We start from the raw sequence: 230,686 nt of genomic DNA, 5'->3' as shown, positions 1-230,686 counted from the left end.
ATGTGGGGGCGCGGCTTGCCCGCGAAGAACGATAATGCCGTCTCAGCCCAGCAACCGAATCGGCGCCCCGGCCGCCCAAGCCTGAATGTCCACGATCATCTGCGAAAAGAACAGCTGATAGTTCTGTCGGCTGACGTACCCGATATGGGGTGTGGCCAACACATTGTCCAGGGTTCTGAACGGGTGATGGCGGGGCAACGGCTCGTGCTCGAACACATCCAGCGCAGCACCCGCCAGACGTTGTTTCTGCAGGGCCTTGATCAGCGCCGCTTCATCGACAATCGGCCCGCGCGCAGTATTGACCAGCCATGCCGTGGGCTTCATCCAGTCCAGCGCCTGAGCGTCCACCAGCCCTCGGCTGCGCTCGCTGAGCACCAGATGGACCGACAGCACATCAGCCTGTTCGAACAGTTCCTGCTTGCTGACATAGGTCACGCCGACTTCGGCGGCCCGTTCACTGGTGAGGTTTTCGCTCCACGCAATGACGCGCATGCCGAACACCTGGCCGAATTGGGCAACCCGTTGACCGATACTGCCCAGGCCGAGGATCGCCAGCGTCTTGCCCTGCAAGTCGCCACCCAGGCCTTGCTGCCAAAAGCCCGCGCGCAAGGCGTTGGCTTCGGCCACCAGGTTGCGGGTCGCGGCCATGATCAGTGCCCAGGTCAGTTCTGGCGCGGCATGTTTGTAGCTGTCGGTGCCGCAGACCTGGATGCCCAGCGCGGCGGCGGCCTTCAGGTCCAGGGCGGCGTTGCGCATGCCGCCGGTGACCAACAGTTTGAGGGTGGGCAAGCGGCGCAGCAGGTCTTCGTCGAACCGGGTGCGCTCGCGCATCACACAGATCACCTCGAATGCGCCCAAGCGCTCGGCCAGGGTTTCGTTATCGGCCGGGTAGTCATGGATAAAACTCACCTGGCCGATGCTGTCCAGCACTGACCAGTCCACCACGTCGCGCGCTACGTCCTGCCAGTCATCGATCACCGCAATCTGCACCGCCATCAGCCTTACCTCATCAACGAACGGGATTGGTTTTGTTCAGCCAGCCGAGCAACGCCTGATGAAACTTCGCCGGCTCCTCCATCTGCGGCGCGTGGCCCAGACCCGGGAATTCAATCAGTGTCGACTGGGGGACCAGCTTCGCCACTTGCTTGCCGAGTACATCGTAATGACCGATTTTCGCCTTGACCTCGGGCGGTGCGATGTCTTTGTTGATGGCTGTGGTGTCGGAGGTGCCGATCAACAGCAGGGTCGGCACTTTCAGGTCCTTGAACTCGTAGTACACCGGCTGGTTGAAGATCATGTCGTAAATCAGCGCCGAGTTCCGCGCCACCGCTGTTTTGCCCGGTCCTTTGGCCAGGCCTGCGTACATGTTCACCCAGCGGTCAAACTCGGGCTTCCAGCGGCCGTCGTAATAGGTGGTGCGTTGGTAGTCATGAATACCTTGCGCGGTCACTTTCAGCTCGCGCTCATACCATTGATCGACCGAGCGATATGGCACGCCGAGGGCTTTCCAGTCTTCCAGGCCGATGGGGTTGACCAGCGCCAGTTGTTCGACCTGATCGGGGTATTGCAGCGCATAGCGGGTGGCGAGCATGCCGCCGGTGGAGTGGCCGAGCAGGGTCGCCTTTTGTATGCCGAGGGCTTTGAGCAGTTGCTGAGTGTTGCTCGCCAGTTGCTGGAAACTGTACTGATAGTGGTCCGGTTTACTGGAGGTGCAGAAGCCGATCTGGTCCGGGGCGATGACCCGGTAACCGGCCTCGCTCAGTGCCTTGATCGAGCTGTCCCAGGTGGCTGCGCAGAAATTCTTGCCATGCATCAACACCACGCTGCGGCCGTTGGCCTTGCCTTGGGCGGCAACGTCCATGTAGCCCATTTGCAGGGATTTGCCCTGGGATTGAAAGGCGAAATGCTTGACCGTGTAGGGGTAGTCAAAGCCCTGGAGTTCCAGGCCGTATTCTGGTGTTTCGGCCTGGGCCTGGTTCTGGGCATAAACGAGAACCGGCAGTGCCGCCGTTAGCAGCAGGCCGGGTAACCAGCGGGAAAGGATGGGCGACATGGGGAAACTCCACAGGAAATCCGCCGATGCTGGATTGGCGTGATTAGGGTGACATTAAACGCAGTCAAGCCATTCCCCTCGCGATGCACTCTTTTTGTAGCAGCTGCCGAGCCTGCGAGGCTGCGTTCGGCTGCGTAGCAGTCGTCAAACCAGAGCTTTCAGTGCATCAGGCAAACTGCGTCAGCCGGATTCACGAAGGCTTCGCCGCCGAACGCAGCCTCGCAGGCTCGGCAGCTGCTACGGCGAACGCCGATACACGGGGCCTTTCGTTCAACCCATCCAGCCCAACGTGGCCATTGCCAGTACGCCATAGCGGGCACCCTTGGCGAGGGTCACGATCATCAGGAAACGCCCCAGCGGTTCGCGCATGACGCCGGCCACCAGCGTCAGCGGGTCGCCGATGATCGGTACCCAACTCAGCAGCAAGGACCAATGACCGTAGCGCAGATAATGTATTTGGGCTTGTTGAAGATGACGAGGGCTGACCGGAAACCAGCGCCGCTCGCGAAACCGCTCGATGCCGCGCCCCAGCCACCAGTTCAGCAGCGACCCCAGCACGTTGCCCAGCGTTGCCACTGCCAACAGCGACCAGAGCCAATACCGGTCGCTGAGCAACAACCCCACCAGCACCGCTTCGGACTGCAAGGGCAGCAGGCTCGCGGCGCCGAACGCCGCGAGAAACAACCCGATGTAGGCACCGAACATCAATGGGCGGGGTAGTCCGCCACCACCACGTCAGTGCCGTCCTTTTGCAGGCCGATCACCTGATAGGCGTCGCTCATGCCGTCCATTTCCATCCCGGGCGAACCCATCGGCATACCGGGGGCGGCAACTCCCAACAGATCGTCACGCTTGCTCAAGGCCAGAACTTGGTCGGCCGGCACATGGCCTTCGACAAATTTGCCGTTGATCAAAGCGGTGTGGCACGACGCCAGGCGAGGCGGCACGCCGTGTTGTTGCTTGAACTGGCTCATGTCGGTTTCAACGTGGTCTTCGACCTTGAAGCCGTTGGCTTCCAGATGGCTGACCCATTTTTTGCAGCAGCCGCAATTGGCGTCGCGGTGAACTTCGATCGGGATCAGGTCGGCGGCCTGGGTCAGGGAAGAGATGAAGAGGGCGCTCAGGGCGGCCAGACGCAGGTGGGTTCGCATGGGAGTCTCGTCTCGGGTTGCGGCCAAAAAAGATGCATTTTGACCAATTTACCTGACAAGGAGACAGGGGATTGTTTCTAAGTAATACAGAACAGCTGCGCAGCGTTCGGCCGCTCACACAGCCGAACGCACGCTTCGCCAGCAGCTACCGGTCGAGCAACTTCATGACTTCCTCCGGATAACGCAGGCCTGCCGTGGCATTGGCCGGGAATATCGCTTCAAGGGCCTGCAACTCTTCGCGGCTCAGTTTCACCTCCAGCGCGGCCACATTTTCCTCCAGGTATTTACGCTGTTTGGTGCCCGGAATCGGGATCAGGTAATCCCCTTGAGCCAAGACCCAGGCTAAGGCCAATTGGCCGGCTGTCACGCCTTTGTCGGCGGCCAGCGTTTGTACCTGCTGCACCAGCAACAGGTTTTTGGCAAAGTTTTCCCCTTGGAAACGCGGGCTGAAGCGACGGTAGTCGTCTGCAGCGAAGTCATCCGGGCTTTTCAGTGCCCCGGTCAAAAAGCCCCGGCCCAACGGACTATAAGGTACAAAGGCCACGCCCAGGCGCTGGCATGCGACCAGGCAACCGTTCTCTTCCTGATCGCGGCTCCACAGCGAATATTCACTTTGCAGGGCGCTGATCGGATGAACCTTGTTCGCTCGCTCCAGTGTGTCGACCGAGGCCTCACTCAATCCCAGGTAACGCACCTTGCCGGCCTTCACCAGTTCGGCCATGGCGCCGACGGTTTCCTCGATGGCCACCTGCGGATCGATGCGGTGCTGGTAATACAAATCCAGGGTTTCCACGCCCAGGCGCTTGAGGGTGCCGTCGATCGCTTCGCGAATGTATTCCGGGCGACCGTTGACGCCACGCGCGCCGGGGTTGGACGGGTCGCGGACAATGCCGAACTTGCTGGCCAGGAACACTTGGTCACGCTTGCCGACAATCGCCTTGCCGATCAGCTCTTCGTTGGTGTGTGGGCCGTACATGTCTGCCGTGTCGAGCAGGTTGATCCCCAACTCCAGCGCACGATGCAGCGTTGCCGTGGCTTCGCGGGTGTCCACGCCGGTGGTGTAGAAATCGGTCATGCCCATGCAGCCCAGACCGATGGCTGACACCTGTGGTCCGTTCTTGCCCAGTTGACGTGTTTGCATGAAATGAACTCCCTGTGGATGTAGGCGCTTAGTGTCGATCTCGACAGAACGAAGATAAACCGGCTAAAAGTGCTATCACTGTTCGTAATTTCTAAATAATCATCGAGTCCTGACCATGGATCGTTTAAACGCCATGCGTGTATTCACGCGAATCGTCGAGCTGGGTGGCTTCGCCAAGGCGGCGGACAGCCTGCAATTGCCGCGTGCCTCCGTGACCATTCTGATCAAGCAACTTGAGGCCCATCTGGGCGTGCAACTGCTGCAACGCACCACCCGGCAAATCAGCCTGACGCTCGATGGCGCAGCCTATTACCCGCGTTGCGTGCAGTTGCTGGCCGATCTGGAGGAAACCGAAGCCGTGTTTTCCGCTGCTCGCCACAACCCCAAAGGCCTGTTGCGAGTGGATATGCCGGCGGGAGTGGGGCGTCTGATGGTGATCCCGGCATTGCCGCAATTCACTGCACGCTATCCCTTGATCGAGCTGGAAATCGGTTTGAATGACCGGACTGTGGATCTGATCCGCGAAGGTGTCGATTGCGTGTTGCGGGGCGGCTCGGCCCTGGACGACTCACTGGTGGCGCGGCCGCTGGCCACACTGGATCAGGTCACGTGTGCGAGTCCCGAATACTTGCAGCGTTGCGGGACTCCACGGTGTCTGGAGGATCTGAAGGGGCATCAGATGGTGGAGTACTTTTCCAATAGCACAGGCAAACGCTACGGACTGGAGTTTGTCGTCGATGGGCAGTTGCGGTTGATCGACCTGCCCAAGCACGTCGCGGTCAACAGCTCCGATGGCTATCTGGCGGCGTGTGAGGCGGGATATGGCTTGGTCCAGGCTCCGTATTATCACGTTGCCCGTCAATTGAAGGAGGGACGGTTGATCGAGGTCCTGAGGGATGTGCCGCCACCGGGTATGCCGCTGACGGCGCTCTATCCTCCTCACCGCCAGTTGTCCCGGCGGGTTAGGGTGTTTGTCGACTGGCTGGTGGAGCTTTGCGCTCATTCGGATAATGGTTTTTACAGAGAAGACTCACGCTGCTAAGCGGGCCACCGATGGGGACGTCGGTGCAGCGGTGGCCTATCGTGGCGTTGGCGTTCTGCTGTAAATCGTCATGCAACTGTTGCATGTGTGCGCTGTTCAGGTTGAGTGACCGAGACTGGACACCTCGATGAAACAGGGCGAACCAGCCATTGCCACCCGGCGCGGGCATCAGGCCGGTGAAGGCGAAGCCCAGCGCCGAAAAGCTTCGCAAGTCTTGTGTGAAGTGCCGGGACAGTTCGAGTCTGGCGCAGATCATCCACTGCCTGGGCAGTTGCCAGAGCTGTTGGAGCAAGTGTCTGTTCAAGCGCGCAATGACGATATCGAACCGATGCTGGTGTTGCTTTATTTGCAAAGGCATCTCGGACCGTGACGCCATATCCCGCCGGGTTCCGAACACCGAGCACAGGTGCTTCATGAACGCCCGGTAGCGTTCAGGCCAGGGGATGTCGGGGAGCGGGCGCTCGTGTCCTTCGACCATGCGACACCCCATTACGATGGTTTCAGGGAGTGGTTCTGCGAATGGCGAAGGGACATAGTCGGGAAGCAATCCAGTGCTGTGAAAACCGATCTTTTCTGCCATGCGTTGAGTGTAGGGATGGTGGGTCACTTGCTTGATCGAGACGCTCGTGAGCCCCAGAGAACCTGACTGCCTCAATAACTCGCGGCCCAGGCGGGTTGCGATACTTTGTCCCTGTGCGGTGGGATGCACCACGCTGAGCGCCAGTTCCGCGGTATTCGAAAGCGTGTCGCGACACAATGCGGCATGCCCCAGAACGCGTGCGTCGCCCACGGCCAGCATCGATTGCCAGCGCCCCGCGGCGTGGTGTTGACTGATCATATTCGGCAGGTAGACATCCGGCTGAACGTAATGATCGCCGTAGACCTCTCGAAACAGTTGGCTCACGGCACCTGCGTCGGAGGGGCGGTAGGCGCGAAATATCAACCGGGTCATCACACAGACCCCAGCGAGGGAGTGTCATACACTCGCAAATCCACCACCCTGAGTTGTTTGCCTGAGCGAGGGTGAAGCTTCAGCTCTGTGGTTGTGCAGGTCAGCACCCGCAATTCCAGCAGACCCTCGCGGCTTAGCTCGTCGATGGCGGGGTAGTGGGCAAGCAGCGCCTCACGCAGTGCACGGCGATCCGGTTCGACGGTTTGCAAGTGAGGTTCAGGCACCCACCTCACGCTCAACAGATCTTTGTGACCGGTCTGCTCGATCAGCAATTGCCATTGCTCTGTGCGTGCTGCACGTTGAACGATCTCGTGTATTTCTTCGGTAAACAGCGACAGCACACCTACTCGTATACGTTGACTATGGGCACTGCGGCCCTTGAGGGCGAATTTACGCATCGGGGTTGCGGTCGGTTCACGCCAACAAGCACGGTCTCCTACCGGGTAACGCAGCAGCGGCATGAGCTGGCGTGTAAGGTTGGTCAGTACCAACAACCCGATGCGATCGCATTCTTCAATCACTTCACCAGTGTGTTCATCGATGATTTCCAGCAAGGTTTGTGGTTCGAATACCCGATGCTCGCCCAATGCACAGTCGCGATCGCTGGCACCAATGAGTCCGGCGTCTACGCTGGCATAGCCAATAGAGGCAATGCGTGCGTTGGGGAACACTTCTGCGAGAATTGCCAACTGCGGAGCAAACAGGCTTTCACCGCCATACAGCAGCGTCTCGACCCCGCACAAGACACGCTGATGTTGCGCCAGGTAGGCCGCGAATCGCAGTAACTGTGCCGGCACTCCAGCCAGAACATTGATCCGATGTCGTGCGATGGCATCCGCCAGTACGTCGAGCTCGACGCTTCCGGTAAACGGAAATTCACAGATAGGTCTCCCGACATGGGCCAGGGAGTCGTGGATAAACAGAAAGCTGGCGTAGAGATCCCCTGAAAAAAACAGGTTGGCCACCCGGTCGCCGTTGTTCAGTTGAACTGAGAGGCTGGCGCCGAACGTGCTGACCAAAGTTTGCCATTCCTCGGAGGAGTAAACCGCAAGTTTGCCCTGGCTGGTCGAGCCGCCGGTTTTAAATACCAGTGCGTCATCGACATCTCCGGTCAGGACTGACCAATGACTCAAGTCGTTGCTACCGGACCAATAGTCGGCCACATTGGTTAATGGCAGATCTTTTAAAGTAAGCCTGTTCGCGGGCAAGTGTTCCAGATGTTTACGGTAGAAGTCGGAGTGTTGTCTTATATAAGGTACAAGTTGTTCAAGCGAGTAAGTTGGCTTCACGGCGTTCTCTTTTATAGTGAGCGTCTTGCGTCGACTTTTTTATTTTCGTTGATCGATAATTAACGGTGTTTTGCCACTGTGTTTGTTTCGGGTGAATGCTTGTTCAGCGCATGTCGTCACCTCCACAATTAAAAGTTCAGCGCGCACCGCATTCGCCAAGGCTTCGTGGGTCAGCAGTTTTTCGTGGACCCAGGTGGCGTCTGCATCAGCGAGAACGTGCATTCGCTCGATCCCGTCGGCGGTGTGGTCCAGGACCACTTGAATGGGGGATCCCACACTGAGTTCCAGCGCTGCAGGCGCAACGAATTCCGTGCCAATGCGCACCAGCTTGCCGTGCCGCTGCAGCAGTTCGAATCGTGGCGTCTCCAGCCCGCAAGGGCAGGCTCCGGGTATCCAGCGGCCGGTGTCGCCGATGTCATATCGGCGCACGTGCTGACCTTGCCGGGCGCGGGACGTAAACAGCAGCCGGCCGATCTCATTGGTCTGTACCGGCACATCCTGTTCGAGCTGAACGATTTCCAGATGCTGGGTTTCGCTCATCAAATGGAATACGCCGTCCGCCATTGCCCGGCAGGCATGCCCCAGGGGGCCGGCATCGACGGAGCCATACATGGCGGAGCGAATCGTCGACACCCCACAACTTTCCATCAGGCGCCGACTGGCTTCTCCCGGATGTTCGCCGCCAAGGAATACTTTGCCGATACCGGCATAAGCGCGAAGTCGGGCCTGCTCTTTGAGAAACAGGCGATGCAGCGTACTGGGCATGCCGATCAGCACGGTGACACGCTGCTCCACGATCAGTCGGGCGATTTCGCTGAAGTCATCGTCCTGGGGAGCCCCCATGGGCAAATGCACAACACCCATCTGTTCAAGAATGTTGGAAAAACTGAAAAAACCACCATAAAGGTTGCCGCCGTAGAACAGGTTCATCACCCGGTCCAGGGACGGATCGAGGCCGACGCAGAACATGCCATCGGCTGCGGCGCGCATTTGTCGTTGAAAGTCTTGATAGCTGAATCCAGCCAACGCCGGCGTCCCGCTGCTTCCGCCGGAACGGAAGTACAGCTGTGCTGCGGACCCGATTGGCTGGGCCATAAAAGTGCATTTGTCCATGATCGGGTCATTAGATGTGTCAGGGGCGGGCGGAATCGGGTCGAGCGTCGCACGGCCCGTCGACACATGCGGGGGCAAACTCACCGAGAGGCGGCGACTCAGACGCGACAGCGCGTAGAGGCCATCGTGGGGCTCACCGGTGTAGCCGTCATGGATCGACTCGCAAGGCGCAATGCGGCTGACGCCGGCATTGACTAATGTTCGAACGATCTCAGGCGTTTTTGCCGGGTGGCACATCAACGCGCAGCTTTGCAGGAAGTTGCGCCAGGGCTGCAGTGTCTCGGTGAGCAGATGCTGCGGAACCGGTTTGAGCAGAATCGTACGAAACAGTGGTGACGGCGCAAGGGTCTGATGGTGCTCCCAGATGACACGCCATCCGAGGCCGCTCCACACTTGGCCGGTCTGGTTTTTGAAACATTGATCCAGCTGCACCATGGCGGTGCGGGTAGTGATTTCCGATGCTTCCTGATCTGTCGGCGTTAACGCTGGCCAGTGTGGGGCGCGACGGATGAAGGCTTCGGCCAGTCGATCTCCGAGGTTCTGCAAGACGGCCGGATCGTTGCTGTCCACCAGCACCCATTGAGGGCTGGAGCACGCCTGCTGATCCAGTCGACAGACTTCATCCACCAACGCATCGAGCGCCGAAGAGGTCGCCGCGTCAGGTGAGAGATAGGCGAAGCTGATTTTGTGTCCCCAATCGATCCAGCGACAGCCGGACGGGATCTGCTGACGGATCGATTTAAGCGCCGTTTCCCCGCCCCAGGCGGACACTCCATCGGCCTTGGCGCAGAGTTGAGCGATGCACGAGGTCTTCACCGGCAGAACCGCTACGAATTCGGCCAGTCTGCCGCTGGTGTCGCACCGCACAAGGGCGGCGAGCAACTGTGCGGTCAAACCCTGATCGCTGGAGCTGGGGCGAAGCCAATTGATGTTGCCGGCCAGCAGGCTTTCGAGGATCGCGCAGAACGCCAGCATCGGCGCATTGCCCGGGGTGATATGCACCACCAGCCCCAACGGGTGCCAGCTTTCGAAGCAGGGCTGCCGGTAGTCGATGCGTCGTAGCGAACGCGGTAGCTGGCCCAGTTCCCGCTCAAGCTTGGTGCTCAAGTTGCTGTGTTGGCAGAAATCGATCAGCCCTTGATATTGATCGTCGTCGAGGGACAGATCCAGGCTACGAGTTTGCAACTGCGTCGCAAAGCGAGCGGCGGACTCGATGACGGTCTCGCTATCGATCGGTGCGCAAAGCAGTCGCGGCAATGACTTTTGAAGGAGTTGCAGGGCGCTTTGCGGGGTGACGTCATCACGCAACTGGCCATTGATCAGGTACATATCAAGCCCCCCCGATCAGTTCTGAAGCGGCCATGGCACAGCTGCGACTGGCGGTGGTGCCGGCACGTCCATGCAGTTCGAACCAATCGGTCGTCAGGCCGCATCCGCAACTGGAGCCGGGGTGCAATGTCGCCAGATCACTCATGACCACCGCATGAGCGGGGCTGGACGAAATGTAGGGCGAAACGAACTCCAGCAAGCCGCGCTGGCCGTAGGGCTGGACAGTGAAGTCGGATGGGTTGCGCATGAAAACCTTCGAGTAGATCGGTACATGGAAACGATGGTGGGCACACTGGATATAGGGCACGGCATGCTCTACGGCGCCGTAGCCGTCCCGACAGCGGGACAGGTCGATACTCAATTGCCGGTTGACTCGGGCATATAGCTGATGCAGGGGGATTTCCTGCGCGGCCTGGGTTTTCCAGCCGCCTCCCAGAAACACCAGCGACTGGGCAGGCAACTGCAAGTCGGCCACGCTGGTGTCTTCCATGTGTTGCAGTGCATGGGAAAGGAATGCCGGAAAACCGATAATGCGAACGGGTAATCCTTCCTCGGCAAACTCCTGCAAGGCACGAATCACACCGAAAAGGTCGAATTCGTGGCCTTTTCCGGTCAGGCGCAAGCCGTAAACGACTCGGTTGACGGGGGCATAGCTGCAAAGAAACTGATCGGTGTAGGCCGTACCCAACGTGATGGCCGCTTCGGGTTCATAGCTCAGGAGCAGGTAATTGCAGGGGATGTCCGGGGTATCCCAGCCGTAATGCCTGAATATATGGCTCACCATGCCTTGTGCCGCAGTCATGCTGCGCTGGTCGTAGCGCATGCGACTCTTCTGGCCGCTGGTGCCGGAGGATGTCAGCTCCAGCGCATCTTCGCCTGTGGGGCCGAGCAGCAAATGACGTTTGAAGTAATTGGCGAAAATCGGCGGCAGCCTCGACCAGTCATCCAGTGTCTCCAGAGTATTTGCATCAAGCCCGTTTGCGTTCAGCCAGCGTTCGTATCCGGGCGTGTGATGACAATGAAACAGGCTGATTTCACCCATTGCCTGATCGAACAGGCCTTCTGGCATGGATTCCAGGCAATAGGGTTGCGTTAACGCGCAAAGCGCATCGGTGTGAGGTAGATGGATCATCAAAAGACCTGTGGGGTGGTGTCAGACGGCAAGCGTGATATGAGAGCGGCGCAGAAACAGTCGCAAGGGCGCCAGGCACAAGAGTCCCGTGAGACCGGCCATCAGGGCGAAAGCTTCAAGGCTGTCACCGGCACCCAGTGCGGCGATAATCGAGCCGCCGCCACCCATGACGGCGATGGAGATCATGCCGGTCATGGCCGAGACCAGGCCTTTGCTGTCATCGCTGGAGAACAGGGCGAGCCGGTACAGCGCGGCATTGCTCATGCCAAGACCGATGGCGTAAAGCGATAGGCAACTGACCAACAGCACCGTTGAAGCACCGGTGAGCGTTATGGTGATCAATGCAATGAGCCCGCCGCAAAATGGCCAGAGCGCATATCGAATCAGTTGGGGCAGTTCAGTGCTGGCAATCAATCGGTTGAGTATCAGATTGCCAAGAATGACGGCCGCAAATACCGGGATTTGCCACAGGCCATACTGCAGAGGAGAAAGTCCCTGGCTCTGGATCAGCAAGATTGGCGCCAAGCCGATCCAGGCAATCAACGGCAGGCTCATTAGTCCCAGGGCGACGGTAGCGCTCAGGAATTGTGTGTTGGTGAGCAACGCGGCGTATCGGCGCATAGTGCCGTTCCATTCAAAGGGCACTGCGGCCAATTGTTGACCGTCCTGGCGCACAGTGCCCACGGTTTCCGGCATGAACAGGTAAAGCCCGAGCCAGACCGTCGCGCCGCCGACACCCAACACTAAAAACATCTCCCGCCAGGAAAGCCATTCCAGTACCAGGCTGCCGAGCAGGGGGCCGAGCAGCGGGGAGAGCAGCGCAACGTTCCCCAGCAACGCCATGATTTTTACCGCGTCGGTTTCGCAGAAAACTTCTTGCAGGGCTGGATAACTGACTGCAATGACAAATCCCAGCCCCATACCCTGAATCAGACGCAAGCCGTTGAAGGCAACAATGCTCTGCGCGTAGAACGCAGCGGCACAGGCCAGGGCGAACCCGGCACAACCGAGCAGCAACAGCCGGCGGCGACCGTAGTGATCAGACAGCGGACCTATAAGCCATTGCAGAAGAATGCCGCCAATCAAATAAAGATTGAAGGCATATGGAACGTGGCTCGGGCCGGCACCCAGTTGATCGGTTACGGTCAACATGGCCGGCATGATCATGTCGCTGCCCATATAAGTCAGTAGTTCGAAAAGAGTGATTGCAAGGCAAAAGCCAAACAAATGATGGGGGCTGATATTGATTAACGGCTTGAGCATGGCATCCCTGTTTTACTCGAAGTTGGACGGCGGATTTATTTGTGATGTTCCGAGAGTAGACATTGATCCCGAACAGCTCAAACTCACGATTGAGACTTAAAGCTTCAATGGTTTTCGCTATATTTCGAGGTGTGGGAGCACGCAAAAAAAGGTGGATTTGGCTGACAGACTGATTGGAACAGTCATGTACGAAAAATGCCCGCTAGAGAGCGGGCATTTATTCAGTGGGCCAAAGAATGATTATTTTCTTACGAACGATTGGCTGAATATTCGTCGTTTATGTCAGCTGTTTTAGATCATCGATGTTGATAGTAGCCCGGTCCGCCACGGTCGTAATGGTGGCCGCCATGCCAGCCGTTATTAGGAAGAATGATGCAGCCACTCAGGGTCAGGAGGGCGAGCAGTGGAATCAGCCGTGTGATTCGACGGAGCATTTCAAAAATCCTCATGGTTATCGCCGCAATGAAGTCAAAACTCTTCATCGGCTGTAACATGAGACCCCGTTTGCAGCCTCTCATTCACACAGAACTGTAGGGGTTTGGTATGCAATCGGATACAAACCGGATACATTTTTTGGTTCAGGAACCCGTAATGACCCAGTCGCAACGTTTGAAATACTCGATTCTGATTTCCCTGGTGGTACTGGGGATCATGTTCGGCCTTTCCTGGCTGCAGAACGCAGGGTTCATCAGCGAGAAGCTGTTCCAGTACATCGCCATTGGCGTGGCGGTGGTCGTGGTGGTGATCAATGGCGTGATGCGTCGCAAGGTCAAGCCTTGAGCGACGCCTGCTGGCCTGATTGCTCACCATGAAGGACGGCTACGGCCTGTGGATGCAGGCTGTAGCTTTTGTCTGGATTGAGCGTGATCACGCCTTCACTGCACAGGCGTTTCAACACTTCGCGGACACTGAGAAAGGACAGGGGAATGTCCAGGTCCAGCAAATGACTGTGCACACCGCGCACACCCAGGCTGCGGTCGCCTTCGGCGGCGCTTAGCAAGGCGTCGATGACTTTCAGGCGAATCAGGCTGGTCCGCAGGCCAAAGCATTTGAGCAAAAACCTGATCCGTTCGTTGCCCTGGCGTTCGGTCTGTTGATTGCAAGCACCGGAGCTCATGGCGCTGCCCTTTGATGCATGGCTACCATCCGTTGGCAGTTGCGGGTTGTACATGCAAAAACTCCTTTCCAGAGCCTGATCATGAAAATGTGATGGGTGCTCTTGATCAATAAGACGAACGAGCCGGGAAATAATGAAGACCTGCATGTAGAAAATTTGTCGCCGCGACGTCAGCGCTCTGTGAGAAGAGCATTGGGGATGCCCTCAAAGACCTAATTTTTTTGGTGTTTGCTTCGTTTTTCTGGAAGGCGCATTGCGTGTCATACGTCTTTTCGATCAGGAGCGAGCGTGATTATTTCCAGGCAGTTAACCAGGTTGAGCCTGGCGGGTGTGTTTCTGGGGCTGAGCCTTGCGGCAAACGCGCGCAGTCAGCCAGAGCAGGCGACGGCCGACATCCGTCGAACCAGTTTCGGCGTACCGCATATCCGCGCCGAAAACGAGCGCGGGCTCGGCTATGGCATTGGCTATGCCTACGCTCAAGATAACTTGTGCTTGCTGGCCAATGAGATCGTCACCGTCAATGGCGAGCGTTCGCGGTATTTTGGCCCGGAGCAGGTGACGCTCGAGGAGCGCGGCAACCTGGCCAGCGATCTGTTTTTCAACTGGCTGAACACCCCCGAGGCTGTCGCCGGTTTCTGGCAGGCGCAAACTCCTGAAGTACGTGAGCTCATTGAAGGCTATGCGGCGGGTTACAACCGTTCGCTGACAGAGCGTCGAGCGCAAGGTTTACCGCAGCACTGCCAGGGCGAATGGGTGCGCGCAATTACCGCCCGGGACCTGGTCAAGTTGACTCGTCGATTGTTGGTCGAAGGCGGCGTGGGCCAGTTTGCCGAAGCACTGGCCGGCGCGACTCCGCCTAAATCCGTTGCTCATGCGGCAGGCGACCCGGCGTCGTTCCAGTTGGCGGCCTCACGCATGCAACGCTTCGTTCTGGATCGTGGCAGCAATGCCGTTGCGGTTGGCAGTGAGCGTTCGTTCAACGGTCGCGGGATGCTGCTGGCCAATCCGCATTTTCCTTGGGCGGGCGGGATGCGTTTCTATCAGATGCACCTGACCATTCCCGGCAAACTGGACGTGATGGGCGCCGCGTTGCCCGGTCTGCCGATGATTAACATCGGGTTCAATCAGCATCTGGCATGGACCCACACCGTGGATTCGTCCAAGCACTTCACCTTGTATCGCCTGCAACTCGATCCGAAGGAGCCTACCCGCTACCTGCTCGATGGCAAGTCCTTGCCGATGAAAAAGCAGACGCTGGCAGTCAGCGTGAAGCAACCCGATGGCCAGACCCGGCAGATTTCCCATGTGGTCTATAGCTCGGTGTTCGGGCCGATTGTGCAATGGCCCGGAAAACTGGACTGGAATAATCAGTTTGCCTACAGCCTGCGCGATGCCAACCTGGATAACGACCGGGTCTTGCAGCAGTGGTACGCGATGAATCGTGCCGCCAGCCTCAAGGATTTACAGGCTTCGGTGCACAAGATTCAGGGGATCCCGTGGGTCAACACCCTGGCGGTGGACGATCAGGGGCAGACGCTTTACATGAACCTGTCAGTGGTGCCGAACGTCAGTGCCGAGAAGTTGGCCAAGTGCAGCGATCCGCGAGCGGGACTACAGATGGTCCTGCTCGACGGCTCCAACAGTGCTTGTGCCTGGGACATCGACCCGCACGCCGCGCAAAAAGGTATTTATGCGGCAGACAAATTGCCGCAACTGCTGCGTAAGGATTTTGTGCAGCACTCCAACGATTCGGCCTGGATGGCCAACCCGGCACAACCGCTTACCGGTTTCTCGCCGTTGATCAGTCAGGATAGCCAGCCATTGGGGCTGCGTTCGCGCTTCGCACTGGAGCGTCTGGGCAGCTTGAACAAGGCCGGTCCTGTCGCTGCGGCGGATCTGCAACGCATGGTGATGGACGATCAGGTGTATCAGGCGGCCCTGGTGATGCCGGACCTGCTGCAATTCTGTGCCGCGGACCTCGGCACCGATGCGTCGACGCTGACGCCCTTGTGTGCGAGTCTCAAGGCTTGGGATCACCGAGTGAATCTGGACAGTGGGCTGGGCTTTGTGCATTTTCAGAACGTCATGCTGGCGTTGCAGCAAACCCCTGACTTCTGGCGTGTGGCGTTCGATCCGAAGGACCCGCAACACACCCCGAGTGGCCTGGCAACCGAACGGCCGGAAGTCGCCAAAGCGGTTCGAGCGGCGATGCTGGCTTCGGTAGAGAAGGTCGAGACCCTTGGCCTGAAGGCCGACAGCCGCTGGGGAGATATCCAGGTGGCCAGCAGTGGCGGGCAGCAAACGCCGATCCACGGCGGGCCGGGCACGCTGGGTGTGTATAACGCTATTCAAAGTGTGCCGAGAACCGACGGCAAGCGCGAAGTTGTCAGTGGCACCAGCTATTTGCAGGTGGTGACGTTCGATGACAAAGGGCCGCAGGCCCAGGGTTTGCTGGCATTCTCGTTGTCCAGTGACCCGGCGTCGAAGTATTCCCGAGACCAGACACAGGCCTTTTCGAAGAAACAGTTGAGTGTGTTGCCGTTCACTGAGCAGCAGATCACGGCTGATCCGCAGTACCAGGCTCAGACGATCCGCGAGCAGGATGAAAAGGTGGGGAAGATCGTCGCGCAGTAACAGCAACAGCGTTTAAATGAAAAGTGAAGGCCGCACCCCGCAAGGGTGGCGGCCTTCAGCTTTTTGGGGCTTGTTGTGGCATCGAGTTGAGGACCGGATTGCCGTCCTGGTTGCGGGTCAGGTAGACCGGCAGCACCTTGGGCAACGAAGCCACCAGGCTGTTGAGCTCTTTGATGTTGTAGATACCGCCGAGGCGAATCGAACCAGCGCTGTGGTCCGCGAGCATCACCGGTTTGTTCAGATAACGATTGATCAGGGGCAGGGCATCGGTCAGCGCCAGGTTATCAAGCACCAGTTTGCCGCTGCGCCAGGCCAGCGACTGGTCGTTGGCATAGGTCTGGCTGACTTGCGGGGTGAAGTCACCGTGTCTGTAACGCGCCTGCATCGCAGGTTCCAGACGTAGACCGTCGCCGGGCAGGGTATCGTTGCTGGTCACCAGCACGGAACCCTCGATCAGGTTCACGCGGACCTGGTCTTCATACATCCAGACGTTGAATTGGGTGCCGGTGACGCGAATCCTGCCGTCGCCCGCCCTGACAATGAACGGGTGCTGGGCATCGTGGCTGACGCTGAAGAAGGCTTCGCCTTTTTTCAGCGTGACACGTCGTTGATCCTTGTAATTGCTGAACGTCAGTTCACTGCCCAGGTTCAGCTCCACCTGGCTGCCGTCGCCCAGCGTGACCTGACGAACATTATCGGTCGCCTCGAAATGCTGGTAGGCATTGGGCAGCCACCCCAGGTTCCATCCGGTATACGCCGCCAGGGGCAGCGCCAGGGCGCAGACGGTGGCGGCGATGCCGAAGGTGCGCCAGGGCGTTGCCGGTTTGAGCCGAACAGCCGGTGTGGCGGATTCGGGACGAGGCAAATCCCCCGCAACATCCCAGATCTCCAGCATGGCTTCGTACTCGAAGGCGTGCAGCGGATGAGCATCACGCCATTGCTCGAACGCCAGGCGTTCCTCGGCCGTGCAGTCGGTGGCATGCAGACGCATGCACCAGTGCGCAGCGGCATCGGTGATGGCGTCGTATTGGGCTTGGGAGAGAGAGTGGTCGGTCATTGACTCATCCTGATTTCCTGCATTCTAACCTTGAGGGGAAGCCTGCGAGAACAACCGTCATGGCATTTCCCCATCAAAGTGGCGCTTATTTTTATGGTTCAAGGAGTGCTGGTGTGCAATTGGCGCCCTAACTGACCGATTAACCAGGACACGCTATCAGCATTGCCGAGTTGCACAGCCAGTCTGGTCGTCGAGTCCCTCATGAAGCGCTTGCGGGCATCGTCCAGAGTCTGTTCACCCGTTAATTTCAAAACATGTTCCAGCATCCGATCAGTATTCTCGTAAGTGGTACTGCCAAAATCTTCCCATAGCCCGGAATCAGCATTCTCGAGCCTGAACAGCTGATTCAAGGGTGACTTGCTCGATAAGGCGGTCCGCTGAACATCAGTCAATGCTTTTTTGAGCTGCCTGGCCCGGGCGCTCGACGTTTCTATCAAGTCGGCAAAAGGTCTGGAGGCGTCGAGATAACCAAGGTCTTCTGTGTCGCACACAATGTGCGACAGTTCGTGGATCAAGGTGGAAGCGCGGGCATGAGGCCGGATGGGGAAGGATGCATCAGACATATAATTGCGGTAATGGTCTAGCTGCGGGAGAAAGAATTTCTCTGCCAGGTAGACTTTCCGCTGGAGGTCCGTAGGAATCGTGAAGGCGAAAGTACTTTCCCTTTCTTCATGGGTTCTCCCGACCACAAACCGCCTGGACTTGGCATCCCTGAGTGTGGGATCCAGCAAAGCACCAAAAATATCGCCGACGACTTTTTCGAGCATCGTCATATGCTCGGGCAGCACTGTCGGTACATCGAGAAACTCCATAATGAGCTGATGTACAGGAGTGTCCTTGTTACCCGAGGTTCTGAGTAGTTGCAGGTTGCGAAAAGCGTTCCAGGCATACGTGGTCGCCTGGTCAAGACTTTCGTCGATCACTCGAGCCCTGACGGGAAACAGCATGCGGATTTCTGCCATTCCATCGGCTTCGACATTCATGCCTCCCCTTACTGCAAGAGCTGTCTCCAATCGGTTGAGCATGCTGTAGCGCGGAGCCAGCGCTTTCAAATCCAGCACCCATTGTCTGGAGGTGTTCTGGCGAAGATCGGGACCATGGGCATCGTCGCCACCGATGCACCAACGCGCGCCCCGTTTTTTGAGTGGATACACTTTGCCTTCAACCGGTCCATAGTGTTTTTTTGTCGTCGGATGGGTGTAAAGCCCAAGCGTCGGGTTCGGCGTCAACGAGCCCAGGTCGACATCGGGACTCTCATAACGCTGCAAGTGAGTGCGTTCGGGAGCGGTGATGTCGACGTCTTTCCATTTGAACCGGGTGTCGGGTGTTGCGGGGGGCGGTTCATTCACGGCCGAAGATGGGGGCGTCTGGTTTTCCATTGATTGACGCAAGGTGGCGAGTTGCGCGATGCCGCTGATGAACGCCTTTATCGCGGCGCCCCACTTGTGCGTTTGCAGGTCTTCGGCGGACTGCTTGATGTCCCGGTAACTACGCCATACCGTGATCGGATACGCGAGTTTGCCCATGAAAAGCGTAAAAGCCTGATGCGAGTCCTCACCCAATACATGCTTGATGGTTGCCCATTCGCCTTGAGCATGGTTGTCCGACTGACACCCTAGTAAACGGGCGAGTAACGCAGCATTGTCGTTGAACAAGTGCCTGAACAGGTTTCCCTTGATCGGACTGGACGCCAGGGTGACTTCGTTGAGGCGATGATTGGTGTGCGCCATCCGGTTTTCCACCAGGATCCGATCAGGCTGCGGCAGATTCTTGAGTACCCAGTCGTGCAGCGCGCCCCGGGTCTTCATTTCGGTCACCAGTTGTCGTTCATTTTCATATTCTTTCACGCCATGCCGAGGACTATAGGGCGCTATAAGGACCTGTGGCCCTGCGTTGTCCGACGTTGAGCCGATCAAATAGAGGCCTGGCACTTTGATGGTCTGCCCGCTCCTGATACCGACGAACTCAAGTGGGCGGATGATCGCCTTTGCGCCGTCGACTGCGGCACGGGCGATGGCGTCGGGCATGTCCATGACTTGCCGGATCAGATCAAACCCGGTCTCGCCCAGACGCTCCTGCAGTTTTTCCGAATGGGCGTAGTGCATCAATTGCCAGGGCAATTGCGTGGCGAACCGCTTTCTGCGATCCGCCGCGCTGACGTGTGTATCGGCAAACGCAGTGTTCAATATCGCTTGCTGATGCTCGCCCAGCTTCAGGTTACGTATCAGGTCTTTGATGTAACTCTGGTCCATGTCGTCAGGAATGGCGGTGGCATTAAGCGACACCAGCTTGAAGGCGGCTTGTTCCAGATCCTTAATGTGGGTCAACGCAAACTCGGTAAGGGTTTGTATCACTGCCCCAGATGTCGGACGTGGGCGGATGTGTATCTCGACATTGTCTGGGTCAATGTCGAAGGCGTCTGCCTTGAGTTGCTTCTGCAATTCATGGTGTGCCGTGCGCGCCAACGTGCGAATGCCGCTCAGGTAGTCCTTGTCATCGGTGGCGTTATTCAGATATTGCTGAAGCAGCTCGCCGTGCAGCACCTGGTCTGCGATAGAGGCCTTTGCCAGCCATGCCGGAAGCATTTGCTGGGTTGTCAGGGACCGGGCGATGTCCGTTGCACGTTGTAACCCCGTCTTCGGTTCGCGAAGTGCCACCAGGTTCAGCAGTCTGGATAGGTTCGTAACGGAAAGCGGTGTCTTCAGTGCATCCTCGATGGACGTCAGGTCGAGGTGGACATTGGGCCTTTGTACATGATCGAAGAAATTGCCGTGTACCTGTTGCAGCGGTGCCAGGTTCACTCTCTGCCTGGGCAATCGCTGGCCGCGTCCGAGGTTTTCCAGCAGCGTGCTACGTTCATCTTCGTCTTGCAGGCGTCTTTCTAGTTCGGTCAGCAAGGGTTTGAGTGACGGGAATGCTTCGAAGCCAAGCGCCGGGGTCCATACAATGGCCTTGCCCGAATGTATCGGGTCCAGTCCGCCTCGTTCAGTCAGCACAAAACAACTGGCCAGTTTCAACAAGTCGGCGGAGTCGCCCACCTTAAGCGCCAGAGAGAACACGTCGGGCAGAAAGCCGTTAAGTGCAGCGCGTTGCAGGCGCACCGGGGTATCGAGCACCGTTTTGATGATCGCCTGTTCCGTTGCACCTAACGTATGGGCGACGGTTCGCAGTTTGAGTTCGCTGCGCAGCGCCGTCGACAGGGTATGGGTGAAGCTTGATTGCAAGCCTTCCAGCGATGAACCGACGATACGTTGCGCCTCAGCGACCGTGCGGGTTGCGGCGGGAATGGCGGGGTGGTTTTCAAGACGTTGTTCGAGCGCCTGTTCGACCGTGGAGAGCAGGCTCAGCTGTTCTTTAGCCGACTCGGCGCGCACGGTGGCCGGTTGCGCGCTCCAGCGCTGGTCTGCTTGGGTGCTCCAGCGCCCGGCGGCGTCGGGGACCAGCAGCCGATCGTCGATCAGGCCTCGAACATCCAACGCCTTGTCGAGCAGGGCGTGGAGGTTGAGCGTGCCTTCGCTTTCACGGTACCGGCTCAAGGCGTAGCTCAGGTTTTGCAATTGTTTGGCAAGCACGTCTGCCATCAGTTGTTCAAACACCGGACCGACAATCGGTTCACCGATAATCACTGGATCGTGGGGTTTCAGGTCAAGAAACGTGCCGCGCTCATCCAGCGACATGAAATTGAGCAGCGTGTCTTCATGCCCTTCGCTTTTCAGCATGCGCAACACGATGCTCTTGATGGCGGGCAGGTCGCTCGTGGCTTCGATGCCTCGGGATTGGCTGTACAAAAAACCGAGAGTATCGTCACCGCCGATCATCAAGGTCGAGGCCAGTTCTGCATAGTGCTTGTAGGGGGCGGTGACGCGCACTTTTTCGATACGCAGAGAAGCGCCCGGGGTGGGCGTGAGGCTGATGTTCATAAGGCGCAGGTATTGCTGCACGGACAAAACACCTTGCTGGCATTTGAGCAACAGATTCACGTGATAGGTGTCGCGCATGCACTCGGTTAAAAACTCGGCGCGTGATCGTCCGCCATTCATGGGCATGTTCCAGAACGTCTCGAGCAGGCTTTGCAGGTGTGGTGTAAAACTTTGCGCGATTTCCGTGATTGCACTTTCCCATGCCTGGTTATCGGCGTCGCTGCTCACGCCGTGTCGGGGGTTGGAAAAGATCCGGTAGTCGCCAACGGGCCATTGATTGGTCAGGTAATACTGCAGGAGGGCGGCGTCCAGCGGTAGCGCGGACGTCTTATGGCTATATTCGGTATTGTCGAAGGCCGAAACGGTGTTGATAAAACTCTCTACTCGCGTGTGGCGCTGATCCAATCCAGGGAAGGACCTGGCCAAGGCAATTTTGAGGGTTTCATCGAGCATCGCCTGCAGGGTCGGAGTCTTTATCAGCTCGCCCATCATCGCCTGGATGTTGTGTGCCCCATTGCGTTCGAGGAGGGCCTCCTGATCCTGAAATACCGCCCCTTCGATGGCTTGTATGGTGATGTCTGGCGCGGCGGCGGCCAGCACAGCGGTGCGTTGTTCGATTGAGAGGTAGCGCAGTAATTCTCGCTTTCCGGTGTCCTGCACCAGCCACTCCTTGAGTTTGCTTTTCGCGTCGTCCATGTCGGCGAATTTGATCAGACCTTTCCAGGGTGTGTAGAGCGTTACCTCGCCGTCATTGGGCCGGCTTATGGCAAAGGCACCGGCCAGTGGAATGTCGGCCGCGCCGGTCTGGCTTAGAAGCAATCGGTCGACGTGCATAGGTTTGCTGTGTTTCTTGCGCGCTACCTGGGTCGGGAGGTAAACGCCCTTTAACCATTTCAGGTCATCAAGGGTGAAGTTCAGCGCTTTCTCGCGATCACCGGGTTGTTTGGCATTGGATGCACGTTCTGCCTCGTCGAAAAAATACGGCAGTGCTGGAGTAGTCATGGTTTTTCCTCGATCGGCTGCGATCGCTGGCAATCGCAAGTTGTTGGGTCGAGGGAAAACAGTAGGGCCAACGGAAAGCCCGGGTGCGGTACATATTGCTTGAGCTGATTCTTTGTCGCAGGCTTGACAGGACGCCGGTAAAACAGCGCTTAATCGACGACTTTTTCGGTTGCCCAGTAACCTCGCTTGACCTGTTGCCCATACCCAATAATAAAACCGGAGCTTCAGATGACCGCATCGCCTGAAATGGCCGTCAATTCGAACACCCAAAACCTCGATTTCGGCGCGCTCGTTCAATTGCTCGAACAGATTTTCCTGCGCCATGGCACCTCAGCCGATGTCGCCAGAACCCTGGCCCTCAACTGCGCCAGCGCCGAACGCGATGGCGCCCACAGTCACGGTGTTTTCCGTATTCCCGGTTATGTGTCGACGTTGCAGAGCGGCTGGGTCAATGGCCAGGCCGTGCCGGTGGTCGAGGACGTGGCCTCGGGTTTTGTCCGGGTTGACGCCGGTAATGGATTTGCCCAACCGGCTCTCGCGGCGGCGCGGCCCTTGCTGGTGGAAAAAGCCCGCAGTGCCGGCATTGCGGTGTTGGCGATCCGCAATTCCCATCACTTCGCCGCTTTGTGGCCGGACGTCGAGCCGTTTGCCGATGAAGGGCTGGTGGCACTGAGCGTGGTCAACAGCATGACCTGCGTGGTGCCGCACGGTGCCGATCGTCCGCTGTTCGGGACCAACCCGATTGCCTTCGCCGCGCCCAGGGCCGACGGTGCGCCGATTGTCTTCGACCTAGCGACCAGCGCCATCGCCCATGGCGACGTGCAGATCGCCGCGCGCAAAGGCGAACGCTTGCCAGCGGGCATGGGTGTGGACAGCCTCGGCCAGCCGACTCAGGACCCGAAAGCCATTCTCGAAGGCGGCGCGTTGCTGCCGTTTGGTGGGCACAAGGGCTCGGCGCTGTCGATGATGGTGGAGTTGTTGGCGGCGGCATTGACGGGTGGCAATTTTTCTTTCGAGTTCGACTGGTCGAACCATCCGGGGGCCAAAACCCCCTGGACCGGGCAACTGCTGATCGTGATCGACCCGAGCAAATCGGCGGGGCAAAACTTTGCCGAACGCAGTCAGGAACTGGTCCGGCAGATGCATGGTGTGGGGCTCAAGCGGTTACCGGGTGATCGGCGTCACCTGCAACGCGCCAAAGCCAATGTTGAAGGCATTGCGCTCGATCCACAGACGCTGGCGAATCTGCGGGAACTGGCTGGGCTCTGAGCCTGCTCCCACAGGTTTCGCAGTGGTCAATGGTTCAACGCCGACCCAACAACAGACCAACCACCAGGCCGAAACCCGCAGAGATGGCCACGGTTTGCCATGGATGGCCGCCAATGTAGATCTCGGTGGCGTCGACCGCGGGTTTGGTCCGGTCACGAACACTGGTCACCGAGTCCCGGGCCTGCTGGAGTTTCTGGGCGATTTGTCCTCGAAGGGTGTCCGCTTCTTCTCCGACCAGTGAGGCACTGCTTTTCAGCAGTTTTTCCGACTCTTCGATCAGGGCCTGAAGTTCGCTGAAGACCTGATCCTTGATTTGATCATCGGCGACTTGATCGACGGTTTTGCGAGCCATTTGGTGTACTCCTTACAGTGAATGGACAGTGAGCAATGGAGTCTGCGGCGATTGAAAAAGTTGCAGCTATTTTGTGAGGTGGCTCAAGCGGACGCAGAGCGTCCATTGAGGCATTCCGTTGCTGCGCGTGGGAACGATAAAATCCAGCGCAGGACATTTCTTCCTACAGTGTAAGATGTCGCCTATTTTACGCAGCAGGTAATTCCCCATGAGCTTCAATCTGGCCGACAAACCCCTCGCCGAGCGCGCAGCGCTTGAAGATGAAAAATCCCGTCTGTTCGAACTCTGGCAAAACAACCTGGGCAAAGCCAAGGGCGAAGCCGCTCGGTTGTTCGGTGAGCGCGCCAAGCGCAAAGGCAAATGGGCGGAATGGGTACGCTCCGAACTCGACGGCATGTCGCCGCCGGAATTCGCGAACATGGTGCGCAGTGAAGTCAATCGCTTGATGGCCGCTAAATAAACGCCCCGGAAAAGATCGCGGCAATCGCTTCACGCACTTTCAACACCACCGGATCGAGCTGCGTGCTGGTGCGCCAGCCCAGTTCGATCGGGTAACGCGGCAGCGCCAAAGGGCAGGGCAGCAACGCCAGTCCACTGAGCGCCGCAATGCTTTGCGCCGCATGGGCCGGAATGGTCGCCACCGCCTGACTGCCCTTGAGCAGATACGGCAACGCGGCAAAATGCGTGGTCGACGCGCATACCCGCCGACTCAATCCCAACGCCGCCAGGCCTTCATCGGTAATCCCGATAAAACCGCCCGAAGACACCAGAATGTGCTCGCGGGCGACGAACTCATCAAGGCTGAGGATTTGTTGCCCCTCGGCCAAGCTGAGGGGATCCACCAGACACAGATAACCCCCTTCACCCAACACCTGACGGCTGAGTAAACGCTCGGCAAACCCGCCTGCGGTGATCGCCAGATCGATACTGCGTTCCATCAAGGCCCGGGCGACGATCTGGCTGTGGGTCTGGCGAAAGATCAGTCGCAGTTTCGGCGCACGGTGAGCGATGTCTTCGATCAATCGTCGCCCGTAGGCGATTTCGAAATCATCCGACAAGCCCACCGTGACCGAGCGCCCGTCGTAATGATGGGCCGCTGGATCGACCATCGCCAGGCTCTGGCGGCATTTGTTCAGTGCATCGCTGACCACCGGTTTCAGCTGGTTGGCCTTGAGCGTCGGCGCAAGACCTCGGCCAGTGCGCACGAACAATTGATCGCCATACACCTCGCGCAGCCGGCGCAATGCCGCGCTGACCGCCGACTGCGTCACGCCAAGACGTAGCGCGGCACGGCTGGCGCTGGACTCCTCATGCAGCGCTTCGAAGACTTTGAGCAAGTTGAGATCGACGGTGGCGATATTCATTTGGTTCATATCATTCAGCAGTGAGTCGGGCTTTATTCATGATCCTGTGGCGCCGGAGAATGAGCAACACCTCATTACTGACGGAGCCACCGTAATGCCCAAGTCAATTGTTGCTGCCCTGCAAATCGGCGCCTTGCCCGGCGGCAAGGCCGACACCCTCGATCAAATCCTCTCCTGGGAAACCGCCATTATCGAATCCGGCGCGGCGTTGGTGGTCATGCCTGAGGCGTTGCTCGGTGGCTACCCCAAAGGCGAGGGTTTTGGCACGCAACTCGGCTATCGACTGCCGGAAGGTCGTGAAGCGTTTGCCCGGTATTTCGCCAATGCCATCGACGTGCCCGGTACCGAGACCGACGCCTTGGCCGGGTTGTCCGCCCGCACCGGGGCCAACCTCGTGATCGGTGTGATCGAACGCGCCGGCAGCACCTTGTACTGCACCGCGCTGTATTTCGACCCGCAGGCAGGGCTGGTTGCCAAGCACCGCAAACTGATGCCCACCGGCACCGAACGACTGATCTGGGGCAAGGGTGATGGCTCGACCTTGCCGGTGATCGACAGCCAGGTCGGGCGGATCGGCGCGGTGGTGTGCTGGGAAAACATGATGCCGTTACTGCGCACCGCGATGTACGCCAAAGGCGTGGAGGTCTGGTGCGCGCCGACCGTGGACGAGCGGGAAATGTGGCAGGTCAGCATGCGCCACATTGCCCATGAAGGACGCTGTTTCGTGGTCAGCGCCTGTCAGGTTCAGGACTCGCCGCAAGCCTTGGGCGTGGACATCGCCAACTGGCCGGCGGAGCGCCCGCTGATTGCCGGCGGCAGCGTGATTGTCGGGCCGATGGGCGACATTCTCGCCGGGCCGCTGCGTGGCGAGGCGGGATTGCTGACCGCCGAAATCGACACCGATGACCTGATCCGCGCCCGGTACGACTACGACGTGGTCGGGCACTATGCGCGCCCGGATGTGTTTGAGTTGACGGTGGATGAACGAGCCAAACCGGGCGTGCGGTTCAACACATAAACCCAGTAGAAGGGCCAATGCAGTTCACTTAGGAGTGTCTCGAGTCAGAGAAACCTGTGGCGAGGGAGCTTGCTCCCGCTTGAGTGCGTAGCACTCACAAAAACTCGCAGTGGTTGTCAGATTTTTGGGGCCGCTACGCAGCCCAGCGCGAGCAAGCTCGCTCGCCACAAGGGTAGGCATGACTGATGAGTGCGCTTCGTCTAGTCTTCAGGTGTTCACACCCCTGTCAACGGATGGACTCGCCATGAGTTTGTTACTAGGCCCGATTCTGCAGTTTCGTGGCATCAACAATAATGTCTACAACGTGTCTGCCCTGGTGGTTTCACCCTTGGGCGGGCCTCCACCCACGGTAAAAGTGCCCAAGGGTGTGACTGCCGACACACCCTTGGCCATCGCCGATATCCCGCTGCTGAACCCTAATTCCCGGGTCTGGCGCATTGATTTCAAGGCGGCGCAGGATCAGGCCGTTGCCACCAGTTACACGGTTACCGTAGACAGTGCGCAGGCCAACTTCGTCGTTCCGGCCAAGGGCCAGTCGCCGCGCATTGCCTATGTGTCGTGCAACGGTTTCTCCGACCCCAAGGAGATGGAGAAGGTAGACCGGAATAACGAGCGTTGGGAGCACATGTGGGGCGCTCACCAGGGCGAGCCCTATCATCTGCTGTTGATGGGCGGCGATCAGGTTTATAGCGACGACATGCGCAGCAGTGTGCCGTCGATGAAAGCATGGTTCGCCAAACCCTTCGCCGACCGTCAAAAGGCCGCTTACAGCAAGGTGATCGAAGCCGATCTGGACAAGTTCTTCACCAGGCTCTACCTGGAATGCTGGAAACAGCCCGAGATGGCCAGGGTGTTCGGCGCCATTCCGACGGTGATGATGTGGGATGACCATGACATCATCGATGGCTGGGGTTCCTACGATGAGGTATTACATTCAAGCCCGGTGTTCCAGGGGCTGTTTGCCACGGCCAAACGCTATTTCAGGATTTTCCAGCAGCAACTGATCCAGACCCATCCTCACCTCAAACCGTCTGCTGATACTCATCCGTGCGCGATTCCCGGCACCGCTGACGGCTTTCACCTGGGGTTCACCGGCCTGGGCGAATTGGCATTGCTGGTTCCCGATTTGCGCAGCGAACGTGCGCCGGACTTGACCACCCCGCAGGCCCAACAAACCCGGGTTATTTCCCCGGTCAGTTGGGATGCGATTTATGCCTGGCTGGACAAGGTCCCTGCGCACAAGCACCTGTTGCTGATGTCGAGTATTCCGGTGGGCTACCTTGATTTGCAGGCGGCCGAAAAGGCGCTGGACGTGATGGTGGGGCAACAGGAGCTCGAGGACGATTTACGCGACCACTGGCGAAGCCTGCCGCACCGCAGTGAACGCAAGCGGTTGATCATGCGGCTGCTGGATTTCGCCAAAGCCCAATCATGCAAGGTCACGCTGGTGTCCGGCGATGTTCATGTGGCCGGGGCCTGTGTGATCGAATCGAAGTTGCCCCGGCATGGCATCGATGGCGCAGGGAAAATCTACCAATTGATTTCCACCGGCGTCGTGCATCCTGCGCCACCGGTGTTGGCGGTGCACTTTCTGGAGTCCATCGGTGGCAACCAGGAACAGATCGATTACGGGATCACCGGAACCATGTTGCCTGTTGGCGCGAGGGGGCGTTACCTGATCGCCGCTCGAAACTGGTTGGCGATCGAGCCGGATGAAGGCGGCAACGGCAAGACCCGACTATGGGCCAACTGGCACGTAGAAGGTCTGAAGCATAGTGTGACGCAGGTGATCGACCCCGTTACCTAGCGTGCTGCGGTTCACTTAAGCGATTTCAGCCGCGACGCATTCCTTGTAGCAGCTGTCGAGCTTGCGAGGCTGCGTTCGGCTGCGCAGCAGTCGTGAGTCCGGCTGCCGTGGTGTATCTGATGCACCGCATTGTCTTATTTGACGACTGCTTCGCAGCCGAACGCAGCCTCGCAGGCTCGACAGCTGCTACAGATCGCATTACGGCGTAAGTGAACAGAATTACGTTACTAGCGCGTTACCAGGTGCCGGAGGTCGAACCCGGCAGGCTGAGCTTCCCGCGATCGACAAAACGCATCGTGCCGAACGCGCCGCCAGCCAGTTTGCCGCGCAGTACGTAGGGCAGATTGTCCAGGGTTTGTGTCTGACTCAATCCGAGGGTCTGACGCAGCACCGTGAACGCCGAAATACTCACCGGCACCACTATGACTGCTTCGGAGAATCGCGGGATCGAGCCCGACTGGTCGCTGACGCCGGAGGCGAGTGGTCGGCCATTAACCTCTAGATCCAGCGCCACGCCGTTGTAGGCGATCGCGGTTTCATTGGGGTTCTGCACGCGCAGTTTTACCGCGAAGCGCACTTCCAGCTCCTGGCTTTGCAGCGGCTCGATACCGACCACGTTGATGTGCAGCGGGTCGCGACTGGGGAACAAGGCGCAGGCGCTCAGGGAGAGCAATAGAAGGGATAGGGACAGGGCTAGCAATCTGCGCATGAACATATTCTCGTAAAGAAAAAGGCCGAACCGCTCAAAGCTCGGCCTTTGAGCATTACGGACGGTTCAACTGTGCGACAACCACAGGCGACGTGGGTTCACCTTTGGCCGGAACATCCGGGTTCTGCATCACCTGAAGCACCGAGGCTTCCGGGTCGAACTCGTCTTCTTCCAGCTCGATGAACTCTTCGGGCAGGAAGATATTCAGCACGATAGCGCACAACGCACCGACAGTGATCGGCGATTCGAAGATGTTGTGCAGCGCCTTCGGCAGCTCGCGCAAGACTTCAGGCACCGCCGCGACACCCAGGCCCATGCCGAGGGAAATCGCCACGATCAGCATGTTGCGCCGATGCAGGCCTGCCTCGGCGAGGATCTTGATTCCGGCCACCGCTACGGTGCCGAACATCACCAGTTCGGCACCGCCGAGCACCGGTTTCGGCATCAATTGCAGCACGGCGCCGATCATCGGGAACAAGCCCAGCAGCACCAACAGACCGGCAATGAAAAACGCCACATAACGGCTGGCCACGCCAGTGAGCTGAATCACCCCGTTGTTCTGGGCGAAGGTCACCATCGGCATGCTGTTGAACACCGCCGCCATGGCTGAATTGAGGCCGTCGGCCAGCAGCCCGGACTTGATCCGACGGATATACACCGGGCCTTTGACCGGCTGCCGGGAAATCATCGAGTTGGCGGTCAGGTCACCAGCGGCTTCGAGGGGCGACACCAGGAAAATCACCGCCACTGGCACAAACGCCACCCAATCGAAGGAGAAACCGTACTTGAACGGCACAGGCACGCTCATCAGCGGCACGGCGGGCAGGCTGGCGAAATCGACCTGGCCCATGAACCACGCGACCGCATAGCCGAGGGCGAGGCCGATGACGATTGCTCCCAGGCGCAGGAACGGCACGTCCACCCGGTTCAACACCACGATAGTCCCCAGCACCAGTGCGGCAAGCGCCAGGTGGCTGGCCGCACCGAGATCCGCCGCACCGAAACCGCCAGCGATGTCGGTCATGGCGACCTTGATCAGCGACAGGCCCATGAGGGTGATGATGGTGCCGGTCACCACCGGGGTGATCAGCATCCGCAGCTTGCCGATGAACTGGCTCAACACCACTTCGATGAACGCGGCGAAAAAGCACACGCCGAAAATCGTCGACAGGATTTCATCGGTGCCGCCGCCTCGCGCCTTGACCATGAACCCGGCGCTAAGAATCACGCTAATGAACGAGAAACTGGTGCCTTGCAGGCACAACAGGCCGGAGCCTACCGGACCGAACCGCCGCGCCTGCACAAACGTGCCCAGCCCCGAGACGAACAGCGCCATGCTGATCAGATAAGGCACTTCACTTTGCAGGCCCAGGGCGCTGCCCATGATCAGCGTCGGAGTGATGATGCCGACGAAACTCGCCAGTACGTGTTGCAGGGCGGCGAAGACCGTGGCAGTCAGGTGAGGGCGGTCGTCGAGGCCGTAAATCAGATCGTTGTGGCGTGGGGAAGCGGTTTGTTCAGCTGCGGTCATGGTCAGGTGCGTGCCAGAAGGCGGGCCGGTCGGAAAAGGGAGCGCAGGATGCCAGCCGTGGGCATCGAGGGCAACGCTAAACGGTACAGGGGGCATGCACAACACCTGTGGCGAGGGAGCTTGCTCCCGCTGGGCTGCGAAGCGGCCCCAAAATCGGCCAGTCAAACCGCATATAGTGGGTTTGCGACTGCTGCGCAGCCGAACGGGAGCAAGCTCCCTCGCCACAGGAGATCAAACGGGCGCCGCGAATGCCGCAAGCAGATCCTCTTCAAAGGCCTTTTGCGCATCCCCCGGCACTTGTGCGCGATGGCGCGCCAGGTGGAACGCCACCTCGAAACTCATATCGCCCTGGCGCACGGCACGGAGCAACCCTTTGTCTTCCCAGCTACGGGCGAAGTGATCGGGCAAGTAACCCACGTGCTTGCCGGACAGAATAAAGGCAAGGGTGCCTTCGACCTGTTCGGATCGCGCTGAACAGAGCTTCCCCTGAAACGGCTCATCGCTGCGCAGGAAACGATAGGGGTGATCGACCCGGTCGCAGGCCTGGAGCGCTTGATCGTCAGGTGCGTCATCGGTGAACAGCGGATGCCCGGAGGCGCAGTACAGGTGCTGGGTTTCGGTGAACAGTTCACGGTAGTCAAAAGCACGCTGCGCCTGTGAGAAATAGCCGATCGCCAAGTCCAGCCGTTGTTGCAGCAACAGCCGTTCCATTTCGCCGGGCATGGCGCTGATCAACTCGATGCGCACCGATTCGTCCCGATCGCGAAAGCGTCGGATCGCCTCGGCCACCCGTTGCAGCACCGACTGATCAAGCGCTTCGGACAAGCCCAGGCGCACTTCGCCAATCAAGCGTCCGGCCACGCCGTTGGATTGATGGCGGAACGCTTCGATTGATTCGAACAAGGCGCGGGTGGCAACGAGCAACTGTTCGCCCTTGGGCGTGATCTTGAACCCGCCCTTGCCGCGACTGCACAGGCGATAACCGAGCCGGGTTTCGAGCTTGGCCATCTGCTGGCTGATGCTCGACTGGCTCAGCCCCAGCTCACCCTGGGCCGCGCTGAAGCCTCCGCATTCCACCACGCTGACAAACAGGCGCAGCAGGTGCAGGTCCAGATCATGCAGTTGGCCAAGCATCAAACATTACTCCGCAATAAAGTCAGGATAACTAACCTGGTATTTTTCCAATGTAACCGACGACGCATCCTGCAACCACTTCCTCCGGTCAGGTGTTCGTCATGGCTCCGCTCTTCAAGCTGTGTTTACCCGCGCTGTTCCTCGCCATGGCCATGCCGGCCCAGGCTGAGGAAAAAGTCCTCAATCTCTACAGTTGGGCCGATTACGTGGCGCCCGAGACCTTGCAGCGCTTCGAAAAGGAAACCGGCATCCACGTGCGCTACGACACGTTCGATACGCCGGAAGTGCTGGAAACCAAACTGCTCACCGGCGGCAGCGGTTACGACGTGGTGGTGCCGTCGTCCAGTGTCCTGGCGCGCGGCCTGGCGGCGGGAGCGCTGAAGGAAATTCCGCACGATGGCCTCAAGGGGTACGCCAACCTCGACCCGGACATGCTGGAAAAACTGGCGGCGGTCGATCCCGGCAATCGCTATGGCGTGCCTTACACCTGGGGCACGCTCGGGCTAGGGATGAATGTTGAAGCGGCAAAACAACGCTTGCCCAACATACCGCTCAACAGCCTGGACCTGCTGTTCAAGCCCGAATACGCCAGCAAACTGAAAGACTGCGGCATCGCGATTCTCGATTCGCCGCAAGAGGTGATTGGCCTGGCGTTGCATTATTTGGGTAAAGATCCCTACAGCACCGACAAGGCTGATCTGACAGCCGCCGACGCCCTGTTGCGTCAGCTACAGCCGTCGGTGCTGTACGTCGCCACCGGGCGGCAGATCAATGATCTGGCCAATGGCAGCGTTTGCCTGGCACTGACCTACAACGGTGACGCGAGCATGGCCGCCGATCAGGCGCGCAAGGCCAATAAACCGTTCGAGGTGGCTTACCGCATTCCACGTGAAGGCACACTGGTATGGCAGGACAACCTGGCAATTCCCAAGGATGCGCCGCACCCCGAAGCCGCTCGAGCCTTCATCGAGTTCATGTTGCGCCCCGAATCCGTTGCCGCACTGACCAATACGCTGTTCTTCGCCACGGCCAATCAGGCGGCGACGCCACTGGTGGATGAGGCGGTGCGCAGCGATCCCGACATCTACCCGCAGGCCGAGGTGCGTGAGCGGCTGTACGCCGACCGCAGCATGAGCCTCAAGGACATGCGTCAGCGCACCCGCCTGTGGACCACTTTCCGTAGCCGTCAATAAGCCAACAATAAGGAACACACCCATGGATGTCCCTGCACAGAACGATCAGGCCATGACCCGCGACAGTCTTTACGGGACTGCCGCCGAAAGCACCTACGCCGGAATCACCAGCTTCATGCGTCGGCGCTACAGCCGCGACTTGCGTGGCGTCGACGTGGTGGTCAGCGGCGTGCCGTTCGATACCGCCACCAGCAACCGCCCCGGTGCGCGTTTCGGACCACGCGGCATTCGGGCGGCGTCCACCGGGATCGCCTGGGAACGCCATTGGCCGTGGACGTTCGACCCGTTCGATCACTTGGCGGTGATCGACTACGGCGATTGCGCCTTCGATTACGGCGCGCCGCATTCGGTGCCGGAAAGCATTGAAGCCCACGCCGGGCACATCCTGGATAACGGTTGCGCGATGCTGACCTTCGGCGGCGATCACTTCATCAGTTATCCGCTGCTCAAGGCCCATGCCCGCCAGCATGGCGCGTTGTCATTGATTCACTTCGATGCCCATAGCGACACCTGGCCGGATGAAGAGGGCAAGCGTGTCGATCACGGCACGATGTTCTGGCATGCGGCCAGGGAAGGGCTGGTGGATCCGTCGCGTTCGGTGCAAATCGGCTTGCGCACCACCAATGACGATCATCAGGGCTTTCAGGTGCTGGATGCGCGGCAGGTTCATCGGCAAGGGTGCGAGGCGATTGTCGAGGCGATTCGTGCGCGGGTCGGCGATCACCCGGTGTATTTGACCTTCGACATCGACTGCCTCGACCCAGCCTTCGCGCCCGGCACCGGGACGCCGGTGTGCGGCGGCTTGAGCACGGTGCAGGCGCTGGAGATTCTCGGCGGCTTGCGCGGGATCAACCTGGTGGGGATGGACGTGGTGGAGGTGGCACCGGCCTACGACCACGCCGACATTACCTCACTGGCTGCGGCGACCCTGGCCATGGAAATGCTGTGTTTGTATGCGGCCAGGCATAAGGTCGATCGGTAACGGGCAAGCCGATGTGGCGGGTGGGGCTTGTGTGGCGAGGGGGCTTGTCGGACCGCCGCACCGCCCCGTTCGATTGCGAAGCAATCGTAAACCGGTCACTGCATTTTCTGATGCAAGACCGCGAAGGCTGGTTTTAGGGGCGCTTCGGACCCCAACGGGGGCAAGCCCCCTCGCCACATAAACCCGCTCCGGGCTGTGTCAGACTTTCGCTCCTGCCACTTTCTGACAGTAGCCTCTGCTAAGCTCCGGCGACTTCCAGAAAGGAGCCTGCCGACCGTGTCGCGAACCACTCGTTTACTGACCTTGTTACAAGTGCTGCGGGGCAAAAGTCGTCCGGTGACTGCCGCGACATTGGCCAGCGAGCTGGAGATTTCCGAACGCACGCTGTACCGAGACATCGCTGAACTCACCGCACTCGGCGCGCCGATTTTTGGTGAAGCGGGGATCGGCTATGTGTTGCGCAGCGGTCTGTTTCTGCCGCCCTTGATGCTCAATGCCGATGAAACCGAAGCCATCGTGCTCGGTTTGCGCTACGTGGATCAGCGTGGCGATGAGGTCTTGAGCAAAGCTGCGGCCGATGCCCTGGCAAAAATCGCCGCGGTGCTCGACCCGACGGCCCAGGACGCCTTGCGCAACCCAACGGTGCTGCCGGGCCCGCCGGGATATGGCTATCCGCAAAATGCCGTGCCATTGAATGTGTTTCGCCAGGCCATCCGCGATCAGGCCAAGTTGCATATCGATTACGCAGACGCCAACCAGGTGCCCAGCCAACGGTTGATCTGGCCACTGGCCCTGGGGTTTCTCAATGAGGTGCGGATCATCGTCGCCTGGTGTGAGTTGCGCAGTGCCTATCGCACGTTCCGCACTGACCGGATCTCGGCTGCCAGTGAACAGGGTGAGCGCTATCCGGGGCGGCGCAGCGACCTGTTGCGCACCTGGCGCAAGCAGATGCAACTGGACGAAGCAGGGCGTTTCACTCCTGACAAGAACTGACACTGGCTTGTTTTAGCATGGCTCCAGAATCAACTCACAAGGAGCCGTAAACATGTCCAATCCAGCCTCTTCACTGGCCCCCGCCATTGCCGCCTACATTGCTGCCGCCAATGCTCGCGACACCTCGAGGGTCGCCAGTTTTTTCGCTGAGGATGCCAACGTGTTCGATGAGGGGCAGCATCAGGTCGGCACGCAAGCCATCGCCCAATGGATGCAAGACACAGCACAACGTTATCAGCCGCGGGTCGAGGTGCTTGACGTTCAACAGCGCACCGGCAAAGTGCTGGTGCACAACCTGATCTCCGGCACTTTTCCCGGCAGCCCGCTGGAATTGCGCTATATGTTCCGCCTCAATGAACAGGGCAAGATCGCCCGGCTGGACATCTCTCTGTAACCACCGGCCCAGGCTTGGCGAGCCGCTATAGAGACGTATACTGCCGTGCATGAATGTCGACTCTCCCTTAACCGCCTGGCAACACGCCATCGAACAGAAGGGCTTCGTCCAGGACGAAGCCCAGGAACATGCCGTGTGGGCGCTGCAAAAATGCCACGAAGCCTTGCAGGAAGGCCGCGCGCCCATCACCGGCGTGTACCTCTGGGGCCCGGTCGGGCGGGGCAAGACCTGGTTGATGGATCAGTTCTATCAAAACCTGCGCGTCCCGGCCCGGCGGCAGCACTTTCACCACTTTATGGGCTGGGTGCATCAGCGCTCCTTCCAGTTGACCGGCACCGCCGACCCGCTGAAGGCCCTGGCCCGCGAGCTGAGCCAGGAAGTGCGGGTGCTGTGTTTCGATGAACTGTTCGTCAACGACATCGGTGACGCGATCATTCTCGGGCGCTTGTTCCAGGTGATGTTCGAACAGGGCGTGGTGGTGGTCTGCACCTCCAACCAACCGCCGGATCAGCTGTACGCCGATGGCTTCAACCGCGACCGCTTTGTGCCGGCGATTAGCGCGATCAAGCAGCACATGCAGGTGATTGCGGTGGACGGTGGAGAAGATCATCGTCTGCACCCCGGCGCCGGCCTGCAGCGTTATTGGGTGAACGTTTCGGGTCAGCCCGGCGCACTCGGCGACGTGTTCAAGGCCTTGACCGTCGGCCAGACGCTGTCCAGCGCTCCGGTGCAGATCGGCTACCGTTCGGTCAATGTCATGCAGGCCAGTCGAACTGTGCTCTGGTGTCGTTACGCCGAGGTCTGCGAGCAGCCTTTTGCCGCCATGGACTTCATGGCCCTGTGCGACACCTTCAGCGCTATTCTGTTGAGTGACGTGCCTAATCTCAGCGCGCAAAAACGCGAAGGGCGCATCGCCCGCGGCACTGAAGACGGTGTCGAGCGGGTGGCGGCGGGGGATCGCGAGTTGCCGCAGTTATCGGTGCATGACGACGGTGTGCGGCGGTTCATTGCCCTGGTGGACGAATGCTACGACCGCAAGGTGCCGCTGTACCTCGAAGCGCAGGTGCCGATGGAGGCGCTGTACACCGAGGGCTATCTGGAATTCCCGTTTCGCCGCACCCTCAGCCGTTTGCAGGAGATGCAGCTAAAACGTTTTGCCGAGGCTTGATGTCCGGGAGCAGTGAACATGAATCAGCCCTTGTCCCACCATTTGCTGACCATGGCCTATCAGAACGCCTGGGCCAATCACCGACTGGCCAAGGCCTGGATGCAACTGAGCCCGGCTGAGCTGGCGGCGCCGCGCGTCAGTTTCTTCCCCAGCCTGCGCGCAACCCTCAACCACATTCTGACGTGCGACTGGTTCTATGCGGACGCCCTGGAGCGGGAGTTGCGCGGTGACGAGCCGCATCCCGATTGCTATGTGTTTTTCAACCAGGATGAGCCATTCACCGACGGCGCCGATCTCAAGCGCGAGCAAGCGGTGGTCGACCGTTGACTGATCGCCTACTGCGAGCAATTGCGTGACGCAGAGCTCGGGCGAATCGTGACCATTGCGCGCGATACCCCGCAACACGACAGCCGATTACGCCTGCTGTCCCATCTGTTCGAGCACCAGATTCACCATCGCGGGCAGGTTCACGCGATGCTCAGTGGTACGTCGGTCAAGCCGCCGCAACTGGACGAGTTCTTCTGTGCCGGTGAGGCGGGGTTGAGGGCCGAGGACTTTGCCGAGCTGGGATGGACCGAGGCACTGATCTGGGGCGCTTGAAAGTGCGAAATTACAACGGGATCCGGTTGTCGGCACCCCGGCGCTCGCGATAATGTCGCAGGACCTTTCAGTGCGCAAGAAGCGAACTGGGGCAACTTCATGTGTGATCGAGGGTGGAAATGGAATCCGCAGAAATTCTTGTGCTTCAGGCCAGTTACAGCAACCCGACACATGCCGAGGCGATTTGTCTTGTATTGAACCATTACGCCGAAGACCCAATGGGTGGCGGTAAGTCGTTGCCCACCCATGTGTTGCAACAACTGCCGGGGGAGCTGGCCAAGCGGCCCCATGCCTTCAGTGTATTGGCGTTTGTCGGTGGCGAGCCGGCAGGGCTGGTCAATTGCTTCGAAGGCTTTTCGACCTTTGCCTGTCGGCCATTGGTCAACGTGCACGATGTGGTCGTGGTGTCGAAGTTTCGCGGGTTGGGACTGAGCCAGAAAATGCTGCACAAAGTCGAGGACATCGCACGTCAGCGCGGCTGCTGCAAAATCACCCTGGAAGTGCTGGAAGGCAATCCAGTGGCCCAGGCGTCTTATGGCAAATTCGGTTTTTCACCCGGCATGTTCGACCCGGCGCACGGCCGGATGCTGTTCTGGACCAAAGCGCTTTAGTCCTCCGAGCCATAAAAAAGGGCACCCATCAGGACGCCCTTAATTCATCTGTAGCAGCTGTCGAGCACCGCGAGGCAGCGTTCGGCGGCGAAGCCGTCGTAAATCCTGAATGCACAGTGTGTCTGACAGACCGCAGCGCCTGATTTTACGACGGCTGCGCCGCCGAACGCTGCCTCGCGGTGCTCGACAGCTGCTACAGCGCTACAGGTCGCGGGTTCTTCAAAACTACTGCTTAACGACTGCCGGGGCGACCGGCGCGGCCTTGGGTTTTATCAGGCTGAAGTCGATCAACGGCCGCTGCTCACGCTCGTAAGGGTTGCCAATCATCAATGGCCGAGGCTTGAAGCTGTCGCTGACCAGGCTTTTGCTGCGGTCCAGTTCGTCGAAACTCAGGCCGGCCAGATCCGCCCAGGTGTGAATCAGCTGGGAGCTACTGTACGGCCGACCCAGATCAGCGGCAAAACTCCAGTCATGGCTTTCGCGCCATTTCGGCGAGGCCCAGGCCATGAATGGAATGGTGTACATCGGCGCGGTCGGCTTGTTCTCGTTGCGGCCCAGGGTGTTGTGGCCAGCGGAGTCGAACACGTCTTCGCCGTGGTCGGAGAGGTACAGCAGGAAGCCGTTTGGATCGGTCTTGGCGTAGTCCTTGATCAGGCTCGAGACCACGAAGTCGTTGTACAACACCGCGTTGTCATAGCTGTTGTACGTCGGCACCTGATCGTCACGCACGCCGTCCGGCACGCCGTTGCGGTCGGTGAACTTGTTGAACGTCGGCGGGTAACGATACTGGTAGCTCATGTGCGTGCCGAGCAAATGCACGACGATCAGCTTGCGTGGCGCCGCATCGGCCAGCGCCTTGTTGAACGGCTCGATCACATCGCCATCGTACTGGGCGGCGTTCTGGTTGCGGTTGTTGTTCAGGTACGCCTGCTCGTCGGCCTGTTCAGAGAAGGTCGTGAGCATGGTGTTGCGCTTGGTCATGGTCTGCTGGTTGGTGATCCAGAAGGTTTTGTAACCCGCCTGTTTCATCATGCTGACCAATGACGGTGTCGTCAGGTAGAGGTCCGGGTTTTCTTCGTCGGCGAACGTCAGCACCTGCTGCAGCGCTTCAATGGTGTAGGGGCGTGGGGTAATGACGTTATCGAAAACCGCCAGTTGGTCCTTGAGCTTGTCCAGTTCCGGGGTGGTTTCCCGCGGGTAGCCGTACAGGCTCATGCGCTGACGGTTGGTGGACTCGCCGATCACCAGCACCAGGGTCGCCGGCTGATTGGCCATCGAGTCGGTGAAGTTCTTCAGCGGCGGGATCTTGCTGGCGCTGTCGAGCATGTCTTGCATGCCGGCCAGGGTACCGAGGTAACGGTGATAGGCCACGGCCATCTGCCACGGCACGGCGGGCTCGATGCGGGTTTCGAATTTATCGAAGCCTTCCGCCAGGCTGCCGGTGTGCGCGGTCTGCTTGATCAGCGGGTAACCGATCACGGCCAGCACAATCGCCGTCGCTGCAATCAGCGCCTGGACGCGTGGCAGGTACACCGGACGCACGCGGGTCCAAAGGAAATACGCGAACGCGGTGTGGGCGAGGAACGCCAGTACCATCCACCAGGCAAAGTATTGCGTCATGTACTCGCCGGCTTCAGACACGTTCGATTCGAACATGATGAAGATGACGCTCTGGGAGAATTCCTGCTGATAGATGAAGAAATAACCCAGGCTGGCCATCGAGCAGGCCCACAGCACCACGCCGATCAGCGCGGACATCACACGGGTTTGTTTGGGGAATAACAGCATTGGCGCGAGCCAGACGGCGCTCATCACAAAGGCCTGGCGGAACCCGCTAAAACCGGAGGTGCCCGTCAGTTGAATCAGCAGTTGGGTGATACCGGAGAAATACCAGAAGAACAGAAATAACCAGAGAAATCCTGCCCAATCAAAACCATTCGCAGACGTTTTGCTGCGTTTAAACAAAGCCATTCAACACTCCAGCCTGATGATCGGCCGTCGGCACTCTCCTTGTTACAGACGAACGGATGCCGCTCGCAAAGCAAGCAGCCACAAAGGGCCGGAGTATCGCCAAGCAAGTGTGAAAACTTTGTGAGTTGTCGAAGCGGTCAGGATTGCAGCGAGAAGGAAACAGCGGCGGCTGATCCCTTCTCTCAAACGAAGGAGCAGGCGAGGAGATCAGGCGTGAGGAGCACGTTGGGTGATGGGCAAGGGCTGAGCCTGATTGCCTTGGGTCAGCAGGCGCAATTGCGCAACTTCCCGTTTCAACTGATCGCGCTCGTCTTTCAACTGGCGCAGTTCATCGCGACGGATCGTGACGTAAAGGGTTTGTGCTGGCAGTGCGGTGTGTACGGTGCCCATTGCTCACCTCGCAAATGGCGGTATCAACTGTAAGTCGGCTCCCGAAATCGGGTGCTCACTTACTATCGGCGCCAATTTTGATTTCTTTTGCCCCTGAAGGGAACTTTTTTATTTTTCATTGTCGTTGTGTCTTCGGCACGATTCCCGACGTTATCAGTCTGGATCGGGCACAATGCCCGGAAACTTCATCCCGCCGCTCTGGACTAACCTTCACTAGTCGCGTTGGGCTATAACCTTAGACACACTTTATTTGTAGTAGGGAGCATCAGTACATGCAACTCGGGATTATTGGACTGGGCCGCATGGGCGGTAATATTGCGCGGCGCCTGATGCTCAACGGGCACACCACCGTTGTTTACGACCGCAATACCGCTTTTGTCGACACCCTGGCCGAAGAGGGCGCTACCGGCGTCGCCGATTTGCCAGCCCTGGTCGCTGGCCTGGCCAAGCCGCGCGCGGTGTGGGTCATGCTGCCCGCCGGCGCACCGACCGAAGACACCATCGACACCCTGAGCACCCTGCTTGAAGAGGGCGATACCATCATCGATGGCGGCAACACCTTCTATAAGGACGATATCCGTCGGGCCAAAACCCTGTCGGAAAAAGGTCTGCATTACATCGACGTCGGCACCTCCGGCGGCGTCTGGGGCCTGGAACGTGGCTACTGCATGATGATCGGCGGCGATGCCGAGACGGTTAAGCGTCTTGACCCGTTGTTCGAGTCCCTGGCCCCGGGTATGGGCGACATTCCGCGCACCAAGGATCGCAAGTCCGATGACGATCGCGCCGAGCGCGGTTACATCCACGCAGGCCCCGCCGGCGCCGGCCACTTCGTCAAAATGATCCATAACGGCATCGAATACGGAATGATGCAGGCCTTCGCCGAAGGCTTCGACATCCTCAAGACCAAAGCCAGCACCAACCTGCCGGAAGATCAGCGTTTCGACCTGAACGTGGCTGACATCGCCGAAGTCTGGCGTCGTGGCAGCGTGGTCTCGTCCTGGCTGCTCGACCTGACCGCCGATGCGCTGGCGTCCGATCCGAAACTCGACGGCTACTCGGGTGAAGTGGCCGACAGCGGTGAAGGGCGCTGGACCATCGAAGCCGCCATGGAACAAGCGGTGCCGGTACCGGTGCTGTCGAACTCGCTGTTCTCTCGCTACCGTTCGCGCGGGCAAGGCAACTTTGGCGACAAGATTCTCTCGGCCCAGCGCTTCGGCTTCGGCGGCCATGTGGAGACTGCGAAAAAATGACCCACGTGATCCGCAGGAAATCCAAGGCAGAACCCGCACCGCCCACCACGCTGTTTTTGTTCGGTGCCCATGGTGATCTGGTCAAGCGCCTGCTGATGCCGGCGCTGTACAACCTGAGTCGCGATGGTTTGCTGGGGAATGGACTGCGGATCGTCGGCGTTGATCACAACGCCATCAGTGACGAAGCCTTTGCCAAAAAACTCGAAGATTTCATTCGGGCGGAAGTGGCAGCCAAGGTCGGCAAGGGCGATCAGGCCCTTGATCCGGCGTTGTGGGCAAAATTGGCCAATCACATCAGCTATGTCCAGGGCGATTTCCTGGATGAACGCACTTATGACGCGCTGGCGGCGAAAATCGACGCCAGCGGCACCGGCAACGCCATCTTCTACCTGGCCACCGCCCCGCGCTTTTTCAGCGAAGTGGTGCGGCGTCTCGGGGCTGCCGGATTGTTGCAAGAAGCCCCTGAAGCGTTCAGAAGGGTGGTGATCGAAAAGCCTTTCGGCTCGGATCTGTACACCGCCGAAGCCTTGAACGCGTGCTTGCTCAAAGTGATGACGGAAAAGCAGATCTACCGGATCGATCACTATCTGGGCAAGGAAACCGTGCAGAACATTCTGGTCAGCCGATTCTCTAACAGCCTGTTCGAAGCCTTCTGGAACAATCATTACATCGACCACGTACAAATCACCGCCGCCGAAACCGTCGGCGTGGAAACCCGTGGCAGTTTTTATGAGGTCACCGGCGCCCTGCGGGACATGGTGCCCAATCACCTGTTCCAATTGTTGGCGATGGTCGCCATGGAGCCACCGGCGGCGTTCGGCGCCGATGCGGTACGCGGCGAGAAGGCCAAAGTCATCGGCGCGATTCGCCCCTGGTCGATCGAGGAAGCGCGAGCCAACTCAGTGCGCGGCCAATACACCGCCGGCGAAATCGATGGCAATTCGCTGCGCGGTTATCGTGACGAAGCCAACGTCGCGCCCGACAGCACCACCGAAACCTATGTCGCGCTCAAAGTGATGATCGACAACTGGCGCTGGGTCGGCGTGCCGTTCTACCTGCGGACCGGCAAGCGCATGAGCGTGCGCGACACCGAGATCGTCATTTGCTTCAAGCCGGCGCCGTACGCGCAGTTCCGCGATACCGAAGTCGAAGAACTGCAGCCGACCTACCTGCGGATCCAGATCCAGCCCAACGAAGGCATGTGGTTCGACCTGCTGGCCAAACGGCCGGGACCGGCGTTGAACATGGCCAATATCGAGCTGGGCTTTGCCTACAAGGATTTCTTTGAAATGCAGCCGTCCACTGGCTATGAAACCTTGATCTACGATTGCCTCACCGGCGATCAGACGCTGTTCCAGCGTGCCGACAACATCGAGAACGGCTGGCGTGCCGTGCAGCCGTTTCTCGACGCCTGGCAGCAGGACGCAACCCTGGAGCGCTATGCGGCCGGCGAAGACGGGCCACAGGCCGCTGATGAGCTGCTGACCCGCGACGGTCGCGTCTGGCACAGCCTCGGATGAGGGACGTCACGCAACAACCCATCCGTTTTCTGCTCAGTGACATGGACGGCACGTTGTTGCTGCCCGATCACAGCCTCAGCCAGCGCACCATCGAGGCCGTCCGCGCCTTGCGTGACGCCGGCGTGCTGTTCAGCCTGGCCACCGGGCGTCCACCAAAAGCCATGTTGCAGCAAATCGAAGCCCTGGGCGTTGATTTGCCAACGGCGGCGTTCAATGGCGGCACGATCGTCAACCCGGATGGCAGTTTGCTGGTGGCGCATTATTTGCCGGCAACGGCGGCGCTGACGGCGCTGGCGCTGTTTGCCGATCAGCCGGATATTGAAGTCTGGGTGTTCAGCGGTGGTGACTGGCTGTTGAAGGACTCGAACGGCCCGATGGTCCCGCGAGAACAACATGGCCTGGGTTATCCGCCGGTGGTGGTCGAGAGTTTCGAGCCTTGCCTGGCACGCATCGACAAGATCGTCGCTGCCAGCAACAACACCGAACTGTTGATCGAGCTGGAAGCGCGGTTGCTGGCCAAGGTCGAAGGCCAGGCGCAGGTGTCGCGTTCGCAGCCGGTCTATCTGGACGTGACCGCGATGCAGGCCAACAAGGGCGCGGCACTGGCGACACTGGCCGGGTTTCTCGGGGTGTCGCTGGAACAGACCGCCGCCATGGGCGACGGCGGCAATGACCCGGCGATGTTTCATCGTGCCGGGTTGTCGATCGCCATGGGGCAGGCGGAAGAGGCGGTGAAGCGTCAGGCCGACGTGGTGACCGGGGCCAATACCGAAGACGGCGCGGCCCAGGCGATCGAGCGATACATCCTCAAGCGCTGAATACACAACCGATTGTAGGAGCTGTCGAGTGAAACGAGGCTGCGATCTTTTGATCTTAAAAAATCAAAATCAAAAGATCGCAGCCTCGTTTCACTCGACAGCTCCTACGGCTCCTACGGCTCCTACGGCTCCTACGGCTCCTACGGCTCCTACATTGGCTGCTACAGCCAGTAACTTACCGCATACCAGCCAAGAACCCCCATCACCACGGTGTATGGCAGCGCCATCCACACCATCCGCCCGTACGATAGACGAATCAGCGGGGCAATCGCCGAGGTCAGCAGGAACAGGAACGCCGCCTGACCATTAGGCGTCGCCACGCTCGGCAGGTTGGTTCCGGTATTGATCGCAATCGCCAGGGTTTCAAAGTGTTCGCGGCTCATGTGGCCGGAGATGAATGCCTGTTTCACTTCGGTGATGTAAATGGTCGCGACGAACACGTTGTCGCTGATGGCCGACAGCAAGCCATTGGCAATAAACAGCATGCCCGGCTGCTGGTCCGCCGGCAGCGTCAACACCCACTGGATCAGCGGCGCGAACAGTTGCTGATCGTGAATCACCGCCACCACGGCGAAAAATACCACCAGCAGCGAGGTGAACGGCATGGCGTCCTTGAAGGCGGTGCCGAGGCGGTGTTCGTCAGTGATACCGGTAAACGCGGTGATCAGCACGATCACCATCAAGCCGATCAGGCCGACTTCGGCGATGTGAAACGCCAGCCCGGCAATCAGAATCAGCGCCGCCGCCCCTTGAACCAGCAATGCGGCGCGCTGACGCGAAGTACGCTCGGCGTTGTCTTCGGCGGCGTAGTTGGCCAGCACCGCTCGCACGTTGTCCGGCAGCAGCGTGCCGTAACCGAACCAGCGCAGTTTCTCCAGCAGTACGCAGGTCACAAGGCCCGCTGCCAGCACCGGCAACGACACCGGGGCGATCTTCAGAAAGAACTCGGCAAAGTGCCAGCCCATCTCATGGCCGATCAGCAGGTTTTGCGGCTCGCCAACCAGCGTGCAAACACCACCCAACGCTGTGCCGACCGCGCCGTGCATCAGCAGGCTGCGCAGGAAGGCGCGGAATTGTTCGAGGTCGGCATGGTGCAACGTCGGCAACTGCCGGTCATCGCCGAACTCACTGTCCTGACGCGGATCGTTGCCCGAGGCGACGCGGTGATACACCGAGTAAAACCCCACGGCCGCGCTGATGATGACCGCGGTCACGGTCAATGCATCGAGAAACGCCGAGAGAAACGCTGACAGGAAACAGAACATCAACGCCAGCAGCGCCTTGGAGCGAACTCCCAGCAACAGGCGGGAGAACAGAAACAGCAGCAGGTCTTTCATGAAGTAGATGCCCGCCACCATGAACATCAGCAACAGGATCACCGGGAAGTTGTGCACCAGTTCGTCATAGAGCGCCTGGGGCGTGGTCATTTTCAGCAGCAGAGCTTCGATCAGCAGCAACCCGCCGGGCATCAGCGGGTAACACTTGAGCGCCATGGCCAGGGTGAAGATGAACTCCAGCACCAACAACCAGCCGGCCGCCACCGGACCGATCGTCCACAACACCAGGGCGTTGAGAATCAGGAATCCGATAATGCTGGCTTTGTACCAGCGGGGTGAATGCCCAAGAAAATTGTGTGCGAAGGCCTGGGCCATTGAGCCGGACATCGGCTACTCCTTGTATTAAGAAGCGCGCAACTTGCCGTAAGCGGAAGGGAAGATCAAGTGCAGGAAACTAGGGTTGATAACGGGCGACGACGGCGCGGTAGTTGCCATCCAGTGAATAGCCGCCGACGACGATGCAACCATCGGTCTGCACGGCCAATGAAGTGGCGGTGTCGGGGCCTCGACTCAGGCGTGTGCGGACCCAGCCCATGCCATTGGCGAAGCTGCGATCCAGCGCCCCATTGGGTAAATACCGGGCGAGAATGAAATCGCCTTCGAGCCCGCCGCCCGTCGCTCCGACCGTCAGCACACAGTCGTCCGGTTGTATCTGGGCGGCGGTCCACTGGCAGCCGCTGTGGCTGATTTCCAACAGTTGTGGCTGGCCGCTATTGCAATGCATGTCAGGTCGGCCATTGCTGTGAACATTCAGGGCGAGGCAGTGCATCGGGTCGCGACTGCTGCCAAAACAATGCAAATCACCATTTTCGTGCTGGACGATCTGGCAGACCTGGGCACTCTGACCCCAGGCCTTGAAGGTCATGAAGCCATCCACGGCGAAGCCGTCATCCAGCTGGCCATCGGTGTGATAACGCGCCAGCAAACCTTCCTCGGGGAAGTTGATCGATCCGCCCACCAGGATTCGGCCGTCATATTGCACCATCAGACTGTTCAGCCAGGTGTTCATCAATAAGTGCCGGACCATGACAAAGCCACGACCATTGAAGGTACTGTCCAGCGAGCCGTCGGCATTGAGCCGAATCAGCATGCCGACGTGATCGGCCAATTCAAAGTGATGATTGGCCAGCAGCAGGATTCGACCATCGTCCTGCACGCAGATATCACAGGCTTCGGTACCCGGCACGCCGGGTGGTAACCAGGCGTCGCGAGCGCCTTCGGAAAGCTTCCCCGGCAGGCGCACCACGCAGCGGCCGTGCTCACCAAAACCCTGTATCGGGCAGCCTCGTTGATCAAACATCGCCACGGCGGGCAACGTACGATGAGCATTTTCGTAGTGCAGGCCGGCCACCAGAATGTTCCCGTCGGCCAGCACCCGCACCGTGCCCGCCATGGCCTCGTAGCCGTGGGCGAATTGCCCGATGATGCTGCCTTGTTTACCGAAGGCCAGATCCGCCGAACCATCCTCACGCAGGCGTGCCAGGCCAAAGCGGCAGCCACCTGGCGTGCCGACCTTGGCTGCCACCAGAATTCGGCCGGTGTGGTCAATCGCCACACCATTGACCCTGCTGGAGGTACTGCCGGCGAAATACACTTGAGTCTTGCCGCTGCCGGCGAAATGGCTATCGAGTTGCCCGGCGTCTTTCACCGCTGCCGGTATGGCAAAAGCAGTCTGGAGTGGCATGCACGCATCTCCTTGCCAGTCGTCCTTGTCCGGGTGCCCGGAGGTTGACTGCATGAGAAGAACATTCAATCCCTGAATGCGATGATGCGCAACTGCCATTACGCTCGGGAGGAGCGGCGTTTTGTGCCAGAACAGTGTCTTCTCGAACCACTGACAAGCCTGCCAAGTAATCTGGCGGCTAGAAGTTGGAAAACGTAAATGGCGTTATGCAGCTGACCGTAGAAAACCGTCAACTAAGGAGAAGAAGGGACGCGGATTACCGGGCGGTAATCCGCGAAAAAGATTAATGCGGCATGGACCACGATTGCAGTGTGTAACCTTCCTCGCTCAGCTCGGCGCGGGCTTGTTCCAGCAAGTGTGCAAGTTGCTGCGGATCGGAATAGGCACTGCTGGGAATTTGTTTGCGGCTGATACGAGTGTTAGTGCGATCAATGATGGCCAGGCTGAGCTCGCCATTACCGTCTTGTGGGGCCCAGGCCACGCATTGAAAGGGTTGGAATGCGCGGTCGGCAATCAAAAGAGCTTCGTTGATACGGAGCGGGGCGTTCATGGGGTCTTCTCTCTGTGTGCCCAATCAAGTGATGTGCCGTCGGTTGGGCTTACCGTTCGGCTGGTTACTTGTACTGATGTCCGCAACCGGGGGTTGGGTCACACACAATCAAAAGAAATTTCAACTTTCTTTGATTCGCCGGCGATTCAGGCAGTTGCTGAAAGCTGAATGAAAGGTTCAATTCGTTAGGCAACTCATTAAGTGATTTTTTATAACTAATAAGCCGACGTCCCTATAAGCAATCGATACAAGCCAGCGTCAATTTTTTGCTAGTGTTACACCGAAGCCCGCCAAATGACTGTTTTTAATAATATTTCCTAAAATTTGGCGCCAAGGAACAGTCATGATCGAAGCGCCTGCTTTACGACGTCTTTTAGTAGTGGATCCTTGCGACGACTGCCACCGTTTGCTGCCGGGTTTACGCGCTGTGGGTTGGGATGTCGACAGCTGTACCCTGGAAAACGCCGCGGAACGAACCTGCGACGTCGGCCTGTTGCGCTTGCAGCCATTTCATCTGGAACGTCCGGAAGCCGTCAAGGAACTGATCACCCGTAGCGGTACCGAGTGGATCGCCGTGCTCGATCAGGATGTCCTGCGAATGCAGAATGTCGGGGATTTCGTCTGCGAATGGTTTTTTGACTTCCATACCTTGCCGTTCGATGTTTCAAGGGTTCAGGTCACTCTGGGCCGAGCGTTCGGCATGGCGCGCCTGCGCGGGCAGGGCACGGTTCATATCGATCAGCCTGAACACGAACTGCTCGGCGACAGCAAACCGATTCGCGAGCTGCGCAAATTGCTGAGCAAACTGGCGCCCACCGAATCGCCAGTGCTGATCCGTGGCGAAAGCGGCACCGGCAAAGAAATGGTCGCCCGCACCCTGCATCAACAATCCCAGCGTCACAGCAAGCCATTCGTGGCGATCAACTGTGGCGCGATTCCCGAACATTTGATCCAGTCCGAATTGTTTGGTCACGAGAAGGGGGCCTTTACCGGCGCCCATCAGCGCAAGGTCGGGCGGATAGAAGCGGCCAACGGCGGCACCCTGTTTCTCGATGAAATAGGCGATCTGCCCCTGGAGCTGCAAGCCAATCTGCTGCGTTTCCTGCAGGAAAAACACATCGAGCGGGTTGGCGGTCATCAGCCTGTTCCGGTGGATGTGCGGGTATTGGCGGCGACGCACGTCGACCTTGAAGAGGCCATCGAGAACAAACGCTTTCGCGAAGATTTGTACTACCGTTTGAACGTCCTGCAAGTAGTCACCGTGCCGCTGCGGGAGCGCCATGGTGATCTATTGATGCTGGCCAACCACTTTTCCCATTTCTACAGCAGTGAAACCGGTCGTCGTCCGCGCAGCTTCAGCGAAGATGCATTGGTCGCCATGGGCAAGCACGACTGGCCGGGCAATGTCCGCGAGCTGGCCAATCGGGTACGTCGTGGGTTGGTACTTGCCGAAGGCCGGCAGATCGAGGCGCGAGACCTGGGGCTGCTCAGTCAACACGCCTTCGCCACGCCGATGGGCACCCTGGAAGACTACAAGACCCGCGCCGAACGCCAGGCGCTGTGTGATGTGTTGAATCGGCACAGCGACAACCTGAGTGTTGCCGCCCGAGTCCTGGGCGTGTCGCGGCCGACTTTTTACCGATTGCTGCACAAGCACCAGATCCGCTAGGGCGGGTAAACGAAAAGGCCCGCTGCGACATCCATCGCAGCGGGCCTTTTCCATTGGGGTGAAGCGATCAGAAGTAGTACGGGAATTTCAGGCTGAAGGAAAAGTCCGGCGCATCGTCTGTCATGCCGATGGACAGGTTGGGAACGATGGTCAGGTTGTCGGAGGCTGCGATGGTCATGCCGACATTGAAGTAACCGGCGTTGGCGTCGCTGGACACCACCGACTCCCAATCCCCGCCATCCTGTTTGAGCTTGCTTTTGCGTTGCACCAGGTCAGACACCGAGAACGACATACTCATCTTTTCGTTCAGCGCAAACGCGATCCCCGCACCAATCTGGAAGCTGTCGCCGATCCGCACCTTGCCCGGGACTTTCTGATTGACGGTGGCGCTGATGTCGTCGAAGGATTCTTCGAAGTTGTGGGTGTAGGACAGGCTACCGAACAGAACCGCCGGATCGTAGGTCTTGACCAGCGAGATACCGGGGCTGATCGACCAGACGCCGTTACCGGTTGGCAGGGTGTCAGGCACGAACAGGTTGGTATTGGCGTCGCTCTGGCGCAGTTTGATCCCGAACGGATCCTTGCCGGTCGGTGCCTTGACCCGGAAGGTGAACACCGCATCCGGGGTGTTCACCGATTCGTCCATGAATTTGTAGGCGATCCCGAAGTTGATGTCGCCCAGCGTCGGATCCCGGGTGACGGTTTCTTCGCTGGTCACCCCCGCTGCACCGTTGTTGGCACCGCCGGACTGATACGTTGATTCGCGGTACACCACCGGTACGTTCAGGTCGAATTGCCAGCGATTGTCGAAGTTGTAGCGTCCGGTGAGGTCCAGCGTCCAGGTGTCGGCCTTGATTCGGTCCAGGTTGATGTTGCCCAGAAAGATCGAGTCCAGTGCGAGGAAGCCGTTGAGGATCAACTGGCGGGTGTCGTAACGCGAATAGGTCAGCCCGGTTTCGAGGCTGAACTTGCCGCCGCCGAAGAATCCGCTGGCCTCGTCATACAGGTTGGAAACACTCTTTGCCGGTTGAGAGTCATCGGCCAGTGATTGTCCATAGGAACTGCCGCTGCCTGCGGCGCCTCCTGAAGCCGCGGCCGCTCCCGTCCTTGTGGCCACTTGCGGGTTGCCTTTCATGTCGGCTGGCGACTTGGCCAGGCGTTTAGGCGGCGGCGCCGCCGGTTGATCCTCCACCTGGCGGACTCGTTGTTCGAGTACTGCCAAGGCCTTTTGTTGTACTTCGTATCGTTGCTTGAGCTCCATGAGTTGTTGCTTCAAAGCCTCCACGTCCGCATCGGACGCTGCTTGCAGCAGCGCCGACGGGAACAAAGTACTCAGACAAACGATCGCGCGCAGTGGTACTGACCGATACATGATTAGCCATCCCCCATGAAGCCCAATGATCGAACATCAGCGTAGTTCAATATCCCAGGCTGCGTAGTGCCTTGAGTTGATTCAGATTGCAGTTGACTGCTCCGGCATTTCGGCCGTTGTTGTTAAGCACTACATTAAGTTGCGTCAGGTTATTGACCCTGTTGCTGTTGCCCAGAAGCCGGGTGTTCTGCACCAGCCCCCCCTGAGCCGCCTGTTGCATGGCCGTGCCTTGGTTGTTGTTGGCCTGGATGGCCATTTGTACGCCACCACCTGTGGCCGCCACTGCGACGTTACCGGCGGCATTGCTGTCGGTAATGGTTTGCCCGCTCGTCAGCACCTGCCCTTGGACGGGACTCGGCGCCGGCGCCTGGTTGGCCTCCTGGACGTTGATGGCGACATTGTTGTAGGCGGTATTGCCGTCACCAGCGGCGCGCACAGTTTGGGTGACTCCCTGGGTGGTGGTCAGTCCTGCGCCACCAATTACATTCCCGGTGCCCGATGGCGGCGCACTGCCGTTACCGGACTCTTTAATGGTCGACACGTAAAACTGCGGCTTTACGGTAGAGGCCTGGATCTGCATCAACGTCGTTGCGCCAATCAGGTCCCCACTGGCATTGCGCCAGGTACTGCTCATGACAATGCCGAAGCTGATGATCCGCCCTGGCATGACATAGCGACCGCGTAGCTCGGCGAGCTCATGGTCCTTGAGTTCGATGGGTTTGAATCCTGCATTGGCATAGCCCGATGCGCTTGCTGCCAGGCAAGCGGCGGCCAGCCAGTATGAGGTTTTCATTTGCTGCTCCCGGGGCATCCGGCCCTCTCTATCATCAGTGGGCGATTAGAAGAAGTCGCTCTGAATGAAGCCAAAGTCCATCAATTCGGCATCTTTGACCGGGTTGAAAGTGTCCAGTTTGTTCTTGGCCGTCAGCGGTTCCGGAGGGCTGCGCAATGCATTGGTTTTGTCGTAACCGGGACCTACGATAGCGAAGACAATGCCGTTCCAGCCTTTGACAAAGTCATCATGGGAATAGCGTTTGTGCCCAAGCACCGGGTCGCCGATATAGACCCAGTTCTTGTCCGCCCGCTGCATCACCACGAAATGCTTGTAGCCGCGAATTTCCATCAGCACCACCACCGGAATGGTCACCGCTTCGAGTTTCTCGGGCGGTATCCGGTAGCCACGCGCGCGCATGCCGATTGCTTCGATGTAGCGCTTCATGTCCAGCATGGAGAAACCTTGAGTACGGACAAGGTTCTGATCAGCATTGACCAGCATGCCTTTGATGATGTGTTCCTCATCGACATCGAGCCAGTAAGCCTGGCGTAGCACCGTGGCCAGTGCGGCAGCGCCGCAGCTGAAGTCGGTTTTTTGTTCGACGATGTCGCTGAACTTGCGCTCACGCACGCTTTGCACCTGCTTGTAAACCAGTATGCCGCCCGGCAAGGCGGCCACCGGCATCTGTGCCGCCTGAGTCAGGCCACACAGGCACAGCAGGGCGAAAAAGGCTGTCGTACGCATGATCGATACGCCTTTGGTGAACCGTGGAAAGAAAGCCCCGTTGCCGGGGCTTTCATTTCGATCGCGATTACATGCAGGCTCTGCAGCCGGCAGCGATGGACAGCGAGTTGCTTTGTTGGTTGCCCGCACCCGCCGACACGTTGGCGCCGCCGTTGCCGGAGAAGCCGTTCATCGAGCCGCTCATGCTGGCGTTGTTCATCACAGGGTTTTTCCAGCCGTCTGGTGTCAACACTTGATGAGTGGTTACGCTAGACAGATCGAAGGTGCCCACGGCGGTGAACTTGAACTTGTCGTCATCGTGGCGTCTGTGATCCCAACCATCGTCCTCGATAGTCCCGGTGCCATGGGCCTTGAAGGTGCCAGAGGACGTGGTGGTGTCGGTGAGGGTGGTGGTGATGTGGGTCCGGTCAGCTTTGTTTTTTACATCCAGACCGGTGGTGGATTGATAAGCGTCAGCCGAGGCTGTCGCTACGCGTCCGCCGGACACGGCAATCGCCAGGTTGTTTTTCTGTTGGTTGAAGTTGCCGGCAGTCACGTTTATGCCAATGTTGCCGGAGCCGTTGTTGCCAGCATTGTCGAGCGTGGCGTTATTTTGGGTAGAGCGGTTTTTGACGTAGTTATTGGTGTTGTACTGATACGCGGTGGAGGTTGCCTCGGCAGAACCGAAGATGAAACTTTCATCGGCGGTAGCCAGCGCGGCGGCGTTGTCTTGTTGGTTGCCGTCACCGCCAGCCACGTTGGCGCCCATGTTGCCATTGGAACCGTTGAGTGAGTTGTCGGCATTGGCAGTGTTTTCGGTGCCCTGGTTGAGTACCGAGTTGCCGCTGCTGTCCTGTGTATCCCCTACATAGGCGCTGGCGGCTGAGTCGATTGACAGTTGCTGTTCCCAGGTGGGGCCTTTGGGGCCGTGATGATGGTGGCCGTGACCATGGTCGTTATCGTTGGCTTGTGCAGCCATCGCCATGACGGCTGCCAGGGCGAACACGAGAGGCTTGAGAGCCATTGTGGGTTTCATGGTGTTTCTCCGTGCTTATTAGTTGGTTAAGTGTTGGTTACTTTCTAATCGCACTGCGTTCGGGTCAGTCAGCGACCCGTATGCTCAGGGTGTTAGCCATTCGGTTCCCCACCCCGGCACTCTGGTTCACCTGAATCACTCCTCGGCTGCCGGTGAAGGCCTGGTCGCTTGTCACGACCTGGCGACTGCCTTTTGAAGCGTCAGTTGCCCCTGAGCTTGGTAACAACGCCACGTTCTGTTGAGAAAGGGCGCTATCGTCGACGCTTTGCGGCGCAGCACTGATGCTGATGCGCATTGCGTTGGCCATCTGGTTGTTGGCCCCAGCGCCCTGGTTGACACCCAGTGCACCGTTGCCTTGACTGAAAGAGTTGCCGCCGATGGTGGCCGTCGCGTTCATCGACGGGTTGGCGGGCGTGTCGAGTTTCTGGATGACGCGAGTGGTCGCCGAGGCATCGGTGCCGATGGCGATAGCGCGGGTATTGGCCTGTTGCTGTTGATCGCCGGAGGCCTGGTTGACGTTGAAGTTGCCGTTGTACCGGGCGCCGGAATCCAGGATGTTGGCGGTGTTGACCACCGGAACGCTGGAGTCGGCCATGGCGCCTGGGCTCACACTGGCACCGATGACCAGGGCGAGAAGAATCAGGGAGCGGCTCATGTCATTGACCTCCCGCCAGTCTGCCCAACGGCGCGAGGCCGGAACTCATGGCATGGTTGATCGTTCCCGAAATCGCGCCACCGCTACCGCCGCCGTGACCGGCGCTCATGCCGGGCATGCCATTGGGATTGGTCACGACATTGAGGCTGCCAGGTATGTTGCCGTTCTGGTTGATGCTGTTGCTGATGGACGAACCGCTGGCCACGCTGGCGAACTCACCATCGCTCAGTTCGGTGCTGTTGAGTGTCGAGGTGACACGATCCGAAGGGTTGGCGTTGACAGTGGTCGGGTAGGGGTCTTTCTGGAACGGCGGCCTGCCGACGGTGTGGGGCTGTACATCACGAGTGAGTACGATCACGCCATTGCCTTCAGCCTGAACATCAAAACTGAGTACCGAGACGGCGGCACATCCGAGCAGCATCAAGCGCGTAAAGCCTTTACGAAAAGTCCCCACGACTGCGATTCCTTCTGTTGTGCGCTGGCCCTAATCAGCGTTGTGAAGGTGATAGCGAAAGCCGTGCCGGTTTTTGATTGTTGTTTTGATTCAAGGGGTTATCGATCAAGGTAAATGGATCCTTGATCGAGCTGTTTCAGGCCTGAGACAAAAGCGGGGGCTATAACGGGGAAAAGGAGGCGCAACGCTCTGGATCCATAGCTTGCGTTGTGATGTATCAGCGCTTTAACACAGATCATGACGCAATGATGAATAGCGCTGAAACGGGCTGTTCGAGTGCAAAGGTATGTTTCACAAATGGACGCATTTGAAAAATTATCGCAACAAATGCTGGGGGGGCTGGGGGGCTGTAGCAGCTGTCGAGCTTGCGAGGCTGCGTTCGGCTGCGCAGCAGTCGTAAAACCAGAACTTGCGATGCATCAGGTAAACCGCGTCAGTCGGATCCACGACTGCTGCGCAGCCGAACGCAGCCTCGCAAGCTCGACAGCTGCTACAGCCGAATTCAGCAACCTAGCAGCAGAGTGACGGCCTGCAACGCCTGGGCTCGGCGTTCTGCCCAGTCACCCTGGATCACTTGAACAGGTTGCCGATTCTGCTCCAGCCACGCCTGAGCCGCGTTGAAAAAGTCCCGGCGTTGATCCAGCTGCGGCTGACAGCGCTGGCCATCGTCGGTCCAGTCGACAAGTTCAGGCGACAACAGCAAGTGCAAGTCGTAATGCCGGGCCAGCAGCGCTTGTTCGAGCCAGGCCGGGCAATCGCTGAACAGGGTCTGGCTCCAAAGCATGTTGCTCAGCAAGTGCGTGTCGAGAATCAGCAACGGTGGCGCAAGGGCGCGGGCATCATCTTCCCATTGCAACTGGCCGCGGGCGATCTCGGGGATATCCGCCAGGCAGGTGTCCCGTGCCTCCTGTTCAATGAACCGACGCACGTATTCGCCCACCAGAACGCCGCCGAATTGCCGTTGCAGTTCGGCGGCCAGCCAACTCTTGCCACTCGATTCTGGCCCCGTGAGCACCAGCACTTTCATGTGCGCAACGCCGGGTCGGCGCGCCACGTCCGCCAGCCTTGCACCGCCAGCAGGGCGAAAACCCCATTGAGGGCGGCGGTCAGGTACAGCTCTTTGTAGATGAACAGGCCGACGAAGATGACGTCCAGCGCGATCCACAGCGGCCAGCATTGCAAGCGCTTTTGCGCCATCCATAACTGTGCGACCAGGCTGAAGCCGGTCAACGCGGCGTCGAGCCAAGGCTGGGCGGCATCGGTCCAGTGAGCCATCGCAGCCCCCAGCAGCAGACTGCCGACCGCGCCCACGGTTAAGCCCTGCGCGACGGATTTGCCATCGAGGACGCTGACGTGCCGACCGTCATGCGTCGCGCCCGCGCGAGTCCACTGCCTCCAGCCGTAGAGCTGCAACGCGGCGTAGATCACTTGCAGCAGCATGTCCGAATACAGCTTCACCTCGAAAAAGATCCAGCTATACAGCAGCACCATGACCAGACCGACCGGCCAGCACCAGGGGTTCTGTTTGACCGTCAGCCAGACGGCAATCACACCGAGGGCGGCGGCAAACAGTTCAAGCCCGGACATGGAGGTTCCTTGGGGAAGACGAAAAGGGGGGAGGATTGTAGCGGCAGGCGCTGCCAAGTAGAACCGGCTTGCGCGGTCCGGTGTAGCAGCTGCCGAGCCTGCGAGGCTGCGTTCGGTGTGGGCCGCATTCGGACGAAGCCGTCGTAAATTCTGCGCACACGGTCTATCTGGAACCGGCGTCGCCTGATTTCACGACTGCTGCGTCCGAACGCAGGCTGCGCCAGCTGCTACAAGTGATCAGACCCGAAACTGCTTGAGCAACCCGTTCAATTGTTCGCTCAATTCCTTGAGGTGAACGCTGGCCACGCTCGACTGCTCGGCCGCCAATGCCGTGCTGTGGGACAACCCGGCGGCTTGGGTGACGTTCTGATTGATGTCTTCCACCACATGCGCCTGCTGCAAGGTTGCGCTGGCAATCGAGGCGTTCAAACCGTTGAGGTTGCGCAAGGCCTGGCCGATGGCATTCAGGCTGGCGCCGGCCAGACCGGCCTGCTCGATGGTCAGTTGCGAGGCACGGCTGCTGTCGCCAATCACCTTGACCGCCGCCTCGGAATGGCTTTGCAGGCGTTCGATCATCGACTGGATTTCTGCCGTCGACTTCTGGGTGCGCTGGGCCAGCAGGCGCACTTCATCGGCGACCACCGCGAACCCTCGACCTTGCTCACCGGCCCGGGCGGCTTCGATGGCGGCGTTGAGGGCCAGCAGGTTGGTTTGCTCGGCGATGGAGCGGATCACTTCCAGGACACTGCCGATTTGCGTGCTTTCGTCGGCCAGCGTACGAATCACTTCCACCGCTTGATCGATGGTCGAAGACAGCTTGTCGATCTGCTGCAGGCTGCCATCGATATTGATCTGCCCCTGCTGCGCCTGAGACTCGGCATCGCGCATTTCGCTGGCCGCGTGCTCGGCGTTTTTCGCTACATCCTGCACGCCGTAGGTCACTTCGTTGATCGCGGTCGCCACCAGTTCCATTTGCTGGGACTGCTGCTGGCTGCGTTGCTGGGCTTGCGCGGCGTCGTTGCCCAGTTCGCTGGAAGACTGGCCCAGCGCGCCGGCGGACACTTGCAACTGACTGATCACCAGGCGCAGCTTGGCGGTAAAGGCATTGAAGTGCCGGGCCAGTTGCGTGACTTCGTCCTGGCCGTGGGTATCGAGGCTGCGGGTCAGGTCGCTTTCACCACTGGCAATATTGGCCATGGCATTCACGGTTTCCTGCAACGGGCGCACGATGCTGCGGGCAATCATGATCACCAGCAGCGCCATGATCAGGGCAATCACCAGGCCGACGAAAGACGCCTTCCAGACCTGCGCATTAAACTCGGCCTGCATGTCGTCGATGTACACGCCCGAGCCGATCACCCAACCCCAGGGCTCGAACAGTTTGACGTAGGAGGTTTTTTCCACCGGCGCACTGGCGCCCGGTTTCGGCCAGCGATAGTTGACCATGCCGGCGCCCTTGGCCTTGGCGATGGCGGCCATTTCGTTGAACAGTGCAAAACCGTCCGGGTCGCGGATTGTCGAGAGGTTCTGGCCTTCGAGTTTTGGGTTGGTCGGGTGCATGACCATGACCGGCGTCAGGTCGTTGATCCAGAAATAGTCATTCTGGTCGTAGCGCAAACCCCGCACGGCGGTCAGTGCCTGCTGTTGCGCGGCGGCGCGGGTGAGGGTGCCGGCGGTTTCCAGGTCGTGGTAGTAGGTCAGGATGCCACTGGCGGTCTGCACCACATGCTGGGTCTTCTGGGCCTTGGCCTGATAGAGATCGTCGTGGATCTGCTTGAGCATCAACGCGCCCAACGTCAACAGCATCACCACGGCCACGATCAAGATAAGCCACAAGCGTCGGCTGATCGACACACTGCGCAAGCTGTTCATAACGCTGTTACTCCGTTTTCTTGTTCTTGTCATAAACGATCGCCAGCATCGAACCACACTTTGCCGATCGGGGCCTATCCGACTCAGGTCTTATTACGCGGCAGCGTAAATGAGGCTTGTCTGATAGGATTTCGGCCCCGCGCGGAAAAACCTGAGTCCAAGTCGATTTTTCACGGAATTTTTACGGTTTTGTGTGGATCTTGTGCGCGCGGGGTTTCAGCGCACGCTGATCGCGAATAACGCTCTACAAATTATTAACGGGGCATGCCTGGGGGCATGGCTTCTTGGGGGAATGATGGATCTTTGGACAGCCTTTCAGGCATTGATTTTAGGCGTTATAGAAGGGCTGACCGAGTTCTTGCCCATTTCCAGTACCGGGCACCAGATCATTGTGGCGGACCTGCTCAATTTCGGCGGCGAACGAGCGATGGCCTTCAACATCATCATTCAGCTCGGCGCGATCCTGGCGGTGGTCTGGGAGTTCCGTCGCAAGATCCTCGACGTGATCATCGGTTTGCCGACGCAACCCAGCGCTCGACGCTTTACCGCGAACCTGTTGATCGCCTTCCTGCCGGCCGTGGTATTGGGGGTGATTTTCGCCGACCTGATCCACAAATACCTGTTCAACCCGATCACTGTGGCCAGCGCATTGGTCGTGGGCGGGATCATCATGTTGTGGGCTGAACGCCGGCAGCATGTCGTGCACGCCGAAAGCGTCGATGACATCACCTGGAAAGAAGCCCTGAAAGTCGGTTTCGCCCAGTGCCTGGCGATGATCCCGGGGACCTCGCGTTCCGGTTCGACGATCATCGGCGGTTTGCTGTTCGGGTTGTCGCGCAAGACGGCCACTGAGTTTTCGTTTTTCCTCGCCATGCCAACCATGGTCGGCGCGGCAGTGTACTCGGGCTATAAATACCGCCACCTGTTTGTACCGGCTGATTTCCCGGTGTTCGCCATCGGCTTTGTCACCGCGTTTATCTTTGCAATGATCGCCGTCCGGGGCCTGCTCAAGTTCATCGCCAGCCACAGCTACGCGGCGTTCGCCTGGTACCGCATCGTGTTCGGCCTGGTGATCCTGGCGACCTGGCAGTTCGGTTGGGTCGACTGGACCGCGGCCAAGCCATGAGCGACGCCGCCGCACGCAACAACCCCGGGCGCAAGTCCGGGGGAGTGATTCAAAACCTGCGGTTGAAATTGCTGGTGTTCGTTGCGCTGTGCGCAGTGCCGTTGTTTGGCTCGGTGTCGCTGTGGCTGCGCGGGGTGTCGCTGATTCCCCTGGCCGCCTACGGCATCGTCAGCGTGCTGGCGTTTTTGCTTTACTGGAGCGACAAGCACAAGGCCCGTGCCGACAGCTGGCGAACGCCGGAGAACGTGTTGCACGCGGTGGAACTGGCGGGCGGTTGGCCGGGGGCCTTGCTGGCCCAGCAAGTGTTTCGGCACAAGACCCGCAAGGTTTCGTTTCAACTGGTGTTCTGGCTCATCGTGCTGATGCATCAGGTGTTCTGGATCGACCAGTTGTTTTTGGGTGCTCAGCTATTCGCGCTGTTTTAAAGCTGTTTTAAAGCAGCAAGCCAACCTGTGTGCGCTTGGGCAACTTGCTCACCACCAGTTGGTGGGAACGTTGCAGCAAGCCTTGCAGCTCTTCGGTGCCCAGCGGGTAGGGCGTGTCCATGATGATCCACTGCGCCCGGGCCAGATACGGCGCCGGGTGAATGCCCGGTCGGTCGCAATGGCCCAGGAACAGGTCCTTGTCGACCTTGAAGGCCAGGGACTGGCCCCGCAGGTTCTGCAAGGCGAACATCTTGCTCCCGGCAATCGAAAACACCCTCACGCCACCCCACTTGTAATCCTCCCGCGCGCCGGGCAGCGCCAGGCAGAATTGCGCGACATCTTCTTCGCTCATTGGTCTTGCCTTCATAACAGTCGGTCCCCACAGGCATTGAATGATTCGATCAAATGGTCGATCCAGGCGCGTACTGCCGGCATTACCCCGCGCCGATGAGGGTAGACCGCTTGCAGCCAGCCGCCCGGCAATGACCAGTCAGGCAGCAGTTGCACCAGCGAGCCGTTTTCCAGTTCCTGCTCGCAATACATCATCGGTAACACGGTGAAACCCAGCCCGGACAGGGTACACGCCTTGCGCACGAGAAAATCGTCGATGCCCAATCGGGCTTCGAATGTCATTTCACAGGCCTTGCCCTGCTGGTCGAGCATCCGCAGATGCACCAGCCGATCGGCTTCCAGTGCGCCCAATATCGGCACGTTTTTCAAGTCGTCCGGGGTCTTGATCTGCCGCTCGCGAAGAAACGCCGGGCTGGCGACCATGACAGTCTGCGCCTGACGTAAGCGGCGGGTGACCAGCAGTGGGTCTTCATCACCCAGTTCCCGCACTCTCAAGGCGACATCGACGCCTTCGGTCACCAGATCAACCCGGCGGTTGAGCAGCAGCATCTCCAGCTGAACCTGCGGGAATTTCTCAAGGAACTTGCTGATCACCGACGGGAACATGTCGTGGGCCAACCCCACCGGGCAGGAAACCCGCAGTCGGCCGCGGGGTTCGCTGGACATGCTGGCCACCGCTTCATCGGCCATCTCGGCTTCCAGCAGCATTGCCTGACAGTGTCGCAAGTAGCGCTCGCCCACGGCGGTCAGGTTGAGTTGGCGGGTGGTGCGTTGCAACAGACGCGCGCCCAGGCGTTCTTCCAGTTCGGCGATGCGTCGCGACAACCGGGACTTGGGAATCCCCAGCAAACGCCCGGCCGCCGCGAAGCCGCCGGCGTCGACCACCTTGGCGAAATAGTAGAGGTCGTTGAGGTCTTGCATGATTTAAATCCAACTGTTCTATCAGTGGGACGAACTATCGCATTATTGCCGGCTAATCAGCTATTGGTTTCGTAGGTAGGATTGTTTCCATCAGGTCGCCGGGTGGCGATCCTCACCTTGGAGATCCCACATGAAATTACTGCATATCGATTCGAGCATTCTGGGTGACAACTCGGCTTCCCGTCAGTTGAGCGGTGAAGTCGTCAAAGCCTGGCAAGCCGCCGAGCCTGGCGTTGTGGTGACTTACCGCGACCTGGCCGCCGATGCCATCAGCCATTTTTCCGCCGCCACGCTGGTCGCCGCTGGCACCGCCGCTGAGCTGCGCAACGCCGCGCAACAGCATGAAGCCGATTTGGGTGCGCAGGCCCTGGCCGAATTCCTCGCCGCCGATGCCGTCGTGATTGCAGCGCCGATGTACAACTTCACCATCCCGACCCAACTCAAGGCCTGGATCGACCGCATCGCCGTAGCCGGCCAGACTTTCCGCTACACCGAAGCCGGCCCTGAAGGCCTGTGCGGCGGCAAGAAAGTGGTGATCGTTTCGACGGCTGGCGGTTTGCACGCTGGCCAACCGACCGGCACTGCTCACGAAGAGTACTTGAAGGTGATGTTCGGCTTCCTCGGTATCACCGACATCGAGTTCGTCCGTGCCCATGGCCTGGCCTACGGTGATGAAGTGCGCAGCAAAGCCATGAGCGACGCTCAGGCGCAAATCAGCGAGCAATTGTTCGCCGCCGCGTAAGGCTTGCGTAAAGACGTCAAACAGCGCACGCAATACCCCTGAAACTCTGTATTCTGGTCATCTTGATGGCCAGGTACAGAGTTTTTTTAATTTCTGCCGGTGATCAGTTTCTGGCCCAGGTTATGCAGTCGAGGGTTAATATCTGCGGTCAGGTAACAAGGTGGGGGCATTCCATGGTGCGTCTTTGTGCAACGCTACTGATTTGCCTGTTCGGCAGCCTGAATTCAGTGCACGCCGCGCCTGTGCTGTTTCCTCACTGGAGCGTCGGTTTCCATGAGATGACATTCCTCGACCCGCTGGACTTGCAGCCGATGCGCGCCATCGCCTTTTACCCGTCCAGTGAGAGGGAGCACTCCAGCAAGCTCGAGGGCTACACGGTCGAAGCCGGTGAAGACACCAAAGTCGCCATCGGACGCTTCCCGATGTTGATGCTGTCTCACGGCAATACCGGAACCCCGCTGGCCCTGCACGATCTGGCCACCTCGCTGGCACGCAAGGGGTTTGTGGTGGTGGCGGTGATCCATCCTGGCGACAACTCCAAAGACCACAGCCGCCTCGGCACCTTGAGCAATCTTTACGGGCGGCCGATCCAGATTTCCGAAGCCATTACCGCGACCTTGGGCGACCGTATGCTTGCGCCCTTCGTCAATGCCGATCAGGTCGGGGTGATCGGCTATTCGGCGGGCGGTGAGACCGCGTTGATCCTGTCCGGCGCCACCCCGGACCTGGACCGTCTGCGCCGTTATTGTCATGAGCGCCCGGACGACCACGACGCCTGCAACACTCAAGGCGAGCTGATCGTCGACCGCGATGACTTGCAGCCAGTGCCAGACCCGCGAGTGCATGCCTTGTTGTTGATGGCACCGCTGAGTCTGAAATTCGGCCGCCAGACCCTGGCCGACGTGCATGTGCCGGTGCTGCTATACAGCGGCGATGGCGACAAACTGGTGGCGTTCGACAAAAACGCCGCAGCCCTGGCGCGCAAACTGCCGACCGCTCCGGATTTCAAATTGCTGGCCGGGGCAGGGCACTTCGTGTTCCTGGCACCGTGCAACGAAGAACAGATCGCCACCATGCCGGCGCTGTGCACCGATGCCGACGGCGTCGACCGCAAGGACATTCACCGCAACCTGATCTCCGAGGCTGGACGTTTCTTCTCCCATGCACTGGGCAAACCGAGTCGGGCCGGCATGCAAACCGCGGATCAATAAATCAATCCTGGCGGATGGCGCGGTGTTTCAGTAACAAGGTCAAACCGAGCCCGGTCACGGACAACAACGCCGCACTGAAGAAAATCCACGAATACCCCAGGTTCAATGCCACCGCACCCATCAGCGGCCCGGCAATCGCCAGCGCCAGATCGAAAAACACCGCATAAGCACTCAAACCCGCCCCGCGACTGGAATTGGGCACCTGCTTGATCGCTTCCACGCCCAGCGCCGGATAGACCAGCGACAGACCGAACCCGGTCAAGCCTGCGCCGATCAAGGCGTAAACGGTCGAGGGCGCCAGCCACAACAGGACCAGCCCCACGGTTTCAATGCTCATGCAGGCAATGGCCGAGGTGAAACCGCCGAAACGGCTGATGCTGGAAATGAACAACAGCCGCGACAGAATAAAACACACCCCGAACACCGTCAGGCAGTAAGCCGCACCCGTCCAGCTACGACTGGCGTAATACAGAGTAATAAAAGTGGTGAGCGTGCCGTAGCCGATAGACGCCAGGCTCAGGCTCGCGCCGAAAGGGGCAATGCGCCCGAACACCGCCCAGAACGGCAGGCGCTCGCCGCGAGTCACTGGCACCGAGGGTTTGTTACGGATCAACAGCAGTGCCAACAGGGCCAGTAACGACAGCACAATCCCGAGGCTGGCGAAGCCCAATTCAGCCACCATCAGCACCCCCAGCGGCGCGCCAATGGCAATGGCGCCGTATGAGGCGATCCCGTTCCAGGAAATCGAACGCGCCGTGTGCTCGACACCGACCTGGCCCATGCACCAACTGATGGTGCCGACTCCGATCAACCCTTGGGCGATCCCCAGCAACAACCGGCCAGCGATCAGGATGATCAGGCTCAACAGCGGCAAACTTTGCAGCAGAGTCGACAGCAGCGTCAGCACGCCGCTCAACACAATCCCCGACAACCCGTAAACAATCGCCCGTTTGGTGCCGACGCTGTCCGACAAGCGCCCGGCCATCGGGCGGCTGAGCAGGGTGGCCAGGTATTGCGAACCGATGGTTAGCCCCGCAACGATGGCGCTGAACCCCAACTGCTCATGGACATACCCCGGCAACACGGCAATCGGCAGGCCGATGCAGAGGAAGGCAATAAAGGTATAGAAAACGATGGAAACGATCTGCAGGGTGATCGCCATGGAGCTTTGCGGGGGCAGTTGCTGCGCAGACATGAGAGCTCGTTCGCGGGCGGCGGTAGGAGAACTGCATCATGGCGCGGGCGTGAAATAAAAGGAAGCAGGCTAACGATCAAAAGATCGCAGCCTTCGGCAGCTCCTACATCGGCCGTGTTTAACCGCGATGTAGCGGGCGCCTCCAGTTCCCGTAGGAGCTGCCGCAGGCTGCGATCTTTTGATCTTGAATCGTTTGATCCTGAAAACAAAAAGCCCCGTCACCAGGACGGGGCTTTCCATTTGCAGCCAGAAGCCGCCTTACATCAACACACCCTGACTACGCAGGTAGTCGTCATAGGTGCCGCTGAAGTCGATCACGCCATCGGCGCTCAACTCGATGATGCGGGTGGCCAGGGACGATACGAACTCACGGTCGTGGCTGACGAAAATCAGCGTGCCCGGGTAGTTCTCCAGCGCCAGGTTCAGCGCCTCGATGGATTCCATGTCCAAGTGGTTGGTCGGTTCGTCCATTACCAGCACGTTCGGCTTTTGCAGGATCAGCTTGCCGAACAGCATGCGACCTTGCTCACCACCGGAGATGACCTTGACCGACTTGAGGATCTCGTCGTTGGAGAACAGCATGCGCCCGAGGGTGCCGCGAACCAGTTGCTCGCCGCCCTGGGTCCATTGGCCCATCCAGTCGAACAGGTTGCAGTCGTCTTCGAAGTCGTGCGCGTGGTCCTGGGCGTAGTAGCCCAGCTCGGCAGCGTCGGTCCATTTCACGGTGCCGGCGTCCGGGGTCAGTTCGTTGACCAGGGTGCGCAGCAGGGTGGTTTTACCGATACCGTTCGGGCCGATGATCGCCACGCGCTCGCCGGCTTCAACGGTGAAGCTGAAGTCCTTGAACAGGGTCTTGCCGTCGAAGCCTTTGGCCATGCGCTCGACGATGACCGCCTGACGGTGCAGCTTTTTGGTCTGCTCGAAACGAATGAACGGGCTGACACGGCTCGAAGGTTTGACTTCGGCCAGCTGGATCTTGTCGATCTGCTTGGCGCGGGAAGTTGCCTGCTTGGCTTTCGAGGCGTTGGCCGAGAAGCGACTGACGAACGATTGCAGTTCCGAGATCTGCGCTTTCTTCTTGGCGTTGTCCGACAGCAGTTGCTCGCGGGACTGGGTCGCCACGGTCATGTACTCGTCGTAGTTGCCTGGGAACAGGCGCAGCTCGCCGTAATCCAGGTCAGCCATGTGCGTGCACACGCTGTTCAGGAAGTGACGGTCGTGGGAGATGATGATCATCAGGCTGGAGCGCTGGGTCAGTACGTTTTCCAGCCAGCGGATGGTGTTGATGTCCAGGTGGTTGGTCGGTTCGTCGAGCAACAGCACTTCAGGATCGGAGAACAGCGCCTGCGCCAGCAACACGCGCAGTTTCCAGCCCGGCGACACTTCGCTCATCGGGCCGAAGTGCTGCTCGATGCCGATACCCAGGCCCAGCAACAGCTCGCCGGCACGGGACTCGGCGGTGTAGCCATCCATTTCGGCGAATTCGGTTTCCAGCTCGGCCACGGCCATGCCGTCTTCTTCGGTCATTTCCGGCAGCGAGTAGATGCGATCGCGCTCGGCCTTGACCTTCCACAGCTCTTCGTGACCCATGATCACGGTATCGATCACGGTGAATTCTTCGTAGGCGAACTGGTCTTGACGCAATTTACCCAGACGCACGTTCGGCTCAAGCATGACCTGGCCACCGGACGGCTCGAGATCGCCACCGAGGATTTTCATGAAAGTCGACTTGCCGCAACCGTTGGCGCCGATCAGGCCGTAGCGGTTGCCCGCGCCGAATTTGACCGAAACGTTTTCGAATAGCGGCTTGGCGCCGAACTGCATCGTGATGTTAGCTGTGGAGATCAATTACTTTACCTATCAATGGGTTGCGAGCTGCGCATTTTGGCGCTTGGGCCATACCTGGGGCGTTTTGGAGTTTCTCCATCTCTCCCCAGTCACCGCTAGACTTCAACCGGCGCGCATAAGTCGAGAGCAGCATCTGGACGCTTGTCCAAGCTGTTGGGCAATAAAGGCGGGATTCATGCCAGACATTCTGCATATTGTCGCATAAGTGTGACGGCAGTTGTACGGCGCGCGATAACGTGTCGCGAGCTTCTTCAGGTTGGCCCCGCTGCTTGGGTCTGTCCGAGTGGGTGGTTCATCCTGGTGGGAGGCAAAACGCAGGGGAAATCCTGGATTGAACGCCAATGTTATTTTTGTTCAGCGTTGTGTTCGGGACACTGGGCGCGGCTCTGGGTAAAGTCGGCAGCGCTTGCCCGGCCAGGTGTGTTTCAGAAGGATTGCTGAATGGCCAGCACTTGGTCAGGGTGGGCACCTATTCAGATTCGTCTCTCATATGCCGCGTGTGACGGTAGTCCCCCTCCAGAGCATTGAGGCATTGGTTGCCCTTACCAAGTGATTCGTTCTCAGCGACTAGAATATAAGCGTCCTCTAGTCACGGATGAATCAAATGAAACTGATTTTGGTCGTGCTTATCATGGGTTTGTTAGCCTGGAAGCTCTCCCCTGAGTTACAACCCTGGGTTGAGGCCAAGCTACCGCATCCGAAAGTACCCCCTGCAGTCACAACTGTGCCGAAGCCTGTTTCGGCGCCATTCAAATGTGACGGACGCAAATATTGCTCGCAGATGACCTCGTGTGCAGAGGCCAAAAACTTTCTGCAAAATTGTCCGGGAATGAAAATGGACGGCGACAACGATGGTGTGCCCTGTGAGTCGCAGTGGTGCCAATGACTTTTTTGCCGCTCACCGGCAGGCTAGATGGTTTAATGCGGGAAATTCTTGAAGGAGAAGGTGCCATGGAAAAGGCGTTTAGAAACCCGATGTTTTTGACTGGGCTGCCGATGGCTATCTGCGGTCTTGCTATCACCGCGCCTGGCCTGTGGATTCCCGGCCTGGGCCTAATGGTAGTTGGTTGGGCAAAAGGGAATAAACGAGCCTGACGGCACCCCTGTCCATCAGCCCACGCCCCCAAGGAACATGGAAGTGAGAAACAAATACGCTGCGGGCATGCTCTTTTTACTGACGCTTGTGACCGCTCAAAGTACTTACTCCGGCGCTACAGACGAGTCCATCGAGAAAAGATCGCAGCCTTCGGCAGCTCCTATGGGGCTGCCGTGCTACAAACTGGCGATCGTTCGGGTCGAGACTCAGAGCAAGTAGCCCGCTGCTTGTCCGAGGTGGTTGTCCTGTACGCCAGTGATCAGGTGCAGTGGAATGTGCTGTTGCTCATCAATGCACGGGATTTCGATACTTCCCACTACTTGAAGGTGTCGCTCACTCAGCCCGGTCGACTCTTCTGCCTTTGCCTTAGCCATTCTCGCGTGGTTCGCTGCGATTTCGTTGAGAGTTGACACGTTACATCTCCCGGTGACTGACCAAGCGGATCGCTGGAGTCCTTAAACGTTAATGTGAATGCCGCCGCGTCAGAATTACGTCGTTCTGGGGCCGCTATCGCCGGCATGTGCAAACCCTAAGCCAGACATTGACGCGTATTCTGCGCCACGCTTTCCATGCGACGAATGGTGTCGCGCGATGTTCAGATAGGTTTGATCAGGCCAGGGCCATCGTTGTGCACATTGCCCACGGCTTGATCAACCTTGAACCACTCGAATGTCTCGGCCGGCTCGCCCTGCGACAGTACTATCTGCTCGGCTCGCTCTTTCGGCGTGGCCGGGTCCAGCCATTCCCGGGCCAGCTCGGCATTCAGCGTCACCGGCTGCCGATCATGAATATCCACCATGCCGCCCTTGCTGTCGGCGGTGATGATCACGAAACCGTCATGTTCGTCCGGCTGATGTTCGTACCTTGGGTATTGACCGATCGCCGCGCACAGGATCGGTGCGCGATCCTTGCGGCGGATGAGGTAGGGCTGCTTCTTCGGGCCGCCCTCGTAAACCCATTCAAACCAGTTATCGATGGCAACGATCGCCCGGTGCGGCCATATGGCTTTGAAGAATGGGCCGTGACTGACTTTCTCGACCCTGGCATTGATCGGCATAGGGTGTTCTTCGGACCAATGCGGCCGCCAGCCCCAGCGAACCCTGTCGGCGTGCAGCACGTCGCCTTCCTGGTGGAAGAGAGCGAGCTGAGTCGTCGGTGCGGCGTTGTAGAGCTCGAATGGCTGATCGCCGGCATTGTTGACCAAGGCGCTGGGCATGCTCAGCGCCTTGACGAAGTCGTGAATGCCCCGGTACTGCGAAAGTCGTCCGCACATGGCTGAGCCCTCATGCTTACATCTGAGCTTAGACGATCCGTTGAACTAATAGGGCGTTAAAGCCGCGTGGCGTTTTGGCGGCATGAGTAGACACATTTTCACAGTTGAAGGTTAACTATTGGTTACAAAGTATGGCTAAAATGACATCTTTCGCCCCCATGTCGATTGTCGGCATGGCTCAAGAACGCGCCATCGGGACGCACTTTGTTCATTTCAGACGTGTGACGATTTCCGTGAAACTCATTATTGCCGCTATCTATGTCATCTCCATCGCGTATGTCCACTTGCGCGGTAAAGTGCGCCACAAACCAGGCCGCCAACTAAGCGACCACTCGACGTTTCTGGCGCCGATCAATTGCTTCCTTTATATGTTCTCGAAAATCCCCAATCGGCCTTATCTCAATCCCGCGGACTTTCCTGACTTGAGCCCATTGCAGGCTCATTGGGAAGAGATTCGCGCCGAAGGCCAGAACCTGCTCAAGGCCGGGGAGATCAAGCGCTCGAATCAATACGATGACGTCGGTTTCAATTCGTTTTTCAAAAGTGGCTGGAAGCGTTTCTATCTCAAGTGGTATGGCGACAGTCACCCATCGGCCGCGAAGCTCTGCCCGCGTACTACTGAACTGGTGCAAAGCATTGGCTCGATCAAGGCAGCGATGTTTGCCGAACTGCCACCGGGTTCCAAACTGGTCCGCCACCGCGATCCGTATGCCGGCTCGTACCGTTATCACCTGGGGCTGGAAACGCCGAACGATGCCGGTTGCTATATCAACGTCGACGGTGAGAGCTACCATTGGCGTGACGGCGAAGCGGTGATGTTCGATGAAACGTTCATTCATTACGCTGAAAACAGCACCCAGCAGAACCGCATCATCCTGTTCTGCGACGTCGAACGGCCGATGAAGTATCGCTGGGCGGCGGCGTTCAATCGCTGGTTCAGCCGCACAGTGATGGCGGCGGCGGGGGCACCGAACGATGCAGGTGACAAGACCGGTGCTATCAACCGTTTGTTTGCCAAAATCTACACGGTTCGCTTGCGCGGCAAAGCGCTCAAGAAGCGTAACCGCGCTCGCTATTACCTGGAGAAGTGGGCGATTTTTGGCGGGTTGCTGGCGATTTTTGTGCTGATCTGAGTTTTGCTTTGCGGCGCATTTAGTCATTGCGAGCAGGCCGGTATTTTCACCGCATAACCTATGGGCACTCCAATAACCAATCAGCCACGAGAACGCTTCGTGGCTTTTTTATCTGTGCTCGCTTTGGCTTTTTCTGCCGTTTTACCGGCACTCCTGGCACCGAGGCTGCGCTTGAGCAGTTCAGTCAGATCGATGACATCCGCGGTCCTGCGTTCCTCCTCGCCCGTAGCGGTTTCGACGATTTCGATCTTGCCTTCATTCGCCTTCTGCTCAACCAGCGCCATGATCTTGTCTTCGAAGCTGTCGCGGTACTCCTCGGGCGTCCAGTCGGCGCTCATGTCCTCCACCAGCCGTTTCGCCATCTCCAGTTCGCCCTTGGCCAGGTCCGGCTTGGTCACTTCACTGCCCAACTCCAGTTGATCCAGGCTGTGTACTTCGGCCGGCCAGCGCAGCATCACCAGAACCAGGGCAGACTCCAGCGGCATGACGGCCGCCAGGTGCTGGCGGGTATGCAACACTACGCGGGCGAGGGCGACCTTGCCGGTTTTGCCGAGGGTTTCGCGTAACAGCGCATAGACCTTGCCACCGCGTTTGTCCGGCGCCAAGTAATAGGGTGTGTCGATGTTTTGCAGGGGGATCTGCTTGCTGTCGACAAAGGCAAAAATGTCGATGGTTTGGGTCGACAGTGGATGGGCCGAGCGAATGTCCTCTTCGCTGAGCACCACGTAACGACCCTTTTCGTACTCGACGCCTTTGACGATGTGCGCCTGGGTGACCTCCTTGCCGGTGACCTTATTGACGCGTTTATAGCCCACCGGCTCCATGCTGCGACTGTCGAGCCAGTTGAAATCGATCCCGTGGGAAGACGTCGCCGAGACCAGCGCCACGGGGATGTGCACCAGACCGAAACTGATTGCGCCTTTCCAGATTGCCCGTGCCATCGTCGTGTTCTCGTCAGCCCATTGATGTTCAGGTGACCTGTTGCCCGGGGGAAAGTTTCAGTCGGCTGCGACCCGCTTTTGCGGGCTGATCGACGGTGCAGTCAACTGGTGTTACATCTTCTAAAGGAGGTTTTAGTTAACAAATCCGAACCCCGGGCGTAGCGTGGCTCTATTCACCCATTAAGTGTTGCACGCGCTTTTAGAGAGGTCTCCATGAACCGATGTGTGTTCGGCGTCATCGCACTGGCATTGAGCGGCGTGCTAAGCAGCCTGGCCCTGGCCGATGCCGCCGCGCCGCCATCCTCGCCCTTGCTGCTGGCCCAGAACCTGCCGGGCAGCACCAATAACAATCCTTACAACAACCCGATCCGCCGGGCCAATCCCAACAGCATGCAAGGCACGCGCCCCGGCATCCCGGTGATCCGCGGGCCGAGTACGGCGCCTGTGCCGCGACCACCGACCCTGGAGAACGGCGGTATCGGCAACCGTTATCCGCAGGATCGCCAGGCTCCTGCCAGCCCACCGACATTCATACCCAATCCACCTCATCGGGACGCAGACACCAGCAACCGTTGAACGGCAGGACAGAGGTCTTGCCAGCCATATTGACCACAAAAGGAATCGTGCATGTTGCGTAAGACCCTCCTGACCACGCTATTTGCCGGCGTAATGATCAGCACCGCGCCCGTGTTTGCCGCCCCCGCCCAAGAGCTGAAAAGTGAGGAGGGCACCCTCGAGGTCACGCCGATCGTTAAAGGTCTGGAGCATCCCTGGGCGCTGGCGTTTCTGCCCGGTCGTCAAGGGATGCTGGTGACCGAACGGCCGGGCAACCTGCGGGTGGTCAGTGCCGATGGCAAACTTTCGAGTCCGCTCAGCGGTGTGCCTCAGGTCTGGGCCAACGGGCAGGGCGGGTTGCTCGATGTGGTGTTGTCGCCCGACTTCAAGCAAGACCGCATGGTCTATCTGTCTTATGCCGAAGGCGGCGGTGAGGGCGGCAAGGCGGGTACGGCGGTCGGTCGCGGACGGTTGTCGGAAGACCTGACGGCCCTCAAGGATTTCAATGTGATCTTCCGCCAGGAGCCCAAGCTTTCGGTCGGCAATCACTTCGGCTCCCGTCTAGTGTTCGACCGCGACGGTTATCTGTTCATCACCCTGGGCGAGAACAACGATCGACCCACGGCGCAGGACCTCGACAAGCTGCAAGGCAAGGTCGTGCGGATCTATCCGGACGGCAAGGTGCCGAAGGACAACCCTTTCGTTGGGCAAAAAGGCGTTCGCCCGGAAATCTGGTCCTACGGCCATCGCAACCCGCAAGGCGCGGCGCTCAACCCCTGGAGCGGCACGCTCTGGGAAAATGAGCACGGCCCCCGGGGCGGTGACGAAGTCAACATCATCGAGCGTGGCAAGAACTATGGCTGGCCGATAGCAACCCACGGCATCAACTATTCCGGCCTGCCGATTCCGGAAGCCAAGGGCAAAATCGTCGAAGGTACCGTGGGCCCACAGCATGTCTGGGAAAAATCCCCCGGCCTCAGCGGCATGGCGTTCTACGATGGCGATCGCTTCAAGGCCTGGCAGCACAGCGTGTTTATCGGCGCGCTGGTGGGCCAGGAGCTGATCCGCCTGCAGTTCGACGGCGATAAAGTCATTCACGAAGAGCGGCTGTTGGGTGAGCTGAACAAACGGATTCGCGATGTGCGGCAGGGGCCGGATGGTTATCTGTATGTACTGACCGATGAAGACGATGGTGCCTTGTATAAGGTTGGGTTGAAGTAAACAGACTCGCACAACCTTTTTAGCAGCTGGCGTAGCCTGTGTTCGGCAGCTGCTACAGAACGTGTTTCTCCAGTCGCAGCGCGTCGGCATGGTCCTGGTAATAGTCATGAATCAGCCCGAATCGCCGATAACCGTTGCGTTCGTACAGAGCGATTGCCATCGGGTTGTCGATGCGCACTTCAAGTCGCAGGTAGGCGCAATCATGCTCAAGGGCGCAGGCTTCGGCGCGTTCGAGCAATTGCTTGCCCAGCCCACTGCCGCGAGCATCAACTGCGATCGCAATCGAGTACAGACGTGCCCGTGACGTACCCCGGTGAAACAACACCAGCGCATACCCCACCAATCGCTCGCCGCGTTGGGCCACCAGCAGTTGCCCATGAGCCCGGCTGATCATCCATCGAAAACTGCGCCGGTTGAGCCGGTCGGTGGTGAAGCATTGCTGTTCGAGTGCCAGCAGCGCTGGAACGTCTTCAATGACCGCCAGGCGAAAAACAGGATACATATGACCGCCGTAAAAGTTGTGTAACGAAACGGGACTTTCGAAAAAGTTCGTGCTTAATAGGAAAGGTCTTGTTCTCCAACGGATCAATCACTATGTCAGCGGTACAAGGTCATTGGCGCGAAGTATCCGAACAAACGTTGCCGGCGGCAATAACTTCTGCAAACTATTTAAATGCCTCGATCAGAACTTCCAGCCCGTTGATGATAATCGTCGAACGCAAGGAAGACTGGGCCTCCTACTTTCCCAGTGAAGACATCGTCAACGCCCAGGAATACCTCGAACAGACCCGTAACAACGAGCAGGGCAAACGGGTTCAGGTGATCAACCTGTGCCGCAGTTACAAGTACCTCGGGCACGGTTATTACTGCTCGCTGTTGGCCGAAGCGCGGGGGCACAAGGTGATTCCGTCGGTGCGGACCATCAGCGAACTGACCCGAAAGTCCCTGTATGGCCTGGCCTTGGACGATCTGGATAAAACCCTGGAAAGAGCCTTAAGTCATCATGTCTACAGCGACACCGAAGGTTTCACATTGACCCTGTACTTCGGCCAGACCTCCATCGAGCCATTACAGGAATTGGCTCGACAGTTATTCGAAGTTTTCCCCTGTCCGATATTGTTAGTTGAATTTCGCCGAACTAACGGTTGGCACATCGAAGGTGTAAAGTTTGGCACTCTGCATAAGTTGCGTGAAGATCAGGAAGATCAGTTTGCTAACGCGCTGGATAGTTTCAGTCGCAAAATCTGGCGCCTGCCGCGCTCCAGGCGATTGGCCCGTTATGACCTGGCCATTCTGCACGACCCGCAAGAAGCATTGCCGCCCTCCAACTCCAAGGCTCTGGACAATTTTGTCAGGGTCGGCAAGACGCTGGGCATCGATGTTGAACTGATCGAACGCAAGGACTACGCCCGAATCGCCGAATACGACGGGCTGCTGATACGCGAGACGACAAGCGTCGACAACCACACCTACCGTTTCGCGAAAAAAGCCGAGAGTGAAGGCCTGGTGGTGATGGACGATCCGGCGTCGATCCTGCGCTGTACCAATAAGGTTTACCTGACTGACTTGCTCAAGAGCCATCAGCTGGGCATGCCGGCCACTGAAATCCTCTACAAGGAGCGACCGGAAGATTTTGAGCGGGTAGGCGAGCGTCTGGGGTTTCCTTTGGTGTTGAAAATCCCCGACGGCTGTTTCTCAAGGGGCGTCATCAAGGTCGAAAGCCAGCAAGCCTTGCTCAAGGCCACCGCTGAACTGTTCGAACACTCGGTGTTGCTACTGGCTCAGGAATTCTTCTACACCGAGTACGACTGGCGCATTGGTGTGCTCAACCGCAAACCAATTTTTGCCTGCCAGTACTTTATGTCCAAGGGCCATTGGCAGATCTACAACCACAAGGCCAAAGGCCAGGACATCAACGGCGAATGCCGCACCCTGGCGGTTCACGAAGCGCCGCGAGCGGTGGTTGAACTGGCGGTGAAAACCGCGAATCTCATTGGCGACGGACTCTATGGCGTCGACCTCAAACAGTCCGGCGACAAAGTGGTGGTGATCGAAGTCAACGACAACCCGAACATCGACGCCGGCATCGAAGACGCGTACCTGCAGGACGATCTGTACACGCTGGTGCTGGAAGAGTTCGTCCGGCGGCTGGAGCTCAAACGCCGTGGTCAGGCTTGGTGAGTCCCCGTACCACCAGATACAACAACGGCCCCACAGACACGAAAATCGCCGTCACCAACAAATAAGGAACCACCGACAACCCTGACTGCCCGCGCTTGCGCGCATCCCGGTACATCCAGATACCGGCAAGCGTTGCCAACAGGTACAAATCAATGACCACCTGCGCGGTATCGGGCCGTGACATCAGGCTGATCCCGAAGTCGAGCAACGACTATTCGGCTTGCAGCATCACCGAAACGGTGTAGCCGGCGAAGGCGATCAGGGCAACGAGGGGCAGGGCGACAGACTTCATGGTTTCCTTCCTTGGGACGAATGAGCAGAATCGCCAGCCTACAGCGCCCGTTGAAAATTGGCCATTGACTTGCCATCAGCGTCCGGCTAATTTCCAGCCATGACTTCCACCGTATTGCGCTGCCAGCCAAGCATTATTACCGCCATTCCTTATTTGGCGGGCTAGCTCACGACTGCAGCACCCAACCCGCCCTAGAGGCGGGTTTTTAGTTTCTGTCTCTTGGGTTTTGAGCTTACCGGGCGCACGCAACCCGTGTAGGAGCTGCCGAAGGCTGCGATCTTTTGATTTTGCTTTTTTGGCGTCCATGAGGTTGCCGAAGATCAAGATCAAAAGATCGCAGCCTTCGGCAGCTCCTACACCGGTCGGGTAAACCCGGATACCGTAAAGGAGACGACCATGAACAGCACCCCCGCCCAGCAGAGTTTGCTTGAGCATTACGTGAAAAAGATCCTCGCCGCGCCGGTCTACGAACTCGCCGTGCGCACGCCGCTGCAAGCGGCACCGGCCTTGTCCGAGGCGTTGGGTAATCAGATCCTGCTCAAGCGCGAAGACTTGCAACCGACTTTTTCCTTCAAGATCCGTGGTGCTTACAACAAGCTGGTGAACCTGAGCGATGAACAGAAGGCTCGGGGCGTGATCACCGCATCGGCAGGCAATCATGCCCAAGGCGTAGCGTTGGCGGCTCGCGAGTTGGGGATTGCCGCCACTATCGTCATGCCCTGCACAACGCCGGAATTAAAGGTGTTGGGTGTGCACAGCCGGGGTGCCGATGCGGTGCTGCACGGCGAAAGTTTTCCGTTCGCCCTGGCCTATGCGCTGGACCTGGCACAGCAAACCGGCCGCACCTTTGTCTCGCCCTTCGACGACCCGGACGTGATCGCCGGGCAGGGCACCGTCGGCATGGAGATCCTTCGTCAGCACCAAGGGCCGCTGGATGTGATCTTTGTGCCGGTGGGCGGTGGTGGCTTGATCGCCGGTATCGCCGCGTACGTCAAATACCTGCGCCCGGAAGTGCGCATCATCGGCGTCGAGTCGGAACATTCCGCCTGTTTGCGGGCGGCCTTACAGGCCGGCGAACGGGTTGTGCTGCCAACCGTCGGCACCTTCGCCGATGGTGTGGCCGTCGCCCAGATCGGCGCGCATGGTTTCGAGGTCTGCCGGTTTTGCGTCGATGAAGTGCTGACCGTCAGTAACGACGAACTCTGTGCCGCGATCAAGAATATCTACGACGATACCCGCTCGATCACCGAACCTTCCGGCGCCCTGGCCGTGGCGGGCATCAAGCAGTACGTGGCGCAGACCGGCGCCCGAGGGCAGACCCTGGTGGCCATCGATTCCGGCGCGAACATCAACTTCGACAGCTTGCGTCATGTGGCCGAGCGCGCCGCATTGAGCGGCGCCCCGGTGTGAGGGATGGACCGTTATTCCTGAACGGCGTTCTCGACGCGGCTCGACGCCGACCAGATCCGGTAGCGCACTTCAACATCATTGGGCACGTAGAGCACGATCGGCAATTTGCTGTTGTAGCGCAGCTTGAAACCGTCACCGACCACCGGCACGAAGTCCTGCTTGCGCTTGCCGTCAGGACAGGCCATCAGGGTGCTCATCGGGCCGGTGACTTTTTCCAGCCGGTAGAACGGGTAACCCCAGCCTTCGAGGTTCTTTTCCTCAAGCATGCCGCCCAGACGCTGACGGTTGCAGTCGACGGTCAGGGTCTTGCCGGCCAGAATTTCGACCTGGTAGGCGTCTTCCTGTTTTTGCGGGGCGAGACGAATGACCTGGCGGGTAAAGCCGCTCTCCGGTTTGGGATACGGCGCGACGTCTTCGAGTGTCGCGGCCTGGGCTACGGACGACAGAACGGCAATTATCAGCCCGACGGTCGTGTTAAAGGGCAAAGCACCCATAATGCCTCCTTGCGTGTGTGTGGGGTCAGCAGATACTGAACGGATGGCCTCATTCTCACTGCCGTCCTCGGTCAATGCAAACCCGCCATCAGAGATGGGTTGCAAAATGCAGGTATCGAAAACAGTCCTTTCTTGCATTTTGCATGACGTGATGTGTTGCCTTCTTTGTTAAACCCTTGATTGGCCGACGAGCCGCAGGGCGAAATTCCGGGCATGTTTTATGCTGAAGCTGTCTTGAGCTGACCACGGTCCCGTTGAGTCAGCGCTGAAACAAAAAAACGGTCGGACGTTGGAACGATGAAGCCCGCAAGGAAGAAAAGAACGGGCGATCTGAGCTCCGACCGACAATTGATTTTCGATTGGCAATCTCATAATACCGAGAGGGTGGCCATGTTTCTTTCTGCCTTGGAACTACGCAATATCGTTGAAAGCAGTTTTCTTCCGAAACGCTGCCAATGCACGCTATCGCCGGATCTGTCGATGACCGTCAAGGTGTATTCGGACAACGAGACTGACCATCTCGACTTGTGCGTTACCGGCATAGACGCCCATCGCCTCAATGGGTGTCGGGAGATTAATCATCTGATCGCCGAGTTACGCACCGACCTTGAGCACAAGACCCATAGCCATTTGCCCAGCACTAAGTCGAAAGCTCATTAGCCGACTGTTTCACCCAATTCGAGCGACACGCGCCGGGTCTGGATAAACCCCAGACCCAGCGCTGATTCAACCAGGATCGCCAGCAAAATACCCGGCCCGGCATGACCATTGAGCCATTCGCCGAAGCCCAGCGCTGCCAAGCCGAAACAGCCAACCATAAAGCCGCTGCATATCGCACTTCTCGCTGCCGAGGGCGGTGCCTGCCGCACGAGATAAAACATCACCCCAAGCGCACCGAACAGCACCGCACTGCGCCTGGCCACAAACCCCGCTGCGGGCGAATACTCGATACTCCAGATCGCCAGCAACCATTGCGGCATCAAACCCCACACCAGCGCCAGCAGAAAGCAAAGCGCGGCGGTGAACGTTGAAAGCGTGCGAAACGAGAACGGCATGGCGAATCCTTTCGGCAGTAGAGGGGGACGCCGAAGCATAGCCTCAGAATCCCCGCAGGCCTACCGCCAAGTGCCGAATCAGAATCGTCTGTCAGCTCTGATAACTGCACGCGTCAGAAAGTTTTCGATAGGTAATTTCCGCAGGCTTGCCCGAGGTGCTATCGATGTACTTCATGTCCGCCGTGACCACTTCGCAGTCCAGCGTCGACGGTTCGGTCATGGAAATGACCTTGCCCACATTCAGCGGCATGCCGTAGTGATAAGGCACGGCCTGAGAGGACGACGTATCGTTGGCCTGAGCAAAACCGGCGAGTGCGGTGCAGGTGAGGGCGGTGGTCATCAGCAGTGTTCGCATGTTCATGATGGGTCTCCAGTGCAGAGGGGAAGCCAGTTCGATGCAAGAGCGTCGAACCTGCCGCACTGGGCGTCAGAGGGTGCTGAGGGAGTGCGGTCCAGTAAAGTTTTGGACCGTGGGGTTAAGCCATGGTTAACCGGGCTGAATACCGCCTGTCGTAAGGTAATGCTGTTCACTTAAGCAATTTCAGCCGCAACGCATTCCTTGTAGCAGCTGCCGAGCTCGCGAGGCTGCGTTCGGCTGCGAAGCAGTCGTCAAACCAGTGATTGCGGTGTGTCAGACAGACCGCACTAGCCGGATTCACGACTGCTTCGCAGCCGAACGCAGCCTCGCAGGCTCGACAGCTGCTACGGCCGAACGCAGGCTTCGACAGCTGCTACAGATCGCATTGCGGCTTAAGTGAATAATGTTATCTGTGAGGAGGGTTCTGGCGGATGTTTCATGCAGGAAAAAAGCTGCGGGAGCTTCGGCGTGTTCCTACAGGCGTGGTTGCTTTGTCGTCTTTCGCCGGCCGGCTGCGAGCGTTTACTGTTTGGCATCGCTGCAAAATCAGCGAACAGGTTTGGTCACCTGACTAACACTGCACATATATGTGCCATCATTCGCTCTGCGGACTTCTACGTCTCGTAGTGCGTTGCAATGGTGGCTGTGTGCAGGACGCTTTCGGGCGAGCCGTTTTGAGTGTTAGCGGTTGACCAAGCCTGTACACAGCCGCCTCCCATCGTTTGGTCACGGTGCTGGCGATTACTAACTAATACTCGAGTAATTACTATGCCAACGATAAATCCGTTTCCCGATCGTTACCGTTCAATCAAAAGTGGCCTTACCGACTCAAATCCCTTGGTGATCGACACAGAAGCCAATCCCCAAGACATCCTCGAATCCGCCCTCCAGCGCATCCGAGCCTCCAGCCAGTTACTTGAAACGCTCCACTGCCTGTGCTTCAAGCACGGTGACGTTCAAGACATCCCGCACATTACCCATGCGCTTTATCTGCTGACTCAGGATGGTTACGACCTGCTGCAGGTTGCGCAGCAGCGGATGATGGGCTGGAAAGCGCCTGCCTGACACCACAGCATGACAAACAAGCCAGTCCCTTATGGTCGCTGGCTTGTTTGCGGGACACACTAATTCATTGCTGTCCTGAAAACTAAGCCGTCCTCAGTTCACTGCTTCCCGCTTGAGGAATCATCGCGAGCTGGACCTCGACAGTATTTTCTTTTTTCGCCATCCAGCGATCGACGTTGATTTTATGTTCCGGCGCCTGGGTGGCAGAACCGTAAATGTCTTCGGGCGTCAGTTTAAGGAAGCTCAAGGCGTGCAGCCGTTGCCGGGCGGTATTCAATCGACCTATTTCCGCTCTCAGTAAACTCGCTTCTCGCTGGCTTGCCTGACGGTCGTATTGGAAGGAGTTGTTCAGTTCAGCTTCCTTCGTCTTCAAACGGTCCTGCATTTCTTGCAGTTGGTAGTAGACCTGATCGTACTCAGTCTTGGTCACCACCGTGGTTCCGCTTTCCTGGGTTTGCTGCCAGCGGCGCAATGTTGCCCAGGCGTACGGAATGTAGGAGGGCACCATGAAGTGATCGCTCATGTGGAACAGTTGCTTCACAAAAGCGGCACGGTCGGGCAGGTCCCCGACCTTTTTCAATGCCTTGGTGCAGGCGGCCTCTTCGATGGAGTCGCAACCTGGATCCCAGAGAACAGCGGATTGCTCACGTCCTTTAAAGTGGACGGGCATGAAGTGGTGCAAATTACCGTGGTGCCCGTATGGCGCGCCGCCAGTTCGCGACAGGCCTATGGCGAAAATAAGTGCGCCTAAAGGGGCGGTGACAAAACTGATGATTACGCCGGGCACCCAGATACTTTTACGAGTGTTCATCCAGGGCGCGGGAACACTTGGGATCGGGTCGTTGTTGTTGACCATGCGGTGATGGGCCAACTCTGCCGCGCCGTTGACGAAGTCTGCGTCGCCGGCTCGTGGGGAGCCGTAGGTGTAGAGAAGGACGTTGAATTTTTTGGTGTCGCGTCGAAGCGCTTCTGCAAGTAATGTTGCAATGGCTCCACCGAGGCTATGACCACAAACAATGACCTTTTGGTCTACGTGGAAACTCTCAAGATAGGTCAGAACAAAAGTACTCATAGCTCTATAGGCATCATAAAAGCCTTGGTGAGCTTTGCCTACGCCACCCGTGATAGGAACTTGCTCTGCATCGGTGTCTCGCAAGAAGTCCGCGCCCTCTAAAGTCCCTCGGACCGAGATTAGAATAATTTCATCATGGTGGGTTATGAACGCCTGGGTATCGGTGCCACCTTCGGCTTTGCCATCATCGAAGAAGTGCCATGTGGCAGGGGACTCTTGATTTGGACCCAATTCAGGTTTGTTTTGCTTGTACAGCGTGGGGTCGAATGGCAGGATCTCGAAACGCTTCGAATAAGGTATATCTTCATAAAGCGGGTAATAAGCAGTTGTTTGGTCTTTATTGACTTTCCAGGATTCCCTGAAACTGGCAAGGCTATTGCCAAACATATACCCGACGCTCGGGTCCAACGGGAATGATACTGTGTCGGTAGGCTGTTCGGCTGGTTCTTGGCCGAAGTTGCTGTAACTCAAACTGGCAAACAAAGATAGTTGATACAAATTCAAGGCGCTGAAATTATTGTCTTTCGATAGCATGGGACGGAAAGCCCGTAGCGGACGAACTTCAAGGACCGTGTGTTTGTCTGGAAGAAGAACAACGCCCCGTAATTCTGGTTTTTCCGGACCAAATCCGAGGTCACCCATTACGTTAAGGAGGTTGTAGTTTGGCGGATGCGCGCTTTTTGAAAGGGGAGGAAGATGAGCGAATTTCTCAACCAGATCTCTCACTTCGACATGAAAGAACTGGTCTGCTTTTGCTTTTGCAGGGTTATTTTCAACTCGCAGACCGTCCTTTCGCAGGAAACGGGTTTTTTCGGCCCGTACCTGCAATTCGCTGATTTTTAGTGGATAGTTCAGTCGTGTCATTAACCATTTGTAGTCCTTCTCGTCTCCTTTATAGGCACTATCAACGGTGAGGACCACGGGCCCTTCGTAAGTGTCACAAACTTTGGCAAAGCCTTCAGAATCTAAAATTCCTTCATGAGATTGTTCGGCACTATCTACAAGTTTGTAAGCTAAACCTGCATAGGGTTTACCATTCCCTGACTCATCCACAAGTTGAAAGCTAACCCAAGTGCCCCTGAGTGGGCAGGCTTGTTTAGTGTCAGTCAGTAGCGGTTGTACTGGTTTTTTTACCGGCATGTGTGAATTTCCTTATTCGGTGCAAGTCGGATAGACGGTGCAGTCACGTCCATCTGGCATTTTAAAAGGTTTAAAATTTGTTTTATTGTCTCCGCAGAACGCGTAGGGGTCTTCAAGGCTGTCACCCATGCAGCGTTTCCAGCCAGCAGGGAACTTCACCCAGTTATCACCTACGGCCGGGCTCTCCTCGCTTGAAATAGCGAAAATTACTTTTATGGTCTTTCCCGCGAACTGAGCACGTTGCATGGGCGCTTTAACATCTGAGTCACTTGCCTGATCCGGCGTTTCCACAGATTTACATTTCAGAAGCTTTACAATGTAACGGTCAGGTCCAGCAGTGCGAAAGAACCATTGGCACTGCTTCTGCAATACCAAAACTGAGGGAGGAACGGGACTGTCTGCATTTCCATCTCGGAACGAGACCCCTGTGTGGGCCCTGCCTACATTCCGGAAGTCAGCACCATATTTGGCATCAACCTCATATGCAAAGGTGTCAAGAACCAAAGGGCAGCCACCTTCATTGCTGGTTAGTGGTACTTCGAAATGTGCCGTCTGAGCATCATTATTAAGCTTTTGCTCAAAAAATTTTAAGCCAGGATAGTTTCTGCCTTTTCGAGGCGGGACTTTGCAGCTTTCTCCGGTACGAGGCACATAGGATGCTTCGCCTTTAATGCTGAATCCGGGTGGCAGTTCAGTTATTAGCGTGAAGCTATCCTGTTGTGCAACGGAGCATCCTGTAGCCCCGAGCGTCCCCAAGCCGATGGCCGCAGCTCGAACAAGCCCAGTGAAAAAGTCTCGAGAAAACATTTTATTGTCCTTGTTCAGTGCAGTTGGGATAGACGGTGCAATCACGTCCATCCGGCATTTTGAAGGGTTTGAAATCTGTTTTATTGCCATTACAAAATGCGTATGGATCCTCAAGACTGTCGCCCATGCAGCGTTTCCAGCCCGTGGAGAACTTCACCCAGTTGTCACCAACGGCGGGTCTTTCCTCGCGTGATACATCGAAAACCACTTTTATCGTTTTCCCCGCCAACTGAGCTCGTTGCAAGGGACCTTTTGCCACTGAGCCGTTCGCCTGTTCGGGAGTTGCCACCGATTTACATTTCAGAATTTTAACGATGTAACGATCAGGCCCAACCGTGCGGAAAAACCATTCGCACTGCTTCTGCAATATCATGGGGGAGGGAGAGGTGTGGCTGTCTGCAGTTCCATCCTGAAAGGCAATGCCCGTGTAATCCCTACCTAAATCGAGCCGTGCAGCCCCATACTTTCCGTCAACCTCATATCCAAAGGTATCAAGTACCAAAGGACAACCACCTTCCTTGCTCGTCAGCGGAACTTCGAAACGCGCCGTTTGTGCATCGTTACTCAGCTTCTGCTCAAAAAACTTCAAACCCGGATAGTTCCTGCCCTTTCGAGGAGGGACCGTACAAGCCTCTCCCGTTCTAGGCACATAAGACGCCTCACCTTTAATGCTGAACCCCGGCGGCAATTCCGTCACCAGCGTAAAACTGTCAGCAGATCTAACCGAACAACCAGAAACCGCCATGACACCCGCAACAGCGAACAACCAAAGCAAACGTCCCGAAAAGGTTGCGTTAGACGCCTCAACCTCACCCACGCTCTGACTGACCCAGCTGCGCATCAAACACCCGCTGACACCGCGCAAAATGTTGCTCTGGCGTCTCACCCGGCAGCGGTTGCCAAGCCACATCCTCCGCGCACTTGGGATCAAGCCTCAGGCTGAGCATGAACTCGCGCTGTTCCGGCGTGTTCCATTGCCAGGCCTCAAGCAGGTCCATCTGTTCTTCCAGCCATTCGCGCACGTTGCGGGTTTCGGAGAGTTTGGCGGCGGCCTCGATGTGGTACACCAGCAACCAGCGTTTCAGGTTCTCGCGCAAGATGCCGCGTGTGCGCTCCGGCGAGTTTGGAATTCGCATCCACGGCGCCGGGTTTGGCACCGGGTACATGCCGGGCCTGGCGTTATCCGCGCTTTTCCACTGCGCCTCGTCCCAATACAGCACGCTGCTGATCGGGCCCAGCAGCAAGGGGCGTTCGGCTTCGCTCAGGTTGGCGAGGCAGCGTGCAATCACGCGGTTGTCCTGAAAACGGAACAGCGAACGTTCGCCGTCTTCCTCAATCACCATTCGGGCCTGCCAGTGTTGGGTCAGGCCGTCGAGGTCGGCCTTGTCCATGCTGCCGATCCAGCCCCAGTTGCGCTGTGGGTCGTCCAGCAGTTTGCGGAAGGCATCGGCGCCGGGGTTGTGCAGTTCGGTCAGCCACGGGCTGATAGCGGCGAACTCGGCGTATTGGGTGCGTCGATAGAGTTGCACCGAGCGCTGCATCAGGCCGGCGCCGTACAGCGAGGTGACGGGGTTCGGTTCGGCGAGGCTGTCGAGGGCCAGGATCAGGACGCGATTGAGTTTTGCTTGTTCGCCAAGCCAGTTGTTCAGTGCGTCGCTCATGCTGTTGCCCCCAAATCACATTTGCCTTCACGGCAGGCTTCGCAAATCGGGCAGCGGATGTCGCCGGCCGCTCGGGCGGCTTTGGCCATGGCCATTTGCACGGCGGCCGGGACGAGCAGGGCACCAGCCTTGTCTTTGGCGGCGGCCCATGGGATGACGGGGTCGAGAATCTGAATCCCCGTGCCCGCGCCGGGAGCGCCACCCGAATTCACCTTCACCTCAGCCCCACTGATCGTCACACCCCCCGCATCAATCTTCACAAAACTCCCGCCAGCCTTGGCCGTGAGCTCCATGCCACCCTCAACCACTACCTTCTCGCCAGCGTTGTAATGAATCTCCTGACCGGCCTCGACAAACTGCGCGGTGCCCACCTTCACATGCTGGGTCACGCCCACAGTGAGGTGATCATCCGCCCGCGCTTCGGTCTTGCGATCCAGATGGGTGAGGCGATGCTCTTCCACCTTGAACTCGCTGAACACATTGGCCTCGACCGTGTCATGCCGTTCATTGCCGACGCGGATCTTCTGGTCGTGCTCGATGTTTTCATCCCAGTCGCGCTGGGCGTGCAGGTAGATCTGTTCCGCACCTTTTTTGTCTTCGATGCGAAACTCGTTGTAGCCCTTGCCGCCCGGGGAGCTGAGGGTTTTGAAGGTGCTGCGGGTCTTGTTCGCCGGCAGGTCGTAGGGGACGACGTTTTCCTTGTGGTACAGGCAGCCGGTGATCAGCGGCTGGTCGGGGTCGCCTTCGAGGAAGGTGACGAGCACTTCCATGCCGACTCGCGGGATGGCGATGCCGCCGTAGGCATTGCCGGCCCAGCCGCTGGCGACGCGCAGCCAGCAGCTGGTCTTGTCGTCGGCCTGGCCGTCGCGGTCCCAGTGGAATTGCACTTTGACCCGGCCGTATTCGTCGCAGTGGATCTCTTCCCCCGGCGGGCCGGTGACGATGGCGGTCTGGCTGCCCAGCACTTGCGGTTTCGGGTGTTCCAGGGCTGGGCGGTAATGGGCGTCCCACGGGGTGGCGAGGAAGCGGTTGCGGTAGCCCTGGTGGAAATCGTCCTTGCTGTCGGTGACGTCGCTGGTGATGTTCTCGCCAAGCACTTGCGGCTGTTTGCCCTCGTGGACGATTTCCAGCAGCAGCCAGAGGTCGTTCCATTCGGCGCGCGGGTGTTCGCTGAGGGCCAGGAAATGGCCGCTGACCAGGGTCGGTTCGTCGCCTTTGCCTTCAGCCAGTTGGTAGTCGCTGCGATGGCGTTCCAGGGCGCGGGTCGCCAGTTGCTTACCGCGCGCGCGGTCGGTGAAACGGCCGGGGTAGTCGTAGTCTTCGAGGTCCGGGGCGAACGCGCTTTTGGCCGCGCTTTCCGGCAGCAGCCGGGGCTTTTCGAAGTCGTAGTCGCGGCGGCTGACGCGGGTGGTGCGGGTTTCCAGGCGCAGGTTGAAGCGCTTGATCACCGTCTTCTCGGCGGCCATGCCGGAGTCCTGCTGGTAGCTCACCGGCGCCAGTTTGCGGAACACCGTCTGGTCATCGCCGAACACCAGTTTGTGGCCGCTGGCCGAGTGCTGGAAGTGGAAATGGATGCCTTCCTCTTCGCACAGGCGCTGGATGAAATGCAGGTCGGATTCGTCGTACTGCACGCAGTACACGCGCTCCGGGTAGATCGCGCCGAGCTGGAAGCTGTAGGCGTCGGCCAGAATGCCGCGGGCCTCGAGCACCTGGGCGATGATCTTCGGCACGCTGAGGTGCTGGAAAATCTGTTGGTCGTGGTTGTGGCGCAGGTAGGCAAGTTGCGGCACCAGGCTGATGCTGTAGCGGGTCAGGCTCTTGCCGGAATCGCCTTGCTCGATGCGGTACACCAGGCCATGGATTTTGCCCTGGCCGGTGGCGCCGAAGGTCAGGCAGCCGGGTTTGTGCAGCAGCTCTTCGAGTTTCAGGTCGGGGCGGGTGCTGACCAGTTCGATGTCGAAACAGAACGGCTGGTTGAGGGCCTCACGGCCGATGAAGCTGAGCACCTGAAGGTCGACGGAAATGCCTTCGAGGGTGAGGGAGATATGGATTGCGTTTGCGTCCAGCATGCCTTGAATTCCGTCCTTTGAAAAAGCAGGGGCGGATGGTGCAATATTAAAGAGCCACATTCAAGGCGCAAATGCCGTAGGTCAAGGGCCTGACGCTTGTAGGGCTTTCCCCTATAGCTGAGGTTTTGCACGATGAATACAGGCACTTTTCGAGGCAATTGACCGCTACGCCAGATAAAAAAGAAGGCCCCACAGATGGGGCCTTCGTTTATGACTCAGCCAATAAATTCAAAGCGATTGCAAGGAAATGGTCGCGCTCTGAGAGTTTTGCTGGCTGTCAGCATCCATCCAGACCCACTGCGTACCGTCGCCTTGCAGATTATTGGAAATGCTCTGAATCTGCGAGTAGCTGATCTTGACGGCCCCAACTTCACTTGCAGTAGGCCCGATCGTGGTGACCTGGCCGGAGAGCAGGCCGTTCGAGGTCTCATTGACGACGAACACGGTCGCCTGCGCCTCACGGAACTGGCAGGAGAGGAACTGTGTAATGGTGCTGGTGATCGTCAGGTTCATCCATTTTGATGGGGGGACCGCATAGTAGCGGGTGTACTTGTTGAACGGATGCTGCTCACCATCGGCCGGCAGCGGATAGTTGCTGAGCCCCGATGTGTTGGTCGGCATGCTGACACTTCCCAGCCAGATTTCGACCTGTGATTTACCGGCGTTGCTGGACAGTGAGACCGAAACGGTTTGAGTATCGGTGCCCGAGACAAAGCCCAATGATGCCAGGCCTGCATTGGCCGTGGTGCCAGGTACCGTGATCGGTACGGGCGGCTGGCTGTTGCTCCAGTTCACGGAGACAGTCGAGTTGTTGTCATTTTGCGCGGAGTTGTAGATAAAGATCCCATACAGCTGGCCTGGGCTAAGCGCGGTACAGGTGGCTGTATCACCTGCGGTGAGCGTAATGCGTTGTCCGCCGTTCCAGTTAATTTGGGCAGCTGAGATAGCGACACTTTCCATGTTGGAGTTCCTTTTCCTGTTGTGGGGGTATAAGGATTGCGCACAGCAGTTATCCTTACCTGCGCTGTGCGTGGAAAAGAGACTAGTTGAAGGTATGTAACGGTCAAGTAACTACTTGGTTGTAGTCGGTTACGTTTTTGGAATAGCTGAAAGTGTAAAACGCTATAAATTTACTTCGGAAATAAAAATATAAAACTGTCAATGGCCGCCTATCTTTTGTCTGGGTTAATATTTTTTAATTTGCAATAAGAATATATCTAAAAAATATAATGGGCGTAAAAATACAACAGCCAATGAAGAAAACTATACGGGCTGTCTTTTATTCAAATCCACCGGCAGGTCCTGAAATCAGGACCTGCGATAGAAGAGGCATGGGGGCGCGAATTTCAGTCCAACTGCCGCCGATACGGCAAATCCGGCCCGGTCTTGCTGCAGGTCAGGGCGGCGGCGCTGACGGCGAATCTGAGCATGGCATCGATCTGCTCCTTGCTCAGCTGTTGCAAACCGTCGACTGAATCCAGCTGCTGCTCGGTCAGCCAGGTAATCAGCGCCGCCTGGAAGGTATCGCCAGCCCCGACGGTGTCGGCAATCTTCACCGAACAAGCCGGCACCGACCATGTGCCATGAGCCCGGCTGAACACCGTCGCCCCCTGACCGCCACGGGTCAGGAACACCAACTGACAACGATGTTCCAGCCAGCCTTCGATCACGCGCTGCGGATCCTGCTCGGGATACAACAGGCTCAAATCTTCGTCGCTGACCTTGATCAGGTCGGCAAGCTCCACCAGGGTGGCGATCCGTGAACGCCACAACTCGATATTCGGCTCGGGATTCAGGCGCACGTTCGGGTCGAGGCTGATCAGGCGTTTGCCACTTTCGCGCTGCACCAGCGCCAGCAAGGTATCGGCAACCGGTTGCACCACCAGCGAGAACGAGCCGATGTGCAAGCCGCGCACTTCAGGCCCCAGTTGCGGCAGATGCGCAAGGCTCAATTGCCGGTCAGCGCAGCCTTCGCCGCGAAAGCTGTAATGGGGCGAGCCATTGGCACCGACCGCCACCATCGCCAGCGTGGTCGGCGCGGCAAAGTCCACGAGGTAATCCGGGCGCACGCCTTCATCCTGCAGCACTTGCTGCAACCGTCGGCCGAGGTAATCGGTCGACAGCCCGGCAAACAACGCGGCATCCACGCCCAAACGACGCAAACCTACCGCGACATTGAACGGCGAGCCTCCAGCAATTGCCTTGAAATTCACTTTGGACGCCAAGCCACTGGCATCGTCTTCACTGAAGAAATCGAACAGCGCTTCACCACACACCAGATACATAGTTGCTCGCTCTTTAAAGGGTTGCGACATGCTGTTGATAGCGTTCGTAGGCCTGCTGACAGGCCTGTACATTTTCTGCAATCGGCAGGGTTTCACTGGCCAGGTCGAGCTTCACGCAGCGCTCGCACAAGTCCGCCAGGCTGTCTTCGTGGCCGTTTGCCCAGGACTTGCACCACGCCGCCTGAATCGCTGCGCCAAGCGCCGCGGCCTCGCTGTGTTCGGTACAGATCACTGGCGTATTCATGATGTCGGCGACGATTTGCCGCCACACCGGGCTCTTCGAACCGCCGCCGGTCAGGCAGATGCTGCGGCTTTGTAAGCCATTGTGGCGCAGCAGGTCCAGCCCGTAACGCAAACCGAAGGTGGTGCCTTCCACCACGGCGCGGCACAGGTTGGCCCGGGTCAGGTTGGTCATGGTCAACCCCAGCAGGCTGCCGCTGGCATGGGGCAGGGCGGGAACGCGTTCGCCATTGAGGAACGGCAGCATGCACACGCCTTCAGCACCAATCGGCGCGTGTTCGACCAAGGCGTTGAACTGCTCGATATCCAGTTCGAATAACTCGCGAATCGCGCCGGTGGCATTGGTCAGGTTCATGGTGCAGATCAGCGGCAACCAGCCACCGCTGGAGGAACAGAACGTCGCCACCGAGGCGTCCGGGCTGACGTGCGCTTGCTCGGCATAGGCGTAGACCGTCCCCGAAGAGCCGAGGCTCATGGTGATCGCGCCAGGCTTGATGTTGCCGGTGCCGATCGCGCCCATCATGTTGTCGCCACCGCCGCTGGAGACCAGGGCCTTGGGGTTGATGCCCAGATGCTCGGCGATGCCTGGCAGGATCGTACCGACCGGCTGGTGGGCATCGATCAGCTCCGGGAGCGCGGCTTGCAGGCGCCCGGTGGGATCGATGTCGCGCAGCAGTTGCAAGTCCCACTGGCGCGTACGCACGTTGAAATAGCCGGTGCCCGACGCATCGCCGTACTCGCTGCAACTGCGGCCGGTAAGCCAATAGTTGAGGTAGTCATGGGGCAGCAGGATGCGGGCGGTCCGGGCGAAAATTTCCGGGTGCTGTTCTTTGGTCCAGAGCAGTTTCGACACGGTATAGCCAGGCGCGATGACCACGCCGAGGCGTTCCAGGGAGCCTTTTTCACCGCCCAGATGGGCGAGCAAGCGGTCGTTCTCCGGGGTGGATTCGGTATCGCACCAGAGCTTGGCCGGGCGCAGTACCTGGCCGTGATCGTCGAGCAGCACCAGGCCATGTTGCTGGCCAGAGACACCGATGCCGAGAATGGCCTGACCATCGACATCCGCGGCGAGCAACGCTCGACGGGTGGCCTGGGTAAAGGCTTCCAGCCACTGGGCGGTGTCTTGCTCGCGACGGCCGTTGGCGCCGCTGATGAGGCTGTGGACAGCAGCGCCCTGACCGAGGACCTGACCGCTGTGCGCGTCGAGGATCACGGCTTTGGTGCCTTGGGTGCCGCAGTCGATGCCCAGGAATAGTTGTTGGTTTGCCATGGAAACACCCTACCGAAGATTGTTCCCACGTTCTGCGTGGGAATGCATCAATGGACGCTCTGCGTCCGCTTCTGGATGGGACGCGGAGCGTCCCGGGCTGCATTCCCACGCCGAGCGTGGGAATGATCAGACGGCCAGCACTCGTTCGAGCGTCTGCGTCACGCCAACCTCCCGCAAGCTGTTACAGCACCACTCGAACGCCGCGACGAACTCTGGCGAACGCGGAATCGCCGTGCCGAAAATCTCCTCAACCTCCAGCAGCCGCTGGGTGATCAACGCATCATCGACCACCAGCGCCTGACAGAACGCCGCCCGCGGATCCGGAATTGCATAGGTCTGACCGTTCTCATCCACGCCTTTGAGGTACAGCGCCCAGGCCGCCACCACCAGCGCCGCACGTTTGGTTTCGCGGCCATCGGCGATCAAGCGGTTGAGGGTCGGCACAGTGAATTTCGGAAACTTCGACGAACCGTCCGAACACACCCGCTCCAGTTGATCGGCAATCGCCTGATTGGAGAAGCGCGCCACCAGGGTGTTTTTGTACTCGGTCAAATCGATGCCCGGCACCGGCGCCAGTTGCGGCGTCACGTCCAGGTCCATGTAGGCGCGCATGTAGCGCACGAACAGTGGGTCGTTCATGGTTTCGTGAACGAAACGGTAACCCTTCAAAAAACCCAGATAAGTCAGGGCCAGGTGACTGCCGTTGAGCAGTTTAATTTTCATTTCTTCGTAAGGCGTGACGTCGTCGGTGAATTGCACGCCGACCTTTTCCCACGCCGGGCGACCGTTGACGAATTTGTCCTCCAGCACCCACTGCACAAACGGCTCGCAGACCACCGGCCAGGCGTCGTCGATGCTGTGTTTGTCATGCAATTGCAGGCGATGCTCGATGCTGGTCATCGGCGTGATGCGGTCGACCATGGCGTTGGGGAAGCTGACGTTGCACTCGATCCAGTCGCGCAGGTCGGTATCGCGCAGGGCAGCGAATGCGAGCAAGGCTTTACGGGTCACTGCGCCGTTGTGCGGCAGGTTATCGCAAGACATCAGCGTAAACGCGGGCGTGCCGGCTGCACGCCGTTTGGCCAGCGCGGCGCAGAGGAAGCCGAACACGGTTTTCGGCGCGTTCGGATTGGTCAGGTCGTGCTGGATCTGCGGCAGGTGCGCCATGAACTCGCCGTTGCTGTCGTCGATGCAGTAACCGCCCTCGGTGATGGTCAGCGAGACGATGCGAATCTCGGGGCTGGCCAGTTTATCGATCAGCGCCTCGGCGCCGTCTTCGGCCAGCAGCATGTCGCGGATCGCGCCGATGACTCGCACTTCGGTGTCGTCGGTATCGCCGAGTTCAAACAGGGTGAACAGGTAATCCTGCTCTTGCAGATCGTCCCGGGCTCGACGGTCTTCAGCGCGCAGGCCAACCCCGCAGATAGCCCAGTCCAGTGCTTCGCCGGTGTTCATCAAGGCGTCGGTGTAGTACGCCTGATGGGCGCGGTGGAAACCGCCGACGCCAATGTGCGCGATGCCCTGGCGGGTGTCGCTCAGGGTGTAGGCGGGCAGGGCCACCTCGGGGGCGAGGCGGTTGAGGTTGGATTTATTCAGTTTCATCGCATGCTCTCTGAAATCAGGCTGCGGCGCGCAGTGGACGGGTCAGCGCCACGCCGTCGGCATCAAATAAATGGCAGTGTTCGGCGTCCAGGTGCAGGCTCAGGGTTTCGCCATAACGGCTCGCCAGATCGCCGCGAACGCGCATGGTCAGCGCTTCACCGGACGAGGTCAGGACGTGGCAGAAGGTGTCGCTGCCCAAACGTTCGCTGACATCGGCGGTGACTTGTAGCGTGCAATCGCCGGGTTGCGCCAGCTCCAGATGTTCCGGGCGAATGCCCAGGGTCACCGCGCCGCCGACGCTCAGGTGGGCCGCGCTCAGCGGCAGAGTGATGCGGGTGCCGGCGTCCAGCAGCACTTCGCAGCCCCGGCTTTCAACACGGGTGACTTTGCCTTTGAGGAAGCCCATTTTCGGTGTGCCGAGAAAACCTGCGACAAACAGGTTGGCTGGCTGGTGATACAGGTCCAGTGGCGAACCGACCTGCTCGATCTTGCCGCCGTTGAGCACGACGACTTTGTCGGCCATGGTCATGGCTTCGACCTGATCGTGGGTCACGTAGATCATGGTGGCTTGCAGTTCTTTGTGCAGGCGCAACAGTTCCAGGCGCATTTGTACCCGCAGGGCGGCGTCGAGGTTGGACAGCGGTTCGTCGAACAGGAAGATTTTCGGGTTGCGCACGATGGCCCGGCCGATCGCTACGCGCTGACGCTGACCGCCGGACAGCTGTTTCGGTTTACGTTCGAGCATCGGCCCGAGTTCCAGAATGCGCGCTGCTTCACCGACCTTCTTCTCGACTTCGGCTTTCGCTACACCGGCCAGGTCGAGGGCAAACGACATGTTTTTGCGCACGCTCATGTGCGGGTACAGGGCGTAGGTCTGGAACACCATCGCCAGGTCGCGCTTGGCCGGGCTGACTTCGGTGATGTCGCGACCATCGAGCTCGATGGTGCCGCCGCTGACTTCTTCAAGGCCGGCGATCAGCCGCAGCAGGGTGGACTTGCCGCAACCCGACGGGCCGACGAACACCACGAATTCCTTGTCGTTCACTTCCAGGTCGATGCCTTTGATGATGGAAAAACCTTCGAAGCCTTTTTGCAGATTTTTGATTTTCAGGTTGGCCATGATGATGGGCCTCCGCTTTGAGATTCGGGTTGAGCTTGCAGCCTTCAAGATCAAAAGATCGCAGGCTGCGCCAGCTCCTACGTTGGGATCGCGTAGGCCTGGAGGTCCTTGTAGGAGCTGCCGAAGGCTGCGATCTTTTGCTTCTGATTCATTTCACAGCGCCAAACGACAGGCCGCGGACCAGCTGTTTCTGGCTGATCCAGCCGAAGATCAGGATCGGCGCGCAAGCCAGGGTCGATACCGCCGACAACTTGGCCCAGAACAAACCTTCGGGGCTTGAGTAAGAGGCGATCAGTGCGGTCAGTGGCGCGGCTTTGGACGAGGTCAGGTTCAGCGACCAGAACGCCTCGTTCCAGCACAGGATCAGCGACAGCAACACCGTGGAAGCCAGGCCGCCCTTGGCGATCGGCAGCAGCACCCGGACCATTTCCTGCCATAGGGTGGCGCCGTCCAGGCGTGCCGCTTCGAGGATGTCCTTGGGGATGTCTTTGAAGTAGGTGTAAACCATCCAGACTACGATCGGCAGGTTGATCAGCGTGTAGATCACGATCAGCGCGATTCGTGTATCCAGCAGGCCAAAACTCTTGGCCAACAGGTAGATCGGCATCAGCACGCCCACTGGCGGCAGCATCTTGGTGGAGAGCATCCACAGCAGCGTGCCTTTGGTGCGCTGGGTTTCGTAGAACGCCATGGAGTAGGCGGCCGGCACCGCGATCAGCAGGCACAATGCCGTGGCGCTGAAGGAAATCACCACCGAGTTCCAGGCGAAGCTGAAGTAATCGCTGCGCTCGTTGATGTGCAGGTAGTTCTCCAGCGTCGGCGTGAAGATGAACTGCGGCGGTGTGGCGAACGCGTCGATTTCGGTCTTGAAACTGGTCAGCACCATCCAGAAGATCGGGAAGAAAATCAGGATCGCGATGGCCCAGGCCAGGGTGCCGAGCAGCAGGCTTTGCAGACGACGGGATTGTTGAAGAGTCATGGCGCAGGCCTCAGGCTTTGTCTGTCAGGTTTTTGCCGATCATGCGCACCAGCACGATGGCCGCGATGTTGGCAATCACCACCGCGATCAAACCACCGGCGGAGGCCATGCCAACGTCGAACTGCACCAGCGCCTGGTTGTAGATCAGGTAGGCGAGGTTGGTCGAGGCGTAGCCGGGGCCACCGTTGGTGGTGGTGAAGATTTCGGCGAACACCGACAGCAGGAAAATGGTTTCGATCATCACCACCACCGCAATCGGCCGTGCCAGGTGCGGCAAGGTCAGGTGCCAGAAGATGGCGATCGGTCCGGCACCGTCCAGGCGCGCTGCTTCTTTCTGTTCCTGGTCGAGGGACTGCATGGCGGTCATCAGGATCAGGATCGCGAAGGGCAGCCATTGCCAGGACACAATGATGATGATCGACAGCAGCGGGTAGTGCGCCAGCCAGTCCACCGGCTGCGCGCCGAACAGCTTCCAGATGTAGGCAAGAATCCCCGAGACCGGGTGAAAGATCAGGTTCTTCCAGATCAGCGCACCGACAGTGGGCATGATGAAGAATGGCGAGATCAACATCACCCGCACGATGCCGCGACCGAGAAACTCACTGGCCTCCAGCAACGCGCTGATCAATACGCCGAACACCACGCTGATCAGCAACACGCTGCCCACCAGCAATAGAGTATTGGTGGCGCCGGGCAGGAAGCCCGAATCGCTCAGGAAGTAGCTGAAGTTCTCCAGCCCCACGAATTCGTTTTCGCCGGGGTAGAGCAGGTTGTAGCGGATCATCGAAAAGTAAATGGTCATGCCCAGGGGCACGATCATCCACAGCAGCAGCAACGCCACCGAGGGGCTGACCAGAAACCAGCTGGGGTTGGTCAACCGGCTTTTACGCACCGGTTGCGGGATGTCCATGTGAGCTTTGACAGTGGTTGAAGTATTCATGGCGATCAGAACCGATTGGGAACAGACAAATGAAGATCAACTGTAGGGGCGAGGCTTGTGTGGTGAGGGAGCTTGCTCCCGTTCGGCTGCGAAGCAGTCGCAAAGTGTTTTGGGGCCGCTTCGCGACCCAACGGGGGCAAGCCCCCTCGCCACACAGCCTCGCTCCTACAAGTGCGCGGGGTTATTTGGGATAACCGGCGCGCTTCATCTCACGTTCGGTGGTTGACTGGGCGGCGGTCAGGGCCTGGTCGACTGTGGTCTGGCCGATCAGCGCCGCCGAGAACAGCTTGCCGACCTGGGTGCCCACGGCCTGGAACTCAGGAATCGTCACCAACTGGATACCGATGTAGGGCACAGGCTTTTGCGACGGTTGGCTCGGGTCCGCGGCTTTCAGCGATTCCAGCGTCACCTTGGCGAACGGCGCGGCCTTCATGTAAGCCTCGGTGTAGGTCGAAGCGCGAGTGCCAGGTGGCACGTTGGCGATGCCGTTTTTTTCCGCGACCAGGGCTCCGTACTCCTTGGACGTGGCCCAGGCGCTGAAGGTTTTCGCCGCTTCCTTGGCCTTGGAACTGGTTGGGATGGCCAATGCCCAGGAATACAGCCAGGCAGAACCTTTGTCGGTGACCTGATGCGGTGCGTAAGTAAAGCCGACGTGGTCGCTGACTTTGCTTTGGGTTTTGTCGGTCACGAACGAGCCGGCCACACTGGCATCGACCCAGATCGCGCACTTGCCGCTGTTGAACAGCGCCAGGTTCTCGTTGAAGCCGTTGCTCGATGCGCCGGGCGGGCCGGACTTTTTCATGGTGTCGACGTAGAAATTCAGCGCATTTTTCCACTCAGCGCCGGTAAATTCCGGCTGCCATTTCTCATCGAACCAGCGCGCGCCATAGGCGTTGGCGACAGTGGTGATCAGCGCCATGTTTTCGCCCCAGCCAGCCTTGCCGCGCAGGCAGATGCCGTACTGTTCTTTATCTTTATGGGTGAGTTTGCTGGCGAATTCGCCGATCTGTTCCCAGGTCGGGCGCTCCGGCATGGTCAGCCCGGCGTCCTTGAACAGGTCGGTGCGGTAATAGGTGATGGAGCTTTCAGCGTAGAACGGCAGGGCATAGAGCGAGCCCTTGACTGAAAGGCCTTCACGCACCGAAGGGAAAACGTCGTCGAGGGCGTAGTTGGCCGGCAAGTCCTTCATCGGTTCCAGCCAACCCTTGGCACCCCAGAGTGCGGCTTCGTACATGCCGATGGTCAACACATCAAACTGCCCGCCCTGGGTCGCGATGTCGGTGGTCAGGCGTTGGCGCAGGACGTTTTCTTCAAGCACCACCCAATTGAGTTTGATGTCCGGATGCTCGGCCTCGAAGGTTTTCGAGAGCTTTTGCATGCGGATCATGTCGCTGTTGTTGACGGTGGCGATGGTCAGGGTCTGAGCGCCGAGGCTGACGCTACTGAGGGTCATGCAGGTGAGGGCAAGCAGAGCTTTTACCGAAGGTTGCATCGTGCACTCCTTTTCTGCACCCCGAGGGTTACAGAAGGACAGTTATTGTTTTTGTGTCTTCCTGCGGAGGGAAGAATGTGCGCTGATTACAGCCTTCAAACGCAGGGCTGACAAATCATCCCTAGCACTCAAACCGATACTTTTTTGCACTGATGTTTTGATGGGGAGGCGCAAGGTACGGCTATCCAGCCGTTGCGGAGGTTGAATTGAGTACAGGTTTTTTCGGTCTCAGCTATGGTTTTGCTCGGTCAACCGCTGAACCACCAACCGCCGATAATGCGTCGGCGTCATACCCTTGAGCTGCTGGAAACGCCGGTTGAAGTTGGAAATATTGTTGAAGCCCGACTCGAAACACACATCGGTCACCGGTTTGTCGCCGTCGGCCAGCAACTCGCAGGATTTGCTGATGCGCAGGCGATTGACGAACTCAATGAAACAGCGCCCGGTGGCCTGCTTGAATACCCGACTGAAGTAGGTCGGCGTCAGACCCAAGTGCTCGGCGACTTCTTCCAGCGTCAAATCCCGGGCGTAATGGGCAAAGATGTAATCCACCGCACGGTTGGTACGGTCGATATTGTGTTCATCGGCCAATTGCGGCGTTGTGGCCCCCGACAGCAACTGATAGTCATCGGACGCCGCCAGCAACTCCAGCAGAATGAAAAAGTGCCCGAGCCGGGTCATGCCCTGGGTGTCGGCGATGCGCTGCATCAAGGTAATGGCCTGGCGGATGGTGCGCTTGCAGCGAAACTCGATGCCGTACTGCGCGCGCTCCAGCAAGGGCGCAATTGTCTTGAGTTCGGCGAACACCTGATGGCCGCTTTCAAACAGCTCGTCAGTGAAATTGACCAGCATGTCGCGCTCGGGAACCACTTCGTCTTCGGCCACCTGGCTGATCCAGTTGTGGGGCAGGTTGGGGCCGGTCAGGAACAGTGTTTCCGGGTAAAAGTTGCCGATGTAGTCACCGATGAACACCTTGCCGGAGCTGGCGATGATCAGGTGCAGTTCGTATTCCTTGTGGAAATGCCAGCGCACCAGGGGGCAGGGGAATCCGTGCTGGCGATAGATGATGGACAACCCGTTGTGGTCGTCCATCAATTCGTAGGAGGGATCGGTAACTCTGGCTGGTCGGCTCATGTCAGGACACTTTTATTGTTATCGCCCCTTGATCATGCCTCTTTCGGGACGCCTAAGGCCAGCTTGCAACGCAACTGTGCTCAGGCGGGGGCATGCAAGGCATCACCGTATACCGCTTTCATGCTGGTGGCACTCCAGCAGTAACGAACGATTTCGGATTCGTCGAAAAAGTCGGTATTGATGATGCTGCAGCGCGTCACCCAGTCCCGGGTGGGATTGAACCAGTCATTGATGTGGTTTTTGATGTCTTGAGGCCCTCCCAGAAACGCATAGCTGGTGGCCGATAACGACCATAAAAATGTTTCGTAAGGCGCGTCTTTGAGTGTGCTGGAAATATGGGTTTTCAAATCCTCGGTGTCGGTAAACCGCCTGTTGATCCACTTGTGTGCAATGCGCGGCCAGAAATAATTCTCATCCAGTTCCCGCCGTGCAGGCGCCGCTAATATCACCCTGCGGCGAGCACTGATCCGCTTGAGCTCGCCGATCGTTTTTGTGGAGTTGTCAGGCGGTATTACTCGCTGTCCGAGTTGGCTGACCAGAAGCTCATTGAGTTTCTGATAGTCGAAGCGATTGTTACCGTCCCCTAGCTGATGAAAGTCCAAAACCACAAATTCATCCGGATTTCGGTCGAGGAAAGATGAAACTGCGCTGATGAGTTCATCGAGAACTCGATGTGACTGATATCCATTGTGATGGAAATAGAAGATCGACTGATCAGCACCCTCGGTGTAGCCCAAGCGGATATCGAATGCCCGTGCGCCATTGGACAGTTGCCATGCAAATGAACCGTTTTGACACGTCGTCCAGTTGCCGACGACCACTTCATAATTAGGCGCCTGTTTATCCATGCCGGCGTTATGGGCGCCGGGCCAGATAACATCAGTCAGTTTTATACGATTGATGTCGAGGGCAGTGCTCATCCACGTTTGTTTATCCAGCGTGATGGCTGTGTTGTGGGTCATGACAGTTCCTTGTCGTTGAATCGTCTCCTCCATGGCGGCGACGAAATTCATGTGTGGGATATGGCTGCGTGCCATACCCCTATTACTCGCCTGCGTAGAAAGGCTTTCATGACCCAGCATAGAAGTGCACGACGGCATTGCCAGTCACGGAAATACTTGCACAAGAAATAGCTAGCGCGCTTGCTTGGCCGCTTTACTCAGGTTCGCGGTCAGGCAATATGAAACGATGTTGCTTTCTTCAATGAAGTCGACGTTGATAATGTTGCAACGTGTTGCCCAGTCGCTTTTATTCGGGTCAAACCACGAATTAAGCTCATCGTGAATATCTACCGGACCACCGAGAGCGCTATAACTGGTCGCGGACAGGGACCATGGTGCCCATGTGCCTGGCGGATATTTCAGCACTTTTATAATGTGCTGTTCCAACTCTGCGGCACTGGTGATGCCGTTGCCAGACCATTTGTGCTCGATTTGCTGAATGAACACGCTCTTGTCAATTGCCCAGTGCCAAGGCACAGCAACCACAACGCGTTGGCTGTCGCTGAGGCGTTTGAGTTGGCCGAGGCTCAACGAGCGATCTTGGTTGGGAATCAAGCGGCGCCCAAGAAAGTGGACCATCATCTTATTGAAGTAAGCGTAATCAAAGTCATCCCCACTCAATTCATGAAAGTCCAGGATGATGAATTCATTGGAATTTTCTTGCAGAAATGCTTCTACGTCTCTGACAAGGTGTCCAAGCGTGCGGCCGTTACGGTAGCCGTTGTGATGAATGCAGAACTTGCCAAGCCCCGGCGCACTGGCGTCATACGTCAAACGGATGTCAAGCACTCGGGAGCCGTGGCACAGTTGCGAGTAAAACGATTCGTGCTGACAGGCCAGCCAATGGGCGCCCGGGATCAGCGGCCAGGAGGTTTTCCAGTCGCTGCCGGCGTTATGGGTGCCTGGCAGTGTCAACTCATTGAGCGACAGTGTATCAATCGCCGGCGTGGCGCCCATCCAGTTTCTAAGTGCATAGTTGTTTTGAACAATGTTGTCCATTTAATGCTTCCTTGCATAGTTTGATAGGTGTTATTGGCTGGCCGAAGTGAGTGACTGTTACCCACTTCGGTCAATAATTTATAAAGGGAAAGAGAGGAGTGATCAATCGTCGCGATAATGCAAGATGTGTGTATTTAGTTGTGCGTTAATTAAGCAGGGTTTCGGTTTTTCGCCTCAATCCATTGCGCCATGTATTGCGTACTTTTATGGTGGTGATGACGCAGCATGCTACCGGTAAAATTATCGCATCTAAGTTGAGGCAAGTGCTGTTGGCAGTACAACAACTTCTTGATCAACGCCGGGCCATGTTCCGACGTTTTATATCGATCGGCCAGCAACCTCTGCCCGTGGAGTTGGGCCTGCGTCCAAAGCGCTTCATCCTTGTACAGGCGCACGGCACAGTCAGCCACTTCCCGTGCCGTGCGGGCCACGGCCCCAGGCCAGGGATGATTGCCATGCATGGCTTCGGCGCCGATGGGCGTCGTCACCGTGGGGGTGCCACATAACATGGCGTCGACAATCTTGCCTTTGATACCGGCACCGAAGCGTAGAGGCGCCAGACAAATGCGTGCCGCCGACATCACTTGCAAAGCATCTTCTGCCCAGTTCATGACATGAAAACCCTGGGCCGGGTTGTGCAGCGCGGTAGCTTTGGGGGGCGTGTAAGCACCGTAGATATGCAACTGAGCCGTGGGCAGTTGCTCGCGGATCAACGGCCAGATGGCTGTTTTCATCCAGAGCACCGCATCCCAGTTCGGCGCATGTCGAAAATTGCCAATGCTGAGAAAGTGCGCTCGATCGTCAAAGGCTGTCGGCGGCACGCCCTCAGGTTCGACCATCAGCGGACACCAGTGCACCAAGTTGCGCGGCAGCTTGAACTGCTCGACCAGCAATTCGATCTCCACTTCAGAGATCATCAGGTTCAAGTCGCAACGGTACAGTGCAGCAATCTCCCGTTTGGCGAGATCGGTATCAGCCATCAGTTCGAATTCCTCGCGCAACGCCGGCGCGAACAAGTCGCTGAAATCATTGTTGTCGTCATTGGCCTTCAAGCGATCCTTGAGGCGCTGATGCCGGGCGTGCCGCAAGCTTTGCAGATCCGATGTCTCAAGGACACGCAGGGCATCGGGACAGTATTTTTCGACCCGCCAGCCAAACTGCTCCTCCATCATGAACTGATCGAACAGCACGATGTCCGGAGCAAGTTCGCTGACGAAGTCGTCGAAACTGCTGTTGTTCAATTCAATCGGAATTTCACGAATGCCCAACGCCGTCAGATCAGCCCGATGTTCACCGGTGCCGGCCGGGCTACTGAAGGTGACGTCCCAGCCTTGCTGCAAGAATGTCTCAAGGATTTGCATGACGTGCCCACTGGCCGCTGAAGAACGGGGCTCGGGCCAGACGTAACCAATGACCAGGACTTTGGTTGCGTTGGGCTGACTCATGACAGTGTTCCTTGGTGTAGGCGAGGAGGGACGAAGAAAAGGCCGCAATTAAACCACAGGAGGCGATTCCTGTGAGTTTGCGGCCGTTTACTTGAGTCTACGGGAGGTCAGCGACCCCGTTGACAGCGTTTTTCTGCCCCAGGCGTCTAGGCGAGTGTAGACAGATTAATGATCACAGCCTCCGTGATGTGCTTACCAGTTGCTGTCTCGAACTTGCTCCTCATCCGGCCCAGGTTTTCGAGAAAGCGCGGGTAATTGGCCGATCGTTGATTCAACAAGCCAATAGCCAGGGCGTAAGAGTCGGCGTTCAGGAGGGCAGGAGACTCGGCAACGACCTTGGGCAAGTCTTTTTTAAGCTGGATAAACTCAAGGAACCCCTCTTTACTGGCATCGCGCAATGTGCGAGGGTCAAGTCCATTCGGATGCTTCGCCAGGTTCATCAACTGAGTCACATCGACATCGCCTGCCTTGCCAAATGCGGGATCCGGGTTGGCATACATCAGGTCAATCGTACGTTGTGAGCCATGAGACATCTCATGCACCACGCCATCAGCGATCCGCCCTCTGTCGAATCTTTCCTTTTGGAAAAAGTCAGTCATATTGTCCGAGTAAATCTTCATGAATCGACTGTCAACCGAGTCAGCGGGGTAATTCGCTGCTTTCCATCGCGCGAAGGCATCGGGAAAGATTGCAGCCAGCGCGCCGTCCGAAGGCTTTTTTACAATCTCTATGTTGTTCAGGGAGATGTGATTGAGGTCTTTTTTCATTCTGTGTAATGCTTCGGTCAGGTGCTCAACAGTCTCAGTGGAACTATTGCCGAAGAAATATTTTATTATTGCTTTTACGTCGAAATCAGCACTGTTTGCCATCAGTTGATGCAGTGCGGTGTCAATTTTTGTCTGGGCGATCGGTAAGCTTCTTTTGACATAGGCAGAGACGAAGCTATCCGGCAGGAGTTTCTTGCGAGCGTAGGATTTGAAACTCAAGTCGAAATTTTTGAGTTTCTTTCCCCACGGCAGCCCCAGCCGGTTGAGAGCGTACCAGTCATCCTGCATGCGAACCGCCGACACGATGAAAGAATCTCCAGAGCTACCCAGCGGACGCCAGGTTCCTTGTCCGATATCAGGTCGTTGCGCCGCTTTGATCAAGTCATAAGCGTCAGCGCTGCCGGACAGTCTTCGAAGTTGATGGGTTGCACTTTCCAAAGAGTTCAAACCAGCCCGGCTGATACCCAATACACCTTTCTTTAAATACTTTCCGACGCCCAGGATCAGCTCTGGCGTACCGTCCAGCGGGTTGAACACAGAATGGAGAAACCCTAGGCCCAACTTGGCTAGCGCTCTGGTCTTCGAGGCGGTGGAAACGGCCTTTGCCGCGACGCTAGCGGCTTTTGCAGCGACGCCAACAACCAGCAAAACGGTCATCGCAAGTTCAAGCGTGCAGAACAGCGTGCTGCCCCTGTTACGGTCCGGATCATCGGAGAAGAAGTCTTCGATGCAGGATTTAAAAGGCACAATAATATTAATGAATGTCTCGAATTGTTGTTCTTCCTTTGAGTACCTTTGCTCCAGTTCTGTTAGGCCCCGCGCGTCTTCTATCAGTTCGTCGTACGTCCAGAGGGGGCGATGCTTCAAAATGAAATTAGTCAGGGTACTGAATTCTTCGCTTTGATAGCTCTCATAATAACCAGGCTCAATAGTGCGTCCTGTTTTTACCGATGTGTTCAATGACCCCAGTTTTTCAATCACCCCATGACTTGACTGCGTGTTGCCTGGGGGAACTCCGTGGGTATAGCTCTCTATATCAGTTGGCAAATTATGGATTTTTGCAGCTTTGCTCAAACTGTTGATGTGATCGGTAAAGTCCAGTCTCGCAGGTTGTGCCAGCAGACCTTCTTTTTGCACAAGTGCTGCCAGTTGAGGGTTCTCCCTGCATTCACCGTGCAAGGTGAACAGTTCATAACAATACAACCGGCCTTCATATTTCGAGCACATCACGACGCCATAGCGCCCCGTGGCTTCATCTTTGGCTTTCTGTTTTTCCTGAGGAAACAAATCGGGAGGCTGGATGATGACAACCGAGGGGGGATCTGGATGATGGCAACCGAGGGGCGGATAGTGAAGAAAGTGACTTCACCGCACAGCAAACGAACCCGGTCAGCCGGCGGTAACGCCGACAAAGCCAGATTGACAATACTGGCCATCGCTTTTTCCAATGGTGCATAAGCCTGGTCAAAACGACGTTTGAAAACCCCCTCCGTAGAGACCAGATTAGGCACAAGGTGCGGAAATCTCTGGTAGAGACTAGTGCTTTTTTTCAAATCCCAGTTCAGTGTCCCCAGATGATTGGACATGTTGAGCTCTACCATGGACATGGCTAACGGCTCGAAATTGTTGAACTCGTCACTAGACCGTTGTTTCTCGAACAGTATTTTTTCGTCGATGAAATCGCAGTCCGGCACGATATGCTCAAGTATCTCCCGGGAAATCGCTTTTCGGCTGGGCAGAGGGGTCGACAACGTGGCGACTGCTTGCGAATAGACATCCGCAAACGTCTGATAAGCCTCAATGGCACGATCACCAGAACCTTTATAGTCACTGATCACCTGCTCAAGAGTAATCACGTTGTTCAGCAGCGCCCAGTCAATAATCGGGTCGACTGACAGCACGCTGTGCAGAATTTCCAGCTCCTTGTTGACTGGCTCAATCGCTTCAAGTTGCATGACGTTTGCAAACGTCATGGAAAGCACGGAACCGCAAGCATTGGCTTCTGCTATGGCAACACCCCGACAGAACGTAATCCATTCGGGGGTGCCCAGTCGCAATGATTCGGGCAGATTTCTTACCAGAAATTCGGGTGCCCTGCCTGCCAGCAACAAGTAGGCGGCGAGCGTACTGGTGTCAGAAGTAATGTCATGCTCATTCTCAAGATGCCGTTCCAGTTCAGTGAAAACCTCTGGAACTGATTTCTCTATGTTTTCAGGCGTATAAAGGTTGTAACCCGCGATGTGATTTCGACGCTCGTCGCCTCCCGCGTCCGGGTAAATGTCGAGAATAATTGCAGTCATGAGTACCTGCTCGAGGTTCAACTCAGAGACGGATTCACCTGATTTGGATCCGTACCAGTCAAGCGCTTTTAAATAACTTTCGGACCAGCTTTTGAAATAGGGGTGTATACCCAATTCGTGCAGCAGTTCGCGGCAATTCAATCGGTTTGCTGTTTTCGAACGGTTTCCCAATGCAATACTACACAGGTCCACCAGCAGCTTTCCCCGTCCCCGATGTGCTGAGCGGTCAAGGTACGAATTGTTTGCCTGTCATCCGCCGACAACACCAAAGCCTTGTCCTCACTGCCTGAGATGGCTTCCCAGTAGTTACCCAATGCAGGGGAAGGGCGGTAGGCAAATTCCAGATGCTTGATCAGGTTTTTTATACCTGTCAGATTTTCCGGTGCATCATACTCATGAAAGGTCAACCATTGTTTTACGTTGACGTCCTCCGTTGTAAAAACCATCCCGCCCATCGTTGTTGCAATTTCAATGAGGGTGTTGAAATCTTCGCTAAGCTCTGGGCTTCGCTTTACCGCGATGGTAAAAGTGTACTTGGTATTTTTGATTGTTGCGCCAATTTGGCCATCGCTGCTTACGTATACATTGGTGCCCGCGGGCATCGTCAGCTTGCTTCTGATTAGAAAGTTAGTAAACGCTTCCGTTTCAATCAAACCTTGCAGCATCACAGCGCCTGGTTGTAGTGCCTGTTCGAACGAAGAGCCTTTTGTGATCGAGAAAAATGAATTGCTCCAGTCGACTTTCGGATCGTCTTTCATGTCCGCAATCTTGCTTTTTAGGATTGTGATAACTTTCTGTTTTTCAATGTTGTCACTCTCTGCGATTTTTTCAATATCATAGGTGGCTTGAAAAGGTTTAGACAAACGACGCTCGGAATGTGCCGACATGCTCGTGCTGCTCATAAATAAATCCGTTTATTTAAAGTTGGTTTAAATGAGTCGGCATCCTCTTTTGGTTATGGTTAAGTGGCAACTAGAGTTGTGTGAGGTGTTATTTCACCATGCCAGAAAAAATAACTAAAGGTTCGTTTGGTTTAGAGTAAAAGCAAGGCGGACGCGGCCTCTAGGATAAGGCGCTTAACAACGTTTTCATGGTGTAACGAATGTTTGGAATTTTTATGGCAGGGAGCCAATGCTGTATCAAATAGCACCTCACTTTTTCAAGTTCGGTGCCTAGGTTGATGCCTGGTTTAGCTGGCAGGGAGTATGCCTTTGACCTTATCCCGCAGTTGATCAATCGAGAATGGCTTGCCGATCACATGCATGTCGTCAGGCACCTCAATGCTTTCGGCATAGCCGCTGGCGAACAGAATCGGCAGCTCGGGGCGCAGCATGCGCGCCTGCTTGGCCAATTCACGTCCGTCCATGATCGGCAGCCCCACATCGGTCATCAGCAAGTCGATGTGCTGGTCCTCATCGTTGATGAAATCCAGCGCCTCTTCGCAGCCATCGGCCTCAAGTACCCGGTATTCCAGTTCCTCCAGCACATCGACGATCAGCGTGCGCACGATGGCATCGTCTTCGACGACCAGGATGGTGGATGTTTTGGTGGACATAGTGCGGCTCTCAAAGGTTGGATTTGCGATAGCGTCGATCGAAATCGCCGGGCTCTTGCATGAGTAAGTGACAGATCACGACAAGTTCCCGAGGCGTTACAAAGAACAATAGCCGCACAAGAGCCGCGAAGAATAACCGCTCCTTTGCGCCGGAGCAGTGAAATGCAGGATATTGCCGAAAAACGTGTCAGAAAAATGGATCCCCTCGGCCGATTTGGGGCAGACTCGATGGCTTTCAACAGTTCGACAAGGCTTCCCATGACCTCTGCGCCTGCGGTTGATGAGCAACGATTCCGTAAACTCCTGAGCCGCAACGTCAGCCTGCCGTTGGGTGTCGGTGTTATCAGCGCGGTGTTCTTTGTCTTGCTGATCACTTATCTGCTGTCGGTGATCCAGTGGGTCCAGCACTCGGACCGGGTGATCAATAATGTCAATGAAGCGGTAAAACTGACCGTCGATCTGGAAACCGGCATGCGCGGTTTCCTGCTCAGTGGCGACGAGCATTTTCTCGAGCCCTATGAGACGGCAAAGCCAAGAATAGCGGTCGCCCTCAATACCTTGCTCGAACTGACCGCGGACAATCCGGTGCAGACCGACCGTCTGCACCGGCTCCAGGCCTTGCAGACGGAGTGGGCCAATTTCGCGCAATCGTTGATCGATTTGCAGCATGCAGGCGGTGATTACCGCAGCGTCGTCAAGGTCGGTCGCGGCAAACGGTTGACCGATGAGATCCGCAAGCAATTCGAAGACCTGATCGACATGGAGCAGCAGTTGCGTGCCACGCGCAACGAAGAAGTGCGGCGCACCACAATCTGGAGCATCGCTCTTTATCTGCTGTTCGTGGCCGGTATCAGCGGATTGCTGGCCTATATTGGTCGCCGGGATCTTCTCAACCTGTCCCGCAGCTACAGCGTCAACCTCGCCGCGCAACAGGCCAGCGCCCGCCGTCTGGAGCAGCAGGCCTGGTTGCGCAACGGCCAGACCGAACTGGCCGAACAAGTCCTGGGGCAGTTATCGCTCAATCTATTGGGGCGCAACATTCTGCAGTTCTGCGCGCAATACCTGGGCAGCGCCGTCGCGGCGATCTATGTGCGCGAGGAGCATGGTGGCCTGAAGCGCATCGCGTCTTACGGTTTCTCCCGGGAACAGGAAGCGCTTGAGCAGCAGATTTACAATGGCGAAGGGATTGTCGGCCAGGTGGCGCAACAGGCGCGCCTGATTCGTCTTGATGACGTGCCAGGCGACTACTTCAAAGTCAGCTCCGGCCTGGGCGAAGGTTTACCACGCAGTGTACTGGCGGTGCCGACCAGCGATGACGATCGCGTCAACGGGGTGATCGAACTCGGTTTCCTGCGACCGCTGACAGATCGTGACATCGAGTTGCTCGAACTGGTTGCCGGCAACATCGGCACCTCGATCGAAGCGGCGCGCTATCGCCAGCGCTTACAGGAAGTGCTGGCCGAAACCCAGCAACTCAACGAAGAGTTGCAGGTTCAGCAAGAAGAACTCAAGAGCGCCAACGAAGAGCTGGAAGAGCAGTCGCGGGTTCTCAAGGAGTCCCAGGCTCACCTGGAAACCCAGCAGATCGAGCTGGAGCAAACCAACGAGCAACTCGCCGAACAGGCGCAGATCCTGGCCGAGCAACGCGATGCCATGGACCTGAAGAACAGCCAGCTGAATCAGGCCCAGCTTGAGCTCGAGGCCCGCGCCGAAGAATTGCAGCGTGCCAGCAAGTACAAATCCGAATTCCTTGCCAACATGTCCCACGAATTGCGCACGCCGCTGAACAGTTCGTTGATTCTGGCGAAATTGCTGGCGGAAAACCCGCAGGAAAACCTCAGCGCCGAGCAGGTCAAGTTCGCCGAGTCGATCTATTCCGCCGGCAACGACTTGCTCAACCTGATCAACGACATTCTCGACATTTCCAAGGTTGAGGCCGGCAAGCTTGAGGTGCGTCCGGAGAACACCAGCGTTGCGCGCCTGGTGGAAGGCCTGCGAGGAATGTTCGAGCCGTTGGCCGCGGACAAGAAACTGGATTTTGAAGTCGAATTGCGCGCTGACGCACCGCTGATGCTGTTCACCGATCGCCAGCGCCTGGAGCAAGTGATCAAGAACCTGTTGTCAAACGCGGTGAAATTCACCGAAAAGGGCACCGTCAGCCTGATCGTGGCGGCTCAGCCAGGCGAGGGCATCGCCTTTATCGTCCGTGATACCGGGATCGGCATTGCGCCGGATCATCAGGACAGCATTTTTGAAGCCTTCCGTCAGGCCGACGGCACCACTAACCGTCGTTACGGCGGTACCGGCCTGGGCCTGTCGATCTCTCGTGATCTGGCCACGTTGCTGGGCGGCTCCATCAGCCTGACCAGCACGCCGGGGCAGGGCAGTGTGTTCACCCTGGTGTTGCCGCAGCACTACATCGAACCGGGCGATACGCCTGTCGAAACGATGAAAGCCACGCCGGTGACCATGCCGCAAGCCATCGTGGCTACCGCACCAGTGCCGCTGATTGCCGAGGTCGAAATCGCGCGTTTCGATGATGATCGCTACAAGGCGCCGTTCGCCACTCGATGCATCCTGGTGGTGGAAGATGAGCCGGACTTTGCGCACATCCTCTACGATCTGGCCCATGAACTGGGTTATCAGTGCCTGGTGGCCTATGGCGCCGATGAAGGCTACGACCTGGCCAGGCAATTCATCCCCGACGCGATCCTGCTCGACATGCGCCTGCCGGATCATTCCGGGCTGACGGTGTTGCAGCGCCTGAAAGAGCACGCCGAAACCCGGCACATTCCCGTGCATGTGATCTCGGTCGAAGACCGTGTCGAGGCCGCCATGCACATGGGCGCCATCGGTTACGCGGTTAAACCGACTACGCGCGAGGAGCTCAAGGAGGTGTTTGCCCGCCTCGAAGCCAAACTGACCCAGAAGGTCAAACGCATATTGTTGGTCGAAGACGACGATCTGCAGCGCGACAGCATCGCCCGATTGATCGGCGACGAGGACGTCGAAATCACTGCCGTCGGCCTGGCGCAGGATGCACTCGATTTGCTGCGCACCACGATTTTCGACTGCATGATCATCGACCTGAAACTGCCGGACATGCTTGGCAACGACTTGCTCAAACGCATGTCCTGCGAGGATATCTGCTCGTTTCCACCGGTGATCGTCTATACCGGACGCAACCTGACCCGGGACGAAGAGGCCGAGCTGCGCAAGTATTCGCGCTCGATCATCATCAAGGGCGCGCGTTCGCCCGAGCGGTTGCTGGATGAAGTGACACTCTTCTTGCACAAGGTCGAATCCCGCTTATCCCATGAACGCCAGACCATGCTCAAGACCGCCCGCAGCCGCGACAAGGTGTTCGAGGGGCGCAAAGTGCTGCTGGTGGATGACGATGTACGCAATATCTTCGCCCTGACCAGTGCGCTGGAGCAGAAGGGTGCGGTGGTGGTGATTGGCCGTAACGGTCGTGAAGCAATTGAGCGATTAAATGAAGTCGAGGACATCGACCTGGTGCTGATGGACGTGATGATGCCGGAAATGGATGGTTTCGAAGCCACTCTGGAAATCCGCAATGATCCGCGCTGGCGCAAGCTGCCGATCATTGCGGTGACGGCCAAGGCGATGAAGGACGATCAGGAGCGCTGCTTGCAGGCCGGCTCCAACGACTACCTGGCCAAGCCCATCGACCTGGATCGCCTGTTCTCGCTGATTCGTGTGTGGTTACCGAAGATGGAACGCCTCTAATGGAGCGCAGCGAAATCGAACTGAGGTTGTTGATCGAAGCGATCTACCTCAAATACAGCTACGATTTTCGCGATTACTCCGGCGCGTCGATCAAGCGTCGGGTCAACCATGCATTGAGCCAATTCGAGTGCAATACCATCTCGGCGCTGCAAGAGAAGGTCCTGCACGACCCAACCGCGTTCATGCAGCTGCTGCAATTGCTGACGATTCCGGTCAGCGAAATGTTTCGCGACCCTTCGCACTTCCTGGCGCTGCGTCAGGAAGTGGTGCCGCTGCTCAAGACCTGGCCGTCGATCAAGGTCTGGATTGCCGGTTGCAGTACCGGCGAAGAGGTCTATTCGATGGCGATCCTGCTGCGCGAAGAAGGCCTGCTGGAGCGTACCATCATCTATGCCACCGACATCAACCCGCGCTCGCTGGATAAAGCCAGGCAGGGGATTTTCTCCCTGCAGAATGTTCGGGCCTACACTCACAATTATCAGCAGGCCGGTGGTCAGCGTTCGTTCGCCGACTATTACACGGCGGCTTATGACTACGCGATTTTCGACAAGAGCCTGTGCGACAACGTAACGTTCGCCGATCACAGCCTGGCCACCGATAGCGTATTCTCCGAAACTCAATTAATTTCGTGTCGTAATGTGCTGATTTACTTCAACAAAAAGCTTCAGGATCGAACGTTCGGCTTGTTTCACGAATCTTTGTGTCATCGGGGCTTTCTGGCACTGGGCAGTAAGGAAACCCTGGATTTTTCGGCCTATGGCAATCAGTTTGAGCCGTTGGTCAAACAAGAAAGGATCTACCGCAAATCATGAACCGTGCAGGTATTCCTTGTGTAGAAGCTATCGTGATCGGTGCTTCGGCCGTCTGTGTGTCGAGCGGGAACGAACCCCATGCTAAGTAACATCCAGACCAATTTACTGATCGTCGACGACCTGCCGGAGAACCTGCTGGCGCTTGAGGCGTTGATCAAGCGGCAGGACCTCTTCGTCTTCAAGGCCTTGTCCGCCGATGAAGCCTTGTCGCTGTTGTTGCAGCACGAATTCGCGCTGGCCATTCTCGATGTGCAGATGCCCGGCATGAACGGCTTTGAGTTGGCCGAGTTGATGCGCGGCACGGAAAAAACCAAAAGCATCCCGATTGTGTTCGTCAGTGCCGCTGGCCGTGATCTCAACTACGCATTCAAGGGCTACGAAAGCGGAGCGGTGGACTTTCTGCACAAGCCGCTGGATGTCCACGCGGTCAAGAGCAAGGTCAATGTCTTCGTCGATCTGTATCGCCAGAGCAAGGCGATGAAGCAGCAGGTCGAAGCCCTGGAGCAAAGTCGCCGCGAACAGGGGGCGCTGCTCGAACAGTTGCAGAACACCCAGAAAGAACTGAAGCAGGCGGTGCGCATGCGCGATGACTTCATGTCCATCGTTGCGCATGAAGTCCGTACACCGCTCAATGGCCTGATCCTCGAAACCCAGTTGCGCAAAATGCACCTGGCCCGGGATAACGCCGCGGCGTTCACCCTGGACAAAATGCACGCCATGGTCGAGCGCGACGAACGGCAGATCAAAAGCTTGATCCGCCTGATCGAAGACATGCTCGATGTGTCGCGGATCCGCACCGGCAAGCTGTCGATCCGCCCGACTCGGTTTGACCTGGTGCAACTGGTGCACAATCTTTTGCAGAACTTCGCACCGCAGGTTGAGGCCGCGCAGGCGTCAGTCAGCTTGATCGCCGACCAACCCGTGATGGGCGACTGGGACGAGTTTCGTATCGAACAAGTGATTTGCAATCTGCTGACTAATGCGTTGCGCTATGGTGCCAAGAGCGCGATCGACGTTCGCGTGTACAATCACCACGGGCAAGCGCGGGTTGAGGTTCAGGATCGCGGTATCGGGATCGGTGAAGAGAATCAGCAGCGCATTTTTCAGCAGTTCGAACGGGTTTCCACCAGGGCCGTCGTGGCGGGGCTGGGCCTGGGGTTGTTTATTTCGCAGCAGATTGTCGCCGCCCATGGTGGCTCCATTACCGTCGAGAGCCGGATTGGCGAAGGCGCCTTGTTTCGCGTTTGTCTGCCGCTGCAGGAAAACAGCCCGATGAACGCAACCTCTGATTGACCACATGGTCGTATCAGCAGCTATTGACCGAACAAAGGTTTTCCATGAGTGAAGATGCACAAGACGTGGTACTGATCGTCGAAGATGATCCTTCGATTTTGATGGTGCTGTCCGCTTATTTGTCGGGTGAAGGTTACCGGGTGCTGCAAGCCGAAAACGGTGAGCAGGCCTTTGAGATTCTGGCGAGCAAACCGAACCTGGACATGATGATCACCGACTTCCGCCTGCCTGGCGGGATTTCTGGCGTACAAATCGCCGAACCTGCCGTGAAGCTGCGACCGGAACTCAAGGTGATCTTCATCAGCGGTTACCCGCAGGAAATCCGCGAAACCGACAGCCCGATCACCCGCAAGGCACCGATCCTGGCCAAGCCATTCGATCTGGATGTATTGCAACAGATCATGCAGGACATGCTCTCCTGAAGCTGCGTCGACGGTTGTGTCGTACGGCCCCCCTGTAGGGCTGCCGAAGGCTCGGGCCGCGTTCGGAGGATCTTTTGATCTTGATTAAAGCCCTTGCTGCAGCGCCGGATCATCCGGATTGAGCTGCTCGAGCTGCGCCAACAGGATCTGTACGTTCTGCAACTGTCCGCTTTCCTTCCAATAGTTGATCAACAGCACGCGCGCCTTGCGATCGGCCGGGTGGCGCTGGACGATTTCCTGCAGCTGTTTCTGCGCGGCCTCCAGCTCTTGCTCACCATGCAACGTGGTGGCCAGGTCGTAGCGGTAATCCTTATTGTCGGGTTCAAGCTCCACGGCTTTGGACAGCCCGAGCAACGCGAACTCACTTTGCCCGTGATGCAGCAACCAGAGCCCCAACGCATGTTGCAGATAGGCCGAATCGGGCTGGGCCTTTAACTGCTTCGCCAACAATTGCTGGGCGGCATCGCTTTGGCCCAGTCGATCCAGCACGTCAATCTGCATCACCAGTGCCGGCAAGTTGCCGGGCGCCAGTTGCAACGTGCGCTCCAATGCCTGCTGCGCGTCCTTCAGTTCGGCATTGTGCAAATGCAGGCGCGCCAGTTGGTACTGGGTGTCGGCGCTTTCCGGCTGCTGCTTGAGGACCTGTTCCCAAGCGTCAATGGCTTGCTCCAGGGGGCCGAAATACAACCCCAGCTCATCCGGAGACAGCCCCAGCAAAGCGTTGACCGCCGTAAACCGAACACTTGGGTCGCTGTCATCGAGCAAGGGGCCGAGCAACAGACTTCGCTGTCCATTGGGCACTAAACCGCTGATGCTTTTGATCGCCGCGATGCGTACATCCGCCGATGGATGTTGCAGGTCCGCATCCGCCAGTTTCAAGGCTTGCGGGCTGGGGTAGTTGGGCAGTTCGGCATGCAGCCAGACGCGGCGCTTGTCGGACAGGTCAGGGCGGCCCAATTGCTGGTAAAGAACCCGCGCCGCCCCCGGTTGACCCGTGCGTGCCTGGGTCAGCGCTTCGCTGTAGCCGCGTCGAATCGCCTCCGGCACCACAGGCGTCGTGCTGCGCAAAAAAAACCAGGCGAGGGCGAGGGCAAGCAGTGCGCAGAGGCTGATGAGCAGATAGCGGCGGGACTGAGGCATGCAGGGATCCGGGAGCTGACAGGCTTTTACAAAGTCACCAGCTTCGGTCAGGCCGGGCTGTGAGTCAAACCCTGGCTCAGTTCAGCACGTAGTCATCGGGCTCAAGGACCGGTGGCAAGTCGGTTTGCCCCAACGCTGCCAGCACTTCGCGCTCCAGCGTGCGCAAAATCGCATTGCACGGCAGATCGTTCTCATCGAAACCGAACGGGTCCTCCAGATCGTCACCGATTTCGTCGAGGCCGAAAAAGGTGTAGCTGACAATGGCGGTAATCACCGGTGTCAGCCAGCCAAGAGATTCTGCCATGGCGAACGGCAACAGGATGCAGAACAGGTAGATGGTGCGGTGCAGCAGCAGGGTGTAAGGGAAGGGCAGTGGCGTGCTTTTGATGCGTTCGCAACTGGCCTGGACCTGACTGAGGCTGACCAGTCGTGTTTCCAGTTGGGTATAACGCCATTCGCTGATCTGGCCGCGCTCGGCGAGGGCCGAACACCGGACGCCGATCCGCTGCAAGAGCGCGTCAGTGATATTCGGGTGCCCCGCGTCCACGGCATCCTGCGTCCACGGTTTGATGGCGCTCATCTCGCTCTCAAGGCGCAGGCGGGCGATCAAGCCATGGGCGAACCCGCAGAGTTCACGCAGCATAAGTTCACGTTTGGCCGCCGCCATCAGCCCCTGGGTCTGGCGAATCAACGAGCGCACTTCGATGATCAACTGCCCCAGATGCTTGCGGCCCTCCCACCAGCGGTCGTAGCAGGCGTTGTTACGAAAGCTCATGAAGATCGACAAAGAAAGACCCAGCAGGGTGAACGGCGTGGCGTTGACCTTGGAGAAATACGCCGGATGCCAGATCTCCACCAGCACGATCACCGACGCCAGCAGGGTCACCAACAGACTGCGCAAGGCAATGCGCTTGGCAATCGAGCCTTTAAGGGAAAACAGCATGCCGAGCAGATTCGGCTTGGGACGCACAATCATGGGCAGGGGCTTTATAGGGAGAGTGATGCTTTCGCAGCGATTTGAGCCTAGGGGTATGGGGTGATCCTGTCCAATCGCTTTGGCTGACGAAGTGATCGACAGGCTCTATCAGTGCAGGCGTAACTATCGGCGAAACGGCCTACAGGTTTTGTCGACACTGAAACCCGTCGAGGCCCTGAAGCAATGACTACGCTTGCAGGAGACCACTCGATGAGCGCTTCCATGCAGCCGCTGCTTCAATACTTCAAGGCGATTCTCAACCCCGGACGCGAGGTGCTGCTGTTTGCCCTGAGAACCATCGTGGCCGGGTTGCTGACGCTGTATCTGGCCTTTGTGTTCGACCTCGACCAGCCCAAGTGGTCGATCATGGCGGTGATTATTGTCAGTCAGCCATTGGGCGGCATGGCCTTGGCTCGAAGTTTCGGCCAGATCATCGGCACCACGCTGGGCGCGGTAGTCGCGGTGTTGATCATGGCCATTTTTCCCCAGGCGCCGCTGCCTTTCATCATCACCCTGGCCTTGTGGTTGGCGCTGTGTACCGCCGGCGGCACCTTGTTGCGCTACACCAGTTCCCAGGCGTTTGTCTTGAGCGGTTACACGGCGGTGGTAGTGGCACTGCTGGCGCAACCCGATCAGGAGGGCACGTTCCTGCTGGCAGTCACTCGCGTGACAGAAACATTGTTGGCGGTGGCCTGCGTGTGCGTGGTCAGCCTTCTGACGGCGCGACCGGAGGCGGTGGCCAAGGGTTACTTCGCCAAGATCGATCAAGTGATCAAACTGCTCGCGACTCACGCGGCAGCGGTGATTCGAACCGAGGAAAGCGAGGCCGATTTCCACAAGCGGCAAATGCAACTGTTGGGCGAGATCAGCGCCCTTGAAGGGCTGCGTCGGCATTTGTATTTCGATGCGCCACGGTTGCGCAGTGCCAATAGCCTGGTGCAGTTGCTCGGCAATCAATTGGTGCTGCTGACTTCGCGGCTGACAGCTTTGCGTCACCAGCGGCAATTGCTCACCGAACGTTGGGAAGGTGCGCTGCCGGAAGAGATACAGCGGTTGCGCAGCGAAGAACTGGCGTTTCTCGATGACCTGGCCGTGCAAGGGCGCTCATTGTCGACCGAGGCGCGGCATCATTTTTTGACGCTGCAACAGCGTTTCGATGACCAGGCCTACAAGGCCGAACAACTCACCGAGACGATGCCTGCCACGCTGCGTTCATTGGCCTGGGCGCTGCGCTGGGAGCAGGCACGGATGTTGGAGCAACTGGGGCAGATTCTGGAACTGAGCGACGCGATCCAGGAAGGACGTGAAGCCAGTTGCGTATTCCGCGGCCAGGACAACCCGTTGCATCTGGACTTCACGTTGGCAGCAATGAACGCAGTCCGGGCATTTACCGCGTTACTGGTGGCGGGGCTGATCTGGATCGAGACTGCTTGGGATGGGGCCCGTGGCGGGATGATTGTAGTGGGGATTCTCTGTTCGCTGATGGCGACTTTTCCGCGGCCATTGCTGGCCAGTCAAAGCTTTGCCAGGGGGCTGGGTCTGGCCTTGGTGGTGTCGGCGTTCTATCTGTTCATGCTGATGCCGATGATCAGTGACTTCGAGTTACTCGCCTTGTTGTTTGCGCCATTGCTGTACGCGGTCGCAGTGGGGCTGGCCAGTCCGCCAACCACTGGCACAGGCATTGGCCTTGGACTGACGACAATGCTGTTGCTGGGACCGCAAAACGCAGGAATCGGCCAAAACAATGCCATTCAGTGGTTTGAATTTGCCGGTGCGTATATCAGCGCCGCCGCGCTGGCGCTCAGTGTTTACGCCTTGATCTTCCCGTTCAGGCCCGATTTACGGATACGCCGGCTGTTCAATGAAAGCTGTGAGCAGGTCTACGCTTTGTTGAAGACGCCGGCCACCGACGAGCAGCAATTTGCGTTTGAAAGCCGTATGGTCGATCGCCTGACCATGATGTTGGGACTATTGCCGGCGACCAGCGACAAGCACTCCCGCGAGCTGTTCGAAGTCAGCCTCGGGTGCATGGCACTGGGGGTGGCTTTGAACCAGCTCAGGCAGCAGGGGCAAAGCAATACGTTGTTAAGTACGGAACAAAAGAACCGTTTGCTGGCGGCTGTCCGAGAGACAGGGCGATTGATCGCCGGGCGACCCGGGATTGACCTTGTGCAGTTGCTCGGAAGCTTGCATGTCTTGGGCGATGAAATGGACGACTTGCATCTAGACGTTCATGAACACCTGTGGTCGGTATTCAGGATGCGCGTGGCGTTGTTGATCGTGGTGTCGTTTCTGGAGCGCCATCGCAAATATTTTCAACCCACAAACGTGGAAGGAGTGCCGGCCCTTGCCCATTGATCTGGAAGTGGGTGGCGTCTATCTGCCGCCAATCGCCCAGGCCCTGTTGCTGGCCTTGCCGATTTTTCTGCTGTTGGACTGGACCTTGCGCCGCTTGGGGGTGTTGCGTTTTGTCTGGCATGAAGCCCTGTTCGAAGGCGCGTTGTATGCCTGCGTATGCGCAACGTTGATTCTGATGATGGGAGCCTGATGCCTTGAAGACGATCCTTGCCCGACTCGCGACCCTGGCGGTGGTGGTGCTGGCCGTCATCCTCGGCTGGTTCGCCTGGGAGCATTACACCCGCGCCCCCTGGACGCGCGATGCACGGGTTCGCGCCGATGTGGTGACGTTGTCCGCCGATGTCTCGGGGCGGATCGTCAGCCTGAGCGTTCAAGACAACCAGCGTGTCGAGAAAGGCCAGTTGCTGCTGGAGATCGACCCGGCTCGCTATACGCTGGCGGTGGAGCATGCCAAGCGTGCGGTGGAAGTTGCCAAAGCCACGCTGGGTCAGTCCGAAGCGACAATTGTCTCCAGCGAAGCGCTGCTGCGGCAGCGTCAAAGCGAAGAGCAGCGCCGTCGAACCCTTAAACAGCGCTTCGCGATCTCCGGCGAAGAGTGGGAAAAGTCCAGTACCGAAGTGGCTGTGGCGCAGGCGGAACTCTTGCGCAATCAGGCCAATCTGGGCCTGGCACATGCCAACGTGCAGCTGGCGATCGCCGCTCTGACCCAGGCCGAACTGGACTTGCAGCGCACACGAGTCGTAGCGCCTGTCAGCGGTTACGTGACCAATCTGCTGACTCGCCAGGGGGACTACGCCACTGCGGGGGGCGCATTGTTGGCACTGGTGGACAGCGATTCGTTTTATATCAGTGGCTACTTTGAAGAAACAAAGCTGCCGCGAATCAAGGAGGGCGATCGGGTCAGGATCGAGTTGATGAGTGGGGAGACCTTCGGCGGCACCGTACAAAGCATCGCTTTTGCTATCGCCGACCGCGAGAACTCCCCCGGCAGTCGCCTGCTGGCCAACATCAACCCCAGCTATACCTGGGTCAAACTGGCACAACGGGTGCCGGTGCGGATTCAGATTGACGCCGACTATATCGCCAAAAACCGCCTGCGCGCCGGGACCACGGCCACGGTGACCGTCATGGAAAACCGGGATAATCAGGCAACCCACTAACCCCATATGGGGACGGGCTTATGTGGCGAGGGGGCTTGCCCCCGTTCGGCTGCGCAGCAGTCGTAGATTGGGGCCGCTTCGCGACCCAACGGGGGCAAGCCCCCTCGCCACAAAGGCTCGCTCCCACAGGGATATGCGTTGAATTACAGACCGACAAAAAAAAGCCCCGCGACCGAATGAGGCGCGGGGCAAAGAATTTGGTTGGGTTGCGGCCAACCAAAGGGGCACGTTAAAGCATTACTTGCTGGCGACCGTCTCTGGCTGCCAGCCGCCGCCAAGGGCTTTGTAGATCGCGACGATGCCGCGGTACAAATCGACTTCGGCCTGGGCCTGGGTGTCTTCGGCTGCCAGACGCTCACGCTGGGCATCAAGCAGGACGAGGAAGTCCACGGTGCCTTCGCGGTAGCGAATTTCGGCGAGGTCCGCAGCGGCTCGGCTTGATTCGCTTTGACGAATCAGCGAAATCAGGCGCTGCTGGCGTTTGCCGTAATCGCTGAAAGCATTTTCCGACTCTTCCAATGCCAACAGTACTTTCTGTTCGTAGGTCGCCAGGGCGCCTTCGGCTTCAGCATCGGCGCCGCGCAAACGGGCGCGCACGCTGCCCAGGTCGAACGCCGCCCAGGTGATGCTCGGGCCCAGTGCCCAGGCATTGGCCGCCGACGAGCCGATCTGCGAACCGCGCCCGGCAGTCCACCCAAGAAAACCGCTGAGGCTCACCCGAGGGAACAAGTCAGCCTTGGCCACGCCGATACGCGCAGTGGCAGCCGCCAGTTTGCGTTCGGCGCTGCGGATGTCCGGACGCCGTTGCAGCAGTTCACCCGGATCACCGATCGGCAGGGCCTTGGCAATCGCCGGCAAGTCTTTTGGACTCAGGTCGACGGTCAGTTTGTCCGGACGTTCACCCAACAGGGTGGCGATGCGGTTGCGCTGACGAACCTGTTCGGCCTGCAACTGCGGCACGCTGGCTTCGACAGACGCCAGGCGTGCATCGGCACGAACCACGTCCAACTGATCGCCAACACCGGCATCCCGCAGGCTTTCGGTGATCTTGCGCGACTCCTGCTGATTGTTCAGGTTGGCCAGGGCGATCTTTTCCCGCAGTTGTGCGCCGCGCAGTTGGCCATAGGCGTCCACCAGTTCGGCAATCATGGTGACTTGCAGTTGGTAAAGATCGGCTTCGGCCGCTTGCTGCTCAGCGTCGCTGGATTCCAGGTTGCGCTGGATGCGACCGAACAAGTCCAGTTCCCAGGCCATGTCCAGGCCCAGGTCATAGCGTTCGCTGTTGACCCGTTTGGTGGTCTGACCCGGAATCTGCCCTTTGCCCAGATCGCTGCTCGCGCGGCTGGTGATGGTCGGCATGGCGTCATTGCTGGCGTCATCGCGAATCGCCCGGGCCGCTTTCCAGCGGGCGAAGGCCACGCGCAAATCACGGTTGCCTTGCAAGGACTGCTTCACCAACTGGTTGAGGGTCGGATCGTCGAATTGCTGCCACCAGATGCCTTCGAAACGGGCGCGGTCAAAGTTCTTCTGACCGGCGCTGCCATCGGTGACGGCCGTGATGTTGGCCGCCTCGGTGGCTGGGGTCTTGTAGTCCGGGCCGACGGCACAGGCGCTCAGCGCCAGTACCAGCAGGCTCGGCAGGAAGGCTTTCAGGCTCATTGTTGCGCCTCCAGTTTCAGGGCTTTGGCCGCTTTGCGCGCTTCACCGCGTTCCACAAAGTTGCGAATCAGTACGTAGAACACCGGCGTCAGCAACAGACCGAAGAAGGTCACCCCGAGCATCCCGGAGAACACCGCCACACCCATGGCATGACGCATTTCGGCACCCGCACCGCTGGAGAAAACCAGTGGCACAACACCCATGATGAACGCGAAGGAGGTCATCAGGATCGGCCGCAGACGCAGACGGCAAGCTTCCAGTACCGCTGCCAGCGGGCCGAGACCTTCTTCCTGCTTATCCTTGGCAAACTCGACGATCAGAATCGCGTTCTTACAGGCAAGGCCCACCAGTACGATCAAGCCGATCTGGGTAAAGATGTTGTTGTCGCCGCCCGAGGCAATCACCCCGGTAATGGCCGACAGCAGGGTCATCGGTACGATCAGGATCACCGCCAGTGGCAGGCTCCAGCTTTCGTATTGAGCCGCGAGCACCAGGAACGCCAGCAGTACGCAGAGCGGGAACACGAACAGCGCAGTGTTGCCGGACAAAATCTGCTGGTAGGTCAGGTCGGTCCACTCGTAGGTCATGCCGTTCGGAAGTTCATCCTTGAGCAGTTTCTCGATGGCTTTCTCGGCCTGGCCGGAGCTGTAGCCTGGGGCTGCCGCACCGTTGATTTCAGCGGTGATGAAGCCGTTGTAGTGCATCACGCGGTCTGGCCCCGAGGTGTCGCTGACCTTGATGAAGGTCGCCAGCGGGATCATCTCGCCACGGTTGTTACGTACTTTCAGCTGACCGATCTGGTCCGATTCGAGGCGGAACTGTTGCTCAGCCTGAACGTTGACCTGATAGGTACGACCGAAGCGGTTGAAGTCGTTGGCATACAGCGAACCCAGGTAAATCTGCAGGGTGTCGAAGATGTCGCTGACGGCCACGCCGTGAGTCTTGGCTTTTTCCCGGTCGATAGCGGCATCGACCTGCGGCACGTTCACGGTGTAGCTGGTGAACAGACCGGCCAGTTCCGGCACGCTGCGGCTTTTGCCGATGATGTTCATGGTTTCTTTGTACAGCTCGTCATAGCCCAGGTTGCCCCGGTCTTCGATCTGCAGGCGGAAACCGCCAATGGTCCCCAGGCCTTGTACAGGCGGTGGCGGGAAGATCGCCATGTAGGCTTCCTGAATCCCGGCGTACTGGCCGTTCAACGCACCGGCAATCGCACCGGCGGACATGCTCGGGTCTTTACGCTCGTCGAAAGGCTTCAGGGTGACGAACACAATGCCGGCGTTAGGACTGTTGGTGAAACCGTTGATCGACAGGCCAGGGAAGGCCACCGCGCTTTCCACGCCAGGCTGTTTCAGGGCCAGGTCGGACATGCGCTTGATCACGTCTTCGGTACGGTCCAGGCTCGCGGCATCCGGCAGTTGTGCGAACGCCACCAGGTATTGCTTGTCCTGGCCAGGTACGAAACCGGTCGGCGTGTTGGAGAAACCGAAGAAGGTCAGCACCATCAAGCCTGCGTACAGCAGCAGGGCGATACCGCTGCTGCGGATAACCCGGCCCACGGTGCCGACATAGCCATGGCTGGCCTTGTCAAAGAAACGGTTGAACGGACGGAACAGCCAGCCACCGAAGATCTTGTCCAGCACCTTGGAGAAGCGGTCTTTTGGCGCGTCATGGCTCTTGAGCAACACGGCGGCCAGTGCTGGCGACAAGGTCAGCGAGTTGAAAGCCGAGATCACGGTCGAAATCGCGATCGTCAGGGCGAACTGTTTGTAGAACTGACCGGTCAAGCCGGAGATGAACGCGGCCGGGATGAACACCGCACACAGCACCAGCGCCGTCGCGATGATCGGACCGGTCACTTCACGCATTGCACGCTTGGTGGCTTCCACGGGGGTTAACCCGAGCCCGATGTTTCGCTCGACGTTTTCCACCACCACAATCGCATCGTCGACCACGATACCGATGGCCAATACCAGTCCGAACAGCGACAGGGCGTTCAGCGAGAAGCCGAACAGGTGCATCACGGCAAACGTACCGATCAGCGAAACCGGCACCGCCACCAACGGGATGATCGAGGCGCGCCAGGTTTGCAGGAAGAGGATCACCACCAGCACAACCAGGATCAGTGCTTCGAAGAGGGTGTGAACCACCGCCTCGATGGAACCGCGCACGAAGATCGTCGGGTCATAGACGATGCTGAAGTCCATGCCTTCCGGGAAGTTCTTCTTCAGCTCGGCCATTTTCGCCCGAACGTCGTTGGAGATCTGGATCGCGTTGGAGCCTGGGCGCTGGAAGATCGGGATCGCCACCGCCGGCTGGTTGTTCAGCAAGGAGCGCAGGGCGTATTGGCTGGAGCCGAGTTCGACACGAGCAATGTCTTTCAGGCGAGTGATTTCACCATTTTCGCCAGAGCGAATGATGATGTTCTCGAACTCTTCCTCGGACACCAGACGGCCTTGGGTGTTGACCGACAGCTGGAATGCCGTTGCATTCGGTGCAGGCGGAGCACCCAGGGCACCGGCCGCCACTTGACGGTTCTGTTCACGAATCGCGGTGACCACATCGGTCGCGGTCAGGTTGCGCGAAGCGGTCTTGTTCGGATCGAGCCACACCCGCAGCGAGTAATCGCCCATGCCGAACAGCTGCACATCACCGACACCGCCCAGACGCGCCAGCTCATCCTTGATGTTGAGCAAGGCGTAGTTGGACAGGTAAAGCATGTCGTAGCGTTTGTCCGGCGAGGTCAAGTGCACAACCATGGTCAGGTCGGGCGACGCCTTGTCGACGGTGATACCGATGCGCGTCACTTCCTCGGGAAGTTTCGGCTCGGAACGCGTCACGCGGTTCTGCACCTGCACCTGCGCGTTGTCCAGGTCGGTGCCCAGGGCGAAGGTGATGGTCAGGGTGATCTTGCCGTCAGCGGTGGATTGAGAGGACATGTACAGCATGTTCTCGACGCCGGTGATGGCTTGCTCCAGAGGAGCGGCCACGGTTTCACCGATGACTTTAGGGTTGGCGCCGGGGAAGTTGGCACGGACCACCACGGTCGGCGGCACCACTTCCGGGTATTCGCTGATCGGCAACTGGAACAGCGAGATGGCGCCGGCGATCAGGATCAGCAGCGACAGTACCGCTGCAAAGATCGGCCGTGAAATGAAGAATTGGGAAAAATTCATCGGAGTTGTCCCTTAACCGCGTGGAGTCGCAGCAGCCAGTTTCACAACCGTACCCGGCACGACCTTGGCAGGTGCGACTTGGGGCAGGTTGCTGGCTTCCAGCGCTTGTCGTTGTTGAGCGAGAGCCGCGAGGGTTTCCTTGCTGGCCATCGGGATCACTTCAGGGGTGACCGGCGAACCAGGGCGAACCCGTTGCAAACCCTTGACGATGATGGTGTCGTCTTTGTTCAGGCCGCTGCGCACGATGCGCAAACCTTCGATTTTCGGACCCAGCTCGACAGGGCGATAAGCCGTTTTGTTGTCGGCATCCATCACCAGCACGAACTTTTTACCCAGGTCGGTACCGACCGCTTCGTCGTTGATCAACACCGCGGAGTAGGTGCCGCTGCCCACCAGTTTCAGGCGTGCATAAAGACCCGGGGTGTAGCTGCCGTCGCTGTTGTCGAACACCGCACGACCGCGGATGGTGCCGGTCTTCGGGTTGACCTGGTTGTCGACGAAGTTCATCTGGCCCTGGTGCGGGTTGCCGTCTTCATTGGACAGTCCCATGTAAACCGGGGTAGTGGCGCCGCGTTGACCCTGGCGGGCGAGCTGGGTGTATTTGAGGAATACACGCTCGTCGGCGTCGAAGTAGGCGTAGACCTTGTCAGTGGACACTACGCTGGTCAGTGCGGTGGTATCGGCGGTCACCAGGTTGCCGGCGGTGATTTCCGCACGGCTGACACGACCGCTGATTGGGGAAGTCACGCGGGTGAAGCTCAGGTTCAGTTTGGCCAGGTCCAGTTGCGCCTGGAGTGCACCGACGGCGGCGCGAGCCTCTTGAGCGGCACTGGTACGCGAGTCGGCGAGTTCGGCGGAAATCGCGTTGCTGGTGCGCAGGCGCTCACCGCGCTGGGCTTCGTTTTCACTGCGGGTAGCCGTGGCGCGAGCTTGCGCCACCAGGGCCTCGAGGCGGCGGACCTCAGCCTGGAACGGACGCGGGTCGATCTGGAACAACAGATCGCCTTTTTTGACCAATGCGCCTTCGGTGAAGGTTACGTCATCGATCTGGCCGGAGACCCGTGGACGAATCTCTACCGTTTCCGGCGCTTCCAGGCGCCCGGTGAATTCGTCCCACTCGTTAACCGGTTGCTCCAGCACCTTGGCCACGCTGACTTTGGCCGCAGGCATGGTGGCGGCGGCGTCCGGGGTCTTGCCGCAGGCGCTCATCACCAGCACGGCCAACAGGGCCAAAGGGAAGCGCAAATGTTTGAGTGACTGTTCCATGGATGCATCCGCCAATGTATTGAGATGGGCGGATAATGCTTGGCGGGGCGATATCAAACGAATCGAACGAGGCAAAGGTAACTATCATTCGGAATGATATAAGCCAGAAGCAAGCCCTCTAGCATGCACCTTTCGTTAGCGGGCTATCAAATGAAATGATGACAATTGTGTGTTGCGTGGAGTGCAAAGGTCTGGCTTGAAACCGTGTCGCGGCGTTCGCGGGCAAGCCTCGTTCCTACAAGAGATCTCATTAACACCACGAATCCCTGTGGGGGCGGGCTTGCCCGCGATGAGGCCATCAGCCTCGATACAACATCAGGATCAGGCCAGGCTATCCGGATCCCCAAAGAACATCTGAATCCGCGACCTCAACCACCGCTCACCCGGATCATTATCCTGCGACCCGCGCCAGGCCATGTGCAATTCAAAGCTGCGCACCGGCAACGGTGGATCTTCCGCCCGAACACCACCGGCGGCGGTCAACGCTTCGGCGGTGTAGTCCGGGACGGTGGCCACGATGTCGGTGCCGCTGATCAGTGTGCTCAACCCGTTGAACTGCGGTACCGCCAGCACCACGTGCCGTTTGCGCCCCAGTTTCTCCAGCTCTTCATCTATAAAGCCGCTCAGGTCGCCCGCGAACGACACCAGCGCGTGGGGGCGGGCGCAGAAATCATCCAGGCTCAATGGCCCCGGCACTGTGTCGGCTCGCAACAGTTTCGGCATGCTGCGGCGCAGTACTTTGCGCTTGGCGTTGGCCGGCAGGTCGGCGGTGTAGCTGACGCCAATGGAAATTTCGCCCGAGGCCAACAGGTTCGGCATCAATATGTAGTTGGCCCGACGCACCACCAGCACGATGCCTGGTGCCTCGGCGCGCAGCCGCTTGAGCAGCATCGGCAGCAAGGCGAACTCGACATCGTCCGACAGGCCGATGCGGAACACCGCGGTGCTGGTGGCCGGATCGAATTCCGCCGCGCGACTGACCGCGGTGGAAATTGAATCCAGGGCCGGCGAGAGCAGGGCGAAGATTTCCACCGCTCGGGCGGAAGGTTCCATGCTGCGGCCGGTGCGCACGAACAACGGGTCATCGAACAGCCCGCGCAGGCGCGAGAGCGCCGCGCTGATGGCTGGCTGGCCGAGGAACAATTTCTCCGCAGCGCGGGTCACACTGCGCTCGTGCATCAGTGTTTCGAAAACGATCAACAGGTTCAGGTCGACACGACGCAGGTCATTACGATTCATCTGGGGTCCTGGCAGATTCAGCAAACTTGACGTGAGCGACCATATGAGAACAATGGCCGGCGTGAATCTTACGGGGAAAGGCTGGTACTCTGCACAGGGTAATTCAGTTTTCCCTGAAAGGCTGCTTCGGTTTTTACGGCATTGGATGATGTCGCCGTCGCTGCGGAATCAATGACAGGCATGTCGACTATTAATAGCCACTGATGGTCTTGGGTAGAAAGCCCAGATAGAGTTCAGGGCATTAGAGGTTACTTTGACGAGGTTTGCGATGTCCCGCACGATCCGTTTTCACAAGTTTGGTCCAGCCGAGGTGCTCAAATGCGAAGAGCATGCGGCCGCTCTGCCTGCGCCGGGCGAAGTGCAGGTGCGTGTCGAGGCGATAGGCATCAGCTGGTACGACATTCTCTGGCGCCAGAACCTGGCCTCGTCCCATGCTCGCCTGCCTTCAGGCCTGGGTCATGAAATGGCCGGCGTGGTCACGGCGCTCGGTGAGGGAGTCGATGACCTCGCTATCGGTGACAAGGTCGCCAGCTTCCCGGCCGAAAGCCCCAACGACTATCCGGTCTACGGCGAACAGATCGTTCTGCCGCGCACGGCGCTGACCCGCTACCCGGACGTGCTCAGTCCGGTCGAAGCCAGCGTGCATTACACGCCGCTATTGGTCGCCTATTTTGGCTACACCGATCTGGCGCGCGTCAAACCCGGGCAATTCGCTCTGGTGACCGACGCCAGTCACTGCGCCGGGCCGTCGTTCGTGCAATTGGGCAAAGCCCTTGGTGTGCGAGTAATCGCTGCGACCAAAACCGCGGATGAGCGTGAATACCTGCTGTCGCTGGGTGCCGAAAAAGTCATCGTCACCGAAGAAGAAGATCTGCTGATGCGGATCAACAAAATTACCGACAACCGTGGCGTCGATGTGGTTTTCGATGGCCTGGGTGGCCCGCAGATGTCGCTGCTCGGCGATGTGCTCGCGCCTCGCGGCAGCTTGGTGCTCTATGGCCTGCAGGGTGGTAACCAGACGCCATTTCCGGCCTGTGCTGCGTTCCAGAAGAACATTCAGTTCTTCGTGCACTGCATCGGCAACTTCACCGGCAAGCCGGAGCTGGGCATCCTCCAGGATCAGGCCGCACTGCAACGTGCCCTGCGCGACATCAACCAGTTGACCGCAGACCATGTGCTGCTGCCGCTCAAGACTCGGGTATTCCCGTTTTCCCAGTTTGTCGAAGCACACCGCTACATGGACGAATGCCCATGCCGCGAACGGGTCGCCCTTGAGGTCGAACCTGCCTGAGCTCTTCGTACGAGCCTCTTTGTATAAGCCCCTCTGGAAAGGTCCGTGCAAGCACGGACTTTTCCGCTGTCAAAACCTCCAAAATGAGACATTCCATCGATCCCACGGTGGGGCGGTTCAGCAACTGAACTGGTTTTTGCTCTCGATCTGTATCTTCTAATCATTATGTAAGCCCTGATAATTGAATGATTATTTCATCTCAAGGAAAGAGTCATGGCTGGGTATCAGGTTGAAACTTTTCAACGCGCATCGGCAATACATGCTCAACAAATAATTCGACGCCGCTCGGCGGTCATACATTTATTGGCAACTTCTTTCTTTATTTCTTGTATTACACGTCTGTGGGATGTTGTCGGAAATTTCCTAGGAAATCGCACGAGGCCGAAAAGCGCCCGTCCTGCCGGGCGTTGCGGCGGTCTTGCCCTGTTTGGGGTTCTCGAGACATGCAACTATTTCAAATAATTACAAAATGCTTAAGTGCTAGCATTTGATAACAACCCCGCCACCCCATTCATGACAGGCAATCCGTCGCGCAGTGCATGTAATTGTTTGCGTGGCGTCGAACTTATGAGTAACAGGTAAACAATGATGACCCATACCCATGAACAGGCAATGAATTATGTTTATCAACAAGTACTGCAGCGCTTGCTGAGCTTTTTCTCTCGCGCCGAGCGCACGGCATTGCAACTGATGATTCAGCGCCTGGTGGTGTCGGCTGGAGGTATGGAGCGTATCGGCGATTACAAGGTGTTGGCGATCCAGTCCGGGTCCCGCGATAGCTGCTACACACTGGCGCTGCTGCGCGCCGCGCAACTGAGTATCGCCGGACGGGCACCGGCGACGTTTCAGCTGCGAGTGGCCACTTTGCGCTTGAATGGTACGGCTTCGACAGCACTGGAAAACATCCATCGCAGCAGCAGTGCATTGTTTCTCTTCGACGATCCCCGGGTCGAAATGTTGATGGTCGATAATCGTGAGGTCCTGCCGTTCAATCACTTGGCGCCAATCTCCGAAGCCGGCCGCGAGTCGAATCGGCTCAACCTGCTGATGGTCGGGCACCGTCGCGCCTGGAAGGGGCCGCTTGAGTTGTGGGACGACGGGTACCTGGCCACAGGTGATTTTTATGGACAAATTGCCCGCTGGGACAACGGCGTCGATGTCATGGTCAGCAGCGATTCACCCCGTCGGCAGGCGCAGTTTATCGAGGGTTTGAACCGTGCCGCAGCCAAGGCCGGGCTTGCGCCGACGAGCCGCCATGAAACGGGTTACGAGGGATTGTTCGCGCGGCTCGATGAACTGGGCAGCGACTGCTATCGCGAGTTTTATCCCGACGCTGCTCAGGTTGCGTGGCGTCCTGCCGAGCATTTTGAGGCCTGCCGTCGCACGACCTTCATCGACATTCACGACATGCTGGTCAGCAATCTGGAAGAGCGCTGGCCGCTGCTCACTGACTTCCTCGGGTTTCAACCTGACGAACTGACGGCTCAACTCAGTGATAACGACTATGTCAGCCTGTCGATATCCGCGCACCTTCGCGGCTTGCAAGCGCGCTTTGTGCACGGTCGCACCTACGAAGAGGGGGTCAGCGAATACCTGCAGCGGACGTTGGTGATGATGCGCCGTAAACAATTGCCCGAGCGTTTTTGCGAGCAGGCAATGGGGACCTTCGGCAATCCGCTGACCATGGCCGATCAGCGCGGATTGGCGACGGCCGAGGCACAAAAGAACCTCGGCTTGAGTGAAGCGCAACTGGTGTGCCTGCTGTTCGCCCCGTTTGTCGATAACGGCGCGGCCCTGGAGCATTTTCTTCGTCAGTGCCATCCCGGCATGCTGGTGGCGCTGCCGGAATTGCACCGGGCGATGCAGGGCGGTCCGGCCCCCGAGCAGGTTCTGCAGTGGATGGTTGATGTCAGCGGGTTGTCGGTCAGCCTGATCGGTACGCTTTACCGCATGGGGCCGGTGGTTCGGGACGAGGGTAGGGTGCCAGGTACGGAAAGCGGCGACGCAGGCGTGCAAGCCGAAGGCATGGACTCCGGGAATGAAACAGCAGTGACTGGCGAATGGTCGATGGGCCAGTGAGCGTTCCTGGTTTGGCGGATGCATCGAGAGTGCGTCATGACGTTCGTAGCGTGTTCGGTCATCACCCATGAAAGGATCACGAGATTCCGATTTCGCGTACCAGGCGGTGTACCGCTACCTGAACAATCTGATCAATGAGCCGGGCAGTGACGTGCGAGTGCGCCTGCCCTCATTGCGACAGTTGGCGGATCGTTTGAGTGTGTCGATCTCGACCATTCAATACGCCTATTCGCTGCTGGAGAAGGAAGGACGCATCTATTCGGTTGCCAAGTCAGGCTATTACGCACTGCCGGTGTCCTCTATCGGCCTGCCCGGCAGCGGCAAAGACCTGCTCGAAACAGTCTATGTCAACGCCAGGCGCCCCGGCATGCTGGTGTTGAGCGCCGATGAACCGGCGTTGTTACAACCCCTGGACAGCCCGTTGTTGTTGCTGGAGAGAGAATTGCTGCGCCAGTATCCGCGCCAACCGCAACCGTCTTCACAACCCTGCGGCGAGCTGGAACTGCGCACGGCGCTTGCGGCACGCTACACCACTTCACCGACACGCTGCTGGCATGCCGATGATGTCTATATCGGCGCAGATATGCGCGGCGTACTTGAAATATTGATCGCCGTTCTTGAGCTCAAAGATTCGGTGGTGGTGGTCGAGTCGCCGTGCGACTGGGTGATTCTGCGCTTGTTCCAGGACGCAGACGTGCAGGTTGTCGAGCTGCCGCTGCAAGCCTGTGGTGGCCTGGATCTCGAACAGCTGAGAGAGCAGCTCGAGACCGGGCGGGTGCGACTGATGATGCTTTCATCGGGACTGAACATGCCGCGCGGGAGCGTGGCGCCTGACGACAACCGGCAGTCCACTGCGCAACTGCTGGAACGGCATGGCTGTTGGGTGTTGGAAAACGATTGTTACGGCGAGCTCGAATTCGAACCGAGCGGCTTGCGGTTTCGTGACCTGGTGGACCCTGATCGGCTGATCGTGTTTTCCACTTTCGAGAAAATCATCGGCTCGGAGGCGCCCTTTGGTTGCCTGCTCTCGCGACAACTGCGTGCCGAACTGCAACGGCACTTTCTGCTGCGGGCATTCCGTTTGTCGCTGATTCGTCAGAAAGCCATTGCACGGCTGTACAGCAACGGACGCATCGATCAACACCTGCTGGTGTTGCGTCGACTGCTCAAGGAGCGCATGGTGCTGATGACCCAGCTGCTCCAGGAGCGTCTGCCGGAATCGCTGCATTTCGTCGAGCCCCAGGGCGGCGCGACGGTCTGGATTCGCTCGTTGCGCCAGGTCAATGTACATCGAGTGTTCCAGAGACTGCTCAAGCAGCAAGTGGTCATCGCACCGGGGGAGTTGTTCAGTCTGCAGGGCATGCACACGCAGCACTTGCGCCTGAGTCATACGTTCGGTGGCGACCACGAGCTCGTCGTTGCATTGGGGCTGCTGGGGGATGCCTTGCGTCTGGAATCGATCGATTGAGCCGAAGCGCCAGCGCTCCTCGGAACCTGACATTCGATAACGTCGCGCGACAGCCAAACTGTCAGTAAACTGCGTTCCTATCCCGAACCACTCTCTCTCAGAGGTTTTGCATGACACTCAGTCCTTTTGCGGGCAAACCGGCACCGGCAGAACTGTTGGTCGACATCCCGCGACTGGTAACGGCCTATTACACCGGCCAGCCCGATGCAGCCATTTCTACCCAGCGCGTCGCCTTCGGCACGTCCGGACACCGAGGTAGCTCGTTCGACTTGAGTTTCAATGAATGGCACGTCCTGGCCATCAGCCAGGCGATCTGCCTGTATCGCGAAGCCCAGGGCATCGATGGCCCGCTGTTCGTCGGGATCGACACCCACGCGCTGTCCACGCCGGCCGGTGCCAGTGCCCTGGAAGTGCTGGCAGCGAACGGTGTGACGGTGATGATCGCCGAAGGCGATGAGTACACTCCGACGCCGGCCATTTCCCATGCGATTCTTTGCTACAACCGTGGGCGCACTTCAGGCCTGGCGGACGGCATCGTCATCACGCCGTCCCACAACCCGCCGCAAAGCGGTGGCTACAAGTACAACCCAACCAACGGCGGCCCGGCCGACACCCACATCACCAAGTGGATCGAAGCCAAGGCCAACGAGTTGCTGGCAGCCAAGCTCGCCGGCGTCAAACGCATCAGCTACGAGCAGGCCCTGAAGGCCAGCACTACCCATCGTCATGATTACCTCAACACCTATGTCGCTGACCTGATCAACGTGATCGACTTCGACGCCATCCGCGATGCGAAGCTGCGTCTGGGTGTCGATCCGCTGGGCGGAGCAGGGGTGCGCTACTGGTCGGCAATTGCCGAGCACTACCGCCTGGACCTGGAAGTGGTGAATAAACAGGTTGATGCAACGTTCCGTTTCATGACCGTTGACTGGGACGGGCAGATCCGCATGGACCCATCGTCCAGTCACGCGATGCAAGGCCTGATCGGCCTGAAAGAGCGTTTCGACGTGGCGTTTGCCTGCGACCCGGATCACGACCGCCATGGCATCGTGACCCCGTCCGGTGGTTTGCTGGCGCCGAACAACTACCTCGCGGTGTCGATCGACTACCTGTTCCAGAACCGTCCACAGTGGCGCGCCGATGCGGCCGTGGGTAAAACCGTGGTCAGCAGCGGCTTGATCGATCGCGTCGCCAAACGTCTGGGCCGTCGTCTGTACGAAGTGCCGGTCGGTTTCAAATGGTTTGCCGACGGTCTGTTCGACGGCTCCCTGGGTTTTGGCGGTGAAGAAAGTGCCGGTGCGTCGTTCCTGCGTAAGGACGGCGGTGTCTGGAGTACCGACAAGGACGGTTTGATTCCGGCGCTGCTGGCCGCTGAAATGACCGCTCGCACGGGCCGTGATCCAAGCCAGGCCTATCGCGCGTTGACCGATGAACTGGGTGAGCCGTTCTCGGTACGCGTTGACGCCAAGGCCAACCCTGAACAGAAAGCTCTGCTGAGCAAATTGTCGCCGGAGCAGGTCACTTCGACTCAACTGGCGGGCGAAGCGATCCAGAGCATCCTCAGTCATGCACCGGGCAACGACCAGGCCATCGGCGGTCTGAAAGTCATGACCGAGAACGGCTGGTTCGCGGCGCGGCCGTCGGGCACCGAGGACATCTACAAGATTTACGCAGAAAGCTTTGTCAGTGACGACCACCTGAAACAACTGGTGGCCGAGGCTCAGACGCTTGTGGATGGCGCAATTTCTGCGAAGTGATTGAGGGCCCTGTGGTGTGGGGGCTTGCCCCCGTTCGGCTGCGAAGCAGTCGTAAACCATTGCATGCGGTGTACCTGATGCACCGCGCTTGCTGGTTTTGGGGCTGCTTCGCAACCCAACGGGGGCAAGCCCCCTCGCCACAGGTAAATCCCTCATCACAATGGCTACACGTAAAAAGGGGCGACCATCAACGGTCGCCCCTTTTTTTGCCGCGCATTTACCACCTCAAGCCAAATCTACCAAGACGATTTCACTGTCCTCGATCGCAGTCACGCGCAACACTTGCTCATCGGCAACCGCGACCCCGTCTCGAGCTTGTGCGCGCAAGCCATTGACTTCAATCGCTCCTGTCGCTGGCACCAGATAAGCGCGACGGCCACTGTCCAGACGATATTCAGCCGTTTCCCCGGCTTTCAGGTTGGCCGCCACCAGACGTGCATCGGCGCGAATCCGCAGGCTTTGATCGTCGCCGGCCTTGCCACTGGCCAGGGTCACGAAGCCTTCGCGCTGGCCTTTGGGGAAGGGCTTGGCGCCCCACGACGGTGCCAGACCGGTTTCGTTGGGGATGATCCAGATCTGAAAGATCCGGGTCTCGGTCGCTTCCAGATTGTACTCACTGTGGGCGATCCCGGTGCCGGCGCTCATGACCTGCACATCACCGGCTTCGGTACGGCCCTTGTTGCCCAGGTTGTCCTGGTGGGTAATCGCGCCTTCACGAACGTAGGTGATGATTTCCATGTCCCGGTGCGGGTGTTGCGGGAACCCGGTGCCGGGGGCAATCACGTCATCGTTCCATACCCGCAGGTTGCCCCAGTTCATGCGTTTGGGGTCGTAGTACTCGGCGAACGAAAAGTGGTGATGAGCATCCAGCCAGCCATGGTGCGCGCCGCCCAGGGAGTTGAAAGGTCTGAGTTCAAGCATGATCGTCTCCTGAAAAAGGTTCGTCATGGGGCAGAACGTCTGAGCCACAAACGAGAACCGGTGGTTGATGGTCAGTATCATCCATCAGGCATCCATCGATAAAAAGCGTAAAAAATGCCTCAATACAATCGAATTATTTGATATCGAATAATCTCGAATTTTTCTCATCCAGCCTTCACTTCATCGCATAAGCCAATGACCTGTAAGCATTTCACTAGAACTCAACGGCAAATGCAGACACCATAGCCCTCGACAGCCTCACACACTGGAGTCCGCCTGCGTGCCGCAACACACACCCGATCTTCCGCCCGAACTTCGTCCCCTGGCCGAGATGCCTTTGCTCAAACGTCTGGCCGCCCGGTTCTTTGGCCACGGCCTGACCCGCTTGCGCGCGCAACACCGTGCGTCCTGGCTGCACGGGCAAGCCGACGGTTTTCGTAGCGGCCACAGCGCTGGCGTGGAATACGGCTATAAGGAAGGCAAGCTCGAGGGCTTGGAAGAAGGCCGGCAAGTGCTGCTGATTCGTGACTCGCGCTCGACTGAGCATCGACCGCCTAACGTCGATGACAACCTGTTCGACGATTGGCGCCTGCCATTGAGCGCCGAGCTGAAGAAGCGCATGAAGGCCGACGTGGCGCGACTGCTGCCTGCGCATGCCCAGCCAAGCGCTGCCCAATGGAAAATGATTTTCAGTGACACACCGTCGACTTCAGTGATCGCCGGGGCGGGTGCGGGCAAGTCGACCACCCTGGTGTTGCGTATCCTGCTGCTCAGCCATTACCTGGGGTTTGAGCTGAGCTCGATGACCGTGGTGACCTTCACCCGCGAGTCGCGCAAGGACTTCATCAATAAGCTGATCGAACTGTTTGCCGTGTGGGGCCGGGCACTCAGTTTCAAAGAAGCGCGGGACCTGGTGCGCACTTTTCATTCGCGGATCCTGCCAATGGTGCGCAGCCTGCCGGGTTTCGAGCGGCTGCAAGCCTTCGAAAACCTCAGCTTTCGCGTGCAGGGCACCGATGAGGAGGTCGACAGCAATCCCTTCGACCTGCGAATCAACGACGCCCAGCGCCAGCAACTCAACGCCTGCTATCACAACTTGCACACCCGCGATGAGCGTTTCCGCGAATTGATCAAGCCGTTGTCTCGTCACGCCTTGCAGCTCAAGGAACTGGAGCGCGATCACCCGGACGTGCAAAAGCGCATGGCGGTGACTGAACTGGCGGCCAAGCGCGATGAAGAGCTGTGCGACACCATCGAGGATCTGTGGTTTCGCGCAGGTGCCTGGCCGATCAAGGGCATCGAGCCGAATCGTCAGACCTTCGACATCAACGGTTCGACCTTCCATTGCCACGGCTATATTCCGGCACTGGATGCCTGGGTGGTGCTGGGTTTCGATCCTCGGGAAAACCCACAGGTCAGCCGTCCGAATGCCAAGCTTACCGTGCGTGCGGAATGGGCTGTAAAGCGCACCCTGTTTCAAGCTTTCTGTCGTAAGCCTTTGATATGGCTGGATAGTTATGAATCTTCAAAACGTGTTTTGGCGTCGCTTGCCGGTGATGCCAGCGCCGGGCCGGGCTTTGATTACAAGGTCAAGGGCGAACTTGCTTCCGCGCCGTTGCTGGACTGTTTTGTCGCGGCAGCCGGGTTTATCGAAAACCTCGGCCTGGATGTGCCCAATGCCGTGGGCCAGATGAGTTTCGCCAAGGATGACCCGGACCGATTCTTCTTCGAGGCCTTGAGCCTGTTTTGGCGAGCGCTGGAAGATCATCTGCTGGATCAATCGCCACCCGTGATGACCTACAACCGGATGTTTGCCCTGTTCAGCGAGCATTCGCCGGAGAATCTCAAGCTGCTCAGCGATGAGCTGTTGAGGCCGATGTCGCACTTGATGATTGACGAGTTTCAGGACGTATCGCCGCAGATCGTTTCCTGGATTCGCGCCAGCCTGGCCGAAATCCGCAGTCGTGGCCCGGCCATGCATGTAGGGCGCGGCGCGCAACGTTCGTCGTTGCTCTGTGTGGGGGACGATTGGCAGTCGATTTACGGCTGGCGCGGTAGTTCGCCGAGCTACTTCATGGAGTTCAACAAGGAGTTCCCGTCACCGAGCACGACCAAGGTGATGCTCAGCGACAATTACCGCAGCCATCAGCACATCATCGACGCGGCGGAGCACATCGTCCGCGCCGCACCGGCGATCGCCGGCAAGAAGGCCAAGGCCAGCGGCGAACCCAAGGCGCTGCTGCCGGTGAACGTGCTCGATCGGGATGACCAGGGCATGGCCCAGCGTCTGATCGAGCACTACAGAAAAGGTGATTCAATCTTGATGCTTTATCGAAAAAGCAGCGATAAGTCATTGATAGAGGAGCATATTCAGTCTGTAGTTAATGTGGATTCCAGCTTGCCGTACGACGCGCGACGGCTCAAGCAACTGACCTATCACAGCGCCAAGGGACTGCAAGCTGATGCGGTATTCCTGCTGGGAGATTGCCAGCATCTGACCAGTTCGCCTTACAAGAACCAGGTCTATCGCATGGCCGGGCTCGGCAGGGCCGGCGACAGCGAGCCCTACGACAGCGCACAGAAAGACGAGATCCTGCGTCTGGCCTACGTGGGCATCACCCGGGCGGTGAGCCATTGCTACTGGTATGTCGATGGCCAGGATACCCAGGCGGCGAATATGCCCAAGGCCTCCGACCGGATCGGCAAGGGCAAGGTTTTTTTTGCTGATCACCGTCAGGGAAAAGTGCAGGCCTGAACCTCAAGAGAGTCTTGAGTCAAAAAACCTGTGGCGAGGGAGCTTGCTCGCGCTGGGCTGCGTAGCGGCCCCAAAAATGCGACAAGCATTGCCGATTTTTGTGAGCGCTGCGCACTCAAGCGGGAGCAAGCTCCCTCGCCACAACAAGCTCGCTCGCCACAAAAGTTGCGAGTGGCGCGATCCCGGCCTATGGTCCAAGCGAGGCTTTGACCGCGACGGATGTGCTCGACTGGCTTCAGGTCGTTGTCCATCCAGTGCGGAGACCCGTAGCGAGGTGACGACATGCCGAACAACTCCCGTCCCGCCGTGCTCGAACTGATCGGCAATACGCCGCTGGTGCGTATCAGCCGCTTCGATACCGGCCCGTGCACACTGTTTCTCAAACTCGAATCGCAGAACCCAGGCGGTTCGATCAAAGATCGCATCGGCCTGGCGATGATCGACGCCGCCGAGCGCGATGGTCGCTTGCGCCCCGGCGGCACCATCGTCGAGGCGACGGCCGGTAACACCGGTCTGGGCCTGGCACTGGTTGGCCGCGCCAAGGGTTATCGGGTGGTGCTGGTGGTGCCGGACAAAATGTCCACCGAGAAGGTCCTGCACCTCAAGGCGATGGGCGCCGAAGTGCACATCACCCGCTCCGACGTCGGCAAGGGCCATCCCGATTATTATCAGGATGTCGCGGCGCGATTGACCAAGGATATTCCCGACGCGTTTTTCGCCGATCAATTCAACAACCCGGCCAATCCTCTGGCCCACGAGTGCAGCACCGCGCCGGAGATCTGGGCGCAGACTCAGCATGATGTGGATGCCATCGTGGTCGGTGTCGGTTCGGCCGGCACGCTGACCGGGCTGACTCGTTTCTTTCAGCGCGTACAACCGAATCTGGAAATGGTGCTGGCCGATCCGGTCGGCTCGGTGATGGCCGAGTACAGCCGCAGCGGGATCCTCGGTACGCCGGGCTCCTGGGCGGTGGAGGGCATCGGCGAGGACTTCATTCCGTCGATTGCCGACCTTTCCAGCGTGAGCAAGGCCTATTCAATCAGCGACGAGGAAAGCTTCGATCATGCCCGCCAACTGCTGCGCGCCGAAGGCATTCTCGGCGGTTCTTCGACTGGCACCTTGCTGGCGGCGGCATTGCGTTACTGCCGCGAGCAGACCGAGCCGAAGCGGGTGGTCAGTTTCGTTTGCGACACCGGCACCCGTTATCTGTCGAAGATCTATAACGACCAGTGGATGAACGATCAGGGCCTGCTTGCGCGCAAACGCTACGGCGATTTGCGTGACCTGATCGCGCGGCGTTTCGAGGATGGCCGTGTGGTCAGCGTCGGCCCGGACGACACCTTGCTCACCGCCTTCCAGCGCATGCGCCTGGCGGATGTATCGCAACTGCCGGTGCTGGTGGATGGACAGCGGCTGGTCGGGGTCATCGACGAGTCCGATATTCTGTTTGGCGTGCATGAAGACGCTACGCATTTTCGCATGACCGTGACCAGCGCGATGACCGACAAACTCGAAACCCTGCCTCCCGGTGCCAGTCTTGCTGAACTGGAGGCGGTGCTCGACCGTGGGCTGGTGGCGATCATCGCCGACACCTCGGGCTTTCACGGCTTGATTACCCGCGTCGACATGCTCAATCACTTGCGGAGATCACTGGCATGAGTCAGCACGATGAAAGCACCGCACCACGGGGCTTTGCCACCCGTGTAATCCATGCCGGACAAACACCGGACCCGACCACCGGGGCGCTGATGCCGCCGATTTACGCCAACTCCACCTATGCGCAGCAGAGCCCCGGCGTGCACAAGGGCTTCGATTACGGGCGTTCGCACAACCCGACGCGCTTTGCGCTGGAGCGTTGCGTGGCGGATCTTGAGGGCGGCACCCAGGCTTTCGCCTTTGCTTCCGGACTGGCGGCGATCGGCACCGTACTCGAACTACTCGACGCAGGCGCGCACATCGTCTCCGGCAATGATCTGTACGGCGGGACTTTCCGCCTGTTCGAACGGGTGCGCCGACGTAGCGCGGGGCATCGCTTCAGCTTTGTCGATCTGACGAACCTGACGGCCTTCGAAGCGGCGTTGCAGCATGACACGCGGATGGTCTGGGTCGAGACGCCGAGCAATCCTTTGCTCAGCCTCACTGATCTCGCCGCCGTCGCACGCATCTGTCGCGAGCGCGGCATCATCTGCGTGGCGGACAACACCTTCGCCAGCCCGTGGATCCAGCGCCCGCTGGAGTTGGGCTTCGATATCGTGCTGCACTCGACGACCAAGTACATGAACGGTCACTCCGATGTGATCGGCGGCATTGCGGTGGTTGGGCAGAACATCGATCTGGCCGAGCGCCTGGGCTTTCTGCAGAACGCAGTGGGGGCTATCGCCGGGCCGTTCGACGCGTTCCTCACCTTGCGCGGGGTGAAGACCCTGGCGCTGCGCATGGAACGTCATTGCAGCAATGCGCTGGAGTTGGCGCAATGGCTGGAGAGTCAGCCGCAAGTGGCACGCGTGTATTATCCGGGCCTGCCATCGCATCCGCAGCACGAATTGGCGCGGCGACAGATGCGCGGGTTCGGCGGGATGATTTCCGTCGAGCTGAACAGCGACCTGACGGGCGCCAGACGTTTTCTCGAGAGTGTGCGGATCTTTGCCTTGGCCGAGAGCCTTGGCGGGGTGGAAAGCCTGATCGAACACCCGGCGATCATGACTCACGCCACCATTCCCGCAGAAACCCGCGCGCAGCTAGGTATCAGCGATGCGCTGGTGCGTTTGTCTGTGGGGGTGGAGGATGTCGAAGACCTACGCGCCGATTTGGGCCAGGCGCTGATGCAAGTTGCGGCGACGCACTCCTTGTAGCAGCTGTCGAGCAGCGCGAGGCAGCGTTCGGCGGCGAAGCCGTCGTGAATCCGGTTGACATAGTCTGCCTGATACACCGTGAGTTCTGATTTTACGACGGCTTCGCCGCCGAACGCAGCCTCGCAGGCTCGACAGCTGCTACAAGCCGATCGGGCTCGGCAGCTGCTACAAAAAGCCCGCTAAATCGATAAGCGGGCTTTTTGTCGGGTGTTGGCTGTCAGGCATAACTCCTGAGCGTCTGCGGAGGAATGAACGCTTCCAGCTCATCCTCGACCGCTTCGATAATCCGCTCTACATCGGCGGCATTCATGACCGTTGCACAAGGAATGCCGGCAATGGCGATCATGGTTTCGCCGCTGGCTCGGTCGAATAGACGAGCAACCATGCTGCCCGGTGCATCCATGGTCGCTTCGAAACCCATGGGATGAAAATGCCAGCGCATCAGCTGGCAGGCATTTGGAAAAGTGACCTTGCTGAATGAACCTTGATTCATGTGTTGCCCACCTTCTTCATCGAGCGCTTCCTTTAGCTCATGTTAGGAGGGAAGAGCCTTCAATGGCTCAACCGGTGACTGTCTTTAAAAGTAGCATCCGGATGTGAAAATCATGTGGAATTTTTCAGACCGTTCAGCGATTGGTTCAGTTTTTTTTGATGCAGGTCATGAGATACCGGCATCTCGGCCAACGGCCAGCATTGCTGGGCATCCCATCGGTCATTGAAGCCCGGACAGAACTTCGGCAAGCTCGGTTTTTTCTCGTCGAGTCCTCTATGCACGCCGATGATGATGGTCCGTCGCAAACCCAGGCCACGGGCGACACGGTCATGCGTTACCACCTGCGCTGGAAGCACCGGGATCTGGACGGTGTGATGGCGCTTTATCACCCGGACATTCAGTACAACGACTTTTTCCAGAACCGCGTGATGGGCCTGGACGCGTTGCGCGAGTACGTGCGTGACAGCATGCCTCGCGATCCGGATGAGGCGCTGGAGCACTCGGACCGTATCCGACTGGATGGCAACACGGCGTTCATTCAATACCGCATCACCCTTCGCGGCGGTGAAGGGCTGGTGTCGTTTCGAACCAGCGAGGCGATCACTGTGCGTGACGGGCTGATCTGGCGGGTCAATGAATACGCCACCCTTGTACATGAACAAACATCCGGCAAAGCCGCCCGCAACCTGCGGCCAGCGGTCAGCCGGCTCGGACTGTCACCGCGGCAGCTAAGTTTCATGGCCGACGACCTGCAACAGTATTTCCAGCGTCAGCAGCCGTACCTGGATCCCGAGCTCGACCTGCAACGGGTGGCGAAGGAGTGCGGATACAGCCGCAATCAGATTTCCTACCTGTTGAACCAGGTGCTCGGCCAAAGCTTCTACCGTTACGTCAATCAGGCGCGGTTGCAGCATTTGCTCGCGGCACTGGACAGCGCCACTCCACCACTGCGTATCGATGAGCTGGCCTTTGCCGCAGGCTTCAATTCGCTGTCGGCGTTTTACAGCTGTTTCCGCCAGCACACCGGTCTGTCGCCCAAGGCTTACGCCAAACAAATTTCTTTGCGTGCACGCGCGCAAGACGGCTCCTGAGCCCACGCACTAGGATCGACGCCATCGAAGTATTGAGTGGCGGAGTCTTGCATGGCAACGTGGCGAACGATCAGTTTGTGGATGGATCAACTCGACGAGCCGATGCTGGCGCGCCCGGCGCTGGAACAGAACCTGGAGGTCGACGTGGCCATCATTGGCGCCGGGTACACCGGGCTCTGGACGGCGTACTACCTCAAACGCCTGGCGCCGGGACTGAACATCGCCATCGTCGAAGCCCAAACCGCGGGGTTTGGCGCGTCGGGCCGTAACGGCGGCTGGTTGATGGGCAATCTGCTGGGTGAAGACCGCTTGCTCGCCGGACTACCGGCGGAACAACGTCGCGCCTCTTTCGAGCTGTTGCACAGCATCCCTGATGAAGTAGAGCTCGTCCTCGAACGAGAAGGCATTGACTGCGATTACCGCAAGGGCGGGGCGCTTTACTGTGCGGCGCGTTACCCGGAGCAGGAAGCCAGCCTGCGCAATTATCTGGACGCGCTCTACCGCCAAGGGCTGACCGAGGCCGACTACCGCTGGCTCAGCCCCGAGCAATTGGCGCAACAGATCAGAATTGCCAAACCTTATGGCGGTATCTATGCACCGCATGTGGCGACCATTCACCCGGCAAAGTTGGTGCGAGGTCTGGCACGGACGGTGGAGCGCATGGGGGTCAACATTTATGAAAACAGCCCGGTCACCCAATGGCAGTCGGGCAGTTTGCGTACCGCCCGCGCGCAGGTTCGCAGCCGCTGGATCGTGCCGGCGGTGGAAGGTTACGCGGTCACGTTGCCGCCGCTGGGTCGTTATCAATTGCCCGTGCAGAGTTTACTGGTGGCGACCGAACCGCTGTCCGCCGCGATCTGGGACGACATCGGCCTCAGCCATGGTCAGGCGTTCAGCGAAAGCAGCCGCCAGGTGACCTACGGCCAGCGCACGGCCGACAACCGTCTGGTGTTTGGCGCCCGTGGCGGCTATCAGTTTGCTGGCAAGTTGCGCCATGACTTCGAGCTGAGCGCCAGCGAAGTGCAGTTACGACGCTACCTGTTCGGTGAACTCTTCCCGCAGCTCAAGGACGTGCGAATCACCCACGCCTGGGGCGGAAACCTGGGGATGTCCCGGCGCTTCAAGCCGCACATGCTCTGCGATCAGGCCAGCGGCATCGCCTTGTCGGGCGGTTATGGCGGGGAGGGCGTGGGTGCCAGCAACCTCGGCGGGCGGACGCTGGCCGATCTGATTCTTCAGCGCGATACCGAGTTGGTGCGCCAGCCGTGGGTGATTGCTCAGGGCGGTCTCGACGCGCTCAAGGCCTGGGAGCCGGAGCCCTGCCGCTGGCTGGGCTACAACGCAATCATCCGCAGCTTCGTTCACGAAGACCAGACCCTGGCCAACCCGTCCACCGCGCCCTGGCGTCGCAAACTGGCCGGCCGGGTCGCGGGGTTCATGGAAGGTTTCATGCGCTGAACGGCGTTTTCTCAATCGACAGGTACTCCCATGCCCATCACTCAATTCAAGAACGCCGCAATCCTGAAGCTGGAAGAGTCAACGCCCGTCGCCGTGCCACTGGGGATGCCCGTGGCGGTGGCCTCAACCACCAGCGTCGAACGCGACGACGGTGTCGAAACCGGCGTCTGGGAATGCACTCCCGGCCGCTGGCGCCGGCAGATCGTTGCCCAGGAATTCTGTCACTTCATCCAGGGTCGCTGCACCTTCACTTCGGATGACGGTGAAACCCTCTACATAGAAGCCGGCGATGCACTGATGTTGCCAGCCAACAGCCTCGGCATCTGGGACATCCAGGAAACCGTGCGCAAGACCTACGTTTTGATTTTTTGATCTCTGATTGCCTGCCAGTTCTCCAATAAAAAGAAAACAACCCATACAGGAATCGACCCATGATCCGAAAGACACTGACGCTTGCTCCACTTGCGCTCGTCGCGACCCTCAGTCAGGCCGCCGAGACCGTGAGAATCTATAACTGGTCGGACTATATCGCCCCGGACACCACAAAAAACTTCCAGAAAGAAACCGGTATCGCCTTCAGTTACGACGTCTTCGACAGCAACGAAACCCTTGATGGCAAGTTGATGACCGGCACATCCGGGTATGACGTGGTATTCCCGTCCAACCACTTCATGGCCCGACAGATTGAGGGCGGGGCCCTGAAGAAACTCGACAAGAGCCAGCTGCCGAACTGGAAAAACCTCAACCCGGTACTGCTCAAAACGTTGCAGGCCAACGACCCGGGCAACGAACATGGCTTCCCGTATTTGTGGGGCAGCACCGGCATCGGCTACAACGTGGCCAAGGTCAAGGCTGTGCTGGGCGACAACGCGCCGGTGGATTCCTGGGACCTGATCTTCAAGCCCGAGAACATGGCAAAACTGCAAAAGTGCGGCGTGGCGATCCTCGACAACGGGCCCGAACTGTTGCCGGCGGCGTTGAATTACCTGGGGCTGCCGCATCACAGCAAGAACCCCGAAGACTATAAAAAGGCCGAAGCGCTGCTGATGAAAGTCCGGCCCTATGTCAGCTATTTCCACTCATCCAAATACACCAGCGACCTGGCCAACGGCGATATCTGCGTGGCCGTCGGCTTCTCTGGCGACATTCTCCAGGCGGAAAACCGCGCCAAGGAAGCCGGGAACGGTGTGGACATCGGCTACTCGATTCCCAAGGAAGGCGCAGCCATCTGGTTCGACATGGTCGCCATGCCCGCTGACGCCCCGGACGAGAAAGCCGGTTACGCGTTCATGAACTACCTGCTGCGTCCCGACGTCATGGCCGGCATCAGCAACTACGTGCACTACGCCAACGGCAACGAACAGGCCGACCGCCTGATCGATCCGGCGATCAAGAACGACACCAAGGTGTATCCGAGCCCGGAAATGATGGGCAAATTGTTTGCCCTTGAGGCGATGCCGTTGAACATCGACCGGGTGCGGACGCGGGTGTGGAACAAGATCAGGACCGGTAGCTGATCGGTCATCTTTTGTAGCCAATGGAGCCAGTCGGGCTGACTGCAATGGGTTAGATTTCATGCCTCTTTCAGTAAGCAGGAGGCAATGGAATGCCTGCGTTTTCGAAAGCTGGTCATCTGCGCATTGGACGATATTCGGAGCCTGGACGCATCTACTTGTTAACAGCTGTGGTTCACGATCGGCAGCCAATTTTTACCGATTGGCGCATGGGGAGGCTGGTTGCCCAACAATTACGTCAGGCCCAGGAGGAGCATTGGGCAGACTTTTTGACTTGGGTGGTGATGCCAGACCATATGCACTGTTTGGTCGAACTTCGGGATAAGACGTTGGCCGAGCTAATGTGCCGAATCAAATCCCGAAGCAGTCTGGCCGTTAATCAGGCGCTAGGGCGAAGCGGACGTTTGTGGCAGAAGGGCTATCACGATCGAGCGGTTCGGCAGGAGGAGGACGTGAAAGATCTTGCTCGATATGTCGTTGCCAATCCTGTTCGAGCGGGACTGGTGACACGCGTTCATGATTATCCGCTGTGGGATGCGTGTTGGCTGTGATGTTTTACGACTGCTGCGCAGCCGAACGCAGGCTGCGCCAGCTGCTACAAAAGCCGTAACGGCCGCAGACCTGTAGCAGCTGCCGAAGGCTGCGTTCGGCTGCGCAGCAGTCGTGTCCTTCATAGACTTGGCACCTCTTTGGAAACGAAACAGGTGTCTAGGGGCAACTGCGGCACCCAGAAGCGACCAGGTCAGCATCGCTTGCTTCCAGGATCGCCTTTACCGATTCCCCGGACGTAGCGGCGGCAAAAGGCGCGTGCGGTATTACCCGACGCGCCAGTCTGTCATTTGCTGGCGTCCAGCACGACGCGGTAGCGCGCCTTGCCACTGCGCAGGTGATCGATGGCGTCGTTGATCCGGCTCATGGGAAAGTGTTCGACCTGCGGCAAGATCTGATGCCGGGCGCAGAACTCCAGCATGGTTGCTGTGTTACTGGGCGAGCCAACCGGCGAGGCGGACACGCTCTTTTGCTGGGGCAGCAGGTTGAATACGTGCACTGGAATAGCGCCAGACACGACGCCGACAAAGTGCAGGCGACCCTTGCCGCGCAGTGTGCCGAGCATGGCCGGCCAGTCGAGGTCGGCGTTGGCGGTGACCAGGAGAAAATCCAGGGTGCCGGCAATGGATTTCAGCGCGTTACTGTCGGTAGAGGTGAGCACGTTGTGCGCGCCCAGGCGCCTGGCTTCGTCCTGCTTGCTCAACGACGAGGTAAAGGCCGTGACCTCGCAGCCCCAGGCGTTGAGAAAGCGCAGTGCCAGATGACCGAGGCCGCCGATCCCCACGACACCGACCCGGTCAGTGGGCTTGACGTCGAATTCCACGAGCGGGTTGAACACCGTCGAGCCTGCGCAGAACAGCGGTCCGGCCATGGCCGGGTCAAGTCCGTCCGGTATCGCAAGCGCCCAGGCCCAGTGCGAACGCAGGCGATCGGCGAAGCCGCCGTTGCTGCCGACGATGGTGGGTTGGACTGTGCTGCATAGCTGGTGGGAGCCTTCGATACACGAGGAGCAATGCATGCAACTGCCCTTGTACCAACCGATGCCCACCCGTTGTCCCACTTCGAGACCGCGTACCTGTGCGCCCACTCGCACGATACTGCCGACCACTTCGTGGCCAGGGATAAACGGGTAGTGGCTCAGGCCCCATTCGTTATCGATCATCGACTGATCGGAGTGGCAGACGCCGCAATACTCCACGGCGACTTCCACCTCCTCAGCGCCCAATGGGCCGGGATCGTAGCTATAGCGCTCCAGTGGAGCACCTGCCGATGTTGCAGCCCAGCCGGTAAAAGTAGTGAGTTCGGTGCTGTCGCTCATGGGACACCTCCAGATCAGGAGACTGCGGCGTTGGCCGCTCGGATGCGGTGGCCTGGCAACGTTGATCGGCAGCCAGGGCGTAATCAGTCTAGCAGGCCGTAGTCTGAGGGCAGTGTCGGGATGAACTGGCCTTCGGAGCTCTGTCTCCGACCACTATTGCAACTAACCGGACGTTTAATTTAGTTGATATCAATACACTGGCACTGACACTAACAAGTCAAGAAAACGAGAAGCCATCAGCAAAAAAACAACTTACCAATATTTAATATTTAAATATGAAATTGTCGGACAATCTTGCTGAAAACCTCAACTAAAAACAATCTTTCGACAGCGCAGGCAATGTTTGCTGGAGTTCTGCGAAACAGTTCAATTTGACGTCAAAAAAATGTAGACGTTTGATTTCGAATTGTGTCAGTTTTCCTACGCCTTCATTGGGCGAGTGATAGGACGATCTCGCCAGAGATTGTCGTATCGGACAAAAACTGTTCCATTGCTAAACAAGGAAGTGTGTTTATGTCGAAAGTAAAAGACAACGCTATTGATCTTGCCGAACAGGCTTTTCAGCCATTGCAAGCGCTGGCTGCACCCAGTTCTGCCTACAACCAGATCGATAGTTTCAGCCATCAGTATGATCGTGGCGGCAATCTTACGGTCAATGGCAAACCCTCCTTCTCCGTCGACCAGGCCGCTACCCAGCTGCTGCGTGACGGCGCTGCCTACCAGGACAAGGACGGTAGTGGCAAAATCGAACTTACCTACACGTTCCTGACCTCGGCCTCGTCGAGCACCATGAACAAGCATGGCATTACCGGGTTCAGCCAGTTCAATACGCAACAAAAAGCCCAGGCCGTGCTCGCCATGCAATCCTGGGCCGACGTGGCCAACGTCACCTTCACCGAGAAAACCACTGGCGGCGACGGTCACATGACCTTCGGCAACTACAGCGGTGGTCAGGATGGCGCGGCGGCATTCGCTTATCTGCCTGGTACGGGCGCCGGTTATGACGGTACTTCGTGGTACCTGACCAACAGCAGCTATACGCCGAACAAGACGCCGGACCTGAACAACTACGGCCGTCAGACCCTGACCCACGAAATCGGTCATACCCTGGGCCTGGCCCACCCTGGCGATTACAACGCCGGTGAAGGTGCGCCGACCTACAATGACGCGACTTACGGGCAAGACACCCGCGGTTACAGCGTCATGAGTTACTGGAGTGAAAGCAATACCGATCAAAACTTCAGCAAGGGCGGTGTGGAAGCTTATTCTTCCGGCCCACTGATGGACGATATCGCGGCCATCCAGAAACTCTACGGTGCCAACACCACCACCCGCACCGGTGACACCACCTACGGCTTCAACTCCAACGCCGGTCGCGACTTCCTGAGCGCGTCTTCGTCGTCGGACAAAGTCGTGTTCTCGGTGTGGGATGCGGGCGGCAAGGACACACTGGACTTCTCCGGCTTTACCCAGAACCAGAAGATCAACCTCAATGAAGCCTCGTTCTCCGACGTTGGCGGCCTGGTGGGCAACGTGTCCATCGCCAAAGGCGTCACGATCGAGAACGCGATTGGCGGTTCGGGTAGCGACCTGCTGATTGGTAACAGTGTGTCCAACGAACTGAAGGGCGGTGCCGGCAACGACATCCTCTTCGGCGCGGGCGGTGCAGACAAACTGTGGGGCGGCTCGGGTTCGGACACCTTCGTGTTCGCGGCCAGCAGCGACTCCAAGCCAGGCGCGGTCGACCAGATCCTCGATTTTGTCAGCGGCCTGGACAAGATCGACCTGACCGGCATCACCAAAGGCGCGGGCCTGCATTTCGTGAGCTCGTTCACCGGTGCGGCAGGCGATGCAGTGTTGACCACTTCGGGCGGCAACAGCCTGTTGTCGGTGGACTTCTCCGGGCACGGCGTGGCTGATTTCCTGGTCAGCACCGTTGGCCAGGCGGCGTTCTCGGACATCGTGGCCTGATTCAAGGCATAAAGGAGGGCGGCGCTTTACGCGTCGCTCTCTGCCCCGATCCAGAGTAAAACGCCCTATGACCCAGAACGCTTTTACCTGCAAAACAACCGCGTGGCTGTTAGCGACGCTGATGATGTTTCTTGGAGAAGTAGCCATGGCAAGCAGTCTGAAACTAGCCGACCCGTCGGAGCTCGCCGGCAAATGGCAAGCCATTTTGAATACCGCGCAAGACTCGCCCGAGTCCCAGGCGCTGCAGGACAAACCGTCGAATGTCTGCACGATAGAGCTTAAGTCGGATCAGACCCTGGGTGAGGGGGCCGATTGCCTCAGTGCCTGGCTGGAAAAATCGGCGATGGGCTGGTTCCCGGAGCCGGACGGCATTGCCGTGACCGGGGAAGAAGGCTCAAGAATTGTGTTTTTCAGCCGACAGCATGAGGGGCTTTATAAAAGCACCTTGAAGTCGGGGCTGATTATTACGCTTACGCGCGCAGCGCAATAAGCGAAAAGCGTCGGACCGACGGCAGGTACTGAATATAAAGACCGTTGTTGTAGTTATAAGCAGCAGATCAATAACCAGGGCTCTTTAAAGTCCACAAAGAGTTGTTATTAATCTGTCAGCGATAACCGGCAAAAGAATGTCTCGACCCGTGTGCGGACAGTTAATTGGAACCTTGCCAAGTGAGGCGAGGCTTAATACCTCAGGAAAAACCAATGAAGATGGCGAAGAGCCCGGCCACCGCACCGTTATTCAAGGCACTGGGCGACTATAAGAGCATCTTGATCAGCGTCGGCTGCTTTACTGCATTGATCAACGTTCTGATGTTGGTCCCGTCGATTTATATGCTCCAGGTTTATGACCGGGTGCTGTCGTCGCAAAACGAAACCACACTGGCGATGTTGTCGCTGATGGTGGTTGGATTTTTTGCCTTCATCGGGCTGCTGGAGACCGTGCGCAGTTTCATCGTCATCCGTATCGGCAGCCAACTGGAGCGCCGTTTCAACCTGCGGGTGTATCAGGCTGCTTTCGAGCGCAACCTGTTCAAGGGTGAGGGCAACGCCGGGCAATCCCTGGGCGACTTGACCCATATTCGCCAGTTTGTCACCGGCCCGGCGTTGTTTGCCTTCTTCGATGCGCCATGGTTTCCGGTCTATCTGTTTGTGATTTTCCTGTTTAACGTCTGGCTCGGCGTATTGGCCACCGCAGGGGCGGTGCTGCTGATCGGGCTGGCCTGCCTCAACGAGGCCATGACCAAAAAACCTTTGGGCGAAGCCGCGGGGTTTTCCCAGAAGTCCAGCCAACTGGCCACCAGTCACCTGCATAACGCTGAAACCATTCAGGCCATGGGCATGCTCGGCGCCTTGCGCAAACGCTGGTTCGGGGTGCACTCGCGTTTTCTCGGCTTGCAGAATCAGGCCAGCGATACCGGCGCGGTCATCAGCTCCCTGAGCAAAACCCTGCGCCTGTGCCTGCAGTCCCTGGTTCTGGGGTTGGGCGCCTTGTTGGTGATCAAGGGCGACATGACCGCCGGGATGATGATCGCCGGCTCCATTTTGATGGGCCGGGTGCTGAGCCCCATCGATCAGTTGATCGCTGTGTGGAAACAGTGGAGCGGCGCCAAACTCGCTTACCGCCGCCTCGACGCCTTGCTGCAAGCCTTTCCTCCGAGTGACGAGGCCATGGCGCTGCCGGCACCGAAAGGCCAGATCACGTTCGAGCAAGTCAGCGCCGGCCCGCCGGGGCAGCGGGCAGCGACCTTGCACATGGTCAATTTCAACCTGGGCGCCGGCGAAGTGCTGGGCGTGCTCGGGGCTTCCGGCTCCGGTAAATCGACCCTGGCCCGGGTGCTGGTCGGCGTCTGGCCGACGCTGGGCGGCACGGTGCGCCTCGACGGCGCGGACATTCATCGCTGGAACCGCGACGACCTCGGCCCTTACATCGGCTATCTGCCCCAGGACATCGAATTGTTCAGTGGCAGCATCGCCGAAAACATCGCCCGATTCCGTGAGGCAGACCCGCAAAAAGTCGTCGAAGCCGCGCAACAGGCTGGCGTCCATGAATTGATCCTGCGCATGCCCCAGGGCTACGACACCGTGCTCGGCGAAGACGGCAGTGGTTTGTCCGGTGGCCAGAAGCAACGCGTGGCCCTGGCTCGTGCGTTGTACGGCCATCCGAGCCTCGTGGTACTGGATGAACCGAACTCCAACCTCGACACCGTTGGCGAAGCGGCACTGGCCGGCGCCATCGCACACATGAAGGCCCGGGGCACCAGCGTGATTCTGGTCACCCATCGTTCTTCGGCCCTGGCTCAGGCCGACAAGTTGCTGGTGCTCAACGAAGGTCGCTTGCAAGCCTTCGGCCCAAGCCAGGACGTGCTCAAGGCGCTTGCCGGCAACCAGTCAGGCGCTCAGGAACCACAACGTGAAAAAGCCGCGCAGGCACCGGGCGGGCTCAGCATGAGCCGGCAGTATCAGCCCACGACCAGGAATTCGGGTGTATGAGCAGCACACGCATGAACAACGACAGCGAAGCGACGATGGAACACGACTACATTGCCGAACGCCCTGAGCGCGACGCCCGTTTCTTCGCCCGCATGGGCTGGATTCTGGCGATTGTCGGCGCCGGCAGTTTTTTCACTTGGGCGAGCCTCGCGCCGCTCGATCAAGGCATCCCGGTGCAAGGCACCGTGGTGGTCTCGGGCAAGCGCAAAGCCGTGCAATCGATGAGCAACGGCGTGATCAGCCAGATTCTGGTGCATGAAGGCCAAGTAGTGAAACAAGGCCAGCCGCTGTTCCGCCTCGACCAGACCCAGGTCGCGGCCGACGTGCAATCGCTGCAAGCGCAATACCGCATGGCGTGGGCCAGCCTGGCGCGCTGGCAGAGTGAACGGGACAACCTCAAGCAGGTGAATTTCCCCGCTGAGCTGAGCAACGATCCCGACCCGCGCCTGGCGCTGGTGCTTGAAGGTCAACGGCAATTGTTCAGCAGCCGCCGCGAAGCGTTTTCCCGTGAGCAAGCCGCTTTGCGCGCGAACATCGAAGGCGCCAGCGCGCAACTGGCCGGCATGCGCCGCGCGCGCACGGACCTGACAGCCCAGGCCAGTTCCCTGCAACAACAGTTGAGCAATCTGCAGCCCCTGGCAGACAACGGCTACATCCCGCGCAACCGCTTGATGGAGTACCAGCGTCAGCTGTCGCAAGTGCAGCAACAATTGGCAGAGAACACCGGCGAAAGCGGGCGGGTGGAGCAGGGCATCCTCGAATCCCGGCTGAAGCTGCAACAGCACAGCGAGGAATACCAGAAGGAAGTGCGCAGCCAACTGGCCGACGCGCAGCTCAAAAGCGTGACCCTGGAAGAGCAACTGACTTCCGCCGGCTTCGACCTGCAACACAGCGAAATCGTCGCCACCGCCGACGGCATTGCGGTCAACCTTGGGGTTCATACCGAAGGCGCGGTAGTACGCCAGGGCGAAAACCTGCTGGAGATTGTCCCGCAAGGCACCAGCCTGGAAGTGGAAGGGCACTTGCCGATCAACCTGATCGACAAGGTCGGCACGCACTTGCCGGTGGACATTCTGTTCACCGCGTTCAACCAGAGCCGTACCCCGCGAGTGCCGGGCGAAGTCAGCCTGATTTCCGCCGACCAAATGGTCGATGAGAAAACCGGTGCGCCGTATTACGTGCTGCGCAGCAGCGTCAGCGATCAGGCCATGGAAAAACTCAACGGCCTGGTGATCAAGCCCGGCATGCCTGCAGAAATGTTCGTGCGCACCGGTGAACGTTCACTCCTCAACTATCTGTTCAAACCGCTGCTCGACCGGGCAGGCTCCGCGTTGACCGAGGAATAAGGATGTTCGGTTGTATGAATAAGCTTTCCCTGCTCGCAGCGACCCTGGCCTTGCTGACGTGCAACAGCACAATGGCCATGGGGCCGTTCGACATCTATGAGCAAGCATTACGCAATGATCCGGTGTTCCTCGGTGCCATCAAGGAGCGCGATGCCGGCCTTGAAAACCGCGCCATCGGCCGCGCCGGGCTGTTGCCGAAGCTGGGTTACAACTACAACAAGGGGCGTAACTCCTCCAAGGTCACGCAACTGAATGACCGCGGTAACAGCCAGAGTGAAGATCGCAACTACAGTAGCTACGGCTCGACCTTGACCTTGCAACAGCCATTGCTCGACTACGAGGCTTACGCGGCGTATCGCAAAGGTGTGGCGCAATCGCTGTTCGCCGATGAAAACTTCCGTGGCAAGAGCCAGGAACTGCTGGTTCGCGTGCTGGAGAATTACACCAAGGCACTGTTTGCCCAGGACCAGATCGACATCGCACGCGCGAAGAAAAAAGCCTTCGAGGAGCAGTTCCAGCAGAACGAGCAGATGTTCCGCCAAGGGGAAGGCACGCGCACCGACATCCTCGAAGCCGAGTCACGTTACGAGCTGGCGACCGCCGAGGAAATCGAGGCGCGTGACGAACAGGATGCGGCTCTGCGGGAACTGGGCGCCCTGGTGGGTGTAGCCGCCATCGATATTGGCGACCTGACGCCGCTGGATCAGAACTTCCAGACCTTCACCCTGCAACCGGCCAACTACGACACCTGGCACGAGATGGCGGTGGCCAATAACCCGAACCTGGCCTCTCAGCGCCAGGCGGTGGAAGTGGCGCGCTACGAGGTCGAACGCAACCGCGCCGGGCACTTGCCGAAAGTCAGCGCCTACGCCTCGATGCGCCAGAACGAATCGGAAAGCGGCAACACCTACAACCAGCGCTACGACACCAACACCATCGGTATCGAAGTCAACGTGCCGCTGTACGCCGGTGGCGGCGTCTCGGCCTCGACCCGGCAGGCCAGCCGCACCATGGAACAGGCTGAGTATGAGCTGGACGGCAAGACCCGGGAAACCTTGATCCAGCTGCGCCGCCAGTTCAGCGCCTGCCTGTCGGGGGTCAACAAGTTGCGCGCTTATCAGAAGGCCCTGACCTCGGCCGAAGCGCTGGTGGTCTCGACCAAGCAAAGCATTCTGGGTGGTGAACGGGTCAACCTCGACGCATTGAATGCCGAACAACAACTATTTACCACCCGCCGGGATCTGGCACAGGCACGCTACGACTACCTGATGGCCTGGACCAAGTTGCATTACTACGCCGGCACCTTGAACGAACAGGACTTGGCCAAGGTGGATGAGGCGTTCGGGCAAGGCGCGAGGGCACAGTAGCCGTTAGAAAACAGTGTGGCGAGGGAGCTTGCTCCCGCTGGGCTGCGAAGCAGACCCAATGGCGGTTGCTGCGCAACCGAACGGGAGCAAGCTCCCTCGCCACAGAATCACAGCAACACGTCGCCCCTGGGACCGGGGCCTAGAACTCTAAAAACGCCAAGAAAGCGAGATTTCATGCACATGGACGTACAGATCAAGCCGATGTCGGTCGGCACGCTGCTGCTCTTGATTTCATCAGCGCCGGGTTCGGCCCAGGCGCAGTACCTGGAAACCGGCACCCTCGGTGACCCGGCCAGTTGGCGTTCGGCGGAGTTCCAGCGCGATTGGGGCCTGGGGCGGATGCAGGCCGATCAAGCCTATGCCGCCGGCATCACCGGCAAAGGCGTGAAAATCGGCGCGCTGGATTCCGGTTTCGATTCCAGCCATCCCGAATTCGCCGCCGACCGTTACCACGCCGTGACGGCCAGCGGCAGCTATGTCGATGGTTCAGCGTTCAACGTCGACGGCACGCTCAACGCCAACAATGACTCCCACGGCACCCACGTCACCGGCACCATGGGCGCTTCCCGCGATGGCAGCGGCACGCACGGTGTGGCGTTAAACGCGCAAATCTACGTCGGCAACACCAACAAGAACGACAGCTTCCTGTTCGGTCCCAACCCCGACCCGCGCTACTTCAAAGCGGTCTATAACGCCCTGGCGGATGCCGGGGTACGCGCGATCAACAACAGTTGGGGCAGCCAGCCGAAGGACGTCAGCTACCGGACCCTCGACGACCTGCACGCCGCCTACGCCCAGCATTGGAACCAAGGCACCTGGCTCGACGCCGCCGCCGACGTTTCACTCCGTGGTGTGATCAACGTGTTCAGCGCCGGCAACAGCGGTTATCCGAATGCCAGTGTCCGCTCGGCCCTGCCGTATTTTCAGCCAGACCTGGAAGGCCACTGGCTGGCGGTATCGGGGCTGGATCAAGGCAACCAGCAGAAATACAACCAGTGCGGGATCGCCAAATATTGGTGCATCACCACGCCGGGAGCGAAGATCGACAGCACCATTCCCGGAGGCGGTTACGCGATCAAGTCCGGCACCTCCATGTCCGCGCCGCATGCCACCGGGGCGCTGGCGCTGGTGATGGAGCGCTATCCGTACATGAACAACCAGCAGGCGCTGGAGGTGTTGCTGACCACCGCGACCCAGCTCGACGGTTCGATCACCGACGCGCCGACCACGCGCGTCGGTTGGGGGGTGGCCAACCTCGACCGGGCGATGCGCGGGCCGGGGCAATTGCTCGGCACGTTCGACGCCAATCTGGGGGCAGGGCAGAGCGATGTCTGGACCAATGACATTTCGGACAAGGCACTGATTCAGCGCCAGGCCGAAGACGCCGCCGAACACAGCGCCTGGCAACAGACGTTGCAGGACAAAGGTTGGGCAAACGGTATCCCGGCCAGCGCCAGTCAGCAGGATCAGACCGACTATGCGGTAGGTATGGCGAGGGATTCCGCCGCCGCCAGCCGAGTCTACGAAGGCAGCCTGATCAAGTCCGGTGCCGGACGCTTGATGCTCACTGGCGACAACACTTATCGCGGCCCGACCACGGTCAACGGCGGCTTACTGGCGGTGAACGGTTCGCTGACATCGGCGGTGACGGTCAATGCCAGCGGCACCCTCGGCGGTAACGCACGAATCGCTGCCTTGACTGCCAATGCCGGCGGCACCGTGGCGCCCGGTAATTCCATTGGTACGTTGCAAGTCAGCGGCGATGTGACGTTTGCGCCGGGGTCGACCTATGCCGTCGAACTCTCGCCGAGCAGCAGCGACCAGATTATTGCCGGTGGCACGGCCACGGTCAGCGGCGCCACCGTCAGCCTGTCGCTGGAAAACAGCCCGACCTTGCTCAGCACCCAACAAGTGCAAAGCCTGCTGGGGCATCAGTACAACATCCTGCAAGCGGCGGGTGGAGTTCAAGGCCAGTTCGGTGCGGTGCTGCCCAACTATGTGTTCATCGGCGGCAGTCTCGATTACGCCGCGACCGGCATTCAGCTGAGCGTCGAGCGTAACGCCACAACCTTCGCCAGTGTCGGCCAGACCCCGAATCAGCGTTCCGTCGCGACTGCGGTGGAAGGGCTTGGCGCGGGTAATGCGGTGTACGAAAGCCTGCTGCTGTCGCCGACCGCGAGCTCGGCGCAACAGGCGTTCCGGCAATTGTCGGGGGAAATCTACCCGGCGCTGGGCTCGGTGTTGATCAATGACAGTCGCTATCTGCGCGATGCGGTGGGTGAGCGTCTCAATGAAGCCAACGGTTCGCGCAGCAATGGCTGGATCAAAGCCTTGGGCGCCTGGGGCAAGACCGATGAACGCCACGACACCGCCGGCTACACCACGTCGATTGGTGGTTTGCTGGCCGGTGTCGATGGCGCTGTGGATGACGAAACCCGTGTCGGCCTGGTCGCCGGCTATAGCGACAGCTCCGTCAACATGGGCTCTGGAACTCATTCATCGGCGCAGGTCGACAGTTATCACCTGGGCGCCTATGCCGGGCACGAAATGGGCGCTTGGCGCCTGAGTACCGGCGGTGCCTACAGCTGGCATCGGGCCGACATCAAACGTGACCTGCAATACGCTGACATCAGCGCCAAACAGAAAGCCAAGGTCGATGCCGGGACCACCCAGGTGTTCGGTGAAGCGGCCTATCGCCTGAACCTGCAACCGCTGGCGGTGGAACCGTTCGCCAACCTCGCTTACGTGCACCTCGACACCGAGGGTTTCACCGAGAAAGGCGACGCCGCCGCGCTCAACAACAGTGGCGTCCGGCGTGACGCGGTGCTCGGCACGCTGGGCGTTCGCGCGCTGAAAACCCTGACGTTGTCCGGCCAGCAACAGCTGGACCTGAGCGGCAGCCTCGGTTGGCAACACAACCTGAGCAACACCGATTCCGAAGAACACCTGGCGTTTGCCAGCGGTGGCGCACCGTTCGCGGTGCAGAGCTCGCCGCTGGTTCGTGATGCGGCGCTGGTGGGCGCCCATGCCAGCCTGGTCTTGAGTCGGGACATTCGGTTGAACCTCGATTACACCGGCCAACTGGCCAGCCGCGAGAAGAGCCATGGAGTCGGGCTGAGTCTCAATTGGCAGTTTTAGTAGTTCGCCTGTAGCAGCTGCCGAGCAGCGCGAGGCTGCGAAGCAGTCGTGAAGTCAGCTATCGCGGTGTGTCAGGAAAACCTTGCAGGCAGGGTTTGCGACGGCTGCGCCGCCGAACGCAGCCTCGCGCTGCTCGGCAGCTGCTACAGATCGGGTTGATGCGTGATGTATCAGCAGGACAAGACACGCCTTTGAAGGCACATGGATTTTTGCAACACAACTAAGGACGGTAGCTTGATGGATAACAAGTACAACAAACTTGCCTTGCTCTGTGCACTGGCAACCCTGGGCACCGCACACGCGGCACCCTACGTGGAAAACGGCAGGGTCGGTGACCCGAACAGTTGGCGCAGCGCGGAGTTCAACGCCGACTGGGGGCTGGGGGCGATCAACGCTCAGGATGCCTATGCGGCCGGTTACACCGGCAAAGGGGTGAAACTGGGGATCTTCGACCAGCCGGTCTACGCCTTGCACCCGGAGTTTTCCGGGGCCAACAAGGTGATAACCCTGATCACCAGCGGCATCCGCGAATACACCGACCCGTACATTCCGGTCAAAGCCGGGGACGCTTTTCTCTATGACGGTTCGCCCTCGGTAGGCTCCAACGGCAAACTCGGCGCCCACGGCACACACGTCGGCGGGATCGCCGCGGGCAGTCGCGATGGCGGGCCGATGCACGGCGTCGCCTTTGGCGCGCAGATCATCAGCGCCGACAACGGCGACCCGGGCCCGGAAGACGGCATCATCCGTGGCAACGACGGCGCGGTGTACAAGGCCGGTTGGGACGCCCTGATCGCCAGCGGCGCGCGGATCATCAACAACAGCTGGGGCATCGGCATCACCGACCGCTTCGACCTCGGCGGCCGGGACCCGGCATACCCGCACTTCACCGTGCAGGACGCGCAGCTGCAATTCAACGAAATCCAGACCTTGCTCGGGACCAAACCCGGCGGTGCCTACGACGGCGCCATCGCGGCGGCCCGCAGCGGCATCGTCACGATCTTCGCCGCCGGCAACGACTACAACCTCAACAACCCGGACGCCATCGCCGGCCTCGGTTACTTCGTCCCCCAGATCACGCCGAACTGGATGACCGTCGCCGCGTTGCAGAAGAACCCGGACATCAACAGCCCGGACCTCTACACCATCAGCACCTTCTCGTCGCGTTGCGGCTACACCGCGAGTTTCTGCGTGTCGGCACCGGGCAGCCGCATCTATAGCTCGATCATCAGCGGCACCAATGCCGCTGACCTGACCACCGGCTACGCCAACTACAACGGCACCTCGATGGCGGCGCCGCACGTTGCCGGCTCGGTGGCAGTGTTGATGGAACGCTTCCCGTACATGACCGGCGCGCAAGTTGCCAGCGTGCTGCGCACCACCGCTACCGACCTCGGCGCACCCGGCGTCGACGCACTGTACGGCTGGGGCATGATCAACCTGCGCAAAGGCATCGATGGCCCGGCGATGTTCGTCACCGAGCAGGACATTCCCGAGGAGTTCCGCATCAACGGCGCCTACGGCTCCAGCCAGTTCGTCGCGGACTTGCCGGGTATCGGCGCGATCATCGACGCCGGCAAACCCACCGAGCGCGTGTGCAATGACGTGCATTGCGGGCTCGACTTCTGGCGTAACGACATTTCCGGCCATGGCGGCCTGACCAAGCAGGGCATCGGCACACTGGTGCTGACCGGCGCCAACACCTACACCGGCCCGACCCTGGTCAATCAGGGCCGATTGGCGATCAACGGTTCGCTGCTGTCGGCCGTCACCGTCAACAACAGCGGCATCCTTGGTGGTAACGGCAGCATTGCGGCGCTGACCGCCAAAAGCGGCGGCACCGTAGCGCCCGGCAACTCAATCGGCACCTTGCAGGTGGCGGGCGACGTGACCTTCGAACCTGGTTCGACCTACGCCGTAGAACTGTCGCCCACCAGCAGCGACCAGATCATCGCCGGCGGCAAGGCGATCATTGACGGCGCAACGGTCAGCCTGTCGCTGGAAAACAGCCCGACGCTGTTGACCACCGGCGAGGCGAAAACCCTGCTCGGCACTCGGTACAACATTCTGCAAGCAGCAGGCGGGATTGAAGGGCGCTTCGGTGCGGTAGTGCCGGACTACCTGTTCCTCGGCGGCACTCTCGATTATTCGGCGGGCGGCATTCAACTGGCCGTCGTTCGCAACGCAACGTCGTTCACCAGTGCCGGCCAAACCCCGAACCAACGCGCCGTGGCCGCTGCCGCCGAGCAACTGGGCGCAGGCAATCCGCTGTACGAAACCCTGCTGCTGTCGCCGACCGCCGCTGTCGCGCAACAAGCGTTCCAGCAGCTGTCTGGCGAGATTCATCCGGCGATCGGTACGCTGCTGATCAACGACAGCCGCTACCTGCGCGATGCCGTCGGCGAACGCTTGCGCAAGCGTGATCTGTTCGACGCCGGCGCACCGACCGATGACCGCAGCAATGCCTGGCTCAAAGTGCTCGGCGCCTGGGGCAAGAGCGATGGCGGGCATGACAACGCCAGTTCCAACAGCTCCATTGGCGGGCTGCTGGCCGGTGTCGATGGCTTGATCACTGAACATACGCGGTTGGGTTTCGTCACTGGTTACAGCGATAGCTCGTTGAGCATGGGCGACGGCACGCATTCGCAGGCATCGGTCGACAGCTACCACTTGGGCGCCTACCTGGGCCATGAGATCGACGCGCTGCGCCTGAGTGTCGGCGGTGCTTACAGCTGGCATCGCATCGACGTCAAACGCGACCTGCAATTCGGTGACGTCAGCGGCAAGCAGAAATCCAAACGCGATGCGACGACTGCACAGCTGTTCACCGAAGCGGCCTATCGCCTGGACCTGCAACCGCTGGCACTGGAGCCGTTCGCCAACCTGGCCTACGTGCACCTGAACAGCGACAGCTTTAGCGAAAAAGGTGACGCCGCCGCACTCAAGGGCGGTGAAAACAACCGCGATGCGGTGCTCTCGACCCTCGGTCTGCGGGCGAGCAAAGCCATTGCGCTGTCCGACCAGCACCAGTTGGAACTGTCCGGCACGCTCGGCTGGCAGCACAACCTGAGCAACACCCGTTCCGAAGACCACCTGGCCTTCGTCAACGGCAACACCGCGTTCAGCGTGCAAAGCGTGTCGATGGACCGCGATGCCGCGGTGGTCGGCGCCCGTGCCGGACTGGCGCTGGGCCGCGATACCCGTTTGAACCTGGATTACAACGGGCTGCTCGGCTCCCGGGAAAAAGACCACGGTGTGGGCCTGACCCTGGACTGGCAGTTCTGATTTGACGCAAAGGAAGCAACAACATGGGACTGTTTGATTACAAAAATGCCGGCAGTGAGGCCGGCAAGGCGTTGTACTCCGACGCGATCGCGCTGACGCTCTACGCGTACACGCCCACCGGCCAGCCACTGCCGGCGACCGCTTGGGCGCCGATTGGCGCGGCGGCCCTGGGCTATCAGGGCAAGGTCGGGCCTCAAGGCACCTTCTATGGCGAGAAGGACGGCTTCACCAGCGCCGAAGCCGAAATCCTCGGTAAATACGACGGGGCAGGGCAGCTGATCGGCCTCGGTATCGCCTTCCGTGGCACCGGTGGCCTGGGCTACAGCGACACCTTCGGTGACATGAAAAACAACCTGCTGGCCGCGGTCGGCCCGGTGGATTACGCGACGAACTACGCGAAAAATGCCTTCGACACTTTGCTCAAAAATGTCGCCGCGTTTGCCATCGCCCACGGCCTGAGCGCCAAGGACGTACTGGTCAGCGGGCACAGCCTCGGCGGGTTGGGGGTCAACAGCCTGGCGGAGTTGAGCGGCAATAACTGGGGTGGTTTCTTCAAGGACGCCAACTACATCGCCTTCGCCTCGCCGACCCAAAGCGCCACCGGCAACAACGTGCTGAACATCGGTTACGAGAACGACCCGGTGTTTCGCGTGCTTGACGGCACCACCTTCAGCAGTGGCTCGCTGGGCAAGCACGACGGTCATCAGGATTCGGCGACCAACAACATCGTCAACTTCAATGACCAGTACGCGTCCACCGCGCAGAACCTGGTGCCGTTCAGCATCCTCAACCCGCTGAACTGGTCGGCCCATGGCTCGTTGGGCTATGCCGACGGCTTGAACCGGGTGATCGACTCGCGCTTCTACGACCTCACCGACAAGGACTCGACGCTGATCGTTTCCAACCTGTCGGAGTCGTCCCGAGGCACAACTTGGGTCGAGGACCTGGGCCGCAGCGGCGAGCCCCACACCGGCAGCACGTTCATCATCGGCACCGACAGTAATGACTGGCTCAAGGGCGGCGCCGGCAATGACTTCATCGAAGGTCGAGACGGTAACGACCGGTTCCGCGATGACGGCGGCTACAACCTGCTGCTGGGCGGCAAGGGCAGCAACACCTTCGAGCTGCAGAAGCCGTTGCAGAACTTCAGCTTTGCCCATGACGGCGACGGCACCCTGTATGTGCGCGACGCCTACGGCGGCATCAGCATGACCCGCGACATCGGCGCGCTGGTGAGCAAGGAGTCGGGTTCATGGTGGGGCAGCAAGGAGGTGACCTACAACGTCACCGCCAATGGCTTGCTCAATGGTACGGAACTGACCCACTACAACCATTCGCTCAACGGCGACGCCTACGGCAACACGCTGGTGGCCAGCGTCGACGGTGACTGGCTGTTCGGCAACGCCGGCAACGACCTGCTGCGCAGCGACAAAAGCCACGTGACCTTCGTCGGCGGCACGGGCAATGACGTGATGCATGCCTCAGGCGGCGGCAACACCTTTTTGTTCAGCGGCGCCTTCGGCTTTGACGCGATCAATGGCTACCAGGGCAGCGACAAACTGGTGTTCATCGGCGTCCAGGGCGCGGGGCAGGGCTATGACTACACCCAGCATGCCTCACAGGCCGGCAACGACACAGTGCTGAAGATTGGCGATTACGCCGTGACGCTGGTGGGGGTGGGACTGGATAACCTGTCGGCTTCGGGAATTACCTTTGCGTAAAGGCTGCATGCACTGGATGCTCCGGGGCGCCTCGTGATCGAGGCGTCCTGGCTGTGAGCTATCTCTGACAATTCCAACAAAGAGAGAGGCAATACCAATGGGTGTGTATGACTACAAAAACTTCGGCGCAGCAGACTCCAAGGCGTTGTTCAGCGATGCCATGGCGATCACGCTGTATTCCTATCACAACCTCGACAACGGTTTCGCCACCGGGTACCAGCAAAACGGCTTCGGCCTGGGCTTGCCGGCAACCCTGGTGACCGCGCTGATCGGCGGCACCGACTCCCAGGGCGTCATTCCCGGCATTCCCTGGAACCCCGATTCGGAAAAGGCCGCGCTCGACGCCGTGCAAAAGGCCGGCTGGACACCAATCACCGCCGCGCAACTGGGCTATGACGGCAAGACCGACGCTCGCGGAACCTTCTTCGGCGAGAAGGCCGGTTACACCAGTGCGCAAGTGGAGATCCTCGGCAAGTACGACGCCCAGGGCCATCTCACGGAAATCGGCATCGCTTTTCGCGGCACCAGCGGCCCACGGGAAATCCAGATCGGCGATTCCATCGGCGATGTGATCAACGATCTGCTGGCGGCGTTGGGCCCCAAGGATTACGCGAAAAACTATGTGGGCGAAGCCTTTGGCAATTTGCTCGGCAAAGTCGCGGCGTTTGCCCAGGCCAATGGCCTGGCAGGCAAGGACGTGCTGGTCAGCGGCCACAGCCTCGGCGGGTTGGCCGTCAACAGCTTGGCGGACTTGAGCAGCGAAAAATGGTCCGGGTTCTACCAGGACTCCAATTACATCGCCTACGCCTCGCCGACCCAAAGCAGCAGCGACAAAGTGCTGAACATCGGTTACGAAAACGACCCGGTGTTCCGCGCCCTCGACGGCTCGTCGTTCAACCTGGCTTCGGTAGGCGTGCACGATGCTCCCAAGGATTCAGCGACCGATAACATCGTCAGCTTCAACGACCACTACGCCTCGACGGCGTGGAATGTGTTGCCGTATTCCATCCTTAACATTCCTACCTGGATCTCGCACTTGCCCACCGGTTACGGCGACGGCATGACCCGGGTGTTGGAGTCCAAATTCTACGACCTGACCAGCAAGGATTCGACGATCATCGTCGCCAACCTCTCGGACCCGGCGCGAGCCAACACCTGGGTCCAGGACTTGAACCGCAACGCCGAAACCCACAAAGGCAGCACCTTCATCATCGGCAGCGACGGCAATGACCTGATCCAGGGCGGCAAGGGCAACGACTACATCGAAGGCCGCGACGGTAACGACACCTTCCGCGACAGTGGTGGCTACAACATCCTGTTGGGCGGCAAGGGCAGCAACGTGCTGGACCTGCAACAGTCGGTGAAGAATTTCGTCTTCGCCAATGACGGTGCCGGCAACCTGTACGTGCGTGACGCCAATGGCGGCATCAGCATCACCCGCGACATCGGCAGCATCGTTACCAAGGAACCGGGGTTTCTCTGGGGCCTGTTCAAGGATGACGTGACCCACAGCGTCACCGCCAATGGCCTCACCGTCGGCAGCAACCTGACCCAGTACGCCTCGAGCGTGAAGGGCACCACCGGCGCCGACACCCTCAAGGCCCATACAACGGGCGACTGGTTGTTTGGCCTGGACGGCAACGACCACTTGATCGGCAGCGCCGGCAACGATGTGTTTGTCGGCGGGGCGGGTAATGACCTGATCGAGTCGGGCGGCGGGATTGATACTTTCCTGTTTAGCGGCACATTTGGCCATGACCGGGTGGTGGGCTACCAGTCCAACGACAAACTGGTGTTCCTCGGGGTTCAGGGCGTCGCACCAAACGACGACTTCCGCGCCCATGCCACGGCGGTGGGGCAGGATACTTTGCTGACATTTGGCAGTGATTCGGTGACCCTGGTGGGTGTCGGGCTGGACAGTTTGTCCGGTAGCGCGATTGTGATCGCCTGAGGGTAATGGGGCGCCGGTAAGGGCCTCTTCGCAAGCAAGCTTCGCTCCAGGGAATGCATTCCAATGCAGGAGCGAGGCTTGCCCGCAAAGAACGATAACGCGGTTGTCTCCGTGACTCACCAACCGCTCCCGGACTTGAATACCTGCACCAACAGGAACTGGCACTAAAGCATCAGCCCTCTCATGCGTTACGCTATAACGCTATAGCTGCATGCCGCCATTGAGTACAGGAGATTTAGTAACGTGAGTAACAGCAAGAGGTATACCTTCGGTCTGGCGCTGGCCTTGTTATCGGCAGCCGCCGCCGCAGAACTGCCTCAGAGCTCGATTCTGACCCGTTACGGGGTCACTTCCGATCAGTTGCCGAAACCGGCAGCCGCCGAAACCGCCAAGCCCGTCGAAGAAAAAAGCCGCTTCCAGCTCCAGCCGGAACAGCCCTGGGTGACCGTGCGCCTGGGTGACGGCAAACAACCGGAGAAGACCGGCAACATCAGCATCGACCGTTCGATGCAGCAGGAACAGGAGCGCTGCCAGCGAATGCAGGAACAACTGATCCGGCGTGGCGGGCAATACATTTCCTGTGATAACAACGTTCCCGGGAACTCACTAAACCTATTAATGCCGGACAATTAAGCCGTAATGCGATCTGTAGCAGCTGTCGAGCTTGCGAGGCTGCGTTCGGCTGCAGAGCAGTCGTAAAACCAGACATTGCGGTGCATCAGGCAGACCGCGTTAGCCGGATTCACGACTGCTTCGCAGCCGAACGCAGCCTCGCAAGCTCGACAGCTGCTACGGCGAACGCACAAAGAGTGCGTTCCGGCTGAACTGACCGGCATTAGCCCCTGAGCGCCCGTTACTGCATGGGCGCTCAATACCCCTGTGCGCGATCGATCTCGCCGAGCATCGGCTCACCCCGTTGATGCCGGCGGATGTTTTCCAGCAACACCCCGAACGCGCTTTCCGGCTGGGTCATCGCGGCGATGTGTGGCGTCAGCAGAATCTGCGGGTGGTGCCAGAACGGATGATCCTCCTGTGCCGGTTCCTGCTGCAGCACATCGAGTACCGCGCCGCTCAAATGCCCGCTGCCCAGCGCTTCCAGCAGATCCTCTTCTATCAAATGCCCGCCACGGCCCATGTTGATCAGCGCCGCGCCCTTGGGCAGTTGCTCAAACAGGTTGCGATCAAGAATGCCCTGGGTCTGTTCGGTCAGCGGCAATACACACAACAGAATGTCGCACTGGCTGAGGAACGCCGACAGTTGCGCGTTGCCGGCATAGCAATCGATCCCCGGAATGTGATGGGCACTGCGCGCCCAGCCAGACAAGGCAAAGCCCAGCGGTTGCAAGGTCGCCAGAATCTGCTGCGCCTGGGCGCCGAGCCCCATGACCCCAACCCGACGTTTGGCCGCCGGTTGCAGCAAGTGCGCCTGCCAGCAGCGAGCTATTTGTTGCTGGCGATAGCGCAGCATGTCGCGGTGCAGGCTGAGTACGGCAAAAGTCGCGTATTCGCACATGCCACGGGTGATGCCCGGATCCAGCAGGCGCACCACCGGCAAGCTCGCCGGCAGGCGTCCGAGGTCGAGTTGATCGACGCCGGCGGACAGGGCAAACAGCACTTGCAGATTCGGCAGCACAACGTCGAGATCGTCAGGTGCCTGCCACGCGGCCAGGTATTGAATGTCCTTCGGGTCGCCGATGTCCGGCCAGGCGCGCCATTCGATATCCGGGGCGTGTTCGGCAAACAGCGCTTTCCACTGTTCGCCGCGCACAGGGTCAGCTTTATACAGCAGGGCCATGGGCATTTCCTGAAAGGTGAAGGGGCTGCCCATCATCGCGCAATACCAGCGCAGGATCTGTCGAAAGCAGCGGCTTTAACGGGTTGTGTGATCTTGTATCGACCCGGCATCGGCAGATTCGGCGGGCTGAAGGAATCTGCCGTTTGGCGGGGTGAAAACAGTCGATCCGAATTTCTCAGGGGGCAAGTTCGGCGTAGTTCGTTTCGCGCAAGCCTTAACCTGAACACCATCGCAACCACTTCCCGGTTGCCGGACTCACGATGGGAAATGCCATGAATAGCAAAGTCGACGAAACCCCTCATTTGCTCCGTCAGCGCGATCAATTCGTGCCACGTGGCCTGGTTACCGCGCACCCGTTGGTGATCGATCGGGCCCAGGGTTCAGAATTGTGGGACGTGGACGGCAAGCGCTACCTGGACTTTGTCGGCGGTATCGGTGTGCTTAACATTGGTCACAATCACCCGAAGGTGGTCGCGGCGGTGCAGGCGCAGTTGCAGAAAGTCTCCCACGCGTGTTTTCAGGTGGTGGCCTATAAGCCTTATCTCGACCTGGCCCAGCGCCTGTGCGAAATGATCGGCGGCCATGACGCTTATAAAGCAGCGTTCTTTACCTCCGGCGCCGAAGCGGTGGAAAACGCGGTGAAGATTGCCCGCGCCCACACCAACCGCTCGGCAGTGATCGCCTTTCGTGGCGGGTTCCATGGCCGGACCTTGCTCGGCACCACGCTGACCGGCATGAGCCAGCCGTATAAACAGAACTTCGGGCCGTTCGCGCCGGAGGTCTTCCACACCCCGTATCCGAATGCCTATCGCGGTGTCACCAGCGACATGGCGCTCAAGGCACTGGACGAGTTGTTGGCGACCCAAGTGGCGCCTGAGCGGGTCGCGGCGATCATCATCGAACCGGTGCAGGGCGATGGCGGTTTCCTTGCGGCACCGGCGGAGTTTCTACAGGCCCTGCGTGCCCTGACTGAAAAGCACGGCATCGTGCTGATCCTCGATGAGATCCAGACCGGTTTCGGGCGTACCGGCAAATGGTTCGGTTTCCAGCACGCCGGGATTCAGCCGGATCTGGTCACCGTGGCCAAGAGCCTGGCCGGCGGTTTGCCGCTGTCCGGTGTGGTCGGTAAAGCCGAGATCATGGACGCGCCATTGCCCGGCGGCCTTGGCGGTACTTACGGCGGCAACGCGCTGTCGTGCGCGGCGGCGCTGGCGGTGATCGAGGCCTACGAGCAAGAGCAGTTGCTGGCCCGTGGCGAAGCGTTGGGCGAGCGTCTGCGTCAGGGACTGTTGCGCTTGCAGGCCCGTTACCCGCGGATCGGCGACGTGCGCGGCAGCGGCTTCATGCTGGCGATCGAGCTGATCAAGGATGACGAGGCACGGACCGCGGATGCCGACCTCAACCAACGACTGATCGACGAAGCCCGGGCCGGTGGCCTGTTGGTGATCAAGTGCGGCGTGCAACGCAACGTGTTGCGCTTCCTCGCGCCACTGGTGACCAGCGAAGCACAGATCGATGAAGCGTTGCAGATTCTCGACGCGGCACTGGCACGAGTCTTGAACTGAGCTCACGCCAGCTCACGGGCGCTGCCACACGGCATCGCCCGTGAGCATTTATGGAGCATGGATTGATGGAATGCATCATCGGAGGCTTTACACACCATGGGGCTGACTGATTATCGAGCGTTGCTGATCGATTGCGATGAGGTGCTGGTGGATCGCGACTCCGGAGTCTGGGCGGCGTTGCAGCCGCTGCTCGACAGCCGTGGCGGTCACCCGGACAAGGCACAGGTGCTGGCCGAATTCAGCGAGGTGGTGCAGGCGCTGTACCCGCGTTTCGGCGAGTTGGGCTTCAGTGGTTTGCTGTGTTTCGCCCACCGTCAATTGGCCGAGCGCTGGGAGTTGAAAGCCAGCTGGGAGGAGGGCATGAGCTTCGCCCGGTCCGTCGTCGGCTGGTCGTTGTTCGAGGATGCACCCGGCGCCATGCTGTACTTGCGCAAGTTCTATCGCCTGCTGGTGCATGGCGACCGTGACGCCGAAGATCGCGGCCTGCTGTGCGAACGCCTGGGGATCATGCCCGACGATTTTATTTCCCTGGCAAGCGACCCATTGCAGGATCATGACTGGCTGGCGGCCAATGACCTTGATGCCAACACCATCCTCCAGGTAACCCGGCCTGGCGCCCGGCAACCGGGGGCGGGCGCGGTCTGCCTGATCTGTCGCGGCCGGGCCAGACACCCGTCGCCGTGCGCGGCGGATTACTGCATCAACAGCATGGCGGATCTGGTGGCTCAGCATCAGCTGTCTTTACGGCGCTGATTTTGCTAGAAGATTGTCTTACAAACGGCAGTCAAGAGGTACGCAATGGAAGGTTTAGTAAAACTGGACCGAATCGACATCAGCATCCTGGTTGAGCTGCAAAAGGACGGGCGCATGACCAACGTCAGCCTGGCCGATGCCGTGGGCCTGTCGGCCAGCCCCTGCCTGCAACGGGTCAAGCGGCTGGAGTCGGCCGGGTATATTTCCAGCTACAAGGCTCACCTGAACCTGGCCAAGATCACCGACTCGGTCACGGTGTTCACCGAGATCACCTTGAGCGACCACAAGCGCGAGGACTTCGCCAAGTTTGAGTCCAATATCCGTCTGGTCGATGAAGTGCTCGAATGCCACTTGATCAGCGGTGGCTACGATTACCTGGTGCGCTTCATGACACGCAGCATCCAGCATTATCAGGAAGTCGTCGAAAGCCTGCTGGACAAGAACATCGGCATCTCCAAGTATTTCAGCTACATCGTCATCAAGTCACCCGTACTGAAGGACGGCGTGCCGCTGCGCAAATTGTTGCGGCACTGAAGCTGACGCCACATCCCCCCATTCCCTTGCAGCCTGCCGCGCCTTCGAAAGAGGCGCGCGACGGGCTCTGTGTAGCAGCTGCCGAGCAGCGCGAGGTGGCGTTCGGCTGCGTAGCAGTCGTAAACCCTGAATGCACGGTGTACCTGACGGATCGCAGTGACTGATTTTGCGGCTGCTTCGCCGCCGAACGCCGCCTCGCGCTGCTCGACAGCTGCTACGGAGAATTCGGTTTGGGCATGCACCTCAATCGGACATCGGGGCCGCACAACCGCTTCAACACGCTTCATGCTGGCGCAGGCCGTATAAACCGCTGTTTACGCGGCGAAAACAGTCTTCGTTTGCATTACGGGCGATGAATTCGGAACAAAGCGCAAAATCGCCTGCGTTGTAATGCGTTCAGAGAGAGGGGCAGGTCGTTGCACGGCTTCAGTTCAACACTGTCGTTCTATCGAAAGGAAGGTCAGGTACCCTTGCCGCGGGCGCCGTCGCAGCTGCCGGCATCGGAAGTTGCCAGGCTGAAGAAACAGGGCTGAGCCAGCGGTAGTCCACTGACCAAGACATGAGTAACTGATATGACCCTATCCACAAGCGTGGCAGGGCAGGCGGGAAGTGTTTCCCCTGCGCTGGCCACCAGCGTTGCCAAAACCAACACCCGGATGCTGGCCATCGATGCTCTGCGCGGTTTTGTCATGCTGTTGATGCTCATCGACCATGTGCGCGAAACCTTTCTGCTGCACCGCCAGGTCACCGACCCGATCGATGCCTTGAGCGTGACCCCGGACCTGTTCTTCACCCGCCTGCTGAGCACCCTTTGCGCCCCGGTGTTCATCTTCCTCACCGGGTTGTCGGCCTGGCTCTACAGCCAGAAACACACGGCCAATGAAACGTCGGTGTTCCTGCTCAAGCGCGGGCTATTCCTGGTGTTGCTGGAGCTCACGTTCGTGTGCTTTGCCTGGAACGCCGAGTTCCCGCCCAAGACGCTGTGGCTGCAAGTGATCTGGTGCATCGGCATCTGCATGATCGTGCTTGCCGGGTTGCTGCACTTCAAGCGCGGCTGGCTGATCGTGCTCGGGGTGGCGATCGTCTCCGGGCACAACCTGCTCGATGGCGTGACCGTGGGGCCGGAGTCGCCGTTCTTCGTGCCGTGGTCGATCCTGCATCAGCGCGTATTCATCGACATCACCGAGTTCACCCGGGCTCGCACCACGTACCCGGTGTTGCCGTGGATCGGCGTAATCCTGCTGGGCTGGGCCATCGGGCCGTGGTTCGGCAAGGACATGGCCCCGGCAGAGCGGATTTCCCGCTTGCTCAAAGTCGGCTTCGGCCTGCTGGCGGCGTTTGTGTTCATCCGCTATCTGAACGTTTACGGCGAGAAACCCTGGGTGCAGACCGGTGATTCGCTGCGCACTTTCATGAGCTTCATGAGCGCGAAGAAGTACCCGCCGTCACTGATGTTCCTGATGCCGACCCTTGGCCTGGGGCTGATTCTCCTGGCGTTGTTCGAGAAGGCCCAGGATCGTTGGTCCACCGCGACTCTGGCGGTCTACGGTGGTGCGCCGATGTTCTTCTACTTGTTGCACCTGTATGTGCTCAAGGCCATGTACCTGGTGGCCGTTGCCATCTGGGGCGCCAATCAGGGCACCTATTACGGCTTCGATAACCTGCCCATGGTCTGGCTGTGGAGCGTGATTCTCGGGGTGCTGCTGTTCTTCCCGACGCGCTGGTTCGCCAACCTCAAGCAGCGCCGTCGCGACATCGCGATTCTCAAATACCTTTGATTCAAAGACGCCCCTCGGTGGCCCCCATTCGGTGTGAAATTCTGAGGCCCACGCCTTGTAGCAGCTGCCGAGCGCGCGAGGCTGCGTTCGGCTGCGTAGCAGTCGCAAAATCAGGCGCTGCGGTCCGTCAGGCACGCTGCGCATTCAGGGATTACGACTGCTGCGCAGCCGAACGCAGCCTCGCACAGCTCGGCAGCTGCTACGGGATTAGCGTAACCGGGACCGATTACGCTGATTCAAATCGGCCAGCGCTATTTGACGGCGTAAACCTTGCGCACATACCGCGCACTGCTCCAGGCGCACGGTGCGCCTTGCGGTACGAACACGGTGTCACCGGGGTTGACGGTTACGCTGGTTCCATCCGGCGCCTGTAAAGTCACGCTGCCTTCGAGCAGGTGCATCAGCTCGTTGAGTTTGTGCGCTCGGCCATGGCGGGTGTACGGCGTCGAATCCCAGACACCCACGCGCAGATTAGTCGTGTCGTCTTCGAAGGCATTGCGCGAGCGGCACTGCGGCGTGGGCCCGATCAGTATCTGCGGTTCCGGTGCCGCCGAAGGGGACAGCATCGCCAGCGGGTCGAGCGCTGTCAGCCCCGGTTTCTGTTCGGCGCTGGGGCTGGTGACGGCGCAGAAGGCCCAGCAAGTATCGGGTTGTGCCTGAAACCTGAGCGCCGTGCCGCGACCGATCACGGCGCTGGCACCGATGCCCAGTTCCAGCACCTGTTCCCCGGATTGCAGCACCACATGCCCGGCATGGACCACAATCACTTCGGTGTGCGGGAAGCCCTCGATATCGAAGGATTTGCTGGTGTAAACAAGCCCCGCCGAGATGCTGTCGGACCCAATGTAGGCGATCTGACGACCGTCCATGAACGGATCGATGGAACTCAAGGGCGCTGCCTTGAAAGACGTAGACACGCGGCTGCCGTCGGCGCGGGCCAACAGCACAATGGTGGGTTGAGACATGCGGGTGACGCTCCCTGCAAATGGGGGGTAGAAAGTGATGGAAGGCGCTCGCTTCATCGCGCGCCGGGATCAGCCGATGGCTTGGGTGACGAGGGCAAATTGGCGTACGCCGTTGGCCGCTTGCGGCGGCGTGCCCCGTGCCATTTGCGCCACGGTGTCGACCTGTTTGAGACCGGCCAGCTCCAGCCACTCGCTCAAACCACTGTCCGCTGGAATGTCGATTCGCACGAAAGCGTCCGGCACCTGGGCCAGCAACACGGCGATCAGGTGTTTGGCCTGTTCAAGGGTTTCGGCGATGACCGGGCCGAGGCAACGACCGCGACCAAACGGGCGCAGCAGGGCGAAGGCACGCAACTGACCGTCGCGCTCGATGCCCACCGAATGCTCGGCCACCGCAAACAGCTCCGTGAGCACCGCTTGCCGGTCCAGACCACTGCCGGCGTTGGCCAGTGCCAGTTGAGGAGCCCGATCCGCCGCCTGTAACGGACGGCATTCTTCACCATCCGCCAGCGGTTCAAGCGCGGGCGCCTGGGCCAGGCCTTGATGCTGCTGAATCCGCCCGAACTCGACAAACCCCTGGCTGGCGTAAAGCGGTGCGCCGGCTAGGGTTGCATTGAGCATCGGCGTGCGCGACTGGCAGGCTAGCAGCGCGTGTTCCATCAACCGACGGCCGATGCCCTTGCCCTGATAGTTGTCACTGACAATCACCAGGCCGATGGTGGCGAAGTCGCCTTGCCGGCAGGCGAATGCGGTGCCGATCAATCGATCGCCATCGAGCACCACAAAGCCTTCGCTGACCCGCTGCAACATCGCCCAGTCTTCCAGGCGATGAGGCCACTTCAACTCGACAGACAAGGCATGGGCCGAAGGCAAATCAGCAGCGGTCATCGGCCGATAGACATAAGCGGAAGGGTGCGAGGCGGACATGATGAATCTCCGTTTTACAGTGTGCGCGATCAACCGGTTTTCCGGCGCGAGGATGCCTGTATCCCATCTGCGTGAAGGCCTGACAAGGGGGGTGGAAGGATTCGGCAGATTCCTCACATCAAAGGCCTGCAGACCACACTTACTACTTAATTGCCCCATAAGGTCGGCAGCAAATGCTTGGGCTTTTTTTCTACGATGGAGGCCTGAGTAAACGCCTCGCCGTCCCTTTTTGGAGTGCTCCATGGATAGCTTCGATCCTCGCCTTATCGCTGTGCGCAGCGCTCATTTTATTGCCGGAAAATACCGCGACGCCCAACCGGGGCTGGAGGTGGTTCGCCCTTCAGACGGTCAGGCCTATGCCCAGTTGCCGATCGCCGATGCCGACCTGGTGGATGAGGCGGTGAACGATGCCTGGCAGGCGTTTAACCGAAGCGATTGGGCCAGCCGTCCGCCCCGGGAACGGGCACGGGTCATGCGTCGCTGGGCCGATCTGATCGAAGCCGATGTCGCCGTGCTGGCGCCGCTGGAAGCGGTGGGCTCGACCCGTCCGCATAAAGATGTGATCGCCTGGGACATTCCTTATGTCGCCGAGGGCATTCGTTTCTTTGCCGAACTGGCGGACAAGCACGGCGGCCAAGTCGCGGCGACCCAGACCGATCGCCTGGGCATGCAGATCGCTGAACCGTACGGCGTGATCGCCGCCATCGCGCCGTGGAATTTCCCCTTGAGCATGGCTTCATGGAAAGTCGCGCCGGCGCTGGCTGCCGGCAATGCCGTGGTGCTCAAGCCGTCGGAGCTGACGCCGTTTTCCAGCCTGCGCTTTGCCGAACTGGCGCTGCAGGCGGGCATTCCTGCCGGGATTTTCAACGTGGTTCAGGGCGATGGCCGCGTCACTGGCGACGCCTTGTGCCGTCATCCACGGGTGGGCAAGGTAACCTTTACCGGCTCCACGGCGACGGGTTCGAGCATTATGTCCACTTGTGCATTGGTAGGGCCGAAACCGGTGACGCTGGAGCTGGGCGGCAAGAGTCCGCAACTGGTGTTCGCCGATGTGCCGGACATCGCGAAAACCGCGCGCACCGTGGCGCTGGCTATCACCGGCAATGCCGGGCAGGTGTGCGTGTCTGGTTCGCGGTTGTTGATCGAGCGCTCGATCATGGAACCGTTCGTTGCGCACTTGCAGGCGTATTTCGAGGAATTGCGCCCGGGGCCGACCTGGTCGTCCGAGAGTACGCTGTCGCCGATCATTTCCCGGTTGCAGGCCAGCCGTATCGACGGCATCGTCCAGCGTTCACGCCAGGCCGGGGCCGAAGTGCTGACTGGCGGTGGTTTGTTTGAAGGGCTGGGCGGTGCCTATTACCAGCCGACCTTGCTGGCCGGCCTGGACAATCAGAACCCGGCGATCTGTGAAGAAATCTTCGGCCCGGTGCTGACGGTGCAGGCGTTCGATGACGAACAGCAGGCACTGAGCCTGGCCGCGCACGCCACCTACGGCCTGGCGGCGGGCGTGCACACCGCCGACATCAACCGCGCCCTGCGACTGGTCCGGCGGCTGGAGGCGGGCACGGTGTGGGTCAACCGCTATGGACGCAGCAACGACTACATCCTGCCGACCGGTGGCTACAAACGCTCCGGCATCGGCAAGGACCTGGGTCGCGAAGCCTTCGAAGCCAATCTGCGCTTCAAGAGTGTGCTGATCGATATCGCTGGCTAATGTCCGCCCCCTAACACCTGTGGCGAGGGAGCTTGCTCCCGCTGGGGGGCGAAGCACCCCAAATCCAACGACCACAATCCTTCAGGTAGTACGCATCAGCCGACTTTACGACTGCTTCGCAGCCGAACGGGAGCAAGCTCCCTCGCCACAGGTGATCCGTTAACCGCAGATCGTCGACGGGTTTCAAACCGCACCCAAACGGGCGCTTCCTCAGGGAAGCGCCCGTTTTCGTTCAGCCCGGCGCAGGTTCTGCCGTGAATGGGGGCGTTCGTCAGCCTCGCGTAGCCATGAAGGTCCATAAGAGCGCATAAATACGGGGGTTGCCCAAGGCTGGAGCGAGCCGCAAAGTCTGCTGAGGGGGCAGGCTAAAACGGTGGTTTGTATCAAGCAGAGGTCGCTTTTAACGCCATCTGCTGATTTCACGGTGTTGTAATGACGGTGTGCTGCAGCGTTGCATCGCCGCTCCCGAAACGCAGCGAATACCTGTCGCGCCATGACCTCAACGAACTTCAGGACCGCACTCAATGAGCTTTCTACGCCCCAAATTCATTACGTTCGACTGCTACGGTACGCTGACCAATTTCCACATGGGCACGATGACTCGCGAACTGTTCGCCGACCGCGTGGCGCCCGAGCAGATGGATCAGTTCGTCAAGGACTTCTCGGCCTATCGCCTGGACCAGGTCATGGGTGACTGGATGCCGTATGACGAAATCCTCAAGACCTCCCTGGCGCGGGTCTGCAAGCGTTGGGGTGTCGAATACCGTGGCGAAGGCCAGCTGTATTACGACGCCGTGCCGACCTGGGGCCCGCACCCGGACGTGCCGGCCGGTCTGTCGAAAATCGCCGACAAGATCCCCCTGGTGATTTTCTCCAACGCCAGCGACAGCCAGATCATGTCCAACGTCGACAAGCTCGGCGCACCGTTTCACAAGGTCTTCACCGCCGAACAGGCCCAGGCCTACAAGCCGCGCCTGGCGGCGTTCGAGTACATGCTCGACAACCTCAACTGCGGCCCGGAAGACATCTTGCATGTGTCTTCCAGTTTCCGTTACGACCTGATGCCGGCCCACGACATGAAGATCAAGAACAAGGCCTTCGTCGCCCGCGGTCACGAGGTTCCGGGCAATGCGTTCTACGGCTACCAGCAGATCACCGACATCGGTGGACTGGCGGCGCTGGTCGGCCTCTGAGTTGAACGGTAACGGCGCTCTTCACGGAATAAGGGGTTAGACATGGGCAGTGAATCCTACTGGCTCGACACCGCACCGGCCTTCACCGGTGCTCAGCTCGGCGCATTGCCCGGGCAGGTCGACGTGGCCATCGTCGGTGGCGGTTTCACCGGCCTGGCGGCGGCTCGCGCGCTGGCCTTGAAGGGCGCCAGTGTGGTGGTGCTGGAAGCCGGGAGAGTGATCGGCGAAGCCTCCGGGCGCAATGGCGGCCAATGCAACACCGGCGTTGCCCAGGACTATGCCGGGCTGAGTGCCAGCCTCGGTGCCGACAAGGCGCGGGCCTATTACCAGGCCTATGAAAACGCGGTGCAGAGCGTTGTGTCCCTGGTGGAGCAGGAGCAGATCGCTTGCGACCTCAAGCGCAACGGCAAGCTCAAACTGGCGGCCAAACCGCTGCACTACGAAGGCCTGGCGCGCACCTGCGAATTGATTCGCAAGGAGGTCGATGCCGAGGTCGAGTTGCTGAACGCCGAACAGACCCGCGCCGAAGTGAATTCGGCCCAGTTCCATGGCGGCTTGCTGCAGCGCAACGGTGTGCAGATGCATGTCGGGCATTTCGGCGTCGGTCTGGCTGAGGCTGCGGCGCGTCACGGCGCGCTGATCTATCAAGGTACGTCGGTGACGGACTGGAAGGCCCAGGCCGGCGGTTATCGGGTCAACACCGCCAAGGGTTCTTTGCACGCCGGGCAAGTACTGCTGGCGACCGGCGCTTGTCAGCACGGTGGCCTGGGCTGGTATCGGCGGCGGATCGTGCCGGTCGGCAGTTTCGTGATCGCCACTGAGGTGCTGCCGCAGTTCCTCATCGATCAGTTGCTGCCCGGTCGGCGAGCCTATGTCACCAGTCGCATGATCGGTAACTACTTTCGCCTGACCCCGGACAACCGCTTGCTGTTCGGCGGCCGTGCGCGGTTCGCGATGTCCGACAGCGTGTCCGACGCCAAGAGCGGCAAGGTGTTGCAAGCGGCGATGGTGCAGATGTTCCCGCAGTTGGCCAAGGTGAAAATCGACTACTGCTGGGGCGGGCTGGTGGACATGACCTCCGACCGTTTGCCTCGCGCCGGTCAGCATGGCGGGGTTTATCACTCCATGGGCTACAGCGGCCATGGAGTGCAGATGTCGGTGCACATGGGCCAGGTGATGGCCGAGGTGATGGCCGGCAAAGTCGAGGCCAATCCCTGGCGCGAACTCGACTGGCCAGCGATTCCCGGGCATTTCGGCAAGCCGTGGTTCTTGCCGTTCGTGGGCGCTTACTACCGCCTCCAGGACTATTTGCATTGAGTTGATGTTGTGGCGTCACCGTCGTTTGCGTTTCCAGGACGCCCCGGACATCCGTGGGCACTCGAGCCTCATTTTTTCGACAGGTACAACTGATATGACTGACAACAAGATCGACTCGAAACTGATCTCCGGCCAGGACAGCCTGCGGGTATTCGAAGGCCTCAATCGTGGCATGTCACGCCGCCACGCCTTGCAGATGCTCGGCGTGGCGGGTGTTGCCGCAGCGGGTGCCGGCAGCCTGTTCGGCGCCGCCGGCAAACTGTTCGCCGAAGAAGCGGCGACCCCGGGCAAAGGCAAGCCGGGCGGGCGGATTCGCGTCGCCGGCATGTCCAGTTCCACCGCCGACACCCTGGACCCGGCCAAGGGCGCGCTGTCTACTGACTACGTGCGTCACTTCATGTTCTACAACGGCCTGACCCGTTTCGACAGCCACCTGGTGCCGCAACTGGAACTGGCCGAGCGCATCGATAACACCGATGCGACGCTGTGGATCATTACCCTGCGCAAGGACGTGACCTTCCACAACGGCAAGACCCTGAGCGCCGCCGACGTGGTGTTCTCGCTGGCGCGCCACAAAGACCCGCTGACCGGTTCCAAGGTCATGCCGCTGATGGCGCAGTTCGAAGAGATCAAGGCCACCGGCACCCACGAAGTGCAGATCCGCCTGAGCGCGCCGAACGCCGAGCTGCCGTCGATCCTCGCCGTGTCGCACTTGTTGATCGTTCCCGAAGGCACCACCGACTTCAACCAGGGCATCGGCACCGGGCCGTTCACGGTCAAGGAATTCAAACCGGGCGTGCGCTCGATTGCCGCGCGCAACACCGGCTACTGGAAACCGGGCCTGCCGTACCTGGACGAGATCGAATTCATCGCGATTGCCGACGAACCGTCACGAGTCAACGCATTGCTGTCGGGCGACGTGCACATGATCAACGAGGTCAACCCACGCTCGACCACACGGATCAAGGCCAGCGCCAAACACCGGGTCGTCGATGCGCCGTCGGGCAACTACACCGACTTGATCATCCGTCAGGACCAGTTGCCGGGTAAAAGCGCCGAATTCACTCAGGCGATGAAGTATTTGCTGGACCGTGAACAAGTGAAATCCGCGGTGTTCCGTGGCTTTGCCGTCGTCGGTAACGACCATCCGATTTCCCCTGGCTCGCGCTACTACAACGCCGACCTGCCGCAGCGGGCCTACGACCCGGAAAAAGCCAAATTCCTGCTGAAGAAGGCCGGCATGGAAAGCATCAGCATGCCGCTGGTGGCATCGCCTGCCGCGACCGGTTCGGTGGACATCGCCGTGCTGTTGCAGCAATCGGCGAAACAGGCCGGGCTCAAGCTCGACGTCAACCGCCTGCCCAGCGACGGCTACTGGTCCAACCACTGGATGAAGCACCCGCTGAGCTTCGGCAACATCAACCCTCGGCCGAACGCCGACGTGATGTTCTCGCAGTTCTTCCAGTCCAGCGCGCCATGGAACGAGTCGGGCTGGAAGAACGATCAGTTCGACCAACTGCTGATGCTCGCCCGCGGTGAAACCGACGACGACAAGCGCAGCAAGATGTACGCCGACATGCAGGCCCTGGTGCATGAACACAGTGGCATCGGCGTGCCGGTGTTCATCAGCAACATCGACGGTGTCGATCAGCGCATCAAGGGTTACGGCAGCAACCCCCTCGGCGGATTCATGGGCTACATGTTCGCCGAACAGGTCTGGCTCGATGCCTGATCGGCCGCACACGGGCGTCAGCGGGGCTATTGCATGAGGGTAGGGCGATGAATAGCAACACACTGTGGTTGATCGGCCGGCGCCTGGGCGCGGCGATCGTGACTTTGTTGATCGTGTCTATGGTCGTGTTTGCGATCACGGCGGTATTGCCGGGGGACGCGGCGCAACAGGCACTCGGGCAATTCGCCACGCCGGAACAGGTGGCGGCCTTGCGCCTGAAACTGGGGCTGGATCAACCCGGTGTGGTGCGTTACCTGCATTGGTTGATCAATCTGCTGAGCGGCGACATGGGGCAATCGGTGTCCAATGCCTTGCCGGTCAGCGAGCTGATGGCCGGGCGGGTGCCCAACACACTGATGCTGGCGGCCGTCACGGCGCTGGTGTCGGTGCCGGTGGCGCTGATCCTCGGCATCGGCTCGGCCATGGGCCGGGGCGGGCGCATGGACAGTTTCCTCAGCTTCATCACCCTGGCCCTGGTCGCCGTGCCGGAGTTTCTGGTGGCGACCCTGGCGGTGCTGATCTTTGCGGTGAACCTGGGCTGGCTGTCGGCGCTGTCCTATGCCAGTGACATCACCTCACCTTGGCAATTCATGCGCACCTACGCCTTGCCGGTGATGACCCTGTGCTGCGTGATTGTCGCGCAAATGGCGCGCATGACCCGGGCGGCAGTGATCGATCAGCTCGACAGCGCCTATGTGGAAATGGCCCGGCTCAAGGGCGTGAGCCCGGTGCGGATCGTGTTGCGCCATGCCTTGCCCAACGCCATCGGGCCGATTGCCAATGCCATCGCCCTGAGCCTGTCGTACCTGCTGGGCGGGGTGGTGATCGTCGAGACGATCTTCAACTACCCCGGCATCGCCAGCCTGATGGTCGATGCCGTGACCAACCGTGACATGGCGCTGGTTCAGGCCTGCACCATGCTGTTTTGTACGGCGTACCTGGGGTTGGTGCTGATTGCTGACCTGTGCGCGATTCTTTCCAATCCGAGGCTGAGAAACCAATGAACGATCTCATGGCGAAATCGGCGCCTGCCGGGCCCGAGCTGGCATTGGGCAAGGTCGCCCATGGACCGTCGTGGCTTGGCCTGGTCGGGGCGGCGATGTGTGTGATCTGGCTGCTGGTGGCTATCTTCGGTCCGTGGCTGGCGCCGCACCCGGTGGGTGAAGTGGTCTCCGATAACGTGTTCGACAGCCTCAGCGCGGCTTACCCGTTGGGCACCGATTACCTGGGCCGCGACATGCTCAGCCGCATTCTCGTCGGCGCGCGGTTCACCGTGGGCCTGGCGCTGGTTTCAGCGGTGTTGGCCAGCACGCTGGGGACCGGATGTGCGCTGCTGTCGGTGGTGTCGCCGAAATGGCTGGACGAAGTGATCAGCCGCTTGATGGATGCCTTTATATCCATCCCGAGCAAGATGCTGGCGTTGATCATGGTCTCGGCGTTCGGTTCTTCGGTGCTGTTGCTGATTTGCACCGCAGTCTTGAGTTTCACCCCAGGCGCGTTCCGCATCGCCCGCAGCATGGCGGTGAACATCGAAGCGCTGGAATACGTTCAAGTGGCCCGCACCCGTGGCGAGCGTCGGTTGTACATCGCCTGCGTGGAAATCCTGCCGAACATGCTCAACCCGGTGCTGACCGATCTGGGGCTGCGCTTCGGCTTCATCGTGCTGCTGCTCAGTGGCATGAGCTTCCTTGGCCTCGGTGTGCAACCGCCGGATGCCGACCTCGGTTCGCTGGTGCGCGAGAACATCGGCGGCCTCAATCAGGGCGCGCCAGCCATCGTGATTCCGGCGCTGGCCATTGGGACCCTGACCATTGGCGTGAATCTGTTCATCGACCGACTGTCGTCACGGCGTAGTCGACGTACGGGAGGTCATTGAAATGAGTGATTTGATTCGAGTCGAAGACCTGCGCGTGGTCGCTTGCGGCGAGCGTGGCGAAGTGGAGATCGTCAAAGGCGTGAGCTTCTCCCTGGCCAAAGGTGAAGTGCTGGCGTTGATCGGTGAGTCCGGCTCCGGCAAGACCACCATAGCGCTGGCGTTGCTCGGCTATGCCCGGCGCGGGTGCCGATTGGCGTCCGGTGTGGTGCAAGTCGGCGAGCACGACATGCTGGCGTTGAGTGAAAGCGAACTGCAAGGCCTGCGCGGCAATCGGGTGTCGTACATTGCCCAGAGCGCCGCCGCTGCGTTCAACCCGGCGAAAAAACTGATCGATCAAGTGGTGGAGGGCGCATTGATTCACGGCCTGGGTAGCCGGGCCGTGCTGGAAGCCAAAGCCATCGAACTGTTCCGCGATCTGGCCTTGCCGGACCCCGATCACATTGGCCAGCGTTACCCGCACCAAGTATCCGGCGGGCAGTTGCAACGGGTGATGGCGGCCATGGCGCTGATCAGCGATCCGCTGCTGGTGGTGCTCGACGAGCCGACCACCGCCCTCGACGTGACGACGCAGATCGACGTGCTGCGCGCTTTCAAGCGGGTGGTCCGCGAGCGAGGCGCGACGGCGGTTTATGTTTCCCATGATTTGGCGGTCGTAGCGCAAATGGCCGATCAGATTGTGGTACTCAACGGCGGACAGATTTTCGAGCAGAGCGCCACCGCGCCGCTGCTCAAGGCCCCGGCCCACGAATACACCCGCAGCCTGCTGCTGGCGGCCCGCCCGGACACGACGATCCGCCCACCTTGCGGCATCGCTGAAGAAACACCGCTGCTGACCATCCAGGGGCTGACCGCCGGATACGGCAACAAGAACCTGCAAGGCATGCCGTCGATTCGCGTGCTCGAAGACATCGACCTGACTGTGCGCCGGGGCCAGGCCATTGGCGTGATCGGCGAGTCGGGCTCCGGCAAGTCTACGCTGGCGCGGGTGGTGGCCGGGTTGCTGACGCCGGCCTTGGGCGGCCTGACCTTCGATGGCCAGCCACTGGGCGGTAGCCTGTCCGAGCGCACCGATGAACAGTTCCGCCGGATTCAGATGGTGTTCCAGAATGCCGACACTGCGCTCAACCCGATGCACAGCGTCAGCACTATTCTGAGCCGTCCGCTGAAAATGTACTTTGGCCTCAAGGGCGCAGCGCTGCGCGAGCGTATCGGCGAACTGCTGGACCTGGTGCGCTTGCCGCGCGCCATGGCCGAACGCCGTCCGAATGAACTCTCCGGCGGGCAAAAACAGCGGGTCAACCTGGCCCGAGCCCTGGCGGCCAAACCGGACCTGATCCTCTGCGACGAGGTGACCTCGGCGCTGGACACCGTGGTCGGCGCGGCGATTCTCGAACTGCTGCGCGACCTGCGTCAGCAACTGGGCATGTCGTATCTGTTCATCAGCCATGACATTTCCACGGTACGCGCGCTGTGCGACGACATTGTGGTGATGTACAGCGGCCACAAGGTTCAGGCCGGCAGCCGGCAGGCGTTTTCCCAGGCACCGTTCCATCCGTACACCGACCTGTTGATCCATTCGGTGCCGGAACTGCGTCAGGGCTGGCTGGAAAACTGCGGCACCACGTGCGGCGCGCTGCCGCCAATCGGCGTCAGGGCCAATGTGCCGGAACTGTGCACCTTTCTCAGTCGCTGTCCGGTGCGGGTCGACGGCCTGTGCAATCGCACCGCGCCGAACCGGCGGATCATCGACGGCGGTAGCGAAATTCTTTGTCATCACGACAGTGCCGAGTTGCTGAAAACACAGCAGGGTTTATCCACCATGAGCCTGGGAGCTTATGCATGAAAGGGCGTTTTGTGAGGCTGGCCGAGCAGGGCCGGCCGACCGTCAAGCTGACGGTGGACGGTTCGCCCATTGAGGCATTGCAGGGCGACACATTAATGGTCGCGTTGCTGACCCAGGGCTCGGCGCTGCGCCAATCGGAATTCGACTCGGGCCGCCGCGCCGGTTTCTGCCTGATGGGCGCCTGCCAGGATTGCTGGGTCTGGACCCGCAGTGGCGAGCGTTTGCGCGCCTGTTCCAATGAAGTCCGCGAAGGGCTGGACATCGTCACCACACAACCGGAGGCAATATGGCCACTGCACGGCTGAGCGCTCAACGAGTGGTTATTGTCGGTGCCGGACCGGCCGGCATCCGCTGTGCCGAAACGCTGCTGGCGGCTGGCTTGAAACCGATCCTGATCGATGAGAATCGCCGGGATGGCGGGCAGATCTACCGGCGCCAGCCCGAAGGTTTTACCCGGGACTACGCCACCTTGTATGGCACCGAAGCGGCCAAGGCCAAGAGTCTGCACCAGAGTTTCGACCGATTGCGCGGGCAAATCGACTACCGCCCCGACACGCTGGTGTGGAACCTGACGCCGGGGCAATTGTGCTGCGTCAGCCAGGGCAAGCACTCGACGGTGGACTACGATGCGCTGATCCTCTGCACCGGTGCCACCGACCGCTTGATGCCGATCGAAGGCTGGCAGTTGGCAGGCACCTACAGCCTTGGCGGGGCGCAAATCGCGCTCAAGTCCCAGGCGGTTTCCATCGGCCACCGCGTGGTGTTCATGGGCAGCGGGCCGTTGCTGTATCTGGTCGCCAGCCAATACGTCAAAGCAGGCGCCAATGTGGCGGCGGTGCTCGACACTTCACCCCTCAACAAGCGCATCGCGGCAGTGCCGAAGCTGATGGCGCGTCCGGGATTGCTGTTCACCGGGATGAAGTTACTGGCGCAGTTGTATCGGGCGAAAATCCCGGTGCATCTGGGGATTTCGCCGCTTCAGGTGCAAGGCGACGCGGCCAGTGGCGTCAGCGGTGTGCGGGTGCGTACCGCGCGCGGTGAGACGTTAACGGTGGACTGTGATGCTGTGGCGTTGGGTTATCACTTGCGCCCGGAAACCCAACTGGCCGATCTGGCCGGTTGTCGCATGCGCTTCGATGAGGCGTCCAGCCAGTGGTGGCTGGCCGTCGATGAAGACGGCCGCACCTCGGTCAACGGTGTGTATGCCGCCGGGGACGGTTCGAAGATTCGCGGCGCCGATGCCGCCGAGCACGCCGGGCGCCTGGCGGCCATGGCGTTGCTGGAAGATCTGCAGCAACCGGTGAACGCCGGTTTGCGCGACGAACAACGCCACGCGCTGGCGGTGATGGATGAGTTTCGCCTCGGTCTGGCCAAGGCGTTTCCCTGGCCGGCGGATCAAGCCAAAGCCTTGCCGGACTCAGCCATCGTCTGTCGCTGCGAGATGATCAGCGCCGGCGAGTTGCGCCGTACCGTGAGCGAGAAGGGGGCCTGTGAAGTCAATCGGGCCAAGGCCTTCAGCCGGGTCGGCATGGGCCGCTGCCAGGGGCGTTATTGCTCCCAGGCCGGGGCCGAAGTGATCGCGGCGGCGGCAGGCGTCAGTGTGCAACAGGTCGGTCGGCAGCGTGGACAGGCACCGGTCAAACCCCTTTCGATGCTCACCGAGGAGGTGTCGCCATGACGCTACACAAAGCCGATGTAGTGATTGTCGGCGGCGGCCTGATGGGCTCGGCGGCGGCGTTTTTCCTGCGCCAGCGCGGGCAGTCGGTGATTCTGCTGGAGCGCGACCAGATCGGTCAGTACGCCAGCGGGGTGAACTTCGGCAACGTCCGGCGGCAGGGGCGCTTCCTTGGCCAACTGGAGTTGGCCAACCGTTCCTGGGCGCTGTGGAAACGCTTGCCAGAGCTGATCGACGACGATCTCGAATTCATTGCCAGCGGGCACATGCGTGTGTGTTATCGCGAGGATGAAATTCCCGAACTGGAAGCCTACGCGGCGGCGCCCGAGGCGGCGCAACTGGATTTGAAGATCTATCGTGGCGCCGAGCTGCACCAGCGCTTTCCGTTCCTCGGGCCGGACGTGAAGGGCGGTTCTTACGCGCCCCACGATGGCCATGCCAACCCGCGTCTGGCCGCACCGGCGTTTGCCCGGGCTGCCCGCCGCCTCGGGGCGCGGATCGAGGAACAGACTGAAGTCGCCGAGGTGCAGAAAATTGCCGGCGAGTTCACGGTGACCACCACCGACGGTCGCCAGTTCGCCGCCGAGCGCTTGCTGATCACCGCCGGCGCCTGGGGCCAGAAACTCTCGGCGCAGTTCGGCGAACCGGTGCCGCTGGATACCAACGGCCCACAAATGGCCGTGACCGAACCGGTGCCGTACGCCTTGCCAACGGTGATCGGCGTGTACACCAAGATCCCCGAAGAAGTGATCTACTTCCGCCAGATCCCGCGTGGCAACATCATCATCGGTGGCGGCTACCGCAGCAAACCGGACATGCTCAACCGCCGCGCCTATGTCGAGCCGCGCAGCATTCTCAATCAGATGGACCAGATGCGTCGCCTGCTGCCAGGCGTCGGCAACCTGAACATCATCCGCGTGTGGAGCGGCATTGAAGGCTACTTGCCCGATTCCCTGCCGGTGATGGGCCCCAGCGGCAACGTTGACGGTTTGTACTACGCGTTCGGCTTCTGCGGTCATGGCTTCCAGCTCGGCCCCGGTGTCGGCGACGTGATGGCCGAATTGATCAGCACCGGCAGCACCAGCACTTCGATTGAGCCGTTCTCGATCCGCCGGTTCACCCCTTCATCCGAGCAACGGACAACTGAGCAAAGGAGCAGGGCCTCATGAAACCCCGTGTACTGGATATTCTCAAACGCCTGATGGCCTTCGACACCGTGTCTTCAGAGTCGAACATGGCCCTGATCGAGTACGTACGCGACTTGCTGCTGACCAAGGGCATCGAGTCACTGATCGTCAAGGACGAAACGGGTAAAAAGGCCAACCTGTTCGCCAGCACCGGCCCTAAAGAGTTACCAGGCATTCTGTTGTCCGGCCACACCGACGTAGTGCCGGCGGCAGGCCAGGCCTGGACCTTGCCGGCGTTTGAGGCGACGGTGCAGGACGGGCGGATCTACGGGCGCGGCAGTTGCGACATGAAGGGGTTTATCGCGTTGGCCATCGACGCCATGCTCGATGCCGCCGACCATTCGTTGAGCCGACCGCTGCAAATAGCTTTGTCCCATGACGAAGAGACCGGCTGCGTCGGTGTACGCCGTTTGCTCGACGTGCTGCACCTGGCGCCGGTACGGCCGTTTCTGTGTCTGATCGGTGAGCCGACCAACATGCAGTTCGTGCTGGGGCACAAGGGCAAGGGGTCTTACCGCACTTATTGCCGTGGCCTGGAAGCGCATTCCTCGTTGGCGCCGCGTTCGGTCAATGCGATTCACGTGGCCTGCGATTTCATCGCGGCTCTGCGTCAGAGCCAGCAACACCTGCAAGAGCAGGGCGCGCAGGATGCCGATTACGACGTGCCTTACAGCACCGTGCACGTCGGGCAGATTGTCGGCGGCAAGGCGCTGAACATCGTGCCGAACCTGTGCACCCTGGATTTCGAGGTGCGTAACTTGCCGGCGGACGATCTGGACCAGTTCCTGGAGCAGATGCGCGAGCGTGCCGAAGTGATCGTGCGCGAGGCGAAAAAGCTGTCCAGCGTGGCAGACATCGAGATCGAAACCCTCAACGTCTATCCGGGCCTCGATACCCATCCGAGCGTCGAAGCGGTGCGCTTCCTGAAAAACTTCGCCGCCCCGGACACCGGCACCGCCAAAGTCTCGTTCGGCACCGAGGGCGGGCTGTTCAAGCAGCGTCTGGATGTACCGGTGGTGGTCTGCGGCCCAGGCTCGATCGAACAGGCGCACAAGCCGGACGAGTTCATCGAGATCAGCCAGATGCAGGCTGGGGAGCGGTTTCTGGAGGGATTGCTGGGCTCCCTGAAACTTTGAAATAGTCACGATCTTTTGATTTCTGCTTGCCGGTAGAGCCTGCCGTCCCACCGCGAATTTCAGCATCCAACACTGCCCATCAAACGCTTTCAGCATCCTTATCCGTGGCACCTCCCTAGACTGGAAATGTCTCGGATCAGGACTCGACCATGCTCAAGAATCGTTTGAAAGACCCCAGCCTTCTGGCAGAACTCGCTTATGTGGACGGGCAGTGGATCGGCGCCGATAACGCCGCGACCCTGGACGTCATCGACCCGGCCACCGGCCAGTTGCTTGCCCGGGTGCCGGCCATGCAGGGCGCAGAAACCCGACGCGCCATCGAAGCCGCCGAGCGGGCCTGGCCCGCGTGGCGCACACGCCCGGCAGCAGAACGGGCGGCGCTGCTGGAGCGCTGGTATCAGGCGATGATCGATAACCTCGACGACCTCGCCTTGATCATGACCTGCGAGCAGGGCAAACCGCTGAACGAAGCCAAGGGTGAAATCCGCTACGGTGCCGGGTTCGTCAAATGGTTCGCCGAAGAGGCCCGCCGGGTTTATGGCGAAACCATGCCGGCCCCCAGCGGCGACCGCCGCCTGCTGACCCTCAAGCAACCGGTCGGTGTGTGTGCCGCGATCACCCCATGGAATTTCCCCAACGCGATGATCACCCGCAAGTGCGCGCCGGCCCTGGCCGCCGGGTGCCCGATCATCGTCAAACCCTCGGACCTGACCCCGCTGTCGGCCCTGGCCCTGGCGGTACTCGCCGAACGCGTCGGCATTCCGGCCGGGGTGTTCAATGTGCTGACCGGCATGCCCGCCGGCATCGGCGAAGAACTGACCGGCAACCCGACGGTGCGCAAGATCTCCTTCACCGGCTCCACCGCGGTCGGTCGACTGCTGATGCGCCAGAGTGCCGAACACATCAAGCGCTTGAGTCTGGAGTTGGGCGGCAACGCGCCATTCATTGTGTTCGACGACGCCGACCTGGAGCAGGCGGTAACCGGGATCATGCTCAGCAAATTCCGCAACGCCGGGCAGACCTGCGTCTGCGCCAACCGCATTCTGGTGCAGGATGGCATCTACGAACGTTTCGCCCAGCGACTGGTGGAGGAGGTGGGCAAACTCAAGGTCGGCAATGGCCTGGACGCCGACGTGACCATCGGCCCGCTGATCAACCCGGCGGCGGTGAGCAAGGTCGCCCGGCACATCGACGATGCCCTGAGCCAGGGCGCGCGTTTGCTCTGCGGCGGCATTCCCGAGGGTGACAACCAGTTCGTTCAGCCGACCGTCCTTGGCGACACCCACGCCGACATGTTGCTGGCCAACGAAGAAACCTTCGGCCCGGTGGCGCCGTTGATGCGGTTTACCTCTGAGGCCGAAGCGCTTGCGTTGGCCAATGCCACGCCTTTTGGTCTGGGTGCCTACTATTTCACTCAGGATTTACGCCGGTCCTGGCGGTTCGGCGAGGCGCTGGAGTTCGGCATGGTCGGCCTCAACACCGGGATCATTTCCATGGAAGTCGCGCCGTTCGGCGGCATCAAACAGTCGGGGCTGGGCCGTGAAGGCAGCAAGTACGGCCTGGATGAATACCTTGAAGTCAAAGCCTTCCACATCGGTGGGCTGTAACCCGGCAACGATTGCACTGTCATTTTGCGAGGCATGATTGATGAGTAAACCATTCAGAATCGCCGCGATTGCCGGCGATGGTATCGGTAAGGAAGTCCTGCCCGAAGGCTTGCGGGTACTGGAGCAGGCCGCGAAGAAGTGGCAGTTGGAGTTGAGCATCGAAGTGCTCGACTGGGCCCACTGCGATTACTACCTGGAACACGGGCAGATGATGCCCGACGACTGGTTCGACCAGCTCAAGGGTTTCGACGCGATCTACTTTGGCGCCGTCGGCTGGCCAGACAAGGTGCCGGACCATATTTCCCTGTGGGGCTCGCTGCTGAAGTTTCGTCGCGACTTCGACCAATACGTGAACATTCGCCCGGTACGTCTGTTTCCCGGCGTGCCGTGCCCGCTGGCCGGGCGCAAACCGGGGGACATCGATTTCGTGGTGATCCGCGAGAACACCGAAGGCGAGTATTCCTCGGTCGGCGGCAAGATGTTCGAAGGCACCGAGCATGAGTTCGTGCTGCAAGAGTCGGTGTTCACCCGACGCGGCGTGGACCGGATTCTCAAGTTCGCCTTCGACCTGGCCCAGACCCGACCGCGCAAACGCCTGACGGCGGCAACCAAGTCCAACGGGATTTCCATCAGCATGCCGTACTGGGACGAACGCACGGCATTGATGGCCGCGCAGTACCCGGACATCACTTGGGACAAACAGCACATCGACATCCTGTGCGCGCGTTTTGTACTGCAACCGGACCGGTTCGATGTGGTGGTGGCGTCGAACCTGTTCGGCGACATTCTGTCCGACCTCGGCCCGGCCTGCGCCGGCACCATTGGCATTGCACCGTCGGCCAACCTCGATCCCGAGCGGCGTTTTCCATCGCTGTTCGAACCGGTGCACGGCTCGGCCCCGGACATCTACGGGCGCAACATCGCCAACCCGATCGCGATGATCTGGTCCGGTGCGTTGATGCTGGATTTTCTGGGCAATGGCGATGAGCGTTATCGCGCCGCGCACGACGGGATTCTGCAGGCGATCGAACGGGTGATTGCAGAAGGGCCAATCACCCCGGACCTGGGCGGGCAGGGCTCGACTCAGGAGGTCGGCAAGGCGATCGCGCAAGCGCTTTAAAGCCTGCGACGCACTCCTTGTGTAGCAGCTGTCGAGCCTGCGAGACTGCGTTCGGCTGCGCAGCAGTCGTGAAATCAGGCACTGCGGTGTTTCAGCTAAACCGTGGACAGGATTTACGACGACTTCGTCGCCGATCGCAGCCTCGCAGGCTCGACAGCTGCTACGGCCGAACGCAAGGGATCAGTCTTCCTTGCGAATCGTGGCCACGTCATCGGCGCGGACTTTCACTTTCGCCCCGGAAATATCTTCGAACTCGAAGAAGCCATCCTTGCCCTTGGTGTTCGGCATGTCCTTGGTCAAATACTGGGTGCCGTTCTGCAGGGTCACGACCGTTGGCGTCGAGCAACCGGTCAGGGCCAGAAGGGCCGCTACCACCAGGGGCAAACCCAGAGTCTTGATATTCATACACACCTCCATCACTCAATAAAAACAATGCGAACGCCTCATTCGAGATCAATCCTCACTGTGCTTCTAACGCGGTTGGTGCGATGGAATGGCAGAAAGTTCGATGGTCACCCGAAAATTGCCCGATAGCGTCGCCACTTATCCTTTTCCGTTTGCACCGGGTGGGGCATAGCTGGTATCTGTACGCATAACCAGTATTCGCTTGCCATGGCCCGATTGCCCGTGATTGTAAATCCGCTCGATGACCCGTTCTATTACTTGAACAACTTCATGCAAGTGCTTGATTGGCTTGAGCATCGTTATGCTGATGTACTCAGCATCGAAGAGCAGGACTTCATCCGCGACTTCAATCGACTGCCCCGCGAGTCCCAGGCTTTGTTGGTCAGATTGGTGATGCGCAAGGGCGTGCATTTCAGGGCCGGCAAACTGAGTTACGTCGAAATCGGCGACATCGCTAGCGCCGCGGTGCCGCTCCTGGCCCTGGGCTGGATTGACGAGCAGTTGCCGCTGCCTGTCGAGGAGGTGTTCGAGGTGCTGCTCAAGGCCGAGATTCTCCAGTGTTTTGGCGACGCCATCGATCAACCGAAAGGCAAAAAGAGCGATTGGCTGCCGGCCCTGAGCGAGCAGTTTCCTGAAGAGCAAAGTTTTGCCCAGTGGTGCCCGGCACTGGATGACCGACTGTTCAGCCTGACCGTCATGGGCCTGTGCGACCGGTTGCGCCTGATGTTCTTCGGCAATCTTTACCAGGACTGGTCGGAATTCGTTCTGGCTGACCTCGGCATCTACACCTACGAGAAAGTCGAGTTTTGCGCCGAGTCCCGCGGCTTGCGCAGTCGCGAAGACGTCGACGCCTGCCTGTTCCTGCACAGCTGTCAGCAGTATTTCGAGGCCGGTGAAGAGGTGGCGGTGGTTGTCGAGCAGATCAACAAGCTGGAACTCGCCAATCCCTGGCTGCAAAGACGTCGGGCCAAACTGCTGTTCCAGATCGCTCAGCACTGCGAACGCATGGCGGATTTTTCCACCGCCCTGAGCCTCTACCGCGATTGCGCCTATCCCGGCGCACGCCTGCGGCTGATTCGCGTGCTGGAGCGCTGTGGTGAATTTCAACTGGCCATGGATTTGGCGAGCCACGCCGAGCAAACCCCGGAAAGCGCCACCGAACATCAGCATTTATTGCGTGTGCTGCCCAGGCTGCGGCGCAAACTGGGCGGGCCGCCGATCAAGCGGCCAGCCCCTCGGCCCATGCAGCGCCTGGACCTGCAATTGCCCAGGCACGACCCGGCATTGTCGGTGGAGTATTACGTTCAGGCGCATCTGGCGGACGAGGCGGCACCGGTGCATTACGTCGAGAACAGCCTGATCAACTCGCTGTTCGGGTTGCTGTGCTGGCCGGCGATCTTCGCCCCGTTGCCGGGGGCGTTTTTTCACCCGTTCCAGCGCGGCCCGGTGGACCTGCACAACGAAGACTTTCATGCCCGGCGCGCGGATCTGTTCCAGGCCTGCCTCGCCGAACTCGATGACGGGCGTTACGCCCAGACCATCCGCGAGCGTTACAACGCCAAGTGGGGCGTGCAGTCGCCGTTCGTATTCTGGGGCGCGCTGAGCGAGGAGCTGCTGGAGCAGGCGCTCGACTGTCTGCCCGCCGAACACCTCAAGCACTGGTTCAATCGACTGCTGCTCGACATCAAGGCCAACCGCGCCGGCATGCCGGACTTGATCCAGTTCTGGCCGCAACACAAAACCTACCGAATGATCGAAGTCAAAGGCCCCGGCGATCGCCTGCAAGACAACCAATTGCGGTGGCTGGAGTTCTGTCATGAGCACCAGATGCCGATTGCCGTTTGCTACGTGCAATGGGTGGAGCAGGGCGCTTGAGCTACAGCATCGCGGTGCGGGCGTTGTGTGAATTCACCGCCAAGGTCGGCGACCTCGACCTGCGCTTCACCCCGTCGCCAACCGCGCTGGAAGGCATTGTCGGCCATCGCACCGTGGCGTCACGACGCAGCGAGGGTTACCAGAACGAGGTCGCACTTGAGGGCCAGTATCGAACCTTGAGCGTGAAAGGCCGGGCGGACGGCTACGATCCGGCGCAAAACTGCCTCGAAGAAGTCAAAACCTACCGGGGCGACGTGAGTAAGCAACCGGCCAACCACCGGCAGTTGCACTGGGCGCAGGCGAAAGTCTATGGCTGGTTGATGTGTCAGAAACTGGATTTGGCGCAGATCGACCTGGCGCTGGTGTACTTCGACATCGTCAGCGAGAAGGAAACCCGTCTGGTCGAGGCCTTCAGCGCCGCCGACTTGCAGCTGTTCTTCGAGCACCACTGCGGGTTGTTCCTGCACTGGGCCGAGCAGGAAATGGCCCATCGCGAAGGGCGCAATCTGGCGGCTCAACAGCTGGGCTTCCCCCATGCCGATTTTCGCCCCGGCCAACGGCATCTGGCCGAGTCGGTGTTCAAGGCGGTCAGCACTGGCCGCTGCCTGATGGCCCAGGCACCGACCGGTATCGGCAAGACCATCGGCACGCTGTTCCCGATGCTCAAGGCCCTGGCGCCGCAGCAGTTGGACAAGGTGTTTTTCCTCACGGCGAAAACCCCGGGGCGCAAATTGGCGCTGGACGCCGCTCAGGTGATCCTCGACAGCGCCGATACGCAACCGTTGCGAGTCCTCGAGATGATCGCCCGGGACAAGGCTTGCGAGCACCCGGACAAGGCCTGTCATGGCGAATCCTGCCCGTTGGCGCAGGGTTTTTATGATCGTCTGCCGGACGCGCGTCAGGCCGCCAGTCAATTGCGCCTGTTGAACCAGAGTGCCTTGCGCGAGGTTGCCCTGCAGCACGAGGTTTGCCCTTATTACTTGAGCCAGGAAATGGCCCGCTGGGCGGACGTGGTGGTCGCCGACTACAACTACTATTTCGACTTCAGCGCGTTGTTGTTCGGGCTGGCCCAGGTCAATAACTGGAACGTCGCGGTGCTGGTGGACGAGGCCCACAACCTGGTGGAGCGCGGCCGGCAGATGTACAGCGCCAGCCTCGACCAGGCGACTTTGAACGGCGTACGAAAAACCGCGCCTGAGTCGTTGAAGAGATCCTTGCAGCGAGTCAATCGTGAATGGAATGCCTTGCACGATCAGCAACTCGGCCCCTATCAGGCGTACGACAAAGCGCCGGAAAAACTGCTTCAGGCCTTGTCCTTGTGCTGCGCGAGCATCGGTGACTACCTGAATGATCACCCTCAGGGGCTGGACAGCGGGTTGCAGAATTTTTACTTCGACATGCTGCAATTCGGCCGCGTGGCTGAACTGTTCGACGAGCATTTTCTATTCGACATCAGCAAGCGCGACCTCGAGCGCAAGCGCAATCTGTCGCAGCTGTGCCTGCGCAATGTGGTACCCGCCGGTTTCATCCGCCCGCGCCTGACTGCAGCGCGCAGCACGGTGCTGTTTTCCGCGACCCTGAGCCCTCGGCATTACTACGCCGACTTGCTGGGCACTCCGGCGAATACGGTGTGGATCGATGTGGAATCGCCATTTCACGCCGATCAGCTGCAAGTGCACATCGTCAGCCAGATTTCCACGCGGTTCGTTCACCGTCAGGCCTCCCTTGCGCCCATCGTCGAGCTGATCGCCAAACAGTTCAGCCAGCGTCCGGGCAACTACCTGGCGTTTTTCAGCAGCTTCGACTATTTGCAGCAAGTGGCGCAGTTGCTGGCCGAGCGGTATCCGCAGATCACGCTGTGGTCGCAGTCCCGGGGCATGGGGGAAGCGCAGCGTCAGGACTTTCTCGACCAGTTCACCGCCGACGGGCAGGGCATCGGCTTTGCGGTGCTGGGTGGCGCGTTCGGTGAAGGCATCGATTTGCCCGGCGCCCGCTTGATTGGCGCCTTCATCGCCACCCTGGGGCTGGCGCAACTCAATCCGGTCAACGAACAGCTGAAACAGCGCATGGCGGCGATTTTCGGTGCCGGTTATGACTACACCTACCTGTTTCCAGGTCTGCAGAAAGTGGTGCAGGCGGCGGGGCGGGTGATCCGTACCCGGGAAGATCAAGGGGTGGTGATGCTGATCGACGACCGGTTTGGCGAGAGTAAGGTCAAGCAATTACTGCCGCGTTGGTGGTCCGTTGAGCTGACACATTTTTCTTCTGGCTTGTAGGAGTTTTTACCTTGTAAAACAGTGACATATCTTGAAAGACACGCTCATTTGAACAAACAACGAAACACCGCTTTATTCAAAGGGCAGGCAATCACTTTCAAGCGAATCTTTGATAAGGAAATCAAGGTATGTCAGTAGCACCGAATTACGCTTATACGCCAGAACAAGTCATCGCAGCGTTCACTGAAATCACCACCACATTATTCAGTGGCATCACCGCCGAAACACTCCCCAAAATGCTGATTGTCGCGGGGGTACAGGGCTCGGGTAAAACCTATTTGCTGGAAAAAAGCCTTTTGCCCACCAAGCGCTATGCCAATTATGTCCGGCTGTACTTGCCCGAATACCGAAAAAAACACCCTCAATACGCAGAAATGATCAAACTCGGTGTCCTGCACGCTTATGAACATACGGAGGCTTTTGTCCGGGATGTGAGCACGAAGATCTTCACCGAGGCGTTTAAAAACAAATACAACATCATCATGGAATGTGCATTCGACAGCATCGATTTCGCGGCTTTCCCACCGACGGCGACGGCTGCCGGCTACCAGTTCGAAACTCACATCGTCGCCTGCAATCAGGAGTTCGCTCATGTATCGAGCATCAAAAGAGCACTGAAAAGCCTGGAAGATCAGGAAATGGAAAGATTTCTCCCGGCATCAAGGCTGGAGGCCAGCATGATATATGCACAAGCGATCATCCCGGCCTTCGAGACAGCCGCAAAGGCGATCAGCGGCTCGCAAATCATCTTGTACGAGCGTGGGTTTGGTGGTTTGAAAGACCGTGTCTTGCGCGCTCAGAGCACCTACACCAAGGCCGCCAACGGAACGATCGATTCGACGACACTCAACACGCTTTTTTCGCACGGCGTCTATTCCGGCATCATCGACAAGCATGTCTTCGCGATGACCGACCGGGACGAAATGGTCAAAGAGTGTCATGTGGCGTTGCATAAGTCCCGGACTCATGCCCGCTATGTCCCGAACTTCGTCTACAACGAGCTGTACGCCTACATCGTCAAATACGTATACCGATAATCCGCCCTGTAGGAGCTCAGCTCCTACAGTTTATCCGTGTTGCCGCACGAGTCAGCGGTTGCGCAAACTACGCTCCATCCGCGCAATCCCTTCTTCCAGCAACGCCCGTGGGCAGCCGAAGTTCAGGCGCACGAATTGCTGGGCGTGATCGCCGAAATCCAGCCCGGCGCTCAGTCCGACTTTGGCCTGTTCGAGGAAGAATTGCTGCGGGTTGTCCAGCCCCAGTGCCGTGCAATCGAGCCACGCCAGATAAGTGCCCTGGGGCACGTTCATGGTCACGCCCGGCAGCCGCGTGCGAACTGCTTCCACCAGATAGTCCCGATTGCTTTGCAGGTAGGCCATGAGTTCGGTCAGCCATGGGTGGCCTTCGCTGTAGGCGACGCGGGTGGCTTCCAGGCCCAGCGGGTTGACGCTGTCGACCATGCCGCAGCGGGCATGGTTGACGCGATGGAGCAGCGCTGCGTCTTGAATGATCATGAACGCAGTCTTCAGGCCAGCGATGTTGTAGGCCTTGCTGGCCGACATCAAGGTGATGGTGCGCTTGGCGATCTGCGGGCTGAGCGAGGCGGTCGGAATATGCACGCGCCCATCGAAGCACAGCTCGGAATGGATCTCGTCGGAGATGATCCAGGCATCCTGTTCCAGGCAGATGTCGGCGACCGCTTGCAGTTCCTCCCGAGGGAAGACCTTGCCCAGCGGGTTATGCGGGTTGCTCAGCAACAGCGCGCCGCCTCCTTGCAGTGCCTGGCGCAAGGCATCGAGTGGCGTGGCGTACGTGCCATCGGCCAGCACGTTGAAATCCAGTTCGACCTTGTTCAGCTGCCAGTGGCCCGGCGCATGGCGCAGCGGCGGATAGTTCGGCGTTTGCACGACCACGTTCTGTTGCGGCTGAACCAGTGCATGCAGGGCCATGTTGAAGCCTGATTCGATACCCGGCAGAAACACCAGTTCCTGGGGCTGCACACGCCAGGCGTACTTGTCCCACAGGTCGGCGACGATGGCGTCACGCAAGTCATCCTGGGCCACGCTGTAACCGAGCATCGGGTGTTCCAGGCGTTTTTGCAGGGCCTGAATGATCGCCGGCGGCGCGGCGAAGTCCATGTCGGCGACCCACATCGGCAACACGTCGGCCAGGTAGCGGCTCCACTTGGTACTGCCGGTGCCATGGCGGTCGAACACCTGATCAAAATCGAAAGTCATGCTCAGTCTCATAAAAGGCAGAGGGGGTAATCCGGCGGCCATGATAAGCGCCAACCTTCACCGCTGGCGAGTTGTGCAACGGAGCATGACCGGCAAGCCGCCGACGGTCGGTTTTCAGACCGCACAGCACAACATTGTCTAAAGTTCTAATTGGCGGTAGTTCCGTTGCCGTCACCGTGATCGTCCAGAAAAACCCGGCCAACGCACCGGGTTTCCACCTGATCAGGAGTGCACGATGGACCTCAACCGTCGTCAGTTCTTCAAGGTCGCTGGTCTCGGCCTTGCAGGATCCACCCTTGGCGCGCTGGGCATGGCCCCGACGCCAGCCTTCGCCGAACAAGTGCGTCATTTCAAGCTCGCCCATACCCATGAAACCCGCAACACCTGCCCGTACTGCTCGGTCGGCTGCGGCTTGATCATGTACAGCCAGGGCGACAATGCGAAGAATGTCGCCCAGAGCATCATTCACATCGAAGGCGATGCCGACCACCCGGTCAATCGCGGCACCCTCTGCCCAAAAGGCGCAGGCCTGCTCGACTTCATTCACAGCCCCAGCCGTCTGCAATACCCGCAGGTGCGCAAGCCCGGCACCAAGGAGTGGACGCGGATCTCCTGGGATGAAGCGCTGGACCGTATCGCCGACCTGATGAAGGCCGACCGTGATGCCAACTTCATCGAGAAGAACGCCCAGGGGCAAACGGTGAACCGCTGGCTGACCACCGGTTTCCTCGCGGCCTCGGCCTCGTCCAACGAAGCGGGTTACATCACCCACAAGGTCATTCGCAGTCTGGGCATGCTGGGGTTCGATAACCAGGCACGTGTCTGACATGGCCCGACGGTGGCAAGTCTTGCCCCGACGTATGGCCGTGGTGCCATGACCAACCACTGGACCGATATCGCCAACGCGAATCTGGTTCTGGTGATGGGCGGCAACGCAGCAGAAGCGCATCCTTGCGGTTTCAAATGGGTGACCGAAGCCAAAGCCCACAACAAGGCACGGCTGATTGTGGTCGACCCGCGCTTCACCCGTACGGCCTCGGTAGCGGACTATTACGCACCGATCCGCACCGGCACCGACATCGCCTTCATGGGCGGGCTGATCAATTACCTGTTGACCGAAGACAAGATCCAGCACGAATACGTGCGGGCCTATACGGACGTGTCGTTCATCGTCAAGGCCGGCTACGGTTTCGAGGACGGCTTGTTCAGCGGTTACGACGCGAGCAAGCGCAGCTACACCGACAAGTCCGGCTGGGGGTATGAGATCGGCGAGGACGGCTTTGCCAAAGTCGACCCGACCTTGCAGGACCCACACTGCGTCTATCAATTGATGAAGCAGCATTACAGCCGCTACACCCTGGAGCTGGCCAGTCAGGTCTGTGGCATGCCCACCGACGCGATGAAGAAAATCTGGGAAGAGATTGCTACGTGTGCGCAACCGGGCAAGACCATGACCATTCTCTATGCCCTGGGCTGGACCCAGCACTCGATCGGCTCGCAGATGATCCGCAGCGCGGCGATGGTGCAACTATTGCTGGGCAACATCGGCATGCCGGGCGGAGGCGTCAACGCATTGCGCGGGCACTCCAACATCCAGGGCCTGACCGATCTCGGCTTGCTGTCCAACCTGCTACCCGGTTACCTGACCCTGCCATCCGAAAGCGAACAGGACTACAACGCCTACATCGCCAAGCGCGCACTCAAACCGCTGCGTCCCGGGCAGATGTCCTATTGGCAGAACTACGGCAAGTTCCATGTCAGCCTGATGAAAGCCTGGTATGGCGCCAATGCCACCGCCGAGAATAACTGGGGCTACGACTGGCTGCCGAAACTGGACATTCCCGGCTACGACATCCTGAAAATGTTCGACATGATGGGCAAGGGCCAGGTCAACGGCTACATGTGCCAGGGCTTCAACCCGATTGCCGCCTTGCCGGACAAGAACCGGGTGATGAAGGCTCTGGCCAAACTCAAGTGGCTGGTGGTGATGGACCCGCTGGCCACCGAAACCTCGGAGTTCTGGCGCAACGTCGGGCCTTACAACGATGTGCAGACGGCCGACATCCAGACCGAAGTCATCCGTCTGCCCACCACCTGTTTCGCCGAAGAAAACGGCTCGCTGGTCAACAGCGGCCGCTGGCTGCAATGGCACTGGAAGGGGGCCGACGGCCCGGGACAGGCGCGCACCGACGTGAAAATCATGGCCGAGCTGTTCATGCGCCTGCGTCAGCGCTATCAGGCCAATGGTGGCGCCTGGGCCGAGCCGATCCTCAAGCTCGACTGGCCGTACAAGATCCCCGATGACCCGACGCCGGAAGAACTGGCCCGGGAATTCAACGGCTACGCCATCGCCGATGTCACCGACGCTTCGGGCGCGGTGGTCAAGGCCGGTCAGCAGCTGTCCGGTTTCGCCCAACTCAAGGACGATGGCAGCACGGCCTCCGGTTGCTGGATCTTCTGCGGCAGTTGGACCGAGCAGGGCAACAACATGGCCCGTCGTGACAACAGTGATCCTTACGGCATGAAGCAGAACCTCGGCTGGGCCTGGGCCTGGCCGGCGAACCGACGGATTCTCTACAACCGCGCCTCTTGCGACCCCCAAGGCAAACCGTGGGATGCGAAAAAACGGCTGGTGTGGTGGAACGGCAAGGTCTGGACTGGCACCGACGTGCCCGACTACAAGGTCGATGTGCCGCCGGAAGCCGGGATGAACCCGTTCATCATGAACCCCGAAGGCGTGGCGCGGTTCTTCGCCCTCGACAAGATGAATGAAGGGCCATTCCCCGAACACTATGAACCGTTCGAGACGCCCATCGGCATCAACCCGATGCACCCCAACAACAAACAGGCGACCAGCAACCCGGCCGGGCGGATCTTCGATTCGGTCTGGGACACCCTGGGCCAGGCCAAGGACTTCCCTTACGCGGCGACCAGCTACCGGCTGACCGAACACTTCCACTTCTGGACCAAGCATTGCCCGATCAACGCCGTGACCCAGCCCGAGCAGTTCGTCGAAATCGGCGAGGCGCTGGCCAAGGAGAAGGGGATTGCCGCCGGCGACCGGGTGCGGGTCAGTTCCAAGCGCGGACATATCGAAGCAGTGGCGGTGGTGACCAAGCGGATTCGTCCGCTGCAGGTCAACAATCAGGTGGTGCACCAGATCGGTATCCCGTTGCACTGGGGCTTCACCGGCGCCACTCGCCACGGTTACTTGACCAACACCCTGGTGCCGTTCCTCGGCGATGGCAACACACAGACCCCGGAATCCAAGTCATTCCTGGTCAACGTGGAGAAAGTCTAAATGGCCAGCCAAGACATCATCGCCCGTTCGGCCACCACCACCGTGCCGCCCTCGGTGCGCACCCAAGAGGAAGTGGCCAAGCTGATCGACACCACCAAGTGCATCGGCTGCAAGGCTTGCCAGGTTGCCTGCTCGGAATGGAACGAGCTACGCGACGATGTCGGTCACAACCTCGGCACCTACGACAACCCTCACGACCTCAGCGCAGACACCTGGACCCTGATGCGCTTCACCGAGCATGAAACCGACGCCGGCAACCTCGAATGGCTGATCCGCAAGGACGGCTGCATGCACTGCGCCGAGCCCGGCTGCCTGGCGGCGTGCCCGAGCCCCGGTGCGATCATCAAGCACGCCAACGGCATCGTCGACTTCGATCAGGACCACTGCATCGGCTGCGGCTATTGCATCACCGGTTGCCCATTCAACATTCCGCGCATCTCGCAAAAGGACCACAAGGCCTATAAATGCACGCTGTGTTCGGACCGGGTAGCGGTGGGGCTGGAACCGGCCTGCGTGAAAACCTGCCCGACCGGCGCCATCGTGTTCGGCAGCAAGGAAGACATGAAGGAACACGCCGCCGAACGCATCGTCGACCTCAAGAGCCGCGGCTTCGACAACGCCGGTTTGTATGACCCCGCGGGCGTCGGTGGCACCCACGTGATGTATGTGCTGCACCATGCCGACACGCCCAGGTTGTATGCCGGTTTGCCGGATCACCCGGCGATCAGTCCGCTGGTGGACCTGTGGAAAGGCCTGAGCAAACCCCTGGCGTTGCTGGCCATGGGCGCGGCGGTGCTGGCCGGGTTCTTCCATTACGTGCGCGTCGGGCCACAACTGGTCGAGGAGGACGAACATCCGACCACCGTCGACCCTGCCGTGCATGAGTTCGATCCGTCGGTACACACCTTCGACCCAAGCAAACCCGGCGGGGAGGACAGGCCATGAACGACAAACCGATCGTGCGCTACACCGTCAACCAGCGCACCAACCACTGGCTGGTGGCGATTGTGTTTCTGATGGCCGCGCTGTCGGGGCTGGCCTTGTTTCATCCGGGCTTGTTCTGGCTCAGCAACCTGTTTGGCGGCGGACCGTGGACGCGCATTCTGCATCCGTACCTGGGCCTGACGATGTTTGTGCTGTTCCTCGGCCTGGTGTGCAGTTTCTGGCGGGCGAACTACTTCATCACCAACGACCGGCTGTGGCTCAGGCGAGTCGGGCATGTGATCCGTAACGAGGAGGAGGGTGTGCCGCCGATCGGCAAATACAATCCGGGGCAAAAGCTGCTGTTCTGGGTATTGCTGATCTGCATGCTGGTGTTGCTGTTCAGCGGGCTGGTGATCTGGCGCGCCTGGTTCAGTGCGTACTTCGGTATCACCAGTATTCGCTGGGCGATGCTGCTGCATGCATTGGCGGGATTCATCCTGGTGCTGAGCATCATCGTCCATGTCTACGCCGGTATCTGGATTCGCGGTTCGGTCGACGCCATGGTGCATGGCCGGGTCAGCCGCGCCTGGGCGAGAAAACACCATGGGCTCTGGTACCGGGAAGTGACCGGTGACGAGACGCCTGAGCGACCGATCAGCAAAAAAGGATGATCCCTTGGCCACGATCCTCGAACCTGGGCAAATAGAAGCGGCGGCGAGTTCACCGCCGTTTTTGTACCTGCCGCCGAACAACCTGTTCACCCTGCGCGCGTTGCGCCTGGAACGTTTGGCTGACGGCCATCCCATGGCGGACTATCTGCGTTTGATCGCGGGGTTGTGTCATGTCCAGCAGCAGCTGATGGACGATCCGCCCGTGGCGACCATGCCCGACCCCGAACGCCTGCGGTTGTGCGTAGAACATGGCTTACCGCCGTTCGCCGCCGACAGTCTGGTGCGCGAAAACGTTTGGCTGCCTTACCTCGAGGCCTTGTTGCAGCGCTATCAGCCATTGCCACATTCTGCGGTAGAAAACGCCGTGGCGACGTTGCGCAGCGCAAATCCGGGATTGCTCAAGGCATGGGCGATTGCCTTGGTCAGCGGCCAGTACTCAATGCTGCCGGCAGCACTGGTGCCGTTTCTCGGTGCCGCGCTGCAAGTGGCCTGGAGTTATTGGCTGCTGAACACGCCCAACCTTGAACTGACGCGCGGCGACAGCCTCAGCCAATGCCCAGCCTGCGGTTCGCCGGCGATGGCCGGGGTGATTCGTCATCGCGGCAAATACAACGGTTTGCGTTATCTGGTGTGCTCGCTGTGCGCCTGCGAATGGCATGTGGTGCGGGTCAAATGTGTGTATTGCGAACAGAGCAAGGGGCTTGAATACGTCAGCTTCGAGGATGATCGGCACGCCGCCAATCAGGCACCGCTGCGGGCCGAAGTCTGCCCCGGCTGCAACAGCTACCTGAAACTGATCTACCTGGAAAACGACGCCGAAGCCGAAGCCCTGTCGGCGGACCTGTCCAGCCTGATGCTGGACATGCGTCTGGAGCAGGAAGGCTATCAGCGGCCAGCGCCCAATCTGCTGCTGGTAACAGGCGAACAGTAGCTCCAACGCTGCGATGTGTAGCAGCTGGCGAAGCCTGCGTTCGGCGGTAGCAGCTGTCGAGCTTGCGAGGCTGCGTTCGGCTGCGCAGCAGTCGTAAAATCACCATTGTGGTGCGTCAGGTGCACCATGGCTGCCGGACTCACGACTGCTGCGCAGCCGAACGCAGCCTCGCAAGCTCGACAGCTGCTACAAGGAGTGCGTCGCGGCTGAAAGTGAACAGCACTCGAGCGGGGAGCTCAGGGGCTACACTCAGACGCGACGGTCACTCGCTTCCGGGAGCCTCTGATGCCCGCAACACTCGCCGGCCAAACCTTGCGGCTGCCTTCCATCGACAGCTTGTTGCGCCATCCCGCCTGCCAAACGCTGGCCGAGCGTTACGGGCGCGACGCACTGCTGGCCGGCCTGCGGCAATTGCTCGATGACTTGCGCGAGCCGGTGCACAACGGTGAACTCGCCGCCATTGAAATTGCTCCCGATGTATTAGCGGGCAGGGCGGGCGAGCGTCTGGCGATCCAGCATCGCAGCCAGGTCCGCCGGGTGTTCAACCTCACCGGCACGGTGCTGCACACCAACCTCGGTCGCGCGTTGTTGCCGGAACAAGCCATTGAAGCGGTGCAACTGGCTGCGCGCTATCCGCTCAATCTGGAATTCGACCTGCACAGCGGCAAGCGCGGCGACCGGGACGATTTGATCGAAGGCTTGATCCGCGAACTGACCGGCGCCGAAGCAGTCACCGTGGTCAACAACAACGCCGCCGCCGTGTTGCTGACGCTCAACAGCCTGGGCGCACGCAAGGAAGGGATCATCTCCCGAGGTGAGCTGATTGAAATCGGCGGTGCGTTTCGCATTCCCGACATCATGGCCCGCGCCGGGGTGCGGTTGCATGAGGTAGGCACCACCAACCGCACCCATGCGCGCGATTACGAGGCCGCCATCGGCCCGCGCAGTGGTCTGCTGATGCGCGTACACGCGAGCAATTACAGCATCGAAGGCTTCACCGCGAGAGTGCTGACGGCGGAATTGGCGCAGCTGGCTCACCGCCACGGACTGCCCTTGCTCGAAGACCTGGGCAGCGGCAGCCTGCTGGACCTGACACGCTGGGGTTTGCCCGCCGAACCGACGGTGCGCCAGGCCCTGCTCGATGGCGCGGACATCGTCACCTTCAGCGGCGACAAATTGCTTGGCGGGCCTCAGGCCGGATTGATCGTCGGCCGCAAAGACCTGATCGCCAGGATCAAAAAGAACCCGCTCAAGCGTGCCTTGCGAGTCGACAAACTGACCCTGGCCGCCCTAGAAGCCGTCTTGGCGCTGTATCGCGATCCCGATCGGCTGGCGGAACGCCTGCCGAGTCTACGTCTGCTGACTCGCCCTCAAACCGACATCCTCGCCCAGGCCGAACGCCTGCAACCGTCACTGGCGCAGGTGCTGGGCGATGCCTGGGGCGTCAGCGCGGTGCCGGCGCTGGGCATGATCGGCAGCGGCAGCCAACCGGTGGCCAGGTTGCCCAGCGCCGCGTTATGCCTGCGGCCCAACGTTTCCAAACGCCTGCGTGGGCGGCGATTGCTGGGGCTGGAGGCAGCGTTGCGACAGTTGCCGATTGCCGTGCTCGGGCGTATCGACGATGACGCCTTGTGGCTGGACTTACGCCAACTCGATGACGAAGCCGCGTGGCTGGCGCAGCTCAATCAGCTGGCGCAATTAGATCAACTGCAGGAGGAGGGCCGGGACGGGTGATTGTCGGCACGGCGGGGCACATCGATCACGGCAAGACTTTCTTGCTCCAGGCACTGACCGGGCAGGCCGGTGATCGTCGCCGCGAAGAACGCGAACGCGGCATGACCATCGACCTCGGCTACCTCTATGCAGCGTTGGAGCCGGGCGCCGCCCTGACCGGTTTTATCGACGTGCCCGGCCATGAGCGCTTCACCCACAACATGCTGGCTGGTGCTCAGGGGATTGATCTGGTGTTGCTGGTGGTAGCGGCCGATGACGGCGTCATGCCGCAAACCCGTGAACACTTGGCGATTGTCGAGTTGCTGGGCATCCCTCGGGCACTGATTGCAATCAGCAAGTGCGACCGGGTTGACCCGGCTCGGGTGCAGGCTGTTCGTGAGCAGATCGAAGCATTGCTGGTGCCCGGCCCTTATTCCGGTGCGCCGCAAATCCCGCTGTCGAGTGCCACTGGCGAGGGCATCGAGACTCTGCGCCAGGCTTTGCTGGATGCACAGCATGAGGTTGTTCAACGCAGCGCCAGCGGCGGTTTCCGTTTGGCGATTGATCGGGCCTTCAGCGTGGCCGGCGCCGGCATCGTGGTGACCGGTACGGCGTTGTCCGGTCAGGTGACAGTGGGCGATACGCTGATGTTGAGCCCGCAGGGCAAACCGGTGCGAGTACGTGGCCTGCATGCGCAGAACCAGGCCGCTGACAACGCAATGGCCGGGCAGCGCGTCGCGCTGAACCTGAGTGCCGAGCGTTTGGCCTTGGAGCAGATCCACCGTGGCCACTGGCTGGTGGCCGAATGGCTGCATGCGCCGACCCAGCGTCTGGATATCCGGATGAGCGTGTTGACCAGCGAAGCGCGAAGCTTCGAACACTTTCAACCGGTGCATGTGCATCTTGGAACTCAGGACGTGACGGGGCGGGTGGCTTTGCTGGAAGGTTCCAGCCTGGCACCGGGCGGGCAGATGTTCGCGCAACTGCTGGTCAATGCGCCGGTGCTGGCGGTGAAGGGCGACCGCTTGATCCTGCGCGACCAAAGCGCCCAACGCACCCTTGGCGGTGGCCGAGTGCTGGACCCGTTCGCCCCAGCCCGACATCGTCGCAGCCCTGAGCGATTGGCGCAGCTACAAGCGCTGGCCACCACCAATAGTCTGGAAGCGGCACTGCCGGCGTTGCTGACCAACAGCGACACCGGGCTTGACCCGCAGCGACTGGAGCGTCAGTTCAACCGTCCGCGCCAGACTTGGGAGTTACCCGATGACGTGCGCTTCATCGATACGCGGCAGGGGCCGTTGCTGTTCAGCGCGGTGCGTTGGGAAGCCCTGAAAACGCCGCTGCTGGAACACCTCGCACGCTTTCATCAACTCGAACCGGACCAGATGGGACCGGACCGGGATCGCCTGCGTCGTTTCGCCGGCAGCGTGCTGGAACGGTCGACCTTTATCAGCCTGCTCGACGAATTACTGGCCAGTGGTGCAATGGCGGCCAGCGGCCCGTGGCTGCATTTACCCGATCACCAGGTGCGCTTGAGCGAGGACGACGAAACCCTCTGGCAACAATTGCAGCCGTTGTTCGAACAGGCGGGTTTCGATCCGCCGTGGGTGCGTGATCTGGCCAAAGCCACTGGCCATGACGAGGCTGCCGTGCGCCTGCTGCTGCGCAAGATGGCCCGGTTGGGACTGCTGCATCAAATCGTTCGCGACCTGTTTTACACCGACACGCTGCTGCGCCGATTGGCGGCTATGCTGGTGCAACTGGCCAGCGATAACCCGGTGATCCAGGTTGCCGGGTTTCGCGATGCCGTGGGCCTGGGGCGCAAGCGCAGTATTCAGATTCTTGAATACTTCGACCGGCTCGGACTGACCCGCCGCTTTGGCGATCGACGCCATATCCGGCTCGACAATGCACTGGCCCAACAAGCCGCAGTCTGACTTCAAGGAAGGCAATCGCGCCCGGTGGCGCGGCCGGGCTTCAAACCCGGTTGGGGACGGCATCCGTTCCCGGGCAGGTTCGACTCCGGCTGCCTTCCGCCATTTCCACGGTGACCTCGATCACAGGTGCCCGAAGGTCAACGGGTACTGGATGACAACGTAAACCCTGTCGATGTCATCGCCCGCCTGAGCGGTGTTGGCCCGATGAGACACATGGGACAGTTGCACTGACAGACCCTTGGCGGAACCTGATTGCACGATATAGCGCAGATCGATGTCGCGCTCCCAATGCCGCCCGCCATCGCCCTGTTGAGGCACGTACTCGCCGATGGTCGGGTCGAACGGGTTGTAAGCCCCACCCTTGGGCGCACGGGTGCCGTCGATGTCGCTGCCCCGGACATAACGCGTCATGAAACTCAGGCCGGGGATGCCATAAGCGCCGAGGTCGAGGTCGTAGCGTGCCTGCCAGGAGCGTTCGTGGGCGCCGTTGAAGTCGGCGTACTTGATCGAGTTGGCCAGGTAAATCGAGTCGCCACCGACGAAGTCGAACGGTGTATCGCCATTGATGCGTTGCCAGGCCAGGGTGAAGGCATGGGCATCAAGGGTGTATTTGCCCGAGAGGCTGTAGGCGGTGTTGTCGATGGCGCCGGCCAGCGCTTTGCCGGTGTCCTGCGTCCGGTACAGGTTGGCGTCGAGGAACACGGCGGACTGTTTCAGGTGCAGGTTGGCGTAATACTGGCGCCAGGTGTCGCTCAGCTCGGAGGCGTACAACGCGCCGCCGACAGGACTGTGTGTGAACAGGTCGGTGCCCAGAAACGTGATGCCACCGGCTTCGGTGTTGGCGCCGTAGCCGTAAAAGTTGCCCTTGCTTGTCGTGTTGTCCTGATTCTTGAACGCCGTGAAATGACCCGCCACCAGTTTCATGTTGTCGATTTCGTTGCTGTTCAACAGAAAGCCCGTGGCGTATTCCGGTTGCAGGCGTTTGTCGGAGGTGTCGAACACCGGGGTTTCCACGGTCATTTCACCGAAGGCCAGGGTGGTTCGGGAGGCCCTGATTTTCAACGCGCCACCGGCACTGGAATAGTTGTCTTCGCTGCGACCGTCACTGTCCAGCGGCAGTAACCCGGTTCCCGAATGCCCTTTGCCGCCGTCGAGCTTCAGCCCCATAAAAGCGTGGCTGTCGACGCCGAAACCTAACGTGCCGGGGGTGAATCCGGATTCAAATGAGCCGATAAAGCCTTGAGCCCACTCTTGTTTGTAGTTCTTGCCCGAAGGCTGGGGTGAGCGGTAGTCGCTGTTGAGGAAGAAATTTCGACTGAGCACCTCAAGCTTCCCGCCCTCGAGAAATCCTTGCGCGGAATCCGGTGCCTCATCCGCCAGGGCTGTTCCGGCAAAAAACACGCAGAGCCAGAAGGACGCCCTGGGTACGTCCTTCCGACCGGAAATGCGCGGGAGGGTTTGTATAGAAAACATGATTGATCTCCCGCCTGAAACAGCGACTCCGAAGAGTCGCTATTTATTCTCAATGGCCTTCAGAGGCATGGAACATGGTCTTGGCGTAGATCAGGCCCAGACCATAGGCACCACCGTTGGCGATGGAGGTTTTCACCGTCTCGTCGTAAGTCTCGGTGCGTGCCCAGTCGCGCTGCAGTTCAAGCAGGTATTGCAGCGAAGTCATTGGGCGGGCACCGAGCTGGATCATGCGCTGCACGGCCATTTCATGGGCTTCGATGGAGACATCGCCACAGGCATCGGCGATGAAGTACACCTCGAAGCCTTGGTCAAGGGCCGACAGTGCCGGGCCAACGATGCACACGGAGGTCCACAGACCGGCCAGGACGATTTTCTGTTTGCCGATGGCGTTGACTTCAACGGCAATGCGCTCGTCTTCCCAGGTGTTCATGCTAGTACGGTCGATCACCTTGTGTTCCGGGAACACCGATTTGATTTCGTCGAAGATCGGGCCGGAGAAGCTTTTCTCGGCGACGGTGGTGAGGATGGTCGACACGTTGAAGCCCCGGGCTGCCTTGGCCACCAGTGCGGCGTTATTGCGCAGGGTGACGGCATCGATCGACTTGGTCGCAAAGGACATTTGCGACTGGTGATCGATCATGATCAGGGTGTGGTCGGTTGGGTTCAGCAGGGTTTTGCCAGGTGCTGCTTTTGCGATGGCCATGATGATGTCCTTGCGAGTGGATTGTGGATGGGTTCACAAGGCCTATGGTTGCGTAGATTTCGATGCGGATATTGAGTCGATGTGCTGTCTTTGATTAACGGCGCATCAGCACAAAGGCCGTCAACAAACACATCTATGACCTACGCTTGTTTCCAGACGAATGCTCACCGAACAGGGGCTCTCCCTGATCGAAAACAACAAGAACGGCTATCCGGAGACGTCTCATGTTTGCACTGGCCCGTCGATTCAGCAGCAACCTCGCCGCTTTCATTACCGCCGCCGCACTCGCATCACCCGTTTTTGCCCTGGACACCGTCAAGTTCATGGCCCCAGGTTCCGTCGGTGGCGGTTATGACCAGACAGCGCGAGTCCTGGGCAAAGCCATGGTCGAGGCCCAAACGGCCAAAGCCGCCACCTTCGAGAACAAGGGTGGCGCCGGCGGGACCCTGGGGTTGGCGCAATTTGCCAACGCCACCAAGGGCGACCCCGATGCGCTGATCGTGGTCGGCGCGATCATGGTCGCGTCCATCGAGCAGAACAAACCGCAAATCACCTTGAAGGACGTAACCCCGATCGCCCGGCTGTTTACCGAATACAACGTGATCGCCGTACGCGACGACTCGCCGTACAAAAACCTTGAGGACTTGCTCAAGGACTTCAAAGCCAACCCGTCCAGCATCAAATGGGGCGGTGGCTCCAAGGGTTCGATCGACCACATCGGCATCGCCGAACTGGCGAGCAAAATGGACATCCCCGTCAACAAGGTCAATTACGTTGCCTTCGCCGGTGGCGGCGAAGTCGTTGCCGCGGTGCTGGGGGGGCACATCACGGTGATCACCGGCGGCTACGCCGAGCTGGCCAAATACGTGCAGTCCAAACAGTTCCGCTTACTGGCCGTCGGCGCGCCCAACCGCGTTGAAGGCATCGATGCACCGACGCTCAAAGAGTCTGGCTACGACGTGACGATCGGCAACTGGCGGGGTGTTTACGGCGCCGCGGGGCTGACGCCTGAACAGCGCAAGGCACTGACGGAAGCCGTGCTGACCGCCACCAAAAGCGCCGTCTGGCAGGAAAACGTAAAAACCAATGCGTGGTCGCCGAGCATTCTGACCGGGGATGATTTCGGCAAATTCGTCGATGAGGAGCACGGACGCCTGCGCGCGATGCTGGTCAAGGTCGGGCTGCTTTGAGATGGCCGGGCGCTGGAGCGTAAGGCCGGCCCAACTGGCGATTGGCGTCGGTATTGTCGTGATCAGTGCGGTATTGGCGGTCGGCGCCTCGCGGTTTCCCGCCGAGATGGGGTTCGTGATCATGCCGGCCTACGTCTACCCCTATGCCGTCGCGGCATTTCTGGGCGCCGTCGGTCTGTTGATGGGCTATCAGGCGCTCACCGGTGGTTTTCGCAACCTCGCCGATGATCATGAGACTTCCGGGGCCGAGCCCGGCGGCAAGTCCGGGGCGACCTGGGTTACGGCAGGGCTGCTGGGCGTGGCGTTGCTCATTTCCTACATCGGCTTCGTCTTGGCTGCTGCATTGCTGTTTGCCTGTTCGGCGCGAGGCTTCGGCAGCCGCAGCCCGGTGCGGGACCTGGCCATCGGCATCGCTCTGGCACTGCCGATCTACTGGCTTTTCACCGCCGGGCTAGGGGTTTCCCTTCCGCCCTTGATCAACGCCTGGATCTGATCCAGGCCGAAGGAGGTCGACAAGGTGGATATTCTCTCGAATCTGGCAGTCGGCTTCGCTGGCGCGCTGACGCCGATCAATCTGATGTGGGGTTTTATCGGTTGTCTGCTGGGCACTGCAATTGGTGTGTTGCCGGGGATCGGCCCGGCGCTGACCGTCGCCTTGCTGCTGCCGATTACCGCCAAGGTCGACCCGACCGGGGCACTGATCATGTTCGCCGGCATCTATTACGGCGCTCAATTTGGCGGCTCCACCACCTCGATCCTGCTCAACACGCCGGGGGAATCGTCCTCCATGGTCACGGCCCTGGAAGGCAACCTCATGGCCCGCAACGGACGGGCAGGTCCGGCGCTGGCAACGGCCGCCATCGGTTCATTCGTGGCCGGCACCATCGCAACGATCTTGCTGACGTTGTTCGCGCCCCTCGTGGCCACGCTGGCGCTGAAATTCGGGCCGGCGGAGTATTTCGCGATTCTGGTGCTGGCCTTCACCACCGTGTCGGCAGTGCTCGGCGCGTCGATGCTGCGCGGCTTTGCTTCATTGGGCATCGGGCTGACCATCGGTTTGATCGGCCTCGACTCGACGTCAGGCATTGCCCGCTACACCTTGGGGGTTCCCGAGCTGGTCGATGGCATCGAAGTGGTGCTGGTCGCGGTGGGGTTGTTTGCCGTCGGTGAGGCCTTGTACGGCGTGCTTTACCAAAAGGAAGAAACGGCCAGCCGACACCGCCTGACCTCGTTATGGATGACTCGCGCCGACTGGAAACGCTCGGTCCCGGCGTGGTTACGGGGCACCTTGATCGGTTTTCCCTTCGGGTCGATTCCGGCCGGTGGCGCGGAAATCCCGACGTTCCTGTCCTATTCCACTGAACGCAAACTCAGCAAGTACCCGAAAGAATTCGCCGCCAGCAAGGGCGTAGGCGCCATCGAAGGCGTCGCAGGTCCCGAAGCGGCAAACAACGCGAGCGCCACCGGCTCACTGGTGCCGCTGCTGACCCTGGGCATACCGACCTCCGCCACGGCGGCGATTCTGTTGGCAGCGTTCCAGAACTACAACCTGCAACCGGGGCCGCTGCTGTTCCAGACCTCGGGCGAACTGGTCTGGACCCTGGTGGCCTCCTTGTACATCGGCAACGTCATCCTGCTGGTGCTGAACCTGCCGCTGGTGGGGCTGTGGGTCAAACTCTTGCAAATCCCTCGGCCGTACCTGAACGCCGGGATCCTGGTGTTCGCCACCATCGGCGTGTACGGCATGCGCCACTCATCCTTCGACTTGTTACTGATGCTGGGCATCGGCTGGGCGGGGGTGTTGATGCGGCGTTTCGATTTTCCCGTCGCCCCGGTGATCGTCGGCATGCTGCTGGGGCCAATGGCGGAAAAACAACTGCGTAACGCCTTATCCATCAGCCAGGGCGACTGGATGATATTTGTGACACAACCGATTGCGGCGTCGGTGCTGGCGGTGACGTTGTTGGTGCTGCTGGTGCCGTATCTGCTGCATAAGCGTGGGATCAAGTTGCATGAGGATGATTGACGGCTGATTACCTGGCTCCCAGCGCGATCTGTAGCAGCTGCCGAAGGCTGCGTTCGGCTGCGAAGCAGTCGTGTATCCAACTGATGCGGTCTGCCTGACATACCGCATTCGCTCCCGGGCAAATCGTAGGAACGTGGCGCACAGGCTCGGGCGTTGCAAAGGGAGGAGGGGTTCAAGGCTGCTGTCTAGCGGTGTAGCGACGGACGAGCAAGCCCGCTCCCATATGTGATCGCTGACGTGCACAAATAATGTGTTCACAGGCAATCCAGTGTGAGAGCGGGCTTGCTCGCGATCCAGCATTGCAACTGCCTGACACCCCACTTAATTCTTGCCGCAAGGGACTGAGGAGTGGCCACGCGTTGGCCGAAAACCGGCTTATGCGACAGTCAGAGCCGGAACGCTTGTCGTCCTACCAGTAACCATTTTCCTTGCTGCTTTTGCCAGATCTGAAAGTTCTCGATTTCCGTGGGAACAATCTCGGTGCCCTTGATGGCTTGCGCCGAAAAATGATGGCGGACCAACGCCACATCACCCGAGACGGTGATTTTCTGGTTCTGCATCTCCAGCGTTTTGAAAGCGCTTTTTCCGGTTTCGATATCGGCGATGAATTCTTTCTTGTCCTGGATTTTCCCGCTGGAATGCCCGTAGGTCAGGTTTTCAGCGGTGAGCGCATTCAGTTGTGGGACGTTTTTGGTCAGCATCGCTTGAGTCAGATGGTCTACCGCAGCGGCAACATCCTTCTCGCTCGATGTGGGGGAGGCCGCCACGTAGCCACTGAACAGGCATAAAAAACCGATAATCAGTTTCACTTTTTTCATGGGTAATTCCTTGTTGTTATAGGTGCGAGGATGACAGATGAATTACGCCAACTCATCTGTCATCGTACAACATATCAGGTTTTTACCAAGTGATGCAGATATGGCATTAGCGAGTGCTAGGCCAGCCGTCCCTCATGAAACAGACGCGCGCCAATACGCTGAATTTCAGCTTCGCCCTGCGCCAGTGCCGCTCGGCTGGTGTGTACTGAATAACGACCCATCACCAAATCATGTGGGTGCTTCACCGCCGAGCCCAGCACGAAAGACGTGTCGCCGTGCGCCACGAAATCGATGGGTTGGTCTGACTCCTCGAACACCGCCAACTCGCCAGTAATGACCGGGCCACCGACGTCCAGCCGACCGGCATTGACCGCCAGCCACGCCACGTTGTGGCCGGCGGGAGGTGTGTAGCGCCAGCGTTCTCCGTCTTTCAAGCGCACGACGAGGTAGTTCATGTCCGAAGGTGCCGCAATCGCACTTTGCGCTGCGCCATAGCGTCCGAGCAGCACACGCGCCGGGCCTGCTTGCGGGATCTGCGAGGGCGCCAGGTAGAGACTTTCCGCCGGTGTGTTTTCGTGCGAAACGGGTAGCGCGACCCAGAGCTGGAAGCCCGATATTGAGCTGTCACCGATTGGCTTAGCGTCGTGCCACACGCCATTACCGGCGCGCATCCACTCCACACCTTCGGTGGGCAGCACGCCCGTCTTGCCCGTGGTGTCTTCGTACTTCACGCCGCCCTCAATCATGTAGGTCAGTGTTGCGATCCCTGAATGCGGGTGCATGCCGAAACCTTTCTGCCCGCCTTGGGGCTTGAAGCCGAAGAGATCAAGAAACACAAAAGGTTTCAACAACTGGCCCAGGTCGCCAGGGCTCATGAGCCGCGTGATCGGCCCGTGAGTGCTGCCGGATGTGCGGTGAATGATGGCGCGCGTTGGTGTTGCAACGATGCTGTTCATAGGTTTTCCTCAAGTCTTGAGCCGATCGCCTTGGGATGGATCAGCGCGCGGCACCGAGCAAGGTCGCAGGCTTCCGACGCCAGGCCACGAAGGCAGACATTGCCAGCAGCACCAGGGCAGGGGCGGGATTGCCGCCAATCACAAAGAGATGCGTGACCACTGCGCCGGTCATGGTCGCCGTCAGCAGCAGCCCGGCGAAAAAGCTCGTGACCGGGATCAGCAGCAACACAGCGCCAGCCACTTCAATGGCACCGGTGAGGTAGCGGAACCATTGCCCAAGGCCGACGGCATCGAATACCTGAATCATCTGCGGAGCGCCGGCCAGCTTGGCGATGCCGGCCGCAGCGAACGCCAAGGCCAGAAAGATGCGAACACCCCAAAGGATGCGATTTTGAATAGGGGAGAGGGATGAAGTTTGAGTCATGGGGAACGATGTCCTTGCCTGTGGTTTACGCAGTTAGAGGGCTAACTGCCGCGATGCAAGAAGGATAAGCGCGCCCGGATTGGTTGATTAGATGGCACAATTGGATTGCGCCCATCCATTTTTTGCTGGAATTATCGCCTCATGCTCGACTTGAATGACATTGCCTTGTTTGTCCAAGTGGTCCGCAGCGGCAGCTTCGCCGAAGCGGCGCGGCGGCTGGGCATGCCGCCCAACACCGTCAGCCGGCGTGTCCAGCAGCTCGAGGCACAACTCGACACACGACTGCTGCAACGCTCCACGCGCAAGTTGACGCTGACCCATGCCGGGCAGGCTTTTCACGAGCGCTGCGTGGGCGCGGTGGACGGGCTGATCGAGGCGGGGCACGAGTTGATGACGGGCAGCCAGGAACCCAGCGGCTTGGTGCGCGTCGCGGCGACGGCGGATTTCTTCGACTTCTTCCCCATGGAATGGGTGGCTGATTTTCTCGCCGCGCATCCGCGGGTGCGGCTTGACTTCGTGCTCAGTGATGCCCGCGCCGACTTGATCGCCGAGCGTATCGACATCGCGTTTCGCGGCGGTCCGCTGCAAGACTCAGGTTACGTCGGGCGCCAGCTCTTCAGTGCAGGCAGCGAGGGCCTGGTGGCGAGTCCGGCTTACATCGCTGCTCGCGGTATGCCCGGTACGCTGCAGGACCTGGTGAACCATGACTGCGTGAGTTTCGCCCATCCCAGCGGCTTCACCACCTGGCGTCTGACCGGACCAGAGGGCGTGGAGGAAGAGGTGCAAATCGCCAGCCGTTTTTCCGGTAACACGGCCCAGGCACTGCGCAAGGCTACGGTGGCCGGCCTGGGCATCGCACTGCTGCCGCCGACGCTCGCCATGCTCGATCTTCAGGCGGGCCGACTTGTACGCGTGTTGCCACACTTCCAGCGTGCGGGCTTTGGCCTGCACGTGCTTTACCCGAGCCGGCAGCATCTGCCGTTGGCGGTATCGGCCTTCATTGAACTGGTGATGGAGAAACTGAGGGTGGAGGCATTCCCGGCGCAAGGCTGACCTATGCATATGCATCAGCAGTGATGGCTAAAAGCCTTCTATAATGCGCAGCCTTTGACGCCAGTGTACTCAACAGCCCGGTACTTCCTTGAAACGCGATCTTCGACTTGCCACTTTTCTGATCTTTCTGGTGTGTGTCTCCGTGGTGCTGCTGACGGCCTGGCAGACATGGACAGCCCGACAGAACACCTTGAGCGACATCAATACCGATACATTGAACCTGACTCAGGCGCTCAACACTTACACCGAGGGCACCTTCAAGCAAAGTGAAGTGCTGTTGCTGGGCCTGACAGAAAGGATCGAGAAAGACGGCACCGGCCCGGAGCAACTCGAACGGCTGAGCAAGTTGGTTGCCCAGCAGATGGATGCGCTCCCGCAATTAAATAATGTGGTGCTATATGACGCCCAAGGGGACTGGCTATTCTCGACCAACATGCTGATCTCATCCAATAGCAACAACGCAGATCGGGCGTTCTTCAAGCATCACCGAGACGTCGCGGATCGCGGTATCTATATCGGCCCGGCGATTCTCAGCCGTGTCACTTGCACCTGGGTGATTTCGGTCAGCCGACGCATCGATCACCCCGATGGAAGTTTTGCCGGGGTGATCGCCGCAACCATCAGCCTCGAACACTTCCTCAAACTTTATCGAAGCATCCACGTGGGGCAATTCGGCGCCATCAGCCTGACTTCATCCGAAGGGCGCCTGCTGGTGCGGTATCCCTTTCAAGTGGAAGACATCGGCCGTGACCTGTCTCACGCACCCATATTCTCCGAATACTTGCGCAACACCTCATCAGGCACCGTGGACTTTGCGTCGAAAGTAGATGGCATCCATCGCCTCTACGCGTTCAAGAGAAACGATCAATATCCTGTCGTCACGACGGTTGCGGTGGGGCAGGCCGAGGCAATGCAAGCGTGGCTCAGTCAGACAAAGCAATCCGTCGCTGTGGTGCTGCTGTTGTTGGGGCTCCTGGTCGCACTGGGGCGCAGGCTGATTTCCCACATCAGCCGGCGTATTCGGGCGGAGGAAAAATTGCTCGCGACCCAAACCGCACTGATCGAGCTTAACCAGACACTGGAAGTTCTCGCCAGCGTAGACAAACTCACCGGCCTCGCCAACCGCCGGCATTTCGATCAGTTTCTGGATGTCGAACTCAAACGCGCCAAGCGACTCGCAAGCCCGTTGTCACTGATTCTGATCGATGTGGACTTTTTCAAACGCTACAACGATCACTACGGCCATCTCGCTGGAGACGAATGCCTGCGGATCATCAGTCAGGCGATCAAGCACTGTGTACGTCGCCCGGGTGACATGGCGGCTCGTTATGGCGGGGAAGAAATCGCCGTGGTGATGCCCAATACGGACGAGTCAGGAGCGCGCAAGGTTGCCGAGGCGATCCTGTCGGGTATTGCGGCCGAGCAGCTTGCGCATTTGTCGAGCCCGTTAGGTATCGTGACCGTCAGCCTGGGGTTGGCGACATATGTCGCCGACGGCAGCGACCCTGATGAAAAGGCACTGATCGGTCGTGCAGATCGCGCGCTTTACGCGGCGAAGTCGCAGGGGAGAAATCAGTTGAGCGTCGCGTGATCGAGGACGGCGCAACTATCGGTTCAAGTGATAGTGACAATCAAGGAACGCAAGTTCTGCTGGGTCGGGTAAAGGCGGAAAATCGCCTCCATCGAAGACGCAGCTCAAGGAATTTGCGCGATGAAGACATTGACCCGACTGGCAATTGTCGCCCTGTTGATGGGCGGGGTTGCTACTGCTGCAACCGCCTACGCAGACGACGCCCAATCGTGCCATTTTCTGCCCATCGCCGGCGCCAGTACCGGGTTGCAGCATTCGCAAACCGTCGGTGTGCTGTACAGCGAAAACACCCTGGACAACCTGCAATACCTCGAGCGTTACCACGATGTGGCGGTGAACGGCGCGCGCGATGCGCTGGATGCGCGGATTCGCGACGCGTTCATCAACAGCTCCGACCCAGAGTTTGCAATCGACTGGCTGATGAGTTCGTTACAGCAGCAGTTCCTGTCGGTGACCGTCTACAACAACCTCGATGCGCTGGTGCAGGCCCATCCGGATGTAGTGGTGATGCTCGATACGCATAACCGTCTGCTGACCCAACGCAACAGTCAGGTCGAAGCGCGTTTCGCCGCACGGTTCTACGACGCCAACCTGCAATACATCGGCAAGGCCGAAGGCGCCGTCGAGAAGCAAATGCCTTCGGTCTGGGTACACCGTAAAGCTGCAGCCGAGATTGCCGCCCAGATCGACCAGCAACGCGACCTGCAACTCAGCGCCTTGAAGCAGTTCGATGACTCGCTCAAAACCCTGGTGACTGCTGGCTGAACACCCAGACCATAACCGCAACGACAGTGACCCGTTGCGCAACAAAACAGATTTTTTACTTCAGGACTTCGCCGATGCGCCCTTTATTTGTTCCTGTCATGGCTTTCGCCACCTTACTGCTGGCCGGTTGTGCCTCCGCGCCGAACGACCCGACGCTGACCTTGCAGACGAAAAAAACGCCTGCCGAGTACGCCGATTGCGTGGTGCCGAAGTTGCAGGGCAGCGCACTGCACCCGACGGTCTCGCAAACCCAGCGTAGCTACCGGATCGTGGTGCCGAGCAAAGTCGCCGCGGACAACGTTCTGGAAGCCTACAAAGCCCCGAACGGCGGCAAGGTGTTTTTGTACGAGCGTCACTTGCTGGCATCGAACTTCATGCCTTCGAGTTTCGAACGTGCCGCGCAGGAATGCCTGTAACCCGTAACTGCTTTGAAGAACGCTCCTTTGGTTGGCCGCAACCAACCAATTTTTTGCCCCGTACCTTATGTGGTTTCGGGGCTTTTTTTTGCGTGCAGGTTTTGGGGCAGGGAGTAGGGCGTCGGACTTGCGCCAGCGACATCAACCGACCGGCTCAGCCTTGCAACTCATTGACCCTGAGCCTGGCTTCTGGAATAGCACCACGTCACCGTCTTGCCAGAAACTGTAATTCCCCTGGGAGTCCTTGCCTGTGTATCGGGTTCCCGAATCACTCGGCTCCTGGTTCAGGACGATCGAGGTGTTCGCCCATTTCAGGTACACGACACCAGGCTGCGTGGTGAAGAAGGTGGCGGCAACCAGCGGGTCAAGCCCTGTACAACGAAAAGCCAGGGGGCCCTCGGTGAGTCTGTGTGGGTCCTTGGTTCTCACGATGGCCGAGCCTTGGCGCAGCTGGTACGCGCGCTCGGCATAACTGCGGACTGTGCACGTCTTGGGTACAGGTGTGGAGGCGCACTGATTGCGCGCATCGACCCAAAACTGCTGGTCGATCATGATTTTGTCCGGACGCGGCACTGAATGTTCATCCGTGAGCGCCAGGCGATAAAGACGTGTCAGTTCGATATCCATCTGCGCCAGTTGCGGATCACGACAGATCAGTTTTTCGACGGACGCCTTTGCCTCGGCGCAGTCGAAGCTGGTCTTGAAGGTTGGTGCAGCATTAACACAAGTGCTCGCCGCCGCGCATACGCTGGCAGCGAGTAGACAGGTGAAAAGGGCCGTGACCGTTTTCATGTTGGCTTCACCCAGATCATTACGTGATGCCCGGATTGCCGTGGGATTGATCGATGCGTTGAATAGTTATTCGTTCGCATTGGTGTATCGCAGTGTAAGTCAGTGCTCAGAACTTGCCATACCGCTCGGCGGTGGTTGGGTTGCAGGAGCGAGTTGGCCGCCAGTGATATTTGACGGCCTTCGCTTGCAGCTATTCGACCCGCAGGTGCCCCACAAATGCCACATCACCCAAGGGCGTTGCCCCCAAAGGCTCCAGGTAAAATCAGTTGTACTGACTTATCGATCCAGCTGCGGGTTTGGGCCTCCAGGTGTGGGTCAGCTGATAGGCAATTGCCAACCATATAAACCACCCCGGCATGACCATTAAAGCAATACGGGTGTCAGGTCTTAATGCCAGCAAACAGAGAACAAAGCCCAGGAATGCCAAAGAGAACCAGGCCATCGGCACGCCGCCAGGCATCTTGTAGGCCGATTGCGCATGCAGGTCGGGCCGGCTTCTGCGATAGGCAATGTACGACGCGAGGATGGTCGACCAAGTGAAAATCACCAGGATCGCCGATACGGTAGAGACGATGGTGAACGCTGTCATGACTTCCGGAACGATGAACAGCAACAGTACACCCACCAGCATCAACAGTGTGGTGAACGCCAGGCTCAGCAGAGGCACGCTATTGCCCGACAAACGCCGAAAAATCCCTGGTGCATTGTCGTGACTGGCCAGCCCAAACAGCATGCGGCTGGATGAAAATACGCCACTGTTGGCCGATGAGGCGGCAGACGTCAGCACCACAAAGTTCACGATACCGGCGGCTGCGGGAAACCCTGCAACCAGAAACAGTTCGACGAAAGGGCTCTTGTTGGGCGAAACCTGTTGCCAGGAAGTCACTGCAATAATGCAGGCCAGTGCCAGCACATAAAACAAGATGATTCTCAGCGGAATCGAGTTGATGGCTTTAGGCAGGGTCTTCTCGGGGGAGCGGGTTTCGGCGGCTGCAGTGCCGATCAGCTCGGTGCCGGCAAAGGAAAAGATGGCCATCTGAAAACCGGCAAAGAAACCGAACAGGCCATTGGGGAAGGCTGCCTGTTTATCCAGCAGGTGGTTCAGGGATGCGGTGACGCCATTGGGCGATACAAATGAACTGGCAATCAGCACCATGCTGACGCCAATCAAGGTGACGACGGCAATGATCTTGATGATCGCGAACCAGAACTCCACCTCACCGAAAAGCCTGACGGTCAGCACGTTCAAGGCGAACAGCGTCAGTAGCATGCCAATGGCCGGTATCCAGGCGGGTACATCAGGGAACCAGTATTGAAAGAAGCCGCCGACCACTACGGAATCGCCCACCACCGCGACGCTCCAACTCAGCCAGTACGACCAGCCGAGGAAGAATGCCGCTCGCGGGCCGAGGTAGGCACCGGCAAAATCCGCGAAGCTTTTGAAGTTCAAGTTGGAGAGCAACAGTTCGCCCATGGCGCGCATGACGAAGTAGACGAACAGGCCGATGATCATATAGATGAGGATGATCGACGTACCGGAAAGGGCGATGATCTTCCCGGAGCCCATGAACAGGCCTGTGCCAATGGCGCCTCCCATGGCCATTAACTGAATGTGACGATTGCTGAGGGTGCGCTGCAGCGCGGGCTGTTCAGGCAGCCCGGACGGAGTCGTTTTCATTACAAAACCTCTTGATTTTATGTTTTTGAGTTTTGGCAGAAAGTGGGTGTCTAGCGTTCTTGTTAGAGATGCAACGGCTACTGACGGTGGTGGTTTGCGTGTGGCAGGGTTTCTCGTCCGGTCACACGGTGAGTAGCCCCTTGGCACTTTGCTCAGGAGGCCTCACCTATGGCGATCAGCTGACTGTGCGCAGGCGCGAGGGAACTGCTGGCTGCTGATCAAGCAGTTGGTAGAGGTTTTTTATGTTGGCCGGCGTCGGCACCAGATGGATGCGCTCACCAATGGCATGCTCGCGTGCCAGGTCGTGCACGTAGCGCAGTGACGAAAAGTCTTCGAGGGCAAAGCCCACGGAATCGAAAACCGTGACCTGGGCGTCGCTCTCACGGCCCGCTAATTCACCTTGAACAATCCGGAAGAATTCGACGACGGGAAAGTCGGCCTCCAGTTGTTGAATATCGCCTTCAATCCGGGTTTGAGGTTCAAACTCAACGATGACCCGGGCATTGCGCAGGATGTCGGCGTGCAGTTCGGTTTTCCCCGGGCAGTCACCGCCGACGGCATTGATATGCATGCCGGGCTCGATCATCTCGGGCGTCAGAATCGTTGCATAGGCTTTGTCTGCGGTGACCGTGGTGACGATGTGTGCACCCTTGACCGCGTCCTGTACCGAGCTGGCCAGAATCACCTCAATATCCGGGAATGCGGCTAGGTTGTGCTTCAACTTAAGTGAAGCGTCGCGATCGATATCGAAAATGCGGATTTCCTTGATGGAGAGCATTTCGTAGAAGGCGATGGCTTGAAATTCGCTCTGGGCGCCATTGCCGATGATTGCCATGATGTTTGCATCAGGGCGCGCCAGGGACTTCGCGACCAGGGCGGAGGTCGCGGCGGTGCGCACGGCGGTGGTCAACGTCAGTTCGCTGAGCAAGGTTGGATAGCCACTGTGGACATCGGCCAAGACACCGAAGGCCATGACCGTCAGCAAGTTGCTTTGACCATTGTCCGGGTGACCATTCACGTATTTGAACGAGTACTGTTGACCATCGTCGGTCGGCATCAACTCGATCACACCATCGGCCGAATGATTGGCGGTGCGCGGCGACTTATCAAACTGCGCCCAGCGTGAGTAGTCAGCTTCGATGTAAGCCGCCATTTCGCGGATTGCCCGGCGGATTCCTACCTTGGCGAACAGGCGTGCGGCATGATCGACGTCTATAAAAAGAGTCATGTTTTTATTCTCCGATTCAGTAGTTGAACGCTGCGATTCAGGGGATGACTCAGGCGCGTTTGGTCTCGTAACCATGCAGCACGTTGACCGCATTGATCCCGATTTCATCGACCATGTAGCCGCCTTCCATCACGAACAAGGTGGGGCAGCCCACGCCCGCTATCAGCTCGCCGATGCCGATAAAATCGTCGCTTTCCAGCAGGAAGTGGCTGATTGGGTCGTCCTTGAACGTGTCGACGCCGAGTGAAATAACCAGCACTTCAGGGGCGAATTGCTGAAGTTTCTTGCAGGCGTGGAGCAGGGCGTTACGGTAACTGTCCCAGGTGGTGTTCTTCGGCAATGGGTAGTTGAGGTTGTAACCTTCGCCGTGGCCGGCGCCGACTTCGTGGCTGTAGCCTGAGTAGTACGGATAGGACACCGTCGGTTCGCCGTGCAGCGAGACAAACATGACGTCACTGCGCCCGTAGAAAATGTTCTGGGTGCCGTTGCCGTGATGAAAGTCGACGTCCAGTACCGCGACACGTTTGGCGCCTTGGGTAATGGCGTGCTGTGCGGCAATGGCGGCGTTGTTGAGATAGCAATAGCCGCCCATGTATTCACGTGCTGCGTGATGGCCGGGCGGGCGGCACAGGGCAAAAGCACTGTCGTGGCCTTCATCGATCAGTGCCAGTCCGGTCAGCGCGATATCGGCGCTGGTTTTTACCGCTTGCCATGTAGTGGCGGTGATAGGGGAGCCAGCGTCCATGGCGTAGAAACCCAACTTGCCGTCGATGTAGGTCGGCACTTGCTCGTTGGCCAGATCGCGCACTGGCCACACCAGCGGCAAGGCATCGTGGGTGCGTCCGGTTGCGCTCCATTCAGACCAGGCGGATTCCAGAAAGGTTACGTAGCGCTCGCTGTGCGCGTTGACATAGCACGACCGGTCAAAGGCTCGCGGCTCGATGACCTGACCAAGCCCGACCTGCTTGACTCGATGATGGACGGTATCGGCCCGACTGGGCTGTTCGAAGGACGGCTTGAGCACGCCGTCTTTCAATTCGGTGCCGTGGTGTAAACGGTGGGAATCACTGAAAACTGTAAACATTGTGCGCATCCGTTGATGTGAACCAGTGCAAATATTTTGTTCTGGTACGGATGCGATTTCTTTGCTTTGTTTTCGGTGTTTGGTAGATATTACGGGAGGTTTTACTCAGGAATGGCGCAATGCAGAAAAAAACATCCAAGCGCATCAGTCTCGACGACACCGACCTGGCGATTCTCGCATTGCTGCAGGAGGATGCGAGTATCTCCAACGCCGAGCTCAGTGAGCGCCTGTCGTTAAGCCTGACGCCTTGCTGGCGGCGGCGTAAGAGAATGGAGGAGGCGGGCGTGATTAAGGGCTATCAGGCTAACCTTGATCGACGAATGTTGGGGCTGGACATCATGGCATTCGTGCACATCCGTTTTTCCACCCACGCCGATCACGCCCCCGACGACTTCGAGGCGGTGATCGCGCAATTGCCCGAAGTGTTGTCCTGCCACAAGATCACCGGGGATGCCGACTACGTGCTGCAAGTGTTGGCGGAGGATCTTGATAGCTACAGTGACTTTATCGAGCAGGTGCTCAGGCGCCAGGTGGGTATTGCCTCCATCCAGTCCAGCCTGGCATTACGCGAGGTCAAGACCAGTAGCCGTATTGCGATACCCAAATCGAGCAAGGACTGAAGGGCAGGGGTTGGATCACCTTTCTAAAACCTACCTTGACCGAGTTTTTTTCTCGCTGGCGAAATTGACGCCTGCCCCCGTACCAGAATGCAAAATGCAGGAGCGGGCAAGCCCGCTCTTGCATTTTGACCTGTGGCTGTCCTCGATTTTTCGAGCACTGCAAATCCCCTCTCGGCTTGACTCAGGCTGTGAAATCGCTGGCGTGCAACGCCGTGACGCCCACCAGTGCGATCTCGAACTCGGGGGCGGCGTCGGCATCGACACTGCCGTAGAGAATGCCATCGGCAAAGCGCAGTTGGCCGGTGGCGTCGGCAGGGTCGAAGGCGTTGCTGCCGATGAAGGTGAAGGCGTCGACAGCGGTGGTCATCGGGTTAGCGTCCAGTCCGGTGAAGTCCAGATGATCACCCTCGGTGCTCTTGAAGCCGTTGATCACATCGCGTAAAGCGCCGGCGCCCATGTCTGTCAGCGCATCAAACACGTAGGTATCCGCGCCAGTGCCTCCGGTGAGGTTGTCGGTGCCGGCACCGCCGATCAACCGGTCATCGCCCGAACCGCCCACCAACGTATCGTTGCCCGCACCACCGTTCAGAACGTTCGCGGCGCTGTTACCCGACAGCGTGTCGGCGTAGGCGCTTCCCGTGAGGTTTTCGAAGAGCTTCACGGTGTCGAGCCCGGAGCCCACAGTGTTTTGTTGCGCTGACGTCGAGAGGCTGACGGTAACGCCAGACGCGGCGCGTTCAAAAGAAACCGTGTCATTGCCCTCGCGTCCGTCCAGCACGTTATTGCCGGCTCCGGCGAACAGCGTGTTGTCCAACGCGTTGCCCGTGCCATTGGCGGCGCCAGGGCTATCGATATATAGATGCTCGACGTTGTTGCCGAGGGTATAGGCCGCCAGGCTGCTGTGCACGCTGTCGATCCCTCCAGCCGCCGCATTGCTGTTGGTCTCGATCACGGCGTCGTCGGCGTTGTCGACATAGTAGGTGTCGTTGCCATCGCCGCCGCTCATGCTGTCGGCCCCTGCGGCACCATTGAGCACATTATTGCCGGCATTGCCGGTGATGAAGTTGTGCTGCTCATTGCCGGTGCCGTTGATGCCCGACACGCCGGTGAGCACCAGGTTCTCGAGATTGGCGCCCAGGGTCCAGCTGACCGAGGCTTGCACCGTATCGATCTGCGAGGTCGAGGTGTTGGTTTCCATCACGCGGTCGAGCGCGTTATCGACCACATAGATGTCGTTGCCATCGCCACCGGTCATGGTGTCGGCGCCCAAGGCGCCATCCAGTGTGTCGTTGCCCGAGCTGCCCACCAGGGTATCCGCCTGGTCGGTACCGGAAATCATCTTCCGGTTGTTGTCGAAAATGTCCTGCACGCTGTTGTTGTCGTTGGGGTTGCCCTGGAAGCCAAGGTCATTGGCGATGTAGTCGGCCAGGCGCTGGCCGACGATTTCCGCCGATTCCTCATGCAGGTGCCAGACGTCGTCGGGATACGTCAGCGGATCGACTTCGTGTCGCAAGGGGAGGTCGTTGTAGTCCACCGCCAGCTTGACGTCGGCGCGCTCGGCGGCAATGGCTTCCTGGGCGGCGTGGACATAGCCAACCCCCTCGACGATGGAGGCAATCTTCTCTTCCGAATAGCCACGGGCGCGCGCCGCGTCCTGCTCGTAGTGACCGGTCTCCATCATGTACACGTCGAAGTTGCCGAACTGGGCATGCAGGTAGTCAAACACCTTTAGGGTCGCATCCTTGTAGGCCGCTGCTGCCGCTGCTTTGTCCGTGGCTTGGGCGATCTCCTGAGCGGCTTCCTCACCCTGGCCCCAAATGATGCCCATGGTGACGTTATTGATCGATTGCAGTTCGGAGCGCTGTTCGCTCAGCAGCGTCACGGCGCGCAACAGCGCAGCCCCGGGTTGGTTGGTGTCGGTCAGCCACCAGCACAACTTGAGTTCCTCGGCGCTGAGCGTCGACAGGCCGGTGACCGTGCTGCCGCCCACCGCGATGTCGATGCCGTTGCCATCGGCATCGGTGAACTGGCTGCGCACGTCATAGGGGGTGTAGCGGTCCAGGTCGTTGACCAGCATCGAGGTGCCGGACTGATTGTCGTCCTCCGTCATGCGCAGCAGGCGTGCATTGGATTGGCCGAGGGTGGGCAGGTAGAGGATGTCCTGCTGGGCGTGCTGGCCAAACACGAAGTCACTGGCGGTCAGGGTGTTGAGGTAGTTGCCGCTGAGGGCTATCTCAAAACGATTACCATCGGCATCCGCTTCGGCGGACTTGATGTAGGTCTTGTCGCCCGCCGCGTTGAGGGTGATGTACAACGTGCCATTGTGGCCATCGCCAAGGCCGACAAAGCCCAGGCCCGACACATCGATCTTGTCGACGCCCGCGGTGAAGTCATAGATCGTATCGGTGGCCGTGACACCACCCGTGTCGTAGTCGCGGTAGCTGTCGAGCAGGTTGCTATAGCGGAAGGTGTCAGCACCGTCGCCGCCATACAGCGAGTCGCGTCCGGCACCACCGTCGACGGTGTCGGCGCCAGCGCCGGCCTTGATCGTGTCGTTGCCACCGAGGCCGAGGATCAGGTCCGCACCCGCCGTGCCGTTGAGGGTTTCGGCATTGTTGGTGCCGGTGACAGTGTTGGCCACTCCCAAGGCGAAGCTATCGCTGGCCGAAGCACCGGCTGGGTCTGTGGCCTTGACCAGCACGTCGTAATTGCCGGACGCGGTGCTGGTCGGCGTGCCGGTGAAGGTCAGGTTGGTGGCATTGAAGCTCAGCCACGCGGGCAGGGCGCTGCCATCGGCCAGGGTGGCGGTGTAGCTGAGGTTGTCATTATCCGCATCGGTGAAGCTGGTGGCTGGCACCACGTAGCTGAACGGGGCGTTTTCGGTTGCGTTCTGATCCAGCAGCGGCGTGGCCAGAACCGGCGCGTGGTTGGTCGGTGACGACGTGGCGAAGACGAAGTTGGCGCTGGTCAGCTTGTCGAGGTAGTTACCGTTTAGTGCCACTTCGAAGCGGTTGCCATCGGCGTCGGCAGAAAGGGACTTGATGTAAGTCTTGGTCCCGGTACTGTTGAGCACCACGTACACGGTGTTGTTCTTGCCATCCCCCAGGCCGGTGAACCCCATGGCCGAGAGGTCGATCTTGTCGGCGGTGATATCAAAATCGGTGATCAGGTCGGCAAGGTTGGCACCACCGGTGTTGTAATTGCGATAACTGTCCAGGCGATTGGAAAACACAAAGGTGTCCGCTCCGGCGCCACCGGTGAGGGTGTCCATACCGGCACCGCCATCGAGTTTGTCGTCACCCGCACCGCCACTGAGGCTGTCGTTACCCGCCAGGCCGAGCAGGGTGTCGGCCGAATCACTGCCCAGCAGCGAGTCGTTGCCGCTGGTGCCGGTGAGCACACGATTGAAGATGAAATTGCTCGCGGTCAGAGTGCTGGCGAGGTTGCCCGAGAGTATCAATTCGAAGCGATTGCCACTGGCGTCGGCATCGTAGTCCTTGATGTAGGTGCGGTTAGTGCTGGCGCTGTAGCTGACTTGCAGGGTACTGCCATGGCCATTGCCCAGGCCGGTGAAACCGAGGCCGGCGAGGTCGATCTTGTCCTGGGTGACATCGAAGTCGGTGATGGTGTCATCGAAGCTTGCGCTTGCGTTGCGGTAACTGTCGGACTGAGTGGTGAAACGGAACGTATCGGCGCCGGTACCGCCGGTGAGTTTATCGATGCCTGCACCGCCTACCAGAATGTCGTCACCGGCCCCGCCATTGATGGTGTCGTTGCCGGCAACGCCGTAGAAAATCTCGCTGGCGGAGCTGCCCAGGAGGGTGTCGTTGCCAGCAGTGCCTTGCACCGTGATCATCGGCACCGTGTCGCTGACGTAGCTGCCGTCACCATAGACCAGCGTGGCACCGTTGCTGGTGTGGCTGATGGTGTTGCCGATGATGGCATTGCGATCGGTGCCGTCTTCATTGCGCTCCGCAACGCCGTAGGTCGACAGGTTGCTGCCGGTGATGATGTTGCTCTGGATGGTGTTATCGCTGCCGTTGAAGTACTTGCCGGAGACGCCCAGGGTGTCGTTGTAGGACTGGATGATGATCTCCGGCACGGGGTTGCCCAGGGAATTGCTGTTGAGCGTGTTGTCGATAAGCTCGACGTGGTTGCTGCCGTAGATACGGACCCCGGCGCTGGTGTTGTCGTGAATGTCGACGCCGCTGACCGTCACTTCGCTGGACATTTTGATCAGCACCCCTTCGGCGCCGTTGCCATACACCTCGCCACCGGTGATCGTGATGTTGCTGGGGGAGGGGATGTTCTCGCTGCCGCGCTGCACCACGATGCCATTGCCGCCGTTGTTGTAGGCAACGTTATTGGTGAGCGTGAAGTCGTGGGTGCTGGTAACAATGTTGAAACCGTGCCGGTCGTTGTCGTAGGCGACGTTGTTTTCGAAGGTGCTGTTGCTGAGGAAGTCAGCAACAAAGCCGTCCAGGCCGTTGCCGTGGGACACGCTGTTCTTGATGACCATGTTGACGGTCTGCTCGTGGGGGTCGAAACCATACCCGGAGCAATCCTTGATCTCGACGCTGTCGAGGGTAACGTTGGAGTCGTGGCCTGCTTGCCCGGGAATGTAGCCGTTGAACCAACCGTCGATCTTGCCCGTGGTGCTGTCACGGTTGCCGTCGATGGTGAGGTTACTGACGCCAAAATCGTGGGTTTCCTCGCCGTAGGCGGAGCGGATGACTCCCGTGATCTTGGTGTCGGAACCGTCAGCCACCTTGACGGTGGTTGCACCCATGCCGTCGCCGTACAGGTAGACGTTGCTCTTGAGCATCAGGCAACCGTCGGAAGGTTCCGCCCCTCCCGAAACGATGTAAGTTCCGGTCGGCATATACACCTGCCCCCGCCTGCGGCAGCCGCCGCATCAATTGCACGTTGTATCGCCGCTGTGTCGTCAGTGATGCCATCTCCTTTGGCGCCAAAATTTTGTACATTGAAAATCATGAGCTTATCTCCGTATCAGGCAAGAACCTCGGAAGATGCCAATATTCCATCGACAACCACCGTGTTTTGACCCAGCGGAGTGCAAAAGTTATGACCACATATCGGGGATGTGTCAAAAAACCGGACTAACTGATTAGCGGTTGGAGGGGTGTTTCAAAAAAGTAACAGTTTGTTGGCGCTTGCTCTGACAGCGCGCGATGCCGCTGTGTATCCGCAGCAGTCAGCAATGCATGTCGAAATCAGACTCGTACGTGGCGCACTCAGGCTATTTGTTTTCAAGACAAGACGCGTAAGGTGACGCGTCATTTCATGGCGGTATGTCGTCGTGATTGCCGATTTAGACGCTCAGGAGCGTTTGAGGTACGCCGCTTTCGAGTAGCGGCAACAGGAAGACCCTGACACTCAGTCAGTACGCTCTAACGTCGATCACCAGAGAACAAAAAAATAATGGATAGCCTGAATTCAAAAGATTCGAACGGTCAGTTAGCGCAGGGTTTCAAGCCGCGACACGTCACAATGCTTTCTATAGCCGGCATTATTGGCGCGGGTTTGTTTGTTGGCTCGGGCCACGCTATCGCTGCTGCCGGGCCGGCGGTTTTGCTTGCATACCTGTTCTCCGGCCTTTTGGTCGTTCTGGTTATGCGCATGCTAGGCGAGATGGCGGTTGCCAACCCGGACACCGGTTCTTTTTCAACCTACGCCGACCAAGCTATCGGACGATGGGCCGGCTTCACCATCGGTTGGCTCTACTGGTGGTTCTGGGTGCTGGTGATACCGATTGAGGCGCTGGCTGCCGGGCATGTATTGAACCAATGGTTTCCTCAGATCGATACCTGGCTGTTTGCCTTGGTGTCGATCATTTTGTTAGTCGTGACCAACCTGTTCAGTGTGTCCAAATACGGTGAATTCGAGTTTTGGTTCGCGATGGCAAAGGTCGTGGCGATCATCGGTTTTATCGGCCTTGGTTTTGCCGTGTTGATGGGCTGGATTCCCGAGCGCGAAGCCAGCGGCTTGAGTCGACTCATGGAGGAGCATGGAGGATTTGCGCCCAACGGCTTGTCAGCGGTAGTGGGGGCGTTCATCACCATCATGTTCAGTTTTATTGGCACGGAAGCAGTGACCATCGCTGCGGCCGAATCCAATAATCCGGCGCAGAACATCGCTAAAGCTACTCGCTCAGTGATCTGGCGAATCGGCGTGTTTTACCTGCTGTCCATTTTTGTGGTCCTTTCCGTTGTGCCCTGGAATGATCCGTTGTTGGCGTCGGTGGGGTCTTACCAACGGGCTCTGGAACTGATGAACATTCCCCATGCCAAGTTCATGGTCGATGTAGTAGTGCTGATCGCCGTGGCCAGCTGCATGAATTCATCGATTTATATTTCGTCGCGCATGTTGTTTTCGCTTGGCCGCAGAGGCGATGCACCGAAGCTGCTGAAAGTGACATCGTCGGCGGGCGTGCCAAGGGCTGCCGTGATCGCCAGTACGGTGCTCGGTGCCGCTGTGACGTTGTTCAGCTACTTCATGCCCGCAGGCTTGTTCCAGTTTTTGCTTGCCAGCTCTGGGGCGATTGCATTGCTGGTGTACTTGGTGATTGCGGTATCGCAGTTGCGTATGCGCAAAATATTGCGCCGTCGAAACGTTGAGCTGAGCTTCCAGATGTGGTTGTTTCCCTGGCTCACCTGGTTGGTCATCGTTTTCATCTGTGCCGCGCTGGCAGTGATGATGGTGACACCGGAACACCGCCTGGAGGTTTCTTCGACCATGGTCCTGGCGCTGGTGATTTCCTTCATCGGCCTTGTGACCGCGAGTCAGCATGGTCAGCCGGAGCGGGCGGCACCTGCAGGGAATGCATAGCAGTCAATTCAGTTAAGCCTGCTTGTGATCTTTATCGGTGCGGCAGCATTGGCAGGGCGGCTAACGCCGCCCAAGCCATTTTAGGTGCTTGCGTTAACCCGCGATCTTTATTGCAAGCTCAGCAACGTGTTTACCCTGGAAACGCGCGATATCCAGTTCATTTTGTGACGGTTGCCGTTTACCGTCGGCGCCTGCCAGGGTGGTCGCGCCATAGGGCGTACCGCCGGTGATCTCGCTCATGTTGGTCAGCCCCGCGCAGGTGTAAGGCACACCCACGATGACCATCCCTTGATGCAAGAGTGTGCTGTGGAACGAGGTGATCGTGGTTTCCTGGCCACCGTGCTGGGTGCCGGTCGATGCAAAGACACTGCCGATTTTCCCGACCAGCGCGCCGCTCATCCACAGTCCGCCGGTCTGGTCGAGAAACGTGCGCATCTGTCCCGCCATATTGCCGAAGCGCGTCGGTGTACCAAAGATGATTGCATCGTAATTGCCCAGCTCGTCAGGTGTCGCCACCGGTGCCTTCTGGTCAAGTTTGACGCCGATGGCTGCTGCCTGTTCGGCCGGGATGGTTTCAGCGACACGCTTGAGCGTCACGTCTGCGCCGGGTACGGATCGTGCGCCTTCGGCCACTGCGCCGGCCATCGTTTCGAGGTGACCGTACATTGAGTAATAGAGAACCAGTACCTTCGCCATGATTTTTCTCCTGGATTAAGCGCCATTCGATGGATTAGGAAGATCTTGGGTTACACCACTGCCAACGAACTGCAGCGGCAGGCGTAGCACTCGGTCACGAACAAAACGGCGGCTCACACCCACCCGACTGCTGGGACTTTGACGGCATGCGGATTAACACTAGCAGCTCCGTATGCTGCCTGCCGGGCAGTCAGGGAAGCTATTCGATTGATGGCAGATGGCAGCACGTGTAGCGGGGAAGGGCGCGCAGCTAAGAGGGTATCTGTTATCGGTAATTTACTTCACTCAATGCTCATCGCCATGTGAATGGATGGTCAGGGCACCCGGTACCCAGCCATTAAAAAAAGCCCCCCTTACTCCCGGATATCATGATTTTTCACAAGCATGAGCTTTCCATATAGTCCTCCCAAGCCCACTTGGAACACGGCTGTGTTTCCCTTGATGCGAGAGAACTTTATGGAAAATAAGAAACGCGCCGTCCAGGCTTCAGAGATTGGGATGGGGACTCGAGTCGTATGGGGAGGAGAGCAGGTTCAACATCCCTACAATTCCACGCAGACACCCATCGTGGTCAGTGCTGCCTATGGCTATGACGATATCGATAAATGGTATGACGTGGCATTGGGAAAAGAGCCAGGCTTCATTTACAGCCGGATGAGCAATCCCACTGTCTGCGTCTTGGAAGATAAACTCTGTGAGCTCGAAAACGCAGAGTCGGCTGTAGCTTTCAGTACCGGAATGGCTGCTATCAGCGGTGTACTACACACCTTCCTGTCCTATGGGCAGCGTGTGATATCTACACGTGACAGCTACGGTGGTACGAACAAGATTTTTGAGGAGTTCCTTCCACGTATGGGTGTGGAGGTAACCCTTTGCGATACGCTCGACACTGTGGCACTTGAGCTGGAGATCGCTAAAGGCTGCAGCGTCCTGTACCTGGAAACACCCACGAACCCAACGCTGAAAATCGTTGATATCCGGCGCCTTGTGGCAGCGGCGAAGCGAGTGGGCGCTTTGGTTGTTGCGGACAATACATTCGCGACGCCACTGAATCAGAATCCTCTCGCTTTAGGCGTTGATGTGGTTGTGCACAGCGCGACCAAATTCCTGTCCGGTCATGGTGATGTCCTCGGTGGTGTGGTCTGCGGCGCCGAGCATTTGATGTCTCAAGTTCGCCATTACCGCGAAATCAATGGTGCCTCGCTGGATCCTTTTTCGGCGTATCTAATCATCCGAGGCATCAAGACTCTGGCTCTGCGTCTTCGCCAGCAACAGGCGAGCGCGATGCTTTTGGCCGAGTACCTCTGTACCGAACCGCTGGTTGAGTCGGTGAACTATCCGGGGTTGCCTCAACATCCAGGTCATGACATCGCTCGTTCGCAAATGAACGGATTCGGCGCCATCGTCAGCTTCGTGCTGAAAGGAGGCATGGACACAGTGACTCGTTTGCTACCGCTGCTCAGATACGCGCATCGGGCGGGTAATTTGGGCGCTGTCGAGACCATCTATGGGCCGGCTCGGACGACCAGTCACGTGGAAAATACCTTGGAAGAACGTCAGGCACTTGGAATCTCCGAAGGTTTGGTTCGAATATCCGTAGGTATTGAAGATTCAGCAGATTTATTGGCTGACCTAAAACAAGCTTTCGCTTTAGTGCGAGGTAAACATGGTGATACGAGCTTTAACGCTGATAGTGCCCAACGTTTCATTGAGGTAGAAACCTGAATACGGGCAGGACGCTCGAGATTCATCTTAAGCCCTTCATGAAGAATGAAAATAATAAAATCCAGCGACGACAAATTTGTACTGCCCAACAGCCAGTTATAAGGCGTTTGTCCGAACATTTCATGAGAATAAAACTATGTCCACGCATATTGAAGATCATCAGTCCGACCCAAACTCGCGTTTCAAAAAGGAAATGCAAACACGCCACATCGTTATGTTGGCACTGGGCGGTGTGATCGGTACGGGGTTATTCCTTACCTCCGGTTACACGGTTAATCAGGCAGGGCCGCTCGGTGCAGTGATTGCTTACATCATCGGTGCAGTGATGGTGTATTTAGTCATGGTCTGTCTCGGTGAGTTGGCTGTACAGATGCCAGAAACCGGATCTTTCAGTAGTTACGCAACGCGATACCTGGGCCCAGGCACAGGCTATACAGTGGCCTGGCTTTACTGGCTCACTTGGGCAGTAGCTATCGGTTCAGAGTTCACAGCTGCGGGCATACTGATGGTTCGGTGGTTTCCTGATACACCGGTCTGGATTTGGAGCGCGCTGTTTGCCATCGCCGTTTTCTTAAGCAATGTTGTTTCTGTTCGGTGGTTTGCGGAGACTGAATTTTGGCTTTCGCTGATTAAGGTGCTGACCGTTATCACATTCATTGCGATTGGCGGAGCGGCAATTTTCGGTCTTATTCAAGTACAGAGTTTGCAGGGGCGGGACTTTCCAACTTCACACGTGAGGGGCTTTTCCCCACCGGACTTCTACCCATTGCAATGACCCTCCTGGCTGTTTCATTCGCATTTTCCGGAACTGAGCTGATCGGGATTGCGGCAGGTGAAGCGCAAGATCCACAAACTAGCGTGCCCAAGGCAATCCGCACGACAGTGGTACGTTTGGCGCTGTTCTTCGTGGGGACCATTTTCGTCCTTGCGACGTTACTGCCACGAGAACAAGCGGGGCTCGTAGAAAGTCCGTTCGTGATGGTATTTGAGCTGATTGGCATCCCATACTCTGCCGACATTATGAACTTCGTCATTCTCACGGCACTGATTTCCGCCGCTAACTCGGGGCTGTATGCAGCATCGCGCATGCTGTGGACATTGAGCGATCAAGGACATATGCCTAAGCGCTACGCCAGGCTCTCCAGTCGTGGCACACCGGTGAACGCCATCGTGCTTAGTATGGCGGGCGCAGTGGCTTCTCTGCTCAGCAGTGTGTTTGCCCCTGATACGGTTTACTTGGCCTTGGTGTCCATTTCCGGTCTGGCGGTCGTAGTCGTGTGGATGAGCATTGCTGCCAGCCAGATCGCGTTCCGTCGTCAATACGTTGCTAATGGCGGACGAGTTGAAGACCTGCATTTCCGTGTACGCGGCTATCCATGGGTGCCTATCGGTGCACTGTTGTGTTGTCTGCTGGCCTGTGTGGGTATCGCTTTTGATCCTGAGCAGCGAGTGGCGCTTTACTTCGGCCTGCCCTTTATCGCGTGGTGTTACTTCGTTTACTGGATCACTCGAAACAAGAGAGCAGAGCGGTTGGCCTTAGCCGCAGCAGTTCATTCCTCTGGCACCGCGTGAGTTTTTCAGGCAATGATCGAGCATAGATAAAGCCCTGATGAGGTTGCGCCGATGAGTCAAAAGTCACTACCACCCTTGAACTGGTTGAGGGCATTCGAAGTATCGGCGCGTTGTTTAAACTTTACCCACGCGGCGCAAGAACTCCATTTGACTCAAGGGGCTGTGAGTCAGCAGATCCGTCAGTTAGAAAGTCACCTCGGTGTGGCGCTGTTCAAGCGCTTACCTCGAGGACTTGGCTTGACCGAGGAAGGGCAGTCGTATCTGCCTGTCGTACAAGACGCGATCAGTCGCCTTGCAGTCGGCACAAACGAGATTTTCGGCCAGCGCAATCGAAGACATTTGAAGGTGCGTGGCAGCCTTTCCTTTCTTCACTATTGGTTGGCCCCCCGACTCGCAGATTTTTGTCGGGAGTATCCCCAGATTGATATTCGATACATCAGCAATATTTGGGTGAAAGAACCGGACGGCGAGGATGACCTGGAGATTCGCTGGGGATGCGGTGAGTGGTCGGGCTTGCGCGCTCAGCGATTGACTTGGGACATCCTTCAGCCTGTTTGCTCCCCAACGCTCATGGCCAGCTCACCCATACATGAGCCTCGCGATTTGATGAACCATTCACTCCTTCATGTGTTGGGGTACGAAGAAGGTTGGGGTTACTGGTTGAAGCGAGTTGGAGCAGACGACGTCGACTACTCCCGTGGCCTTCAGTTTGACACGCTGATTTCCACGATCCGCATGGCCGAATTGGGGCAGGGCGTTGCGCTGGCACGGTCTTCCGTGGTCGAGGATTTGCTTAAGAACGGGCAATTGGTTGCGCCATTCAATCACCGAATCGAGGCAAGCGAATCCTTTTATCTGGTGCACGAACAGAGCGAAGTGCTCTCGCCTGATGCCGCACATTTTTCTACCTGGCTGGTGGCTCAAGCCCATCGCCTTTTGTAAAACTGATTTGGAGTTGCCATGGATTATGTAAGCACTCGCGGCGGCGACATGCGTGCTGATTTTCGCAGTGTGGTTCTGTCTGGGCTCGCCGAAAATGGTGGTCTCTATGTCCCAGCCAGTTTGCCTGTCTTCACCGAGAAACAAATTGCCAGCTGGTCGTGGCTGCCGTTTGATGAGTTGGTTTGGCGAGTGATTTCGCCTTTTGTTGGCTCCTCCATAGACGAAAGCACCCTGCGTGCCTTGCTCAGTGACAGCTATCAACAATTCAAGCACCGCGCTATTACGCCGCTTGAGCAAATCGGGCACAACGAGTGGATACTCCAGCTGTTTCATGGCCCGACCGGTTCTTCCAAGGATTTCGCCGCGCAATTGCAGTCGCGCCTGGTTGAGCATTTTCTGGAAGAGGTCGGTAGGGAAGCGTTGGTAGTCGGTGCAACTAACGGTGATACCGGCGTCGCGGCGCTTGAAGCCTTTGCTAACTGCCCGGCCGCCCGCATGGCGATACTGTATCCGCGCGACGGGCTTGCGCCTGAGCAACTCAGTGCCTTGCAGGCAGCCGACCCGCAGCGGGTTCAGCTGTTTCCGGTTGACGGTCATTTCGATGATTGCCAGACGCTGGTCTCCCGGCTCTTGCGTGAGTGGCCGTTGGATGGAGTGTTGCCGGTCTGTTTCAACTCGACCAATTGGATCGGCGTCCTGGCCCAGATCGTTTTTTACTTCCACGCGGCCTTGCAACTGGGCGGTGGCTCACGTCCCGTTGGTTTTAGCGTTCCAGCTGCCAGCTCGGCCGAAATCTACGCTGGTTACATTGCGCAGAAAATGGGATTACCGATCAATCAGGTGATCATTTCCACCAACAGCAATGATGCCCTGCACCAGTTTTTTCATTGCAATCGCTACTCCACCCGGATGACTAATCGAACCGTGTCGCCGGCGATGGACTTCTCGTTGTTTTCCAACCTGGAGCGGTTTATCTGGGAGGTTTACGAACACGATGGCTGCTCAACAAAAGCACTGATGGAGCATTTTGAAAGTTGCGGAGAAATGAGCATCGGCAACCAGCAATGGCTACGTGCTCGAGTACTCTTCGATTCCTATGCCGTACACGAATCCCAGGTGCGCGATGAAGTAGTCGAACTGTTCCGAGAGACAGGCTCGGCCATCGATCCTCACACCGCTGTCGGTGTACTGGCCGGCAGGCTTCATCGACGCAGCCTGGGTGCGCCGATGGTCACCTTCGGGCAAATTGCGCCGGCCAAGTCAGCGGCGCTGTTG

Annotated in this window: 184 protein-coding genes, 1 tRNA gene and 7 pseudogenes (1 of these 192 only partly in view); 100 read left to right on the top strand and 92 right to left on the bottom strand. The window is 59.1% G+C overall.

All coding sequences use genetic code 11. The features are described 5' to 3' along the window. Positions 1-42: 42 nt before the first annotated feature. The 5 genes from LOY36_RS15085 to LOY36_RS15065 all read right to left on the bottom strand — a co-directional run bounded on the left by LOY36_RS15085 (position 43) and on the right by LOY36_RS15065 (position 4,345). Complete coding sequence (locus LOY36_RS15085) at positions 43-996, bottom strand: D-2-hydroxyacid dehydrogenase family protein (RefSeq protein ID WP_258668590.1); 954 nt, start codon at positions 994-996, stop codon at positions 43-45. Between the two features lie 13 nt (positions 997-1,009). Then, a complete protein-coding gene (locus tag LOY36_RS15080; protein WP_258668588.1) occupies positions 1,010-2,053 on the bottom strand; it encodes an alpha/beta fold hydrolase in 1,044 nt (347 codons plus the stop codon). 270 nt (positions 2,054-2,323) lie between these two features. Continuing rightward, on the bottom strand, positions 2,324-2,758 hold the full coding sequence (locus LOY36_RS15075) for a YqaA family protein (protein WP_138867644.1): 435 nt from the start codon (positions 2,756-2,758) through the stop codon (positions 2,324-2,326). Then, the gene (locus LOY36_RS15070) at positions 2,758-3,204 is read right to left on the bottom strand and encodes a DUF411 domain-containing protein (protein ID WP_258668586.1); all 447 of its coding nucleotides are present in this window, start codon (positions 3,202-3,204) and stop codon (positions 2,758-2,760) included. The genes LOY36_RS15075 and LOY36_RS15070 overlap by 1 nt, the downstream gene beginning before the upstream one ends. A 145-nt stretch (positions 3,205-3,349) precedes the next feature. After that, positions 3,350-4,345: an aldo/keto reductase gene (locus tag LOY36_RS15065; RefSeq protein WP_258668585.1), complete on the bottom strand. Its 996-nt coding sequence runs from the start codon at positions 4,343-4,345 to the stop codon at positions 3,350-3,352. A gap of 115 nt (positions 4,346-4,460) precedes the next feature. Between LOY36_RS15065 and LOY36_RS15060 the strand changes: the two genes are divergently transcribed. Then, positions 4,461-5,387, top strand: coding sequence for a LysR family transcriptional regulator (locus LOY36_RS15060; protein WP_258668584.1), 927 nt, complete (start codon positions 4,461-4,463; stop codon positions 5,385-5,387). On the opposite strand, the gene LOY36_RS15055 is transcribed toward LOY36_RS15060, so the two are convergent. From LOY36_RS15055 to LOY36_RS15030, 6 genes are all read right to left on the bottom strand, one after another. Continuing rightward, complete coding sequence (locus LOY36_RS15055) at positions 5,308-6,339, bottom strand: GNAT family N-acetyltransferase (RefSeq protein ID WP_258668583.1); 1,032 nt, start codon at positions 6,337-6,339, stop codon at positions 5,308-5,310. The two genes, LOY36_RS15060 and LOY36_RS15055, sit on opposite strands and share 80 nt — an antisense overlap. After that, positions 6,339-7,628 (bottom strand): phenylacetate--CoA ligase family protein, encoded by a 1,290-nt coding sequence (locus LOY36_RS15050; RefSeq protein ID WP_258668581.1) that lies wholly within the window; start codon positions 7,626-7,628, stop codon positions 6,339-6,341. The genes LOY36_RS15055 and LOY36_RS15050 overlap by 1 nt, the downstream gene beginning before the upstream one ends. Before the next feature lie 39 nt (positions 7,629-7,667). After that, complete coding sequence (locus LOY36_RS15045; RefSeq protein WP_258668580.1) at positions 7,668-10,070, bottom strand: aldehyde dehydrogenase family protein; 2,403 nt, start codon at positions 10,068-10,070, stop codon at positions 7,668-7,670. A 1-nt stretch (position 10,071) separates the two neighbouring features. Next, positions 10,072-11,202, bottom strand: a complete 1,131-nt coding sequence (locus tag LOY36_RS15040) for an acyl-protein synthase (protein ID WP_258668578.1) — start codon at positions 11,200-11,202, stop codon at positions 10,072-10,074. A 21-nt stretch (positions 11,203-11,223) separates the two neighbouring features. Further along, on the bottom strand, positions 11,224-12,465 hold the full coding sequence (locus tag LOY36_RS15035) for an MFS transporter (protein WP_258668577.1): 1,242 nt from the start codon (positions 12,463-12,465) through the stop codon (positions 11,224-11,226). Positions 12,466-12,761: 296 nt separating this feature from the next. Then, positions 12,762-12,899 carry a hypothetical protein gene (locus tag LOY36_RS15030; protein ID WP_258668574.1) on the bottom strand — a complete coding sequence of 46 codons (138 nt, stop codon included), beginning with the start codon at positions 12,897-12,899 and terminating at the stop codon, positions 12,762-12,764. A 157-nt stretch (positions 12,900-13,056) separates the two neighbouring features. On the opposite strand from LOY36_RS15030, the gene LOY36_RS15025 reads away from it, so the two are divergent. After that, on the top strand, positions 13,057-13,245 hold the full coding sequence (locus LOY36_RS15025; RefSeq protein ID WP_018926107.1) for a hypothetical protein: 189 nt from the start codon (positions 13,057-13,059) through the stop codon (positions 13,243-13,245). Here the strand turns inward: LOY36_RS15025 and LOY36_RS15020 are convergent. Beyond that, positions 13,235-13,636 carry a hypothetical protein gene (locus tag LOY36_RS15020; RefSeq protein WP_018926106.1) on the bottom strand — a complete coding sequence of 134 codons (402 nt, stop codon included), beginning with the start codon at positions 13,634-13,636 and terminating at the stop codon, positions 13,235-13,237. The two genes, LOY36_RS15025 and LOY36_RS15020, sit on opposite strands and share 11 nt — an antisense overlap. Positions 13,637-13,870: 234 nt before the next feature. Between LOY36_RS15020 and LOY36_RS15015 the strand changes: the two genes are divergently transcribed. Continuing rightward, complete coding sequence (locus LOY36_RS15015) at positions 13,871-16,216, top strand: acylase (RefSeq protein WP_258668572.1); 2,346 nt, start codon at positions 13,871-13,873, stop codon at positions 16,214-16,216. 55 nt (positions 16,217-16,271) lie between these two features. Here the strand turns inward: LOY36_RS15015 and LOY36_RS15010 are convergent, their stop codons facing one another. Both LOY36_RS15010 and LOY36_RS15005 read right to left on the bottom strand, forming a co-directional pair. Further along, on the bottom strand, positions 16,272-17,273 hold the full coding sequence (locus LOY36_RS15010) for a FecR family protein (protein WP_258668570.1): 1,002 nt from the start codon (positions 17,271-17,273) through the stop codon (positions 16,272-16,274). 98 nt (positions 17,274-17,371) lie between these two features. Continuing rightward, complete coding sequence (locus LOY36_RS15005) at positions 17,372-22,195, bottom strand: M35 family metallopeptidase (RefSeq protein ID WP_258668568.1); 4,824 nt, start codon at positions 22,193-22,195, stop codon at positions 17,372-17,374. Positions 22,196-22,423: 228 nt separating this feature from the next. On the opposite strand from LOY36_RS15005, the gene LOY36_RS15000 reads away from it, so the two are divergent. Continuing rightward, positions 22,424-23,464 carry an Ldh family oxidoreductase gene (locus tag LOY36_RS15000; RefSeq protein WP_258668566.1) on the top strand — a complete coding sequence of 347 codons (1,041 nt, stop codon included), beginning with the start codon at positions 22,424-22,426 and terminating at the stop codon, positions 23,462-23,464. A 34-nt stretch (positions 23,465-23,498) separates the two neighbouring features. On the opposite strand, the gene LOY36_RS14995 is transcribed toward LOY36_RS15000, so the two are convergent. Next, entirely contained in the window at positions 23,499-23,816 is a 318-nt protein-coding gene (locus LOY36_RS14995) for a YqjD family protein (RefSeq protein ID WP_258668564.1), read from the bottom strand. A 208-nt stretch (positions 23,817-24,024) separates the two neighbouring features. Between LOY36_RS14995 and LOY36_RS14990 the strand changes: the two genes are divergently transcribed. After that, positions 24,025-24,276 carry a hypothetical protein gene (locus LOY36_RS14990; RefSeq protein WP_007937833.1) on the top strand — a complete coding sequence of 84 codons (252 nt, stop codon included), beginning with the start codon at positions 24,025-24,027 and terminating at the stop codon, positions 24,274-24,276. Here LOY36_RS14990 and LOY36_RS14985 read toward each other — a convergent pair. Further along, positions 24,269-25,189 carry a LysR family transcriptional regulator gene (locus LOY36_RS14985; RefSeq protein ID WP_258668561.1) on the bottom strand — a complete coding sequence of 307 codons (921 nt, stop codon included), beginning with the start codon at positions 25,187-25,189 and terminating at the stop codon, positions 24,269-24,271. The genes LOY36_RS14990 and LOY36_RS14985 overlap by 8 nt on opposite strands. A gap of 85 nt (positions 25,190-25,274) precedes the next feature. Between LOY36_RS14985 and LOY36_RS14980 the strand changes: the two genes are divergently transcribed. Together LOY36_RS14980 and LOY36_RS14975 are read left to right on the top strand one after the other, a co-directional pair. After that, positions 25,275-26,198, top strand: coding sequence for a carbon-nitrogen hydrolase family protein (locus LOY36_RS14980; protein ID WP_258668559.1), 924 nt, complete (start codon positions 25,275-25,277; stop codon positions 26,196-26,198). Between the two features lie 244 nt (positions 26,199-26,442). Beyond that, positions 26,443-28,005 (top strand): alkaline phosphatase D family protein, encoded by a 1,563-nt coding sequence (locus LOY36_RS14975; RefSeq protein WP_258668557.1) that lies wholly within the window; start codon positions 26,443-26,445, stop codon positions 28,003-28,005. 235 nt (positions 28,006-28,240) lie between these two features. Here the strand turns inward: LOY36_RS14975 and LOY36_RS14970 are convergent, their stop codons facing one another. The 3 genes from LOY36_RS14970 to LOY36_RS14960 form a co-directional block, all read right to left on the bottom strand. Further along, a complete protein-coding gene (locus LOY36_RS14970) occupies positions 28,241-28,714 on the bottom strand; it encodes an LEA type 2 family protein (protein ID WP_258668556.1) in 474 nt (157 codons plus the stop codon). Positions 28,715-28,769: 55 nt separating this feature from the next. Further along, entirely contained in the window at positions 28,770-30,245 is a 1,476-nt protein-coding gene (locus LOY36_RS14965; protein ID WP_258674185.1) for a nucleobase:cation symporter-2 family protein, read from the bottom strand. Between the two features lie 231 nt (positions 30,246-30,476). Continuing rightward, complete coding sequence (locus tag LOY36_RS14960) at positions 30,477-31,379, bottom strand: LysR family transcriptional regulator (protein WP_258668555.1); 903 nt, start codon at positions 31,377-31,379, stop codon at positions 30,477-30,479. Positions 31,380-31,480: 101 nt separating this feature from the next. Here LOY36_RS14960 and LOY36_RS14955 point away from each other — a divergent pair, with 101 nt between their 5' ends. The 7 genes and pseudogenes from LOY36_RS14955 to LOY36_RS14925 all read left to right on the top strand — a co-directional run bounded on the left by LOY36_RS14955 (position 31,481) and on the right by LOY36_RS14925 (position 37,320). Beyond that, on the top strand, positions 31,481-32,572 hold the full coding sequence (locus LOY36_RS14955; protein WP_258668554.1) for a polyamine ABC transporter substrate-binding protein: 1,092 nt from the start codon (positions 31,481-31,483) through the stop codon (positions 32,570-32,572). Positions 32,573-32,594: 22 nt separating this feature from the next. Then, the gene (speB, locus tag LOY36_RS14950; RefSeq protein WP_258668553.1) at positions 32,595-33,554 is read left to right on the top strand and encodes an agmatinase; all 960 of its coding nucleotides are present in this window, start codon (positions 32,595-32,597) and stop codon (positions 33,552-33,554) included. 276 nt (positions 33,555-33,830) lie between these two features. After that, positions 33,831-34,547, top strand: coding sequence for a YafY family protein (locus LOY36_RS14945; RefSeq protein ID WP_019579228.1), 717 nt, complete (start codon positions 33,831-33,833; stop codon positions 34,545-34,547). 52 nt (positions 34,548-34,599) lie between these two features. Next, the gene (locus LOY36_RS14940; protein ID WP_008010768.1) at positions 34,600-34,941 is read left to right on the top strand and encodes a nuclear transport factor 2 family protein; all 342 of its coding nucleotides are present in this window, start codon (positions 34,600-34,602) and stop codon (positions 34,939-34,941) included. A 49-nt stretch (positions 34,942-34,990) separates the two neighbouring features. Continuing rightward, the gene (zapE, locus tag LOY36_RS14935) at positions 34,991-36,109 is read left to right on the top strand and encodes a cell division protein ZapE (protein ID WP_258668551.1); all 1,119 of its coding nucleotides are present in this window, start codon (positions 34,991-34,993) and stop codon (positions 36,107-36,109) included. Positions 36,110-36,127: 18 nt separating this feature from the next. Then, positions 36,128-36,709 (top strand): annotated as a pseudogene (locus LOY36_RS14930) (DinB family protein). Between the two features lie 119 nt (positions 36,710-36,828). Then, entirely contained in the window at positions 36,829-37,320 is a 492-nt protein-coding gene (locus tag LOY36_RS14925) for a GNAT family N-acetyltransferase (protein ID WP_018926090.1), read from the top strand. Positions 37,321-37,545: 225 nt separating this feature from the next. Here LOY36_RS14925 and LOY36_RS14920 read toward each other — a convergent pair whose 3' ends face one another. Together LOY36_RS14920 and LOY36_RS14915 are read right to left on the bottom strand one after the other, a co-directional pair. After that, positions 37,546-39,291 carry a phosphoethanolamine transferase CptA gene (locus LOY36_RS14920; protein WP_258668550.1) on the bottom strand — a complete coding sequence of 582 codons (1,746 nt, stop codon included), beginning with the start codon at positions 39,289-39,291 and terminating at the stop codon, positions 37,546-37,548. A 207-nt stretch (positions 39,292-39,498) separates the two neighbouring features. Next, positions 39,499-39,681 carry a DUF6026 family protein gene (locus tag LOY36_RS14915; RefSeq protein ID WP_019579222.1) on the bottom strand — a complete coding sequence of 61 codons (183 nt, stop codon included), beginning with the start codon at positions 39,679-39,681 and terminating at the stop codon, positions 39,499-39,501. Between the two features lie 272 nt (positions 39,682-39,953). On the opposite strand from LOY36_RS14915, the gene gnd reads away from it, so the two are divergent. Genes gnd through LOY36_RS14900 form a run of 3 tightly spaced genes read left to right on the top strand, consistent with a single transcriptional unit; the run spans position 39,954 to position 43,272 of the window. Beyond that, on the top strand, positions 39,954-40,934 hold the full coding sequence (gene gnd, locus LOY36_RS14910) for a phosphogluconate dehydrogenase (NAD(+)-dependent, decarboxylating) (RefSeq protein ID WP_258668549.1): 981 nt from the start codon (positions 39,954-39,956) through the stop codon (positions 40,932-40,934). Beyond that, positions 40,931-42,454, top strand: a complete 1,524-nt coding sequence (gene zwf, locus LOY36_RS14905) for a glucose-6-phosphate dehydrogenase (RefSeq protein ID WP_258668547.1) — start codon at positions 40,931-40,933, stop codon at positions 42,452-42,454. Before gnd ends, zwf begins: the two co-directional genes overlap by 4 nt. After that, complete coding sequence (locus LOY36_RS14900) at positions 42,451-43,272, top strand: HAD family hydrolase (RefSeq protein ID WP_258668544.1); 822 nt, start codon at positions 42,451-42,453, stop codon at positions 43,270-43,272. Before zwf ends, LOY36_RS14900 begins: the two co-directional genes overlap by 4 nt. A 161-nt stretch (positions 43,273-43,433) precedes the next feature. Here LOY36_RS14900 and nhaB read toward each other — a convergent pair whose 3' ends face one another. The 3 genes from nhaB to LOY36_RS14885 form a co-directional block, all read right to left on the bottom strand. Further along, positions 43,434-44,936, bottom strand: a complete 1,503-nt coding sequence (gene nhaB / locus LOY36_RS14895) for a sodium/proton antiporter NhaB (RefSeq protein ID WP_064618114.1) — start codon at positions 44,934-44,936, stop codon at positions 43,434-43,436. 67 nt (positions 44,937-45,003) lie between these two features. Further along, complete coding sequence (locus tag LOY36_RS14890) at positions 45,004-46,293, bottom strand: hypothetical protein (RefSeq protein WP_258668542.1); 1,290 nt, start codon at positions 46,291-46,293, stop codon at positions 45,004-45,006. A gap of 283 nt (positions 46,294-46,576) precedes the next feature. After that, entirely contained in the window at positions 46,577-46,843 is a 267-nt protein-coding gene (locus tag LOY36_RS14885) for a hypothetical protein (protein ID WP_064618110.1), read from the bottom strand. 343 nt (positions 46,844-47,186) lie between these two features. Between LOY36_RS14885 and LOY36_RS14880 the strand changes: the two genes are divergently transcribed. After that, positions 47,187-48,512, top strand: coding sequence for a sigma-54 dependent transcriptional regulator (locus LOY36_RS14880; RefSeq protein WP_019649958.1), 1,326 nt, complete (start codon positions 47,187-47,189; stop codon positions 48,510-48,512). Between the two features lie 67 nt (positions 48,513-48,579). Here the strand turns inward: LOY36_RS14880 and LOY36_RS14875 are convergent, their stop codons facing one another. The 9 genes from LOY36_RS14875 to LOY36_RS14835 all read right to left on the bottom strand — a co-directional run bounded on the left by LOY36_RS14875 (position 48,580) and on the right by LOY36_RS14835 (position 56,986). Beyond that, positions 48,580-49,884, bottom strand: coding sequence for a transporter (locus tag LOY36_RS14875; protein WP_019649957.1), 1,305 nt, complete (start codon positions 49,882-49,884; stop codon positions 48,580-48,582). Positions 49,885-49,930: 46 nt separating this feature from the next. Then, a complete protein-coding gene (locus LOY36_RS14870) occupies positions 49,931-50,677 on the bottom strand; it encodes a hypothetical protein (RefSeq protein ID WP_019579215.1) in 747 nt (248 codons plus the stop codon). A gap of 45 nt (positions 50,678-50,722) precedes the next feature. Further along, a complete protein-coding gene (locus LOY36_RS14865; protein ID WP_258668540.1) occupies positions 50,723-51,403 on the bottom strand; it encodes a C39 family peptidase in 681 nt (226 codons plus the stop codon). Between the two features lie 67 nt (positions 51,404-51,470). Continuing rightward, positions 51,471-52,418 carry a hypothetical protein gene (locus LOY36_RS14860; protein ID WP_026345917.1) on the bottom strand — a complete coding sequence of 316 codons (948 nt, stop codon included), beginning with the start codon at positions 52,416-52,418 and terminating at the stop codon, positions 51,471-51,473. A 64-nt stretch (positions 52,419-52,482) separates the two neighbouring features. Beyond that, entirely contained in the window at positions 52,483-53,073 is a 591-nt protein-coding gene (locus tag LOY36_RS14855; RefSeq protein WP_019649954.1) for a hypothetical protein, read from the bottom strand. A gap of 1 nt (position 53,074) precedes the next feature. Beyond that, positions 53,075-53,527, bottom strand: coding sequence for a hypothetical protein (locus tag LOY36_RS14850; protein WP_019579211.1), 453 nt, complete (start codon positions 53,525-53,527; stop codon positions 53,075-53,077). A 502-nt stretch (positions 53,528-54,029) separates the two neighbouring features. Then, positions 54,030-54,554: an AAA family ATPase gene (locus LOY36_RS14845; RefSeq protein WP_019649953.1), complete on the bottom strand. Its 525-nt coding sequence runs from the start codon at positions 54,552-54,554 to the stop codon at positions 54,030-54,032. Then, positions 54,551-55,114 carry a nicotinamide riboside transporter PnuC gene (gene pnuC, locus LOY36_RS14840; protein WP_258668538.1) on the bottom strand — a complete coding sequence of 188 codons (564 nt, stop codon included), beginning with the start codon at positions 55,112-55,114 and terminating at the stop codon, positions 54,551-54,553. Before pnuC ends, LOY36_RS14845 begins: the two co-directional genes overlap by 4 nt. A 237-nt stretch (positions 55,115-55,351) precedes the next feature. Then, positions 55,352-56,986, bottom strand: a complete 1,635-nt coding sequence (locus LOY36_RS14835) for a methyl-accepting chemotaxis protein (protein WP_258668537.1) — start codon at positions 56,984-56,986, stop codon at positions 55,352-55,354. A gap of 295 nt (positions 56,987-57,281) precedes the next feature. On the opposite strand from LOY36_RS14835, the gene LOY36_RS14830 reads away from it, so the two are divergent. Both LOY36_RS14830 and LOY36_RS14825 read left to right on the top strand, forming a co-directional pair. Continuing rightward, positions 57,282-58,112 (top strand): undecaprenyl-diphosphate phosphatase, encoded by an 831-nt coding sequence (locus LOY36_RS14830; protein WP_019579207.1) that lies wholly within the window; start codon positions 57,282-57,284, stop codon positions 58,110-58,112. Further along, the gene (locus LOY36_RS14825; protein ID WP_258668535.1) at positions 58,109-58,537 is read left to right on the top strand and encodes a DUF1294 domain-containing protein; all 429 of its coding nucleotides are present in this window, start codon (positions 58,109-58,111) and stop codon (positions 58,535-58,537) included. Before LOY36_RS14830 ends, LOY36_RS14825 begins: the two co-directional genes overlap by 4 nt. A gap of 7 nt (positions 58,538-58,544) precedes the next feature. Here the strand turns inward: LOY36_RS14825 and LOY36_RS14820 are convergent, their stop codons facing one another. Continuing rightward, a complete protein-coding gene (locus LOY36_RS14820) occupies positions 58,545-58,904 on the bottom strand; it encodes an MmcQ/YjbR family DNA-binding protein (protein ID WP_028940519.1) in 360 nt (119 codons plus the stop codon). Beyond that, positions 58,901-59,809, bottom strand: coding sequence for a LysR substrate-binding domain-containing protein (locus tag LOY36_RS14815; protein WP_019649947.1), 909 nt, complete (start codon positions 59,807-59,809; stop codon positions 58,901-58,903). Before LOY36_RS14815 ends, LOY36_RS14820 begins: the two co-directional genes overlap by 4 nt. A gap of 130 nt (positions 59,810-59,939) precedes the next feature. On the opposite strand from LOY36_RS14815, the gene LOY36_RS14810 reads away from it, so the two are divergent. Both LOY36_RS14810 and LOY36_RS14805 read left to right on the top strand, forming a co-directional pair. After that, positions 59,940-60,551, top strand: coding sequence for an FMN-dependent NADH-azoreductase (locus LOY36_RS14810; RefSeq protein ID WP_064618091.1), 612 nt, complete (start codon positions 59,940-59,942; stop codon positions 60,549-60,551). A gap of 173 nt (positions 60,552-60,724) precedes the next feature. Then, positions 60,725-61,762, top strand: a complete 1,038-nt coding sequence (locus LOY36_RS14805) for a dienelactone hydrolase (RefSeq protein ID WP_019649945.1) — start codon at positions 60,725-60,727, stop codon at positions 61,760-61,762. Position 61,763: 1 nt separating this feature from the next. On the opposite strand, the gene LOY36_RS14800 is transcribed toward LOY36_RS14805, so the two are convergent. The 3 genes and pseudogenes from LOY36_RS14800 to LOY36_RS14790 all read right to left on the bottom strand — a co-directional run. Then, positions 61,764-62,957: an MFS transporter gene (locus tag LOY36_RS14800; RefSeq protein ID WP_258668529.1), complete on the bottom strand. Its 1,194-nt coding sequence runs from the start codon at positions 62,955-62,957 to the stop codon at positions 61,764-61,766. Between the two features lie 258 nt (positions 62,958-63,215). Beyond that, a complete protein-coding gene (locus LOY36_RS14795; protein ID WP_026286413.1) occupies positions 63,216-64,805 on the bottom strand; it encodes an ABC-F family ATPase in 1,590 nt (529 codons plus the stop codon). Further along, a pseudogene (locus LOY36_RS14790) lies at positions 64,789-65,060 on the bottom strand (hypothetical protein); the annotation flags it as partial. The gene LOY36_RS14795 and the pseudogene LOY36_RS14790, both read right to left, overlap by 17 nt. A 349-nt stretch (positions 65,061-65,409) precedes the next feature. Between LOY36_RS14790 and LOY36_RS14785 the strand changes: the two are divergent. Next, on the top strand, positions 65,410-65,691 hold the full coding sequence (locus LOY36_RS14785) for an excalibur calcium-binding domain-containing protein (RefSeq protein ID WP_258668526.1): 282 nt from the start codon (positions 65,410-65,412) through the stop codon (positions 65,689-65,691). Then, a complete protein-coding gene (locus LOY36_RS14780; RefSeq protein ID WP_155943474.1) occupies positions 65,688-65,900 on the top strand; it encodes a hypothetical protein in 213 nt (70 codons plus the stop codon). Before LOY36_RS14785 ends, LOY36_RS14780 begins: the two co-directional genes overlap by 4 nt. A 207-nt stretch (positions 65,901-66,107) precedes the next feature. Here the strand turns inward: LOY36_RS14780 and LOY36_RS14775 are convergent, their stop codons facing one another. Further along, complete coding sequence (locus LOY36_RS14775; protein ID WP_019649940.1) at positions 66,108-66,314, bottom strand: hypothetical protein; 207 nt, start codon at positions 66,312-66,314, stop codon at positions 66,108-66,110. 182 nt (positions 66,315-66,496) lie between these two features. Next, on the bottom strand, positions 66,497-67,174 hold the full coding sequence (locus LOY36_RS14770) for an SOS response-associated peptidase family protein (protein WP_258668525.1): 678 nt from the start codon (positions 67,172-67,174) through the stop codon (positions 66,497-66,499). A 233-nt stretch (positions 67,175-67,407) separates the two neighbouring features. Here LOY36_RS14770 and lpxO point away from each other — a divergent pair, with 233 nt between their 5' ends. Then, positions 67,408-68,307: a lipid A hydroxylase LpxO gene (gene lpxO, locus LOY36_RS14765; RefSeq protein WP_026286412.1), complete on the top strand. Its 900-nt coding sequence runs from the start codon at positions 67,408-67,410 to the stop codon at positions 68,305-68,307. Positions 68,308-68,387: 80 nt separating this feature from the next. Here the strand turns inward: lpxO and LOY36_RS14760 are convergent, their stop codons facing one another. Then, positions 68,388-69,248, bottom strand: coding sequence for a Ku protein (locus LOY36_RS14760; RefSeq protein WP_258668524.1), 861 nt, complete (start codon positions 69,246-69,248; stop codon positions 68,388-68,390). A 213-nt stretch (positions 69,249-69,461) separates the two neighbouring features. Between LOY36_RS14760 and LOY36_RS14755 the strand changes: the two genes are divergently transcribed. Together LOY36_RS14755 and LOY36_RS14750 are read left to right on the top strand one after the other, a co-directional pair. After that, positions 69,462-69,824 (top strand): hypothetical protein, encoded by a 363-nt coding sequence (locus tag LOY36_RS14755; RefSeq protein WP_026345913.1) that lies wholly within the window; start codon positions 69,462-69,464, stop codon positions 69,822-69,824. Positions 69,825-69,875: 51 nt separating this feature from the next. After that, positions 69,876-71,024, top strand: a complete 1,149-nt coding sequence (locus LOY36_RS14750; RefSeq protein WP_258668523.1) for a PQQ-dependent sugar dehydrogenase — start codon at positions 69,876-69,878, stop codon at positions 71,022-71,024. Between the two features lie 55 nt (positions 71,025-71,079). On the opposite strand, the pseudogene rimI reads toward LOY36_RS14750, so the two are convergent. After that, positions 71,080-71,526, bottom strand: a pseudogene (gene rimI / locus LOY36_RS14745) (ribosomal protein S18-alanine N-acetyltransferase); the annotation flags it as partial. 200 nt (positions 71,527-71,726) lie between these two features. Between rimI and LOY36_RS14740 the strand changes: the two are divergent. Next, a complete protein-coding gene (locus tag LOY36_RS14740) occupies positions 71,727-73,205 on the top strand; it encodes a RimK family protein (protein ID WP_258668522.1) in 1,479 nt (492 codons plus the stop codon). On the opposite strand, the pseudogene LOY36_RS14735 reads toward LOY36_RS14740, so the two are convergent. Further along, positions 73,180-73,497, bottom strand: a pseudogene (locus tag LOY36_RS14735) (DUF2834 domain-containing protein). The gene LOY36_RS14740 and the pseudogene LOY36_RS14735 overlap by 26 nt on opposite strands. 396 nt (positions 73,498-73,893) lie before the next feature. On the opposite strand from LOY36_RS14735, the pseudogene ilvA reads away from it, so the two are divergent. Continuing rightward, positions 73,894-74,889: pseudogene (gene ilvA, locus LOY36_RS14730) on the top strand (threonine ammonia-lyase, biosynthetic); the annotation flags it as partial. 29 nt (positions 74,890-74,918) lie between these two features. Here ilvA and eco read toward each other — a convergent pair. After that, on the bottom strand, positions 74,919-75,401 hold the full coding sequence (gene eco / locus LOY36_RS14725) for a serine protease inhibitor ecotin (protein ID WP_258668520.1): 483 nt from the start codon (positions 75,399-75,401) through the stop codon (positions 74,919-74,921). 390 nt (positions 75,402-75,791) lie between these two features. Here eco and LOY36_RS14720 point away from each other — a divergent pair, with 390 nt between their 5' ends. After that, on the top strand, positions 75,792-76,061 hold the full coding sequence (locus LOY36_RS14720; protein ID WP_026286409.1) for a DUF1652 domain-containing protein: 270 nt from the start codon (positions 75,792-75,794) through the stop codon (positions 76,059-76,061). Here LOY36_RS14720 and LOY36_RS14715 read toward each other — a convergent pair. Beyond that, on the bottom strand, positions 76,058-76,456 hold the full coding sequence (locus tag LOY36_RS14715) for a hypothetical protein (RefSeq protein WP_019649930.1): 399 nt from the start codon (positions 76,454-76,456) through the stop codon (positions 76,058-76,060). The genes LOY36_RS14720 and LOY36_RS14715 overlap by 4 nt on opposite strands. A 91-nt stretch (positions 76,457-76,547) precedes the next feature. Next, positions 76,548-76,817 (bottom strand): DUF2790 domain-containing protein, encoded by a 270-nt coding sequence (locus tag LOY36_RS14710; RefSeq protein WP_258668519.1) that lies wholly within the window; start codon positions 76,815-76,817, stop codon positions 76,548-76,550. A gap of 765 nt (positions 76,818-77,582) precedes the next feature. Here LOY36_RS14710 and LOY36_RS14705 point away from each other — a divergent pair. Next, positions 77,583-77,879, top strand: a complete 297-nt coding sequence (locus tag LOY36_RS14705) for a hypothetical protein (RefSeq protein ID WP_258668517.1) — start codon at positions 77,583-77,585, stop codon at positions 77,877-77,879. An 82-nt stretch (positions 77,880-77,961) separates the two neighbouring features. Here the strand turns inward: LOY36_RS14705 and LOY36_RS14700 are convergent, their stop codons facing one another. The 21 genes from LOY36_RS14700 to LOY36_RS14600 form a co-directional block, all read right to left on the bottom strand. Then, positions 77,962-80,091, bottom strand: a complete 2,130-nt coding sequence (locus LOY36_RS14700) for a lipase family protein (RefSeq protein WP_258668516.1) — start codon at positions 80,089-80,091, stop codon at positions 77,962-77,964. A 12-nt stretch (positions 80,092-80,103) separates the two neighbouring features. Next, on the bottom strand, positions 80,104-80,898 hold the full coding sequence (locus LOY36_RS14695) for a hypothetical protein (RefSeq protein ID WP_258668514.1): 795 nt from the start codon (positions 80,896-80,898) through the stop codon (positions 80,104-80,106). Between the two features lies 1 nt (position 80,899). Then, on the bottom strand, positions 80,900-81,739 hold the full coding sequence (locus LOY36_RS14690) for a hypothetical protein (RefSeq protein WP_258668513.1): 840 nt from the start codon (positions 81,737-81,739) through the stop codon (positions 80,900-80,902). Next, entirely contained in the window at positions 81,708-82,559 is an 852-nt protein-coding gene (locus LOY36_RS14685; protein ID WP_258668511.1) for a DUF4123 domain-containing protein, read from the bottom strand. The genes LOY36_RS14690 and LOY36_RS14685 overlap by 32 nt, the downstream gene beginning before the upstream one ends. Continuing rightward, the gene (locus LOY36_RS14680) at positions 82,556-84,628 is read right to left on the bottom strand and encodes a type VI secretion system tip protein VgrG (RefSeq protein WP_258668510.1); all 2,073 of its coding nucleotides are present in this window, start codon (positions 84,626-84,628) and stop codon (positions 82,556-82,558) included. The genes LOY36_RS14685 and LOY36_RS14680 overlap by 4 nt, the downstream gene beginning before the upstream one ends. A 228-nt stretch (positions 84,629-84,856) precedes the next feature. Beyond that, positions 84,857-85,588, bottom strand: coding sequence for a hypothetical protein (locus LOY36_RS14675; RefSeq protein WP_018926045.1), 732 nt, complete (start codon positions 85,586-85,588; stop codon positions 84,857-84,859). A 386-nt stretch (positions 85,589-85,974) separates the two neighbouring features. After that, positions 85,975-86,913, bottom strand: coding sequence for a carbohydrate kinase (locus tag LOY36_RS14670; RefSeq protein ID WP_019649922.1), 939 nt, complete (start codon positions 86,911-86,913; stop codon positions 85,975-85,977). A 13-nt stretch (positions 86,914-86,926) separates the two neighbouring features. Then, entirely contained in the window at positions 86,927-88,423 is a 1,497-nt protein-coding gene (gene xylB, locus LOY36_RS14665; protein WP_258668509.1) for a xylulokinase, read from the bottom strand. Positions 88,424-88,549: 126 nt separating this feature from the next. Beyond that, positions 88,550-90,025 carry a mannitol dehydrogenase family protein gene (locus LOY36_RS14660; RefSeq protein ID WP_258668508.1) on the bottom strand — a complete coding sequence of 492 codons (1,476 nt, stop codon included), beginning with the start codon at positions 90,023-90,025 and terminating at the stop codon, positions 88,550-88,552. Positions 90,026-90,041: 16 nt separating this feature from the next. Then, positions 90,042-91,145 (bottom strand): ABC transporter ATP-binding protein, encoded by a 1,104-nt coding sequence (locus LOY36_RS14655; RefSeq protein WP_258668507.1) that lies wholly within the window; start codon positions 91,143-91,145, stop codon positions 90,042-90,044. Positions 91,146-91,293: 148 nt separating this feature from the next. After that, positions 91,294-92,124 carry a carbohydrate ABC transporter permease gene (locus LOY36_RS14650; RefSeq protein WP_019579064.1) on the bottom strand — a complete coding sequence of 277 codons (831 nt, stop codon included), beginning with the start codon at positions 92,122-92,124 and terminating at the stop codon, positions 91,294-91,296. 10 nt (positions 92,125-92,134) lie between these two features. After that, a complete protein-coding gene (locus LOY36_RS14645; protein ID WP_408981092.1) occupies positions 92,135-93,064 on the bottom strand; it encodes a carbohydrate ABC transporter permease in 930 nt (309 codons plus the stop codon). Between the two features lie 181 nt (positions 93,065-93,245). Then, positions 93,246-94,556 carry a sugar ABC transporter substrate-binding protein gene (locus LOY36_RS14640; RefSeq protein ID WP_258668506.1) on the bottom strand — a complete coding sequence of 437 codons (1,311 nt, stop codon included), beginning with the start codon at positions 94,554-94,556 and terminating at the stop codon, positions 93,246-93,248. A 228-nt stretch (positions 94,557-94,784) separates the two neighbouring features. Continuing rightward, on the bottom strand, positions 94,785-95,690 hold the full coding sequence (locus LOY36_RS14635; RefSeq protein ID WP_258668505.1) for an AraC family transcriptional regulator: 906 nt from the start codon (positions 95,688-95,690) through the stop codon (positions 94,785-94,787). 80 nt (positions 95,691-95,770) lie between these two features. Continuing rightward, positions 95,771-96,652, bottom strand: a complete 882-nt coding sequence (locus LOY36_RS14630; RefSeq protein WP_258668504.1) for a phospholipase — start codon at positions 96,650-96,652, stop codon at positions 95,771-95,773. A gap of 171 nt (positions 96,653-96,823) precedes the next feature. Further along, entirely contained in the window at positions 96,824-97,690 is an 867-nt protein-coding gene (locus LOY36_RS14625; RefSeq protein ID WP_258668503.1) for a phosphatidylinositol-specific phospholipase C domain-containing protein, read from the bottom strand. A 149-nt stretch (positions 97,691-97,839) separates the two neighbouring features. Then, positions 97,840-99,135 (bottom strand): glycosyltransferase family 4 protein, encoded by a 1,296-nt coding sequence (locus LOY36_RS14620; protein ID WP_258668502.1) that lies wholly within the window; start codon positions 99,133-99,135, stop codon positions 97,840-97,842. Positions 99,136-99,281: 146 nt separating this feature from the next. Beyond that, positions 99,282-101,189 carry a hypothetical protein gene (locus LOY36_RS14615; RefSeq protein ID WP_258668501.1) on the bottom strand — a complete coding sequence of 636 codons (1,908 nt, stop codon included), beginning with the start codon at positions 101,187-101,189 and terminating at the stop codon, positions 99,282-99,284. After that, positions 101,129-102,202 (bottom strand): hypothetical protein, encoded by a 1,074-nt coding sequence (locus LOY36_RS14610; RefSeq protein ID WP_258668500.1) that lies wholly within the window; start codon positions 102,200-102,202, stop codon positions 101,129-101,131. Before LOY36_RS14610 ends, LOY36_RS14615 begins: the two co-directional genes overlap by 61 nt. Before the next feature lie 137 nt (positions 102,203-102,339). Next, positions 102,340-103,104 carry a hypothetical protein gene (locus tag LOY36_RS14605; RefSeq protein ID WP_258668499.1) on the bottom strand — a complete coding sequence of 255 codons (765 nt, stop codon included), beginning with the start codon at positions 103,102-103,104 and terminating at the stop codon, positions 102,340-102,342. 287 nt (positions 103,105-103,391) lie between these two features. Then, positions 103,392-103,757 carry a response regulator gene (locus tag LOY36_RS14600; protein ID WP_258668498.1) on the bottom strand — a complete coding sequence of 122 codons (366 nt, stop codon included), beginning with the start codon at positions 103,755-103,757 and terminating at the stop codon, positions 103,392-103,394. A gap of 258 nt (positions 103,758-104,015) precedes the next feature. Between LOY36_RS14600 and LOY36_RS14595 the strand changes: the two genes are divergently transcribed. The 4 genes from LOY36_RS14595 (at position 104,016) to LOY36_RS14580 (ending at position 110,034) form a co-directional block, all read left to right on the top strand. After that, positions 104,016-107,507, top strand: a complete 3,492-nt coding sequence (locus tag LOY36_RS14595; protein WP_258668497.1) for a response regulator — start codon at positions 104,016-104,018, stop codon at positions 107,505-107,507. Next, the gene (locus tag LOY36_RS14590) at positions 107,507-108,319 is read left to right on the top strand and encodes a protein-glutamate O-methyltransferase CheR (RefSeq protein ID WP_204123700.1); all 813 of its coding nucleotides are present in this window, start codon (positions 107,507-107,509) and stop codon (positions 108,317-108,319) included. The genes LOY36_RS14595 and LOY36_RS14590 overlap by 1 nt, the downstream gene beginning before the upstream one ends. A 78-nt stretch (positions 108,320-108,397) precedes the next feature. Next, complete coding sequence (locus LOY36_RS14585; protein ID WP_258668496.1) at positions 108,398-109,612, top strand: hybrid sensor histidine kinase/response regulator; 1,215 nt, start codon at positions 108,398-108,400, stop codon at positions 109,610-109,612. A 44-nt stretch (positions 109,613-109,656) separates the two neighbouring features. Beyond that, a complete protein-coding gene (locus LOY36_RS14580; RefSeq protein WP_018926027.1) occupies positions 109,657-110,034 on the top strand; it encodes a response regulator in 378 nt (125 codons plus the stop codon). Between the two features lie 84 nt (positions 110,035-110,118). On the opposite strand, the gene LOY36_RS14575 is transcribed toward LOY36_RS14580, so the two are convergent. Continuing rightward, on the bottom strand, positions 110,119-111,174 hold the full coding sequence (locus tag LOY36_RS14575) for a tetratricopeptide repeat protein (RefSeq protein WP_258668495.1): 1,056 nt from the start codon (positions 111,172-111,174) through the stop codon (positions 110,119-110,121). Positions 111,175-111,250: 76 nt separating this feature from the next. Then, positions 111,251-112,150 carry a bestrophin family protein gene (locus LOY36_RS14570; protein ID WP_258668494.1) on the bottom strand — a complete coding sequence of 300 codons (900 nt, stop codon included), beginning with the start codon at positions 112,148-112,150 and terminating at the stop codon, positions 111,251-111,253. A gap of 210 nt (positions 112,151-112,360) precedes the next feature. Here LOY36_RS14570 and LOY36_RS14565 point away from each other — a divergent pair, with 210 nt between their 5' ends. From LOY36_RS14565 to LOY36_RS14555, 3 genes are read left to right on the top strand one after another with little or no spacing between them, the layout of a single operon-like run. Beyond that, positions 112,361-114,508: an FUSC family protein gene (locus tag LOY36_RS14565; RefSeq protein ID WP_258668493.1), complete on the top strand. Its 2,148-nt coding sequence runs from the start codon at positions 112,361-112,363 to the stop codon at positions 114,506-114,508. After that, entirely contained in the window at positions 114,498-114,698 is a 201-nt protein-coding gene (locus LOY36_RS14560; protein ID WP_018926023.1) for a DUF1656 domain-containing protein, read from the top strand. The genes LOY36_RS14565 and LOY36_RS14560 overlap by 11 nt, the downstream gene beginning before the upstream one ends. A gap of 4 nt (positions 114,699-114,702) precedes the next feature. Continuing rightward, positions 114,703-115,668 (top strand): HlyD family secretion protein, encoded by a 966-nt coding sequence (locus tag LOY36_RS14555; RefSeq protein ID WP_258668492.1) that lies wholly within the window; start codon positions 114,703-114,705, stop codon positions 115,666-115,668. Between the two features lie 237 nt (positions 115,669-115,905). Here LOY36_RS14555 and LOY36_RS14550 read toward each other — a convergent pair whose 3' ends face one another. The 4 genes from LOY36_RS14550 to LOY36_RS14535 form a co-directional block, all read right to left on the bottom strand. After that, a complete protein-coding gene (locus LOY36_RS14550; protein WP_258668491.1) occupies positions 115,906-117,327 on the bottom strand; it encodes an efflux transporter outer membrane subunit in 1,422 nt (473 codons plus the stop codon). Further along, the gene (locus LOY36_RS14545; protein ID WP_019649903.1) at positions 117,324-120,503 is read right to left on the bottom strand and encodes an efflux RND transporter permease subunit; all 3,180 of its coding nucleotides are present in this window, start codon (positions 120,501-120,503) and stop codon (positions 117,324-117,326) included. The genes LOY36_RS14550 and LOY36_RS14545 overlap by 4 nt, the downstream gene beginning before the upstream one ends. A 12-nt stretch (positions 120,504-120,515) precedes the next feature. After that, the gene (gene mexE / locus LOY36_RS14540; protein WP_258668490.1) at positions 120,516-121,769 is read right to left on the bottom strand and encodes a multidrug efflux RND transporter periplasmic adaptor subunit MexE; all 1,254 of its coding nucleotides are present in this window, start codon (positions 121,767-121,769) and stop codon (positions 120,516-120,518) included. 321 nt (positions 121,770-122,090) lie between these two features. After that, positions 122,091-123,008 carry a LysR family transcriptional regulator gene (locus LOY36_RS14535; RefSeq protein ID WP_019649901.1) on the bottom strand — a complete coding sequence of 306 codons (918 nt, stop codon included), beginning with the start codon at positions 123,006-123,008 and terminating at the stop codon, positions 122,091-122,093. 268 nt (positions 123,009-123,276) lie between these two features. Here LOY36_RS14535 and LOY36_RS14530 point away from each other — a divergent pair, with 268 nt between their 5' ends. From LOY36_RS14530 to pgm, 4 genes are all read left to right on the top strand, one after another. Next, positions 123,277-124,299 carry a zinc-dependent alcohol dehydrogenase family protein gene (locus LOY36_RS14530; protein ID WP_019649900.1) on the top strand — a complete coding sequence of 341 codons (1,023 nt, stop codon included), beginning with the start codon at positions 123,277-123,279 and terminating at the stop codon, positions 124,297-124,299. A 588-nt stretch (positions 124,300-124,887) separates the two neighbouring features. Next, positions 124,888-126,378, top strand: a complete 1,491-nt coding sequence (locus LOY36_RS14525; protein ID WP_258668489.1) for a hypothetical protein — start codon at positions 124,888-124,890, stop codon at positions 126,376-126,378. A gap of 67 nt (positions 126,379-126,445) precedes the next feature. Then, entirely contained in the window at positions 126,446-127,846 is a 1,401-nt protein-coding gene (locus LOY36_RS14520; RefSeq protein WP_258668487.1) for a PLP-dependent aminotransferase family protein, read from the top strand. 110 nt (positions 127,847-127,956) lie between these two features. Then, positions 127,957-129,603, top strand: a complete 1,647-nt coding sequence (gene pgm, locus LOY36_RS14515; RefSeq protein WP_019579023.1) for a phosphoglucomutase (alpha-D-glucose-1,6-bisphosphate-dependent) — start codon at positions 127,957-127,959, stop codon at positions 129,601-129,603. 225 nt (positions 129,604-129,828) lie between these two features. Here the strand turns inward: pgm and LOY36_RS14510 are convergent, their stop codons facing one another. Continuing rightward, positions 129,829-130,524, bottom strand: coding sequence for a pirin family protein (locus LOY36_RS14510; RefSeq protein WP_258668486.1), 696 nt, complete (start codon positions 130,522-130,524; stop codon positions 129,829-129,831). A 280-nt stretch (positions 130,525-130,804) separates the two neighbouring features. On the opposite strand from LOY36_RS14510, the gene LOY36_RS14505 reads away from it, so the two are divergent. The 3 genes from LOY36_RS14505 to LOY36_RS14495 all read left to right on the top strand — a co-directional run bounded on the left by LOY36_RS14505 (position 130,805) and on the right by LOY36_RS14495 (position 136,131). Beyond that, entirely contained in the window at positions 130,805-133,279 is a 2,475-nt protein-coding gene (locus LOY36_RS14505) for a UvrD-helicase domain-containing protein (protein ID WP_258668485.1), read from the top strand. A gap of 282 nt (positions 133,280-133,561) precedes the next feature. After that, the gene (locus tag LOY36_RS14500; protein ID WP_258668484.1) at positions 133,562-134,938 is read left to right on the top strand and encodes a cystathionine beta-synthase; all 1,377 of its coding nucleotides are present in this window, start codon (positions 133,562-133,564) and stop codon (positions 134,936-134,938) included. Next, positions 134,935-136,131, top strand: a complete 1,197-nt coding sequence (locus LOY36_RS14495; RefSeq protein ID WP_258668483.1) for a cystathionine gamma-synthase — start codon at positions 134,935-134,937, stop codon at positions 136,129-136,131. Before LOY36_RS14500 ends, LOY36_RS14495 begins: the two co-directional genes overlap by 4 nt. 217 nt (positions 136,132-136,348) lie before the next feature. On the opposite strand, the gene LOY36_RS14490 is transcribed toward LOY36_RS14495, so the two are convergent. Beyond that, on the bottom strand, positions 136,349-136,624 hold the full coding sequence (locus tag LOY36_RS14490) for a DUF1652 domain-containing protein (protein ID WP_018926009.1): 276 nt from the start codon (positions 136,622-136,624) through the stop codon (positions 136,349-136,351). Positions 136,625-136,899: 275 nt separating this feature from the next. Between LOY36_RS14490 and LOY36_RS14485 the strand changes: the two genes are divergently transcribed. The 5 genes from LOY36_RS14485 to LOY36_RS14465 all read left to right on the top strand — a co-directional run bounded on the left by LOY36_RS14485 (position 136,900) and on the right by LOY36_RS14465 (position 141,238). Then, positions 136,900-137,715: an AraC family transcriptional regulator gene (locus tag LOY36_RS14485; RefSeq protein ID WP_258668482.1), complete on the top strand. Its 816-nt coding sequence runs from the start codon at positions 136,900-136,902 to the stop codon at positions 137,713-137,715. A gap of 51 nt (positions 137,716-137,766) precedes the next feature. Further along, positions 137,767-139,173 (top strand): FAD-binding oxidoreductase, encoded by a 1,407-nt coding sequence (locus LOY36_RS14480; RefSeq protein WP_258668481.1) that lies wholly within the window; start codon positions 137,767-137,769, stop codon positions 139,171-139,173. 30 nt (positions 139,174-139,203) lie between these two features. Next, entirely contained in the window at positions 139,204-139,545 is a 342-nt protein-coding gene (locus tag LOY36_RS14475; RefSeq protein WP_258668480.1) for a cupin domain-containing protein, read from the top strand. 59 nt (positions 139,546-139,604) lie between these two features. After that, positions 139,605-140,690 (top strand): polyamine ABC transporter substrate-binding protein, encoded by a 1,086-nt coding sequence (locus LOY36_RS14470; RefSeq protein ID WP_258668478.1) that lies wholly within the window; start codon positions 139,605-139,607, stop codon positions 140,688-140,690. An 89-nt stretch (positions 140,691-140,779) separates the two neighbouring features. Beyond that, positions 140,780-141,238, top strand: coding sequence for an REP-associated tyrosine transposase (locus LOY36_RS14465; protein ID WP_258668476.1), 459 nt, complete (start codon positions 140,780-140,782; stop codon positions 141,236-141,238). Positions 141,239-141,522: 284 nt separating this feature from the next. Here LOY36_RS14465 and LOY36_RS14460 read toward each other — a convergent pair whose 3' ends face one another. Further along, positions 141,523-142,554, bottom strand: a complete 1,032-nt coding sequence (locus LOY36_RS14460; RefSeq protein WP_258668475.1) for an NAD(P)-dependent alcohol dehydrogenase — start codon at positions 142,552-142,554, stop codon at positions 141,523-141,525. 513 nt (positions 142,555-143,067) lie between these two features. Between LOY36_RS14460 and LOY36_RS14455 the strand changes: the two genes are divergently transcribed. The 10 genes from LOY36_RS14455 to LOY36_RS14410 all read left to right on the top strand — a co-directional run bounded on the left by LOY36_RS14455 (position 143,068) and on the right by LOY36_RS14410 (position 160,456). Further along, complete coding sequence (locus LOY36_RS14455) at positions 143,068-144,525, top strand: serralysin family metalloprotease (RefSeq protein WP_258668473.1); 1,458 nt, start codon at positions 143,068-143,070, stop codon at positions 144,523-144,525. A 67-nt stretch (positions 144,526-144,592) separates the two neighbouring features. Further along, on the top strand, positions 144,593-145,015 hold the full coding sequence (locus tag LOY36_RS14450; protein WP_258668472.1) for a protease inhibitor Inh/omp19 family protein: 423 nt from the start codon (positions 144,593-144,595) through the stop codon (positions 145,013-145,015). A gap of 212 nt (positions 145,016-145,227) precedes the next feature. Continuing rightward, on the top strand, positions 145,228-147,015 hold the full coding sequence (locus LOY36_RS14445; RefSeq protein ID WP_019649883.1) for a type I secretion system permease/ATPase: 1,788 nt from the start codon (positions 145,228-145,230) through the stop codon (positions 147,013-147,015). Then, the gene (locus tag LOY36_RS14440) at positions 147,012-148,361 is read left to right on the top strand and encodes an HlyD family type I secretion periplasmic adaptor subunit (protein WP_258668470.1); all 1,350 of its coding nucleotides are present in this window, start codon (positions 147,012-147,014) and stop codon (positions 148,359-148,361) included. Before LOY36_RS14445 ends, LOY36_RS14440 begins: the two co-directional genes overlap by 4 nt. A gap of 2 nt (positions 148,362-148,363) precedes the next feature. Next, complete coding sequence (locus LOY36_RS14435; RefSeq protein WP_026345905.1) at positions 148,364-149,728, top strand: TolC family outer membrane protein; 1,365 nt, start codon at positions 148,364-148,366, stop codon at positions 149,726-149,728. A 180-nt stretch (positions 149,729-149,908) separates the two neighbouring features. Further along, a complete protein-coding gene (locus LOY36_RS14430; RefSeq protein WP_258674183.1) occupies positions 149,909-152,866 on the top strand; it encodes an autotransporter serine protease in 2,958 nt (985 codons plus the stop codon). A 237-nt stretch (positions 152,867-153,103) separates the two neighbouring features. Beyond that, positions 153,104-156,151 carry an autotransporter serine protease gene (locus LOY36_RS14425; RefSeq protein WP_258668467.1) on the top strand — a complete coding sequence of 1,016 codons (3,048 nt, stop codon included), beginning with the start codon at positions 153,104-153,106 and terminating at the stop codon, positions 156,149-156,151. A gap of 23 nt (positions 156,152-156,174) precedes the next feature. Continuing rightward, positions 156,175-157,872 carry a polyurethanase gene (locus LOY36_RS14420; protein ID WP_258668464.1) on the top strand — a complete coding sequence of 566 codons (1,698 nt, stop codon included), beginning with the start codon at positions 156,175-156,177 and terminating at the stop codon, positions 157,870-157,872. 97 nt (positions 157,873-157,969) lie between these two features. Further along, the gene (locus tag LOY36_RS14415) at positions 157,970-159,823 is read left to right on the top strand and encodes a polyurethanase (protein ID WP_258668461.1); all 1,854 of its coding nucleotides are present in this window, start codon (positions 157,970-157,972) and stop codon (positions 159,821-159,823) included. A 243-nt stretch (positions 159,824-160,066) separates the two neighbouring features. Next, positions 160,067-160,456: a hypothetical protein gene (locus tag LOY36_RS14410; protein ID WP_258668459.1), complete on the top strand. Its 390-nt coding sequence runs from the start codon at positions 160,067-160,069 to the stop codon at positions 160,454-160,456. A 235-nt stretch (positions 160,457-160,691) separates the two neighbouring features. Here LOY36_RS14410 and LOY36_RS14405 read toward each other — a convergent pair whose 3' ends face one another. Next, positions 160,692-161,618 carry a glyoxylate/hydroxypyruvate reductase A gene (locus LOY36_RS14405; protein ID WP_258668457.1) on the bottom strand — a complete coding sequence of 309 codons (927 nt, stop codon included), beginning with the start codon at positions 161,616-161,618 and terminating at the stop codon, positions 160,692-160,694. A gap of 272 nt (positions 161,619-161,890) precedes the next feature. On the opposite strand from LOY36_RS14405, the gene gabT reads away from it, so the two are divergent. The 4 genes from gabT to LOY36_RS14385 all read left to right on the top strand — a co-directional run bounded on the left by gabT (position 161,891) and on the right by LOY36_RS14385 (position 166,248). Further along, positions 161,891-163,183, top strand: a complete 1,293-nt coding sequence (gabT, locus tag LOY36_RS14400; protein WP_019649875.1) for a 4-aminobutyrate--2-oxoglutarate transaminase — start codon at positions 161,891-161,893, stop codon at positions 163,181-163,183. Positions 163,184-163,279: 96 nt separating this feature from the next. Beyond that, positions 163,280-163,936: a 2-haloalkanoic acid dehalogenase gene (locus LOY36_RS14395; RefSeq protein WP_258668455.1), complete on the top strand. Its 657-nt coding sequence runs from the start codon at positions 163,280-163,282 to the stop codon at positions 163,934-163,936. Positions 163,937-163,981: 45 nt separating this feature from the next. Continuing rightward, positions 163,982-164,470 carry an Lrp/AsnC family transcriptional regulator gene (locus LOY36_RS14390; RefSeq protein ID WP_003174918.1) on the top strand — a complete coding sequence of 163 codons (489 nt, stop codon included), beginning with the start codon at positions 163,982-163,984 and terminating at the stop codon, positions 164,468-164,470. A gap of 572 nt (positions 164,471-165,042) precedes the next feature. Then, entirely contained in the window at positions 165,043-166,248 is a 1,206-nt protein-coding gene (locus LOY36_RS14385; protein WP_258668453.1) for a DUF1624 domain-containing protein, read from the top strand. A 251-nt stretch (positions 166,249-166,499) separates the two neighbouring features. Here LOY36_RS14385 and LOY36_RS14380 read toward each other — a convergent pair whose 3' ends face one another. Further along, positions 166,500-167,213: a cupin domain-containing protein gene (locus tag LOY36_RS14380; protein ID WP_258668451.1), complete on the bottom strand. Its 714-nt coding sequence runs from the start codon at positions 167,211-167,213 to the stop codon at positions 166,500-166,502. Positions 167,214-167,282: 69 nt separating this feature from the next. Then, entirely contained in the window at positions 167,283-168,140 is an 858-nt protein-coding gene (locus LOY36_RS14375) for a GNAT family N-acetyltransferase (RefSeq protein ID WP_258668449.1), read from the bottom strand. Positions 168,141-168,381: 241 nt separating this feature from the next. Between LOY36_RS14375 and LOY36_RS14370 the strand changes: the two genes are divergently transcribed. From LOY36_RS14370 to LOY36_RS14310, 13 genes are all read left to right on the top strand, one after another. Then, positions 168,382-169,854: an aldehyde dehydrogenase gene (locus LOY36_RS14370; protein ID WP_258668448.1), complete on the top strand. Its 1,473-nt coding sequence runs from the start codon at positions 168,382-168,384 to the stop codon at positions 169,852-169,854. A gap of 524 nt (positions 169,855-170,378) precedes the next feature. Further along, positions 170,379-171,047: a haloacid dehalogenase type II gene (locus tag LOY36_RS14365; protein WP_258668447.1), complete on the top strand. Its 669-nt coding sequence runs from the start codon at positions 170,379-170,381 to the stop codon at positions 171,045-171,047. Between the two features lie 42 nt (positions 171,048-171,089). After that, positions 171,090-172,364, top strand: coding sequence for an FAD-binding oxidoreductase (locus LOY36_RS14360; RefSeq protein ID WP_258668446.1), 1,275 nt, complete (start codon positions 171,090-171,092; stop codon positions 172,362-172,364). 94 nt (positions 172,365-172,458) lie between these two features. Beyond that, positions 172,459-174,096 carry an ABC transporter substrate-binding protein gene (locus tag LOY36_RS14355; RefSeq protein ID WP_258674125.1) on the top strand — a complete coding sequence of 546 codons (1,638 nt, stop codon included), beginning with the start codon at positions 172,459-172,461 and terminating at the stop codon, positions 174,094-174,096. Positions 174,097-174,143: 47 nt separating this feature from the next. Then, positions 174,144-175,100 (top strand): ABC transporter permease, encoded by a 957-nt coding sequence (locus tag LOY36_RS14350; RefSeq protein ID WP_258674124.1) that lies wholly within the window; start codon positions 174,144-174,146, stop codon positions 175,098-175,100. Further along, positions 175,097-175,972, top strand: a complete 876-nt coding sequence (locus tag LOY36_RS14345; RefSeq protein WP_258674123.1) for an ABC transporter permease — start codon at positions 175,097-175,099, stop codon at positions 175,970-175,972. The genes LOY36_RS14350 and LOY36_RS14345 overlap by 4 nt, the downstream gene beginning before the upstream one ends. 1 nt (position 175,973) lies before the next feature. Continuing rightward, the gene (locus LOY36_RS14340; protein WP_258674122.1) at positions 175,974-177,815 is read left to right on the top strand and encodes an ABC transporter ATP-binding protein; all 1,842 of its coding nucleotides are present in this window, start codon (positions 175,974-175,976) and stop codon (positions 177,813-177,815) included. Further along, entirely contained in the window at positions 177,812-178,120 is a 309-nt protein-coding gene (locus LOY36_RS14335; protein ID WP_018925981.1) for a (2Fe-2S)-binding protein, read from the top strand. The genes LOY36_RS14340 and LOY36_RS14335 overlap by 4 nt, the downstream gene beginning before the upstream one ends. Then, positions 178,102-179,493: an NAD(P)/FAD-dependent oxidoreductase gene (locus LOY36_RS14330; protein ID WP_258674121.1), complete on the top strand. Its 1,392-nt coding sequence runs from the start codon at positions 178,102-178,104 to the stop codon at positions 179,491-179,493. Before LOY36_RS14335 ends, LOY36_RS14330 begins: the two co-directional genes overlap by 19 nt. Then, positions 179,490-180,659 carry an FAD-binding oxidoreductase gene (locus LOY36_RS14325; protein WP_258674120.1) on the top strand — a complete coding sequence of 390 codons (1,170 nt, stop codon included), beginning with the start codon at positions 179,490-179,492 and terminating at the stop codon, positions 180,657-180,659. The genes LOY36_RS14330 and LOY36_RS14325 overlap by 4 nt, the downstream gene beginning before the upstream one ends. Continuing rightward, positions 180,656-181,813, top strand: a complete 1,158-nt coding sequence (gene argE, locus LOY36_RS14320) for an acetylornithine deacetylase (protein WP_258674119.1) — start codon at positions 180,656-180,658, stop codon at positions 181,811-181,813. Before LOY36_RS14325 ends, argE begins: the two co-directional genes overlap by 4 nt. 149 nt (positions 181,814-181,962) lie before the next feature. Continuing rightward, complete coding sequence (locus LOY36_RS14315; RefSeq protein ID WP_258674118.1) at positions 181,963-183,420, top strand: NAD-dependent succinate-semialdehyde dehydrogenase; 1,458 nt, start codon at positions 181,963-181,965, stop codon at positions 183,418-183,420. Between the two features lie 40 nt (positions 183,421-183,460). Further along, positions 183,461-184,540: a tartrate dehydrogenase gene (locus tag LOY36_RS14310; RefSeq protein ID WP_019649861.1), complete on the top strand. Its 1,080-nt coding sequence runs from the start codon at positions 183,461-183,463 to the stop codon at positions 184,538-184,540. A gap of 180 nt (positions 184,541-184,720) precedes the next feature. On the opposite strand, the gene LOY36_RS14305 is transcribed toward LOY36_RS14310, so the two are convergent. Next, positions 184,721-184,945: a YgdI/YgdR family lipoprotein gene (locus tag LOY36_RS14305; RefSeq protein ID WP_258674117.1), complete on the bottom strand. Its 225-nt coding sequence runs from the start codon at positions 184,943-184,945 to the stop codon at positions 184,721-184,723. Positions 184,946-185,152: 207 nt separating this feature from the next. On the opposite strand from LOY36_RS14305, the gene LOY36_RS14300 reads away from it, so the two are divergent. From LOY36_RS14300 to LOY36_RS14290, 3 genes are all read left to right on the top strand, one after another. After that, the gene (locus LOY36_RS14300) at positions 185,153-186,820 is read left to right on the top strand and encodes a VRR-NUC domain-containing protein (RefSeq protein WP_258674116.1); all 1,668 of its coding nucleotides are present in this window, start codon (positions 185,153-185,155) and stop codon (positions 186,818-186,820) included. Beyond that, complete coding sequence (locus tag LOY36_RS14295; protein ID WP_258674115.1) at positions 186,817-189,096, top strand: ATP-dependent DNA helicase; 2,280 nt, start codon at positions 186,817-186,819, stop codon at positions 189,094-189,096. The genes LOY36_RS14300 and LOY36_RS14295 overlap by 4 nt, the downstream gene beginning before the upstream one ends. Before the next feature lie 128 nt (positions 189,097-189,224). Beyond that, positions 189,225-190,133 carry a zeta toxin family protein gene (locus LOY36_RS14290; protein ID WP_258674114.1) on the top strand — a complete coding sequence of 303 codons (909 nt, stop codon included), beginning with the start codon at positions 189,225-189,227 and terminating at the stop codon, positions 190,131-190,133. Between the two features lie 51 nt (positions 190,134-190,184). On the opposite strand, the gene LOY36_RS14285 is transcribed toward LOY36_RS14290, so the two are convergent. Beyond that, positions 190,185-191,333 (bottom strand): MalY/PatB family protein, encoded by a 1,149-nt coding sequence (locus LOY36_RS14285; protein ID WP_258674113.1) that lies wholly within the window; start codon positions 191,331-191,333, stop codon positions 190,185-190,187. Between the two features lie 235 nt (positions 191,334-191,568). Between LOY36_RS14285 and fdnG the strand changes: the two genes are divergently transcribed. The 7 genes from fdnG to LOY36_RS14250 all read left to right on the top strand — a co-directional run bounded on the left by fdnG (position 191,569) and on the right by LOY36_RS14250 (position 200,912). Beyond that, positions 191,569-194,634 (top strand): formate dehydrogenase-N subunit alpha, encoded by a 3,066-nt coding sequence (gene fdnG / locus LOY36_RS14280; RefSeq protein WP_258674112.1) that lies wholly within the window; start codon positions 191,569-191,571, stop codon positions 194,632-194,634. After that, complete coding sequence (gene fdxH, locus LOY36_RS14275) at positions 194,635-195,579, top strand: formate dehydrogenase subunit beta (protein ID WP_064617966.1); 945 nt, start codon at positions 194,635-194,637, stop codon at positions 195,577-195,579. Beyond that, positions 195,576-196,229 (top strand): formate dehydrogenase subunit gamma, encoded by a 654-nt coding sequence (locus LOY36_RS14270; RefSeq protein WP_019649852.1) that lies wholly within the window; start codon positions 195,576-195,578, stop codon positions 196,227-196,229. Before fdxH ends, LOY36_RS14270 begins: the two co-directional genes overlap by 4 nt. A 4-nt stretch (positions 196,230-196,233) precedes the next feature. Then, positions 196,234-197,160 (top strand): formate dehydrogenase accessory protein FdhE, encoded by a 927-nt coding sequence (fdhE, locus tag LOY36_RS14265; RefSeq protein ID WP_258674111.1) that lies wholly within the window; start codon positions 196,234-196,236, stop codon positions 197,158-197,160. Positions 197,161-197,445: 285 nt separating this feature from the next. Beyond that, positions 197,446-198,894 carry an L-seryl-tRNA(Sec) selenium transferase gene (gene selA / locus LOY36_RS14260; protein ID WP_258674110.1) on the top strand — a complete coding sequence of 483 codons (1,449 nt, stop codon included), beginning with the start codon at positions 197,446-197,448 and terminating at the stop codon, positions 198,892-198,894. Further along, positions 198,891-200,810 (top strand): selenocysteine-specific translation elongation factor, encoded by a 1,920-nt coding sequence (gene selB / locus LOY36_RS14255; RefSeq protein WP_258674108.1) that lies wholly within the window; start codon positions 198,891-198,893, stop codon positions 200,808-200,810. Before selA ends, selB begins: the two co-directional genes overlap by 4 nt. A gap of 6 nt (positions 200,811-200,816) precedes the next feature. Further along, a tRNA-Sec gene (locus tag LOY36_RS14250) sits at positions 200,817-200,912 on the top strand. Positions 200,913-200,930: 18 nt separating this feature from the next. Here the strand turns inward: LOY36_RS14250 and LOY36_RS14245 are convergent. Together LOY36_RS14245 and LOY36_RS14240 are read right to left on the bottom strand one after the other, a co-directional pair. Continuing rightward, positions 200,931-202,283: an OprD family porin gene (locus tag LOY36_RS14245; RefSeq protein WP_258674107.1), complete on the bottom strand. Its 1,353-nt coding sequence runs from the start codon at positions 202,281-202,283 to the stop codon at positions 200,931-200,933. Positions 202,284-202,332: 49 nt separating this feature from the next. After that, the gene (locus LOY36_RS14240) at positions 202,333-202,986 is read right to left on the bottom strand and encodes a hydrolase (protein ID WP_019649847.1); all 654 of its coding nucleotides are present in this window, start codon (positions 202,984-202,986) and stop codon (positions 202,333-202,335) included. 224 nt (positions 202,987-203,210) lie between these two features. Between LOY36_RS14240 and LOY36_RS14235 the strand changes: the two genes are divergently transcribed. Genes LOY36_RS14235 through LOY36_RS14225 form a run of 3 tightly spaced genes read left to right on the top strand, consistent with a single transcriptional unit; the run spans position 203,211 to position 206,202 of the window. Then, positions 203,211-204,176 carry a tripartite tricarboxylate transporter substrate binding protein gene (locus LOY36_RS14235; protein ID WP_019649846.1) on the top strand — a complete coding sequence of 322 codons (966 nt, stop codon included), beginning with the start codon at positions 203,211-203,213 and terminating at the stop codon, positions 204,174-204,176. 1 nt (position 204,177) lies between these two features. Then, entirely contained in the window at positions 204,178-204,669 is a 492-nt protein-coding gene (locus LOY36_RS14230) for a tripartite tricarboxylate transporter TctB family protein (protein ID WP_111453354.1), read from the top strand. 24 nt (positions 204,670-204,693) lie between these two features. After that, positions 204,694-206,202, top strand: coding sequence for a tripartite tricarboxylate transporter permease (locus LOY36_RS14225; RefSeq protein ID WP_019649844.1), 1,509 nt, complete (start codon positions 204,694-204,696; stop codon positions 206,200-206,202). A 386-nt stretch (positions 206,203-206,588) separates the two neighbouring features. Here LOY36_RS14225 and LOY36_RS14220 read toward each other — a convergent pair whose 3' ends face one another. The 3 genes from LOY36_RS14220 to LOY36_RS14210 form a co-directional block, all read right to left on the bottom strand. Further along, positions 206,589-207,020, bottom strand: coding sequence for a nuclear transport factor 2 family protein (locus LOY36_RS14220; RefSeq protein ID WP_019649843.1), 432 nt, complete (start codon positions 207,018-207,020; stop codon positions 206,589-206,591). Between the two features lie 116 nt (positions 207,021-207,136). Then, positions 207,137-207,976, bottom strand: coding sequence for a pirin family protein (locus tag LOY36_RS14215; RefSeq protein ID WP_258674106.1), 840 nt, complete (start codon positions 207,974-207,976; stop codon positions 207,137-207,139). A 40-nt stretch (positions 207,977-208,016) separates the two neighbouring features. Further along, entirely contained in the window at positions 208,017-208,400 is a 384-nt protein-coding gene (locus tag LOY36_RS14210; RefSeq protein ID WP_258674105.1) for a DoxX family protein, read from the bottom strand. 141 nt (positions 208,401-208,541) lie between these two features. On the opposite strand from LOY36_RS14210, the gene LOY36_RS14205 reads away from it, so the two are divergent. From LOY36_RS14205 to LOY36_RS14190, 4 genes are all read left to right on the top strand, one after another. Then, positions 208,542-209,453, top strand: coding sequence for a LysR family transcriptional regulator (locus tag LOY36_RS14205; protein ID WP_138867557.1), 912 nt, complete (start codon positions 208,542-208,544; stop codon positions 209,451-209,453). Between the two features lie 88 nt (positions 209,454-209,541). Continuing rightward, the gene (locus tag LOY36_RS14200; protein ID WP_026345902.1) at positions 209,542-211,044 is read left to right on the top strand and encodes a sensor domain-containing diguanylate cyclase; all 1,503 of its coding nucleotides are present in this window, start codon (positions 209,542-209,544) and stop codon (positions 211,042-211,044) included. A 120-nt stretch (positions 211,045-211,164) separates the two neighbouring features. Then, entirely contained in the window at positions 211,165-211,809 is a 645-nt protein-coding gene (locus LOY36_RS14195) for an ATPase (RefSeq protein ID WP_258674102.1), read from the top strand. Positions 211,810-211,883: 74 nt separating this feature from the next. After that, positions 211,884-212,225, top strand: a complete 342-nt coding sequence (locus LOY36_RS14190) for a hypothetical protein (RefSeq protein WP_007938318.1) — start codon at positions 211,884-211,886, stop codon at positions 212,223-212,225. Positions 212,226-212,366: 141 nt separating this feature from the next. On the opposite strand, the gene LOY36_RS14185 is transcribed toward LOY36_RS14190, so the two are convergent. The 4 genes from LOY36_RS14185 to LOY36_RS14170 form a co-directional block, all read right to left on the bottom strand. Continuing rightward, a complete protein-coding gene (locus LOY36_RS14185; RefSeq protein ID WP_258674101.1) occupies positions 212,367-213,017 on the bottom strand; it encodes an MliC family protein in 651 nt (216 codons plus the stop codon). A gap of 262 nt (positions 213,018-213,279) precedes the next feature. Further along, on the bottom strand, positions 213,280-214,695 hold the full coding sequence (locus LOY36_RS14180) for an amino acid permease (RefSeq protein WP_258674099.1): 1,416 nt from the start codon (positions 214,693-214,695) through the stop codon (positions 213,280-213,282). Between the two features lie 175 nt (positions 214,696-214,870). Further along, positions 214,871-215,923 (bottom strand): ornithine cyclodeaminase, encoded by a 1,053-nt coding sequence (locus LOY36_RS14175; RefSeq protein WP_258674182.1) that lies wholly within the window; start codon positions 215,921-215,923, stop codon positions 214,871-214,873. Positions 215,924-215,972: 49 nt separating this feature from the next. After that, a complete protein-coding gene (locus tag LOY36_RS14170; protein ID WP_258674098.1) occupies positions 215,973-217,007 on the bottom strand; it encodes a histone deacetylase family protein in 1,035 nt (344 codons plus the stop codon). A 119-nt stretch (positions 217,008-217,126) separates the two neighbouring features. Here LOY36_RS14170 and LOY36_RS14165 point away from each other — a divergent pair, with 119 nt between their 5' ends. Continuing rightward, positions 217,127-217,627, top strand: coding sequence for an Lrp/AsnC family transcriptional regulator (locus tag LOY36_RS14165; protein WP_018925946.1), 501 nt, complete (start codon positions 217,127-217,129; stop codon positions 217,625-217,627). A gap of 181 nt (positions 217,628-217,808) precedes the next feature. On the opposite strand, the pseudogene LOY36_RS14160 reads toward LOY36_RS14165, so the two are convergent. Beyond that, positions 217,809-222,622 (bottom strand): annotated as a pseudogene (locus tag LOY36_RS14160) (M10 family metallopeptidase C-terminal domain-containing protein). Positions 222,623-223,069: 447 nt separating this feature from the next. On the opposite strand from LOY36_RS14160, the gene gabP reads away from it, so the two are divergent. After that, positions 223,070-224,476: a GABA permease gene (gabP, locus tag LOY36_RS14155; protein ID WP_258674097.1), complete on the top strand. Its 1,407-nt coding sequence runs from the start codon at positions 223,070-223,072 to the stop codon at positions 224,474-224,476. A 93-nt stretch (positions 224,477-224,569) separates the two neighbouring features. Here gabP and wrbA read toward each other — a convergent pair whose 3' ends face one another. Further along, positions 224,570-225,172: an NAD(P)H:quinone oxidoreductase gene (gene wrbA / locus LOY36_RS14150; protein WP_007938311.1), complete on the bottom strand. Its 603-nt coding sequence runs from the start codon at positions 225,170-225,172 to the stop codon at positions 224,570-224,572. Positions 225,173-225,628: 456 nt separating this feature from the next. Between wrbA and LOY36_RS14145 the strand changes: the two genes are divergently transcribed. The 4 genes and pseudogenes from LOY36_RS14145 to thrC form a co-directional block, all read left to right on the top strand. Continuing rightward, complete coding sequence (locus LOY36_RS14145; RefSeq protein ID WP_258674096.1) at positions 225,629-226,897, top strand: cystathionine gamma-synthase family protein; 1,269 nt, start codon at positions 225,629-225,631, stop codon at positions 226,895-226,897. A gap of 136 nt (positions 226,898-227,033) precedes the next feature. After that, positions 227,034-228,469: pseudogene (locus LOY36_RS14140) on the top strand (amino acid permease). 51 nt (positions 228,470-228,520) lie between these two features. Next, on the top strand, positions 228,521-229,411 hold the full coding sequence (locus LOY36_RS14135; RefSeq protein ID WP_258674095.1) for a LysR substrate-binding domain-containing protein: 891 nt from the start codon (positions 228,521-228,523) through the stop codon (positions 229,409-229,411). An 18-nt stretch (positions 229,412-229,429) separates the two neighbouring features. Next, positions 229,430-230,686 carry the 5' portion of a threonine synthase gene (thrC, locus tag LOY36_RS14130; protein WP_258674094.1) on the top strand. The gene runs 132 nt beyond the window's last position, so 1,257 of the gene's 1,389 nt are visible here — the first part of the coding sequence; its start codon is at positions 229,430-229,432; its stop codon lies off the right edge, out of view.

Origin of the sequence: Pseudomonas sp. B21-019 (assembly GCF_024749225.1) — a bacterium.
GTDB lineage: Bacteria > Pseudomonadota > Gammaproteobacteria > Pseudomonadales > Pseudomonadaceae > Aquipseudomonas.
This window is presented reverse-complemented; position numbering and strand designations above follow the sequence as displayed.

Bases quoted from the DNA above. Each gene is read 5' to 3' on its own strand.
- LOY36_RS14630 (WP_258668504.1), bottom strand. From the start codon at position 96,652: ATGACCCACAACACAGCCATCACGCTGGATAAACAAACGTGGATGAGC.
- LOY36_RS15075 (WP_138867644.1), bottom strand. From the start codon at position 2,758: ATGTTCGGTGCCTACATCGGGTTGTTTCTCGCGGCGTTCGGCGCCGCG.
- LOY36_RS14970 (WP_258668556.1), bottom strand. From the start codon at position 28,714: ATGCGCAGATTGCTAGCCCTGTCCCTATCCCTTCTATTGCTCTCCCTG.
- LOY36_RS14565 (WP_258668493.1), top strand. From the start codon at position 112,361: ATGAGCGCTTCCATGCAGCCGCTGCTTCAATACTTCAAGGCGATTCTC.
- LOY36_RS15030 (WP_258668574.1), bottom strand. From the start codon at position 12,899: ATGCTCCGTCGAATCACACGGCTGATTCCACTGCTCGCCCTCCTGACC.
- LOY36_RS14995 (WP_258668564.1), bottom strand. From the start codon at position 23,816: ATGGCTCGCAAAACCGTCGATCAAGTCGCCGATGATCAAATCAAGGAT.
- LOY36_RS14585 (WP_258668496.1), top strand. From the start codon at position 108,398: ATGCTAAGTAACATCCAGACCAATTTACTGATCGTCGACGACCTGCCG.
- LOY36_RS14405 (WP_258668457.1), bottom strand. From the start codon at position 161,618: ATGGCCCTGCTGTATAAAGCTGACCCTGTGCGCGGCGAACAGTGGAAA.
- LOY36_RS14460 (WP_258668475.1), bottom strand. From the start codon at position 142,554: ATGAGCGACAGCACCGAACTCACTACTTTTACCGGCTGGGCTGCAACA.
- LOY36_RS14865 (WP_258668540.1), bottom strand. From the start codon at position 51,403: ATGCGTACGACAGCCTTTTTCGCCCTGCTGTGCCTGTGTGGCCTGACT.
- LOY36_RS14230 (WP_111453354.1), top strand. From the start codon at position 204,178: ATGGCCGGGCGCTGGAGCGTAAGGCCGGCCCAACTGGCGATTGGCGTC.
- LOY36_RS14145 (WP_258674096.1), top strand. From the start codon at position 225,629: ATGGAAAATAAGAAACGCGCCGTCCAGGCTTCAGAGATTGGGATGGGG.
- LOY36_RS14285 (WP_258674113.1), bottom strand. From the start codon at position 191,333: ATGACTTTCGATTTTGATCAGGTGTTCGACCGCCATGGCACCGGCAGT.
- zwf (WP_258668547.1), top strand. From the start codon at position 40,931: ATGACCCACGTGATCCGCAGGAAATCCAAGGCAGAACCCGCACCGCCC.
- nhaB (WP_064618114.1), bottom strand. From the start codon at position 44,936: ATGTCCGGCTCAATGGCCCAGGCCTTCGCACACAATTTTCTTGGGCAT.
- LOY36_RS14530 (WP_019649900.1), top strand. From the start codon at position 123,277: ATGTCCCGCACGATCCGTTTTCACAAGTTTGGTCCAGCCGAGGTGCTC.
- eco (WP_258668520.1), bottom strand. From the start codon at position 75,401: ATGGGTGCTTTGCCCTTTAACACGACCGTCGGGCTGATAATTGCCGTT.
- LOY36_RS14650 (WP_019579064.1), bottom strand. From the start codon at position 92,124: ATGACTCTTCAACAATCCCGTCGTCTGCAAAGCCTGCTGCTCGGCACC.
- LOY36_RS14860 (WP_026345917.1), bottom strand. From the start codon at position 52,418: ATGAAACCCACAATGGCTCTCAAGCCTCTCGTGTTCGCCCTGGCAGCC.
- LOY36_RS14655 (WP_258668507.1), bottom strand. From the start codon at position 91,145: ATGGCCAACCTGAAAATCAAAAATCTGCAAAAAGGCTTCGAAGGTTTT.
- LOY36_RS14740 (WP_258668522.1), top strand. From the start codon at position 71,727: ATGATAATCGTCGAACGCAAGGAAGACTGGGCCTCCTACTTTCCCAGT.
- LOY36_RS14170 (WP_258674098.1), bottom strand. From the start codon at position 217,007: ATGTTTACAGTTTTCAGTGATTCCCACCGTTTACACCACGGCACCGAA.
- LOY36_RS14290 (WP_258674114.1), top strand. From the start codon at position 189,225: ATGTCAGTAGCACCGAATTACGCTTATACGCCAGAACAAGTCATCGCA.
- LOY36_RS14575 (WP_258668495.1), bottom strand. From the start codon at position 111,174: ATGCCTCAGTCCCGCCGCTATCTGCTCATCAGCCTCTGCGCACTGCTT.
- LOY36_RS14435 (WP_026345905.1), top strand. From the start codon at position 148,364: ATGTTCGGTTGTATGAATAAGCTTTCCCTGCTCGCAGCGACCCTGGCC.
- LOY36_RS14965 (WP_258674185.1), bottom strand. From the start codon at position 30,245: ATGACCGCAGCTGAACAAACCGCTTCCCCACGCCACAACGATCTGATT.
- LOY36_RS14340 (WP_258674122.1), top strand. From the start codon at position 175,974: ATGAGTGATTTGATTCGAGTCGAAGACCTGCGCGTGGTCGCTTGCGGC.
- LOY36_RS14355 (WP_258674125.1), top strand. From the start codon at position 172,459: ATGACTGACAACAAGATCGACTCGAAACTGATCTCCGGCCAGGACAGC.
- LOY36_RS14370 (WP_258668448.1), top strand. From the start codon at position 168,382: ATGGATAGCTTCGATCCTCGCCTTATCGCTGTGCGCAGCGCTCATTTT.
- LOY36_RS14985 (WP_258668561.1), bottom strand. From the start codon at position 25,189: ATGAACCAAATGAATATCGCCACCGTCGATCTCAACTTGCTCAAAGTC.
- LOY36_RS14920 (WP_258668550.1), bottom strand. From the start codon at position 39,291: ATGGCTTTGTTTAAACGCAGCAAAACGTCTGCGAATGGTTTTGATTGG.
- LOY36_RS14210 (WP_258674105.1), bottom strand. From the start codon at position 208,400: ATGACTCAAACTTCATCCCTCTCCCCTATTCAAAATCGCATCCTTTGG.
- LOY36_RS14915 (WP_019579222.1), bottom strand. From the start codon at position 39,681: ATGGGCACCGTACACACCGCACTGCCAGCACAAACCCTTTACGTCACG.
- LOY36_RS14240 (WP_019649847.1), bottom strand. From the start codon at position 202,986: ATGGCCATCGCAAAAGCAGCACCTGGCAAAACCCTGCTGAACCCAACC.
- gnd (WP_258668549.1), top strand. From the start codon at position 39,954: ATGCAACTCGGGATTATTGGACTGGGCCGCATGGGCGGTAATATTGCG.
- LOY36_RS14195 (WP_258674102.1), top strand. From the start codon at position 211,165: ATGAAGACATTGACCCGACTGGCAATTGTCGCCCTGTTGATGGGCGGG.
- LOY36_RS14535 (WP_019649901.1), bottom strand. From the start codon at position 123,008: ATGAATCGTAATGACCTGCGTCGTGTCGACCTGAACCTGTTGATCGTT.
- LOY36_RS14330 (WP_258674121.1), top strand. From the start codon at position 178,102: ATGGCCACTGCACGGCTGAGCGCTCAACGAGTGGTTATTGTCGGTGCC.
- LOY36_RS14645 (WP_408981092.1), bottom strand. From the start codon at position 93,064: ATGAATACTTCAACCACTGTCAAAGCTCACATGGACATCCCGCAACCG.
- LOY36_RS14475 (WP_258668480.1), top strand. From the start codon at position 139,204: ATGCCCATCACTCAATTCAAGAACGCCGCAATCCTGAAGCTGGAAGAG.
- LOY36_RS14780 (WP_155943474.1), top strand. From the start codon at position 65,688: ATGACTTTTTTGCCGCTCACCGGCAGGCTAGATGGTTTAATGCGGGAA.
- LOY36_RS14180 (WP_258674099.1), bottom strand. From the start codon at position 214,695: ATGAAAACGACTCCGTCCGGGCTGCCTGAACAGCCCGCGCTGCAGCGC.
- LOY36_RS14595 (WP_258668497.1), top strand. From the start codon at position 104,016: ATGACCTCTGCGCCTGCGGTTGATGAGCAACGATTCCGTAAACTCCTG.
- LOY36_RS14635 (WP_258668505.1), bottom strand. From the start codon at position 95,690: ATGAGCCGACCAGCCAGAGTTACCGATCCCTCCTACGAATTGATGGAC.
- LOY36_RS14610 (WP_258668500.1), bottom strand. From the start codon at position 102,202: ATGACTGCAATTATTCTCGACATTTACCCGGACGCGGGAGGCGACGAG.
- LOY36_RS15005 (WP_258668568.1), bottom strand. From the start codon at position 22,195: ATGACTACTCCAGCACTGCCGTATTTTTTCGACGAGGCAGAACGTGCA.
- LOY36_RS14640 (WP_258668506.1), bottom strand. From the start codon at position 94,556: ATGCAACCTTCGGTAAAAGCTCTGCTTGCCCTCACCTGCATGACCCTC.
- LOY36_RS14940 (WP_008010768.1), top strand. From the start codon at position 34,600: ATGTCCAATCCAGCCTCTTCACTGGCCCCCGCCATTGCCGCCTACATT.
- LOY36_RS14440 (WP_258668470.1), top strand. From the start codon at position 147,012: ATGAGCAGCACACGCATGAACAACGACAGCGAAGCGACGATGGAACAC.
- LOY36_RS14975 (WP_258668557.1), top strand. From the start codon at position 26,443: ATGAGTTTGTTACTAGGCCCGATTCTGCAGTTTCGTGGCATCAACAAT.
- LOY36_RS14190 (WP_007938318.1), top strand. From the start codon at position 211,884: ATGCGCCCTTTATTTGTTCCTGTCATGGCTTTCGCCACCTTACTGCTG.
- speB (WP_258668553.1), top strand. From the start codon at position 32,595: ATGGATGTCCCTGCACAGAACGATCAGGCCATGACCCGCGACAGTCTT.
- LOY36_RS14485 (WP_258668482.1), top strand. From the start codon at position 136,900: ATGCACGCCGATGATGATGGTCCGTCGCAAACCCAGGCCACGGGCGAC.
- LOY36_RS14360 (WP_258668446.1), top strand. From the start codon at position 171,090: ATGGGCAGTGAATCCTACTGGCTCGACACCGCACCGGCCTTCACCGGT.
- LOY36_RS14750 (WP_258668523.1), top strand. From the start codon at position 69,876: ATGTTGCGTAAGACCCTCCTGACCACGCTATTTGCCGGCGTAATGATC.
- LOY36_RS14805 (WP_019649945.1), top strand. From the start codon at position 60,725: ATGGTGCGTCTTTGTGCAACGCTACTGATTTGCCTGTTCGGCAGCCTG.
- LOY36_RS14590 (WP_204123700.1), top strand. From the start codon at position 107,507: ATGGAGCGCAGCGAAATCGAACTGAGGTTGTTGATCGAAGCGATCTAC.
- LOY36_RS14675 (WP_018926045.1), bottom strand. From the start codon at position 85,588: ATGGAAAGTGTCGCTATCTCAGCTGCCCAAATTAACTGGAACGGCGGA.
- LOY36_RS14235 (WP_019649846.1), top strand. From the start codon at position 203,211: ATGTTTGCACTGGCCCGTCGATTCAGCAGCAACCTCGCCGCTTTCATT.
- LOY36_RS14270 (WP_019649852.1), top strand. From the start codon at position 195,576: ATGAACGACAAACCGATCGTGCGCTACACCGTCAACCAGCGCACCAAC.
- LOY36_RS14715 (WP_019649930.1), bottom strand. From the start codon at position 76,456: ATGCCGTTCTCGTTTCGCACGCTTTCAACGTTCACCGCCGCGCTTTGC.
- LOY36_RS14430 (WP_258674183.1), top strand. From the start codon at position 149,909: ATGGACGTACAGATCAAGCCGATGTCGGTCGGCACGCTGCTGCTCTTG.
- LOY36_RS14550 (WP_258668491.1), bottom strand. From the start codon at position 117,327: ATGAGCCTGAAAGCCTTCCTGCCGAGCCTGCTGGTACTGGCGCTGAGC.
- LOY36_RS14375 (WP_258668449.1), bottom strand. From the start codon at position 168,140: ATGTCCGCCTCGCACCCTTCCGCTTATGTCTATCGGCCGATGACCGCT.
- fdxH (WP_064617966.1), top strand. From the start codon at position 194,635: ATGGCCAGCCAAGACATCATCGCCCGTTCGGCCACCACCACCGTGCCG.
- LOY36_RS15055 (WP_258668583.1), bottom strand. From the start codon at position 6,339: ATGACCCGGTTGATATTTCGCGCCTACCGCCCCTCCGACGCAGGTGCC.
- LOY36_RS14245 (WP_258674107.1), bottom strand. From the start codon at position 202,283: ATGTTTTCTATACAAACCCTCCCGCGCATTTCCGGTCGGAAGGACGTA.
- LOY36_RS14815 (WP_019649947.1), bottom strand. From the start codon at position 59,809: ATGCAAGACCTCAACGACCTCTACTATTTCGCCAAGGTGGTCGACGCC.
- LOY36_RS14525 (WP_258668489.1), top strand. From the start codon at position 124,888: ATGACCCATACCCATGAACAGGCAATGAATTATGTTTATCAACAAGTA.
- LOY36_RS14175 (WP_258674182.1), bottom strand. From the start codon at position 215,923: ATGACTCTTTTTATAGACGTCGATCATGCCGCACGCCTGTTCGCCAAG.
- LOY36_RS14425 (WP_258668467.1), top strand. From the start codon at position 153,104: ATGGATAACAAGTACAACAAACTTGCCTTGCTCTGTGCACTGGCAACC.
- LOY36_RS14385 (WP_258668453.1), top strand. From the start codon at position 165,043: ATGACCCTATCCACAAGCGTGGCAGGGCAGGCGGGAAGTGTTTCCCCT.
- selA (WP_258674110.1), top strand. From the start codon at position 197,446: ATGCCCGCAACACTCGCCGGCCAAACCTTGCGGCTGCCTTCCATCGAC.
- mexE (WP_258668490.1), bottom strand. From the start codon at position 121,769: ATGGAACAGTCACTCAAACATTTGCGCTTCCCTTTGGCCCTGTTGGCC.
- LOY36_RS14810 (WP_064618091.1), top strand. From the start codon at position 59,940: ATGAAATTACTGCATATCGATTCGAGCATTCTGGGTGACAACTCGGCT.
- LOY36_RS15045 (WP_258668580.1), bottom strand. From the start codon at position 10,070: ATGTACCTGATCAATGGCCAGTTGCGTGATGACGTCACCCCGCAAAGC.
- LOY36_RS14420 (WP_258668464.1), top strand. From the start codon at position 156,175: ATGGGACTGTTTGATTACAAAAATGCCGGCAGTGAGGCCGGCAAGGCG.
- LOY36_RS14880 (WP_019649958.1), top strand. From the start codon at position 47,187: ATGATCGAAGCGCCTGCTTTACGACGTCTTTTAGTAGTGGATCCTTGC.
- LOY36_RS14845 (WP_019649953.1), bottom strand. From the start codon at position 54,554: ATGAAAGTGCTGGTGCTCACGGGGCCAGAATCGAGTGGCAAGAGTTGG.
- LOY36_RS15025 (WP_018926107.1), top strand. From the start codon at position 13,057: ATGACCCAGTCGCAACGTTTGAAATACTCGATTCTGATTTCCCTGGTG.
- LOY36_RS14510 (WP_258668486.1), bottom strand. From the start codon at position 130,524: ATGCTTGAACTCAGACCTTTCAACTCCCTGGGCGGCGCGCACCATGGC.
- LOY36_RS14490 (WP_018926009.1), bottom strand. From the start codon at position 136,624: ATGAATCAAGGTTCATTCAGCAAGGTCACTTTTCCAAATGCCTGCCAG.
- LOY36_RS14710 (WP_258668519.1), bottom strand. From the start codon at position 76,817: ATGAACATGCGAACACTGCTGATGACCACCGCCCTCACCTGCACCGCA.
- LOY36_RS14445 (WP_019649883.1), top strand. From the start codon at position 145,228: ATGAAGATGGCGAAGAGCCCGGCCACCGCACCGTTATTCAAGGCACTG.
- LOY36_RS14395 (WP_258668455.1), top strand. From the start codon at position 163,280: ATGGGGCTGACTGATTATCGAGCGTTGCTGATCGATTGCGATGAGGTG.
- LOY36_RS14870 (WP_019579215.1), bottom strand. From the start codon at position 50,677: ATGAAAACCTCATACTGGCTGGCCGCCGCTTGCCTGGCAGCAAGCGCA.
- LOY36_RS14325 (WP_258674120.1), top strand. From the start codon at position 179,490: ATGACGCTACACAAAGCCGATGTAGTGATTGTCGGCGGCGGCCTGATG.
- LOY36_RS14310 (WP_019649861.1), top strand. From the start codon at position 183,461: ATGAGTAAACCATTCAGAATCGCCGCGATTGCCGGCGATGGTATCGGT.
- LOY36_RS14390 (WP_003174918.1), top strand. From the start codon at position 163,982: ATGGAAGGTTTAGTAAAACTGGACCGAATCGACATCAGCATCCTGGTT.
- LOY36_RS15060 (WP_258668584.1), top strand. From the start codon at position 4,461: ATGGATCGTTTAAACGCCATGCGTGTATTCACGCGAATCGTCGAGCTG.
- LOY36_RS14835 (WP_258668537.1), bottom strand. From the start codon at position 56,986: ATGAACAGCTTGCGCAGTGTGTCGATCAGCCGACGCTTGTGGCTTATC.
- pgm (WP_019579023.1), top strand. From the start codon at position 127,957: ATGACACTCAGTCCTTTTGCGGGCAAACCGGCACCGGCAGAACTGTTG.
- LOY36_RS14925 (WP_018926090.1), top strand. From the start codon at position 36,829: ATGGAATCCGCAGAAATTCTTGTGCTTCAGGCCAGTTACAGCAACCCG.
- LOY36_RS14620 (WP_258668502.1), bottom strand. From the start codon at position 99,135: ATGAGTCAGCCCAACGCAACCAAAGTCCTGGTCATTGGTTACGTCTGG.
- wrbA (WP_007938311.1), bottom strand. From the start codon at position 225,172: ATGGCGAAGGTACTGGTTCTCTATTACTCAATGTACGGTCACCTCGAA.
- LOY36_RS14875 (WP_019649957.1), bottom strand. From the start codon at position 49,884: ATGTATCGGTCAGTACCACTGCGCGCGATCGTTTGTCTGAGTACTTTG.
- LOY36_RS14830 (WP_019579207.1), top strand. From the start codon at position 57,282: ATGGATCTTTGGACAGCCTTTCAGGCATTGATTTTAGGCGTTATAGAA.
- LOY36_RS15065 (WP_258668585.1), bottom strand. From the start codon at position 4,345: ATGCAAACACGTCAACTGGGCAAGAACGGACCACAGGTGTCAGCCATC.
- LOY36_RS14855 (WP_019649954.1), bottom strand. From the start codon at position 53,073: ATGAGCCGCTCCCTGATTCTTCTCGCCCTGGTCATCGGTGCCAGTGTG.
- LOY36_RS14700 (WP_258668516.1), bottom strand. From the start codon at position 80,091: ATGCCGGTAAAAAAACCAGTACAACCGCTACTGACTGACACTAAACAA.
- LOY36_RS14955 (WP_258668554.1), top strand. From the start codon at position 31,481: ATGGCTCCGCTCTTCAAGCTGTGTTTACCCGCGCTGTTCCTCGCCATG.
- LOY36_RS14350 (WP_258674124.1), top strand. From the start codon at position 174,144: ATGAATAGCAACACACTGTGGTTGATCGGCCGGCGCCTGGGCGCGGCG.
- LOY36_RS14315 (WP_258674118.1), top strand. From the start codon at position 181,963: ATGCTCAAGAATCGTTTGAAAGACCCCAGCCTTCTGGCAGAACTCGCT.
- pnuC (WP_258668538.1), bottom strand. From the start codon at position 55,114: ATGTCCGGGCTTGAACTGTTTGCCGCCGCCCTCGGTGTGATTGCCGTC.
- LOY36_RS14885 (WP_064618110.1), bottom strand. From the start codon at position 46,843: ATGAACGCCCCGCTCCGTATCAACGAAGCTCTTTTGATTGCCGACCGC.
- LOY36_RS15000 (WP_258668566.1), top strand. From the start codon at position 22,424: ATGACCGCATCGCCTGAAATGGCCGTCAATTCGAACACCCAAAACCTC.
- LOY36_RS14660 (WP_258668508.1), bottom strand. From the start codon at position 90,025: ATGAAACTGAATAAATCCAACCTCAACCGCCTCGCCCCCGAGGTGGCC.
- LOY36_RS14800 (WP_258668529.1), bottom strand. From the start codon at position 62,957: ATGTCTGCGCAGCAACTGCCCCCGCAAAGCTCCATGGCGATCACCCTG.
- LOY36_RS15010 (WP_258668570.1), bottom strand. From the start codon at position 17,273: ATGACCGACCACTCTCTCTCCCAAGCCCAATACGACGCCATCACCGAT.
- LOY36_RS14455 (WP_258668473.1), top strand. From the start codon at position 143,068: ATGTCGAAAGTAAAAGACAACGCTATTGATCTTGCCGAACAGGCTTTT.
- LOY36_RS15070 (WP_258668586.1), bottom strand. From the start codon at position 3,204: ATGCGAACCCACCTGCGTCTGGCCGCCCTGAGCGCCCTCTTCATCTCT.
- LOY36_RS14305 (WP_258674117.1), bottom strand. From the start codon at position 184,945: ATGAATATCAAGACTCTGGGTTTGCCCCTGGTGGTAGCGGCCCTTCTG.
- LOY36_RS14500 (WP_258668484.1), top strand. From the start codon at position 133,562: ATGCCGAACAACTCCCGTCCCGCCGTGCTCGAACTGATCGGCAATACG.
- LOY36_RS14990 (WP_007937833.1), top strand. From the start codon at position 24,025: ATGAGCTTCAATCTGGCCGACAAACCCCTCGCCGAGCGCGCAGCGCTT.
- LOY36_RS14300 (WP_258674116.1), top strand. From the start codon at position 185,153: ATGGCCCGATTGCCCGTGATTGTAAATCCGCTCGATGACCCGTTCTAT.
- LOY36_RS14495 (WP_258668483.1), top strand. From the start codon at position 134,935: ATGAGTCAGCACGATGAAAGCACCGCACCACGGGGCTTTGCCACCCGT.
- LOY36_RS15085 (WP_258668590.1), bottom strand. From the start codon at position 996: ATGGCGGTGCAGATTGCGGTGATCGATGACTGGCAGGACGTAGCGCGC.
- LOY36_RS14470 (WP_258668478.1), top strand. From the start codon at position 139,605: ATGATCCGAAAGACACTGACGCTTGCTCCACTTGCGCTCGTCGCGACC.
- LOY36_RS14415 (WP_258668461.1), top strand. From the start codon at position 157,970: ATGGGTGTGTATGACTACAAAAACTTCGGCGCAGCAGACTCCAAGGCG.
- LOY36_RS14690 (WP_258668513.1), bottom strand. From the start codon at position 81,739: ATGCGCAGCTGGGTCAGTCAGAGCGTGGGTGAGGTTGAGGCGTCTAAC.
- LOY36_RS14450 (WP_258668472.1), top strand. From the start codon at position 144,593: ATGACCCAGAACGCTTTTACCTGCAAAACAACCGCGTGGCTGTTAGCG.
- LOY36_RS14365 (WP_258668447.1), top strand. From the start codon at position 170,379: ATGAGCTTTCTACGCCCCAAATTCATTACGTTCGACTGCTACGGTACG.
- LOY36_RS14760 (WP_258668524.1), bottom strand. From the start codon at position 69,248: ATGGCACGGGCAATCTGGAAAGGCGCAATCAGTTTCGGTCTGGTGCAC.
- LOY36_RS15040 (WP_258668578.1), bottom strand. From the start codon at position 11,202: ATGATCCATCTACCTCACACCGATGCGCTTTGCGCGTTAACGCAACCC.
- LOY36_RS14520 (WP_258668487.1), top strand. From the start codon at position 126,446: ATGAAAGGATCACGAGATTCCGATTTCGCGTACCAGGCGGTGTACCGC.
- xylB (WP_258668509.1), bottom strand. From the start codon at position 88,423: ATGGCAAACCAACAACTATTCCTGGGCATCGACTGCGGCACCCAAGGC.
- LOY36_RS14685 (WP_258668511.1), bottom strand. From the start codon at position 82,559: ATGAGCGACGCACTGAACAACTGGCTTGGCGAACAAGCAAAACTCAAT.
- LOY36_RS14720 (WP_026286409.1), top strand. From the start codon at position 75,792: ATGTTTCTTTCTGCCTTGGAACTACGCAATATCGTTGAAAGCAGTTTT.
- zapE (WP_258668551.1), top strand. From the start codon at position 34,991: ATGAATGTCGACTCTCCCTTAACCGCCTGGCAACACGCCATCGAACAG.
- LOY36_RS14825 (WP_258668535.1), top strand. From the start codon at position 58,109: ATGAGCGACGCCGCCGCACGCAACAACCCCGGGCGCAAGTCCGGGGGA.
- LOY36_RS14465 (WP_258668476.1), top strand. From the start codon at position 140,780: ATGCCTGCGTTTTCGAAAGCTGGTCATCTGCGCATTGGACGATATTCG.
- LOY36_RS14135 (WP_258674095.1), top strand. From the start codon at position 228,521: ATGAGTCAAAAGTCACTACCACCCTTGAACTGGTTGAGGGCATTCGAA.
- LOY36_RS15080 (WP_258668588.1), bottom strand. From the start codon at position 2,053: ATGTCGCCCATCCTTTCCCGCTGGTTACCCGGCCTGCTGCTAACGGCG.
- LOY36_RS14705 (WP_258668517.1), top strand. From the start codon at position 77,583: ATGCCAACGATAAATCCGTTTCCCGATCGTTACCGTTCAATCAAAAGT.
- LOY36_RS14205 (WP_138867557.1), top strand. From the start codon at position 208,542: ATGCTCGACTTGAATGACATTGCCTTGTTTGTCCAAGTGGTCCGCAGC.
- LOY36_RS14670 (WP_019649922.1), bottom strand. From the start codon at position 86,913: ATGTATCTGGTGTGTGGTGAAGCGCTGTTCGATTTCTTCAGTGAAGAC.
- LOY36_RS14545 (WP_019649903.1), bottom strand. From the start codon at position 120,503: ATGAATTTTTCCCAATTCTTCATTTCACGGCCGATCTTTGCAGCGGTA.
- LOY36_RS14785 (WP_258668526.1), top strand. From the start codon at position 65,410: ATGAAACTGATTTTGGTCGTGCTTATCATGGGTTTGTTAGCCTGGAAG.
- LOY36_RS14600 (WP_258668498.1), bottom strand. From the start codon at position 103,757: ATGTCCACCAAAACATCCACCATCCTGGTCGTCGAAGACGATGCCATC.
- LOY36_RS14960 (WP_258668555.1), bottom strand. From the start codon at position 31,379: ATGCTTGGCCAACTGCATGATCTGGACCTGCACCTGCTGCGCCTGTTT.
- LOY36_RS14215 (WP_258674106.1), bottom strand. From the start codon at position 207,976: ATGAACAGCATCGTTGCAACACCAACGCGCGCCATCATTCACCGCACA.
- LOY36_RS14165 (WP_018925946.1), top strand. From the start codon at position 217,127: ATGCAGAAAAAAACATCCAAGCGCATCAGTCTCGACGACACCGACCTG.
- LOY36_RS14770 (WP_258668525.1), bottom strand. From the start codon at position 67,174: ATGTGCGGACGACTTTCGCAGTACCGGGGCATTCACGACTTCGTCAAG.
- argE (WP_258674119.1), top strand. From the start codon at position 180,656: ATGAAACCCCGTGTACTGGATATTCTCAAACGCCTGATGGCCTTCGAC.
- LOY36_RS14605 (WP_258668499.1), bottom strand. From the start codon at position 103,104: ATGAGCAGCACGAGCATGTCGGCACATTCCGAGCGTCGTTTGTCTAAA.
- gabP (WP_258674097.1), top strand. From the start codon at position 223,070: ATGGATAGCCTGAATTCAAAAGATTCGAACGGTCAGTTAGCGCAGGGT.
- LOY36_RS14380 (WP_258668451.1), bottom strand. From the start codon at position 167,213: ATGTCTCAACCCACCATTGTGCTGTTGGCCCGCGCCGACGGCAGCCGC.
- LOY36_RS14980 (WP_258668559.1), top strand. From the start codon at position 25,275: ATGCCCAAGTCAATTGTTGCTGCCCTGCAAATCGGCGCCTTGCCCGGC.
- LOY36_RS14570 (WP_258668494.1), bottom strand. From the start codon at position 112,150: ATGATTGTGCGTCCCAAGCCGAATCTGCTCGGCATGCTGTTTTCCCTT.
- LOY36_RS14220 (WP_019649843.1), bottom strand. From the start codon at position 207,020: ATGAAAAAAGTGAAACTGATTATCGGTTTTTTATGCCTGTTCAGTGGC.
- LOY36_RS14625 (WP_258668503.1), bottom strand. From the start codon at position 97,690: ATGGACAACATTGTTCAAAACAACTATGCACTTAGAAACTGGATGGGC.
- LOY36_RS14820 (WP_028940519.1), bottom strand. From the start codon at position 58,904: ATGAAGGCAAGACCAATGAGCGAAGAAGATGTCGCGCAATTCTGCCTG.
- LOY36_RS14480 (WP_258668481.1), top strand. From the start codon at position 137,767: ATGGCAACGTGGCGAACGATCAGTTTGTGGATGGATCAACTCGACGAG.
- LOY36_RS15020 (WP_018926106.1), bottom strand. From the start codon at position 13,636: ATGTACAACCCGCAACTGCCAACGGATGGTAGCCATGCATCAAAGGGC.
- LOY36_RS14185 (WP_258674101.1), bottom strand. From the start codon at position 213,017: ATGAAAACGGTCACGGCCCTTTTCACCTGTCTACTCGCTGCCAGCGTA.
- LOY36_RS14900 (WP_258668544.1), top strand. From the start codon at position 42,451: ATGAGGGACGTCACGCAACAACCCATCCGTTTTCTGCTCAGTGACATG.
- LOY36_RS14680 (WP_258668510.1), bottom strand. From the start codon at position 84,628: ATGCTGGACGCAAACGCAATCCATATCTCCCTCACCCTCGAAGGCATT.
- LOY36_RS15035 (WP_258668577.1), bottom strand. From the start codon at position 12,465: ATGCTCAAGCCGTTAATCAATATCAGCCCCCATCATTTGTTTGGCTTT.
- LOY36_RS14345 (WP_258674123.1), top strand. From the start codon at position 175,097: ATGAACGATCTCATGGCGAAATCGGCGCCTGCCGGGCCCGAGCTGGCA.
- LOY36_RS14695 (WP_258668514.1), bottom strand. From the start codon at position 80,898: ATGTTTTCTCGAGACTTTTTCACTGGGCTTGTTCGAGCTGCGGCCATC.
- LOY36_RS14890 (WP_258668542.1), bottom strand. From the start codon at position 46,293: ATGCCACTCCAGACTGCTTTTGCCATACCGGCAGCGGTGAAAGACGCC.
- LOY36_RS14335 (WP_018925981.1), top strand. From the start codon at position 177,812: ATGAAAGGGCGTTTTGTGAGGCTGGCCGAGCAGGGCCGGCCGACCGTC.
- gabT (WP_019649875.1), top strand. From the start codon at position 161,891: ATGAATAGCAAAGTCGACGAAACCCCTCATTTGCTCCGTCAGCGCGAT.
- LOY36_RS14755 (WP_026345913.1), top strand. From the start codon at position 69,462: ATGAACCGATGTGTGTTCGGCGTCATCGCACTGGCATTGAGCGGCGTG.
- LOY36_RS14580 (WP_018926027.1), top strand. From the start codon at position 109,657: ATGAGTGAAGATGCACAAGACGTGGTACTGATCGTCGAAGATGATCCT.